This is a genomic window from Sphingomonas sp. PvP018 (assembly GCF_017876865.1).
GTDB lineage: Bacteria > Pseudomonadota > Alphaproteobacteria > Sphingomonadales > Sphingomonadaceae > Sphingomonas > Sphingomonas aerolata.
Window position 1 is genome coordinate 3,293,872 of record NZ_JAGIOU010000001.1, and the last position, 230,686, is coordinate 3,524,557.

202 protein-coding genes, 2 tRNA genes and 1 riboswitch (2 of these 205 running past the window's edge) are annotated in these 230,686 nt (G+C 66.3%); of the genes, 107 read left to right on the top strand and 97 right to left on the bottom strand.

What is annotated here, in order from left to right; translation table 11 throughout:
* Both glmU and glmS read left to right on the top strand, forming a co-directional pair.
* Positions 1-930, top strand: partial view of a bifunctional UDP-N-acetylglucosamine diphosphorylase/glucosamine-1-phosphate N-acetyltransferase GlmU gene (gene glmU, locus J3A66_RS14730; protein WP_209569687.1) — the 3' portion only. 441 nt of this gene lie to the left of the window's left edge; the window shows 930 of its 1,371 coding nt (coding positions 442-1,371); the start codon falls outside the window, past its left edge; its stop codon occupies positions 928-930.
* Between the two features lie 95 nt (positions 931-1,025).
* A complete protein-coding gene (gene glmS / locus J3A66_RS14735; protein ID WP_209569689.1) occupies positions 1,026-2,849 on the top strand; it encodes a glutamine--fructose-6-phosphate transaminase (isomerizing) in 1,824 nt (607 codons plus the stop codon).
* A 12-nt stretch (positions 2,850-2,861) separates the two neighbouring features.
* On the opposite strand, the gene J3A66_RS14740 is transcribed toward glmS, so the two are convergent.
* Complete coding sequence (locus tag J3A66_RS14740) at positions 2,862-4,655, bottom strand: EAL domain-containing protein (protein WP_209569691.1); 1,794 nt, start codon at positions 4,653-4,655, stop codon at positions 2,862-2,864.
* A gap of 147 nt (positions 4,656-4,802) precedes the next feature.
* Between J3A66_RS14740 and J3A66_RS14745 the strand changes: the two genes are divergently transcribed.
* Complete coding sequence (locus J3A66_RS14745) at positions 4,803-5,729, top strand: ROK family protein (protein ID WP_209569693.1); 927 nt, start codon at positions 4,803-4,805, stop codon at positions 5,727-5,729.
* Between the two features lie 88 nt (positions 5,730-5,817).
* The gene (locus tag J3A66_RS14750; RefSeq protein WP_209569695.1) at positions 5,818-7,653 is read left to right on the top strand and encodes a GGDEF and EAL domain-containing protein; all 1,836 of its coding nucleotides are present in this window, start codon (positions 5,818-5,820) and stop codon (positions 7,651-7,653) included.
* A gap of 27 nt (positions 7,654-7,680) precedes the next feature.
* Here J3A66_RS14750 and dinB read toward each other — a convergent pair whose 3' ends face one another.
* On the bottom strand, positions 7,681-8,769 hold the full coding sequence (gene dinB, locus J3A66_RS14755) for a DNA polymerase IV (protein WP_166746160.1): 1,089 nt from the start codon (positions 8,767-8,769) through the stop codon (positions 7,681-7,683).
* A 147-nt stretch (positions 8,770-8,916) separates the two neighbouring features.
* On the opposite strand from dinB, the gene J3A66_RS14760 reads away from it, so the two are divergent.
* Positions 8,917-10,311, top strand: coding sequence for a phospholipase D-like domain-containing protein (locus J3A66_RS14760; protein WP_209570532.1), 1,395 nt, complete (start codon positions 8,917-8,919; stop codon positions 10,309-10,311).
* A 31-nt stretch (positions 10,312-10,342) separates the two neighbouring features.
* Here the strand turns inward: J3A66_RS14760 and J3A66_RS14765 are convergent, their stop codons facing one another.
* On the bottom strand, positions 10,343-12,022 hold the full coding sequence (locus J3A66_RS14765; RefSeq protein WP_209569697.1) for a formate--tetrahydrofolate ligase: 1,680 nt from the start codon (positions 12,020-12,022) through the stop codon (positions 10,343-10,345).
* A 4-nt stretch (positions 12,023-12,026) separates the two neighbouring features.
* On the bottom strand, positions 12,027-12,881 hold the full coding sequence (locus tag J3A66_RS14770) for an ABC transporter permease (RefSeq protein ID WP_056406052.1): 855 nt from the start codon (positions 12,879-12,881) through the stop codon (positions 12,027-12,029).
* A gap of 86 nt (positions 12,882-12,967) precedes the next feature.
* Here J3A66_RS14770 and J3A66_RS14775 point away from each other — a divergent pair, with 86 nt between their 5' ends.
* The gene (locus J3A66_RS14775) at positions 12,968-13,750 is read left to right on the top strand and encodes a GcrA family cell cycle regulator (RefSeq protein WP_183937072.1); all 783 of its coding nucleotides are present in this window, start codon (positions 12,968-12,970) and stop codon (positions 13,748-13,750) included.
* A gap of 562 nt (positions 13,751-14,312) precedes the next feature.
* On the opposite strand, the gene J3A66_RS14780 is transcribed toward J3A66_RS14775, so the two are convergent.
* Entirely contained in the window at positions 14,313-15,164 is an 852-nt protein-coding gene (locus tag J3A66_RS14780; protein WP_209569700.1) for an outer membrane beta-barrel protein, read from the bottom strand.
* A gap of 151 nt (positions 15,165-15,315) precedes the next feature.
* On the opposite strand from J3A66_RS14780, the gene parE reads away from it, so the two are divergent.
* Positions 15,316-17,319, top strand: coding sequence for a DNA topoisomerase IV subunit B (parE, locus tag J3A66_RS14785; protein ID WP_209569703.1), 2,004 nt, complete (start codon positions 15,316-15,318; stop codon positions 17,317-17,319).
* Between the two features lie 52 nt (positions 17,320-17,371).
* On the opposite strand, the gene J3A66_RS14790 is transcribed toward parE, so the two are convergent.
* Entirely contained in the window at positions 17,372-18,169 is a 798-nt protein-coding gene (locus tag J3A66_RS14790) for a hypothetical protein (RefSeq protein ID WP_209569705.1), read from the bottom strand.
* A gap of 247 nt (positions 18,170-18,416) precedes the next feature.
* On the opposite strand from J3A66_RS14790, the gene J3A66_RS14795 reads away from it, so the two are divergent.
* The 5 genes from J3A66_RS14795 (at position 18,417) to queE (ending at position 23,303) form a co-directional block, all read left to right on the top strand.
* Positions 18,417-19,607: an aspartate aminotransferase family protein gene (locus tag J3A66_RS14795; RefSeq protein ID WP_209569707.1), complete on the top strand. Its 1,191-nt coding sequence runs from the start codon at positions 18,417-18,419 to the stop codon at positions 19,605-19,607.
* 168 nt (positions 19,608-19,775) lie between these two features.
* Positions 19,776-20,699 carry an ornithine carbamoyltransferase gene (argF, locus tag J3A66_RS14800; RefSeq protein WP_209569709.1) on the top strand — a complete coding sequence of 308 codons (924 nt, stop codon included), beginning with the start codon at positions 19,776-19,778 and terminating at the stop codon, positions 20,697-20,699.
* Positions 20,700-20,863: 164 nt separating this feature from the next.
* Positions 20,864-21,769, top strand: a complete 906-nt coding sequence (locus J3A66_RS14805) for an Hsp33 family molecular chaperone HslO (protein WP_031396003.1) — start codon at positions 20,864-20,866, stop codon at positions 21,767-21,769.
* 195 nt (positions 21,770-21,964) lie between these two features.
* Positions 21,965-22,669 carry a 7-cyano-7-deazaguanine synthase QueC gene (gene queC, locus J3A66_RS14810; RefSeq protein ID WP_056406059.1) on the top strand — a complete coding sequence of 235 codons (705 nt, stop codon included), beginning with the start codon at positions 21,965-21,967 and terminating at the stop codon, positions 22,667-22,669.
* Position 22,670: 1 nt separating this feature from the next.
* Positions 22,671-23,303: a 7-carboxy-7-deazaguanine synthase gene (gene queE, locus J3A66_RS14815; protein ID WP_209569711.1), complete on the top strand. Its 633-nt coding sequence runs from the start codon at positions 22,671-22,673 to the stop codon at positions 23,301-23,303.
* Between the two features lie 57 nt (positions 23,304-23,360).
* On the opposite strand, the gene J3A66_RS14820 is transcribed toward queE, so the two are convergent.
* The 3 genes from J3A66_RS14820 to lipB form a co-directional block, all read right to left on the bottom strand.
* On the bottom strand, positions 23,361-24,068 hold the full coding sequence (locus J3A66_RS14820) for a hypothetical protein (protein WP_031441566.1): 708 nt from the start codon (positions 24,066-24,068) through the stop codon (positions 23,361-23,363).
* A gap of 279 nt (positions 24,069-24,347) precedes the next feature.
* Positions 24,348-24,596, bottom strand: coding sequence for a hypothetical protein (locus tag J3A66_RS14825; RefSeq protein WP_031396007.1), 249 nt, complete (start codon positions 24,594-24,596; stop codon positions 24,348-24,350).
* Between the two features lie 91 nt (positions 24,597-24,687).
* On the bottom strand, positions 24,688-25,410 hold the full coding sequence (gene lipB, locus J3A66_RS14830) for a lipoyl(octanoyl) transferase LipB (RefSeq protein ID WP_268893544.1): 723 nt from the start codon (positions 25,408-25,410) through the stop codon (positions 24,688-24,690).
* A 169-nt stretch (positions 25,411-25,579) separates the two neighbouring features.
* Here lipB and J3A66_RS14835 point away from each other — a divergent pair, with 169 nt between their 5' ends.
* Together J3A66_RS14835 and J3A66_RS14840 are read left to right on the top strand one after the other, a co-directional pair.
* Complete coding sequence (locus J3A66_RS14835; RefSeq protein WP_209569713.1) at positions 25,580-26,401, top strand: hypothetical protein; 822 nt, start codon at positions 25,580-25,582, stop codon at positions 26,399-26,401.
* Positions 26,398-27,138: a hypothetical protein gene (locus tag J3A66_RS14840; RefSeq protein ID WP_209569715.1), complete on the top strand. Its 741-nt coding sequence runs from the start codon at positions 26,398-26,400 to the stop codon at positions 27,136-27,138. Before J3A66_RS14835 ends, J3A66_RS14840 begins: the two co-directional genes overlap by 4 nt.
* Positions 27,139-27,171: 33 nt before the next feature.
* Here J3A66_RS14840 and J3A66_RS14845 read toward each other — a convergent pair whose 3' ends face one another.
* From J3A66_RS14845 to J3A66_RS14855, 3 genes are all read right to left on the bottom strand, one after another.
* Complete coding sequence (locus J3A66_RS14845; RefSeq protein ID WP_209569717.1) at positions 27,172-27,765, bottom strand: GNAT family N-acetyltransferase; 594 nt, start codon at positions 27,763-27,765, stop codon at positions 27,172-27,174.
* A gap of 10 nt (positions 27,766-27,775) precedes the next feature.
* Complete coding sequence (gene hemF, locus J3A66_RS14850; protein ID WP_159511284.1) at positions 27,776-28,618, bottom strand: oxygen-dependent coproporphyrinogen oxidase; 843 nt, start codon at positions 28,616-28,618, stop codon at positions 27,776-27,778.
* Between the two features lie 68 nt (positions 28,619-28,686).
* Complete coding sequence (locus J3A66_RS14855) at positions 28,687-29,136, bottom strand: tRNA (cytidine(34)-2'-O)-methyltransferase (RefSeq protein ID WP_159511283.1); 450 nt, start codon at positions 29,134-29,136, stop codon at positions 28,687-28,689.
* Between the two features lie 195 nt (positions 29,137-29,331).
* Between J3A66_RS14855 and petA the strand changes: the two genes are divergently transcribed.
* The 4 genes from petA (at position 29,332) to J3A66_RS14875 (ending at position 32,969) form a co-directional block, all read left to right on the top strand.
* Positions 29,332-29,898, top strand: coding sequence for a ubiquinol-cytochrome c reductase iron-sulfur subunit (petA, locus tag J3A66_RS14860; protein WP_051916295.1), 567 nt, complete (start codon positions 29,332-29,334; stop codon positions 29,896-29,898).
* A gap of 10 nt (positions 29,899-29,908) precedes the next feature.
* Positions 29,909-31,207 carry a cytochrome b/b6 gene (locus J3A66_RS14865; protein WP_031393565.1) on the top strand — a complete coding sequence of 433 codons (1,299 nt, stop codon included), beginning with the start codon at positions 29,909-29,911 and terminating at the stop codon, positions 31,205-31,207.
* A 21-nt stretch (positions 31,208-31,228) separates the two neighbouring features.
* Positions 31,229-32,071 (top strand): cytochrome c1, encoded by an 843-nt coding sequence (locus tag J3A66_RS14870; RefSeq protein ID WP_209569719.1) that lies wholly within the window; start codon positions 31,229-31,231, stop codon positions 32,069-32,071.
* 250 nt (positions 32,072-32,321) lie between these two features.
* Entirely contained in the window at positions 32,322-32,969 is a 648-nt protein-coding gene (locus J3A66_RS14875) for a hypothetical protein (RefSeq protein WP_156360318.1), read from the top strand.
* A 4-nt stretch (positions 32,970-32,973) separates the two neighbouring features.
* Here J3A66_RS14875 and J3A66_RS14880 read toward each other — a convergent pair whose 3' ends face one another.
* The 3 genes from J3A66_RS14880 to ychF all read right to left on the bottom strand — a co-directional run bounded on the left by J3A66_RS14880 (position 32,974) and on the right by ychF (position 35,930).
* On the bottom strand, positions 32,974-33,435 hold the full coding sequence (locus tag J3A66_RS14880; RefSeq protein ID WP_209569721.1) for a MaoC family dehydratase: 462 nt from the start codon (positions 33,433-33,435) through the stop codon (positions 32,974-32,976).
* Between the two features lie 14 nt (positions 33,436-33,449).
* Positions 33,450-34,760, bottom strand: a complete 1,311-nt coding sequence (locus J3A66_RS14885) for an ectonucleotide pyrophosphatase/phosphodiesterase (protein ID WP_209569723.1) — start codon at positions 34,758-34,760, stop codon at positions 33,450-33,452.
* 72 nt (positions 34,761-34,832) lie between these two features.
* Positions 34,833-35,930, bottom strand: coding sequence for a redox-regulated ATPase YchF (gene ychF / locus J3A66_RS14890; protein WP_031393698.1), 1,098 nt, complete (start codon positions 35,928-35,930; stop codon positions 34,833-34,835).
* A 339-nt stretch (positions 35,931-36,269) separates the two neighbouring features.
* On the opposite strand from ychF, the gene J3A66_RS14895 reads away from it, so the two are divergent.
* Positions 36,270-37,334 carry an NAD(P)-dependent alcohol dehydrogenase gene (locus J3A66_RS14895; protein ID WP_209569725.1) on the top strand — a complete coding sequence of 355 codons (1,065 nt, stop codon included), beginning with the start codon at positions 36,270-36,272 and terminating at the stop codon, positions 37,332-37,334.
* 181 nt (positions 37,335-37,515) lie between these two features.
* Here J3A66_RS14895 and J3A66_RS14900 read toward each other — a convergent pair whose 3' ends face one another.
* From J3A66_RS14900 to J3A66_RS14915, 4 genes are all read right to left on the bottom strand, one after another.
* Complete coding sequence (locus tag J3A66_RS14900) at positions 37,516-38,121, bottom strand: TIGR02466 family protein (protein ID WP_209569729.1); 606 nt, start codon at positions 38,119-38,121, stop codon at positions 37,516-37,518.
* Positions 38,118-38,687, bottom strand: a complete 570-nt coding sequence (pth, locus tag J3A66_RS14905; protein ID WP_209569731.1) for an aminoacyl-tRNA hydrolase — start codon at positions 38,685-38,687, stop codon at positions 38,118-38,120. Before pth ends, J3A66_RS14900 begins: the two co-directional genes overlap by 4 nt.
* 227 nt (positions 38,688-38,914) lie before the next feature.
* A complete protein-coding gene (locus J3A66_RS14910) occupies positions 38,915-39,613 on the bottom strand; it encodes a 50S ribosomal protein L25/general stress protein Ctc (protein WP_107930056.1) in 699 nt (232 codons plus the stop codon).
* A 256-nt stretch (positions 39,614-39,869) separates the two neighbouring features.
* The gene (locus J3A66_RS14915) at positions 39,870-40,805 is read right to left on the bottom strand and encodes a TraB/GumN family protein (protein WP_348634062.1); all 936 of its coding nucleotides are present in this window, start codon (positions 40,803-40,805) and stop codon (positions 39,870-39,872) included.
* A 134-nt stretch (positions 40,806-40,939) separates the two neighbouring features.
* Here J3A66_RS14915 and J3A66_RS14920 point away from each other — a divergent pair, with 134 nt between their 5' ends.
* From J3A66_RS14920 to ppdK, 3 genes are all read left to right on the top strand, one after another.
* A complete protein-coding gene (locus tag J3A66_RS14920; RefSeq protein ID WP_166746730.1) occupies positions 40,940-41,779 on the top strand; it encodes a glycine--tRNA ligase subunit alpha in 840 nt (279 codons plus the stop codon).
* 124 nt (positions 41,780-41,903) lie between these two features.
* Entirely contained in the window at positions 41,904-44,213 is a 2,310-nt protein-coding gene (glyS, locus tag J3A66_RS14925; RefSeq protein WP_209569733.1) for a glycine--tRNA ligase subunit beta, read from the top strand.
* 63 nt (positions 44,214-44,276) lie between these two features.
* A complete protein-coding gene (gene ppdK / locus J3A66_RS14930) occupies positions 44,277-46,940 on the top strand; it encodes a pyruvate, phosphate dikinase (protein WP_209569735.1) in 2,664 nt (887 codons plus the stop codon).
* Positions 46,941-47,162: 222 nt separating this feature from the next.
* Here ppdK and J3A66_RS14935 read toward each other — a convergent pair whose 3' ends face one another.
* From J3A66_RS14935 to J3A66_RS14970, 8 genes are read right to left on the bottom strand one after another with little or no spacing between them, the layout of a single operon-like run.
* Positions 47,163-47,564 carry a hypothetical protein gene (locus tag J3A66_RS14935; protein ID WP_208403456.1) on the bottom strand — a complete coding sequence of 134 codons (402 nt, stop codon included), beginning with the start codon at positions 47,562-47,564 and terminating at the stop codon, positions 47,163-47,165.
* 54 nt (positions 47,565-47,618) lie between these two features.
* Positions 47,619-48,614 carry a type II secretion system F family protein gene (locus J3A66_RS14940; RefSeq protein WP_166746147.1) on the bottom strand — a complete coding sequence of 332 codons (996 nt, stop codon included), beginning with the start codon at positions 48,612-48,614 and terminating at the stop codon, positions 47,619-47,621.
* A 7-nt stretch (positions 48,615-48,621) separates the two neighbouring features.
* A complete protein-coding gene (locus J3A66_RS14945) occupies positions 48,622-49,593 on the bottom strand; it encodes a type II secretion system F family protein (protein WP_107930045.1) in 972 nt (323 codons plus the stop codon).
* 53 nt (positions 49,594-49,646) lie between these two features.
* Positions 49,647-50,939: a pilus assembly protein CpaE gene (locus J3A66_RS14950; RefSeq protein WP_209569737.1), complete on the bottom strand. Its 1,293-nt coding sequence runs from the start codon at positions 50,937-50,939 to the stop codon at positions 49,647-49,649.
* Positions 50,939-51,574, bottom strand: coding sequence for a CpaD family pilus assembly protein (locus J3A66_RS14955; RefSeq protein ID WP_056406075.1), 636 nt, complete (start codon positions 51,572-51,574; stop codon positions 50,939-50,941). Before J3A66_RS14955 ends, J3A66_RS14950 begins: the two co-directional genes overlap by 1 nt.
* Positions 51,575-51,609: 35 nt before the next feature.
* Positions 51,610-53,202, bottom strand: coding sequence for a type II and III secretion system protein family protein (locus J3A66_RS14960; protein ID WP_245336834.1), 1,593 nt, complete (start codon positions 53,200-53,202; stop codon positions 51,610-51,612).
* 1 nt (position 53,203) lies between these two features.
* Positions 53,204-54,259 (bottom strand): Flp pilus assembly protein CpaB, encoded by a 1,056-nt coding sequence (gene cpaB, locus J3A66_RS14965; protein ID WP_031441592.1) that lies wholly within the window; start codon positions 54,257-54,259, stop codon positions 53,204-53,206.
* 49 nt (positions 54,260-54,308) lie between these two features.
* Positions 54,309-54,803 carry a prepilin peptidase gene (locus J3A66_RS14970; protein WP_209569739.1) on the bottom strand — a complete coding sequence of 165 codons (495 nt, stop codon included), beginning with the start codon at positions 54,801-54,803 and terminating at the stop codon, positions 54,309-54,311.
* Positions 54,804-54,851: 48 nt separating this feature from the next.
* Between J3A66_RS14970 and J3A66_RS14975 the strand changes: the two genes are divergently transcribed.
* The gene (locus tag J3A66_RS14975; protein ID WP_209569740.1) at positions 54,852-55,868 is read left to right on the top strand and encodes an alpha/beta hydrolase; all 1,017 of its coding nucleotides are present in this window, start codon (positions 54,852-54,854) and stop codon (positions 55,866-55,868) included.
* Complete coding sequence (locus J3A66_RS14980; protein ID WP_209569743.1) at positions 55,865-56,947, top strand: FAD-binding oxidoreductase; 1,083 nt, start codon at positions 55,865-55,867, stop codon at positions 56,945-56,947. Before J3A66_RS14975 ends, J3A66_RS14980 begins: the two co-directional genes overlap by 4 nt.
* Before the next feature lie 17 nt (positions 56,948-56,964).
* Here the strand turns inward: J3A66_RS14980 and rnhA are convergent, their stop codons facing one another.
* Genes rnhA through ispH form a run of 3 tightly spaced genes read right to left on the bottom strand, consistent with a single transcriptional unit; the run spans position 56,965 to position 59,400 of the window.
* Complete coding sequence (rnhA, locus tag J3A66_RS14985) at positions 56,965-57,441, bottom strand: ribonuclease HI (protein WP_052149195.1); 477 nt, start codon at positions 57,439-57,441, stop codon at positions 56,965-56,967.
* Positions 57,438-58,388: a homoserine kinase gene (gene thrB, locus J3A66_RS14990; RefSeq protein WP_209569744.1), complete on the bottom strand. Its 951-nt coding sequence runs from the start codon at positions 58,386-58,388 to the stop codon at positions 57,438-57,440. Before thrB ends, rnhA begins: the two co-directional genes overlap by 4 nt.
* Position 58,389: 1 nt before the next feature.
* Complete coding sequence (ispH, locus tag J3A66_RS14995) at positions 58,390-59,400, bottom strand: 4-hydroxy-3-methylbut-2-enyl diphosphate reductase (RefSeq protein ID WP_209569747.1); 1,011 nt, start codon at positions 59,398-59,400, stop codon at positions 58,390-58,392.
* A 119-nt stretch (positions 59,401-59,519) separates the two neighbouring features.
* On the opposite strand from ispH, the gene J3A66_RS15000 reads away from it, so the two are divergent.
* From J3A66_RS15000 to gcvPB, 5 genes are all read left to right on the top strand, one after another.
* Entirely contained in the window at positions 59,520-60,158 is a 639-nt protein-coding gene (locus J3A66_RS15000; protein WP_334008847.1) for a hypothetical protein, read from the top strand.
* 288 nt (positions 60,159-60,446) lie between these two features.
* A riboswitch (glycine riboswitch) is annotated at positions 60,447-60,565 on the top strand.
* Positions 60,566-60,716: 151 nt separating this feature from the next.
* Entirely contained in the window at positions 60,717-61,964 is a 1,248-nt protein-coding gene (gene gcvT, locus J3A66_RS15005; RefSeq protein WP_082446741.1) for a glycine cleavage system aminomethyltransferase GcvT, read from the top strand.
* Between the two features lies 1 nt (position 61,965).
* A complete protein-coding gene (gcvH, locus tag J3A66_RS15010; RefSeq protein ID WP_209569749.1) occupies positions 61,966-62,337 on the top strand; it encodes a glycine cleavage system protein GcvH in 372 nt (123 codons plus the stop codon).
* A gap of 121 nt (positions 62,338-62,458) precedes the next feature.
* Positions 62,459-63,817, top strand: a complete 1,359-nt coding sequence (gcvPA, locus tag J3A66_RS15015; RefSeq protein WP_209569750.1) for an aminomethyl-transferring glycine dehydrogenase subunit GcvPA — start codon at positions 62,459-62,461, stop codon at positions 63,815-63,817.
* Positions 63,814-65,394, top strand: coding sequence for an aminomethyl-transferring glycine dehydrogenase subunit GcvPB (gene gcvPB / locus J3A66_RS15020; RefSeq protein ID WP_209569752.1), 1,581 nt, complete (start codon positions 63,814-63,816; stop codon positions 65,392-65,394). Before gcvPA ends, gcvPB begins: the two co-directional genes overlap by 4 nt.
* Positions 65,395-65,574: 180 nt before the next feature.
* Here the strand turns inward: gcvPB and J3A66_RS15025 are convergent, their stop codons facing one another.
* Positions 65,575-66,471 (bottom strand): DMT family transporter, encoded by an 897-nt coding sequence (locus J3A66_RS15025; RefSeq protein WP_192070657.1) that lies wholly within the window; start codon positions 66,469-66,471, stop codon positions 65,575-65,577.
* Between the two features lie 194 nt (positions 66,472-66,665).
* On the opposite strand from J3A66_RS15025, the gene J3A66_RS15030 reads away from it, so the two are divergent.
* Positions 66,666-68,201: an aminoacyl--tRNA ligase-related protein gene (locus tag J3A66_RS15030; RefSeq protein WP_209569754.1), complete on the top strand. Its 1,536-nt coding sequence runs from the start codon at positions 66,666-66,668 to the stop codon at positions 68,199-68,201.
* Here the strand turns inward: J3A66_RS15030 and J3A66_RS15035 are convergent.
* Positions 68,195-69,157: a cation diffusion facilitator family transporter gene (locus tag J3A66_RS15035; RefSeq protein WP_209569756.1), complete on the bottom strand. Its 963-nt coding sequence runs from the start codon at positions 69,155-69,157 to the stop codon at positions 68,195-68,197. The genes J3A66_RS15030 and J3A66_RS15035 overlap by 7 nt on opposite strands.
* A gap of 146 nt (positions 69,158-69,303) precedes the next feature.
* Complete coding sequence (locus J3A66_RS15040) at positions 69,304-69,462, bottom strand: hypothetical protein (protein WP_166746134.1); 159 nt, start codon at positions 69,460-69,462, stop codon at positions 69,304-69,306.
* Positions 69,463-69,653: 191 nt separating this feature from the next.
* On the opposite strand from J3A66_RS15040, the gene J3A66_RS15045 reads away from it, so the two are divergent.
* Complete coding sequence (locus J3A66_RS15045) at positions 69,654-71,039, top strand: helix-turn-helix transcriptional regulator (protein ID WP_209569758.1); 1,386 nt, start codon at positions 69,654-69,656, stop codon at positions 71,037-71,039.
* Between the two features lie 171 nt (positions 71,040-71,210).
* Positions 71,211-71,597 (top strand): response regulator, encoded by a 387-nt coding sequence (locus J3A66_RS15050; RefSeq protein WP_183937109.1) that lies wholly within the window; start codon positions 71,211-71,213, stop codon positions 71,595-71,597.
* A 38-nt stretch (positions 71,598-71,635) separates the two neighbouring features.
* Here J3A66_RS15050 and J3A66_RS15055 read toward each other — a convergent pair whose 3' ends face one another.
* The gene (locus J3A66_RS15055) at positions 71,636-72,583 is read right to left on the bottom strand and encodes an aldo/keto reductase (protein ID WP_209569760.1); all 948 of its coding nucleotides are present in this window, start codon (positions 72,581-72,583) and stop codon (positions 71,636-71,638) included.
* Positions 72,584-72,917: 334 nt separating this feature from the next.
* Positions 72,918-73,289 carry a hypothetical protein gene (locus J3A66_RS15060; RefSeq protein WP_031396521.1) on the bottom strand — a complete coding sequence of 124 codons (372 nt, stop codon included), beginning with the start codon at positions 73,287-73,289 and terminating at the stop codon, positions 72,918-72,920.
* 207 nt (positions 73,290-73,496) lie between these two features.
* On the opposite strand from J3A66_RS15060, the gene J3A66_RS15065 reads away from it, so the two are divergent.
* The 4 genes from J3A66_RS15065 to metH all read left to right on the top strand — a co-directional run bounded on the left by J3A66_RS15065 (position 73,497) and on the right by metH (position 79,337).
* Positions 73,497-74,450, top strand: coding sequence for a metalloregulator ArsR/SmtB family transcription factor (locus J3A66_RS15065; RefSeq protein WP_031441608.1), 954 nt, complete (start codon positions 73,497-73,499; stop codon positions 74,448-74,450).
* On the top strand, positions 74,447-75,391 hold the full coding sequence (gene metF, locus J3A66_RS15070) for a methylenetetrahydrofolate reductase [NAD(P)H] (RefSeq protein WP_107045344.1): 945 nt from the start codon (positions 74,447-74,449) through the stop codon (positions 75,389-75,391). The genes J3A66_RS15065 and metF overlap by 4 nt, the downstream gene beginning before the upstream one ends.
* A 127-nt stretch (positions 75,392-75,518) precedes the next feature.
* A complete protein-coding gene (locus tag J3A66_RS15075; protein WP_209569762.1) occupies positions 75,519-76,577 on the top strand; it encodes a homocysteine S-methyltransferase family protein in 1,059 nt (352 codons plus the stop codon).
* A gap of 132 nt (positions 76,578-76,709) precedes the next feature.
* Positions 76,710-79,337: a methionine synthase gene (gene metH, locus J3A66_RS15080; RefSeq protein ID WP_209569764.1), complete on the top strand. Its 2,628-nt coding sequence runs from the start codon at positions 76,710-76,712 to the stop codon at positions 79,335-79,337.
* A gap of 57 nt (positions 79,338-79,394) precedes the next feature.
* On the opposite strand, the gene J3A66_RS15085 is transcribed toward metH, so the two are convergent.
* A complete protein-coding gene (locus tag J3A66_RS15085) occupies positions 79,395-80,603 on the bottom strand; it encodes a cation:proton antiporter (RefSeq protein WP_209569766.1) in 1,209 nt (402 codons plus the stop codon).
* 237 nt (positions 80,604-80,840) lie between these two features.
* Here J3A66_RS15085 and J3A66_RS15090 point away from each other — a divergent pair, with 237 nt between their 5' ends.
* On the top strand, positions 80,841-81,773 hold the full coding sequence (locus J3A66_RS15090; RefSeq protein WP_209569768.1) for a right-handed parallel beta-helix repeat-containing protein: 933 nt from the start codon (positions 80,841-80,843) through the stop codon (positions 81,771-81,773).
* 106 nt (positions 81,774-81,879) lie between these two features.
* On the opposite strand, the gene J3A66_RS15095 is transcribed toward J3A66_RS15090, so the two are convergent.
* Complete coding sequence (locus tag J3A66_RS15095; RefSeq protein WP_209570535.1) at positions 81,880-83,562, bottom strand: alkaline phosphatase family protein; 1,683 nt, start codon at positions 83,560-83,562, stop codon at positions 81,880-81,882.
* Between the two features lie 70 nt (positions 83,563-83,632).
* Here J3A66_RS15095 and J3A66_RS15100 point away from each other — a divergent pair, with 70 nt between their 5' ends.
* The 4 genes from J3A66_RS15100 to J3A66_RS15115 all read left to right on the top strand — a co-directional run bounded on the left by J3A66_RS15100 (position 83,633) and on the right by J3A66_RS15115 (position 89,008).
* Complete coding sequence (locus J3A66_RS15100) at positions 83,633-85,666, top strand: thioredoxin family protein (RefSeq protein WP_209569770.1); 2,034 nt, start codon at positions 83,633-83,635, stop codon at positions 85,664-85,666.
* A gap of 71 nt (positions 85,667-85,737) precedes the next feature.
* Positions 85,738-87,261 (top strand): circularly permuted type 2 ATP-grasp protein, encoded by a 1,524-nt coding sequence (locus J3A66_RS15105; protein WP_209569772.1) that lies wholly within the window; start codon positions 85,738-85,740, stop codon positions 87,259-87,261.
* A complete protein-coding gene (locus tag J3A66_RS15110; RefSeq protein ID WP_031439469.1) occupies positions 87,261-88,196 on the top strand; it encodes an alpha-E domain-containing protein in 936 nt (311 codons plus the stop codon). Before J3A66_RS15105 ends, J3A66_RS15110 begins: the two co-directional genes overlap by 1 nt.
* Complete coding sequence (locus tag J3A66_RS15115; RefSeq protein ID WP_209569774.1) at positions 88,196-89,008, top strand: transglutaminase family protein; 813 nt, start codon at positions 88,196-88,198, stop codon at positions 89,006-89,008. Before J3A66_RS15110 ends, J3A66_RS15115 begins: the two co-directional genes overlap by 1 nt.
* 10 nt (positions 89,009-89,018) lie before the next feature.
* Here the strand turns inward: J3A66_RS15115 and J3A66_RS15120 are convergent, their stop codons facing one another.
* Together J3A66_RS15120 and J3A66_RS15125 are read right to left on the bottom strand one after the other, a co-directional pair.
* Positions 89,019-89,792 carry an arginyltransferase gene (locus J3A66_RS15120; RefSeq protein WP_209569776.1) on the bottom strand — a complete coding sequence of 258 codons (774 nt, stop codon included), beginning with the start codon at positions 89,790-89,792 and terminating at the stop codon, positions 89,019-89,021.
* A 123-nt stretch (positions 89,793-89,915) separates the two neighbouring features.
* Positions 89,916-91,172: a threonine ammonia-lyase gene (locus J3A66_RS15125; protein WP_056406096.1), complete on the bottom strand. Its 1,257-nt coding sequence runs from the start codon at positions 91,170-91,172 to the stop codon at positions 89,916-89,918.
* Positions 91,173-91,229: 57 nt separating this feature from the next.
* Here J3A66_RS15125 and J3A66_RS15130 point away from each other — a divergent pair, with 57 nt between their 5' ends.
* Positions 91,230-92,084, top strand: coding sequence for an NAD(P)-dependent oxidoreductase (locus J3A66_RS15130; RefSeq protein ID WP_209569778.1), 855 nt, complete (start codon positions 91,230-91,232; stop codon positions 92,082-92,084).
* Positions 92,081-93,766, top strand: coding sequence for an amidohydrolase (locus tag J3A66_RS15135; protein WP_209569780.1), 1,686 nt, complete (start codon positions 92,081-92,083; stop codon positions 93,764-93,766). Before J3A66_RS15130 ends, J3A66_RS15135 begins: the two co-directional genes overlap by 4 nt.
* Before the next feature lie 13 nt (positions 93,767-93,779).
* Here the strand turns inward: J3A66_RS15135 and J3A66_RS15140 are convergent, their stop codons facing one another.
* From J3A66_RS15140 to J3A66_RS15155, 4 genes are all read right to left on the bottom strand, one after another.
* On the bottom strand, positions 93,780-94,127 hold the full coding sequence (locus J3A66_RS15140) for a hypothetical protein (protein WP_209569782.1): 348 nt from the start codon (positions 94,125-94,127) through the stop codon (positions 93,780-93,782).
* Between the two features lie 109 nt (positions 94,128-94,236).
* Positions 94,237-94,938 carry a response regulator transcription factor CtrA gene (locus tag J3A66_RS15145; protein ID WP_031396653.1) on the bottom strand — a complete coding sequence of 234 codons (702 nt, stop codon included), beginning with the start codon at positions 94,936-94,938 and terminating at the stop codon, positions 94,237-94,239.
* A 185-nt stretch (positions 94,939-95,123) separates the two neighbouring features.
* Positions 95,124-96,617, bottom strand: a complete 1,494-nt coding sequence (zwf, locus tag J3A66_RS15150) for a glucose-6-phosphate dehydrogenase (RefSeq protein WP_209569783.1) — start codon at positions 96,615-96,617, stop codon at positions 95,124-95,126.
* A 137-nt stretch (positions 96,618-96,754) separates the two neighbouring features.
* Positions 96,755-97,648 carry a LysR family transcriptional regulator gene (locus J3A66_RS15155; RefSeq protein ID WP_031396651.1) on the bottom strand — a complete coding sequence of 298 codons (894 nt, stop codon included), beginning with the start codon at positions 97,646-97,648 and terminating at the stop codon, positions 96,755-96,757.
* A 115-nt stretch (positions 97,649-97,763) separates the two neighbouring features.
* Between J3A66_RS15155 and J3A66_RS15160 the strand changes: the two genes are divergently transcribed.
* Positions 97,764-98,483 carry a pirin family protein gene (locus J3A66_RS15160; RefSeq protein WP_209569785.1) on the top strand — a complete coding sequence of 240 codons (720 nt, stop codon included), beginning with the start codon at positions 97,764-97,766 and terminating at the stop codon, positions 98,481-98,483.
* A 65-nt stretch (positions 98,484-98,548) separates the two neighbouring features.
* Entirely contained in the window at positions 98,549-99,148 is a 600-nt protein-coding gene (gene wrbA, locus J3A66_RS15165; RefSeq protein WP_031439461.1) for an NAD(P)H:quinone oxidoreductase, read from the top strand.
* Between the two features lie 32 nt (positions 99,149-99,180).
* Here the strand turns inward: wrbA and J3A66_RS15170 are convergent, their stop codons facing one another.
* Positions 99,181-99,936: a M15 family metallopeptidase gene (locus tag J3A66_RS15170; protein ID WP_209569787.1), complete on the bottom strand. Its 756-nt coding sequence runs from the start codon at positions 99,934-99,936 to the stop codon at positions 99,181-99,183.
* A 46-nt stretch (positions 99,937-99,982) separates the two neighbouring features.
* On the opposite strand from J3A66_RS15170, the gene J3A66_RS15175 reads away from it, so the two are divergent.
* The 4 genes from J3A66_RS15175 to J3A66_RS15190 all read left to right on the top strand — a co-directional run bounded on the left by J3A66_RS15175 (position 99,983) and on the right by J3A66_RS15190 (position 102,604).
* Entirely contained in the window at positions 99,983-100,708 is a 726-nt protein-coding gene (locus tag J3A66_RS15175) for an RNA pseudouridine synthase (RefSeq protein WP_042466529.1), read from the top strand.
* Positions 100,701-101,114 (top strand): alternative ribosome rescue aminoacyl-tRNA hydrolase ArfB, encoded by a 414-nt coding sequence (gene arfB, locus J3A66_RS15180; RefSeq protein ID WP_031394492.1) that lies wholly within the window; start codon positions 100,701-100,703, stop codon positions 101,112-101,114. Before J3A66_RS15175 ends, arfB begins: the two co-directional genes overlap by 8 nt.
* A 19-nt stretch (positions 101,115-101,133) precedes the next feature.
* Positions 101,134-101,616, top strand: coding sequence for a GAF domain-containing protein (locus tag J3A66_RS15185; protein WP_031439458.1), 483 nt, complete (start codon positions 101,134-101,136; stop codon positions 101,614-101,616).
* Between the two features lie 130 nt (positions 101,617-101,746).
* Complete coding sequence (locus tag J3A66_RS15190) at positions 101,747-102,604, top strand: RcnB family protein (protein ID WP_209569789.1); 858 nt, start codon at positions 101,747-101,749, stop codon at positions 102,602-102,604.
* Between the two features lie 3 nt (positions 102,605-102,607).
* Here the strand turns inward: J3A66_RS15190 and J3A66_RS15195 are convergent, their stop codons facing one another.
* Both J3A66_RS15195 and J3A66_RS15200 read right to left on the bottom strand, forming a co-directional pair.
* Positions 102,608-103,891 carry a M20/M25/M40 family metallo-hydrolase gene (locus J3A66_RS15195; RefSeq protein WP_209570536.1) on the bottom strand — a complete coding sequence of 428 codons (1,284 nt, stop codon included), beginning with the start codon at positions 103,889-103,891 and terminating at the stop codon, positions 102,608-102,610.
* Positions 103,892-104,093: 202 nt separating this feature from the next.
* The gene (locus tag J3A66_RS15200; RefSeq protein ID WP_031394497.1) at positions 104,094-104,549 is read right to left on the bottom strand and encodes a universal stress protein; all 456 of its coding nucleotides are present in this window, start codon (positions 104,547-104,549) and stop codon (positions 104,094-104,096) included.
* 134 nt (positions 104,550-104,683) lie between these two features.
* Between J3A66_RS15200 and J3A66_RS15205 the strand changes: the two genes are divergently transcribed.
* From J3A66_RS15205 to J3A66_RS15275, 15 genes are all read left to right on the top strand, one after another.
* Positions 104,684-106,063 carry a pyruvate dehydrogenase complex dihydrolipoamide acetyltransferase gene (locus tag J3A66_RS15205; RefSeq protein ID WP_209569791.1) on the top strand — a complete coding sequence of 460 codons (1,380 nt, stop codon included), beginning with the start codon at positions 104,684-104,686 and terminating at the stop codon, positions 106,061-106,063.
* 111 nt (positions 106,064-106,174) lie between these two features.
* The gene (locus J3A66_RS15210) at positions 106,175-106,387 is read left to right on the top strand and encodes a hypothetical protein (RefSeq protein WP_031393452.1); all 213 of its coding nucleotides are present in this window, start codon (positions 106,175-106,177) and stop codon (positions 106,385-106,387) included.
* A 44-nt stretch (positions 106,388-106,431) separates the two neighbouring features.
* Positions 106,432-106,773 (top strand): acyl-CoA thioesterase, encoded by a 342-nt coding sequence (locus J3A66_RS15215; protein ID WP_042466532.1) that lies wholly within the window; start codon positions 106,432-106,434, stop codon positions 106,771-106,773.
* A gap of 21 nt (positions 106,774-106,794) precedes the next feature.
* Positions 106,795-108,189 (top strand): dihydrolipoyl dehydrogenase, encoded by a 1,395-nt coding sequence (lpdA, locus tag J3A66_RS15220; RefSeq protein WP_209569792.1) that lies wholly within the window; start codon positions 106,795-106,797, stop codon positions 108,187-108,189.
* A 201-nt stretch (positions 108,190-108,390) separates the two neighbouring features.
* Positions 108,391-108,912 (top strand): DUF2975 domain-containing protein, encoded by a 522-nt coding sequence (locus J3A66_RS15225; RefSeq protein WP_209569794.1) that lies wholly within the window; start codon positions 108,391-108,393, stop codon positions 108,910-108,912.
* Positions 108,912-109,142, top strand: coding sequence for a helix-turn-helix transcriptional regulator (locus J3A66_RS15230; protein WP_031393448.1), 231 nt, complete (start codon positions 108,912-108,914; stop codon positions 109,140-109,142). The genes J3A66_RS15225 and J3A66_RS15230 overlap by 1 nt, the downstream gene beginning before the upstream one ends.
* Before the next feature lie 16 nt (positions 109,143-109,158).
* A complete protein-coding gene (locus tag J3A66_RS15235; protein WP_209569795.1) occupies positions 109,159-110,106 on the top strand; it encodes an ATP-binding cassette domain-containing protein in 948 nt (315 codons plus the stop codon).
* Positions 110,103-111,602, top strand: a complete 1,500-nt coding sequence (locus J3A66_RS15240; RefSeq protein ID WP_209569797.1) for an ABC transporter permease — start codon at positions 110,103-110,105, stop codon at positions 111,600-111,602. The genes J3A66_RS15235 and J3A66_RS15240 overlap by 4 nt, the downstream gene beginning before the upstream one ends.
* 60 nt (positions 111,603-111,662) lie before the next feature.
* Positions 111,663-113,708, top strand: coding sequence for a M13 family metallopeptidase (locus J3A66_RS15245; RefSeq protein ID WP_201302578.1), 2,046 nt, complete (start codon positions 111,663-111,665; stop codon positions 113,706-113,708).
* A gap of 406 nt (positions 113,709-114,114) precedes the next feature.
* A complete protein-coding gene (locus J3A66_RS15250; protein WP_209569800.1) occupies positions 114,115-117,273 on the top strand; it encodes a TonB-dependent receptor in 3,159 nt (1,052 codons plus the stop codon).
* A gap of 55 nt (positions 117,274-117,328) precedes the next feature.
* Positions 117,329-118,879: a tryptophan halogenase family protein gene (locus J3A66_RS15255; protein ID WP_209569802.1), complete on the top strand. Its 1,551-nt coding sequence runs from the start codon at positions 117,329-117,331 to the stop codon at positions 118,877-118,879.
* Positions 118,876-120,411 (top strand): tryptophan halogenase family protein, encoded by a 1,536-nt coding sequence (locus J3A66_RS15260; protein WP_348634063.1) that lies wholly within the window; start codon positions 118,876-118,878, stop codon positions 120,409-120,411. The genes J3A66_RS15255 and J3A66_RS15260 overlap by 4 nt, the downstream gene beginning before the upstream one ends.
* Positions 120,412-120,570: 159 nt before the next feature.
* Entirely contained in the window at positions 120,571-122,121 is a 1,551-nt protein-coding gene (locus tag J3A66_RS15265; protein ID WP_348634064.1) for a beta-xylosidase, read from the top strand.
* Positions 122,122-122,142: 21 nt separating this feature from the next.
* A complete protein-coding gene (locus J3A66_RS15270; protein WP_209569807.1) occupies positions 122,143-123,699 on the top strand; it encodes an alpha-L-fucosidase in 1,557 nt (518 codons plus the stop codon).
* Positions 123,700-123,832: 133 nt separating this feature from the next.
* Positions 123,833-125,881 carry a beta-galactosidase gene (locus tag J3A66_RS15275; protein WP_245336835.1) on the top strand — a complete coding sequence of 683 codons (2,049 nt, stop codon included), beginning with the start codon at positions 123,833-123,835 and terminating at the stop codon, positions 125,879-125,881.
* Positions 125,882-125,940: 59 nt separating this feature from the next.
* On the opposite strand, the gene J3A66_RS15280 is transcribed toward J3A66_RS15275, so the two are convergent.
* From J3A66_RS15280 to J3A66_RS15290, 3 genes are all read right to left on the bottom strand, one after another.
* The gene (locus J3A66_RS15280) at positions 125,941-126,933 is read right to left on the bottom strand and encodes an SDR family oxidoreductase (protein ID WP_245336836.1); all 993 of its coding nucleotides are present in this window, start codon (positions 126,931-126,933) and stop codon (positions 125,941-125,943) included.
* A gap of 107 nt (positions 126,934-127,040) precedes the next feature.
* Positions 127,041-127,970: a hypothetical protein gene (locus J3A66_RS15285; RefSeq protein WP_209569811.1), complete on the bottom strand. Its 930-nt coding sequence runs from the start codon at positions 127,968-127,970 to the stop codon at positions 127,041-127,043.
* Positions 127,967-129,460 carry an FAD/NAD(P)-binding protein gene (locus tag J3A66_RS15290; RefSeq protein ID WP_209569813.1) on the bottom strand — a complete coding sequence of 498 codons (1,494 nt, stop codon included), beginning with the start codon at positions 129,458-129,460 and terminating at the stop codon, positions 127,967-127,969. The genes J3A66_RS15285 and J3A66_RS15290 overlap by 4 nt, the downstream gene beginning before the upstream one ends.
* Before the next feature lie 246 nt (positions 129,461-129,706).
* On the opposite strand from J3A66_RS15290, the gene J3A66_RS15295 reads away from it, so the two are divergent.
* Positions 129,707-130,978 carry a sorbosone dehydrogenase family protein gene (locus tag J3A66_RS15295; RefSeq protein ID WP_209569814.1) on the top strand — a complete coding sequence of 424 codons (1,272 nt, stop codon included), beginning with the start codon at positions 129,707-129,709 and terminating at the stop codon, positions 130,976-130,978.
* The gene (locus J3A66_RS15300; protein ID WP_209569817.1) at positions 130,975-131,853 is read left to right on the top strand and encodes a hypothetical protein; all 879 of its coding nucleotides are present in this window, start codon (positions 130,975-130,977) and stop codon (positions 131,851-131,853) included. Before J3A66_RS15295 ends, J3A66_RS15300 begins: the two co-directional genes overlap by 4 nt.
* A 489-nt stretch (positions 131,854-132,342) precedes the next feature.
* Here the strand turns inward: J3A66_RS15300 and J3A66_RS15305 are convergent, their stop codons facing one another.
* Together J3A66_RS15305 and J3A66_RS15310 are read right to left on the bottom strand one after the other, a co-directional pair.
* Positions 132,343-132,768 carry a hypothetical protein gene (locus tag J3A66_RS15305; RefSeq protein WP_128082073.1) on the bottom strand — a complete coding sequence of 142 codons (426 nt, stop codon included), beginning with the start codon at positions 132,766-132,768 and terminating at the stop codon, positions 132,343-132,345.
* A 366-nt stretch (positions 132,769-133,134) separates the two neighbouring features.
* Positions 133,135-133,686, bottom strand: coding sequence for an FxDxF family PEP-CTERM protein (locus J3A66_RS15310; RefSeq protein WP_159511226.1), 552 nt, complete (start codon positions 133,684-133,686; stop codon positions 133,135-133,137).
* Between the two features lie 400 nt (positions 133,687-134,086).
* Between J3A66_RS15310 and xrtV the strand changes: the two genes are divergently transcribed.
* From xrtV to J3A66_RS15340, 6 genes are all read left to right on the top strand, one after another.
* Positions 134,087-134,980, top strand: a complete 894-nt coding sequence (xrtV, locus tag J3A66_RS15315) for an exosortase V (RefSeq protein WP_209569819.1) — start codon at positions 134,087-134,089, stop codon at positions 134,978-134,980.
* Between the two features lie 4 nt (positions 134,981-134,984).
* Complete coding sequence (epsI, locus tag J3A66_RS15320; RefSeq protein WP_209569820.1) at positions 134,985-135,674, top strand: exosortase-associated protein EpsI, V-type; 690 nt, start codon at positions 134,985-134,987, stop codon at positions 135,672-135,674.
* Between the two features lie 257 nt (positions 135,675-135,931).
* Positions 135,932-136,792 (top strand): hypothetical protein, encoded by an 861-nt coding sequence (locus tag J3A66_RS15325; protein WP_209569822.1) that lies wholly within the window; start codon positions 135,932-135,934, stop codon positions 136,790-136,792.
* Between the two features lie 1,402 nt (positions 136,793-138,194).
* On the top strand, positions 138,195-139,211 hold the full coding sequence (locus J3A66_RS15330; protein WP_209569824.1) for an endonuclease/exonuclease/phosphatase family protein: 1,017 nt from the start codon (positions 138,195-138,197) through the stop codon (positions 139,209-139,211).
* A gap of 290 nt (positions 139,212-139,501) precedes the next feature.
* On the top strand, positions 139,502-140,809 hold the full coding sequence (locus tag J3A66_RS19550; protein ID WP_209569826.1) for a mechanosensitive ion channel domain-containing protein: 1,308 nt from the start codon (positions 139,502-139,504) through the stop codon (positions 140,807-140,809).
* Between the two features lie 212 nt (positions 140,810-141,021).
* The gene (locus J3A66_RS15340; RefSeq protein WP_209569828.1) at positions 141,022-142,044 is read left to right on the top strand and encodes a potassium channel family protein; all 1,023 of its coding nucleotides are present in this window, start codon (positions 141,022-141,024) and stop codon (positions 142,042-142,044) included.
* Positions 142,045-142,117: 73 nt separating this feature from the next.
* On the opposite strand, the gene J3A66_RS19340 is transcribed toward J3A66_RS15340, so the two are convergent.
* Positions 142,118-142,717, bottom strand: a complete 600-nt coding sequence (locus J3A66_RS19340; protein WP_245336837.1) for a hypothetical protein — start codon at positions 142,715-142,717, stop codon at positions 142,118-142,120.
* A 196-nt stretch (positions 142,718-142,913) separates the two neighbouring features.
* Here J3A66_RS19340 and J3A66_RS15350 point away from each other — a divergent pair, with 196 nt between their 5' ends.
* Both J3A66_RS15350 and J3A66_RS15355 read left to right on the top strand, forming a co-directional pair.
* The gene (locus J3A66_RS15350) at positions 142,914-144,902 is read left to right on the top strand and encodes a BCCT family transporter (RefSeq protein WP_209569829.1); all 1,989 of its coding nucleotides are present in this window, start codon (positions 142,914-142,916) and stop codon (positions 144,900-144,902) included.
* 45 nt (positions 144,903-144,947) lie between these two features.
* Positions 144,948-145,151, top strand: a complete 204-nt coding sequence (locus tag J3A66_RS15355) for a hypothetical protein (RefSeq protein WP_183936412.1) — start codon at positions 144,948-144,950, stop codon at positions 145,149-145,151.
* Here J3A66_RS15355 and J3A66_RS15360 read toward each other — a convergent pair.
* The 7 genes from J3A66_RS15360 to J3A66_RS15390 all read right to left on the bottom strand — a co-directional run bounded on the left by J3A66_RS15360 (position 145,137) and on the right by J3A66_RS15390 (position 150,925).
* A complete protein-coding gene (locus J3A66_RS15360) occupies positions 145,137-145,481 on the bottom strand; it encodes a hypothetical protein (protein WP_209569831.1) in 345 nt (114 codons plus the stop codon). The genes J3A66_RS15355 and J3A66_RS15360 overlap by 15 nt on opposite strands.
* A 351-nt stretch (positions 145,482-145,832) precedes the next feature.
* Positions 145,833-145,907 (bottom strand) — tRNA-Glu (locus tag J3A66_RS15365).
* Between the two features lie 47 nt (positions 145,908-145,954).
* Entirely contained in the window at positions 145,955-147,706 is a 1,752-nt protein-coding gene (gene recJ / locus J3A66_RS15370; RefSeq protein ID WP_209569832.1) for a single-stranded-DNA-specific exonuclease RecJ, read from the bottom strand.
* An 84-nt stretch (positions 147,707-147,790) separates the two neighbouring features.
* Positions 147,791-148,474, bottom strand: coding sequence for a 2OG-Fe(II) oxygenase (locus J3A66_RS15375; RefSeq protein ID WP_056406126.1), 684 nt, complete (start codon positions 148,472-148,474; stop codon positions 147,791-147,793).
* 91 nt (positions 148,475-148,565) lie between these two features.
* Positions 148,566-149,453: an RcnB family protein gene (locus J3A66_RS15380; RefSeq protein ID WP_209569834.1), complete on the bottom strand. Its 888-nt coding sequence runs from the start codon at positions 149,451-149,453 to the stop codon at positions 148,566-148,568.
* A gap of 124 nt (positions 149,454-149,577) precedes the next feature.
* Complete coding sequence (locus J3A66_RS15385) at positions 149,578-150,123, bottom strand: (2Fe-2S)-binding protein (RefSeq protein ID WP_031438879.1); 546 nt, start codon at positions 150,121-150,123, stop codon at positions 149,578-149,580.
* A 40-nt stretch (positions 150,124-150,163) separates the two neighbouring features.
* On the bottom strand, positions 150,164-150,925 hold the full coding sequence (locus tag J3A66_RS15390) for a class II aldolase/adducin family protein (protein WP_209569836.1): 762 nt from the start codon (positions 150,923-150,925) through the stop codon (positions 150,164-150,166).
* Between the two features lie 171 nt (positions 150,926-151,096).
* Here J3A66_RS15390 and J3A66_RS15395 point away from each other — a divergent pair, with 171 nt between their 5' ends.
* The gene (locus J3A66_RS15395; protein ID WP_031438881.1) at positions 151,097-152,404 is read left to right on the top strand and encodes a sugar MFS transporter; all 1,308 of its coding nucleotides are present in this window, start codon (positions 151,097-151,099) and stop codon (positions 152,402-152,404) included.
* 79 nt (positions 152,405-152,483) lie between these two features.
* Here J3A66_RS15395 and J3A66_RS15400 read toward each other — a convergent pair whose 3' ends face one another.
* The 4 genes from J3A66_RS15400 to J3A66_RS15415 form a co-directional block, all read right to left on the bottom strand.
* Positions 152,484-153,629 (bottom strand): CaiB/BaiF CoA-transferase family protein, encoded by a 1,146-nt coding sequence (locus J3A66_RS15400; protein ID WP_209569837.1) that lies wholly within the window; start codon positions 153,627-153,629, stop codon positions 152,484-152,486.
* A gap of 136 nt (positions 153,630-153,765) precedes the next feature.
* Positions 153,766-154,962 (bottom strand): acyl-CoA dehydrogenase, encoded by a 1,197-nt coding sequence (locus tag J3A66_RS15405; RefSeq protein WP_245336838.1) that lies wholly within the window; start codon positions 154,960-154,962, stop codon positions 153,766-153,768.
* Between the two features lie 66 nt (positions 154,963-155,028).
* On the bottom strand, positions 155,029-155,349 hold the full coding sequence (locus J3A66_RS15410; protein ID WP_245337104.1) for a hypothetical protein: 321 nt from the start codon (positions 155,347-155,349) through the stop codon (positions 155,029-155,031).
* A gap of 2 nt (positions 155,350-155,351) precedes the next feature.
* Positions 155,352-155,540 (bottom strand): hypothetical protein, encoded by a 189-nt coding sequence (locus J3A66_RS15415; RefSeq protein ID WP_031438885.1) that lies wholly within the window; start codon positions 155,538-155,540, stop codon positions 155,352-155,354.
* Positions 155,541-155,630: 90 nt separating this feature from the next.
* Here J3A66_RS15415 and J3A66_RS15420 point away from each other — a divergent pair, with 90 nt between their 5' ends.
* Positions 155,631-156,263 (top strand): S24 family peptidase, encoded by a 633-nt coding sequence (locus J3A66_RS15420; RefSeq protein WP_209569841.1) that lies wholly within the window; start codon positions 155,631-155,633, stop codon positions 156,261-156,263.
* On the opposite strand, the gene J3A66_RS15425 is transcribed toward J3A66_RS15420, so the two are convergent.
* Positions 156,260-156,427: a hypothetical protein gene (locus J3A66_RS15425; RefSeq protein ID WP_167396669.1), complete on the bottom strand. Its 168-nt coding sequence runs from the start codon at positions 156,425-156,427 to the stop codon at positions 156,260-156,262. The two genes, J3A66_RS15420 and J3A66_RS15425, sit on opposite strands and share 4 nt — an antisense overlap.
* A gap of 173 nt (positions 156,428-156,600) precedes the next feature.
* Between J3A66_RS15425 and J3A66_RS15430 the strand changes: the two genes are divergently transcribed.
* The 3 genes from J3A66_RS15430 to J3A66_RS15440 all read left to right on the top strand — a co-directional run bounded on the left by J3A66_RS15430 (position 156,601) and on the right by J3A66_RS15440 (position 164,607).
* On the top strand, positions 156,601-158,583 hold the full coding sequence (locus J3A66_RS15430; protein ID WP_209569843.1) for an autotransporter assembly complex family protein: 1,983 nt from the start codon (positions 156,601-156,603) through the stop codon (positions 158,581-158,583).
* Positions 158,580-162,743, top strand: a complete 4,164-nt coding sequence (locus J3A66_RS15435) for a translocation/assembly module TamB (RefSeq protein WP_209569845.1) — start codon at positions 158,580-158,582, stop codon at positions 162,741-162,743. The genes J3A66_RS15430 and J3A66_RS15435 overlap by 4 nt, the downstream gene beginning before the upstream one ends.
* Before the next feature lie 88 nt (positions 162,744-162,831).
* Entirely contained in the window at positions 162,832-164,607 is a 1,776-nt protein-coding gene (locus J3A66_RS15440; RefSeq protein WP_056406135.1) for an SLC13 family permease, read from the top strand.
* Positions 164,608-164,641: 34 nt separating this feature from the next.
* Here the strand turns inward: J3A66_RS15440 and J3A66_RS15445 are convergent, their stop codons facing one another.
* Positions 164,642-166,066 (bottom strand): aldehyde dehydrogenase family protein, encoded by a 1,425-nt coding sequence (locus J3A66_RS15445; protein WP_209569853.1) that lies wholly within the window; start codon positions 166,064-166,066, stop codon positions 164,642-164,644.
* Between the two features lie 104 nt (positions 166,067-166,170).
* Between J3A66_RS15445 and J3A66_RS15450 the strand changes: the two genes are divergently transcribed.
* A complete protein-coding gene (locus J3A66_RS15450; RefSeq protein WP_209569856.1) occupies positions 166,171-167,136 on the top strand; it encodes a quinone oxidoreductase in 966 nt (321 codons plus the stop codon).
* Between the two features lie 256 nt (positions 167,137-167,392).
* On the opposite strand, the gene glnA is transcribed toward J3A66_RS15450, so the two are convergent.
* The 6 genes from glnA to aroQ form a co-directional block, all read right to left on the bottom strand.
* The gene (gene glnA / locus J3A66_RS15455) at positions 167,393-168,805 is read right to left on the bottom strand and encodes a type I glutamate--ammonia ligase (protein ID WP_031394506.1); all 1,413 of its coding nucleotides are present in this window, start codon (positions 168,803-168,805) and stop codon (positions 167,393-167,395) included.
* Between the two features lie 120 nt (positions 168,806-168,925).
* A complete protein-coding gene (locus J3A66_RS15460; protein ID WP_031394505.1) occupies positions 168,926-169,264 on the bottom strand; it encodes a P-II family nitrogen regulator in 339 nt (112 codons plus the stop codon).
* A gap of 156 nt (positions 169,265-169,420) precedes the next feature.
* Positions 169,421-169,756 carry an arsenate reductase family protein gene (locus tag J3A66_RS15465; RefSeq protein WP_209569858.1) on the bottom strand — a complete coding sequence of 112 codons (336 nt, stop codon included), beginning with the start codon at positions 169,754-169,756 and terminating at the stop codon, positions 169,421-169,423.
* Between the two features lie 131 nt (positions 169,757-169,887).
* Positions 169,888-171,240, bottom strand: a complete 1,353-nt coding sequence (gene accC, locus J3A66_RS15470; protein WP_031438893.1) for an acetyl-CoA carboxylase biotin carboxylase subunit — start codon at positions 171,238-171,240, stop codon at positions 169,888-169,890.
* On the bottom strand, positions 171,240-171,728 hold the full coding sequence (gene accB / locus J3A66_RS15475; protein ID WP_037527677.1) for an acetyl-CoA carboxylase biotin carboxyl carrier protein: 489 nt from the start codon (positions 171,726-171,728) through the stop codon (positions 171,240-171,242). The genes accC and accB overlap by 1 nt, the downstream gene beginning before the upstream one ends.
* A gap of 14 nt (positions 171,729-171,742) precedes the next feature.
* On the bottom strand, positions 171,743-172,201 hold the full coding sequence (gene aroQ, locus J3A66_RS15480; RefSeq protein WP_031394575.1) for a type II 3-dehydroquinate dehydratase: 459 nt from the start codon (positions 172,199-172,201) through the stop codon (positions 171,743-171,745).
* 142 nt (positions 172,202-172,343) lie between these two features.
* Between aroQ and thiS the strand changes: the two genes are divergently transcribed.
* From thiS to J3A66_RS15500, 4 genes are all read left to right on the top strand, one after another.
* A complete protein-coding gene (thiS, locus tag J3A66_RS15485; protein WP_081877604.1) occupies positions 172,344-173,351 on the top strand; it encodes a sulfur carrier protein ThiS in 1,008 nt (335 codons plus the stop codon).
* A gap of 105 nt (positions 173,352-173,456) precedes the next feature.
* Complete coding sequence (locus J3A66_RS15490) at positions 173,457-173,639, top strand: CsbD family protein (RefSeq protein WP_031394577.1); 183 nt, start codon at positions 173,457-173,459, stop codon at positions 173,637-173,639.
* 141 nt (positions 173,640-173,780) lie between these two features.
* On the top strand, positions 173,781-174,443 hold the full coding sequence (locus J3A66_RS15495; RefSeq protein WP_209569860.1) for an HAD-IA family hydrolase: 663 nt from the start codon (positions 173,781-173,783) through the stop codon (positions 174,441-174,443).
* 115 nt (positions 174,444-174,558) lie between these two features.
* Complete coding sequence (locus J3A66_RS15500) at positions 174,559-174,714, top strand: hypothetical protein (RefSeq protein WP_156360324.1); 156 nt, start codon at positions 174,559-174,561, stop codon at positions 174,712-174,714.
* 31 nt (positions 174,715-174,745) lie between these two features.
* Here the strand turns inward: J3A66_RS15500 and J3A66_RS15505 are convergent, their stop codons facing one another.
* Both J3A66_RS15505 and J3A66_RS15510 read right to left on the bottom strand, forming a co-directional pair.
* Positions 174,746-175,816: a PA0069 family radical SAM protein gene (locus J3A66_RS15505; protein WP_209569862.1), complete on the bottom strand. Its 1,071-nt coding sequence runs from the start codon at positions 175,814-175,816 to the stop codon at positions 174,746-174,748.
* Between the two features lie 83 nt (positions 175,817-175,899).
* On the bottom strand, positions 175,900-176,622 hold the full coding sequence (locus tag J3A66_RS15510) for an outer membrane beta-barrel protein (RefSeq protein ID WP_056406140.1): 723 nt from the start codon (positions 176,620-176,622) through the stop codon (positions 175,900-175,902).
* 151 nt (positions 176,623-176,773) lie between these two features.
* Here J3A66_RS15510 and J3A66_RS15515 point away from each other — a divergent pair, with 151 nt between their 5' ends.
* Positions 176,774-176,956, top strand: a complete 183-nt coding sequence (locus J3A66_RS15515; protein ID WP_031394581.1) for a hypothetical protein — start codon at positions 176,774-176,776, stop codon at positions 176,954-176,956.
* Between the two features lie 9 nt (positions 176,957-176,965).
* Here the strand turns inward: J3A66_RS15515 and J3A66_RS15520 are convergent, their stop codons facing one another.
* The 4 genes from J3A66_RS15520 to J3A66_RS15535 all read right to left on the bottom strand — a co-directional run bounded on the left by J3A66_RS15520 (position 176,966) and on the right by J3A66_RS15535 (position 180,641).
* Positions 176,966-177,250 carry a hypothetical protein gene (locus J3A66_RS15520; RefSeq protein WP_192097663.1) on the bottom strand — a complete coding sequence of 95 codons (285 nt, stop codon included), beginning with the start codon at positions 177,248-177,250 and terminating at the stop codon, positions 176,966-176,968.
* Positions 177,251-177,471: 221 nt separating this feature from the next.
* A complete protein-coding gene (moaB, locus tag J3A66_RS15525; protein ID WP_031394583.1) occupies positions 177,472-177,999 on the bottom strand; it encodes a molybdenum cofactor biosynthesis protein B in 528 nt (175 codons plus the stop codon).
* Between the two features lie 6 nt (positions 178,000-178,005).
* Positions 178,006-179,877, bottom strand: a complete 1,872-nt coding sequence (locus J3A66_RS15530; RefSeq protein ID WP_209569863.1) for a lytic transglycosylase domain-containing protein — start codon at positions 179,875-179,877, stop codon at positions 178,006-178,008.
* Positions 179,874-180,641, bottom strand: coding sequence for a uracil-DNA glycosylase (locus J3A66_RS15535; protein WP_031394585.1), 768 nt, complete (start codon positions 180,639-180,641; stop codon positions 179,874-179,876). The genes J3A66_RS15530 and J3A66_RS15535 overlap by 4 nt, the downstream gene beginning before the upstream one ends.
* Before the next feature lie 150 nt (positions 180,642-180,791).
* Here J3A66_RS15535 and J3A66_RS15540 point away from each other — a divergent pair, with 150 nt between their 5' ends.
* From J3A66_RS15540 to J3A66_RS15565, 6 genes are all read left to right on the top strand, one after another.
* Positions 180,792-182,453 carry an electron transfer flavoprotein-ubiquinone oxidoreductase gene (locus J3A66_RS15540; RefSeq protein WP_159511200.1) on the top strand — a complete coding sequence of 554 codons (1,662 nt, stop codon included), beginning with the start codon at positions 180,792-180,794 and terminating at the stop codon, positions 182,451-182,453.
* Between the two features lie 4 nt (positions 182,454-182,457).
* Positions 182,458-183,882, top strand: coding sequence for a tetratricopeptide repeat protein (locus tag J3A66_RS15545; RefSeq protein WP_348634065.1), 1,425 nt, complete (start codon positions 182,458-182,460; stop codon positions 183,880-183,882).
* A gap of 20 nt (positions 183,883-183,902) precedes the next feature.
* The gene (locus J3A66_RS15550; protein ID WP_209569865.1) at positions 183,903-184,760 is read left to right on the top strand and encodes a 4-(cytidine 5'-diphospho)-2-C-methyl-D-erythritol kinase; all 858 of its coding nucleotides are present in this window, start codon (positions 183,903-183,905) and stop codon (positions 184,758-184,760) included.
* Between the two features lie 313 nt (positions 184,761-185,073).
* Entirely contained in the window at positions 185,074-186,147 is a 1,074-nt protein-coding gene (gene recA, locus J3A66_RS15555; protein WP_031396669.1) for a recombinase RecA, read from the top strand.
* A 259-nt stretch (positions 186,148-186,406) separates the two neighbouring features.
* Complete coding sequence (locus tag J3A66_RS15560) at positions 186,407-187,264, top strand: class I SAM-dependent methyltransferase (RefSeq protein WP_209569867.1); 858 nt, start codon at positions 186,407-186,409, stop codon at positions 187,262-187,264.
* Positions 187,261-187,896: a glutathione S-transferase gene (locus J3A66_RS15565; protein ID WP_209569869.1), complete on the top strand. Its 636-nt coding sequence runs from the start codon at positions 187,261-187,263 to the stop codon at positions 187,894-187,896. Before J3A66_RS15560 ends, J3A66_RS15565 begins: the two co-directional genes overlap by 4 nt.
* A 56-nt stretch (positions 187,897-187,952) precedes the next feature.
* On the opposite strand, the gene J3A66_RS15570 is transcribed toward J3A66_RS15565, so the two are convergent.
* Positions 187,953-189,290 (bottom strand): dicarboxylate/amino acid:cation symporter, encoded by a 1,338-nt coding sequence (locus tag J3A66_RS15570; RefSeq protein WP_209569870.1) that lies wholly within the window; start codon positions 189,288-189,290, stop codon positions 187,953-187,955.
* A 105-nt stretch (positions 189,291-189,395) separates the two neighbouring features.
* Between J3A66_RS15570 and J3A66_RS15575 the strand changes: the two genes are divergently transcribed.
* Positions 189,396-190,631 (top strand): Xaa-Pro peptidase family protein, encoded by a 1,236-nt coding sequence (locus tag J3A66_RS15575; protein WP_245336839.1) that lies wholly within the window; start codon positions 189,396-189,398, stop codon positions 190,629-190,631.
* Between the two features lie 16 nt (positions 190,632-190,647).
* Here the strand turns inward: J3A66_RS15575 and J3A66_RS15580 are convergent, their stop codons facing one another.
* The 5 genes from J3A66_RS15580 to J3A66_RS15600 all read right to left on the bottom strand — a co-directional run bounded on the left by J3A66_RS15580 (position 190,648) and on the right by J3A66_RS15600 (position 195,725).
* A complete protein-coding gene (locus J3A66_RS15580; protein ID WP_209569875.1) occupies positions 190,648-191,349 on the bottom strand; it encodes an NTP transferase domain-containing protein in 702 nt (233 codons plus the stop codon).
* Position 191,350: 1 nt separating this feature from the next.
* Positions 191,351-192,442 carry an inositol-3-phosphate synthase gene (locus J3A66_RS15585; RefSeq protein WP_031396675.1) on the bottom strand — a complete coding sequence of 364 codons (1,092 nt, stop codon included), beginning with the start codon at positions 192,440-192,442 and terminating at the stop codon, positions 191,351-191,353.
* 15 nt (positions 192,443-192,457) lie between these two features.
* Positions 192,458-193,228: a CDP-alcohol phosphatidyltransferase family protein gene (locus J3A66_RS15590; RefSeq protein WP_245336840.1), complete on the bottom strand. Its 771-nt coding sequence runs from the start codon at positions 193,226-193,228 to the stop codon at positions 192,458-192,460.
* 120 nt (positions 193,229-193,348) lie between these two features.
* On the bottom strand, positions 193,349-195,424 hold the full coding sequence (locus tag J3A66_RS15595; RefSeq protein ID WP_209569881.1) for an NAD(+) synthase: 2,076 nt from the start codon (positions 195,422-195,424) through the stop codon (positions 193,349-193,351).
* Positions 195,425-195,494: 70 nt separating this feature from the next.
* Positions 195,495-195,725: a hypothetical protein gene (locus tag J3A66_RS15600; protein ID WP_192141689.1), complete on the bottom strand. Its 231-nt coding sequence runs from the start codon at positions 195,723-195,725 to the stop codon at positions 195,495-195,497.
* A gap of 255 nt (positions 195,726-195,980) precedes the next feature.
* On the opposite strand from J3A66_RS15600, the gene J3A66_RS15605 reads away from it, so the two are divergent.
* From J3A66_RS15605 to J3A66_RS15640, 8 genes are all read left to right on the top strand, one after another.
* A complete protein-coding gene (locus tag J3A66_RS15605; protein WP_209569883.1) occupies positions 195,981-196,337 on the top strand; it encodes an ArsC family reductase in 357 nt (118 codons plus the stop codon).
* Between the two features lie 11 nt (positions 196,338-196,348).
* On the top strand, positions 196,349-196,630 hold the full coding sequence (locus J3A66_RS15610; RefSeq protein WP_209569885.1) for a DUF427 domain-containing protein: 282 nt from the start codon (positions 196,349-196,351) through the stop codon (positions 196,628-196,630).
* Positions 196,631-196,715: 85 nt separating this feature from the next.
* Positions 196,716-197,588 carry a 3-methyl-2-oxobutanoate hydroxymethyltransferase gene (panB, locus tag J3A66_RS15615; protein ID WP_192141694.1) on the top strand — a complete coding sequence of 291 codons (873 nt, stop codon included), beginning with the start codon at positions 196,716-196,718 and terminating at the stop codon, positions 197,586-197,588.
* Between the two features lie 92 nt (positions 197,589-197,680).
* A complete protein-coding gene (locus tag J3A66_RS15620) occupies positions 197,681-198,418 on the top strand; it encodes a tetratricopeptide repeat protein (RefSeq protein ID WP_031441741.1) in 738 nt (245 codons plus the stop codon).
* Entirely contained in the window at positions 198,415-199,737 is a 1,323-nt protein-coding gene (locus tag J3A66_RS15625; RefSeq protein ID WP_056406153.1) for a PQQ-binding-like beta-propeller repeat protein, read from the top strand. The genes J3A66_RS15620 and J3A66_RS15625 overlap by 4 nt, the downstream gene beginning before the upstream one ends.
* Positions 199,738-199,808: 71 nt before the next feature.
* On the top strand, positions 199,809-201,197 hold the full coding sequence (gene der / locus J3A66_RS15630) for a ribosome biogenesis GTPase Der (RefSeq protein ID WP_031395626.1): 1,389 nt from the start codon (positions 199,809-199,811) through the stop codon (positions 201,195-201,197).
* A 15-nt stretch (positions 201,198-201,212) separates the two neighbouring features.
* A complete protein-coding gene (locus tag J3A66_RS15635; RefSeq protein ID WP_348634089.1) occupies positions 201,213-201,482 on the top strand; it encodes a sulfurtransferase TusA family protein in 270 nt (89 codons plus the stop codon).
* A gap of 55 nt (positions 201,483-201,537) precedes the next feature.
* Positions 201,538-201,975 carry an Hpt domain-containing protein gene (locus J3A66_RS15640; protein ID WP_031395627.1) on the top strand — a complete coding sequence of 146 codons (438 nt, stop codon included), beginning with the start codon at positions 201,538-201,540 and terminating at the stop codon, positions 201,973-201,975.
* Positions 201,976-202,029: 54 nt separating this feature from the next.
* On the opposite strand, the gene bfr is transcribed toward J3A66_RS15640, so the two are convergent.
* From bfr to purL, 3 genes are all read right to left on the bottom strand, one after another.
* Positions 202,030-202,545 carry a bacterioferritin gene (bfr, locus tag J3A66_RS15645; RefSeq protein ID WP_042467738.1) on the bottom strand — a complete coding sequence of 172 codons (516 nt, stop codon included), beginning with the start codon at positions 202,543-202,545 and terminating at the stop codon, positions 202,030-202,032.
* A 93-nt stretch (positions 202,546-202,638) separates the two neighbouring features.
* Entirely contained in the window at positions 202,639-202,809 is a 171-nt protein-coding gene (locus J3A66_RS19350; RefSeq protein ID WP_037527780.1) for a (2Fe-2S)-binding protein, read from the bottom strand.
* A 92-nt stretch (positions 202,810-202,901) separates the two neighbouring features.
* Positions 202,902-205,121: a phosphoribosylformylglycinamidine synthase subunit PurL gene (gene purL / locus J3A66_RS15650; protein WP_209569889.1), complete on the bottom strand. Its 2,220-nt coding sequence runs from the start codon at positions 205,119-205,121 to the stop codon at positions 202,902-202,904.
* Between the two features lie 161 nt (positions 205,122-205,282).
* On the opposite strand from purL, the gene J3A66_RS15655 reads away from it, so the two are divergent.
* The gene (locus tag J3A66_RS15655; RefSeq protein WP_209569891.1) at positions 205,283-205,705 is read left to right on the top strand and encodes a hypothetical protein; all 423 of its coding nucleotides are present in this window, start codon (positions 205,283-205,285) and stop codon (positions 205,703-205,705) included.
* Between the two features lie 134 nt (positions 205,706-205,839).
* On the opposite strand, the gene map is transcribed toward J3A66_RS15655, so the two are convergent.
* Positions 205,840-206,667: a type I methionyl aminopeptidase gene (gene map, locus J3A66_RS15660; protein ID WP_031395631.1), complete on the bottom strand. Its 828-nt coding sequence runs from the start codon at positions 206,665-206,667 to the stop codon at positions 205,840-205,842.
* A gap of 52 nt (positions 206,668-206,719) precedes the next feature.
* Here map and J3A66_RS15665 point away from each other — a divergent pair, with 52 nt between their 5' ends.
* Together J3A66_RS15665 and J3A66_RS15670 are read left to right on the top strand one after the other, a co-directional pair.
* Positions 206,720-207,478, top strand: a complete 759-nt coding sequence (locus tag J3A66_RS15665) for a molybdopterin-binding protein (RefSeq protein WP_209569892.1) — start codon at positions 206,720-206,722, stop codon at positions 207,476-207,478.
* Between the two features lie 325 nt (positions 207,479-207,803).
* Positions 207,804-210,560 carry a response regulator gene (locus tag J3A66_RS15670; protein ID WP_209569894.1) on the top strand — a complete coding sequence of 919 codons (2,757 nt, stop codon included), beginning with the start codon at positions 207,804-207,806 and terminating at the stop codon, positions 210,558-210,560.
* 69 nt (positions 210,561-210,629) lie between these two features.
* On the opposite strand, the gene J3A66_RS15675 is transcribed toward J3A66_RS15670, so the two are convergent.
* Positions 210,630-211,244 (bottom strand): TetR/AcrR family transcriptional regulator, encoded by a 615-nt coding sequence (locus J3A66_RS15675; RefSeq protein WP_031441750.1) that lies wholly within the window; start codon positions 211,242-211,244, stop codon positions 210,630-210,632.
* Positions 211,245-211,314: 70 nt separating this feature from the next.
* On the opposite strand from J3A66_RS15675, the gene J3A66_RS15680 reads away from it, so the two are divergent.
* Positions 211,315-212,268 (top strand): NAD(P)-dependent oxidoreductase, encoded by a 954-nt coding sequence (locus tag J3A66_RS15680; protein ID WP_348634066.1) that lies wholly within the window; start codon positions 211,315-211,317, stop codon positions 212,266-212,268.
* On the opposite strand, the gene J3A66_RS15685 is transcribed toward J3A66_RS15680, so the two are convergent.
* From J3A66_RS15685 to J3A66_RS15705, 5 genes are all read right to left on the bottom strand, one after another.
* Positions 212,265-212,636 (bottom strand): DUF393 domain-containing protein, encoded by a 372-nt coding sequence (locus J3A66_RS15685; protein ID WP_209569898.1) that lies wholly within the window; start codon positions 212,634-212,636, stop codon positions 212,265-212,267. The genes J3A66_RS15680 and J3A66_RS15685 overlap by 4 nt on opposite strands.
* Complete coding sequence (locus J3A66_RS15690) at positions 212,633-213,202, bottom strand: TspO/MBR family protein (RefSeq protein WP_209569900.1); 570 nt, start codon at positions 213,200-213,202, stop codon at positions 212,633-212,635. The genes J3A66_RS15685 and J3A66_RS15690 overlap by 4 nt, the downstream gene beginning before the upstream one ends.
* 3 nt (positions 213,203-213,205) lie before the next feature.
* Positions 213,206-213,454: a glutaredoxin domain-containing protein gene (locus J3A66_RS15695; protein WP_031394956.1), complete on the bottom strand. Its 249-nt coding sequence runs from the start codon at positions 213,452-213,454 to the stop codon at positions 213,206-213,208.
* 93 nt (positions 213,455-213,547) lie between these two features.
* Positions 213,548-214,567: a phytase gene (locus J3A66_RS15700; RefSeq protein WP_209569902.1), complete on the bottom strand. Its 1,020-nt coding sequence runs from the start codon at positions 214,565-214,567 to the stop codon at positions 213,548-213,550.
* Entirely contained in the window at positions 214,567-217,665 is a 3,099-nt protein-coding gene (locus tag J3A66_RS15705) for a TonB-dependent receptor (RefSeq protein ID WP_107929843.1), read from the bottom strand. The genes J3A66_RS15700 and J3A66_RS15705 overlap by 1 nt, the downstream gene beginning before the upstream one ends.
* 236 nt (positions 217,666-217,901) lie before the next feature.
* On the opposite strand from J3A66_RS15705, the gene J3A66_RS15710 reads away from it, so the two are divergent.
* Positions 217,902-217,975: transfer RNA gene (locus J3A66_RS15710), tRNA-Gly, on the top strand.
* Positions 217,976-218,070: 95 nt separating this feature from the next.
* Here the strand turns inward: J3A66_RS15710 and J3A66_RS15715 are convergent.
* Together J3A66_RS15715 and J3A66_RS15720 are read right to left on the bottom strand one after the other, a co-directional pair.
* Positions 218,071-219,693, bottom strand: a complete 1,623-nt coding sequence (locus J3A66_RS15715) for an OFA family MFS transporter (protein ID WP_209569904.1) — start codon at positions 219,691-219,693, stop codon at positions 218,071-218,073.
* A 123-nt stretch (positions 219,694-219,816) separates the two neighbouring features.
* Entirely contained in the window at positions 219,817-220,491 is a 675-nt protein-coding gene (locus J3A66_RS15720; RefSeq protein WP_209569906.1) for a fumarylacetoacetate hydrolase family protein, read from the bottom strand.
* A gap of 141 nt (positions 220,492-220,632) precedes the next feature.
* Here J3A66_RS15720 and J3A66_RS15725 point away from each other — a divergent pair, with 141 nt between their 5' ends.
* Together J3A66_RS15725 and J3A66_RS15730 are read left to right on the top strand one after the other, a co-directional pair.
* Positions 220,633-221,724 carry a catalase family protein gene (locus tag J3A66_RS15725; RefSeq protein WP_209569908.1) on the top strand — a complete coding sequence of 364 codons (1,092 nt, stop codon included), beginning with the start codon at positions 220,633-220,635 and terminating at the stop codon, positions 221,722-221,724.
* 1 nt (position 221,725) lies between these two features.
* Positions 221,726-222,490, top strand: a complete 765-nt coding sequence (locus J3A66_RS15730; RefSeq protein WP_209569910.1) for a metallophosphoesterase — start codon at positions 221,726-221,728, stop codon at positions 222,488-222,490.
* A 112-nt stretch (positions 222,491-222,602) separates the two neighbouring features.
* Here the strand turns inward: J3A66_RS15730 and rpoC are convergent, their stop codons facing one another.
* On the bottom strand, positions 222,603-226,889 hold the full coding sequence (rpoC, locus tag J3A66_RS15735) for a DNA-directed RNA polymerase subunit beta' (RefSeq protein WP_031393739.1): 4,287 nt from the start codon (positions 226,887-226,889) through the stop codon (positions 222,603-222,605).
* 199 nt (positions 226,890-227,088) lie between these two features.
* A protein-coding gene (rpoB, locus tag J3A66_RS15740) for a DNA-directed RNA polymerase subunit beta (protein ID WP_192097684.1) crosses the window boundary here: on the bottom strand, positions 227,089-230,686 show its 3' portion. Its footprint extends 584 nt past the window's final position; only the last 3,598 of its 4,182 coding nucleotides appear in the window; the start codon falls outside the window, past its right edge — the gene reads right to left on this strand; it ends in the stop codon at positions 227,089-227,091.

A 230,686-nucleotide genomic window follows, 5' to 3' on the forward strand; every position in this document is an offset into this window, starting at 1 on the left:
GGTCGCGTCATCGCCGATGCCGCCGGCCGGATCGACCGGATGGTCGAATATAAGGACGCCTCCGACGCCGAACGCGCCGAGACGCTATGCAATTCGGGGCTGATGGCGGTCCATTCGCGCGAACTGTTCGCGTTGCTCGCGCGCGTCGGCAACGACAATGCGGCGGGCGAATATTATTTGCCCGACATCGTCATGCTCGCCGCCGCCGACGGCCGGGCCTCGGCGGTGATCGAGACGGGCGAAGGCGAGGTGGCGGGCGTCAACAGCCGTGGTGAACTCGCCGCGGTCGAGGCGGCCTGGCAGGCGACGCGCCGTGCCGCCGCCATGGCGGACGGCGCGACGCTGATCGCGCCCGACACGGTCTGGTTCGCGCACGATACGCTGCTCGGGCGTGACGTGACGATCGAGCCCAATGTCGTGTTCGGCCCGGGCGTTCGCGTCGCGGATGGCGCGGTCATCCATGCCTTCAGCCATGTCGAGGGTGCGGTGATCGGCGAAAAGGCGGACGTCGGCCCGTTCGCGCGCCTGCGGCCCGGGGCGGATCTCGGCGCCGGATCACGCGTCGGCAATTTCGTCGAAGTAAAGAAGGCGACGATTGGCGTCGGCGCGAAGGTCAATCATCTGAGCTATATCGGCGATGCCGAGATCGGCGCGCGCGCGAACATCGGTGCGGGCACGATCACCTGCAACTACGACGGCTATTTCAAATACCGTACCGTCGTCGGCGAGGACGCGTTCATCGGCTCGAACTCAGCACTGGTCGCGCCGGTGACCGTCGGTAGCGGCGCGATCGTTGCGGCGGGGTCGGTGCTCACGCGCGATGTCGACGCCGACGCACTCGCGCTCGTTCGTCCGCCCCAGGTCGACAAGCCCGGCTGGGCAGCGCGATTCCGCGAAAAGATGGTGGCCCGCAAAGCCGCTCGTCGGTGACGCCCCGCGCGACCGATCGCACGCGGTTCCCGACCTGACCAGATCATGCGGAGCGTGTCGCACGCCTCGCTCGACAAGATGAATGGATAGATAGCATGTGTGGCATCGTGGGAATCCTGAGCAATGACGCGGTTGCCGAGCGGTTGCTCGACGGTCTCAAGCGGCTCGAATATCGCGGCTATGACTCGGCCGGCATCGCGACCGATCATGACGGCGCGATCGAGCGCCGGCGCGCATCGGGCAAGCTGGTCAACCTTGCGAACGAGCTCGCCGCGCATCCGTTGCCCGGCAGGACCGGGATCGCGCATACGCGCTGGGCGACGCATGGCGGGCCGACCACCAACAACGCGCATCCGCACGCGACCGGCGAGGTCGCGGTCGTCCACAACGGCATCATCGAGAATTTTAAACCGCTGCGCGACGAACTGATCGCGCGTGGGCGGACCTTCACCAGCGAGACCGACACCGAAGTCGTCGCGCATCTGATCAGCGAGAAGGTCGAGGCCGGCAGCGATCCGATCTCGGCGGTCCGCGAGATCCTGCCGCGGCTGCACGGTGCGTTCGCGTTAGCGATCCTCTTCCGCCAGCATCCCGACCTGCTGATCGGCGCGCGGCTCGGCTCGCCGCTGGTCGTCGGCCACGGGGAGGGCGAGATGTTCCTCGGCTCAGACGCGCTCGCGCTCGCGCCGCTGACGCAGCGTATCGCCTATCTCGACGAAGGCGACTGGGTCGTGCTGACGCGCGACGGCGCGCAGGTCTATGACCGCGACAACGCGCCCGTCGAGCGCGCGATCACGCTGTCGGGGATCACCGGCGAGGTGATTTCGAAGGGCAACCACAAGCATTACATGCTCAAGGAGATCTACGAGCAGCCGATCGTCGTCGCGCAGACGCTGCGTTCGTATCTGAAGCGGATGGAGGGCGAGGTCTCGCTGCCAATCCCCGAATTCGACCTGTCGACCATCAAGCGCGTCACGATCGTCGCGTGCGGGACGAGCTTCTATGCGGGCATGGTCGCCAAATACTGGTTCGAGCAGTTTGCGCGCGTCCCCGTCGACCTCGATGTCGCGTCAGAGTTCCGCTACCGCGCGCCGGTGATGGAGGAGGGCGGCCTCGCGCTGTTCATTTCGCAGTCGGGTGAGACCGCGGACACGCTAGCCGCGCTGCGCCATGCCAAGGTCGAAGGGCAAAAGATCGCGGTCGTTGTCAACGTGCCGACCAGCAGCATGGCGCGCGAGGCGGACCTGTTGCTGCCGACGCATGCCGGCCCGGAGATCGGCGTCGCCTCGACCAAGGCGTTCACCTGCCAGCTTGCGGTGCTCGCCGCGCTCGCCGCCAATCTGGCGCGCGCGAAGGGCCTGCTGATTCGCGAGCAGGAGCGCGAGATCGTCCGCCACCTCGCCGAGGCGCCCGCTGCACTTAACGGCGCGCTTGCCTATGACGAGGCGATCGAGGCGATGGCGCACACCGTCGCGGGTGCGCGCGACGTGCTGTATCTCGGGCGCGGTACGGATTACCCGCTCGCGCTGGAGGGTGCGCTGAAGCTGAAGGAAATCAGCTATATTCACGCCGAGGGCTATGCTGCGGGCGAGATGAAGCACGGGCCGATCGCGCTGATCGACGAGCATGTCCCCGTCATCGTCATCGCACCGTCGGGGCCGCTGTTCGACAAGACCGTCAGCAACATGCAGGAGGTGATGGCGCGCGGCGGCAAGGTCGTGCTGATCAGCGACTATGACGGCATCCAGGCGGCGGGCGAAGGCTGCATGGCGACGATCACCATGCCCAAGGTCCACCCGCTGATCGCGCCTCTGGTCTATGCGGTGCCGGTTCAGCTGCTCGCCTATCACGTCGCGGTGCTCAAGGGGACCGACGTCGATCAGCCGCGCAACCTGGCGAAGTCGGTCACCGTCGAATAAGGGCGCCGCGGCTCAGGCCGCCTTGCGGTGGGGCAATGGCGGCATCTGGTCGTCGCCGTTGAACCGCGTGATCCAGGGCAGGACGTCCTGCGCTTCGAGCGGGCGGGCGAAGACATAGCCCTGTGCCTCGTCGCACGCCATCCGCGTCAGCGTGTCGACGGCGCCGACGGTCTCCACGCCCTCGGCGACCACGCGGAAGCCGAGCTTTTTCGACAGCGAGATCATCGTCGCGATCACCGTCCGGCTGCGGGCGTCGTCGGTGTTGAGCGGGTCAACGAACGACTTGTCGATCTTGACCACGCTCGCGGGCAGCGTCTGGAGATAGGCGAGGCTGCTGTGGCCGGTCCCGAAATCGTCGATCGCGACGCGGACCCCGGTCGCCGCCAGCGCCTCGAGCCTGGCGAGCGACTGCGCCGAATTCTCCATCATCGCGCTTTCGGTCACCTCGACCTCAAGCATGTCGGGCGCGACATTGTGCGTGTCGAGCGCCGCGGCGATTGCCGCGACGAGTCCGTCCTCGTCGAGATTGGTCGCCGAGATGTTGATCGACAGAGGCAGCGAGACGCCACACGCCTGCCACGCCGCCAGCTGACGCAGGGCGGTGTCGAGGACGAATGCGGTGGTCGGCTTGGCCAGCGTGGTCCGCTCGACGATCGGGACGAACTCGGCGGGCGATACGTCGCCCAGCGTCGGGTCGTTCCAGCGCAGCAACGCTTCCGCCCCGACGCAGCGACGTGATCCGAGGTCGATCCGCGGCTGATAGACCAGGCGAAGCGATGCGCCGTCCTCCAGCGCTGTGCCGAACGCGCTGAGCAGCACGATATTGCGCCGGTATTCGGTATCGTTCGACGTCGCATAGACGCTGATCAGGCTGTCCTTGGCCTGCGCATCCTGTGCGGCGCTGTGGGCGGCGCGCAGGATTTCCTGTGACCGGATCGCGCCCAGCGTCACGGGGACGATCCCGGCCGCCATCGTCGTCACGAACCGCGCGATCGAGCCCGCGGCACTGACCGCAAGCCCGGCGCTCACCACGTCGAGATAGCCGGGCATGGTCGCACCCGGCGCGGACAGGAAGGCAAACTGGGTCGCGGCCACGTGATAGAGCGTTCGCGCGGATCCCAGTTGCTCGCGCAAGGTCCGCGCCGATTCCTTGACCAGCGTTTCGATATAGCCGGCGCCCATCACCCGGATCAGCGCATTCAGCTGGTCGGCACGCGCGAGGTCGAGCAGCACGACGAAGCGCTGCTCACCGGGCGTGTCACGCGCGAGATCGTCGAGATCTTCCAGAAACCGGAAGCGGTTGGGTAGCGCGCTGACCGGATCGATCCGCCCGACCGCATGCTGGAGGTCGATTTGCGCCATGACCATCGCCGCAAGGTCGGTCAGCGCGGCAAGCTCCTCGGGCGAGGCGGTTCGGGGTTCGGCCCCCAGCACGCAGAGCGACCCGAGCCCATGGCCCTCCCGCGTGATCAGCGGCGCACCCGCATAGAAACGGATGCCGGACTGCGCGAGCGGGCTGTTGGCATAGAAGCCGTCGGCGGCGAGGTCGGGTATCACCAGACCCTGCGTCGTTTCGGCGACCTCCGCGCACGGGGCCTTGGCCCGCGCGATGTGGTCGTGCGTGATCCCGACGCGCGACTTGAACCATTGTCGGTCGGTATCGGTGAGCGAGATTGCGGCGATCGGCAGCCCGAAGATCTGGCCCGCCATCCGGGTGATGCGATCGAAGTTTTCGCTGGCGCTGGTGTCGAGCAGGCGCAATTGGCGCAATGCATCAAGCCGTGCCGCCTCTTCATACGCCCGCATTTCTCTGCTCCAGTCGCCAGCATTATGCGCAACGAGTCGACTTGCGCGATAGACTTATGTTGTTAACATGGAGTAAATTACAGCAACTTGACGGATCTGCCCCGCCGGACGAATTGCTGCAGCCAAAGCATTGGTTTGGGGACAGGGATGAGCGAAATACCATTGGTGGCCGGGATCGAACTTGGCGGGACCAAGTGCATCTGTATCCTGGCGCGAGGGCCCGATGCGATCGAGGAAATCGTACGAATTCCGACAACTCGCCCCGATGAGACGCTTGCCGCGATCGAAGCCGTGCTCGACCGCTGGACCGGTTTCGTCGCCATCGGGATCGCAAGCTTCGGCCCGGTCGGGATCGACCGGCGCGGTGGTGACTACGGCCATATCACCTCGACGCCCAAGCCCGGTTGGGCGGGGACCGACGTCGCCGGGCGCCTGCAGCGTCGCTATGCGGTGCCGACCGGCTTCCATACCGACGTCGTCGGCGCGGCGCTGGCCGAGGCGCGCTGGGGTGCGGCGCAGGGCCTGGCGGACATCGCCTATGTGACCGTCGGCACCGGGGTCGGCGCGGGGCTGATCGCGGGGCATCGACCGGTCGACGGCCTGATGCATTCGGAACTCGGGCATATCCGGCCGGTCCGAATGCCGGGCGACGACTGGATCGGCAGTTGCCCGTTTCACGGCGCCTGCCTCGAGGGGCTCGTGTCTGGCCCGGCGATCGCCGCGCGGCTCGGCCATCCCGCCGATGAGGCCCCCGCCGATCATCCGGTCTGGACGGGCGTCGCGGAGGCGCTCGGCCAGTTGTGCCACACGCTCGTGCTCACTGGAATTCCGCGCAGGATCGTCATCGGTGGCGGCGTGATGGGCGCCGGCCATCTGTTTCCGCGGGTCCGTGCCGCGCTGACGCGCAGTCTCGGGGGGTATATCGCATTGCCCGAGCCGACGCTGGTCGATACGTTCGTCGTACCGCCGGCACTCGGCGGCAATGCCGGCCCGCTCGGCGCGATTATCCTTGGTGGCCAAGCGCTTGGTGACTCGGTCGGAGGGTCGGGAAGCTCGGCCTTCATGTCATATTAATTACAGATGCCTACCCACCGGGCCGCGCGATAAGGCCTGGAAAACCGCCTATACGGGCGGGGTCAGGTATCGCGAGGAACGGTGTCCGATGCGTATTCTGATTGTCGACGACGAACCCGGAGTTCATGACGACTACGCCCGTGCGATTCTCGGGACGGAACCAGCGGCGGCTGACCCGCAGGCCGACGCATTTTCGATAACCTCCGTCGGGACCGGCATCGACGCGATCGCCGCGGTCGAATCCGCCATCGCCGAGCCCGCGCCGTTCGCGGTCGCCTTCCTCGATCTGCAGATGGCGTCGGGGCTCGACGTCTGCGAGACCGCGCGCCGGATCCGTGAACTGGACCCCGACATCAATTTCGTGATCGTCACCGCGCTGGACGGTGCCTCGCTCGCCGGGATCGCCAAGGTGGCCGGGCCGGTCGACAAGGTCTTCCATATCGCCAAGCCGTTCGTCGGCGCCGAGCTGCGCCAGACCGCGCTGGCACTGACGCAGCGGTGGCAGTTCGACCATGACTGCAACGCGGTGCGTGCAGCGCTCGTGCGGCAGGTGGCGCAGCTCGAGGTACGGGCTGCCGAGCTGGCGGCCAATGAAAGCCGTGCGATCCATCTGGCGACGCACGACTCGCTGACCGACGCGCCCAACCGGCTGGCGTTCCTCCGCGCGCTTGCCGAACGCACCCGCGCGGATGGGTGGTTCGCGACGGTGATGATCGATCTCGACCGGTTCAAGCTGGTCAACGACACGCTGGGGCACCTTGCCGGCGACGCGTTGATCCGCGAGATCTGCGCGATCCTTGGCCGATCCTCGCCCGAGGGCGCGCTGGTCGCGCGGCTTGGCGGCGACGAATTCGGCGTGTTGTTCAGCACCGCGGACGAGACCAGCGCCTTGCTCGCCTGCGAACGGATGATCGCGGCCTGTTCGGTCAGCCTCCAGGTCTTCGGCAGTTCCGTCCAGGGCGGCGCCTCGGCCGGGCTGGTCGTGACGCATGGCGGGCAGGGGAGCGACCCGGTCGACGTCATGCGGCGGGCCGACCTCGCGCTCAACGACGCAAAACGGAGCGGCCGGCGCATGGCGCGCGTGTTCGACGAGAGCATGGACGAGGATATTCGCTTCCGCCGGCGGGTCGAAAGCGGGCTCGGCGAAGCGATCGCGAACAACGAGCTCAGCCTGGTGTTCCAGCCGATCGTGTCGCGCGAATCGATCGAAGTGGTCGGGTTCGAGGCGCTGCTGCGCTGGAACACCATGGCTTACGGCCCGATCAGCCCGGGCCTGTTCATGCCGATCGCGGAGGAATCGAACCTCATCCACGACCTGGGCGACTGGGTGCTGCGCAACGCGCTCGCGGTCCTGACGCAGTGGCCGGGTCAGTATGTCTCGGTCAATTTCAGCCCGCGACAGTTCCGGCGCCACCATTTCGTCGACTATGTCAGCGAGAGCGTCCGCCGTGCCGGGGTCGATCCCAGCCGGTTGCAGATCGAGATCACCGAGACCGCGATCTTCGACGATGCCGAGCGTGCGGCAGAGACGCTGGGCGCGCTGCGCCGCATGGGGTTCCGCATCGCGCTCGACGATTTCGGGACGGGCTATTCGAGCCTGCACAACATCCGCACCTTCGCGCTCGACTGCCTGAAGATCGATCGCAGCTTCATCGAGGGGATGGGCCGCGAGCGCGAAAGCGCGGCGATCGTCCATTCGATCATCAGTCTGGGCCGCGCGCTCGGCATCGGGGTCATCGCCGAGGGCGTCGAGACCGAGGCGCAGGTCCAGGCCTTGCGCCTGGCGGGGGCCAGCCATCTCCAGGGCTTCTTCTTCTCGCACCCGGTACCTGCTGCGATCGCCCGGACCATGGCGGAAGCACGCGGTCTCGGCGGGGATCCCGCCGCTGCGCCCCGCGTCATGGCACCGTCGCAGGGCGTCTGACCCCACACCCGCGAATCGAGCGGTGGGTTAGAGCAGGACGGGCTGCGCGTCGTCCGGCTCGTCGCCGACCAGCCCCGACAGGGTGAGGCCGAGCAGGCGGACGCCCTGCGGGACCGGAAGCTGCGCCATCAGCAGGTCCAGTCCGGCGGCGACGAACGCAGCCTTGTCGACCACCGCGGCGCTCGACGAGCGGGCGCGCGTGATCGTCCGGAAATCGGCATGGCGCAATTTCAGCGTCACCGTCCGCCCGCGCGTGTCGTGCCGTTCGATCCGCACCCACGCCGCATCGGCGACGCGGTGCAACGCCTCGCGCAGCGCTGCCGGATCGCTCAGATTGGTCTCGAACGTCCGCTCCGCCCCGACCGACTTGGCGGCACGGTTGACGCGCACCGGGCGGTGATCGATCCCGCGTGCTGCCCCGTAGAGATAGTCCGCATAGCTGCCGAAATGCGCCTGGAGGAACGCCAGCGGTCGTTCGAGCAGATCGGCGCCGGTCAGGATGCCGAGCTGTTCCATGCGCTTGGCGGTGACCGGGCCGACGCCGTGGAACCGCTTGACCGGCAATGACGCGACGAACGCGGCCCCGCGTTTCGGGGTGATGACGCAGATTCCGTCGGGCTTGTTCTGGTCCGACGCCAGCTTGGCGATGAACTTGTTGTAGCTGACCCCGGCGGAGGCGGTCAGCCCGGTATCGGCCTTGATCCGCGCGCGGATTTCCTCCGCGATCGCCTGCGCCGATCCTACCCCGCGGATATCGGCGGTGACGTCGAGATACGCCTCGTCGAGCGACAGCGGTTCGACGAGCGGGGTGAAGTACGCGAAGATCGCGCGGATCTGGTCGGACACCGCACGGTACACGTCGAAGCGCGGCGGCACGAAGACGAGGTCGGGGCAGCGCCTGAGCGCGGTGACCGACGGCATCGCGCTGTGCACCCCGAAGGTGCGCGCCTCGTAGCTCGCGGCGGCGACCACCCCGCGCGCGCGCGAACCACCCACCGCGACCGGCCGACCTTTCAGCGTAGGGTCGTCGCGCTGTTCGACCGAGGCATAGAAGGCGTCCATGTCGACATGGATGATCTTGCGCTGCACCGGCGGCGGGGTAGGAGAAGCGGCCATCTGCACCGCAGATAGGTTCTGACGATGCGCGGAAACAGAGCGTCGTTACGGCGTTGAACGAATTCGGCCGGGCGCAAGCGGCGACGACAAGGGGACCTGGACGTGCGGATCGGAACCGAATGCTGGCGTATCGAACGCGCGGACCAGATGTCCGTGATCGTCGATGCGGAGGAATATTTCCGCCAGGCGCGTGTCGCCATGCTCAATGCCAAGCGGCGGATCATGCTGATCGGCTGGGATTTCGATGCGCGGATCCAGCTCGAACCTGGGGTCGACCGCCCCGGCGAACCGCCGACACTCGGCGCCTTCATCCTGTGGCTGGTCGAACGCCAGCCCGAACTCGAGATCTTCCTGCTCCGCTGGGACACCGGTGCGATCAAGTCGCTGTTCCGCGGCTCGACTTTGTTCACGATGATGAAGTGGATGCGGCATCCGCGCATCCATACCAAGCTCGATGGCCATCATCCGACCGCAGGGTCGCATCACCAGAAGATCGTGATCATCGACGATTGCCTCGCCTTTTGCGGCGGGATCGACATGACCGGCGACCGCTGGGACACGCGCGAGCATCGCCATGACGATGCGCGGCGGCGGCGTCCCTCGGGTCGTCCCTACAAGCCGTGGCACGACGCGATCAGCGCGGTCGCAGGCCCTGTCGCGACCGCATTGGGGCAGCTGTTCCGCGATCGCTGGGTGCTGGCCGGCGGCGTGCCGATCGCCGAGGCGAGCCCGGGCGCGGCGTGCTGGCCCGACGAGCTTGGCGTGCATTTTCGCGATGTCGACGTCGCGATCGCGCGGACCGAACCCGAAATGGACGACCAGGTCCCGGTGCATGAGAGCGAGGCGCTGTTCCTCGCGCAGATCGCTGGCGCCAAGCGGCATCTCTATATCGAGAGCCAGTATTTCGCGTCGCGCAAGATCGCCGAGGCGGTCGCACGCCGTCTCGACGAGGCGGACGGGCCTGAGATCGTGATCATCAACCCGGTGACTGCGCAAGGCTGGCTCGAGCCGATCGCGATGGACACCGCGCGCGCGCGCCTGATGACCGCATTGGCGCACCGCGACGTCCACAAGCGGCTGCGCATGTATCATCCCTATACCAGCGGCGGGGAGGCGATCTATTGCCATGCCAAGATCCTGATCGCGGACGACCAGATCTTCCGGCTCGGGTCGTCGAACATGAACAACCGTTCGCTGCGGCTCGACACCGAATGCGACCTCGCAATTCGCGCGCATGACGAGGCGACGAGCACGGGCATCACCGCGATCCGCAACGACCTGATCGCCGAACATCTTGCGGTCGATGTCGAGGTGGTGACCACGATGATCGCCGAGACCGGGTCACTGATCGAGACGATCGAGCGGCTGCGCGGGCAGGGCAAGTCACTGCGCGCCTATGAGGCGCCCGACCTGACCGCGGTCGAGGAATGGCTGGCGGACAATGAGGTGCTCGATCCCGAGGGACCCGAGGAGATGTTCGAGAGCTTCGCGAAGCGCGGCCTATTCCGGCGCCTCCGCCATCGCCGCCTGAAGAAGAAGTGAGCGATCCTCCCCCGCCAGGGGGAGGATCAGATTAGAACAGCCCTTCGATCAGCCCATCCGCATCGAGCCGGATCGCTTCGGCTGCGGGAACGCGCGGGAGGCCGGGCATCGTCATGATCTCGCCGCAGATCGCGACGACGAAGCCCGCGCCTGCGGCCAGCCGAACCTCGCGCACCGGCACGATATGCCCGGTCGGCGCGCCGAGCAGCGCAGGGTCGCTCGAGAAGCTGTACTGCGTCTTGGCAAGGCAGACGGGCAGGTGGCCATAGCCGGCATCCTCCCAGCGCTTGAGCTGCGCGAGCACGCTGGGCTCCGCGACCGCATGCTCGGCGCGGTAGATGCGCCGGGCAACCGTATCGATCTTGTCGAACAGCGACAGCTCGTCGCCATAAAGCGGCGCGAAATTCGCGGCATGCGTGTCGCACAGCTCGGCCACGGCGTCGGCGAGCTTGGTTGCCCCCGCGCCGCCCTCGGCCCAGTGGCGGCACAGGATCGCGCGGGCGCCGTGCGCGCTCGCCGCCTCGTGCACGACCGCGATCTCGGCCTCGCTGTCGGTGTGGAAATGGTTGATCGCGACGACCGCGGGGACGCCGAACTGGCGGATATTCTCGATATGGCGGACGAGATTGACCGCGCCGCGGCGGACCGCCTCGACGTCCTCCGCGCCCAGATCGGCCTTGGCGACCCCGCCGTTCATCTTGAGCGCGCGGACCGTCGCGACGATCACCACCGCATCGGGGGACAGCCCCGCCTGGCGGCATTTGATGTCGAAGAACTTCTCCGCGCCCAGATCCGCGCCGAAGCCCGCCTCGGTCACGACATAGTCGCCCAGCGCCAGCGCCGCGCGCGTCGCGATCACCGAGTTGCAGCCATGCGCGATATTGGCGAACGGCCCGCCGTGCAGGAAGGCGGGGTTCCCCTCCAGCGTCTGGACGAGGTTCGGCTTGATCGCCTCGGCCAGTAGGACCGCCATCGCGCCGTCGGCCTTCAGGTCGCGCGCGGTGATGGGGCTGCGATCGCGCGTATAAGCGACAACGATGTCACCCAGCCGCCGCTCCATGTCAGCCAGATTCTCGCTCAGGCACAGGATCGCCATGACCTCGGACGCGACGGTGATGTCGAACCCCGATTCGCGCGGATAGCCGTTGGCGACCCCGCCGATCGACTGGACGATGTCACGCAGCGCACGGTCGTTCATGTCGAGCACGCGGCGCCACACCACGCGCCGCACGTCGATCTGCAGCGCGTTGCCCCAATGGATATGATTGTCGATCATCGCCGCGAGCAGGTTGTGCGCCGCGGTGATCGCGTGGAAATCGCCGGTGAAATGGAGGTTGATGTCCTCCATCGGCGCGACCTGTGCCCGCCCGCCGCCGGTCGCGCCGCCCTTGGTCCCGAAGCACGGCCCGAGCGACGGTTCGCGCAGCGCCAGCACCGTCTTGCGTCCGGTCAGGTTCAGCGCATCGGCCAGCCCGACCGAGGTCGTCGTCTTGCCCTCGCCCGCGGGCGTCGGGTTGATCGCGGTGACGAGCACCAGCCGGCCACGCCGCGCCCCCTCGCGGCGGCTATGCGCCTCGAGCCAGTCGAGTGCGATCTTGGCCTTGAACCGGCCGTAGGGCTCGACCGCGTCGTCGGGGATGCCGAGCGCGTCGGCGACCCGCGCTATGGGGCGCAGCGCGACGCTGCGGGCGATGGCAATGTCGGTTGTCATGGGGCTAGTTCTTCAGTTTCCAGCCGCTTTTCAGCAGCATGTAGCACAGGGTGGCGAGCGCGACGTCGATCGCCAGGATGACGAGGCCGCCGACGATCACCGGCGAATCGGCAACGCCCAGAAAGCCGTAGCGAAAGCCCGAGATGATGTAGAAGAACGGATTGACGTGGCTGAACGCGCGGAACGCGGGCGCCAGCGTGTCGACCGAATAGAAGGTGCCCGACAGCAGCGAGAGCGGCGCGACGACGAAGTTGGTGACCGCGGCGGCATGGTCGAACTTGTCCGCCCAGATCGACGTCAGCACGCCGAGCAGCGCGAGGAAGGTCGCGCCGAGCAGGCCGAACCACAGGATTGCAAGCGGCGCATGCGGCGTGACGTGCACGCCCGGATACAGCGCCATCGCCGCCCAGACGACGCACCCGACCAGCACCGCACGCGTCACCGCACCGCCGACGAGCGCCGCGAGCAGCTCGGCGGTCGACAGTGGTGGCTGAAGATAGTCGACGATCGTGCCCTGCATCTTGCCGACCAGCAGCGAGAAGCTCGCATTGGCAAACGCCGGGCCCATCATGCCCTGGCTGATGATCAGCCCGGGGGCGATGAAATCGGCGAACATCACGGTCTCGCCGCCGACCAGCACGGGGCGTTTGGCGCCCGTCGCGATGGTGAAAACGATCAGGAACAGCAATGTCGTCATCGCCGGCGCCCACACCGTCTGCAGCTGGACCTTGAAGAACCGGCGCACCTCCTTGATATAGAGGGTACGAAGTCCCTCCCAGTTCACGTTGCGAATGACGGGAACGCCGGGGGCGGATTGCACCGCCGACTGGATTTCACCGATTGGGGGCTGGCTGCTCATGGGGGTTGCGGGTAATCGCTGCCGCTGTCGCCCGCAACCCGGTTGACGAAGACTATACCGGCCGACCCGAAGACTGAGGAACGAACATGTCCTGGACCGACGAGCGTATCGAGACGCTCAAGACGATGTGGGAAGCCGGCCAGACCGCCAGCCAGATCGCCGAAGCGCTGGGTGGCGTCAGCCGCAACGCCGTGATCGGCAAGGCGCACCGCCTTGAGCTTCAGGCGCGCCCGTCGCCGGTGAAGCCGAACGATCCCGACGCGAAGAACGCGGATGCGAAGTTGGCCGAGGCGAAGGCGGCCGAGGCCAGGCCGGCCGAGTCGCCCGTCGTCGACACGCCGCCCGTGGTCGCCGCCGAACCCGTCGCCGCAGCGCCGGCTCCCGCGCCTGAACCCGCACCGGTCGCCGCTACACCCGAGCCCGCACCGCGTGCGGCGCCCGTCGCTGCCGACGCGGATGAGGACGCCGACGAGGACGAGGATGAGGACGACGACGCGGTCGAACCCGCCGCCGCACCCGTCCGCGCACCGCAGCCGATCCTGCGCTCGATCGGACCCGGCGGCTTTCTCCGCCAGGCGCCCGGCGAACAGCAGCCGCCAAGCACGCCTGCTCCGCCGCGGCGTCTCGTCCCCGCCAAGCCTTCGCCTGAAATGGCGGGCAAGACGAGCCTGCTGGAGCTCAACGACCGCATCTGCAAATGGCCGCTCGGCCATCCCGGCGAGCCCGATTTTCACTTTTGTGGTGACAAGGTGAACCCGGGCTTCCCGTACTGCGTCGCGCATTGCGGTCACGCCTATCAGGCACAGCTGCCCCGCCGCGACCGCCGCCCGACGCCGCCACTCCCCTTCGGCGGCCCGCGCGCGCGCTGAGATTGGGGGGGCGGTCTCGCCTCTCTCGCGCTCGGATATTATGGGAGCCGTGGAGCCAATCCCCAGCACCACCCCGGCGGAGGCCGGGGCCCAGTCGGGAAGGCTGTAGTAAAGGCGGGCAACACGTAGCACCTCCGTCCCCCAACTGGGCCCCGGCCTTCGCCGGGGTGGATTTTGGGGTATCCACTGACCAGAACGTTGGGCCGCTTCTTGCTGAGAGGCGGCCTTTTTCTTGGATTTGCCAGGCGCTGGACTCAAGATCTGCGCGTCCCGCCGTCCAGCACCCCAGCACCACCCCGGCGAAGGCCGGTGCCCAGTTGGGAAGGCCGTAGTAACGGCGGGCAACGCGTGGTTGGCTTCGTCCCCTAACTGGACCCCGGCCTTCGCCGGGGTGGTGCCTTGGGGAAACCATATTCACAAAAAAAAGGGCCGCGTCCCGTGTCGGGAAGCGACCCTCTGTCCTCACCCGCGCCGCGGCGAAGCCGCGTCGTCGGACGTCGCCGTCGCGACGCCGGCCGAGCTTGGGTGGTGTGACGCCGTTTGGCGTCACACCACCCTGCGCTTAGAACCGGAATGCCGCCGTCGCGCGCAGGCTGTGCCAGCGGAACTTGTCGTCGCTGCGACGGAAGTCCGTGCCGGTCGTGTTCGGCGCCAGCACGAACGGGTTCGTCGCCGGCTGCGTGCCCTGCGTCACGCGTACGCGGAAGTCGTCGTCCTGATACTGGTGGAACATATATTCCATGCCGACCGAGATGTTCGGCGTGACCTTCTGCTCGATACCGCCGCCGCCGAGGATGCCGAACTGCTGGCGCTTGCCGCTCTGCTGATAGGCGTTGCCGGTGTTGGTGCTGTAGAAATCCCGGTCGATCTTGGCATAGCCCGCACCGAACGTGCCGTAGAACAGCGTGGTGTTGACGGCATAGCCTGCACGGCCGCGGATCGAGGCTTCCCAGTCGACGCTGCGCGTCATCACGTAGCTGGCGGGCGTCGTCGAGAAGGCGGTGACGCTGTCGGTGATCTCGCTCTTGCCGAATTCGCCGACCACACCGACGACGATGCTGCCGCGCTGCGTGTCCATGCCGACGCGGCCATAATAAGCGGCGCCGTCCTTGTCCTTGCGGCAGCCGCGGCCACCGGTCAGCGTCGTGGCGGTCGTCGCGCCGTTGCAGAACCCGCTGCTGAACGCGTTGGCACCGGCTGCCGTCGTCACCGCATCCCCGAACCGCCCGTCGAGATTGCGGTCGAACAGGATCGACGATCCTGCATCGTTTGGCTGTACGTCATAACCACCCGCTGCGCCGACATAGAGACCGTTGAACGGTGCGTCCTCGGTGGTCTCCTGCGCGAATGCCGGCGATGCCGTGAGACCGAGAATGACCGCGCCAGCGAGGCCGGCATAGAGGGATGTGCGCATGTAAGCTCCGGATATGATTGATCTAAGACAGCCAAGAAACGGGGCGTCCCGCCAATATATCCGCGAACATGACAGAAAGTTCATGTTGTGGCTTTTCCGCAACAGCGGTTGCGCGCTTGCACGGATCGCTGGCTAAGCCATATACCACGTCATGCCAGAAGACCTGCCCGAAGGCCTGTTCACCACCCCGTCAAAGACCGCCCCGACCTATGACGCGTCCTCGATCGAGGTGCTCGAGGGGCTCGAACCCGTCCGCCGCCGCCCGGGCATGTATGTCGGCGGCACCGACGAGCGCGCGTTGCACCATCTCGCCGCCGAAGTGCTCGACAACGCGATGGACGAGGCGGTCGCGGGTCACGCGACGCGGATCGAGGTCACGCTCGAGCCCAGAAACCGCCTGACGATCGTCGACAATGGCCGCGGCATCCCGGTCGATCCGCATCCCAAATTCCCCGACAAGTCCGCGCTCGAGGTCATCCTCTCGACGCTGCATTCGGGCGGCAAGTTCGCGGGCAAGGCCTATGCGACCTCGGGCGGTCTGCACGGCGTCGGCATCAGCGTCGTCAACGCGCTGTCGTCCGACACCGTCGTCGAGGTCGCACGCGACCGCCAGCTCTATCGACAGCGCTTCGCCAAGGGGCAGACGCTCGGCCCGATCGAGCGGCTCGGCACCACCCCCAACCGTCGCGGCACCAGCGTCGCCTTCACCCCCGATACCGAGATCTTCGGCAACGAACTGCATTTCAAGCCGCAGCGGCTGCACAAGCTCGTCCGGTCCAAGGCCTATCTGTTCGCGGGCGTCGAGATACGCTGGCACTGCGCGCCCGAACTGATCAGCGACGATACGCCCGCACAGGCCGTGTTCCAGTTCCCCGGCGGGCTCGCCGACCATCTGCGCGACCAGGTCGCAGGCCGCGAATGCGCGACCGCCGACTTCTTCTCCGGCTCGCAGGATTTCCCGAGCGCGCACGGCGAGACGCAGGGGCGCGTCGAATGGGCGATCGCCTGGCCGCTGTGGAGCGACGGCTCGTACAGCTGGTATTGTAACACCATCCCGACCCCCGATGGCGGCACGCACGAACAGGGCCTGCGGCAGGCGCTGGTGCGCGGCCTGCGCGCGTTCGGCGATCTGGTCGGCAACAAGAAGACCAAGGATATCAGTGCGGACGACGTGATGATCGGCAGCGAGCTGATGCTGTCGGTGTTCATCCGCGAACCGCAATTCCAGAGCCAGACCAAGGATCGCCTGACCAGCCCCGAGGCCGCGGGCCTCGTCGAGAAGGCGGTGCGCGACCATTTCGACCATTTCCTCAGCCACAATATGGACCGCGGCAAGGCGCTGCTGAACTATGTGCTCGAGCGGATGGACGAGCGCCTGCGCCGCAAGCAGGAACGCGACGTCAAGCGCAAGACCGCGACGTCGGCCCGCAAATTGCGGCTGCCCGGCAAGCTGACCGACTGTTCCGCCAACTCGCCCGAGGGCACCGAGCTGTTCATCGTCGAGGGCGATTCCGCTGGCGGCTCGGCCAAGCAGGCGCGCGACCGCAAGACGCAGGCGATCCTGCCGATCCGCGGCAAGATCCTGAACGTTGCGTCCGCGACCAGTGCGAAGATCTTCGCGAACCAGGAAATCGCCGACCTGACGCTGGCGCTCGGCTGCGGCACGCGGAAGGACTGCGTGGCGGACAATCTGCGCTACGAGCGCGTCGTCATCATGACCGACGCCGACGTCGACGGCGCGCATATCGCGACGCTGCTGATGACGTTCTTCTTCCAGGAGATGCCCGACATCGTCCGCCGCGGGCACCTCTATCTCGCGCAGCCGCCGCTCTACCGCCTCACCGTCGGCACCAAGAGCGTCTATGCGCGCGACGACGCACACCGCGCCGAACTCGAACGCACGGTGTTCAAGGGCAAGAAGGTCGATGTCGGCCGCTTCAAGGGCCTTGGCGAGATGAACCCCGGCCAGCTCCGCGAGACGACGATGGACCCCGCGACGCGCGGCATGCTGCGCATCACCCTGCCGCAGGAATATGAGGAGCGGGCAGGGGTGAAGGACCTGGTCGACCGCCTGATGGGCAACAACCCCGCGCACCGCTTTGCCTTCATCCAGGAAAATGCCGGCCGGCTGGACGAGGAAGCGATCGACGCGTGACCATTGGGGCAAGCGGGGGCCGTTCGATAGCCGCCCCCGCTTGCCTCCGGAATTACTGCCTGTGCGCGACCATCGTCGAGGTCTTCCCGTGTTTCAGGTCGTTGACCGCGGTGGTCATCGTCGTGCCGTCGGGCGAGAGCGACATGCTGTACGTACCGATCGGCGTGTCGCCCTCGTAATCGGTTTCGAACAGAGTCGTCGGTCCGGTCTGTTTCAAAGCGACCTTCGTCCAGCCCGGATCCCCGGTCACCGTTGCCGGCGGACCGTCGATCGTCGCGGCATAGGATATGCCGGTCGGCGTCGAGAAGGCCATGGTCTTCCCGTCCTGTGCGAAGGTGAAGACGAGGCCCGTGTCGGATACCTGCGTATCCGTGGTTTCGCGCCACGCACCCGATAACGCATGGGCACCCGCCGGGGCGGGAGCGGCGCGCGCATTGACCGTCGTTCCCGTCACCTCCACGCCACTCGGTGCGGTCCGGTCGACAAAGGCGGAGGACGAACTCTGCCCGTCCGCGGCCAGCGTCACCGTCGCCTCGGCGACCGTCTTTCCGCTCTTCCGGAACGCCCGCTTGACCGTCGTCGCATCCACCACCGCGACCGATGCCTCGTCATAATAGGGATTGCCGACGATCGGGTGAAACGCGCCATCGGCGGGGAATTTCAGCGCGGGCTTGCACGTCGTGCAGCTGAAGGTGCCCGCCTGCAGGAGGATGATCGAGGGCTTCTCCGCGGGTTTGCTCGCCTTCACATCTCCCTTCCAGGTGCCGTCGAACACGCCCTTGGCAAGCGCGGGGGTGGTGGCAAGAGCCATGGCCAGCATCACTGCCAGGCCGGTCGCATAGCGTTTCATAGGTCAACCTCCTCTCGATGGGGACGCGACTGGGCTTGCGCCGGCGCGTTTGCGACGTCGGATGGAGCCGAGGGGAAGATTGCGCGTGCTGCCGGGGCGCCGCAAGCGGAGTCCGCGCCTTGGTACGGATCAGACAGGGCTGCGTCGGACGTCCGCGGTGTTGACGCCTATCCCCCGTCACCGGTATTAGGCGCCTCCGGGGCGGTCCATCACGGGCCGCCCTTCTCGTTTCGAAGAGGAAGCGCCTGTGACCATCACCCCGCTCATGCCCGTCTACCCGCGGTGTGGCGTGCGTCCGGTCCGAGGCGAGGGCGCCTATCTGTTCGGTGAGGACGGCCAGCAATATCTCGACTTCGCCAGCGGCATCGCGGTCAACGCGCTCGGCCATGGCCACCCGCACCTGACCAAGGCGATCGCCGACCAGGCGGCGACGTTGATGCACGTGTCGAACCTGTACGGCTCACCGCAGGGCGAGCATCTCGCGCAGCGGCTCGTCGACAACACGTTCGCCGACACCGTGTTCTTCACCAATTCGGGTGCGGAAGCGGTCGAGTGCGCGATCAAGACCGCGCGCCGCTATCATTTCGCGAACGGCAATCCCGAGCGTCACACGCTGATCACGTTCGACACCGCGTTCCACGGCCGCACGCTCGGCACGATCTCGGCGACCAATCAGGCCAAGATGCGCGACGGGTTCGAGCCGCTGCTGCCGGGATTCGCTTATGCCAAGTTCAACGATCTCGAGGGTGCGCTCGCGCTGATCGACGACAACACCGCAGGGTTCCTGGTCGAGCCGATCCAGGGCGAGGGTGGTATCCGCCAGGCGAGCCCCGAATTTCTCCAGGGCCTGCGCAAGGCCTGCGACGAGCACGGGCTGCTGCTCGTCCTCGACGAGGTCCAGTGCGGCTATGGCCGGACCGGCAAGCTCTTTGCGCATGAACTCTACGGCATCACCCCCGACATCATGTCGGTCGCCAAGGGCATTGGCGGCGGCTTCCCGCTCGGCGCGTGCCTCGCGACCGAGGAGGCGGCCAAGGGCATGGTCGCAGGCACGCACGGCTCGACCTATGGCGGCAACCCGCTGGCGATGGCCGCGGGCGAGGCGGTGCTCGACGTGATCCTCGAGGACGGGTTCCTGGAGCATGTCGCGACGATGGGCGACCGGCTGCGCCAGGGGCTCGAGCAGATGATCCCCAATCACGATCACCTGTTCGACAGCGTGCGCGGCACCGGGCTGATGCTCGGGTTGAAGCTGAAAAGCGACAGCCGTGCGTTCGTCGCGTTCGCACGCGATCATCACAACCTGCTGCTGGTGGCCGCGGGTGAGAACGTCATCCGCATCCTGCCGCCGCTGGTGATCGACGAGAGCCATATCGCCGAATGCATCGACAAGCTGTCGACCGCAGCGCGTATCTACGTGCCCGCCGCCGACGATTGAGCGCCTTTGCGCGGTCACTAAACCCCGTTCGTCCTGAGTAGCCACTGAGCGAAGTCGAAGTGGCGTATCGAAGGACTGGCCCGCTTGGGGCACTGTCCTTCGATATGGGTCTTCGGCTTCGCTCAGCCCCTACTCAGGACGAACGGAACTTCTTACGGGGTCGTTACCATGAGCAACCGCCATTTCCTGAATCTCACCGACGCCGGCCCCGACGGCATCGCCGCAATGCTTGCCGACGCGCTCGATCGCAAGGCGGCGCGCGCCGGCTTTACCAAGGGCCGCGCCGACGCCGATGCGCCGCTCGCCGGCCACACGCTGGCGATGGTGTTCGAAAAAAACTCGACGCGCACGCGGTTCAGCTTCGACATGGCGATCCGCCAGCTCGGCGGGACATCGATCGTCGCCGATGCCGGCAGCATGCAGCTCGGGCGCGGCGAATCGATCGCCGACACCGCGCGCGTGCTGTCGGGCTATGTCGACGCGATCATGATCCGCACCGACGATCATGCCAAGGTCGAGGAGATGGCGCATCATGCCAGCGTCCCCGTCATCAACGGCCTGACCGACGCATCGCATCCGTGCCAGATCATGGCCGACCTGCTGACGATCATCGAGAGCGGCAAGGCGCTGCCCGGGCTCAAGGTCGCGTGGCTGGGCGATGGCAACAACGTGCTCGCCTCGATTGTCGAGGCCGCTGGGCTGATGCAGTTCGACGTCGTCGCCGCCTGCCCGCAGGGGTTCCAGCCCGAGGAGGAGGCGATCGTCCGCGCCTCTGGCCGCGCGCGCGTCGTCGCTGACCCGCGCGAGGCGGTCGAAGGTGCTGACATCATCGTCACCGACACCTGGATCTCGATGGGGCAGGCCAATGCCGAGAGCAAGCTGAAGGCCCTTGCCCCCTATCAGGTCGACGCCGCACTGATGGCGCTCGCGCGGCCCGATGCGAAGTTCCTCCACTGCCTCCCTGCGCATCGCGGCGAGGAGGTCACGCCCGAGGTGATCGACGGTCCGCAGTCGCTGATCTGGCAGGAGGCCGAAAACCGCCTCCACGCGCAGAAATCGGTGCTGCGCTGGTGCTTCGGGCAGATCGGCTGAAGCGCCCGGTTGGTTGATCGGGCGCACGTCAGCCCCCATTTTCGTCATTCCCGCGGAGGCGGGAATCCATAAACTCCGAGCTGGTGATGAGATCACCAGCGTATGTCGCTCTGTATCCCCGCCTGCGCGGGGATGACGCCGCGACGGGGGATGCCGAAGGAACGATGGTGAACGACCCCAACATGACCGATCTCGACCGCGCGCTGGCGTTTGCGATCCCCGCGCGCAGCGCCCGCGGCCGGATCGTCCGGCTCGGTACCGCGCTCGACGAGGTGCTCGCCGCGCATGCCTATCCGCCTGCGATCGAGAAGCTGCTCGCCGAGGCGCTGACGCTCGCCGCGCTGATCGGCTCGACGCTGAAGGACGCGAGCGGCCAGCTGACGATGCAGACGCGCACCGACAATGGCGTCGTCCAGCTGCTGGTCTGCGACTATCGCGGCGGCGAGGTGCGCGGCTATATCGAATATGACGCGGACAAGCTCGCCCAGGCGCCCGCCGAGCCGACGCTGTTCGCCTTGTTCGGCCAAGGCTATCTCGCGATCACCTTCGACATGGCGAGCAGCAACGAGCGGTATCAGGGCATCGTCCCGCTCGACGGCGATACGCTGTCTGAGGCCGCTCAGAGCTATTTCACCCAGTCCGAACAGATTCCGACGATGGTCCGCACCGGCATGGCGAAGGGGCCCGACGGGCGGTGCGTCGCGGGCGGGCTGTTCCTCCAGCATCTGCCCGAGGGCGAGGACGGACGCGAGCGGCTTCACACCAAGCTCGACCATCCCGAATGGGAGCATGTCGCGACGCTCGGCAACACGATGGGCGCGGACGAGCTGACCGATGCGGCGCTGCCGCTCGAGACTTTGGTGTGGCGGCTGTTCAACGAGGACAGCGACGTCCGCATCCTTGCCGACATTCCGATCACGCGAGGGTGCCGGTGCGATCCCGACTATATCCGGGGCGTGATCGCGAAATTCCCGATCGACGAACGCCGCGACATGGCGGACGAGAGTGGCTTCATCCAGGTCGACTGCGCATTCTGTGCAAAGAAATTCCCGGTTCCGGTCGAGGAATAACGCGTTTCTCAGGCACGCGACGGCGGGAAATTGCGCGGCGTTAATGCGCTGTTTACCGCGCCGGGGTATACCGCCCTCGTGCTTTAGAGATTTCAGCACGTTTCTCCCTTGAGGCTGCTATTAGCGCCAACTTTCAGGGCCGCCTTCGGGCGGCCCTTTCTTTTTGCCGCGGTCTGGCCTAGCGCGTCGCGCATCATGACATCATCAGCTCCCTTAGCGGTCGCCCTCGTCTCGGGCGGCCTCGACTCGATGGTTTCCGCCGCCATGCTGCGGGAATCCGGCCGGCGCCTGCTCGCGCTGTCGTTCGATTATAACCAGCGCCACCGCGTCGAGCTCGACGCCGCGCGCCGCGTCGCCACCGCGCTTGGCGCCGAACGTCATATCGTCCTGCCGATGGACCTGTCCGCGTTCGGCGGCTCGGCGCTCACCGCGGATATCGACGTGCCCAAGGACGGCGTCGGCACCGACGATGCGGGTGGCATCCCCGTCACCTATGTTCCCGCCCGCAACACGATCTTCCTCAGCCTTGCGCTCGGCTGGGCCGAGGCGGCAGGCGCGCGCGATATCTATATCGGCGTCAACGCGCTCGATTATTCGGGCTATCCGGATTGCCGTCCCGAATTCATCGCCGCATTCGAGGGGCTGGCCGAACTCGCGACCAAGGCGGGGGTCGAGGGCGATCCGTTCCGCATCCAGGCGCCGCTCCAGCACATGACCAAGGCGGATATCGTCCGTGAGGGCACGCGGCTCGGGCTCGACCTCGGGCTCAGCTGGTCGTGCTACGACCCGACGCCCGACGGCAAGCATTGCGGCGAGTGTGACAGCTGCCGGCTCCGCTCGCGCGGCTTCGACGAGGCGGGGATCGCGGATCCCACCGTCTATGCGGTTAAGCCGGTCTGACATGAGTTACGCGGTCAAGGAAATGTTCCTGACACTGCAGGGGGAGGGCGTGAATGCCGGCCGCCGGGCGGTGTTCGTGCGCTTTGCCGGGTGCAATCTGTGGTCGGGACGCGAACAGGACCGCGCGACCGCGGTCTGCCGGTTCTGCGACACCGATTTCGTCGGCACCGACGGGCTGGGCGGCGGCAAGTTCGCCGATGCGCGCGCACTGGCGGACGCGGTTGCGGGGTTCTGGGGCACGGGCACGCAGGACCGGTTCGTCGTGCTCACCGGGGGCGAACCGATGCTCCAGATCGACGATGCGATCGTCGATGCGCTTCACGCGGCGGGCTTCCGGATCGCGATCGAGAGCAACGGCACCCTGCCGGTCCATCCCGGCATCGACTGGGTGTGCATCAGCCCCAAGGCGGGCAGCGTCGTCGTCCAGCGTCATGGCGACGAGCTGAAGCTGGTCTGGCCGCAGCCCGGTACCGACATCGCGGATATCGAGACATGGGACTTCGCCAACCTGCTGCTCCAGCCGCTCGACGACCCGCAGGCGGATGCCAATCGCGATGCCTGTGTCGCGCTGGTGATGGAGCGTCCGCAATGGCGTCTGTCGCTGCAGACGCACAAGATGCTGGGGCTGCGCTAGGCCGTCTTCCCGCTCCGGCAGGGAAAGCCCCCGGCTCAAGGGCCGGGGGGTAATCGTTCAGCGGTTGGCGATGCCCACGCCCGCCGCGGGGGGCCAGTCGAGCGCGCCGCACTTCTTGGCAACCCATTCCGCCTTCTTGTTCCAGCAGATCGGGTCGAGCCGCGGCATCTTCACCCGGTCGCGGCCGATATAGCGCGGGAAACGCTGTTCGCCCCAGGGGATCAGGCTGTTGCGCAACTCGCGCGTGCGCTGCAGCGTCAGATCGCCGAACTGGCCGCGCGGCGTGAACAGCGCGTCGCGGCCGATCGATGCGGTCGTCTGGCAGAAGCCATATTGCGCCGCGACCGTCGCGAAGTTCGAATAGGTCCGCGTGCCGAACTGGTCGAGCGCAGCCTGGCCGGCCTTGACGCCCTTGGCCTTGTTGACGCGGAGGAAGTATTTGCCGAGCGTGTCGAAGGCGCCCTGCAGTTCGGTGCCGTGATCGGCGAGGATCGCGTTGTAGTTCGACACCGTCAGCAGCGTCGGTTCGAACTGGCACTGGAGCGCCGCGACGTTCAGCGCCGCGCGCATGTGCCAGACCATCGCCGCGCGCTTCTCCGCGCTGGTGGCGTCGGGCATCGCCTGGCCGAGATCGGCCTCGTCCCCGGTCACCGCCGGCGCGGAGAAATCGCGTGATTGCAGAAAAAACTGGGCTGAGGCGGGCTGAGCCAACGCCATCGAGCCGCTCGCCGCGCAGAGCGCCAGCGCAGTACGCACCATCTTCATTCCCAACTCCCCGGGCATTCCATCCCGAGATTTCTAAAGCGTTTCTTGCCAACTCCCAACTGTTTTGAGGGGCCCTGCAGGCGATCGTGGCTCCGGGCATGGTGCGGGCTGCAGATTTCCGTCGCAGCCGAAACGAGATCGCGCATCGCGGGTGGTCGACCGGGTTCGAGGTGGCATCGCGCATCCCGCCGCCGCGCGGTCGACTTGGCCCCAACGACAAGGGGCCGCCCGGTTTCCCGGACGGCCCCCCGCATCACATAATCTTCCGAAACCGGAAAATTACATCATGTTGTTGGTCATCATGGTGTCGTTCGACATCATCGTGTCGTTCGCCATCATGCCGTCGTTCATCGCGCCGTCAACGGCGGTCATGTTGTCGGTCATCGTGTCCATGCCTTCGGTGGCATTCATGTCGGTGACCATCGTGTTGTCGGTCGTGGTCTCGGTCTTCGGACCGCATGCCGAAACGGCAAGCGCTGCGCTGGCGATCAGCGAACCGGTCAGAACCTTGGAGATGAGTGAACGCATTTGGAAGCTCCCTAGATAGAGGATTTGGTAGGCCTGGAGGCCAGGTATATACCCAAATCGTAGTGGACATTAATCTGTAAAGGCCTGGCCCTCAAGCCTCGTTTTCTTGAGCCAAAGAAAGTGTTTCAAGGAACACGCCGCTCGTCAACGTCAGGGCAGCGTCAAAAGTTGCCATGTCGACCTTCGTGCCAAGCGATTTCAGGCTGGTAACGGGGTATTCCGCAAGGCCGCACGGCACGATTCCGCCGAAATGCGTCAGGTCCGGATCGATATTGACCGCAAAGCCGTGCAGCGTCACCCAGCGCTTCACGCGCACGCCGATCGCACCGATCTTCGCCTCGCGGCCGCCGAGATTGGGATCGCGCGTCCAGATGCCGACACGGCCCTCGACCGAAAACGCAGCGACGCCGACTTCGCCGAGCGCCGCGATCACCCAGTCCTCGACCGCGTGGACGAACCGCCGGACGTCGCGCCCGCGTCGCCCAAGGTCGAGCACCAGATAGCCGATCCGCTGCCCCGGTCCGTGATAGGTGTATTTGCCGCCTCGCCCGGTATCGAACACGGGGAAACGCGGATCGACCAGGTCGACCGGATCCGCGCTCGTCCCCGCGGTATAGACCGGCGGGTGCTCGAGCAGCCAGATCAGCTCGCGCGCATCGCCTGCGGTCACCGCGGCGGCGCGCGCCTCCATTTCGGCGAGCGCGGCGGCATAGGGGGTCAGGCCGGTATCGGTCCGCCATTCGAGCCCGTCGAGGCGCGACGGCGGATCGGCGGGCGCGTGGCGGCCGGAGGTCGGGAAGGGGGAAGCGGTCACGCGACCCATCTGCGCACTCGCCGCCGGTGATGCAAGCGGGCGGGGGCCTGCGATGCCGGCTGGCCCAACCGTCGCGGGAGTGGTCAAGGCCTGGGGCTTGGGCTACGTCGCGGCGGTATCGGGCATGCGTGCCAGGCGGCGAACGGGGAACAGGCGGATGGGAAGAGGCGTGAAAATCGGCACGGTCTGGGATCGTACCACCGAGGTGCTGTCGGGGCGTAGCGGCCAGATCGCGGCGGTGGCGTTGCCGACCCTCGTCCTCCCGCCGGTCGTCAACAATGCGCTCGTCCTGCTCGTTCCGCCGCAGCCGGCGGTGCAGCTCGTCGCCGGCATCGTCGCCGTGGCGTCCGCGTTGCTCGCGATCCTGGGGTCGCTCGCGATCCTGGCACTGGCGACGCAACCCTCGACCGACCGCACCGACGCCTATCGTCAGGCGCGGGCGCGACTGCTGCCCGCGCTCGGCGTGTCGCTCGTCGTCGGGCTGATCGCGCTGGTTCTGATGGCGCCGGTCTTCATCGCGCTGATCGCGTCGCATTTCGACTTTGCCGCCGCGTCCGCTGCCGCCAGCGCGCCCGCGCGAATGCCGCAGCTGCCGCGTGCGACGGCGATGTTCGTCGTGCTGTATAGCCTTGCGCTGGGCGTGCTCGCCATCTGGGCCAGTGCGCGGCTGATGCTGCTGACCGCGGTCGTGCTCAACGAACGGCTCGGGCTCGGCGCGATCCGCCGGTCGATCGCGCTGACCCGCGGGCTGACCTGGAAGCTGATCGGCGTGCTTCTGCTATTCGGGATCGTGTTCGCGATCGCCACCTTCGCCGCCCAGGCCGTTGTCGGGCTCGTCTTTCGCCTGATCCTCGGCGGGGACCAGATCCCGACCGCGATGTTCCTTGCCGGGATCGCCGGCGCGCTTGCCAGTGCGGCGCTGATGGCGCTCGCCTATGTCTTCACGGCACAGCTCTATGTTGCCACCCGAGAGAAACCGATCACCGAATGAAAATCGACTTTACGGGCGTGTTGAAAGACGCCTGGGCCCTGTTTAAGCGCGACCGCGATCTACTTCTCCGGATCGCCGGGCCCTTCCTGTTCCTGCCCGCCTTCGCGCTCGCGCTCGTCGTACCCGACCCGCCGATGCCCGATGCGGCGACGCGCGGCGACGAGGCGCAGGCGCTGGTCTGGGCGCAGGCGGTCACCGACTGGGCGGGGGCGAATGGCGGCTGGTACTGCCTGGCCTATGCGCTCAGCTTCTTCGGCATGGCGGCGGTCTATACGCTGTATCTCGACCGTGATCGGGTCGATATCGGCACCGCGCTCAGGCGTTCTGCGACGCTTCTGCCGCGTTATCTGCTCGCGATGATCCTGGTGTCGCTGCCAGCGGGGGCGGGGCTGCTGCTCTATGCGATTCCCGGTCTCTACATTCTCGGCCGGACGATGATGACCGGGCCGGTGATCGTCGCCGAAGGACCGATCGGCGCGTTCGCCGCGATCCGGCGCAGCCTGTCGCTGACGCGCGGCGCCGGTCTGCCGCTCATGTCGCTCGCCGCGTTCGGCTATATGAGCGGCTGGCTGCTCGGCATGCCGTTCATGGCGCTCGATGGCGCGATGCGCGATGGTGGACAGGGCAATCCGGTGGCGATCGCGCTCGTCGATGCCGGCGCGGCGGCGGCTGCCACCGCCTCGGGGGTCGCGATGGCGCTGATCGCGGTGTCGGTCTATCGGCGGCTGGCGCGCTAGGCGGTCGCGGACCGTCGTGATCCGCCCGCTGGTCTAGCGGCGTCCGCCCAGAAACGGGATCTGCGGCGCGACATCGGCGGGCAGCATCCCGGTGGCGCGCGGATCGGGAAAGGTCTCGATCGTCCGCCGCGTCGCGACGAAGCCCTGCGCGCGGTAGAAGCCGAGCGCGTTTGGATGGTCGAGCGTACAGGTGTGCAGCCAGACCCGCTCGACACCCCTGGTCCAGGCCCGCGCAAGCGTCTCCGCCATCAACCACCGACCATGTCCCTGGCCGGCGAGTTCGGGGATCAACCCGAAATAGGAGATCTCGCAAGCCCCCGCCCGGCGCAGGTCGAGTTCGAGCATCCCCACCTCGATCCCCGCCGGGTCGACCACCGCATGGACGGCAATGCCGGGATCGGCCAGGATCGCGGCAAGCGCGGCATCGTCCATCGCCAGGCGCGAGAACCACAGCCAGCGCGATCCGACCCGGGCGAACAGCGCACGATACCCCTCCAGCGTCGGCTGCTCCCAGCGCAGCAACCGCAGCCGCGACGTCGGCATCGGCCTGAGCGGCGGCTTGCGCGGCATTTCGAGCGTGGTCACGATCGTGGCGAGCACGTCGTCCGCGACGGGGATCAGCGCCACCGGGCCCCGCTCACGACCAGGTCGCGCGGGGCGGCAGGCTCATCAGGATCGCCTCGATATTGCCCCCGGTCTTCAGCCCGAACAGCGTGCCGCGGTCATAGACGAGGTTGAACTCGGCATAACGACCGCGCCATTCGAGCATCGCGGCCTCGTCCTGCGGTGTGAACGGCGTGTCCATCCGCCGCCGGACGATCCGCGGATAGGCGTCGAGAAACGCTTCGCCGACGTCGCGCGTGAACGCGAAATTGGCGTCGAAATCGCCGTCGAGATGATCGAAGAAGATCCCGCCGACGCCGCGGTTCACCTTGCGGTGGGGAATCTGGAAATAGGCCTCCGCCCAGTCGCGGAAGCGCGGGTAATAGGCCGGGTCGTGCGCGTCGCAGGCGGCCTTCATCGTTGCATGGAAATCGGCGGTGTCCTCGGCGATCGGCAGCGGCGGGTTGAGATCGCCGCCGCCGCCGAACCAGCGCTTGGTCGTGTTGAGGAAGCGGCAGTTCATGTGCACCGCGGGGACGTGCGGGTTGGCCATGTGCGCGACCAGGCTGATCCCGGTCGCGAAGAACCGTGGATCCTCGCCCGCGCCGTGGATCGACTTGGCGAACTCGCCCTCGAAAATGCCGCCCACGGTCGAGACGTTGACGCCGACCTTTTCGAACACCTTGCCCTTCATGACGCCGCGCACGCCGCCACCGCCGGGTTCACCCGACGGATCGATCCGGTCCCAGGGGGTATAGTCGAACACGGCATCCGACCCGGCTTCGCGCTCGATCGTCTCGAACTCCGCGCAGATCCGGTCGCGCAGCGATTCGAACCAAATGCGGGCGGCGGCTTGCTGGGGGTCGAGCTCGGTCATGGCACCGTCCTACAAATCCTGGTCGGGGCGGGGAAGGGGCGCGTTCGCCCGAGACTTCCCTTGGTAGGTCAGGCGGGCCAGCCGTCCGTCTGCCGCAACGCCTCTGCCGCGACGATCGCGGTCGCGACCGAGATGTTCATCGACCGCAGGCCGGGCCGCATCGGGATCAGCACGCGCAGGTCGGCGCGGGCATGGACGTCGTCGGGCACGCCCGCGCCCTCGCTGCCCATAAGCAGCACGTCGTCGGTCTGGAACGTCGCCGCGTCGAGCCGGACCGCGCCCTTCGTCGTCAGCAGGACGATGCGCCCGCGGACCTGGTCGCGAAACGCCGCCCAGTCGACATGCCGGACGATCTCGACCGCGCCGACATAGTCCATCCCGGAGCGCGCGACCGCCTTTTCGTTCCAGGTGAACCCCATCGGCTCGATCAGATCGACCGCGAGTCCGAGACAGGCGGCGGTCCGCAAAATGGCGCCGACATTGCCGGCGATATCAGGTTGGTAGAGGGCGATACGCATACCGCTGCCTCTAATCCGGAACGCGCTGCAGTCAAAATGCTGTTGGCAAAGCGGGCTTGCGCCGTCTATCACCTATGGGCCTCCGTGGGGACGGTCGGGCAGGATGGGCGTGCGGTGCGGCGAACCGGCATGCGCATCGGGCCACGAGAATAAAGATAAACTGCAAGGGCGAGATGAATGGCGATAGTCGACGACATGGTTCCACCCGGCGAGTCGCCTGAACCGTTTCACGAAGAGGCGCACGACCCGCGCCGCCGCGATTTCATCAATATCGCCGCCGTATCCTTCGCCGGGGTCGGCGCCGTCGCGATCGTCCTGCCGCTGATCAACCAGATGAACCCGTCGGCCGACGTGCTGGCGCAGTCGACCACCGAGATCGACCTGTCGAAGATCCTGCCGGGCCAGGCGATCAAGACGAGCTTCCGCAAGCAGCCGCTGTTCGTGCGCAACCTGACGCCGAAGGAAATCAGCGAGGCCGACGCGGTCGACGTATCGACGCTGCGCGACCCCCAGACGCTCGAGGAGCGGACCAAGGCGGGCAAGAAGAACTGGCTGATCACGCTGGGCGTCTGCACGCATCTCGGTTGCGTCCCGCTCGGCGCTGGCGAGGGGGAGAACAAGGGCCCGTTTGGCGGCTATTTCTGCCCGTGCCACGGCTCGGCCTACGATACCGCCGCGCGCATCCGCAAGGGCCCCGCACCGACCAATCTCCAGGTTCCGGACTATGCCTTCAACTCCGACACCGTCGTCACGGTAGGCTGAGGAAACAACCATGAGCTTTCCCTGGGCCAAGCAATACGAACCGAAGCTGCCGCTGACGCGGTGGCTGGATGAACGGCTTCCCGTTCCCCGGCTCGTCTACAACGCGGTCGGCGCCGGTTACCCGGTCCCGCGCAACCTCAATTATTTCTGGAATTTCGGCGTCCTTGCCGGTGCCGCGCTGGCGATCCAGATCATCACCGGCATCACGCTGGCGATGCATTACGCCGCGAACGGCGCGGTCGCGTTCGACTCGGTCGAACACATCATGCGCGACGTCAATGCGGGCTGGTTCCTGCGCTATGCGCACGCCAACGGCGCGTCGATGTTCTTCATCGTCGTCTACACGCACATCTTCCGCGGGCTCTATTACGGCTCGTACAAGGCGCCGCGCGAGATGGTCTGGCTGCTCGGCGTGACGATCTTCCTGCTGATGATGGCGACCGCGTTCATGGGCTATGTCCTCCCCTGGGGGCAGATGAGCTTCTGGGGCGCGCAGGTCATCACCGGCTTCTTCTCGGCGATCCCGCTGGTCGGCGACACCATCCGCATCTGGCTGCTCGGCGGATTCGCGCCGGACAACGCCGCGCTCAACCGCTTCTTCTCGCTGCATTATCTGCTGCCGTTCGTGATTGCGGGCGTCATCATCCTGCACATCTGGGCGCTGCACATCCCGGGGTCGAACAACCCGACCGGCGTCGACGTGAAGGGCAAGCAGGATACCGTGCCGTTCCACCCCTATTACACCGCGAAGGACGGCTTCGGGCTCGGCATCTTCCTGCTGGTGTTCGCCGGCCTGCTGTTCTTCTTCCCGAACTATCTCGGCCATCCGGACAATTACATCCCGGCGAACCCGCTCTCGACGCCCGCGCACATCGTCCCCGAATGGTATTTCTGGCCGTTCTACGCGATCCTGCGCGCCTTCACCGCGGACTTCATCCTGCCCGCCAAGCTCTGGGGCGTGCTGGCGATGTTCGGCTCGATCCTGCTGCTGTTTTTCCTGCCGTGGCTCGATAATTCGCCGGTGCGCTCGATGAACTACCGTCCCAAGGCGCGGATCGCGTTCTGGGTGCTGGTCGCCGACATCCTGATCCTGGGCTATTGCGGCGGTGCACCGGCGACGGCGACCTATGTGATCCTCAGCCAGATCTGCGCTGCCTATTATTTCGCGCATTTCCTGATCATCCTGCCGCTGATCTCGCGGTCCGAACGGCCCCGGCCGCTGCCCAATTCGATCACCGAGGCGGTGCTGGCCAAGCGTGGCGGGACGAGCCCGGCGCACACCGCGCTCTCCCCCAAGCCCGCGCACTGATACGGACTAGAGGATACATATATGGTTCGTCTCATCGCATCCCTGGTCGGCGCCGCCTTTGTGCTGGTGCTCGGCATCGCGCTCTTCGGCAGCGTGTCGGGCGTCATCACCGACCCCGTCGCGCCGTCCGCCGAGAGCGTCGCGCACAAGCATCCCAAGGAGCTCGAGCTCGCCTCGAACGGCGTCTTCGGCAAGTTCGACCGCCGTCAGCTCCAGCGCGGGTTCCAGGTCTACAAGGAAGTATGCTCGGCCTGCCACTCGCTGCGGCTGGTGTCGTTCCGCGATCTCCAGAAGATCGGCTATTCTGAGCCCGAGGTTAAGGCGATCGCCAACCAGTGGGTGATCGAACAGCCGACGATCAACCCCGAAACCGGCGAGGCCGCGACCCGCAAGAACATCCCTTCGGATCGCTTCCCGTCGCCGTTCGCCAACGAGGTCGCCGCCCGCGCCGCCAACAACAACGCACTGCCGCCCGATCTCTCGCTGATCACCAAGGCGCGCGAGGAGGGCACCGCCTATGTCCATTCGCTGCTGACGGGCTACACCGATCAGCCTGCCGCGCTGATCAAGCAGTTCCCGGACATCAAGACGCCCGACGGTCTCTACTACAACCCGTATTTCGCGAACCTCAATATCGCGATGCCACCGCCGATCACCGCGGACGATCAGGTGGCCTATGCGGACGGGACCAAGGCGACGAAGGAACAGATGTCGGCAGACGTCTCGGCCTTCCTGACCTGGACGGCAGAGCCGAACCTGGAGTCGCGCCACGCCGTCGGCGTCGCGTCGATCCTCTTCATCCTCGTCTTCTGCGGCCTTGCCTGGGGCGCCTATCAGAACGTCTGGCGCGACGTGAAGCATTGATCCCGCGCCGCGGCTACCGCGGCATCAGGGTGTGAACGACGGCGGATCGGGGCAACCCGGTCCGCCGTTTCGCGTTTGGCGACCCGCTGGCTGCCCGTGTCCGTGCCTGTGTCCCGGCGCCGCGCGCCCATGGCCCACCTACGGTCCCGGCGCGCGTCAGCCGTCGTTCATGGAACCTGCGGTAGGTCGGTATTGTTGTGCGACCAATGGCGGCGCGTTGGGTCCGCTCTCCAGGTACGGGAGATTTTCGATGTTTTTCAAGCGACTAGGACTGGTCAGTCTCGCCATTGGTGTCGGCCTCGGCGTGGCCGGTTGCACCGATGGGTATGGCTATGGCGGCGGCGGGATCGGCTATGCGAGCGATCCCTATTATGGCGGCGGCTACGGCAACGGCTATTATGACGGCTATGGCGGCGGATACGGGGCCGGTTATGCTGGCGTCGGCCTCGGCTCCTATTATGGCTGGTATGGCGACTATTATTATCCGGGTACCGGCGGATACGTCTATGATCGCAACCGTCGTCCGCACCGCTGGAACGGCGCGCAGCAGCGCTACTGGCAGGGGCGTCGCGGCAATTATCGCGGTGCCGGCAACTGGGGCAATTTCGCCCGCGGCAACAGCCCCGCCGCGCGCGACTATCGCCAGGACCGGCGTGGCGCGAACCGCGACTTCCGTCAGGGTCGGCGCGAGGACCGCAACCAGCTGCGCGACGGCCAGATCACGCGCGAGCAATATCGCGGCGAACGGCGCGAGGCGCGGCAGAGCTATCGTGGCGAGGCACGTCAGGACCGGCGTGAATATCGTCAGGAGCGCGGCAATGGCGGCGGGTTCCGCGGTCGTGGCGGCGGCGGCGGCGGCCGGGGCGGCGCCTATATGAACGTCCCCGTCCCGAAGTGACGGATCAGGATGCAGGCGCGCCGGTCGGGCGCGTCTGCATCAGCGCGTTCGACACGAACGTCATCACCATGACATCGTCCTGATTGAACACCTGCATCCGGCTTTTCACGATCCCCATTTCGGGGCGGCTGGCGGAAACCCGTTTGTCGAGCACCTCGGTCACGCAGCGCAGCGTGTCCCCCGGAGAGACGGGCTTCAGCCATTTGAGTTCATCGATCCCGGGCGATCCGAGACTCGCCTGGCGATGCTCGCCGATATGCTCGACCAGCATCGCCATCGTCATCGCGCAGCTATGCCATCCGCTTGCCGACAGCCGACCGAAATGGGTCTTTGCCGCGGCCTCGTCGGACAGATGAAAGGGCTGCGGGTCGTATTTCTCGGCAAAGGCGATCACCTCGTCGCGCGTCACTGGATAGTGGCCGAACGCCGCGGTTGCCCCGACTGCGATATCTTCGAAATACTGCACGCCCGCTGCTCCTCCTATCGTCGCAGCACCTTTTGGAAGGGCGCGTCGTTGCCGTCCAGCCCCGGTTCCGCGGGCAGCCCGATCAGGTCGCGGAGCAGCGGCTCGACCGCGACATTGTCGAAGCTCGCGATGGTCTTGCCACCGATGAACGCAGGACCGTTGGCGATGAACAGCGCGCGCATTTCGGGGGCGGCATTGTCATAGCCGTGCGAGCCGCCGGCCGAGACCTTGGTGGGCGTCGTCCGATCGATGCGCCATCCGACATCGGCGAGGCACAGATAGCTCGGGACGCGCGGATTGCGGCCATAATGGAAGCGTGCCGGGATCTCCGCCTTGCGCCAGCATTGCAGGTGGTCGTGCTTCCGAAGCAGTCTGGCCTCGAGCGCGTCCTCATGCCCGGGCACCGCGAACAGCGTCGCATAGGCGCCCGTTTCGACGAGGCGATAGTCGGCCGGTGCCGCAATCCGGTCCATCGCGACGACGCGTGTGCTGCTGGTCGCCGCCATGCCGTGGTCCGACACGATGACCAGATTGGCCGGCTGGCCGAGCGTCGCGAGCCCGTCGACGAGGCTGCCGATGCTGCCATCCACCTCGGCGGCTGCCTGCGTTGTCAGGGGGGAGTCGGGGCCATTGTCGTGCGCGGCCACGTCGACGGTATCGAAATACAGCGTCACCAGCTTTGGCCGGATCGTGGCCGGTCGCCGCATCCAGTCGAGCACCGCGTTGACGCGCTGCTTGGCGCTGATCTGCTGGTTGAACTGCTGCCAGTCCTGCGGCCGGGTGCCGCCGTCGATCGCGCCGTGGCTGTTGGGTTTCAGCGTGCCGCCGACCGCGACATTGGCACCCGGCCAGAACATCGTCGCGGTCCGGATCCCCGCCTTTTCGGCGTCGACCCAGATCGGCGAGCTTTGGCTCCACCAGAAGGGATCGTCGCTCGCCATGGTGAATTTCTCACCGGGCCGCGCGGGATCCTCCATCGTGTTGCCGACGATGCCGCTGCGATCGGGTCTGAGCCCGGTCACCAGGGTCCAGTGATTGGGGAAGGTGACGCTCGGGAAGGAGGGGCGCATCGCCGCAAAGACGCCGCCGGCGCGCAACCGGTTCAGGTTCGGCGTGACGCCCCGGTCGAGATAATCGGGGCGGAAGCCATCGATCGACACGAGGATCGTCACCGGTGCCCGGACCGCCAGCGGCTGCGGGCCCTGAGGAGCGGCGGTGGCGGTCGCGGGGGCAGCCTGGGTTACCGGCGCCAGGGCAGGGGGCGTGGCCGGATAGGCACAACCCCCGAGCGCGAGTGCCAGAGCTGAAAACGTCGCGTGTCTCATGCCGTCTGTTCTGCTCGCTACGCCCGCCCCCGGCGCGTGACTACACACGCAGGGGGCGCAACATTGTTGGGATCAGCTGTGCAGGAAGTGCATCACGTCGCCGTCATGGACGACATAGGCCTTGCCCTCGGCGCGCAGCTTGCCCGCCTCGCGCGCCTTCGATTCCCCGCCGAGCGCGATGAAGTCGTCGAACGCGATCGTCTCGGCGCGGATGAAGCCCTTTTCGAAATCGCCGTGGATCTCGCCTGCCGCCTGCGGCGCGGTCGCGCCCGCATGGACGGTCCAGGCGCGTGCCTCCTTCGGGCCGACCGTGAAGAAGGTCAGCAGGTGGAGCAGCTTGTAGCCTGCGGTGATGACGCGAGCGAGGCCGGTCTCTTCCAGCCCCAGCTCGCCCAGGAATTCGCCGCGATCCTCGGCGGGCATCGTCGCGATCTCCGCCTCGATCGCCGCCGACACGACGACCGCCTCGGCGCCCTCGGCCGCGGCCTTCTCGAACACCCGCGCCGACAGCGCATTGCCGTTCGCGGCATCGCCCTCGTCGACGTTGCACACGTACAGCACGGGCTTGGCGGTCAGCAGCTGCGCCTGTGCGAACACGCGCGCCTCGTCCTCGTCCTTGGGCACCGTCAGCCGTGCGGGCTTGCCCTCGCGGAGCAGCTCGAGCGCCTGGCCGAGCACGGCGGCGCCGATCTTGGCCTCCTTGTCGCCCTGCATGCCCTTCTTGGCGAGATTGGGGACGCGCTTCTCCAGGCTTTCGAGATCGCTCAGCATCAGCTCGGTCTCGACGGTCTCGGCATCGGCGATCGGATCGACCTTGTTGTCGACATGCGTCACGTCGCCATTCTCGAAACAGCGCAGCACATGGACGATCGCGTCGACCTCGCGGATGTTGCCGAGGAACTGGTTGCCAAGGCCTTCGCCCTTCGACGCGCCGCGCACGAGGCCGGCGATGTCGACGAAGCCGAGCTGAGTCTCGATGATCTTCTGCGAGCCGGCGATCTTCGCCAGCGCGTCGAGCCGCTTGTCGGGCACGCCGACATTGCCGACGTTCGGCTCGATCGTGCAGAACGGATAATTCGCCGCCTGCGCCGCGGCCGTCTCGGTCAGCGCGTTGAAGAGGGTGGACTTGCCGACGTTCGGCAGCCCCACGATGCCGCAGCGAAAACCCATGATATGCCCTTGGTATAAGATTGTGCGGGCGCTTTAGGGCAGGGCGAGGAGGAACGCCAGCAAGGACGCCTACGCACACGACCGGGCGCGACTCTCCTTATCTCTCCCACCCCGGCGAAGGCCGGGGCCCAGTTGGGGGACGTTGCTCATGAAGGTCGGCACGCCGTTACTGCGACCTTTCCAACTGGGCCCCAGCCTTCGCCGGGGTGGTCGCTGATTTCAACATTCTACTGATCGACCTAAACGATTGCCGCAATGCAGCAAAATTATCGTACCGCTCGGTAGATATTACGAGTCCCGTGCGTATATCGCGCTCTGCCAGTCAGATTTAGGAATAGCATGACCACCACCGCCAAGGGCTACGCCGCCCAGTCGCCCGAGACGCCGCTCGCACCGTTCAGCTTCGAACGCCGCGCGCCGGGCAAGACCGACGTCGCGATCGACATCGCGTTCTGCGGCGTCTGCCATTCGGACCTCCACACCGCCAAGGGCGAGTGGGAAGGCACACTGTATCCGTGCGTTCCGGGCCATGAGATCGTCGGCCGCGTCACTGCGGTCGGTGACGACGTCACCAAGTTCAAGGTCGGCGACATCGCTGGCGTCGGCTGCATGGTCGACAGCTGCGGCCAGTGCCCGTCCTGCACCGATGGCGAGGAGCAATATTGCGAAACGACCGGGTTCGTCGGCACGTATAACGGCCCCGATCCCGTGCTCGGCGGCCACACCTTCGGCGGCTATTCGGACCATATCGTCGTCGACGAGGGCTTCGTGCTGAAGGTCACGCATCCCGAGGCCGATCTCGCTGCGGTCGCGCCGCTGCTGTGCGCGGGCATCACCACCTATTCGCCGCTGAAGCACTGGAAGGTCGGCCCCGGGCAGAAGGTCGGCATCGTCGGTCTCGGTGGTCTCGGCCACATGGGCGTCAAGATCGCCAACGCGATGGGCGCCGAGGTCTATGTCTTCTCGACCTCGCCGAACAAGCGCGAGGATGCCAAGCGTCTCGGCGCGAAGGACCTGATCGTGTCGAAGGATGCCGATGCGATGGCGGAGCATGCGAACAGCTTCGACTTCATCCTGAACACCGTTGCCGCACCGCACAATCTCGACCCGTTCCTCGAGCTGCTTAAGCGTGACGGCACGATGACTCTCGTCGGCGTGCCCGCCGAGCCGCATCCGTCGCCGTCGGTCGGCAACCTGATCTTCCGCCGTCGCCAGCTGGCGGGCTCGCTGATCGGCGGGATCGCGGAGACGCAGGAAATGCTCGATTTCTGCAACGAGCATGGTCTGGTCTCGGACATCGAGATGATCAAGATGGACGAGATCGAGCCGGCCTATGACCGCATGGTCAAGAGCGACGTGAAGTACCGCTTCGTCATCGACATGGCGTCGATGAAGACGGCCTGATAACCACTTTTCGTCACCCCCGCGCATGCGGGGATCCATACGGGCTGGCCTTCGCGGGTAATCGTCAACGCCAGCCATTCTGGATTCCCGCCTCCGCGGGAATGACGAGAGGGGTTGCGCCACCCTTTTCCCGTCATCCTGACGAAAGTCAGGATGGCTAGGCGGTCGGGGGTGTCCTACCTTACCACCGATAATTGAAACTGATGCTGATCCGCTCGCCCTTGGCGGCATTCGGCACGACCTCGTGGCGCAGCCAGCTCTCCCACAGGAACACGCTCCCCGGCTTCGGCACCGCATAGACGAACGTCCGCAGATCCTCCGGCGCGTCCTCGAGCCGGGTCGGCGCGGCCATCATCATCGGCAGCCGCGGATCCTCCAGCTTCAGCGCGCCCGCGCCTTCGGGTATCGTCACGTACATCGTCCCCGACACGACGCTGTGCGGATGGATATGCCCCGAATGCGCGCCGCCTGGCTTCAGGACGTTCACCCACAGGCTGTCGAGCTTCAGCTTCCGCCCGCCCAGATCGAACGCGCAGTCCTTCGCGAACGCCGCGACATGCTTGTTGAGCAACCGCACCAGATCGCCGAACCGCGGATCGCGCAACGGCAGGTCGTTGAGCGACGCGTAGGACGTGTACCCGCGATAGCCATGCGCCTTCGACCAGGCGACGCCTGCGCGGTCGGCCTTGGACAGTTCGAGCGCAGCGTCTTCGAGCTCCTCGACCAGATCGTCATCGCCGAGATCGGCCTCGTAGAACCGCGTGGCGAACAGCGAGCGGGTGGTCATGGTTGCATCCTCACAGCGACATCATTCATGAAGCGGACGTCGTCGCCCGCCGCCAGCCACGCCGCCTCCGCGGCGATCGCGCCGAGCATGTCGGACAGCGGCTCGATCTCGGTCTTGGCGTAATTGCCGAGCACATAGCCGGTGACCCGGTCCTTGTGCCCCGGGTGCCCGATCCCGAGCCGCACGCGGCGGAAATCCGGGCCCAGATGCTGGTCGGTCGAGCGCAGCCCGTTATGCCCCGCGGTCCCACCGCCGGTCTTCACCTTCACGCGGAAGGGCGCGATGTCGAGCTCGTCGTGGAACACCGTCAATGCGTCGACGTCCAGCTTGTAGAAGCGCAGCGCCTCGCCGATCGCGCGGCCGCTCTCGTTCATGAAGGTCGCGGGCTTCAGCAGCAGGATCTTTTCCGATCCGATTCGGCCTTCCTGCGTCCAGCCCTGGAACTGCTTCTTGACCGGCCCGAAGCCGTGCACCGCGGCGATCGCGTCGGCGACCATGAACCCGACATTGTGCCGGTGCATCGCATATTGCGCCCCCGGATTGCCGAGTCCCGCCCAGATCTGCACGTGTGATTCTCCAAAAACGATCGTTCCCCGCGCCCTAAACCGTCATTCCTGCGGAGGCGGGAACCCATAGTGGCAAACCTCTCGATTCCATAGGAAGGTCCGAGGGTCTGGGTCCCCGCCTGCGCGGGGATGACGGCTTTTTTGGGTGGGCGGAATGGCTTGCAAAACGAAACGGGCGGGAAAGCCCTAGCTTTCCCGCCCGCCAGATCGTCCGAAGACGAAGGAGATTAGTCCTTCTTCTGCGGCGTGATCTTGTCGTCGTCATTGTGATCGTCGTTAGGCTCGACCACGGGCTCTTCGTCCGAAGCAGCCTCAGCAGCCTGCGCCTCAGCGACCTCAGCCTCGAGCTCTTCGTCCTCGACGGTCGGGACGGTCGGCGGCACGATCGTGGCGATCGCGAAGTCGCGGTCGTCGATCGCGGGCGTCGCGCCCTTGGGCAGCGTCACGTCGCTGATGTGGATCGAATCACCGATCTCCATGCCGGCGAGCGAAATCGTGATCTCGCTCGGGATGTCCGATGCGTCGACGACCAGCTCGATCTCATGACGCGTGATGTTGAGGACGCCCTTGCCCTTCTTGATGCCGGGGGCATCGTCTTCGTCCGTGAACACGATCGGCACCGCGACGGTGACGGTCGAATGCTCGCCGATGCGCAGGAAATCGACATGGATCGGGCGATCCGTGACCGGGTGGAACGCAACGTCCTTCGGCAGCGTGCGCACGCCGTTGACCATCACGACCGAATTCATGAAGTGGCCGGTCATCAGCGCCTTCATCAGCGCCTTTTCCTCGAGGTGAACCGAGGTGGGTTCCTTGTTCAGGCCGTAGATCACGGCAGGCACGCGGCCATCACGACGCAGCGCCCGGGAGGCTCCCTTGCCAACCCGGTCACGCGTCTCGGCTGCGAGCGTCAACTGGTCGCTCATCGATATTCTCCGAAACTCGTTGTTTGTTCTTCCCGCCCACGCCTCCAGGGATGACCATGGACCGGAAGCGCGGGCGCATAGCGGAAGTGCACGTTTTAATCAACTACACCCTCTCCCCCCGGGGGAGAGGGAGGGGCCCGCGTGCTCTTGCACGTGGGAGGGTGAGGGCACGGTGTGCCCGAAACGCGTGCCCTCACCCTTCCGTCGCCTGCGGCTCCTCCCTCCCTCTCCCCCGAGGGGAGAGGGATTCGGTCGCTCAATACTGCACCCGCTCCGCCTTCACACCGAGCTTCGCCAGTTGCGCCTGAACGCTGTCCTGCCCCGCAAGATGCCCGGCGCCGACCGCGACGAATACCGTCCCCGGCGACTTCATCCGGTTCGCGACCCACTCCGCCCATCGGGCGTTGCGATCGACCAGCAGGGCCTTTGCCACCTCCGGCGAATCCTTCAGGCTTTCGTTCATTTCGCGCGCGAGCGCCTCGGGATCGCCCTTCGCCCATTCGTCGACCATCGTCGCCATCGTCGTCTCGAGCTTGGGCAGTTCGTCGATCGTGCTGCCGAGGAACTGCAGCTGGGCCTGTTGCGACAGCCCGCCGAAATAGCCCAGCTGCTGCTCCGCCGTCTCCAGCCCCGTCACCGGCTTGCCCGCCGCCTTGGCCGCGGCAGTGATGACCTGCTCGGGCCCGTTCGCGGCGTCATAGCCAAGCTTCGACAGCGGCGCGATCGACAGGTTCGTCGCCGCGAGCCAGGGCCGGAACCGGTCGAACGCGTTCGCCGGCAGCCCCAGATCGGTCACCGCCTTGGCATAGGCCGCACGCTTGTCCGCCGGGATCTGCTCGGTCAGCGTCGGCCCGTCCTTCGTCACGCCGGTTGCCATGACCAGGGTCTGCATCTTGGCGGGATCGGGCATCACCAGCTCGAGCACGACCTGCTGCGAGCGGTCGAACGCGGTCTTCACCGCCTCGTCGAACCACGTCATGCCGGGTTTCAGCACATGGATCGTCCCGAACAGGTAGATCGTCGTGTCCTTGTCCTTCACCACCCACAGGGCGGGATCGGCATCGTTCGCTGCCTCCACGGGCTTGGGCGCGACCTGCGCGCAGGCGGGCAGCGCGAACGCCATCGCGATGGCGGACAGCGTCGAGCGCAGCGGGGCGGATCGAAGCGACGCGAGTCGGGAAAACAGCTTCAAGGCCAGGGCATCCTCATCGTTGGTCGGCCCCATGTAGGATGCGCGATCGCAACGCACCACTTGCCTCGCGCACCCCCATCCGCCAAAGCCCGCGCGTGACCCAGCCCCTGAAAAAGCCTCTTAGCTTCCAGCGCATGATCCTCACGCTCCATGACTATTGGAGTGATCACGGGTGCCTGATCCTGCAGCCCTATGACATGGAAATGGGTGCGGGCACGTTCCACACCGCGACGACGCTGCGCGCGCTCGGTCCGAAACCGTGGAACGCCGCGTTCGTCCAGCCCTGTCGCCGTCCCACGGATGGCCGCTACGGCGAAAATCCGAACCGGCTCCAGCATTATTACCAGTATCAGGTGATCCTGAAGCCATCGCCGGCGAACCTCCAGGAACTCTATCTGGGCTCGCTCGCTGCGATCGGCATCGACATGCTGAAGCACGACATCCGCTTCGTCGAGGACGATTGGGAAAGCCCGACGCTCGGTGCCTGGGGGCTCGGCTGGGAGGTCTGGTGCGACGGCATGGAGGTGACGCAGTTCACCTATTTCCAGCAGATGGGCGGCTTCGACATGAAGCCCGTCGCGGGCGAGCTGACCTACGGGCTCGAACGGCTCGCGATGTATATCCAGGACAAGGACAGCGTCTACGACCTCGCGTTCAACGACGCCGGGGTGACGTATGGCGAGGTGTTCCTGGAGAATGAGCAGGAGATGTCGAAGTGGAACTTCGAGGTCGCCGACACGGACTCGCTGTTCGACCAGTTCCGCAAGCATGTCGCCGAATGCGAGAACAGCTTGAGCCACAAGCTGCCGATCCCGGCCTATGAGCAGGCGATCAAGGCCAGCCACATCTTCAACCTGCTGCAGGCGCGCGGTGTGATCTCGGTCGCCGAACGCCAGGCCTATATGGGCCGCGTCCGCGACCTCGCCAAAGGCGCCTGCGCTGCGTGGATGGACAAGCACGGATGGGCGGCATGACCCGTCCTCGTGCCGCAGGCTGTATCTCTTCTTCTCTCCGCGTCCTCTGCGCCTCTGCGCGAACAGAATCTCGCGCAGAGGCGCAGAGAGCGCAGAGTGTTTTTGCTCCGACCGGTGAGCCCGAATGACCGACTTCCTCCTGGAGCTCCGCTCCGAAGAAATTCCCGCCCGCATGCAGGCGAAGGCGCGTGAAGACCTTGCCAGGCTGTTCAGCGCCGAGCTCGCCAAGGCCGGGATCGCCACCAGCGATATCGTCACTTACGCGACGCCGCGCCGCCTGGCGCTGATCGCACGCGACCTGCCGATCGAGACCGCCGCCGTCTCCGAAGAGGTGAAGGGCCCCAAGACGTCGGCACCCCCGCAGGCGCTCGAAGGGTTCCTGCGCAAGACCGGCCTCACGCGCGAGCAGCTGGTCGATCGCGGCGGCACGTTCTTCGCGGTCACCGAAAAGCCCGGCCGCGCCACCGCGGACGTGCTTGCCGAGGCGATCCCCGCGATCGTCCGCGCGTTTCCCTGGCCCAAGTCGATGCGCTGGGGCGATGCCTCCGCCAGCACCGAATCGCTGCGCTGGGTCCGCCCGCTGCAGGGCATCGTCGCGCTGCTCGGCGAGACGATCGTGCCGTTCGAGATCGCCGGCATCGCAAGCGGCGCTGCCACGCTCGGCCACCGCTTCCACCATCCGTACCAGATCACGATCGGCGGCGCGCACGACTATGTCGAGAAGCTGCGCGCCTGCCACGTCATCGTCGACCAGGACGAGCGCGCGACGCTGATCCGCGATCACGCGCGCGAGGCGGCGATGCAGGCCGGGCTCGAACTGATCGAGGACGAGGGCCTCGTCGCCGAGAATGCCGGGCTCACCGAATGGCCGATCCCGCTGCTCGGCCGGTTCGATCCCGCGTTTCTCGACGTGCCGCCCGAGGTGATCCAGCTCACCGCGCGCGTGAACCAGAAATATTTCGTCTGCCGCAGCGCCGACGGGACCCTAGCGAACGCGTTCGTCTGTACCGCTAACATCGCTGCGCACGACGGTGGCGCGAAGATCGTCGAGGGCAACCGCAAGGTCCTCGCCGCGCGTCTGTCGGATGCGAAGTTCTTCTACGACACCGACCTGAAGATGCCGCTTGAAGAGCAGGCGGATAAGCTCGAGAAGATCGTCTTTCACGAGAAGCTCGGTACGGTGGCGGACAAGGTCGACCGCGTCGCCAAGCTCGCACGCTGGCTGGTCGAAGAGGGAATCGTCGGAGGCGCGGGTCCGTCCTCCACTACCTCTTCGTTCCCCGGCGAAGGCCGGGGCCCAATTGGGGACGGCGCCTTGGCTGAGGCCGGCGCGTCGTCACAACAGCCTTCCCACCTGGACCCCGGCCTCCGCCGGGGAACAGAAGAAGCGCCCGAGGACCGGGCGGAACTTGCCACCCTCGCCGAACGCGCCGCGCGTCTCGCCAAGGCGGATCTCGTCACCGGCATGGTCGGCGAGTTCCCCGAGTTGCAGGGCCTGATGGGCGGCTACTACGCCGCAGCCCAAGGCGAGCACCCCGCCGTCGCGGCCGCGATCCGCGACCATTACAAGCCGGTCGGGCAGGGCGATGATGTCCCCACCGCCCCAGTGACGGTCGCGGTGAGTTTGGCTGACAAGCTGGATACGTTGATCGAATTCTTTGCGTTTGATATGTCGCCAACCGGGTCGAAGGATCCGTTCGCGCTGCGCAGGGCTGCCCTCGGTGTGATTGCTACGATTTTGGCAAACGATTTGCGCTTGCCGATCTCTAGTGTTTTCAAGATGTCGCGTACTGTGATGGGCAGTATCGAGCGAACGACCGCACGGCAGAGTCTAGTTGATTTTCTCGCCGACCGTCTCAAAGTCCAGCAACGCGAAGCTGGTGTCCGCCACGACCTGATCGACGCGGTGTTCGCGCTGGGCGGCGAGGATGATCTCGTCCGCCTCCTCGCGCGCGTCCACGCGCTTCAGGCGTTCGTGACCACCGAGGACGGGAAGAACCTGCTCGCCGGCTACAAGCGCGCCGCCAATATCCTGAAGAAGGAAGCCCCTGCCACTTCCCCCGCGAAGGCGGGGGCTCAGGAACTCAGCGGCGCGGAAGTCCGGGATGGTGCGGGCCTGGACCCCCGCCTTCGCGGGGGAACGGACGGCGAGGGCGTGCAAAACCCGCTGTCCTACACGCCCGACCCCGCAGAAGCCGCGCTGCAGTCTGCACTCGACTCCGCCGAGCCTCGCGCAACTGCAGCAATCGCCGCCGAGGACTTCGCCGCGGCGATGGCCGCGCTTGCGTCGCTGCGGGCGCCGATCGATGCGTTCTTTGATAGCGTTATCGTCAACGACCCTGATCCCGCCAAGCGCTCCGCCCGTCTCGCGCTACTTGAGCGTATTCGCGCCGCAGTGCACAACGTCGCGGACTTTTCGAAGATCGAGGGCTGACCCGCCCCGCCTGCAAAGACAATCTCTGCCGCCTTGCGCGCAACAACACCTAGAGGACCTGCGATGACCCAATATGTGTACCGTTTCGGCGGCGGTGTTTCGGACGGCGGCAAGGGCGACAAGAACCTGCTCGGTGGCAAGGGCGCGAACCTCGCCGAGATGGCGTCGATCGGCCTGCCGGTGCCGCCGGGCTTCACGATCTCGACCGATTTCTGCGCGGTCTATTATGACGAGGGCGGCCAGTTCCCACAGGGCCTGCGCGACGAGGTCGCCACCGGCCTCGCGCATATCGAGGGTGTGACCGGCAAGGTGTTCGGCGACGCTGCCGACCCGCTGCTCGTTTCGGTCCGCTCGGGCGCCCGCGCCTCGATGCCGGGGATGATGGACACCGTCCTCAACCTCGGGCTCAACGACGAGACGGTCGAGGGCCTCGCCGCCAAGTCCGAGGACGCGCGCTTCGCCTGGGACAGCTATCGCCGCTTCATCCAGATGTATGCCGACGTCGTCCTCGAGCTCGATCACGGCGCGTTCGAGGAAGCGCTCGAGATCGCCAAGGAAGACCAGGGCTTCACGCTCGACACCGAGCTGAGCGCGGACGACCTGCGCGCGCTGGTGACCGAATATAAGGGCCTCGTTGAGAAGCTTTGGGGCAAGCCCTTCCCGCAGGACGTCCACGACCAGCTATGGGGCGCGGTCGGCGCGGTGTTCGGCTCGTGGCAGTCGGAGCGTGCAAAGGTCTACCGCCGGCTCAACGACATTCCTGCCAGCTGGGGCACCGCGGTCAACATCCAGGCGATGGTGTTCGGCAACATGGGCGACACGTCGGCGACCGGCGTCGCGTTCACGCGCGATCCGTCGAAGGGCGACCGCGCCTATTACGGCGAGTTCCTGATCAATGCGCAGGGCGAGGACGTCGTCGCGGGCATCCGCACCCCGCAATATCTGACCAAGGTCGCGCGCGAGGACGCCGGCGCCAAGGCCGCCTCGATGGAAGAGGCGATGCCCGAGGTGTACGGCCAGCTCGCGGGCGTGTTCGACACGCTCGAAAACCATTACCGCGACATGCAGGACATCGAGTTCACGGTCGAGAAGACCAAGCTCTGGATGCTCCAGACGCGCGCGGGCAAGCGGACCGCCAAGGCCGCGCTCAAGATCGCGGTCGACATGGCGAATGAGGGCCTGATCACGCGCGAGGAAGCGATCCTGCGCGTCGAGCCGATGGCGCTCGACCAGTTGCTCCACCCGACGCTCGATCCCAATGCCAAGCGCGACGTGCTGACCAAGGGGCTTCCCGCCTCACCGGGCGCGGCCTCGGGCGCGGTGGTGTTCGATGCGGATGCGGCGGAGAAGAAGGCTGCCGACGGCGTCGCGGTGATCCTCGTCCGGACCGAGACCTCGCCCGACGACATTCATGGGATGCACGCCGCGCGCGGCATCTTGACCGCACGCGGCGGGATGACCAGCCATGCGGCTGTCGTCGCGCGCGGCATGGGGCGCCCGTGCGTTTCGGGCGCGGGCACGCTGTCGATCGACACCAAGGCGAAGATCATGCGCTGCGGCGGCCGTGAGGTGAAGGAGGGCGACCTGCTCACGATCGACGGCAGCACCGGCGAGGTGATGATCGGCGCGGTTGCGACTGTGCAGCCCGAGCTGTCGGGTGATTTCGGCACGCTGATGACCTGGGCGGACGAGGTTCGTCGCCTCAAGGTCCGTGCCAATGCCGAGACGCCCGAGGATTGCCGCGTCGCGCGCGAGTTCGGCGCGGAAGGCGTCGGGCTGTGCCGCACCGAGCACATGTTCTTCGAGAGCAGCCGCATCACCAACGTCCGCCAGATGATCCTGGCGAGCGACGAGAAGGGCCGTCGCGCCGCGCTCGAGAAGCTGCTTCCAGAACAGCGCAAGGACTTCACCGAGATCCTCGAGGTGATGGCCGGGCTGCCGGTGACGATCCGTCTGCTCGATCCGCCGCTCCACGAATTCCTGCCGCACGAGGAGTCCGAATTCGCCGAAGTCGCGACCGCGGCGGGGATCGACGTCGACACGCTGAAGCGTCGCGCCGCCGAGTTGCACGAGTTCAACCCGATGCTCGGCCATCGCGGCTGCCGTCTCGGCGTGACCTATCCCGAGATCTACGAGATGCAGGCGCGTGCGATCTTCGAGGCGGCGGTCGACGTCGCGGAGAAGTCCGGCGCGGCACCCATCCCCGAGGTCATGATCCCGCTGGTGGCGACCCGCCGCGAGCTGGAGCTGATGAAGGCGGTCGTCGACAAGGCGGCGCAGGCGGTGTTCGCCGACAAGGGCCGGACGATCGAATATCTGGTCGGCACGATGATCGAGCTGCCCCGCGCCGCGCTGCGCGCAGGGGAAATCGCGGAAGTCGGCGAATTCTTCTCGTTCGGCACAAACGACCTGACGCAGACGACTCTGGGCGTCAGCCGCGACGATGCGGCGCGGTTCCTCGGCGCTTATGTCGAACAGGGCATCTATGCGAAGGACCCGTTCGTCAGCATCGACGTCGAGGGTGTGGGTGAGCTGATCGAGATTGCCGCAGAGCGTGGTCGCAAGACGCGTTCGGGCATCAAGCTCGGCATCTGCGGCGAGCATGGCGGTGATCCGGCGAGCATCGCGTTCTGCGAGAAAGTCGGGCTCGATTACGTGTCGGCGAGCCCGTACCGCGTGCCGATCGCGCGGCTCGCGGCGGCGCAGGCGGCGCTCGAAAAGAAGTAACGCCAACCCGAAACGTCACACCACCCCGGCGAAGGCCGGGGCCCAGGTGGAATGTCGAGAGTAACTAGGGACCGTCCACAGTTACCTAACATCCCCAACTGGGCCCCGGCCTCCGCCGGGGTAGTGCAAAAGACCCTGTTTCCCCGCGAAGGCGGGGATCCAAACTGGGCTTCCGCCTTCTCGGAAGAACAAGGTTTTGGGGGAACAACGCCTCCCGAACCCTCACCGACGTTGGTTGAAGTCGAACCAGCCGCGCTTGGTGCCGTCGGTCGCATAGCCCGGTCGGCCCGTTGCATAGCCGTCCGAATAGGCCACATCCCGGTCCCGCGAGACGGGCGCCGCCGTCGTCCGTGCGACGGGCGCTGCCACCGGTGCCGCCACCGGCGCTGCCGCTGCCGCCTTCACCAGCCGTGCATTCTCATGCTCGGCCTCGACCGCACGCTGTTCGGCGGCACTCGCGCGCAGGTCAGTCTCCTTGCGGGTCGCGCCATGCGCATCGCGCTCCGCAAGATAGCGCGCCTTCCACTTCTTGCCGCCGGGATGGCTGGCGAGGCCCAGCAGCCAGCCCGCGATCAGGACCAGCCCCAGTGCGGCGAACTGCGTCGGTGTGGAAAACAACGGCATCGTGAAAACCCTCCTGTTACGGGGGCTCAACGAACCGCTGCGGCTGGGGTTGCCTCAGCTCTTGAGCAACGCATCCGAGATCGAACAGGCCGCCGGCCCGAGGATGACGACGAACAGCACGGGCAGGATGAACAGGATCAGCGGCACGGTCATGATCGCCGGCAGCCGCGCGGCCTTTTCCTCGGCGCGCATCATCCGTTCGTTGCGAAACTCGTTCGACAGCACGCGCAGCGCGGAGGCGAGCGGCGTGCCGTATTTCTCGGTCTGGACCATCGTCGTGACGACGCCCTTCACCGCGTCGAGCTTCACACGGCCGGCGAGATTCTCGAACGCGCTGCGCCGGTCGGTCAGAAAGCCCAGTTCGATCGCGGTCAGCGTGAACTCCTCGCCCAGTTCGGGATAGGCGCGGCCGAGTTCGCGCGCCACGCGGTGGAACGCCGCATCGATCGTCAGCCCCGCCTCCGCACAGATCACCAGCAGGTCGAGCGCGTCGGGCAGGCCCTTGCGGATCGCATCGGTGCGCTTGGTGATCTTGTTGTCGAGATACAGGTCGGGGGCCTTGTAGCTGAGGATGAAGCTGACCGCGACGAGACCGTATTTCTTGAGCGGGCTCCATGTCGCGAAACCGTCCGTGCCATAGACCCAGATGACCATCGCGCCGCCGATCACGATCGGCAGGACGAGCCGGCCGAAGATCACCGCGGGCGCCCATTCCTTCGACCGGATCCCCGCCTGCGCCAGCTTGACCTGGACCGCCTTGACCTGGCTGTCCTGCAGGACCTTCATCGACGACAGCCAGCCGCGCATACGGTCCGCGGCATCATGGCGCTGCACGAGCTTGGCACGCCGCTTGGTCGACGCTGTGATGCCAGCTTTCAGCTGTTCACGACGATCGTTGAGCGCCTTGACCCGCTTGGCCATCGGATCGCTGACCGTGGTGGCGGCATAGATCGCCACCATCACCGCGAAGGCGGCGACGCCCGACAGGATCGTCGCGACCCACAGGACGTCGAATCCGAGCAGCATAGGTCCGGCGGTCTCACCCATCATCCTGCTCCTAAATCTCGAAGCTGATCATCTTGGACATGATGAACGACCCGATCGCCATCCAGCACAGCCCGCCCATGCCGATCACCATCAGCCGCTCGTCGATGAAGAACTTCTGCATGTACGTCCCGTTGATGAACCAGATCAGCCCGAACACGATGAACGGCAGCGCGCCGATGATATAGGCCGATGCCTTGGACTCGGACGACATCGCCTTGATCTTCAGCTTCATCTGCGCGCGCATCCGCAATACGTGGGCGAGGTTGGCGAGCGTCTCGGCCAGATTGCCGCCGGTCTCGCGCTGGATCGCGATGGTGATGACGAAGAACTGGAATTCGGGCGTGCCGAGCCGGTCCGCGGTCTCCTGCAGCGCGACGTCCATCGTCCGGCCGATCTTCATCTTGTCGCTGACCGATCGGAATTCCTCGCCGACCGGACCGTCGACCTCGGCGCCGACGACGCCGATCGTCTCGCTGATCGGCAGACCGGAGCGCAAGCCGCGCACCAGCAGCTCGATCGCGTCGGGAAACTTCTGCGTGAACTTGGCTACCCGGCGCTTGAGGACCTTGCCGACCACCAGATGCGGGATCCCGATGCCGACGAACAGGCCGACGAACAGCGCGAGGAAGATCGGCATGCCACGCACCAGCATCAGGAACGCAACGACCAGCGTCAGCCCCGCGGTCGCCATGCCATATTGGCCGACAGTCCAGTCCTTGCCGGTCATCGCCAGCCGCTTGGCAAGCTCGGCACGGTTGGGCAGGAACCGCCCGACCGCCAGATCCATCCGCGTGTCGCCTGCCATCGCGATCCGGCGCATCTGCGCCTCGGGCATGGCGACGCCGTCGCCGTGGCGCATGCGCAGCGACGCGACCCGGCGCGTCTGCGCGCGTCCCGCGGAGGGGCCGGCAAAGGCGTACAGCAGCAGGCCGAGCACGGTGCAGCCGCCCAGCGCGACCATGATGACGGGAAGGATGTCCATCGTCGCCTAGGCCCTCTGCGCCCGATCGGCGCGCATCCGCGACCCGTGCGGCGTCACGACTTGGTCGCCCGCTTGGCCATCAGCCCCTTCAGGTCGCTGAACTTGCCGAGCAGCGAGACGCCGCCCGACCGGCGGGGCGTCTTGGCGCTCGCAGCCTCCGTACCGGTGGCATCGACCGCGACCATCAGTTCGGTGACGAGCGCGACGATCGGCACGATCGTCTTCGACGTCTTGCCGGCCTCGACGATCGGCTTGCCAAGCTTGGCGGCCTGCGCCGCGAGCTTCTGGTCGAACACCACGACATGATCGATCCGGCGCTCGATCGAGCCCTCGAAATCCTTGCGGCTGATCTCGAGCTGGCCGCCGGCATGCATCCGGTTGGCGAGCACGAGCACCCGGGTCTTCGGCGCGTTGGACTTCATCCACGACAGCAGGCGGATCGTGTCGCGCGCCGCCGCCAGCGTCAGATCGGTGACGAGCACCGCGAGGTGGACCTCGCTGATCAGATGCGGATGCTGGACCAGCATGCCGCGCGGCAGGTCGACGATGGTGCAGTCGAACGCCGCACACATCTCCTCCTGCAGCTGGTAGAAGGCGGCGCCGTCGGTCATCAGCGGCGCGTTGATCGGCGCCTCCGCGCTCAGCACCGACAGCTTTTCCGACGCCTTGACCATCGCGCGCTCGATGAACAGCCCGTCGATCCGGCTCGGATTCTCGATCGCATCGGTCAGCCCGCGGCCCGGCTCGAGATCGAGCGACAGGGCGCCGGTGCCGAAATGCACGTCGAGATCGAGCAGCGCGGTCGCGCGCTGTTCCTTCTCCGCGATCAGCCAGGCGACCGACGTCGCGATCGTCGATGCGCCGACGCCGCCGCGCGTGCCGATGATCGCGATCGAGCATTGCGGCCGCGCGGGGGCATGTTCGACATGCTTGGGCGCGCTGAGCATCGCCTGCGCGTGGCCGAACGCCTCGCGCAGCATGTCGGGATGCAGCGGCTTGAGCAGATAGTCCTGGATCCCGCTGGCGACGAGATCGCGGTAGAGCCGGACATCGTTCACCTGGCCCGCCGCGATCACCACCGTGCCGGGCTCGCACACTTCGGCGAGTGCGTTGATGTCGTTGAGCGGATCGCCCGATTCGGCGAGATCGACGAACAGGATCTGCGGGCTCGCGGACACCGACAGCGACTGGATCGCGTTGCGCAGACCGCCCTTGCTGACCTTGTCGACCGACCAGCCGAGTTCGGCCGCGATCGGGCGCAGCGCCTCGGCGGTCGCCTCGTCGCAGACATAGGCGGCGAAGGGTTCGCGGTGCGCGATGCCAGCGGGCTTCCAGGGTGCGTTCATCACTTGCCCCCTGTGGTTTCGGACCGCAGCGCGTTGTTTGCGCCGGTCGGTACCGCGCGGCGATACACATCGATCGCCTTGAACGAGGAGGCCGGGTCATAGGTCTCGGCGTCGCCGGAACCGCGGACCAGATCCTCGGGCCGCGCGACCATCGCCGCGAGGTTGCGGTTCATCGCGCACCCATAGTTGGACGACGTATGGCTGGCGATGTCGATGCTCGCGTCGCGCGACCAGTCGGGGCAGCCGGGGACGTCGGCGCGCATCCGCGTGACGACGATCCGGATCGCGCCGGGGCTGACCGGCGCCTGCGTGACCGGGGTGTCGGGGGACAGCAACAGGCCATAGCCAGCGACGACGTCGGCGATCTCGGCGCGCGCCATCGGTGCTTCACCCGCAGGATCGTCGATCGCGACGCGGTCGCCATAGCCGACCCGCATCGTCGTCATCCATCCCGCCAGCCGCCGCGCCTCGCCCTGCGCCAGCGTGCCGCCGGCGGTCCCGAGGTCGAGCGCATAGTTGGCGCGGCTCACGACCGGCTGGTGGACCGATTCGAGACCGCGATTCTCGGTTCCCATACAGCCGCCGAGCAGCAGCGCGGATCCGAGCGATAGCAGCAGGATCGGGTGTTTCGTCATCGTGCGAAGTCCTTGAAACATGGCGCGGCGCGGGATCAGTTGGAGAAGCCGGGCATCGGTGCGGCGCCCTTGCTCGTCTTCGGCTTGGTGGCCGTCTTGATGGCCGGCTGCTGCGGGTCGCGGGTCGGCACCGGGCCGACCGGGGCGGCAGCGCCGATCGCGGGGTTCGCATAGCCCATCGGCGCGACGCTCGGCACCGGTCGGCGCCCGCCCGTCGTTCCGCCACCGAGATCGCCGAGCAGGACCCGGCCGGCATCGGTCGGTGCCTTGTAGCCGTCGGTGGGCAGCGCGATGTCCGCCGGGTTGTTGACCGGCTTGACCAGATAGGGGGTGATGATCACCACCAGCTCGGTCTCGTTGCGCTGGAAGCTGTTCGACCGGAACAGCGCGCCGATGATCGGCAGGCTCGCGAGCCCCGGCGTCTTGTCATAGGTGTTGTTGTGGTTGTTCGACAGCAGCCCGCTGATCATCATGCTCTGGCCCGAGCCGAGCTCGACCGTCGTCTCGGTCCGCCGCGTCGTCAGCCCCGGCACCCGCGTGCCGTTCAGCGTGACCGCGTTGGAGTAATCGAGCTGCGACACTTCGGGGCGCACGCGAAGCGAGATGCGACCGTCCGAGAGCACGGTCGGGGTGTAGGCGAGGCTGACGCCATATTGCTTATACTCGACCGACACCGTGCCCAGCGCCTGCGCGATCGGGATCGGCACTTCGCCGCCCGCGAGGAACGTTCCCGTTTCCCCCGACAGCGCGGTGAGGTTCGGGTTGGCGAGCGTGGAGACCTGTCCGGTCTGTTCGCCAAGATCGATCGCCGCGAGCAGGTCGAGCCCCAGCAGGCGCCCGGCCATCCCGATCGTTGAGCCGGTGGTGGATTTGGCGGGGAAGCCGAACAGCGTGTTGCCGGGCAGCGCGCCATTCGCGTCGATCGCCGTGCCGGGCACCCCGACGACTCCGGGGACCGTCGTGATCGTGCCCTGCCGCCCCTGCGCGATGTTGAACAGGAAATTGCCCGATCCGCGGCTGGTCAGGTTGACGCCGATCGTCTTGACGAAGCTGCGCGAAACCTCGGCGACGCGGACCTGCAGATTGACCTGGAGCGGCGTCGCGGTCTTGAGCCGCGACAGGACTTTGGTCGCATCGCCGACGAACGCCTGGACCAGCCGTTCTGCCTCCGCTGCATCCTCGGGCGCGGCGACCGTGCCGGTGAGCAGGACCAGCCCGTTCATCGGCGTCGCGACGACCTGCGCCTCTGGCATCGCCAGCCCGAGCATCTGCTGGATCGAATCGAGATTGTTGCCGACCCGGACGGTCGAGCTGTAGACGATCGCGCCGCCCTTGGCCGTCGCCGAGATCGTCGTCTCGCCGGTCTTCTTGCCGAAGATGTAGAGCTGGGTCGGCGAGCGGACCTGGACGTCGGCGATCGTGTCGTCGGCGACGAAGAGGTCGCTCATCGGCCGCGACAGCGTCACCAGCCGGCCTCGCCCGGTATTGACCTGAACCAGCCCGGCGGGAGCGGCCGAGACCTGCGCCTGCGCGATGGCCGGCGCGGAGGGCGCGGTACCTGCCGCGGCGAGCACCGCGGCGAACGACCAGCCGAGCGATGCCCGCATCCCTGTCAAGCTCGTACGCATCTTACTTTCCCCCCACCGGAACGATGGTCATGCTGTTGCCGCGTGCGACCCGGACGACCGGGCCCGACGCGATCGCGCCCGAAGGGGCTCCCGCCGGCGCGCCGCCGGGTACGCCAGCCGGCATCATCATCTGTGCCGAGCCGCCCGGACCGCCGGATGCGACCGCCTTGCCCGGCACGGTGCTGCGCTGGTAGCGCGACACGTCCGCGCCGGTGACGTAGCTGCTCGCACCCGACGAGGGCTGGCTCGCGAGACGCAGCAGCATCGCGCGCTCCGCCTTGGGATCCGAGCCTGCGGGCACGCTCACGCTGCCCGACGCGATCGCATCCTCGAGCTCGCCCGCATTGTCCGCGATCGAGCGGAGCGACAGCGACAGCGTGCCCACCGTCTGCGCGACTGCGATCTCCTCGGCCATCTTGGGCGTCGTCTCGACCGTGACCGTTGAGAAGGTGCTGACGACGGTCTTGCCGTCGTCGCCGACCTTGTTGTCGGTGCGCTGGTCGGTTGCGAGCACGCGCACATTGCGCATGATCGTCTCCGACACCTTCAGCGGATCACCGTCGCCGCCGCCCGCCACCGCCTGGGTCAGGACCAGATCGATCCGATCGCCCGGGAACACGAAGCCCGCGACCGAGGCCTGTTCCGAGACGGGGACGGTCACCGCGCGCATGCCGGGCCCGAGCGCGGCCGCCAGGAAGCCGCGGTCGCCGGGCTTGACCAGCGCGCCCTGCGTCACCGGCTGACCCGCGGTGATCATGTTGCGCACCACGGTGCCCTGCAGCGCCTTCAGGTCGGTCTTGTCCTTCAGGTAATAGGCGTTGTCGACGAGCTCCTTGGGCCAGGGCTGGAACTTCAATGCGGTCGCATCGAGGATCGTGCCGACCGGGAGCGCGCGGGTCGCGACCAGCACTTCCGGGCCGTCGATCACGGCGGGCTGCATCGCCACCGCGGTCGCCTGCGGGGCTGCGCTGCCCGCGATCAGCGTGCGGGCGAAGAAGGCCGTGACCGCCGCCACGATCAACGCCCCGACCAGCAATATGAGCTTGCGACTATCCATGACTCATCGTGCCTTTCGGGCGCCGTGTGATTGATCGAACATTAAGTATCTACCGCAGGGAGTTAAGGAGTGGTTCGTGAACCGCGACGAGCCCTGCAAAGGCGATCGCGATGCCGTAGGGCACCTCGATCGGGGTGCTTTCGACGCCCGAATCGGCACGCCGCGTGGCCAGCTTTCGGGCGATCAGCATCCCCGCGGTCAGCACGCCGCCCGCGATCGACATCACCATCAGCATCGCCATGAACGCGCCGAACGGCAGCCACAGCGACAACGCGACGATCAGCTTGACGTCGCCGCCGCCCATCAGCCCGAAATGAAACGCGATGCAGAACAGTGCGAAGACTGCCGCGGCGATGCCGATCTGGATTGCCATGTCGGGCCAGGGCGACAGGCCGTTGGCCCACCACCACAAGGGCGCGAGCAGCACGATCGCGGCGGTCTTCGCATTGGCGATCTCCCGCGTCCGCGCGTCCTCGATCGCAGCGAGGACAAGCAGCCCGGCGAGCAGAAAAAGTAGAATTGGAAGAGTAAACGTCGACCCCATGCACTACATTTAGCGGGTATGGCTTTCGAAAAAGTAACTGTGTCGCCGATGTTCGATTCTGATCCGACCTCCGGGCCCGCCTCCGGTCCGGCCCGTCCGCATGCCCGCACCACCGTCGCACCGATCGTGCCAGCCGCGAGTCGGCGCGCGATTCCCGGCGATGCCCGCGTCAGTCGCTGGGTCGCGCCCGACGGCTGGAGCCTGAGGCGGTTCGACTGGCCGGCACCGAACGCGCGCGGACGCTTTCTCTTCCAGGCCGGTCGCGGCGACAGTTTCGAGAAATATCTCGAGACGATCGCGCATCTGCGCAGCGTCGGCTGGTCGGTGACCTCGCTCGACTGGCGCGGGCAGGGCGGGTCGGGGCGGCTGTCCCCCGACCCCTATGTCGGCCATGTCGACGACTTCGCGACCTACGATGCCGATCTCGCCGGCTTCTGGCGGCAGTGGCGCGGCGAAGGCGATGGCGGCATCCCGACGGCGATCCTTGGCCATTCGATGGGTGGGCTGATGGTGATGCGCGCGCTGACGGCGGGGACGATCGATCCCGCGGCGGCGATCCTCGTCGCACCGATGCTGGGCCTTCGCTCTCCACTCGGCGCGCGGCTGAGCGGCCGGATCGCGCGCTACATGGCGCGGCGTGCGCCGATCCGCGCGGCCTGGCGCCAGAACGAACGGCCCGGGCCCGTCGCCTCGCGTCAGCGTCTGCTCACTCACGACGCCGACCGCTATCACGACGAACGCTGGTGGCACGAGGCGCAGCCCGACCTGCAGCTCGGTCCGCCGAGCTGGACCTGGCTGTCCGAAGCATTCGCCGGGTCCGCTGCGCTCGCCTGTGATCCGCGCGTCGAGACGATCGCTACGCCGGTGCTGATGCTGCTCGCGGATGCCGACAAGCTGGTCGATCCGCATGCGGCGGTCCGAATCGTCGAGCGGTTGCGCGACGCGCGGCTGGTGCGGTTCGGACCTGAATCGGCGCATGAGATCCTGCGCGAATCGGATGCTGTGCGTGACCGCGCGCTCGCCGCACTCGACGCGTTCCTGGATGACACGGTGCCGCGCCGATGAGCGTCTACGACGTCGCGATCGTCGGCGCGGGAATGGCCGGGGTCAGCCTCGCCGCGCTACTAGCGCCGCATGCGCGCGTACTGCTGCTCGAGGCGGAGGACATGCCGGGCTACCACGCGACGGGGCGGTCCGCGGCCTTCTGGTCGGAAACCTATGGTGGCCCCGACATCCAGCCGCTGACGACCGCATCGGGCCCGGTGCTCACGGCCGGCGGGCATCTCCAGCCGCTGGGCTCGCTTCATATCGGCCGTGCGCAGGACGCGCCCGCGATCGACCGGTTCCTCGCCGAATTCAGCGATAGCGACGTGCAGCTCGACCGGGTCGATCCGGCGGCGTTCCTTCCGGGGCTGCGCCCCGACTGGACGCTCGGCGTGCGCGAGCCGAGTTGCGCCTATATCGATGTCGCCGGGTTGCATGCGCACGACCTGGTGACCGCGCGGCGGGGCGGCGCCGATCTCGTCACTGGGGCCGCGCTGAACGCGGCGCGCCGCGACTCGGGGCAGTGGAGCATCGAGACGTCCGCGGGGACGTTTCGCGCCGCCGTGCTGGTCAATGCGGCGGGGGCCTGGGCCGATACCGTCGCGCAGCGCGCGGGCGTTGCACCAATCGGACTTCAGCCCTACCGGCGGACGATGGTCCAGCTGCGGACCGATCCCGCAGCCGCGGCGGGCATGCCGCATGTTGCCGACATTTCAGGCGGCTTCTATTTCAAGCCCGAGCCCGGCGGGCGGCTGTGGCTCAGTCCGCATGATGAGACGCCGACCGACCCCTGCGATGCCGCGCCCGAGGAGATCGACGTCGCGATCGCGATCGACCGGCTCGAACAGGCGGTCGACTGGCAGGTCACACAGGTCGAACGTCGCTGGGCAGGCCTGCGGACCTTCGCGCCCGACCGGCTGCCGGTTTACGGCTTCGACGCCGCCGAACCCGGCTTCTTCTGGTGCGCGGGGCAGGGCGGCTTCGGCATCCAGACCGCACCGGCGGCAGCGCGCCTTGCGGCCGCGTTGCTGCTCGGGACGCCGCCTGATCCTGCGGTGGCGGGGATCGATCCGCACCGCTATTCGCCCCGTCGTTTCTAACGCCGTTTCGTGTCAGCCTAGCGGCGGCCAGGCGTCATCGCCGCAATCGCGGCGTTGCTGGCCAGCGTGTCGGCGCGTTCGTTCTCGGGGTGGCCGGCATGGCCCTTGACCCATTGCCATTCGATCTTGTGCCGCGCGACCGCGGCGAGCAGCGCGTGCCACAGCTCGGCATTCTTCACCGGCTTCTTGTCCGCGGTCCTCCAGCCGTTGCGCTGCCAGCCCTTCACCCATTTGGTCAGGCCATCCATCACATATTTGCTGTCGGTGTACAGCGTCACCGCGCAGGGCCGGGTGAGGATGTTGAGCGCCTCGATCGCCGCGGTCATCTCCATCCGGTTGTTCGTCGTCTGCGGCTCGCCGCCCGACAATTCCTTCTCGTGCGCGCCCATCCGGATCACCGCGCCCCAGCCGCCCGGTCCCGGATTCCCCTTGCACGCGCCATCAGTATAGATCTCGACCTTGGTCATCGTTGTCGCGGTAGCGTCGTCGGTCATGCGAACAGGTCGTCCTTGAGATAGGCTTCGAGCCGCCGCCAATAGGCGAGCGGATCCTTGCGCGTCACCAGCGCATCGGCCGGCGTGTTGACCCAGTCCCAGGCGCGCGTCAGCAGGAAGCGCAGGCAGGCGCCCTGCGCGAGGATCGGCAGCGCGGCACGCTCCGCCTCGGACAGCGCGAACCGGCTTTCATAGCCCGCGATCAGCGCCGCGCCGATTGCGGGGTCGTAACGCTCGCCAGTCGGGTCGAATGCCCAGGCGCTGTGCATCACCGCCAGGTCATAGGCGCGGATGTCGGTGCAGGCGAAGTAGAAGTCGATCACCCCGGTCACACGGTCGCCGAGCATCAGCACATTGTCGGGGAACAGGTCCGTATGGATCGCCGCCACCGGCAGGTCGCGCGGCCACTGCGCGAGCACCCGCGCCAGCGCTGCCTCGATCCGCGCGAACAGCCCGGGCGCGATCGTGTCGATCCCCGCGCCGCACCGCTCGAGCAGCGGGCGCCAGGTGTCGGCACCCAGCGGGTTGGCGCGGGTCGGTGCAAAGTCCGCCAGCCCGGCATGGAGCTCGCCCATCGCCGCACCGGCCGCCCGCGCCTGTGCGGGGGTCGGGTGCGACACCGACACGCCGGTCAGGAATTCGATCAGACAGGCCGAGCGCCCGGCGAGTTGCTGGATCGCAAGACCGTCGCGATCGGGCAGCGCGCGCGGCACCGGATTGCCCGCCGCGGCCAGATGATCGAGCATAGCGAGGAAGAAGGGCAGGTCATCGGTCGACGTCCATTCCTCGTACAGCGTCAGGATGAACCGGTCCGCGGTGGTCTCGACGAGGTAGTTGCTGTTCTGCACCCCCTCGGCGATCCCCTTGGCAGAGACCAGCGCGCCCTGGTCGTACCGCGCGAGGAACGTTCCGAGCGCCTCGGCCGAGACCTGCGTATAGACCGCCATGCTAGGCGGCGGCTTCGAGCCCGCGGGGCAGCTTGAAGGCGATCGTCTCGCGCGTCGTCTCGACCTCGCGCTCGGACACCTCGAACCGCTCGGCGAGGCGCGTGACGAGTTCGCGGACGAGCAGCTCGGGCGCGGACGCGCCTGCGGTGATGCCGAGCGTGCCGACTCCGGCGAGAAAGTCCCAGTCGAGTTCGCTGGCGCGCTGGATCAGCATCGCCGGCGTGCCCTCGCGCTGCGCGACTTCGACCAGCCGCACCGAATTGGACGAATTGGGCGCGCCGATCACCAGCATCGCGTCACACCCATGCGCGATCGCCTTGACCGCAGCCTGGCGGTTCGAGGTCGCGTAGCAGATGTCCTCGCCACGCGGCGGCAGCATCTCGGGGAAGCGTCGCTGCAGCGTCGCGACGACCGCCGCGGTGTCGTCGACCGACAACGTAGTCTGCGTCAGGAAGGCGAGATTGGCGGGGTCGACCGGCGCGAAGACTTCCGCATCCTCGACGGTTTCGATCAGCGACATCGCGCCCTCAGGCACCTGGCCGAAGGTGCCGATGACCTCGGGATGGCCGGCATGGCCGATGAACACGATGTGCCGCCCCTGCGCGACCAGCCGCTCGGCCTGGCGGTGGACCTTCGAGACCAGCGGGCAGGTCGCATCGAGATATTCGAGCCCGCGTGCCTGCGCGTCGAGCGGCACCGACTTGGGGACGCCGTGCGCGGAGAACACCACCGGTGCATCGTCGGGCACCTCGCTCAGATCCTCGACGAACACCGCGCCCTGCGCCTTCAGCGTGTCGACGACGAATTTGTTGTGGACGATCTCGTGACGGACATAGACCGGCGCGCCGTGCTTCTCGATCGCCAGCTCGACGATGCGGATCGCGCGGTCGACGCCGGCGCAGAAGCCGCGCGGCGCCGCGATCAGCAGTTCGAGCGCGGGTTTGTCGCCGCGCACGGCCGGCTCTGCGAGCGTGGTTGCGGGGGTTGCGATGGGCTCTGGGGGGATGCTCATAGTCGTCGGGCTCTACGCGATTGCTTGCCTGGACGAAAGCCGGTTCCTATGGTGCGCGGTGACAGGGGCCGGTGCGGTTGCGCAGGCCCTTTCGCTCGTTCGAGAAGGTACGCGTCCCCGTGAAAGCCCCCATCCTTGCCGCTTCGATCCTCGCGCTCGCCCTGGGCGGTTGCGCTTCCAAGGGAGAGATCGACGCGACCGGCGGCATCTCCGCGATCCGCACCGCGTGCCCGACCGTCGCGGTGCCGGCCGCGACCGGGGACATCACCGTGTTCGACCCCGTCACCAGCCGAGACCAGTCGGCGATCGACGTCACCGCGCTGATGACCAATGTCCGTTCGACCTGCGTCGACGCGAACGACCCGATCCTGACGAACGTGACGTTCACCGTTCAGGCGCGGCGTGCGCGGGCCGATGCGGCGCGCGACGTCGTGCTGCCCTATTTCGTGACCGTGGTGCGCGGCGGCAGCGCGGTCGTCGCCAAGCGCGTCGGCCGTGTGACGCTGCACTTCGACGCAGGCCAACTGCGGGCGGAGGCGAATGCGCAGGGTACGGCAACGATCACGCGTGCGGCGGCAACGCTGTCGGCGGACGTGCGCGAGAAGCTGACCCGCAAGCGCAAGGCGGGCGACGAGGATGCGGCGGTCGATCCGCTGAGCACGCCCGAGGTGCGGCAGGCGGTACTGCGTGCCAGCTTCGAGACGCTGGTGGGCTTCCAGCTGACCGCGGAGCAGCTGAAGTACAACGCGACCCGCTGAGTCGCCTTCTGAAACCGGGGCGGGCATCCGGTGATGGGGTGACAACCTTCCATGTCATCCCAGCGCAGGCGGGGATCCATATTGGCGACCGCCGATGATGGAGCGTTGACGGTATAGCATATGGGTCCCCGCCTCCGCGGGGATGACGGCGGGTACGGGCGTCGTTCGGCTCGCAACTTGGCGTCAGTCACGAATTTCACGTCTCGCAGGGGCCCGATCGACCAAGCCCGATTGACTAAGATTGTGCGGCGCGGCACAGCTTGACGCGTCGATGCCGGGCAACCGGCATGGCACCGCGCGGGAGAGCGTTTCCTGGTCCTTTGAGGATCGGCCCTGAAAGGGGCAGGGGGCCGCCGAAGGAGCAACCACCCCGGAATCTCTCAGGCACCAGAGACCGCGCGGGGCTGATCGACACTCTGGAAAGCGTCCTGGCTCCGTGCCGAGGGCCACCGAAGGGGTAAGCCGCCAATCAGGCGGTGAAAGCTCTCAGGTTCCGTGACAGAGGGGGTCGGATCGCAGCACCACAGGGTGCCGCGCGCCCCTTCGACGGAGACCGACATGAGCGACGCCGACATTCGAGACTATGCGAGCATCATCGACGAGGCCGACGATTACGTCGAGCCCGAGGTGCTGCCATTGCCGCTCGACGCGTGGCACCGCGCGAACGGCGCACGGATGGTCGAATTCGCCGGCTATCAGATGCCGATCCAGTATGACGGCATCATGGCCGAACACGCCTGGACGCGTGAATCGGCCGGCCTGTTCGACGTCAGCCACATGGGCCAGCTCGTCTTCTCGGGCGAAGGCGTCGCGAGCGCGCTCGAAACCGTGCTGCCGGGCGACATCGCAGGGCTTGGCGAGGGCAAGATGCGCTATTCGCTGCTGCTCGCGCAGGATGGCGGCATCCTCGACGACCTGATGGCGACGCGCCTGCCCGACGATCAGCCCTCGCCCTTCTCGGCGCAGGACGTCGAGCCCGAGGCGTACGACCCGCTGCACCCGTCGCCGACCGCGAGCGGCAGCTTCTACGTCGTCGTCAACGGCGCGACCAAGTACGATGATGTCAGCTATCTGATCGAGCATCTGCCCGACGACGTCACGATCAACATCCTCGAGGACCAGGCGCTGCTCGCGGTACAGGGCCCCAAGGCGGTTGACGCGGTCGCGCGGATCGTCCCCGGCATCGACAGCCTCGTGTTCATGACCGCGGGCGCGTTCCACTGGAACGACGTACCGCTCTGGATCAGCCGATCGGGCTATACCGGTGAGGACGGCGTCGAGATCTCGATCCCCGCCGAGCATGCCGTCGCGTTCGCCGACGCGCTGCTCGCACTGCCCGAGATCAAGCCGATCGGCCTTGGCGCACGCGATTCGCTGCGCCTCGAAGCCGGTTTGCCGCTCTACGGCCACGATCTCGATCCCGAGACCACGCCGGTCATGGCGGACCTTGGTTTCGCGCTGTCGAAGCGCCGCCGTGAGGCTGCCGACTTCCCCGGCGCCCAACGTATCCTCTCGCAGCGCGAGAATGGCCCCGCCACCAAGCGCGTCGGCCTGATCGTCGAGGGCCGCCAGCCCGCGCGCGAGGGGTCCGAGGTGATCGACGACACCGGCGCGACGATCGGCCGCCTCACCAGCGGCGGCTTCGCACCGACGCTCGGGAAGCCGATCGCGATGGCCTATGTGCCGCTCGCGCTGGCGACGCCGGGCACCCGCATCGAGATCGCACAGCGCGGCAAGGTCCATAGCGCGACCGTCACCGCGATGCCCTTCATTCCCCACCGCTACGTCCGCGCAGGAGCCAAGTGATATGAGCCGTTATTTTACGCAGGATCATGAGTGGGTCGATGTCGACGGTGACGTCGGCACGGTCGGCATCAGCGAATATGCGCAGAGCCAGCTCGGCGACGTCGTGTTCGTCGAGGTTCCCGAGGCCGGCAAGCAGCTGACCAAGGGCGCCGATGCCGCAGTCGTCGAATCGGTCAAGGCCGCGTCGGACGTCTATTCGCCGGTGTCGGGCATTGTCATCGAGGGCAACGCCGCGCTCGCCGACGATTCGAGCCTGGTGAATTCGGACGCCGAAGCCGCCGGCTGGTTCTTCAAGCTGACGCTCAGCGATCCCGCCGAACTCGACAGCCTGATGGACGAAGCTGCCTATGCGGCGTTCGTCGAAGGGCTTTAATTCGTCAAAGCCCCTCCCCTTCAGGGGAGGGGTTGGGGTGGGGCAGTGCGACAGACGCGCCGCCTGTGGAAACGCCCCACCCCCAACCCCTCCCCTGAAGGGGAGGGGCAAGGAGAGTTCCATGCGCTACCTTCCCCTGACCCAGCCCGACCGCGAGGCGATGCTCGCCGTCATCGGTGCCGCGACGATCGACGACCTCTTCGTCGACGTGCCCGAAGCCGCCCGCCTCGACGGCCCCGTCCGCGACCTGCCGATGCATGCCTCCGAAATGGCAGTCGAACGCCATATGTCGGCGCTCGCCAAGAAGAATCTCACCGCGGGGGAAGCCCCGTTCTTCCTCGGCTGCGGCGCGTACAAGCATCATGTTCCCGCCAGCGTCGATCACCTGATCCAGCGCGGTGAGTTCCTGACCGCCTACACGCCCTACCAGCCCGAGATCGCGCAGGGCACGCTGCAGATGCTGTTCGAGTTTCAGACGCAGGTCGCGCGGCTGCTCGGCACCGACGTCGCCAATGCGTCGATGTACGACGGCTCGACCGCGTGCTGGGAAGCGATCGTGATGGCGCGTCGCATCACCAAGCGCGGCAAGGCGATCCTTTCGGCGGGCCTGCACCCGCATTACGTCTCGGTGTCGAACACGATGGCCAAGTTCACCGGCGACGTGCTCGATACGACCGACCCGCGGCTGGTGCCCGAGATGGACATCAACCGGCTGATCGCGAAGATCGACGACGACACGTCGTGCGTGGTCGTCCAGTATCCCGACATCCTCGGCCGCATCGCCGATCTGCGTCCGCTCGCGGATGCGTGCCATGCCAAGAAGGCGCTGCTGATCGCCGTCGTCACCGAGCCCGTCGCGCTCGGCGCGATCACCTCGCCCGGCGAGATGGACGCGGACATCGTCGTCGGCGAAGGCCAGTCGCTTGGCGTCGGCCTCCAGTTCGGCGGGCCCTATGTCGGGCTGTTCGGGTGCAAGGACAAATATGTCCGCCAGATGCCCGGCCGGCTTTGCGGCGAAACCGTCGATGCCGATGGCCGACGCGGCTTCGTACTGACGCTGTCGACGCGCGAGCAGCATATCCGCCGTGAAAAGGCGACGTCGAACATCTGCACCAACTCGGGGCTCTGCGCGCTGGCCTTCTCGATCCACATGACTCTGCTGGGTGAGGCGGGCCTCCGCCAGCTTGCCGAGGTGAACCATGCCGGCGCCGTGGCCGCGGCCGAGCGCCTGTCGCAGATCCCCGGCGTCGAACTGATCAACGACAGCTTCTTTAACGAATTCACGCTGAAGCTGCCGGTCGAGGCGCGTCCCGTCGTCCGCACGCTCGCCGATCGCGGCATACTTGCGGGCGTCTCGCTCGGGCGCCTCTATCCCGGCAAGGACGATCTCGCGAACGGCCTCGTCGTTGCCGTGACCGAAACGACCACCGCGGAGGACGTCGAAACGCTTGCGTCCGCACTCCAGGAGATACTGGCATGAGCATCAACCAGAGCGGCTGGCGCCCGACCGCGCCCGAGCAGGGCAAGGGCAACGTCCCCGCCAGCGTCACCGGCAATAAGGCGCTGATGCTGGAGGAAGCGCTGATCTTCGAGATCGGCGACAGCCACACCACCGGCGTCGACTTCGCGACCGCGCCCGCACGTGCGACGACCAGCAAGCTCGGCGCGCTGGCACGCAAGGCCCCGATCGGCCTCCCCGGTCTTTCGGAGCCCGAGACCGTCCGCCACTACACGCGCCTGTCGCGCCAGAATTACGGCATCGATCTCGGCTTCTTCCCGCTCGGCAGTTGCACGATGAAGCACAACCCGCGCCTCAACGAGAAGATGGCGCGGCTGCCCGGTTTCTCCGACGTCCACCCGCTCCAGCCGGTCGATACCGTGCAGGGCGCGCTCGAGGTCATCCACCAGCTCGCGCACTGGCTCGTCACGCTCACCGGCATGACCAGCGTCGCGATGAGCCCCAAGGCGGGCGCGCATGGCGAGCTGTGCGGGATCCTCGCGATCCGCGCCGCGCTCGAAGCCAAGGGTGAGGGGCACCGTAAGGTCATCCTCGTCCCCGAGAGCGCGCACGGTACCAATCCTGCCACAGCGGCATTCGCGGGCTATGGCGTCGAGGATATCCCCGCCACCGCCGAAGGCCGCGTCGACACCGCCGCGCTGAAGGCTCGGCTCGGCCCCGACGTCGCGGGCGTGATGATCACCAACCCCAACACCTGCGGGCTGTTCGAGCGCGACATGCGCGAGATTTCGGACGCGGTGCATGCGGCCGGCGGCTTCGTCTATTGTGACGGCGCGAACTTCAACGCGATCGTCGGTCGCGTCCGCCCAGGCGATCTCGGCATCGACGCGATGCACATCAACCTGCACAAGACCTTCTCGACCCCGCATGGCGGCGGCGGTCCGGGTTCGGGTCCGGTGGTGTTCTCGGCGGCGCTCACGCCCTACGCCCCGCTGCCGTTCGTCGAAAAGCAGGATGGGCAATTCGTCCTCGTCGAGGAAGAAACCGCGGGCGAGCATCATGCCGGCAGCTTCGGCCGCATGGTCGCGTTCCACGGCCAGATGGGCATGTTCACGCGCGCGCTGACCTACATCCTGAGCCACGGCGCGGATGGCCTGCGCCAGGTGTCCGAGGATGCGGTGCTCAACGCGAACTACATCCTGCGCAGCCTCGACGAGACGCTCGACGCGCCGTTCGGCCCGTCGGGTCCGTGCATGCACGAGGCGCTGTTCTCCGACTCGGGGCTCGCCGAGGGCTTCTCGACGATCGACGTCGCCAAGGGGCTGATCGACGAGGGCTTCCACCCGATGACGATGTACTTCCCGCTCGTCGTCCACGGCGCGATGCTGGTCGAGCCGACCGAAACCGAATCGAAGGCGGCGCTCGACCAGTTTATCGCCGCGCTCCGTTCGGTGGCCGAACGCGCCAAGGCGGGCGACCCCAGCCTCAAGACCGCCCCCCACTTCGCCCCCCGCGCGCGCCTCGACGAGACGCTCGCGGCGCGCAAACCCGTACTGGTCTGGAAGGATCCGGCCCCGCTCGCGCAGGCGGCGGAGTAACCGTCCGAACCAGCAACGCTCCGGCCCCCCGGAGCATGGCGGAGACGGAGCGCGGTCCATGCGCTCCGTCATCCCATCCGCTCCCGTCATCCTGACGAAAGTCAGGACCCAGGGTAACCGAGCGCTACCGTTTGTGACTCCGGGTCCTGACTTTCGTCAGGATGACGGAGATGAGGTCCGTCAGGCGATCGCGCGGTCGGTTTCGTCCTGCCGGCGGACATGTTCGCGCCAGACGATGTACAGTCCGCTCGCGACGATGACGGGGGCGCCGAACCAGGTCGCCTCGGCGGGCAGCGTGTCGAACACCAGCCAGCCGAGCAATGTCGCCCATAACAGGCTCGAATAATCCATCGGCACCACCACCGACACCGGCCCGAGCCGCAACGACGTCGTCATCGCGATCTGCGCGAGGCCGCCGAAGATTCCGACGCTCGCGAGGCATGCCCAGGTCACGAGATCATGCGACTCCGCCGCGCGCGCGTAGATCACCGACAGCGGCACCAGCGACAGCGCGGAGAACCAGAAGACCGTCGTCAGCGCGCTCTCGGTCTTGCCGATCTGCCGGAGCAGGATCGACACGCTCGCCGTCCCGAACGCGCCCGCCAACGCACAGCCCGCGCCCCATAACGGAAAATGATCGCCGCTGCCGGGCTGCGCGACGATCAGCACGCCGGCAAACCCCGCCGCCACCGCCGCCCAGCGATGCCAGCCGGTCGGCTCGCGCAGCACCAGCGCGCCGAGGATCGTGGCGAAGATCGGCACGGTGAAGCCGATCGTCGTTGCCTCCGCCAGCGGCAGCGCGACGATCCCGTTGAAGGTGAACGCCATCGCCGACAACCCGACGACCGCGCGGATGACGTGCGCGGGCAGGCGCTTCGTCGCGATCGAGGGCATGCCGGGTCCTGCGGCGATGACGGCCGACACCAGCAGGCATGCGCCGAACTGGCGGAAGAACAGGATCTCCGACACGCTCGCGCCGTGGCGTTCGGCCAGCTTGATCGCGGTGTTCATCAGCGCGAAGATCACGACCGACAGCAACCGCATGCCGATGGCGGGAAGGATGCGGTCTGAAGGCATTGCCTGCACCTACGCAAACCGCGCCCGCGATCCCACCCGAAACATCGGTCATCCTGACGAAAGTCAGGATCCAGAGCCAGAAGCGCTACGGGTGGTATCCTGGATCCTGACTTTCGTCAGGATGACGGCGGAGCGTGGGATCCACGCCGCAACGCATAGTGACGAACCCAGTCGCACCCGCTATCCGCGACGCCATGATAAAGCGCGCACTCCCCGTCACCCGCGAGGCGGATTTCTCCGCCTGGTACCAGGCCGTCATCACCGAGGCCGATCTCGCCGAGGAATCCGGCGTCCGCGGCTGCATGGTCATCCGCCCCTGGGGCTATGGCATCTGGGAGCGGATCCAGCGTCTGCTCGACGACCGGATCAAGGCGACGGGGCATGAGAATTGCTATTTCCCGCTCTTCATCCCGCTCTCCTATTTCGAGAAGGAGGCCGAGCATGTCGACGGATTCGCCAAGGAAATGGCGGTCGTCACGCATCACCGGTTGAAGGCGGATGGCTATGGCCGGCTTGTGCCCGATCCCGACGCCAAGCTCGAAGAGCCGCTGGTCGTGCGTCCTACCTCCGAGATGGTCATCGGCGCCGCGTTTGCGCGCTGGGTCCAGTCGTGGCGCGACCTGCCCGTGCTGATCAACCAATGGGCCAATGTCGTCCGCTGGGAAATGCGCACGCGCATGTTCCTGCGCACCAGCGAGTTCCTCTGGCAGGAGGGGCATACCGCGCACGCGACCGTCGACGAGGCGCGCGACGAGACGCTCAAGATGCTCGAAGTCTACCGCGACTTCGCCGAGGAGTGCCTCGGCCTCCACGTGATCGCGGGCGAGAAGCCCGAGAATGAGCGCTTCCCGGGCGCGGTCGCGACCTATTCGATCGAGGCGATGATGCAGGACGGCAAGGCGCTCCAGGCGGGCACCTCGCATTTCCTCGGCACCAATTTCGCCTCGGCGCAGAATATCCGCTTCCAGAACGCAGCCGGCGAGTTCGAGTTCGCCAACACCACCAGCTGGGGCGTGTCGACGCGGATGATCGGCGGCGTCATCATGGTTCACGGCGACGACGACGGCCTGCGCGTGCCGCCGATGATCGCGCCGTGGCAGGTGGTGATCGTGCCGATGCTGCGCGACAATCCCGACGACGCGGCGATCGTCGACTATTGCAAGTCGCTTCAGGCCGAACTCGCCAAGCAGTCCGCGCTCGGCGAGCCGGTCCGCGCGCTGCTCGATCTGAAACCCGCCAAGGCGGCGACGAAGCGCTGGGGCTGGGTCAAGAAGGGCGCACCGATCGTGATCGAGGTCGGTGGCCGCGACATGGCGGGTGGCAACGTCTCGGTCATCCGCCGCGACCGGCTCTACCGCGAGGACGGCAAGCTCGACAGCGTCGCGACCCCGCGCGATGCCTTTGTCGAAACGGTGTCGGGCATGCTGGCGGACGTGCAGGGGGCGTTGCACGTCGAGTCGATGGAGCGGCTGCGCGCCAACATCGTGCCGATCGACGACTTTGCGGCGCTTGAGACGCATTTTGCCGATGGTGTGAAGAATCCCGGCTGGGTCGATGTGCGCTGGGCGAAACCGACGGGCGCGGCGCTCGACTTGGTCGTCGAGCGGTTGAAGGCGCTGAAACTGACGATCCGCAACGCGCCGATCGGCCAGACCGGATGCGACGATGGCGCCTGCATCTTCACCGGTCAGCCCGCGGTCGAGCGGATCCTGATCGCCCGCGCCTATTGATCCTCCGGGACGCCCTCGTGAACCACGACGGCGTTCTCGCGCTTTTCGGGACGGATATAGATCGAGGCGAGCATGGGCACCGCAGCGCGGAGCTCGCCTTCCATCGCCTCGATCATCGTCTCGCCTTCGCCCATCGTCAGCGTGTCGACGAAGTCCGCGCTGATCGCGGCGAAGATGCTGTCGGGTGCGGTGTGAATCGTCCGGACATGGTTCACCGCGGCGATTCCGGGGTGCGCCGCGACGATGCCGCGGATCGTCGCGATCACGGCAGAGTCCGCGCGCTCGCCGATCAGCAGCCCCTTCGACTCGCGGGCTAGGATCACCGCGACGAGCGCGAGGATCAGGCCGATCAGGATCGACGCAACGCCGTCGATCCGGGGGTCGGCGAAGGCGTGGCTGGCCCAGATGCCGAGCCCGGCGATCAGCAGCCCCGCCAGCGCCGCCGAATCCTCGAACAGGACGATGAAGCCTGCCGGGTCCTTCGAGCGATGGATCGCGGTCCACCAGCCCGAATCCCCCTTGGACTTGGCGAATTCCCGGACCGCGATCGTCCAGCTCGTACCCTCGAGCAGGACAGCGACGGCCAGAACGATATAGGCGATGAGAGGGTCGGAGAGCGGCTCAGGCCGCAGCATGTGCCGATACCCTTCATAGATCGACACGCCGGCACCGACTGCGAAGATCAGGATCGCGACGACGAACGCCCAGAAATAGAGCTCCCGGCCATAGCCGAACGGGTGGGCCGCATCCGCCGGCTGCTTCGCCCGCGATTGTCCGTACAGCAACAGGATCTGATTGCCGCTGTCGACCAGCGAATGGACACCCTCGGTCAGCATCGACGACGACCCGGTCAGCCCCGCGGCGACGAACTTTGCGACGGCAATGCCGAGATTGGCGGCAAGCGCCCCGTAAAGGACGATGTCGTCCTTGATCTTGTTGAGAATTCCATCGGCCATACCGCCTCCTAGGCGAGGACGGCGGCGTCGGCCAGACGCGGGAAGGCCCATCGATGTCTGTGCATCAATGGGCCCTTTTCCTCCCCAGGAAATCGATCGATCCGACGCGCGCACTTCTCAGCGAACTGCCCGTCGAACGGTGGCGGTCAGCCGAGCCGGCCGAGCCGGTGATACAGCGCGCTGAGGCGGCTCAGCTTGACGTCGTCGACCGAGACCTTGGTGATCAATTCGCCAATCGCTTCCTTGAGCAATTCGAAATCTGCGGTCGAGAAAACGGCGCGGGCGCGCATTGGTTCGGTCGTCATGCCCATCTCCTTCATGGCGAATGTGTCTCCCCGTTTACAAACTCAAGCAACCGGGGCGGCGATGACATCATAAAGCCTGAGGTTGTTGGGGTTTGGAAGCGGGAGCGCGCGAATGGCCGGGTTGTGCTGTCGTTGGGCGTTGCGCGGACCCTGTGTCTCTGTAACTATCGTGACAAGGACGGGGAGGCGGAATGGCCGAGCGCAAATTACTGGCAGGGCACGCGATCAGGCGGCTGCGACGCGGTGCCGGACTGACCCAGGCCGCGATGGCGGAGATGCTTTCGATCAGCCCCAGCTACCTTAATCTGGTCGAGCGCAACCAGCGGCCGATCTCCGCAACGCTATTGATCAAACTGGCGGAAAGCTTCGACTTCGATCCGCGGACCCTGGCGGCGGCCGAACCGGGCGGCGGTTCGGAGGCGATCCGCCGTCGTCTGGCGCATCCCATGTTCGCCGACCTGGCGATCGACCGCAACGAGGTCGAGGAATGGCTGGCCAGCGCGCCCGGTGGTGCCGAGGCCTTTGCCCGCGTGTTCGACCGGATGGGGGAGGGGGGTGGTGCGATCGTGCCGTCCGACGATCCGGTCGCGCTGGTGCGCCGCGAGATCGAGCGGTGGCGGAATCACTTTGCCGATCTCGACGCCGCCGCCGAAGCGCTGGCGGACGAGCTGCGGCTGGGTGCTGGCGACCTTTACGGGGCGATCACCGAGCGTCTGCGCGCCAAGCATGGTATCACGATCCGCGTCCTGCCTGCCGACGTGCTGCCCGACACGTTGCGGCGGCTCGATCTCCATGCCCGGCAGCTTCAATTGAGCGAAGTGCTCGACCCCGCATCACGGACGTTCGCGGTCGCGTTCCAGCTTGGCCAGATCGAGGCGCAGGCGGAGGTCGATGCGCTGGCCAAGGCCGCGGGCTTCACCGACCGCGCTGCCGAACGGCTGTATCGGCGCCATCTGCTGAGCTATTTCGCGGCGGCGGTGATGATGCCCTATGCGCGGTTCCTGCGCGGTTGCGAGGCGACCGGCTACGATATCGAACTGCTCCAGCGACGGTTCGGCGCGGGGTTCGAACAGGTCGCGCATCGGCTGACGACGTTGCAGCGGGTGGGCGCGCGGGGGCTCCCCTTCTTCATGATCCGCATCGACCGCGCCGGGCAGGCGTCGAAGCGCTATCCCGGCGCGAGCGGCGCGGCACTGGTCGAGGCGGAAGGCCGGTGCCCGCTGTGGCAGCTCCATCACGCGTTCGATCGTCCGGGGGACCTGGTCGTGCAGCTGGTCGAGATGGAGGACGGCGCGCGCTGGCTGACGATGGCGCGGACGGTGCGTCCGCAGGGGCGCCGCTTCGGGGCGGTACGCGCCGAATTTGCGATCGGACTGGGGGTCGAGGCGGCACTCGCGCGCGGGCTGGTCGCTGCGAGCGGTATCGATCTGACGGGCGCGGCTATGCCGATCGGCATCGGCTGTCGCGGATGCTTCCGCGCGGATTGCCCGCAGCGTTCTACAGCCCCCGCAGGCCGCGCGTTGATCGTCAACGAACGCGAGCGTCGCACCTCGGCACTGACGTTCGTCGGCGACTGAACGCCGATACGGCTGGACGCGCCAGGAATGCGACAGGACGCATGTGATGCGACGAAAATCCGCGTCGGCGATGCGTCCGAATTCGCCGCCGACCGTTCATAGCGGGTTCGCGCCTCACGCGTCCCGACCTGCCTCAGGCGGACCGATCGTGAGCCGACCCTGAATTTGTGTATGGGGTTTCCATTGTTCGCACCGCCATTGATCAGACGCCCCGCTGCGGGGATCGTTCTGATTGTCGAAGATCATCTGCTTGTCCAAATTACCGCAACGGCGCGGATCGAGGATGCCGGACTGTCGACGCTCGTCGCCGACGATGCGGACGAGGCGATGGCGATCCTCACGTCGCGTGACGATGTCGCGGCGGTCTTTACCGATATCGACATGCCGGGCTCGATGGACGGGCTGGCCCTCGCAACGATCATCCGCCGGCGCTGGCCGCAGATCCAGGTCGTCGTCACGTCCGGCCAGCGGCCGAGCAAAGCCGCAGGCTTGCCCGATGGCGTCGCCTTCTTCCAGAAACCCTACGACTATTCGAACCTGGTGAACCATTTCCGCTGAGGCATAGACCGCGCCCGGTCACCCGGGCGCGGGACGCATCACGCCCCCGCCAGAGTCAACGCCGAAAGCTGCGCATCCGAAAGCTCGAGCGTCATCGCGGGCAGCAGATCCTCGATCTGACGCGCGCTGGTCGCACTCGCGATCGGTGCGGTGATCCCAGGCTGCGCCAGGAGCCACGCGAGCGCGACCTGCGCGTGGCTGGCGGCCGTGTCAGAGACGACCGCATCCATCGCCTCGAGGACCGCCTTGCCCCGTCCTTCGAGAAGGTCGTGCATGCCACCGCCGCGAACGCTTGCCCCCAGATCGTCGGGCGTGCGGTACTTGCCGGTTAGGAAGCCCGACGCGAGACCGTAATAGGGAAGAACGCCGATATTCTCGGTCACGCAATAGTCCTGCAATTCGCCTTCGAACTTCTCGCGGCTGACAAGATTATATTCGGGCTGCAGCACATGATAGCGCGGCAGGTCGCTGGCCTTTGCGGCATCCACCGCGGATTTCAGGCGTGCGGCATGGAAGTTCGACGCGCCGATGACGCGCACCTTTCCGGCATCGACGAGCTTGCCGAAGGCCTCGAGGACAGCCTCCTGCGGCACCGTGTCGTCATCCTGATGCGCATAATAGAGATCGATGCGATCCGTGCCGAGACGCTTGAGCGACGCTTCGGCCGCCGCCGCGATACGCGCCGGCTGGAGTTTTTCGCCACCTTCACCCGACAACATGCCGACCTTGGTCGCGATCAGCACGTCATCGCGCCTGCCGCTCGTCCGCAGCCAGTCGCCGATCATCGTTTCGGATTCGCCACCCTCATGACCGTCCACCCATGACGAATACATGTCGGCAGTGTCGATCATCGTCCCGCCACCCGCGACGAACGCGTCGAGGACCGCAAAGCTCGCGGTCTTGTCCGCTGTCCATCCGAACACATTCCCCCCGAGAACGAGGGGGGCGATCTTGAGATCGGTCGAGCCGAGGCGGCGGTTCATCATTGGGGCTGGTCGCTTTGCGAGGGGGAGAGGGACGGTGTCGTGCCGTCAGCGGTCGAGTCGCCAACAGGGGGTAGGCCGTCGGGGCGCATGCTGTTCGCGTCGAGCATAGTCGCAGCATCGTTAAGTTGCGCTGCCTCGTCCCGCGTGACCGCGCCGGGTTGTTCCGGAGTCGGGGAACAGGCGCCTAGCAGGACCAGAGACAGAACCGCCCCGAGCCGGCCGCCAGACGCGAATCCCGTTGATAGTTCGCGTCCCGACCAGACAGGCCGGGAGCGCAGGACCATCGACCGGATCGCGGTCGGACGACGCGGTGCGGGGCGATCCGTGACGGGGATCAGTCCTTGATCGCGTTGCCGGCGCGGGTCAGTGCGTTACCCGTGGCGTCTGCTGCGCGGTCGGCGCTGTTGTTGATCGCGGCACCCGCACGGTCTGCATTGGCCTCTGCGCGCTCGCCGGCGCGGTCGGCGCTGGCGTCAAGGCGGTCAGCGGCGTTGTCCATGCGCGCACCGGCATTGTCGAGCGACGCCTCAGCCGAGCCGAGCGCACGATCGCTGGCGGCATCGACATCGGCGACCGCGTTCTGGGTCGTCGCGCTTGCGTCGGCAGCGATGGCGTTAGCCGCTTCCGCGGTCTCGTTCTGCGCATTGTTGCTGCACGCTGCGAGGCCGGCCGTCAGGACCAGCGCGGGGATCAGAAACTTCTTCATGAATAACACTCCCATCATCAAATTCGGCGTCGATCCGGACGGACCTGGCGCTTGTGAGCCGGATGCTTTCCAGTTCATCGCGTGTTCGAACGCGGACCAAGCGTTTCCGATCCGTCGACGTTGGGACGACCCTGGGGCCAGCATTCCTCCAGCGACACGCTACGGCCTGCGTTGACCTCATATAAAGAATTCTTTATATGACTTCCCATGACGATGGCGCTCGAAATCTTCCGTGCGATGGCGGATGCGACCCGATTGCGTATTCTCGCGCTTCTGCGTCGCATGGAGCTGTCGGTTGGCGAACTCGCGCAGGTGCTCGGACAGAGCCAGCCGCGCGTGTCGCGCCATGTGAAGATCCTGTGCGATGCCGGTCTGGCGGAGCGTCGCAAGGAGGGTAGCTGGGTATTCGTCGGCGTGGGGCGCAGCGATGTCGTCGATCCGGTCGCTGCTGCTCTCGATAGCTGGGCCAAGGCAGAACCCGATCACTGGGCGGTTGCCGACGCGGCGCGGCTTGCTGCAGTACGCGCCGATCGGGCGGCGAGCGCGGCGGCATGGTTCGAGGGGCATGCCGACGAATGGGATGCGATCCGTTCGCTGCACGTCGCCGAAAGCGAGGTCGAGGCGGCGATGGCGGCGATGCTCGGCGATGCGCGGGTCGGTACGCTGATCGACATCGGCACGGGGACGGGTCGGATGCTCGAGCTGTTCGGCGGCCATGCCCGACTGGCGCTGGGGATCGATCGCAGTTCGGAGATGCTGCGTCTGGCGCGCGCCAAGCTCCACGACATGGCGCATGCCGAATTGCGGCAGGCGGATTTGTACGCTCTGCCGCTCGACGACGGGGCGGCGGACGTCGCGATCCTGCATCACGTGCTCCATTTCGCGCAGCAGCCAGGCGCCGCGGTTCGCGAGGCGGCGCGCGTGCTGGCGCCGGGCGGGCGGTTGCTGATCGCGGATTTCGCGAGCCACGACCGCGAGGAATTGCGGCTGAGCGATGCGCATACGCGCCTCGGCTTTGCCGACGATCAGATGACGGCTTGGTTCGACGCGGCCGGTTTGCAGACCGCGCGGGTCGAGACGCTCGAGGGCGGTGAGCTGACGGTGAAATTATGGCTCGGCCGCAGGATTGGCCTGAGTTTGCGTGAGGTGAAGGCGGCATGACGACAATCACTATTCCCCAACTGGCCGAGGCGCGTCGTGCGCTCGAAGAACCGCTCTTTGCCGACCTCGCAGGCGACGTGGGGATCAGCTTCGAATTCTTCCCGCCCAAGAGCGACAAGATGGACGCCCAGCTTTGGGACGCGATCCGTACGCTCGAGCCGCTCGGTCCCGATTTCGTGTCGGTAACCTATGGCGCGGGCGGGTCGACGCGCGAGCGGACGCACGCGACCGTTGCGCGGATTCAGCGCGAAACGTCGATGAACGCCGCCGCGCACCTGACATGCGTCGAGGCGACCAAGGCCGAGATCGATCAGGTTGCCGAGGAATATTGGGCGGCAGGCGTACGGCACATCGTCGCGCTGCGCGGCGACATGCCGACGCTGGGTCAGCCCTATCAGGCGCATCCCGGCGGGTATGAGAATGCGGCCGCGCTGGTCGCCGGACTGGCACGGCTGCATCCGTTCGAGATTTCGGTCGCGGCCTATCCGGAATGCCACCCCGAATCCGGCGGGCATGACGTCGATCTCGACAACCTCAAGCGCAAGCTCGACGCGGGCGCGACGCGGGCGATCACGCAGTTCTTCTTCTCGCCGGAAGCCTATTTCCGGTTCCGCGACCGGGTGGCCGCAGCGGGAATCACCGCGCAGATCCTGCCCGGTATCCTCCCGGTCTCGAACGTCGCGCAGACGCGCAAGTTCGCGAGCGCTTGCGGGGCGGAGATCCCGGCCTGGATGGACCGGCTGTTCGAGGGGCTCGACGATCATCCGGCGGCCCGACAGCTGGTCGCGGCGACGATCGCAGCCGAGATGTGCCGACGGCTCTATGCGGGGGGCGTGAAGGATTTTCACTTCTACACACTCAACCGCGCCGAACTCGCCTATGCTATCTGTCACATGCTCGGCGTCCGCGCGAAGCCGAGCGAAAAGGTCGCCGCGGCATAATTCATCACCCCTCCCGCAGCCGGGAGGGGCCGGGGGTGGGCTCGCGTTCGCCCCCAACGATACCGCCCGAGGATAGCGGGCGCCCACCCCCGACCCCTTCCGCTTGCGGGAGGGGGGAGTCCAATCGATGACACCACGTGAACGTTTCAACGCGGAAGCCGCCAAGCGCATCCTGATCACCGACGGCGCGTTCGGCACCGAGATCCAGAACTGGAAGCTCGACGAGGCTGCCTATGCGGGCGACCTCGGGCTCAGCCACGACCAGAAGGGCAACAACGACATTCTGGCGATCACCAGGCCGGACGTGCCCCAGACGATCACGCGCGAATATCTCGACGCGGGGTCGGACATCGTGTCGACCAATACTTTCAGCGCGAACATCATCAGCCAGGCGGATTACGGCGCCGAGCATCTGGTCCGCGCGATCAACGTCGAAAGCGCGAAGATCGCACGGGCGCTTGCGACCGAATATGAGGCGAAGGACGGCCGGCCGCGGTTCGTGGCGGGCGCGATCGGGCCGACCAACAAGACGCTGTCGCTGTCCCCCGACGTCAACGATCCGGGCTATCGCGAGATCGAGTTCGATTATCTGAAGGGCGTCTACCGCGAACAGATCGACGCGCTGCTCGAAGGCGGCGAGGGGGTCGGCGTCGACTTCATCCTGATCGAGACGGTGTTCGATACGCTCAACGCCAAGGCCGGGATCATGGCCGCGATCGAGGCGGGCGACGATCTGGGGCGCGACGTGCCGATCATGCTGTCGATGACGCTGACCGATCTGTCGGGGCGTAACCTGTCGGGGCATACGGTCGAGGCGTTCTGGCACGCGGTGCGGCATGCCAAGCCGATCACGATCGGGCTCAACTGCTCGTTCGGTGCGGAGCAGCTGCGGCCGCATGTGAAGACCCTGTCTGGCATCGCCGACACGCTGATCATGATCTACCCGAACGCCGGGCTGCCCAACGAACTCGGCGAATATGACGAGATGCCGGCGACGACCGCCGGGCTGGTCGGCGAATGGGCGGTGGCCAAGCAGGTCAACGTACTCGGTGGCTGCTGCGGCTCGACGCCGGCGCATATCAAAGCGATGGCGGACGGGGTGCGCGGGCTGGAACCGCGCGCGGTCTCGCGGCCCGAGGTGCGGACCAAGCTCGCCGGGCTCGAACCGTTCACGATGGCGGCCTGAGGCCGCTGCTCCCTCTCCCCTGCGGGGAGAGGGTCGGGGAGAGGGGCTGCCCAGCAGTGCCGCTCTCGGTGAGACACAGCCCCTCTGCCAACCCTCTCCCCGGAGGGGAGAGGGCTTTTTGAAGAACAGACAATGACCACTCCCTCCTCCACGTCCTTCGTCAACATCGGCGAGCGCACCAACGTCACCGGCTCGGCCCGCTTCAAGAAGCTGATCATGGCGGGCGACTATCCCGCCGCGGTCGAGGTCGCACGCCAGCAGGTCGAGAGCGGCGCGCAGGTGCTCGACGTCAACATGGACGAGGGGCTGCTCGACGCGCACCACGCGATGACGACGTTCCTGAAGCTGATCGCCGCCGAACCGGACATCGCGCGCATCCCGTTCATGGTCGACAGCTCGAAATGGAGCGTGATCGAGGCGGGGCTGAAGTGCGTCAGCGGCAAGCCGATCGTCAATTCGATCAGCATGAAGGAGGGCGAGGAGCAGTTCCTTGCCCAAGCGCGCAAGTGCATGGCATACGGCGCCGCGGTCGTCGTGATGGCGTTCGACGAGGTCGGACAGGCTGACACCAAGGACCGCAAGGTCGAGATCTGCGAGCGCGCCTACAAGCTGCTCGTCGGCATCGGTTTTCCGCCCGAGGATATTATCTTCGACCCCAACGTCTTCGCGGTCGCGACGGGGATCGAGGAGCATGACAATTACGGCGTCGACTTCATCGAGGCGTGCCGCGAGATCAAGGCGCGCTGCCCGCACGTCCATATCTCGGGCGGGCTGTCGAACTTCAGCTTCTCGTTCCGCGGCAATGAGCCCGTGCGCCGCGCGATGCACAGCGTGTTCCTGTATTACGCGATCCCCGCGGGCATGGACATGGCGATCGTCAACGCCGGCCAGCTCGACATCTATGACGATATCGATCCCGAGCTGCGTCAGGCGGTCGAGGACGTCGTGCTCAACAAGGATCCCGAGGCGGGTGAGCGGCTCGTCCAGCTCGCCGAACGCTATCGCGGCACCGATGTCGTGGCCGAGAAGGCGGCGGCCGAATGGCGTTCGCTCGGCGTCAACAAGCGGCTCGAATATGCGCTGGTAAAGGGCATCGACCTGCACGTCGTCGAGGATACCGAGGAAGCGCGGCTGATCATCGACGGCAATGGCGGTCGCCCGATCGAGGTGATCGAGGGCCCGCTGATGGACGGGATGAACGTCGTCGGCGACCTGTTCGGCAGCGGCAAGATGTTCCTCCCGCAGGTCGTGAAATCGGCGCGCGTGATGAAGAAGGCGGTCGCGCATTTGCTGCCTTACATCGAGGCGGCGAAGGAGCCCGGCGCGCGCGGCAAGGGCAAGATCATCATGGCGACCGTCAAGGGCGACGTGCATGACATCGGCAAGAACATCGTCGGCGTGGTGCTCCAGTGCAACGGCTTCGACGTGGTCGATCTGGGCGTCATGGTGCCCTGGTCGAAGATCCTCGAGGCCGCGAACGAGAATGACGCGGACATGATCGGGCTGTCGGGCCTCATCACCCCGAGCCTCGACGAGATGGTGACGGTCGCCGAGGAGATGAAGCGCGCGGGCATGACGATGCCGCTGCTGATCGGCGGGGCGACCACCTCCAAGGTCCACACCGCGCTGCGTATCGCGCCCGCCTATGACGGCCCGGTCGTGCATGTGCTCGATGCGAGCCGCGCGGTGGGTGTCGCGTCGACGCTCGTCAGCGACACGATCCGGGACGAGTTCGTGACCAAGACCGCGGACGAATATGAAGCGGTGAGGGTGGCGCGGGCCAACAAGGGCCAGAGCGAGCTTATCCCGATCGAGACGGCGCGCGAGCGTGGGTTCGTCGCGGACTTCGCGTTGAAGCCCGGTGCGCCCGCGAAGCCCGGCGTCCATGTGTTCGCGGACTGGGATTTGACCGATCTGCGCGACTATATCGACTGGACGCCGTTCTTCCGCGCCTGGGAGCTGGCGGGCAACTTCCCGGTGATCCTGACCGACGAGGTCGTCGGCGAGAGCGCGAGTTCGCTCTATGCGGATGCGCAGGCGATGCTCGACACGATCGTCGCGGAGAAATGGCTGACGCCGCGCGGGGTTGTGGGGCTGTGGCCGGCGCGGCGCGAGGGGGACGATGTGGTCGTCTCGCACACGCGCGGCCACGACATGCCGCACGAGGACGTCCGCCTGCCGATGCTGCGCCAGCAGATTTCGAAGCGCGAGGGGCGCGCCAACATGTGCCTCGCCGATTTCGTCGATCCCGCAGGCGACTGGTTCGGTGGGTTCGCAGTCGGCATTCACGGAATCGACGAGCATATCGCGCGGTTCAAGGCGGGGCATGATGATTACAACGACATCCTGCTGAAGGCGCTCGCCGATCGCTTTGCCGAGGCGTTTGCCGAACGGCTGCACAAGCATGTCCGTCAGGAGCTGTGGGGCTATGCACCCGAGGAACAGCTGACCAACGATGCGCTGATCAAGGAACAGTATCGCGGCATCCGCCCCGCGCCGGGCTATCCCGCATGCCCCGATCACAGCCTCAAGCCGATTCTGTTCGACCTACTCGATGCCGAGACCGCGACCGGGCTTGAACTGACCGAGAGCTTCGCGATGTTCCCGACTGCGGCCGTCTCGGGCTTCTATTTCGGCCACCCGCAGGCGGAGTATTTCGGTGTCGCCCGCGTCGGTCGCGACCAGCTGGAAGACTATGCGGCGCGCCGCGGCGTCGACCTGCCGATCGCGGAGCGCTGGCTGCGGCCGAACCTGGACTGAACCCCGAACCGTGACGTCACCCCGGCCTTCGCCGGGGTGACGCCGTGCTTATGGCTGTCAGGCGCTACGCCCGACCAACGATGCCAGCTTCTTCAATTTCGGCGCGACCATCGGCACGGTCAGCATCGTGCTGGCCAGCGCCATCAGCAGCAGTGCGGTGAAGGTCTCGTTGGTGATGATCGCCTTGTCGAGCAGGATGTTGACGAAGATGATCATGATCAGCGCCTTGGTCTGAAGCAGCCAGCCGATCGCGGACGCCTCGCCCGGGAGCCATTTGAGGATCCGCCCGGCGGCGTGGACGCCCGCCAGCTTGCCGCCGACCGAGGCGAACAGCAGCAAGGCCGCGGCGGCGAACACCGCGATCCCGCCGACCGCCCACTGCGTCTTCAGGCCCGTCGACAGGAAGAACACCGGCATCACCGCGAGCAGCACGAAGCGGCGGAAGTCGTCCATTCGGACCTGGTCGAACCATTTCGCGTCGAGCACCGCGCCCGACAGGAACGCGCCGACCATGAAATGCAGCCCCGCCCAGTCCGCGGCGAACCCGCAGCCGGCGAGCCAGATCAGGCTGACATACCAGCGATCGCGCTCAGGGATCCGCGCCATCAGTCGGCGGATCAGCAGGGTGGCGACCGCGAAGCCGATCAGAAAGCCCGCCTGCCGGCCAACCCGCTCCCAATCGAGCAGGATCAGCGCGAGCACGCCCCAGATCGCGATATCGTCGAGGCTGGCATAGCGCAGGATGCGCTGGCCGATCGGCTCACGCAGGACCTCGAGCTTTTCGAGGAACAGCACGAGGATCGGTAGCGCGGTGACCGCGCAGGCCATGCCGATGCCGAGAATGACCTGCCACTGCGCGCCCGACACGCCCGCCCAGCCTGGATAGCGCAGCATCAGCACGGCAGCAATGCTGCCGGTCGCGAGCGGCACCGCCAGCGCAAGGCCGGCGGTAACCGCGGTCTCGCCGCGATGTCGCCATGCCGCGCCGAGATCGAGCTCGATCCCTGCGACCCACACGAACATCATCACCGCCCACCACGCGACGCCGTTCAGCGAGCCGATTGTCGCAGGCGTGAAGACCGTCGCATAATAATCGGGGAAGAGCGCGCCGAGCACGCCCGGTCCGAGCAGGATGCCGCCGACGATCTGCACCACGACCAACGGTGCCCAGTAATCGGTCCGGCCCAGCCGCCAGACCAGATAGGGGACGCTGAAGATGATGAGCATCGCAAGGAGGAAGACCTCCGTCGGTGTCATGGCGTGCATGCATTCCCCCTCTCGCGCGGTCGGGGGCCCCCCGCCGGCTTTATGCTGCGGGGTGGTATGCGGCCAGGCAGGCGGCGGCAATATGCTTCGCTACGGTCGAACCGGTGTCGATCCGTTTGCAGGCTGCGCCATTGCGGGACGCAGGGCGGGCCCCCGCTATCGGCAGCCGGGACGCATCCGCGCTAAGGACGGGGCGTGGCGGCGCAATCGTGGCTGGCCGATGAGGGAGTGCCCTGCTTGAACCGATCGCTTTTATTGCTCGTGCTGGTCGCCGCGTCCGCCTCGGCCCAGGCGCCGGTGCGGCGCGCCGCGCCCTTTACCGTCGATGGGCAAGGCTTTGCGACACTGCAGGAGGCGGTCTCGTCGATCCGGCTCGGCACTGCGACGATCCTGATCGCGCCGGGCACCTACCGGCAATGCGCGGTGCAGGCGGGCGGGCGGATCACCTTCAAGGCGGTGGAGCCGGGTACCGCGATCTTCGAGGGCGTCGCCTGCGAGGAGAAGGCGGCGCTGGTGCTGCGCGGGCAGGGATCGGTCGTCGATGGCCTGGTCTTTCGTGGCTACAGCGTCCCCGACGGCAATGGCGCGGGGATCCGCACCGAGATGGGGGACCTCAATGTCGTCAACGCGATGTTCCTCGACAGCCAGGAGGGCATACTCGGCGGCGAGCCGAGCGGGCAGCGGATCACGATCGACCGGTCGACCTTTTCGGGGCTAGGCCAGTGCGACCAGTCGCCGAGTTGTTCGCATGCCGTGTATCTCGCGAACCAGGGCAGCGTGACGATCACCCGCTCGCGGTTCGAGCGCGGGACCGGCGGGCATTACGTCAAGCTGCGCGTGCCGACCGTCTCGATCACCGACAACAGCTTCGACGACAGCGCGGGGCGCAAGACCAGCTACATGATCGACCTGCCCGACGGCGCGACCGGGTTGATCGCGCGCAACACCTTCGTGCAGGGGCGGCAGAAGGAGAACCATACCGGGCTGATCGTCCTCGCGGCGGAAGCGAAGACCTATCGCTCGACCGGGTTGCGCGTCGAGGACAATGACGCGCGGCTGGCACCGGGCGATGCGACCAGCCCCGCATTCCTGGCGGATTACAGCCATGACCGGCTGGCGCTGGGGGCGAACCGGCTGGGGCCGGGGTTGCGGGCGTTCGAGACGCGGTAGTTTTTGGCAGAGCCGTCGGGAAAAGTGGGCCGGTAGCACCGCGTCCACACCCCCCGTCATCCCAGCTTTCGCTGGGATGACGGAAGGGGCGGGGTGGCGAGCCCCCTCAATTCGGGCAGGTGCTCGCCGCGCCCGCGTCGAGGTCGAGGCAGCGGCCGTCGAGCCCCGATACTGGCAGGCCGATCGTTGCTGCGAGCGTCGGGACGATGTCGACAGTCTCCACCGACAGCGGCTGTTCGAACGCGGCGATCCCCTTGCGCCAGAACAGGATCGGCACGCGGCGATCATAGTCCCACGGGCTGCCGTGTGTTTCGACATAGCCGCCGGCGGGCGAGACGATCGTCGTCACGCGCGGCTTCAGGAGCGTGACCAACTGGCCCGAGCGGCCCTCGGCATAGGAAGCGCGCGCGCGTTCGATCAGCGTCCAGGTCTCGGGCGGGGTGGTCGGCATCGGCGTCGCCATGATCTCGGCAGCCGAGAAGGCAGCGGCGACCTGCGGCAGCGCGCGATAGCGGCGCAGCGCCTCGGTCAGCACCTTGGCGCGTGTCTTGGCGGGCAGCGCATCGTCGATATAGACGTCGCCCTCGGTCCCGAGCAGGACGCTGCCGGGCAGGCCCAGATCCTTGGCGATCGCGGTGCCGACCTGCTTGGCGAGCACATTCTCGTCCATATGCGCCTCCATCGGCATCGCGCGCTGCTGCTGCCGCTCGGTCGCGTCGTGCGCGCCGTGATCCGCGGTCAGCACGACCTCGTAATCCACGCCGGTCTCGTCCAGCACCGCGAAGAAGCCGCCAAGCGTCTTGTCGAGCTCGGCCATCTGGATGCACATCTCGGACCCCTGCGTGCCGTAGGTGTGGCCGATATAATCGGTCGCCGACGCGCCGATGTCGATGATGTCGGTCTGCGGCCCTTGGCCGAGCTTCATGTCCTGCACCAGCGCCGCTGCCATCGCGAACACTGCGGCATCGGACGCGGGCGACACGCGGAAGCCCTTGGCGTCGCCCGCCTCGCGCTCGAAGCGGCCCTGGCCATAGGTCTTGCCCGCGATCACGATCGGGTGGTTCACGCCCGTGCAATAGCCGGGCAGCGGCAGCGCGGCCTGGGGCAGCGCGATCAGCCCGGCGACCGCGGTGCGCGTGCGCTGCACCGCCGGCGGTACCGCGCGGCCCGCATAGGAGACATAGGTCTTGCCGTCCCACCACCAGAGCTCGTCGACCTTGTGGCCGCCCATCATCACCGCCGCGCGATCCTTGCCCGCGACCGAGACCGAGCGGGTGCGCGGATCGCGCGCCTTCATCATCTCGCCGAGCGTCGGCACTTTCAGGTGCATGTCGGACACGGTGTAGCTGTCATGCGTGCTGCCGGCGACGCGTTCGTCCTCCGAGCAATAGACGATCTTGTCGGGGCGGCCGGCGCGCTGGTCGACCCAGTTGTTCGCGATGATCCCGGTATGCGCGGGCCGCATGCCCGTCAGGATGGTCGAGTGGCCGGGGCAGGTCTCGGTCGCGGCATGGCTCTGATAGCCGCTCGGAAACACCACCCCGTTCAGCAGGCGGGTGAAGCCTCCGGTGAAGTGGTTGCGATATTGCTGGAACAGGTCGGCGGCGAACTGGTCGACCGAGATCGCCACGATCAGCTTGGGCGGCGTGGCGGGGGTCGGTGCCGCAACCGCGGGGGCCGGGGCTGGGGCCGGAGCGGTCTGCGCGGACGCGGTCACGGACGCGGCCGGGGTCAAGAGCAACGCGGCGATAAGTGCTTTCACGGACAGTCCTTTGACGAGCAGCGGCATGACTGCTTTCGGATGTAATGCGGTGTCGTCCTCGCTATGGCTGTGGCCGATGAACGAAACAAGGATGGCCATGCGCAGTTTACGTTGCGTCCTGATGACGATGCTGCTCGCGCTGTATGGCCTCGTGGCGACGCCGGCGCTGGCGGACTCGCTCGACGGCTCGAGCCGGCATCTGAGCATGCGGCTGGTTGCCGAGAGTGACCATCCGAAAGCGGGCGCACCGCTGACCATCGCGATTGCAACGACTCCCGATATGGGCTGGCACGGCTACTGGGCCAATCCAGGCGATGCGGGATTCCCCGCGACGTTCGACTGGACACTCCCGCGCGGGGCGACGGCGGGGCAGCCTGAATGGCCCGTCCCGACGACGCTGCTGATCGCGGGGCTGATGAACTATGTCTACGAGGCGCCCTATGCGCCGCTCGTGACGATCCAGGTGCCGGCGGGGCTGGCGGCGGGCGCCAAGCTGCCGATCCGGCTGAAGACGTCTTATCTTGTCTGTTCGGCGACGATCTGCGTGCCCGAGGAGCAGGCGCTCTCGCTCGACCTGACGATTGGTGACGGCGCGCCGTCGCAGGCGAGCGCCTTTGCCGGCTGGCGGCGGGCGATCCCCAAGCCGCTCGATGCGGGCGCGACCTATTCGGTCGACAAGGGCGTGCTGCGCGTCGCGGTGCCGTTCCCCGCCGGGGCCAGGGCAAAGGACGCCTATTTCTTCCCCCTCACCACCGGCGTGATCGACAATGGCGCGCGCCAGACTGCGACGCGGTCGGGCGATACGCTGACGATCGCGACGCGACTGGCGGCCAATGGCAAGGCCAAGGCGCCGATCGAGGGTGTGCTGCGGATCGGCGACGCGCAGGGGCTTGCGGTCAGCGCCGCGCCCGGGGTCGTTGCGGCGGGGCCATCGGATGATGCGGGCGGGCTATGGGCGACCGCACTGGCGGCGTTTGCGGGCGCGGTGCTCGGCGGGCTGATCCTCAACATCATGCCCTGCGTCTTCCCGATCCTGAGCCTGAAGGCGCTCAGCCTCGCGCGCGGTGGCGCAAGTAAGCGCGAGGCGCGGCACGAGGCGCTCGCCTATACCGCGGGCGTCGTGCTGGTGTGCCTCGGCCTTGGCGCGGCGATCCTCGCGCTGCGTGCGGGCGGGTCGGCGGTCGGCTGGGCGTTCCAGTTGCAGCATCCCGCGGCGATCATCGTGCTGCTGCTGCTGAGCACCGCGATCGCGTTCAACCTGGCCGGGCTGTTCGAGGTGCCGACGCCGCGGTTCGCGGGCGAAAGCGGTGCGAGCGGTGCGTTTGCGACTGGCGCGCTGGCCGCATTCATCGCGACGCCGTGCACCGGGCCGTTCATGGGTGCAGCGCTGGGCGCTGCGCTCGTGCTGCCCTGGCCCGCGGCGATGGCTGTGTTCGCCGGGCTGGGACTCGGGCTGTCGCTGCCGTTTCTCGCGATCGGCTTCGTGCCGGCGTGGCGGCGCTGGCTGCCCAAGCCCGGCGCGTGGATGGAGACGTTCCGGCATGTCCTGTCGGTGCCGATGTTCCTGACCGCGATCGCACTCGCCTGGGTGCTGGGCCGCCAGACCGGCGTCGACAGCCTGACGCTCGCGCTCGTCGCAGTGCTGGCGATCGGCGCGGTGCTGTGGGTCGGCGGCACGCGGCAGCGCAAGGGCAAGGCGTTCGGCGCAGCGACCCTCGCCGCGCTCGCGGTCGTGTTCGTCGGCAGTGCGGTCGTCATCGCCCGCGCGCCGCCCGCCGCGGCCAGGACGGCGGTCGCCGGCGACGAGGCGTTCAGCGAGGCGAAGCTTGCCGCGCTGCGCGCCGAGAAGCGCGGCGTGTTCGTCTATTTCACCGCCGACTGGTGCCTGACGTGCAAGGTCAACGAGAAGGCGGCGATCGAGACCGCCACGGTTCGCGACGCGTTCGCCAAGAACAAGGTCGCGGTGCTGATCGGCGACTGGACCGATGGCGACCCCGTCATGGGCCGCTTCATCGAGGCGCATAACCGCGCCGGCGTGCCGCTCTATCTCTATTATGCGCCGGGAGCGGCCGAGCCGACCGTCCTGCCGCAGGTGCTCACCCCGGCGCTGCTGGCGGGGCTGGGCGTCTAATCCGGCTTGTGCAGCGCGGTGAAGCGTTGCAGCATGGAACCGCAACGCTTGATGGGGAATTTACCATTTCGATGGGGAAACAAGCGTTCGACGAAATCATGGGGGCACCGGGTGATACCCGCGTCCGTCCCGAACTGGCCGCTCTGGGCCGCTGGATCGAGGAGACGCCCGACGCCGAGTTGCGGCGCCGCCAGCAGGCGGCTGAAACGACGTTTCGGCAGCTCGGCATTACCTTTGCCGTCTATGGTGAGAACGAGGCGGCCGAGCGGATCATCCCGTTCGACATCGTCCCGCGGGTGTTCCTGCATGACGAATGGACGCGGCTATCCGAAGGGCTCGTCCAGCGTGTCGAGGCGATCAATGCGTTCCTCGAGGATATCTATGGCGAACGCCGCATCCTGAAGGAGGGGATCCTTCCCGAGGATCTCGTCATGGGCAATGCGCAGTTCCGTCCCGAAATCGCCGGGATGCGCCCGCCGCACGGGGTCTGGGCGCATATCTGCGGGATCGATCTGGTACGTACCGGACCCGACGACTTTTTCGTGCTCGAGGACAATGCGCGGACGCCCTCGGGGGTCAGCTACATGCTCGAGAATCGCGAGGCGATGCTGCGGCTCTGCCCCGAGCTGTTCCGCGAGTTCCGCGTCGCGGCGGTCGACAGCTATCCCGACCGGCTGCTCGAGACGATGAAGTCGGTTGCGCCGCACGGCGTCAGCGCACCGACCTGCGTCGTGCTGACGCCGGGGCATTATAACTCGGCCTATTACGAGCACAGCTTCCTCGCCGATACGATGGGCGTCGAACTGGTGGAGGCGGCCGATCTGGTCGTCGACGATGATGTCGTATGGATGAGGACGATCGCGGGGCGCGTGAAGGTCGACGTGATCTATCGCCGGATCGATGACGACTATCTCGACCCCCTCGTGTTCCGTCCCGACAGCGCGCTCGGCGTGCCGGGGCTGATCGCCGCCTATGCCGCGGGCAATGTCGCGATCATCAACGCGCCGGGCAACGGCATCGCCGACGACAAGGCGATCTACAGCTACATGCCCGACATCGTGAAATTCTATTCAGGCGGCGACTGCAAGCTGCCCAATGTCGAGACGTGGCGGTGCCGCGAGCCCCAGGCGCTGAAATATGTCCTCGACAATCTTGAGGACGTCGTCGTCAAGCTGGTCGACGGTTCGGGCGGCTATGGCATGCTGGTCGGACCGACCGCGACGAAGCAGGAGATCGAGGATTTCCGTGCTGCGCTGATCGCCGAACCGCATCGCTATATCGCGCAACCGACGCTCGCGCTGTCGACCGTACCGACGATGGCCGAATCCGGGCTGTGCCCGCGGCATGTCGATTTCCGGCCGTTTGTGCTGACCGGGTCGAAGGGCGTCCAGGTCGTGCCTGGCGGGCTGACCCGCGTCGCGCTGAAGCAGGGATCGCTGGTTGTGAATTCAAGCCAGGGTGGCGGCACGAAGGACAGCTTCGTCCTGATGGCGGATCAATCGCAGCGCATGGGGGGGGGCGGCATGACGCAGACGCTGGGCGGGATGACGCAGACCCTCGGCGAAGGCATGCCCGGGCCGGAGGCACAGTCCTGATGCTGTCGAGGACCGCCTCGTCCCTCTATTGGCTGGGACGCTATTTCGAACGTGCCGATTTCATCGCGCGGTTGGTCGAGGCGACGGTGCGCCTCGACGTGCTGTCGTCGCAGCCTGCGGGCGAGGCGGCCTGGGCATCGGCGCTGGCGGTCACCGAGACCGACGAGGCCTTTGCCAAGACAGGGGTGCCGGTCGGGCAGCGCGACGTGGTGCGCTTTCTCACGCTCGACGCCAGCCATCCGGGATCGATCGTCCGCTGCCTCGACATGGCGCGCAACAATGCCAAGGCGGTGCGGACCGCGCTGACGCGGGAATCATGGACCGCGATCAACCGTGCGTGGCTGTTGTTCGAAAACCGCGCGACCCCCGGCAGCACGACCGCGCAGCTCAACCTGGTCGAGGCGGTCAAGACCGAGACGCGCGGGTTCGAAGGTGCGATCCACCGCATGCTGCGCAATCAGACGACTTGGTTCATCCGGCTCGGCCAGGCGGTCGAGCGCGCGGACAACACCGCGCGGCTGCTCGACGTCAAATATCATATTCTGCTGCCGGAGGGACAGAAGCTGGGCGGCGCGATCGATCGCGACCAGTGGACGACCATATTGCAGACGGTGTCGGCGGTGACCGCCTATCGCTGGATGTACAATGACGGCCTTCGGCCGGCCGACGTGATCGATTTGTTGCTGGCGCGCGCGGAGTTGCCGCGTAGTCTTGCAGCCTCGGTCGAGGAGACGGTGGACGTGCTCAATCTGCTTGCGAAACGCACCGGCCAGCATGGCGAGGCGGACCGGATGGCGCGGCTCCGTGCCTCGCGGCTGGGGCGAACCCGATCCGGCGAGGTGATCGCATCGGGCTTGCACCAGTATCTGCAGGCCTTCATCCAGGAAAATGCGCTGCTTCACGGTGCGATCGGCCGGCAGTTCAAGTTCCTTTGATGCGGTTGTCGGTCGATCACCGCACGATCTATCGCTTCACCGAGCCGCAGAGCCGACTCGTCCAGATGCTTCGCATGACCCCGCAGAACACGCATGACCAGACGGTCGCGCAGTGGCGGATCGATATCGACTGCGATGCCCGGCTGCGGCAGGGGCGCGACGGGTTCGGCAATGCCATCACGATGCTCTATATCGACGGGCCTATCGACGGGATCGAGATCGACGTCACGGGCGAGGTGCTGACCAGCCATTCCGACGGCGTCGTCCACGGCGCCTATGAAGTGTTGCCGCCGGCGTTATTCCTCCGGCCGACCGAGACCACCGCACAGGACAAGGCCATTGCCGATTTCGCCGCACGCGTCGCGACCCTTGCGCAGGGCCGGATCGGCGCGCTGCACCGGGTGAACGAGGCCTTGCACGAACGCTTTACCGCCAATCCCGGCCGTCCCGAGCCAAACCTCGGCGCGGCGGCGGCGTTCCGGCTCGACAGCGCCACCTCGCGCGACTTTGCGCAGATGTTCATCGTCGCCGCGCGTTCGCTCGGGGCGCCGGCGCGCTATGTGTCGGGCTATCTTCTGACCGAACGCGAGGACGATCACCGTCCGACGCCGCATGGCTGGGCCGAGGCGCATGTTGACGGGCTGGGCTGGATCGGTTTCGACCCGTTCACCGGGGACTGTCCCGAGGAGCATCACGTCCGGGTCGCGGTCGCGCTCGATGCCGCAGGGGCCGCGCCGGTGGCAGGATCGCGGCTCGGCGAAGGCGGCGAGCGGCTGGAGGTCGATGTCGTCGTGTCGCGGGACGGCCAGTGACCGTCGGCGGCTAGTCCTTCCCCTGCCCTGGGGCGGCCGCCGGCAGGTCCTCCTCGCTCAGGCGGCTCCATCCGCCCGGGCCGAGCGCTTCGATCGGGCGGTACCGGATCTTGTATTCCATCCGGCCCGATCCCTTCACCCAATAGCCCAGATAGACATAGGGTAGCCCCGCACCGCGTGCGCGCAGGATGTGGTCGATGATGATGTAGTTGCCGAAGCCCGGCCGCGATGCGTCATCCGCTGCGAAGAAGCTGTAGATCATCGACAGCCCGTCGGCCTGGCGATCGGTGAGGCAGGCGCCGACCAGCCGGCCCGGGGCACTGCCGATGCCCGGTTCGCGATACTCGACGATCAGCGAGTCGACGGGCGAATGCTCGACCATGTCGGCATAGTCGTCCTCGTCCATCCCGGCCATGCCGCCGTCCGGATGACGCGCCGACAGATAGCGGCGCAACAGCTGGAACTGTTCGTCGGTCGCCCATGCGCGACAGACGGTCGCGGTGATGTCGCCGTGCCGCTTGAGCAATTTGCGCTGCGTCGCATTGGGTGTGAAGTCCGGCGTCACGACACGGACCGACACGCAGGCGCTGCAGCCGGTGCAGCTCGGCCGATAGGCGACGCCCTGGCTCCGTCGAAACCCGATCCGGCTCAGCGCGTCGTTGAGCTCGACTGCGTGCGGCCCGTTCAGCTCGGTGAACACCTTCCGCTCCTCCCGACCGGGCAGATAGGGGCAGGGGCCGGGACTGGTCACGAAGAACCGGGGAAACCGAAAAGGCGCAGTCATCGCGAAGTGCCCCTCTCTCGGCTTCAGCGCTCTCAAGGCGCGGGCGGTATATGATTCCTGTGCGGGCCGCTGGAAAGTGGGGCGGCCCGCGGTGGTAAAAGAAATTCCCGGTGGCGCCGGGGATCAGGCCAGTTCGACGGTGCTCGTCTCATAGCCCGCCGCCTTCAGCGCGGTGACCAGCCGATCGAGATGCGCACGATCGCGCGCCTCGCATTCGATATCGGTGATCAGCCCCTTTGCCGGCAGCGTGGTGAAGACGCGCTGATGATACACCTCGATGATGTTCACCCGCTCCTGATCGAAGATCCGGGCGACGTTGTACAGCGCGCCGGGCTGATCCTGCAGGCGGATGCGCAGCCTTGCGAGGCGGCCCGAGCGTGCGAGATCGCGCAGCAGGACGTTGGCGAGCAGCCGCGTGTCGATATTGCCGCCGCACAGGATGATCCCGACGGTCCGCCCCTTGAAGCGCTCGGGATGCTGGAGCAGCGCGGCGAGGCCGGCGGCACCGGCGCCCTCGACGACCGTCTTCTCGATCTGGAGCAGCAGGCTGACCGCCATCTCCAGGCTGCGTTCGCTGACCAGGACGATGTCGTCGACGAGTTCGGCAACCATCTTGGAGGTGATGCCGCCGGGTTCCTTGACCGCGATCCCCTCGGCCAGCGTGTCGCCGGCGCAAGGCATCGTCGTCCCGTTGATGCGGTTGTACATCGACGGGAACAGCTCGGCCTCGACACCGACCACCTCGATCGCATGACCGCCCTGCGCGGCGTTCGCCCGCGTCACGGTCGCGACGCCCGAGATAAGACCGCCGCCGCCGATCGGGACGACCATCATGTCGATCTCGGGCACGTCCTCGAGCATCTCGATCGCGGTCGTGCCCTGGCCGGCGATGACGCGGGCGTCGTCGAACGGATGGACGAAGGTGAAGCCGCATTCGCCCTCGAGAATGCGGGCATGCGCATAGGCGGCGTCGAAGGTGTCGCCGAACAGCACGACCTTGGCGCCATGCCCTTCGGTCTGCGTGACCTTCACGGTCGGTGTGTTGGTCGGCATGACGATCGTCGCGGGGATGCCGAGCCGGTTGGCGTGATAGGCAAGACCCTGTGCGTGATTGCCTGCCGACGCGGCGATCACGCCCTTCGCGCACGCTTCGGGCGACAGCTGCAACAGCGTGTTGAGCGCGCCGCGTTCCTTGTAGGCCGCGGTGAACTGAAGATTCTCGAACTTCAGATAGACGGTCGCGCCGGTCATTTGGCTCAGCGTGCGGCTGATCAGCGTCGGCGTGCGGACGATCGAGGCGCGGATCCGGTCATGCGCGGCGCGGACGTCGTCGATGGACACGGGAAGGGTGGGTGCCGCTACGGCAGCGAGGGTAGCCATAGGCGTTGCGCTAGACCATCTGGCGCGCAGGGGAAACACCGCTTATGCGCTTGATCCATGGCAAAACTGGCATTCATCGGGACTGGCGTGATGGGCGCGCCGATGGCGGGGCATCTCGTCGCGGCAGGGCACGACGTCACCGTCTATAATCGCTCCCAGGCCAAGGCTTTGGCATGGGCCGATAAATATGGCGGATCGGTCGCGGACACGCCTGCTCTGGCGGCGCGCGATGCGGATGCGGTGTTCACCTGTGTCGGCAATGACGATGATCTTGCCGCGGTGACATTGGCTGAAGACGGTGTGTTCGCGGCAATGCGCGACGACGCGGTATTCGTCGACCATACCACCGTCTCCGCCGCGATCGCGCGCCGCCTGGCGGAGGCGCGCGCGCTCGTGGTCGATGCGCCGGTGTCGGGCGGGCAGGCGGGGGCCGAGAACGGCAAATTGTCGATCATGTGCGGCGGTTCCGCCGACGCCATGGCGAAGGCCGAGCCGTATATGCAGGCCTATGCCGCGCGCATCGTCCATGTTGGCGACGCGGGCGCTGGCCAGACAACCAAGATGTGCAACCAGATCGCGATCGCCGGGGTGATCCAGGGCGTGTCCGAATCGATCCGCTTCGCGCAGAATGCCGGGCTCGACCTCGACAAGGTGTTCGAGGCAATTTCGGGCGGCGCGGCGCAGAGCTGGCAGATGGTCAATCGCTGGCCGACGATGGCGAAGGAAGACTTCGACTTCGGCTTTGCGGTCGACTGGATGCGCAAGGATCTGGGGCTCGCGCTCGACGAGGCGCGGCGCAACGGCGCGGTCCTGCCGGTCGCGGCGCTGGTCGATCAATTCTATGCCGATGTGCAGGCCATGGGCGGCGCGCGGCAGGATACGAGTGCGTTGGTGCGGAGATTGCCGAAGTGAAGCCTGTCCTGTTCGCAAGTGCCGCCCTGTCGCTGTTCGCCACCCCGGCGCTGGCCGACGGGATCGTCGACAACGTCAACGGCCTGACCATCACCGAAGGCGGCAAGATCGTCCGGTTCAAGGCGATCCTGGTCGACAAGGACGGCCGCGTGACCCGGCTGGTGCCGCCGGGGGAGGAGCCCCCCAAGCTCAGCCGCAAGGAATTGAAGAAGAACGCGGGCAAGCCGCTCTATGACTGGCGCACCGACATGGGCGGCAAGACCGTACTGCCCGGCTTCGTCGATGCGCATGGCCATGTGATCGAGCTCGGCTTCGGCGCGCTGTCGCTCGATTTGTCGGCAGCGACCTCGCTCGACGACGCAAAGTCGCGGATCGCGGCCTATGTCGCGGCCAATCCCGATCGCAAATGGGTGCTCGGCCGCGGCTGGAACCAGGAAGCCTGGGGGCTCGGGCGGTTCCCGACCGCTGCGGATCTCGACTCGGTGTCGGGCGGCCATCCGATCTGGCTGTCGCGCGCGGACGGCCATGCCGGCTGGGCGAACAGTGTCGCGATGCGCGAGGCGGGAATCACCGGCGCCACGGTCGCCCCGGCGGGCGGGCGGATCGAGAAGAGCGGCGGCGCGCCGTCGGGCGTGTTCGTCGATGCCGCGCAATCGCTGGTGGAGAAGGTCGTGCCGCAGCCTTTGCCCAAGGAGCGCGACGCGGCGTTCCTGACCGCGCAGCGGATCCTGCTGGGGTACGGCGTGACCGCGGTCGCCGACATGGGCACCACGCTCGACGACTGGCTGACCTATCGGCGGATGGCGGATATCGGTGGGTTGCGCGTCCGGATCATGAGCTATGCGCTCGGCGTCGAGACCGCGGGGCGGATCGGCGGCAAGGGGCCGACGCCGTGGCTGTATGACGACCATCTGCGGATGGGCGGGGTGAAGCTCTATGCCGATGGCGCACTCGGATCGCGTGGCGCCTGGCTGCTGAAGCCTTATGCCGATGCGCCGGGGCAGACCGGGCTGGGCTTCCTGACCGATGCGCAGCTCCAGAACCAGATGAGCCGCGCGGCGATGGACGGGTTTCAGGTCGCGGTGCATGCGATCGGCGACCGTGCGGACCAGCAGGTGCTCGACGCGATCCAGGTCGAGAGCGAGACCTACAAGGGCGACCGGCGCTGGCGTGTCGAGCATGCGCAGATCGTCGATCCCGCCGACCTGCCGCGCTTCGGCAAATTCGGTACGATCGCCTCGATGCAGCCCACCCACCAGACCAGCGACCGGACGATGGCGGAAGCGCGGCTCGGACCGGGGCGGCTGACCGGCGCCTATGCGTGGAAGTCGATGCTGGCGAACGGATCGAAGCTTGCCTTTGGTACCGATTTCCCGGTTGAGAAGCCCGATCCGTTCGCCACCTGGGCCGCTGCGTTCACCCGGCAGGATGCAAGCGGCCAGCCGCAGGGCGGGTGGCAGCCACAGGAGCTCATCTCGCGCGAACAGGCGTGGTGGGCGATGACCGGCGCCGCCGCCTATGCGGGGTTTGCGGAAACGAAGTTCGGTGCGCTCGCCGCCGGACAGCGCGCAGACTTCATCGTCGTCGACCGCGATCCGATGATCGCTTCGCCGACCGAACTGCGCGCCATCAAGGTTGCCGAGACCTGGGTTGGGGGCGAGAAGGTCTGGGTTCGGAAATAGCCGGCCGGTAGCCTCAAAGGTCGCCGCTGGCGTCCTTCGATGCGCGCGCGTTGATCCGCGCCCAGACCGCCTTGTGTTCGGCCTTCGCGTAGAGCGCAGCCCGCTGGCGGGGCGGTGCCGCTGCGAGAGTGGTCGGCAGGTCGGGGAACGTCGCCAGGACGAGCTGCAACCGCGCCTCGCGCTCGCGTCGCATCGTCGGCGTGATCGACGGGGGCAAAATGTTCGTGCGCGGCGTCCAGCCGGGATTTCCGGGAAACGGCGCGCTGGTACCTATCAAGCCGCTGGGGCCAGGAACGCCAAGTTGCGCAGAAGCAGCCGCGGGACAGGCAATCAGTCCGACAGCGAGCAGGATAGTCTTCATGGAACACCTCCGATGAAGACTAAACTGACACCATCAGGCAAGGTTGCAAGCTTGAACTTCTGAGGAGAAGCGACGCGACCTTGGCCTTTGGGTCGCGCAGCCGAGCAGATCAGGCGACCTGCGCTTCGACCATCTCGTCGGGTTCGCGCAGGACATAGCCGCGGCCCCAGACGGTCTCGATGTAGTTTTCGCCATCGCACGCCAAGCTGAGCTTTTTGCGCAGCTTGCAGATGAAGACGTCGATGATCTTGAGTTCAGGCTCGTCCATCCCGCCATAGAGGTGGTTGAGGAACATTTCCTTGGTCAGCGTGGTGCCCTTGCGCAGCGAGAGCAGCTCAAGCATCGCATATTCCTTGCCGGTCAGGTGAACGCGGCTGCCATCGACTTCTACCGTCTTGGCATCGAGGTTCACGGCGAGCTTGCCGGTGCGGATGACCGACTGCGAATGGCCCTTCGAACGGCGCACGACGGCGTGGATCCGCGCGACGAGCTCCTCGCGGTGGAACGGCTTGGTGACGTAATCGTCCGCACCGAACCCGAAGCTGCGAACCTTCGAGTCCATTTCGTTGACGCCTGACAGGATCAGCACCGGCGTCGCAACACGGGCGACACGAAGACGCTTCAGGACATCATAGCCGTGCATGTCGGGCAAGTTCAGATCGAGCAGGATGATGTCGTAATCATACAGCTTGCCAAGATCGAGGCCCTCTTCGCCCAGATCGGTGATGTACACGTTGAAGCCCTCGGTCGTGAGCATAAGCTCAATGGCCTTGGCGGTGGTAGGCTCATCCTCGATCAGCAGCACGCGCATGGGTTGTCCCCCGTTTAGCGAAAACGCCAGCCCCTGCTAAGCGATCCGCCGTTGATTCATTAACCAAAGAACATCTGAAAGCAAAAGGTTAATTCCGTCTTAAATGAGAGCGTTATACGAACTCTTGGTACGGAACCGACCAAAACTCCGTGATCAGAGCCCGGCAACCGAGTCGCGGCGCGGGCTCACGTCTTCGCCGGGTCGAGCGTGTGCCAGGCAAACCCGTCGCGCGCGAGCAGTTCGTCTGCCGCCGCCGGTCCTGTCGTACCCGCGGCGTAAGTGTCGGGTGCGCCTTCGCTTGCCCATGCGTCGAGAAACGGCTGGACCGCGGCCCATCCCGCCTCGATCGCGTCGGCGCGCTGGAACAGCGTCTGGTCGCCAGCGAACAGATCGTGGATCAGCGACTCATACCCGGTCATCGCGCCGATATCGAACGAGTCGGCGTAGCGGAAATCGAGCGCGATCGGCGCGGTGTCGACCTCGAGCCCGGGGCGCTTGATATTGATATCCATGCTGAGCCCCTCATCGGGCTGGATCTGGATGATCAGGCGGTTGGGCGGCAGCTTCTCGGCGGCGGTCGCGTGAAACTGTGCGAACGGCACGGGCTTGAAGGTGATCACGACCTCGGTATCGCGTATCTCCATTGCCTTGCCGGTGCGAAGGTAGAAGGGCACGCCCGCCCAGCGCCACGTGTCGACCATCAGCTTCAGCGCGACATAGGTCTCGGTGGTGCTGTCGGGGGCAATGTCGGGCGATGCCGTGAAGGCGGGGACGGCGCGCTCGCCGATCGTCCCCGCACCATAGGCGCCGCGGACGCCGTTGCGACGTGCCTTGGCGGGCGAATAAGCCCGAACGGCTTTCAGCACCTTGCCCTTTTCGTTGCGGATGGCCTCCGCGTCGAAACTCGCAGGGGGCTCCATCGCGACCATCGCCAGCAACTGGAACAGATGGTTCGGGACCATGTCGCGTAACGCACCCGTCGCATCGTAGAACGCACCGCGCGTGCCGACGTCGACGGTCTCGGCGGCGGTGATCTGGACATGCGCGATGCAGTCGGCATTCCAGACCCGTTCGATCATCATGTTCGCAAAGCGCGCGGTCATGATGTTCTGGACGGTTTCCTTGCCGAGGAAATGGTCGATGCGGTAGATCTGCGTCTCGGCGACGTGCGACAGGATGCGCGCGTTCAGCGCCTGCGCGGAGGCGAGGTCGTGGCCGAACGGCTTCTCGATCGCGATCCGGCGAAACGCGGATTTGCTCTCATGCGTCAGCCCGTTTGCCGCGAGCCGATCGACGATGTCGCCGAAGAATCGCGCGGGCACGGCGAGATAAAAGGCGGCGTTGCCCGATAGCCGGTCGCTCAGCCGTGCATAGACGTCGTCCTGTGTGAAATCGCCCTGCATGTACTGGACGCGCGCCTGCAACCGGTCCCAGGCGGCCTCCTGCTCGGGCGAGGCATGCGCCGCGGGAGCGCTGGCGCGAAAGGTGGCAAGCGCGGTGCGCAGCGTCTCGTCGTCGCCGGGTTCGATGCCGATCCCGAGGACCGAAAAATCGTCACCGATCATGCCGAGCCGGGTCATGTTGGTCAGCGCGGGCATCAGCAAGCGGCGGGTCAGGTCGCCCATCGCACCGAAGATGACGAGTGTGGTCGGCGGGGCGGGATGGATCGCGCCGGTCATGCGCGGCGGGTCCGGGGCGCGGTCTGGTAGGGGAGCATCGACATCCTTCCGTGGTGACGCAGAGCAATAGCCTGGCGACGGGCATTGTTCCGTCGGGGGTTCCGTCGGGGGTTCCGTCGGGGTCCAGCCAGCGCGGTTCAGCCGGGGTCGCGAAGCCGTGCGCCGAGGAACGCGATGAGCGCCTCGACCCGGGCCGGGCGGAGCGGACTGGGCGGGGTGAGCAGGTGGAGGCCGATCGGTGCGGGCGCCCAGTCATCGAGCAGCGTCACCAGCGCACCGGACGCGAGCTGCGCCTCGATGATGAAATGGGGCAGCCGCGCGATGCCGAGACCGGCGACGAGCGCCGGGACGACCGCCTCGCCGCTATTGGCGGTGAGCTGACCCTGCAACCGCACCGAAACGTCGCTTTCGCCGGGGCGCTGAAACCGCCAGGGCCCGACGACGTTCGAATAGCCGATCAGGCGGTGTTCGCCGAGCTGCGCGGGATGCGTCGGCGTTCCGTGCGCCGCCAGATAGGCAGGCGCGGCGACGGTGTGCGCCTGGATGCTGCACAGCCGTCGCGCGCGCAGCGAACTGTCGGGCAGCTCGGCGATGCGCAACGCCACGTCGAACCCTTCCGCGACGATGTCGACTCGCGCGTCCGACAGATGCAGGTCGATCTCGATGCCGGGATGCGCGGCCAGGAACTCGGCCAGCAGCGGCGCGACATTGGTGATCCCGAAGCTCATCGGCGCCGCCAGCCGCACGCGACCCGTCGGTGCGCTTGCGGCATCGTTCGCCGACTCCTCCGCCAGCCGCGCTTCGCCCAGGATCCGCGCGGCATGTTCGGCGAGCGGCTTGCCCGCCTCGGTCAGCGCGAGCCGACGCGAGGTGCGATGAAACAGCGACTGGCCGAGATGCGCCTCGAGCCGGGTGATCGCCTTCGATACGGTCGCCTTGCTCAGTCCGATCGCGTCGGCGGCGGCGCTGAACGACCGATGTTCGACGACGCTGGCAAAGATCGCCCAGGCTTCGAGGTCGGGAAGGCGCATCATTCACTCTCCGCAGCGGTCACGTTTGCTAGCAATCGAAACGATCGGTTTCCAGCGTTTCTATTTACGGTGCGATGCCAGTGTCTATCTTGGTGGCAACCAGTGGAGACCTCTCATGACGACCACGACTCTCAACACCGTAGACCGCCGCCCCTTCGACAGCCTGGGCCATGCCGATCATGGCTGGCTGAATGCGCGGCATCATTTTTCGTTCGCGAGCTATTATGACCCTGCGCGGATGGGCTGGGGCGCGATCCGCGTTTGGAACGACGACCAGATCGCCGCCAATTCGGGTTTCCCGCCGCATCCCCACCAGGACATGGAGATCATCACCTATGTCCGCAGCGGCGCGATCACGCATCAGGACTCGCTCGGCAACAAGGGCCGCACCGAGGCTGGCGACGTTCAGGTGATGAGCGCCGGTTCGGGCGTCCGCCATGCCGAGTATAATCTGGAGCCCGAGACGACGACGATCTTCCAGATCTGGATCGAGCCCAGCCGCAAGGGTGGTTCGCCGAGCTGGGGTGCAAAGCCGTTCCCCAAGGGCGAGCGCTCGGGGCAGTTCGTGACGCTGGCAAGCGGCTTTGCCGATGACGGCGACGCGCTGCCGATTCGGGCGAACGCCCGAGTGCTGGCCGCGACGTTGAAGGCGGGCGACAGCGTCGACTATGCGGTGGGCGAGGGGCGTCACGCCTATCTCGTCCCGGCAACCGGCGCGATCACGATCGACGACGAGGCCATCAACACACGCGACGGTGCGGCACTTTCGGGCGGCCGGACGGTGCGGATCACGGCACTCGACGAGGCCGAGATCGTTCTGGTGGACTCCGAGTAATTTTACCGATCATCCTGTGACCATTCCGGCCTGTGCCGGGATGGTCTGCCTTTGAGGAGACTGACATGACCAAGGTTCTGGTTCTCTATTATTCGTCCTACGGCCATATCGAGCAGATGGCGGACGCCGTTGCCGAAGGCGCGCGCGCGGGCGGCGCGGAAGTCGACATCCGCCGGGTCGCCGAGACCGCACCGCAGGCGGTCGTCGAGTCGGCGCATTTCAAGACCGACAGCGCGCATGCCGAGATCGAGGGCCCCGATGCACTGAAGGACTATGACGCGATCATCGTCGGTGCGCCGACCCGGTTCGGGCGGATGCCTGCGCAGATGGCGTCCTTCTGGGACACGACCGGCGGCCTGTGGTTCTCCGGCGCGCTGGTCGGCAAGGTCGGCGGTGCGTTCACCTCGACCGCGAGCCAGCATGGCGGGCAGGAGACGACGCTGTTCTCGATCCTGACCAACCTGCTCCATCACGGCATGACGATCGTCGGTCTGGACTATGGCTTCCAGGGGCAGATGGGCGTCGACGCGGTCAAGGGCGGCTCGCCCTACGGCGCGACGACGATCTCCGATGGCGATGGCAGCCGGATGCCGAGCAGCGTCGAACTCGACGGTGCGCGCTACCAGGGCAAGCGGATCGCCGAGACGGCCGCGAAGCTGAAGTAAGCGCGAGTGATCCCTCCGGGCGACCGGGGGGATCAGCGCCTGCGGCGTTTGCCCTTTTCGGACGGAAGCGCCGGGACGGGCGCGGCCGGCACCACGGGCGCGACGACGGGCGGGGGCGCGGGCGGCAGGATCGCCGGGTCGGCGGGATAAAGCCGCCGCGCCCTGGCGAATACGAACCGCGCCTTTGCCGCGCCGGGTGCAGCGGCGGTCACGCCGACCCAGCGCCAGTGCCAGGGCTCCCATTTGACGTTCTGCTTGTTCCCGCCGGGGAAGGATTGTTCGAATCCGAACCGCGTCGCGTTCGCGCGCAGCCAGCGCGCGGCGGGGGTCGCTGCCATGCACGCCTCGGCATCGCGACAGCCATTGGCAGGACGGATGGCGAAGTCAACGACATAGCCGGTCGAATGTTCGCTATAGCCCGGCGGCGCGACCGAGATCGCCCGCTCGGCCGCCGATGTTTCCGACTCGCGGCAGAACACGCTGCGCTGCTGCGCGATCGAACGCTGGCACGACAGGCCGCGCAATTCCCCCATCACCGCCGGGTCCGCTTTGGCCGCCGCGAGCAGGCGGAGCAGGTCGGGCAGCATGTCGCGGCGGACCACGCAGGTCTGACGGACGCCGAAGTCGGACGGGGCGGCGACGAGCTCGGACGGGGCGGCGTCGCCGTAAGGCAGATGCCCGAACGCGCGACCATCGGCGGCGATCGCCGCGCTCTGTCCGGCACAGAGTTGCGCATTGGCGGCGGCCGGGATCAGCAGCAATGAAAGAACTAGGGGGCTACGCAACATCGTGCGGGCTCTGGCATGCGGGCGCAGATGCTGGCAAGGGCGGCACATGCATGGTGAACGCGTACTTTTCCTCGACGGCGAGGCCCTGATCATCGACAAGCCCGCTGGGCTGCCGGTCGATCCTCCTCGTGACGGCTCGCTGAGCCTCGAGAATCATCTCGAAAGTCTCAAATTTGGATTCCAGCGCTGGCCGATGCCGGTGCACCGGCTCGATCGCGACACGAGCGGCTGCCTGTTGCTGTCACGCAATCCCAAGGCGCATGCGCGGTTGCAGCAGGCGTTCGAGCAGGGCCTGGTCTCGAAGCGCTATCTCGCGGTGCTCGACGGTGTCCCGGCCGAGGAAACCGGAACGATCGACATGCCGCTCGGCAAGATCAGCAGCGCCGAAGAGGGCTGGCGGATGGTCGAGGACGCCAAGGGCAAGGCGGCGCGCACCGGGTGGCGCGTGCTTGCGACGCGCGACGGACGCTCGCTGGTCGAATTCATCCCCCAGACCGGGCGGACGCACCAGATCCGCGTCCATGCCGCGCTGGGCCTCGGCGCAGCGGTCGTCGGGGATCCGGTCTATGGCCAGAAGGATCGCCTGGGGATGATGCTCCACGCGCAGCGGCTGGTCGTGCCGCGGCCGGGCAAGGCCGATGTCGTCGGTATCGCGCCGCTGCCAGAACGGTTCGCGACCGCGGGCTTCGGCGAGGAACCGGGCGTCGAGGCGACGCCGTCCCCGCAGGACGCGTCCGCGCCGGATCCGCGTCCCGAACCCGATAATGGCTGACGTGATCGACGCCTCCCTGCTTGAGGGGGCGATCGAGGAGAAGTTCCTCGCGGCCTCGGGGCCGGGCGGGCAGAACGTCAACAAGGTGGCGACCGCGTGCCAGTTGCGCGTCGACATATTCGCGCTGGGCCTGCACCCCGAAACCTATCGCCGGCTGAAGCTGGTCGCGGGCAGCCGGATGACCGCGGCGGGGGTGCTTGTCATCACAGCGCGTCGGTTTCGCACGCAGGAGGCCAATCGCGCCGATGCGCGCGACCGCGTGCTCGAACTGATCGCGCAGGCGCAGCACCGCGACGCGCACCGGGTCAAGACCAAGCCGTCCAGGGCCGCCAAGGCACGGCGGGTGGATACGAAGAAGGTCCGCAGTTCGGTCAAGGCCGGGCGCGGGCGGGTTCGCGAAGACTAACCGCAGACAAGAGGCGACGATGTACCAGTTCGATATTTCCGGCGGTTCGAAGGCCGATCTGTACCGCGACCTGCTCGCGGCGCTCGACGCGCTGACCGTGGACGAGCGCGATCCGATCGCGAACATGGCGAATGCGGCCGCGCTGGTCTGGGAATATCTGCCCGATCTCAACTGGGCGGGCTTCTATCGTGCGGTCGAGGGCGAGCTGGTCCTGGGGCCGTTCCAGGGCAAGGTCGCCTGTATCCGGATCGCGATGGGCAAGGGCGTGTGCGGCACTGCGGCGGCGGAGCGGACGACGCAGCTGGTCGAGGACGTCCATGCGTTTCCCGGGCATATCGCTTGTGACGCGGCGAGCCGGTCCGAGCTCGTCGTGCCGGTCGTCAGCGACGGGCGGTTGATCGGCGTGCTCGATCTCGACAGCCCCGAGCCGGCACGGTTCGATGCCGAGGATGCGGCCGGGTGCGAAGCGCTGGTCGCGTTGCTGGCGTCGCGGATCGGCTGACGCCCCGACCTGACGCCTGCTCCGAATCGGGACCGGGTTGCGGCTGGCCGTGCCAGGGCGGCTTTGGTACGCATTGCATCAGCATAGGACGCGGCCCTGAAGCGTGCGGTGCGTCAGGGGAGAAGATGTCATGCGCATGAAGGTGATCGTCGGTCTCGCACTGATCATGGCGGTGGCGGGCACGACGGCCGAGGCGCAGCGGCGTCCGGACGGGGCATCGCGGCCCGGTGCGACTTATCCCGTTCCTGCCCGCAGCGCGGTCAGCGTAAGCCCGGAGCCCGCCGCGTCCAGCGACGCGCGCCGGGGCAGCAGCGTCGATGGTCGCTGGTCGGCCGGGGCGAACGCGCCGGGCGGCTGGAGCGGCTATCGTCGGCCGTACCGCGGCTGGGCGCTGCCGGCCTATTGGGTCGCGCCGCGGTTCGGGATTGTCGACTGGCGCGGTTATGGGTTGGCACCGCCGCCGGCGGGCTATCGCTGGACGCGCTATTATGACGATGCCGTGCTGATCGATGCGCGGGGATCGATCTTCGATACGCGTGCCGGAGCCGAATGGGACGGCGCCAATGGAGGCGATGCCGCTCCGCGCTATGACGTGCAAAGCTTTGACGGCCGGGCGGACGACCGGGTCTATGCCCGCCGCCAGCCGCGGCCGGTATCGCGGCGGACCTATGTGACGACGCGCGTCGAGGCGGCGCCGGACTTTGCGGGGGCCGCCTATCGCGACCAGCCATTGCCGCCCGTCCAGCAGCGTGGCGGGACATGGGTGTCGCCCGACGGGATGACCACCGTGACGACCACCGGCGGCGGCTATCCCGGCAGCGACGCCTATGCCGGCGACGGGACGACGACGGTCACCGTCCAGTCGGTGCCGGTCACGACGACGACGACGACGACCGAATATATCACCGAACCCGTAACCTATCGGCGGACGACCCCGCGTCGCGGACCGGGCCGGACGCGGGGCGGCACCCTGGGGTCGGCGCGATAGCGCTCAGCGGCGGCGTTCGCGGCCCGCGAAACTGACGACACTCTCGCTGCCATCCGCGCCGAGTGCGGACACGCCGACGAAATGGTCGTCGACCGGAGTCTGGGCGAGCAGCGTCTCGGTGCCGTTCACGTCGCGCACGTCCTTCCAGTCCTGCGTGTCGTTGCGCCGCCAGCGGACGCGGTAGCCTGCCGCACCGGGCACCGCGGCCCATTTGACCTGGGTGTCGCGCGACAGGGCACCCGCGATCGACACGTCTCCCGGTGCCGCGGGCGCGGCGGCGAGGCGGGCGAGCGTGGCGATGTTGATCGCGGTCACCTTGGCCAGATAGGGGAAGTCCATCCCGGCGATCGTGTCGCCATAGTCGACCCCGTTTTCGGTGCGCAGGTCCTGGTGCTGGCGATCCCAATTCTCCGCCGCGACCGAGAAGCGGACGGCGGGATAGCCGAGCTTCAGAAAGGGTTCGTGATCGCCGCCGCGGCCGAACCGGTCGGGGCGACGGTCGAGCATCACGTCGAGCCCGCCGGGAATCGTGCCCGCGACGCCGTCGATCGTCTTGGCGAGCGCGCGGCTGGGGCCATCGTCCTCGCCACCCTCCGCGCGACGACCGATCTGCGCGGCAAGGTCTTCGGATGCGCGAATGCCCTCGGAAAAGACGCGGACGCTCGACGCCATGCGGACGCCGCCCTGGCCGATCGTGTTGCCGACAATGTCGTTGTTGAGCATCGCGGTGACGGTCCAGCCGCGCGCCTTGGCGGTGTCGGCGAGCAGCTCGGCGCCCCACAGCCCCTGTTCCTCACCCGAAAACACCGCATAGACGATGGTCGCGTCGAACTGCCGCTTTGACAGCGCGCGGGCGGCTTCGAGCACCAGCGCGACGCCCGAGGCATTGTCGTTCGCGCCCGGCGCGTCGCTTGTCACGTTCATGACGTCGGTCACACGGCTGTCGATATGCGCGCCGACGATCACGACGCGATTCGGGTCGCGCCCCTTCTGGATGCCCAGCACGTCCTCGACATAGACGCCGGTCGGTGCGCGCGGACCCGACACGGTGCGGCCGATCCGCTCGACGGTGACGCAGCCGCCACAGGCGCGGCCGATCTCGGTGAAGCGCGCCGCAGCCCAGTTGCGGGCGGCACCGATGCCGCGCTTCGGATCGGTGGTGGTCGATGCGGTGTGGCGCGTGCCGAACCCGACCATCGCGGTCACATCGGCCTTGAGGCGGGTGGCGGAGGGCGCGGGAAGCGCGGCGGCGGCTGCGGCGAGCAGCGGAAGGGCGAGGATCGGCATCGGCGTCACCGTGGCGGCTTCGGCCGGGGAGCTCAAGCGGGGAGTGTTGGATTCGCTCGGTTTAGCCCGTCATTCCCAGCCGACGTCATCACCCACCTCCGTCATCCTGACGAAAGTCAGGATCCAGGGTTCCGAGGGCGGCGCCTGTGGCTCTGGATCCTGACTTTCGTCAGGATGACGGGGGGGCGGCAAGAAGCCGCCGTCAGCTCAGCCGGTCGATCGCCTCGCTGGTCAGCGACCCCGGGATGATCATGACCGGCACGGGCAGCGCACCCGCATCGGTGCCGGAGAAATGCGCGATCAGCGCACCCGGCGCACCGCTCGCCGCGGCGCCGAGCACCAGCGCGGCGATATTGGGGTTGGCGGCGATCATCTCGCGGATGATCTTGGGGCCTTCGCCCTCGCGCACGGTGATCGACGGGCGCAGATCCGATTCCTCGATCAGCGTGCCGGCCGCGGCCGCGACGAGGCCCTCGGCATGCAGCCGCGCCTCTTCCTCGATCGTTGCCTGGACACCGCCGAACGCGATGAATTCCTGCGGCGGAATCAGCGTGAGGATCTCGACGCCGCCGCCGGTCTTCACCGCGCGCCGCGCCGCAAAGCGCAACGCGATACCCGCCTCGGGCGACTCGTCGATGACCACCAGATAGACACGCATCATATTCCCCTGTTTATCGGGCTTAGGTGCCGTGCAGATGCGGTTCGCGCAAGGGGAAGGCGGCTTCGCGGGGTTGACCCGGGCGGGCGAGGGCGCGAGTAGGCATGCCGTTACGTAACGCCCTGGGGACCTCCATGTCGATCGAGATCAAAATGCCTGCCCTGTCGCCGACCATGGAGGAGGGCACCCTCGCCAAATGGCTGGTGAAGGAAGGCGATACGGTGAAGTCCGGCGACATCATGGCCGAGATCGAGACCGACAAGGCGACGATGGAATTCGAAGCGGTCGACGAAGGCGTGATCGCCAAGATCCTGGTGGCCGAGGCGACCGACAATGTGAAGGTCGGCACCGTCATCGCGATCCTGGCCGAGGAAGGCGAGGATGCGTCCTCGGTTTCCGCGCCGACCAAGAGCGAGACGCCCGTCCCCGCGGCCAAGGAATCGGAGGCCAAGCCCGATCCCATGGATCCCAACGACACGGGCAGCGAGGCCAAGCCCGTCGCCCGGACCGAGACGTCGGCCGAGGATCATGGTCGTCCCGCCGATGCGGGCGCCGCGTCGGAGTCCAAGCCTGAATCCAAGCCCGAGTCGAAGCCCGCCAGCGGTGACCGTGTGAAGGCGAGCCCGCTCGCCCGCCGCCTCGCCGCCGACAAGGGGATCGACCTTGGTTCGGTGTCGGGTTCGGGGCCTAAGGGTCGCATCGTCAAGGCTGATGTCGACAGCGCGAAGCCCGGGGCCGCACCTGCCGCCGCGACCGAAGCCGCCGCACCGGCCGCCTCCGCTGCCGCGCCAGCACCCGCGGCCAAGCCTGCCGTAGTGCCGGATATCCCGCACGAGTCGACCAAGCTCAGCAACGTGCGCAAGACGATCGCGCGCCGCCTTACCGAGTCGAAGCAGACCGTTCCGCACATCTACCTGACCGTGGACGTGCGTCTCGACGCGCTGCTCAAACTGCGCGGCGAGCTGAACAAGAGCCTCGAAGCGCGCGGCGTGAAGCTCTCGGTCAACGATCTGCTGATCAAGGCGCAGGCCGTCGCGCTGATGCAGGTCCCGACCTGCAACGTGATGTTCACGCCCGACCAGCTGATCAGCTTCCAGCGCGCCGACATCTCGGTCGCGGTGAGCACGCCCTCGGGTCTGATCACGCCGATCATCGTTGGTGCGGACACCGCCTCGCTGTCGTCGATCTCGACTCAGATGAAGGACCTTGCTGCCCGCGCCCGCGACGGCAAGCTGAAGCCCGAGGAATATCAGGGCGGTACCGCCTCGATCAGCAACATGGGCATGTTCGGCATCACGCAGTTCGATGCAGTTATCAACCCGCCCCAGGCTATGATCCTCGCGATCGGTGCGGGCGAGAAGCGTCCCTATGTGATCGGCGACGAGCTCACCGTGGCGACCGTGATGTCGGCGACCGGCAGCTTCGACCACCGCGCGATCGACGGCGCGGACGGCGCGCAGTTCATGAAGGCGTTCAAGCAGCTCGTTGAAAACCCGCTGGGCATGCTGGCGTAAGACCGTGACCGCTGTGGCCCCTCTCCCGTTCGCCCTGAGCGAAGTCGAAGGGCATGAGTCCCATGTGCCTCGACTTCGCTCGGCACGAACGGGGTTGGACCGGCGCGCGTCATGACCAGGACGCTCATCGAGATCCTGCATATCCTCGTCGGGCTCGGCGTCGCGGTCGCGATCACCTGGGCGGCGGCCTGGTCCTATCCGCTCGGGCAGGACGTGATCTGGTGGTGCGGGGCGGCGGCGATGGTCGTGACCGTGATCATGGGGATCGGGCCGCTGCGGCAGGCCCGCATCCTCGACCGACAGACCAGCAGGAGCCACGCGTGACCGACCTGCCCCCCGACAAGGCGCCGACGATCCGCGTCACCGCGATGCCCGCTGATGCGAACCCTTACGGCGACATCTTCGGCGGATGGCTGATGGGGCAGATGGATCTGGCCGCCGGTTCGGTCGCCTCGCGCCGCAGCGGCGGGCGTGCGGTGACCATTGCGGCGGACGCCATGAAATTCCACATGCCCGTCGTCGTCGGCGACGAGGTGTCGGTCTATGCCGAGCTGATCGCGGTCGGCCGCACGTCGATGACGATCGAGGTCGAGGCATGGCGCCGCGCGCGGCACAGCAACGACAGCTGCAAGGTGACACAGGCGCGCTTCATCTTCGTCGCGGTCGGCGACGACCGCAAACCGCGGCCCGTGCCGCCCGCTTCCAACTGATTCACTTGAAGGACTCTCCACGTGGCTGACACCTATGATCTGGTCATCCTTGGTTCGGGCCCCGGCGGCTATGTCGCGGCAATCCGCGCGAGCCAGCTCGGCCTCAAGGTCGCGATCGTCGAGCGCGAGCGCCTGGGCGGCATCTGCCTCAACTGGGGCTGCATCCCGACCAAGGCGCTGCTGCGCACGTCGGAAATCTATCATTACATGCAGAATGCCGAGAGCTATGGTCTGAAGGCGGACAATGTCGGCTTCGACCTCGCCAAGGTCGTCGACCGCAGCCGCAAGGTTGCGGGCCAGCTGAACGCGGGCGTGAAGGGCCTGATGAAGAAGAACAAGGTGACCGTCGTCGAAGGCGTCGGCACCGTGACCGCAAAGGGCAAGCTGAGCGTCAAGCAGGGCGACAAGACCGTCGAGCTCGATGCGAAGAACATCATCGTCGCCACCGGCGCGCGCGCACGCGACCTGCCATTCGCCAAGGCCGACGGGAAGACGATCTGGACCTATCGTCACGCGATGGTGCCGACCGAGATGCCGACCAAGCTGCTGGTCATCGGATCGGGCGCGATCGGTGTCGAGTTCGCCAGCTTCTACAACGACATGGGCGCCGATGTGACGATCGTCGAGATGCTCCCGCGGATCCTGCCGGTCGAGGACGAGGAGGTCTCCGCGTTCATGGACAAGGCGCTGACCAAGCAGGGGATAAAGCTCCTGACCGGCACCGGCCTCGAAGGCCTGGCGCCATCGGGCAACGGCGTCACCGCGAAGATCAAGCACAAGGACGGCAAGGTCGTCGAGGAGACGTTCAGCCACGCGATCGTCGCGATCGGCATCGTCCCCAACACCGAGAATATCGGGCTGGAAGCGCTCGGCGTCGAGACCGACCGCGGGCACATCAAGACCGACGGCTATGGTCGCACCAATGTCGACGGCATCTGGGCGATCGGCGACGTCACCGGCGCGCCGTGGCTCGCGCACAAGGCCAGCCATGAGGGCATCATCGCGGTCGAGAAGATCGCGGGCGGGTCGCCGCACCAGATGAACAAGGCCAACATCCCCGGCTGCACCTATTCGCGCCCGCAGGTCGCGAGCGTCGGCATGACCGAGGCGAAGGCCAAGGAAGCCGGCTATGAGCTGAAGGTCGGCAAATTCCCGTTCATCGGCAACGGCAAGGCGATCGCGCTCGGCGAGGCCGAGGGTTTCGTGAAAACGGTGTTCGACGCGAAGACCGGCGAGCTGCTCGGCGCGCACATGGTCGGCGCGGAAGTCACCGAGCTGATCCAGGGCTATGTCGTCGCACGCCAGCTCGAGACGACCGAGGCCGAGCTGATGGAAACCGTGTTCGCGCACCCGACGCTCAGCGAGATGATGCACGAGAGCGTGCTGGGCGCCTACGGCCGCTCGATCCACTACTGAGCCCGACCGCGTGACGTCACCCCCGCTTCGGCGCGGCGGGTGGCGGCACCGTTTACGATGCGGCGCGCGATCAGACCGATCGTGCGCCGTTTTGCCGTCGCCACGAAGCGATGGGCGTCCCGACCAAAATGGACCAATGAATCGACTTGCCGTTTATCGATAGGCCCCATATCGTTTTGCAATATGCAGGCGGGGGCGGCGATGAGCAGGGATCGGGTTCTTTGGGGGGCGACGGGGCTGCTTCGGCTGATGCTCGTCCTCAATATCGTCTGCGCCGCGGTGTTCGCGCTGGCGTTGCTGCTGTCCTGGCCGATGCAGGACATGCTGAGCGCGCGGCTGGCGCATAAATACGGCGCGATGCTCGATCTGGACCAGGCGGTGCTGGCGATCCGCATGATGCTGTTCGTCGGCATCGCCGGGGGCGTCGCGCTGCATCCGATCTTCTCGAATCTGCTCCGCATCGTTGCGACCGTCGAGGCGGGGGATCCGTTCGTCGACGACAATGCCACGCGGCTCGCGCGGATTGGCTGGGCGCTGCTGGCGCTGCAATGCCTCGATCTCGCCTTTGGCGGCGTGGTCCGCTGGATCTCGCTGCTCAAGCTCGACGTGACCGGATGGACGCCGTCGCTGGGCGGGTGGATCGCGGTCGTGATGATCTTCGTGCTTGCGCGCGTCTTCCGGATCGGCGCGCGGATGCGCGACGACCTGGCGATGACGGTCTGATGCCGGTCGCGGTCAGCCTGGACGCCATGCTGCATGCGCGGCGGATGACGCTGACCGAGTTGTCGGAGGCGGTCGGCATCACGCTCGCCAATCTGTCGATCCTGAAGACGGGGAAGGCCAAGGCGATCCGCTTCACGACGCTGGAGGCGATCTGCCGCGTGCTCGACTGCCAGCCGGGCGACCTGCTGCGGGTCGTCGACGAGGATGAACGGGGCGAAGACGGAATTTAAACGGGGGGATGGTCCGATGGACGCACTGGTTCTGGACGGGGTGACGAAACGGTTCGGCGAGCGGACCGCGGTTGACGCGCTGAGTTTTGCGGTACGGCCGGGGGAGATCTTCGGCTTTCTCGGCGGGAATGGCGCGGGCAAGACGACGTCGCTGCGGATGGTGCTCGATATCGTGCGGCCGACGGCGGGACGGATCTCGGTACTCGGCTGTCCGCCCGGGCGCGAGAATGCCGCCGATCTGGGCTTCATGCCCGAGGAGCGCGGGCTGTACCGCGGGATGACCGCGATCGACACCGTCACCTATTTCGGGCGGCTGAAGGGCATGTCGGCGGCCGCGGCGCGCGCGAAGGGCCATGCGCTGCTCGACCGGTTCGGCCTTGCGGCATCCGCCAAGATGCAGATCGACAAGCTGTCCAAGGGTATGGCGCAGAAGGTCCAGCTCGCTGCGACGCTGGTCAACGGCCCGAAACTGCTGCTGCTCGACGAACCCTTTTCCGGCCTCGACCCGGTGAACCAGGGGCTGCTGGAACATGAGATCCTGGAGGCCGCGAGGGGCGGGGCGACCGTGGTGTTCTCGACGCATGTGATGCAGCATGCCGAGCGGCTGTGCGACCGGCTGTTGCTGCTGTCGCAAGGGCGCAAGGTGTTCGAGGGTACGCAGGCAGAGGCCCGCGGGCGGTTGCCGGCCCGCCTGACGATCGTCGCGCGCGATACGCCGATGCGGTGTCCCGGCGTCGAGCGCGCGGAGCCCGGCGCGGCCGACGCACAGGGCTGGCGCGACTATGACGTGACGCTGGCCGAGGGGATCGATCCTGCCGACGTGCTGCAATGCCTGACCGAGCAAGGCGTGACGCTGCGGCGGTTCGACCAGCACCGCGTCAGCCTGCACGACGTCTTTCTCCATCTTGTCGGCAGCCCTCCAGCCGGGCCTGCCGACCCGGCTATGGCGGAGCATGCAGCATGACCCACAATATCCTTCTCGTCGCGATGCGCGAGTTCCGACAGATCACGGGCATGCGCAGCTTCTGGCTGACGCTGCTGATCCTGCCGCTGGCACTGGCGGTCGGGCCGATCGCGAGCCGCCTGACGCAGTCCGAAAAGACCCAGCGCGTCATGCTGATCGATGCCGATGGCCGTGCCGCGGCGGCGATCCGCGCGCGGCTCGATACCGATCACCAGCGGCGGGTCCTGACCGCGCTGTCGCGTTACGCGCAGCGATACGGGCTCGATCGCGCCGATCCGGGCGCGCTGTGGGCGCAGCATGACCGGCTGTTCGGTGATGCCGACGTCGCGACGTTCGCCAAGGCGGGCGGCCTGCCTGCCGCGCTGGCGGCGATGCGGCCGGCGACGACCTCGGAAACGCCGAAGTTCGACGCGCCCGACGCCGATTTCGTGGTCCTGCCGACGCCGCCCGCCATCGCGCGCGCGGCGCCCGGCGCGCTCGATGCGCAGCTCAAGCCGCTGCTCCAGCCGCGCGAGTTCGGCGACAAGACGGCCAGCCCGCTCGACTATGCAGTCTATATCCCGCGCGGCTTCGGCGTGCAGACCGCCGACGTGCGACTGTGGTCGAGCGAGCAGCCCGGCGCGAATTTCGTCCAGCCCTTGCAGACCGTGCTCACGCAGGACCTGCGCACCGGCTATCTCGAGTCGACCGGGCTTGCGCGCGATCAGGCGCGTACCGCGACCAGTCTGGTCCCGGCGATCGCGGTCTCGACCCCGGCGCCTGGGGGCGGGCGCGAACGGATGCTCGTGCGATCGGTGGTGCCGTTGCTCAGCGCCTATATCCTGCTGATGTCACTGCTGTTGTCAGGCAACTGGATCCTCCAGGGGCTGGTCGAGGAGCGGTCGAACAAGCTGATCGAGACGGTGCTCGCCTGCATCAGCCCCGACGAGCTGCTCTATGGCAAGCTCGCGGGGACGGTCGCGGTCGGGCTGACGATGGTCCTGGTCTGGGGGCTTTGCGCGACCGGTGCCGCGGTGGCGACGCAAGGGGCGGTGGGCGCGTTCCTGCACGTCGCACTCGCGCCGCTCGCCTCGCCCTGGATCATCCTGGTGATGCTGTACTTCTTCCTCGCAGGCTATCTGATGGTGTCGATGATCCTGCTGGCGATCGGCGCGATGAGCGATTCGATGCGTGATGCGCAGAGCTATCTGACGCCCGTGCTGCTGGTCATCGCGATGCCGTTCACGGTCGTCGCGCAAGGCGTCCTGTCGAACAGCGGCGCGACCGCGATCAAGATACTGACCTGGATCCCGATCTACACGCCGTTCACGATGCTGGCGCGGCTCGGCAGCGGGGTTTCGACCATGGAGATCGTCGGCAGCGGCGCGCTGCTGGCGGTGTTCATCGGCATCGAGTTCGTCTTGCTCGCGCGCGTATTTCGCGCCAGCCTGCTCAATGCGGGGCAGAAGCCCAACCTCGCCGCACTGGCCCGGTTGATGCAGCGTACGCCCGCCTGACGCATGCGTACCGTTCATATCATTTCGGGGATCCAACCCCGGTTTTCTGGAGGAGCTATGATGCCGTTCAATCGTATTTCGCGTCTGTCGCTGGGGGTGGCGCTGCTTGCCCTGTCCGCACCTGGTCTGGCCCAGACCGGCACACCGGCCGGCGCACGCTATGGCAGCTTCGGGATCGACCTGACCGCTGCCGACAAGGCCGTGAAGCCTGGTGACGATTTCTGGACGCACGCCAATGGCGCCTGGGACAAGCGCACCACCATTGCACCGGATCGCACGTCTGCGGGCGGCAGCGTGATCCTGGCGGATCAGGCCGAGCAGCAGGTCCGCGCGATTCTCGACGATGCCGCGCGCGATCCCGCCGCGGTCGGCGCCGGGGCGAAGCAGTTCGGTGATCTCTATGCGAGTTTCATGGACGAGGCCGCGATCGAGCGCGCCGGCGCCGCACCGCTCAAGCCCTATTTCGCCAAGATCGACGCCGCGACCGACAAGCAGAAGCTCCAGACCTTGTTCTCGACGGTCGGCTATGCGTCGCCGGTCGAGGTCGGGCAGCTGCCCGATCCCGCCGATCCGAAGCGCTACGCGGTGGCCGCAGGGCAGGGGTCGCTCGGCATGGGCGGCCGCGACTATTATCTCGAGCAGGGCGCCAAATACGACACCTTCCGCACGGCGTATCGCGCCTATGTCGAGAAGATGCTTACGCTGTCGGGGGTGACGGATGCGTCGGCCAGGGCGGACCGGATCGTCGCGCTCGAAACCGCGATGGCCAAGGTCCAGTGGTCGCCGGTCCAGTCGCGCGACCTGCAGGCGATGCTGAAGCCGATGGATGCGGCGGGCCGCAAGGCGCTGGCCCCCGATTTCGACTGGCCGCTGCTGCTGTCGACCGCGGGCTATGCCCAATTCCCGGTCGTCTACATGACCAACTCAACCGCGCTGACCGAGCTCGGCAAGATCTTTGCCGCGACGCCCGTGTCGACGTGGCAGGACTGGATGAAGTTCCGCCTCGCCTCGGCAAGCGCCGGTGCGCTGCCCAAGGCGTTCGATCAGGCGACGTTCGATTTCTACGGCAAGACGCTGGCCGATCAGCCGGAGCAACGCGCGCGGTGGAAGCGCGGCATCGCGCTGGTCAACGGCACCATGGGTGAGGCCGTCGGCGAAGTCTATGTGAAGCGGCATTACCCGCCCGAGAGCGAAGCGAAGATGGGCGAGCTGATCGCCAACCTGCGCGCGGCGTACAAGGAGCGCATCACCGCGAACAGCTGGATGGATGGCGCGACCAAGACCCAGGCGCTGGCCAAGCTCGCCGCGTTCGATCCGCGGATCGGCCATCCGGTCAAATATATCGACTATTCATCGCTCAACGTCGTCCGCGGCGATCCGGTCGGCAATGCGATGCGTGCGGGCGAATTCCAGCATCAGCTCGACCTCTCGCGGCTCGGCAAGCCCGTCGATCGCACGCTCTGGGGCATGACGCCGCAGACGGTGAACGCCTATTACGACCCGCTCAATAACCAGATCACCTTCCCCGCGGCGATCCTGCAGCCACCCTATTTCGATCCCAAGGCGGATGCGGCGGTCAATTACGGCGCGATCGGCGCGATCATCGGGCATGAGATGGGGCATGGTTTCGACGACCAGGGCAGCCAGTTCAGCGCGACGGGCAAGTTCGAGAATTGGTGGACGCCGGCGGCTCGCACCGCCTTCACGCAGCGCACCGCTGCGCTGTCGAAGCAGTTTGATGCCTATGAGCCGATCCCGGGTGTCCGCGTGAAGGGTGCGTTGACGCTGGGCGAGAATATTGGCGATCTGGGCGGCGTCGAGACTGCCTACGCCGCGTATCAGAAGTACCAGGCGGAGCATGGCAAGGCGCCCGTGATCGACGGGCTGACCGGCGACCAGCGCTTCTTCCTCGCTTATGCGCAAGCGTGGCAGGCGAAGCTGCGTGAGGGCGCAGCGCGCGCGCGGCTGCTCACCGATCCGCACTCGCCGCCCTTCTACCGCGTCAACGGGATCGTCCGTAACGTCGATGCCTGGTATATGGCGTTCGGGGTCAAGCCCGGTGACGCGCTGTATCTAGCGCCCGGCGACCGCGTCCATATCTGGTGACATCTCGCGGGGCGTGTGGCCAGCCACACGCCCCGATTGTCTTGTGCGCACCACGCGCGACCCGGCCGTGATATCGCTATCCGAGATAGCGGCCGACTGCGACCCGAAGGCCGTTGCGCCCGACGAGGCCAGTGGATACGGGACCGGGCATGCCTGACGGGCCGGCGGGCGCTCAGCAACAAAGGTAAGCACTCGTGTCGCAACAGTCGGCTCGCAGCTACCGGTTTGCTTAAATTTAACAAAATCAATTTATGATTTGATTGCTTTCGTTTAAGTCTCACATCCTCGCTTTGTCTCTATTGTCTTCTAAATCAGATCAGCCTAACGGCGGTAGCGGTAGCATTCGTTTACAGATGCGCCGTTGCTGATGTGGTGCGTCTGATGCGCTGCGGCATGGGGAGGGGTTATGAAGGCGGTCGTTCTGAATTCGGGGCCACGTGGGCGTGTAGCGATCGCGATGCGGGTCGGTGTGTCGCTTGCGGCGCTGCTGGCAGCAGGCGCGGGCAGCGCTGCATGGGCGCAGGCGGAAACGCAGACCGTGTCGCCCGACACGACCCAGGCCGCGACGCCGGGACAGGAGGTCGGTCAACCCGCGGCCGATGCGGCCGGGGACGGTGATATCGTCATCACCGGCCGTCGCGCCGCGCTCGAGGCTGCCGACGAGCGCAAGCGTCGCAGCGAGACGATCGTCGACTCGGTCGTCGCCGATGATGCCGGCAAGCTGCCCGACAACTCGATCACCGAAGTCCTGCAGCGCGTCTCGGGCGTCTCGATCGTCCGTTTTGCCGCACTCGGCGATCCCGACCATTATTCGGTGCAGGGGTCGGGCGTTCAGGTCCGTGGCCTGACGGGCGTCGCGTCACGCCTGAACGGCCGCGAGATCTTCAGCGCGAACAACGGCCGCGCAATCCTGTGGAGCGACGTCACGCCCGAACTGATGGCGGCGGTCGACGTCTACAAGGCATCGACGGCCGACCTGATCGAGGGCGGCACCGGCGGCCAGATCGACCTGCGCACAAAGATGCCGTTCGACTTCAACGGCAAGTTCCACATTGCTGGCACCGGCGAACTCGCGCTCGGCGACATGGCGAACAAGGCGGATCCGTCGGGGTCGGTGCTGATCACCGATTCGTTCGATACGCCGATCGGCCGGATCGGCCTGCTCGGCGACGTCGCGTTCAGCCAGTTCAGCTCGCTGTCGCAGTTCATCCGCGTCAGCCCGTATTTCAAGACCAAGCTCAGCGATGGCAACGAGCGGTACGTCCCCAGCGGCTTCGCCTATGGCGACGAGGCGTTTCAGTACAAGCGCTACGGCATCTATGGCGCGGCGCAGTGGCAGCCGGCCGAATCGCTGACCTTCACCGGCAGCTTCTTCCAGTCGCGCTACAAGAGCCAGTCGAGCGATTACGGCACGCAGCTGGATTCGCAGACTCTGGCGGTCGATCCGGCGAGCAGCTCGTTCGACAGCAACGGCCTGCTCACCAAGACGAGCGCGCTGTTCAACCGCGACACGGCGACGTTTGCCCCGACGGGTGGGGCGGTCAACAGCAGCGGCAACAAGGGGTTCGTCGAGAGCAACACGCGGACGCGCGATTATTCGCTGTCGTTCGTCTGGGCGCCGACAGACAGCCATGTGTCGCTGAAGGGATCGCTGCAGCGCGTCGATTCGCGGCAGATCTATGATCGCCTCGACATCTTCCGCGACGTCGGTTTCGGCCAGAGCTTCGGCATGGACCTGACGGGCGACCTGCCGCAGATCACCGTCAGTCCTGCGACGCAGGCGTCGTTCGCCGATCCGGCCAATTATTTCTGGACGGCGTCGATGCCGCACAACGAACGGAACAAGGGGCGGCTCGATTCAGGGCAGCTCGATGCCGAATATACGTTCGACAACAGCTTCTTCCGGTCGGTCAAGGTCGGCGGCCGCTATGCCAAGCGGACCGAGCGCGATCTGTCGAACGGCTATAACTGGACCGCGCTGGGTCGCGGCTGGAACGGTGATCCGCAGCTGACCTATGCCAATGCAGCGTCGGGCGACGTCGCCAGCCACGCATTCAAGGACTTCTTCCGCGGCAACACGACGCTGCCGGGCAACCTGATGTTCGCGTCGGAGGATCTGGCGTCGCGCTTCAACGAAAATCGCACCGGGCTGGTGACTGCACCGCCCGCCGGCTTCTGCGGCCCTGCGACCGTTGACGACGACAACAACCCCGCGACACCGAACGTGGCCAGCCCTCTCTATAGCAATTGCTCGTCCAAGGGGCAGCTCCCGGTCACCGGCTATGGCGGCCAGTTTAACCCCGACGGCACGCTGGCGATCCGCCCTGTCGGGTTCGTCCTGCCGGGCGATCAGGTCAACAATCGTACCGAGAATATCGCGGGCTATGCACTGCTCCGCTTCGGGCCCGAGGAAGGCGCACGCGGCATTTCCGGTAACGTCGGCGTGCGTGTCGTGCATATCGAGAATGAAGGCAGCGGGTTCATCCAGCAGAATGGCGGGACCGTCTTCATCCGCGACGGCGCGCAGGTGACGCTGGCGAACACGTTCCTCGCCCGCGGCGGCAAGGCGGACTTCACGCGCGTGCTGCCGTCGATCAATCTCGAATATTCGCCGACCGACCGGATCAAGGTTCGCGGCGGCTACAACATCACGATGGATCTGCCGAGCTTCAACGCACTGCGCGCATCGGGTTCGATCGGCGTCGCGACGACCCCCAGCCAGACACCCGGCGGGATCGGGACGTTCAACAACTTCACCGCGGACACGGGCAATCCGTTGCTGAAGCCGACGCTGTCGAACAATGTCGACCTCTCGCTCGAATATTACGGGCGGGCGGGCACGTCCTTCCATCTGGCCCCGTTCTACAAACGGCTGACCAACCTGCCGATCTATGCGCTGACCAGCCGGCAGGTCACGATCCAGTTCACCGACGGGACGACCGAGAATGTGGCGGCATCGGCGACCGACTATGTCAATTCGACCAAGGCGGCGACCGTCAAGGGCGTCGAGGCCGGTGGCCGCTTCTTCCTCGACATGCTGCCCGGTGCGCTTGCCGGGATCGGGTTCGAGGGCAACTACACCTTCATCAAGAGCAGCAATCCAGGCGATGTCTATCGCGACATCACCGGCGCCGCTCGCAACGACGCGCCGCTGGTCGGGTTGTCGAAGCACAATCTGAACGCGACGCTGCTGTACGAGCGCAGCCCGATCTCGTTGCGCGTCGCCTATTCCTGGCGCTCGCGCTATCTGCTGTCGACGAACAGCAACGGCACGAACGGCACCTATACCTATTACAGCGCGCCGGGTGTCGTGACCAATCAGGATGGCGGCCTCGATGCGTCGACGCAGATCGCCTTGCCGATCTATGGCGGCAATTATGGCTCGGTCGATGCGGGTGTGCGGTTCAAGGTGAACGACCAGTTCTCGTTCGGCGTGCAGGGGACCAACCTGACCGCCGCGACTCAGCGGACGCTGATGGGCGGCTATCCTGGCGGCAAGCTGGTCGGGCGCAGCTGGTTCCAGGCCGATCGCCGTATCAGCACTGGCATAAACCTCGCCTTCTGACGATGATGCGTCCCCTGTCGACGCGCTGTCGGCAGGGGACGGAGCGGAGCGCGTGATGCGGAAGAGGATCCTGATCGTTGGCGGCGGTACCGCCGGCTGGCTGACCGCGGGTTATCTGGCGAAACGGCTCGGCGCCGATCTGGCGGGCGGGGTCTCGATCACACTGGTCGAATCGCAGGACATCGGCATCCTCGGCGTGGGGGAAGGGACCTTCCCGACGATCCGGCGGACGTTGGCGACGATCGGCATCGACGAGGCCGAGCTGATCCGGCGATGCGGCGCGACGTTCAAGCAGGGGGCGAAGTTCGTCCATTGGCGCCACGCGCCCGGGCAGGGCCGCCCCGATCATTACTCACACCCGTTCCAGGTCGCCGATGCGAGCGACGGCCTCGACCTGCTGCCCTATTGGCTGCTGGGGCATGGCGGCGCGGAGAATTGGGACGAGGTCTCCAATCCGCAGAAAAAGGCCGCGGATGCGATGCGCGCGCCCAAGCTGGCGACCAACCCCGATTATGTCGGCCCGCTCAACTATGCGTTTCACTTCGATGCGGTGGCGCTCGCCGGGCTGTTGCGCGAGCATGCGGTCAGGAACGGTGTCCGGCATCTGACCGACACCGTCTCCGAGGTGCTGCTCGCGGAAGATGGTGCGATCGGCGGGGTGCGCACCGAGCGGAACGGGATACTCGACGCCGATCTCTATATCGATTGCACGGGCTTTCGCGCAGAGCTGATCGGCAAGGCGATGAAGGTGCCGTTCCGGTCGTGCCGCGACGTGCTGTTCTGCAACCGCGCGATCGCCGCGCAGCTGCCCTATGCAAAGCCCGGCGATCCGATCGCGTCCTATACGATTTCGACCGCGCAGGAGTCGGGCTGGATCTGGGACATCGGGCTCGATCGCAGGCGTGGCATCGGGCACGTCTACTCATCCGACCATAGCGACGACGAGACCGCCGAACGCGTGCTCCGCGGCTATCTGGGCGCGGGCGGCGACAAGGCCGAGGTGCGCCATTTCAAGTTCGATGCGGGGTACCGCGAGGTCAACTGGGTCAAGAACTGCGTCGCGGTGGGGTTGTCGAGCGGGTTTTTCGAGCCGCTCGAGGCAACGGGGATCGCCTTTGCAGAGGTTTCGGCGGGGATGATCGCGAACCTGTTCCCCTGGGGCGGCGACTACGAGACGTCGGCGCGCCAGTTCAACGCCAACATGCTGCGCCGCTACGAGCGCGCGCTCGATTTCATCAAGCTGCACTACTGCATTTCGGAACGGCGCGACACGGCGTTCTGGCGCGACAACGTGGCCGACGCCTCGATCCCCGACAGCCTGCTCGAGCTGCTCGACCGGTGGCGGTTCCGGCCACCCAACGAGCTCGACATCGACGGGCAGGTCGACATCTTCACCGACGCCAGCTGGCAATATGTCCTGTACGGCATGGGCTGGAAAACCGACCTGAGCGCAAAGGCCGGCGCGCTGCGCTATGCCGAGGATGCGCGGCGTGCGTTTGCCGAGGTCCGGCGTCAGGCCGACTATGCGGTCCGCAACCTGCCGTCGAACCGCGATCTGGTCGCCTATGCGCAGCACCATCATTTCGGTGCGCGAGCGGCGGCGTGACGGATCCCGGCCCGGCCCGCATCACCCGGATCGTCATCGTCGGCGGGGGAACGGCGGGATGGATGACCGCCGCCGCGATGGCGCGGCTGGTCGAGAGCGGCGTCGCGGTGACGCTGGTTGAATCCGAGGAGATCGGCACGGTCGGCGTCGGCGAGGCGACGATCCCCTCGCTGCTCGACTATAACCGGATGCTCGGCATCGACGAGGACGAGTTCGTCCGCGCGACGGGGGCGACGTTCAAGCTGGGGATCGAGTTTCGCGACTGGGGGCGGCTGGGCGACGCGTATTTCCATCCGTTCGGCACGCATGGCCGCGACGTCGAGGGGGTGGCTTTCCATCAGCTTTGGCTGCGTCAGGCCGGCCTCGCGCAACCCGGCATGCCGGGGCCTATCGGCGACTATTGCCTGTCCACGGTCGCGGCGCGCAATGAGCGTTTCACGCGACCATCGGCCAATCCGCAATCGGTCCTGTCGACGCTGTCCTATGCCTTCCACTTCGATGCCGCGCTCTATGCCAGATATCTGCGCGACCGTGCCGAGGCGGCGGGGGTGGTGCGGATCGAGGGGCGCGTGGTGGCGGTCGATCGGCGGGCCGGGACCGGCTTCATCGAAGCGGTCCGGCTCGCGGACGGGCGTGCGATCAACGGGGACCTGTTCATCGATTGCAGCGGGTTTCGATCGCTGCTGCTCGGCGACGCGATGGACGTCGGGTTTACGAGCTGGCAGCACTGGTTGCCATGCGATCGTGCCTGGGCGGTGCCGAGTGCGCCCCGCGATGCGCCGGCGCCGCATACGCGCGCGACCGCCGAAGCCGCCGGCTGGCGCTGGCGGATCCCGCTCCAGCACCGCGTCGGCAACGGCCATGTCTATGCCAGCGACCATGTCGACGACGAGACCGCGCTGCGCGTGCTGCTGGGCGGACTGGACGGCCCGCCGCTCGCCGATCCGCGCCAGTTGCGGTTCGTCGCGGGGCGGCGCGACCGGCTGTGGGAGCGCAATTGCGTCGCGATCGGGCTCGCCGGCGGCTTTCTCGAGCCGCTGGAATCGACGAGCATCCATCTGATCCAGTCGGGCATCGCGCGGCTGATGAGCCTGTTTCCCGATACCGGATTCAGCGCGGTCGAGATCGCCGAATATAACCGGCAGATGCTCAGGGAGTATGATCAGGTCCGCGACTTCATCATCCTTCACTACCATGCGACGACGCGGACGGATTCGGCGTTCTGGCGGCATTGCCAGAGCATGACGCTGCCGCCGTCGCTGCAGGCCAAGCTCGATCTCTGGGCGGGCCGGGCGCGGATCTTTCGCGAACAGGGCGAATTGTTCACCCCCGACAGCTGGATTGCGGTCCTGCTCGGGCAGGGCATCTGGCCGGCGTCGGTCGATCCGCTGACCGCGGGACTGCCGGTGGCGGAGAGCGCCCTGTTCCTCGACCATGTGCGGGAAATGGTCGCCAAGACCGCCGAGGCGATGCCGCGCCACGCCGACTTCATCGCCCGACATTGTGCGGCACCGCTGCGGACCGCGGCATGACGAGATCCGCACGCATCGGCGCCCTCTAAAAAGCTTATTTGTCGGACAAAGCTTGCCCTTCCGCCTGATCGCGCTACCATCATGGCAATTCGTATAAGAACGGGAGCGGGTATGCGGTGGGCGTCGAGCGCGGGAATGACTGCGTCAATAGTCGTAGCGTTGAGCACTCTGCCGGCTGCAGCGGCACCCGTTGCCCGTGGGGGCGAACGCCGCGTCGTCATCGATGCCGCCAAGGCGGCAGGTCCGGTCGATCGATCCTTCGACCTGTCGATCGGCTCGGATTTCCCGGGCACGCTGATCCGCAGCGACAGCCAGGCGCAGCTCAAGACCGCGGTCGACGAGCTCGGCTTCCGCTACATCCGCTTCCACGACATCTTCCACGATGTCCTCGGCACGGTGCGCAAGACGGATGCGGGGATCGTCTATGACTGGACGAAGATCGACCAGCTCTATGATGCGCTGCTGGCGAAGAAGATCCGGCCTTTCGTCGAGCTCGGCTTCACGCCCAATGCGATGCGGACGTCGGAGCAGACGATCTTCTACTGGAAGGGCAATACCTCGCATCCCGATCCGGCTTTGTGGCGCGGGCTGATCGATGCCTATGTCCGCCATGTTCGGCAGCGTTATGGCGCCGACGAGGTTCGCCGCTGGTATTTCGAGGTCTGGAACGAGCCCAATCTCGACGGGTTCTGGGAAAAGGCCGATCAGAAAGCCTATTTCGATCTCTATGCGGACACCGCGCGGACGATCAAGGCGATCGATCCGGCGTTGCGGGTCGGCGGGCCATCGACCGCGGGCGCGGCCTGGGTGCCCGAGCTGCTCGCCTTTACAAAGCGGAACGCCGTGCCGATCGATTTCGTGACGACACACACCTATGGCGTCGAGGGCGGATTCCTCGACGAGGAGGGCAAGCAGGACACCAAGCTGTCGGCGTCGCCCGACGCGGTGGTCGGCGACGTGCGCCGCGTTCGCGAGCAGATCGAGGCGTCGGCCTATCCGGGGCTGCCGCTCTACTTCACCGAATGGAGCACGAGCTACACGCCGCGCGACTTCGTCCACGACAGCTATATCAGCGCGCCGTACATCCTGACCAAGCTGAAGCAGTCGCGGGCCTATGCGCAGGGTATGAGCTACTGGACCTATACCGACCTGTTCGAGGAGCCGGGGCCGCCCCCGACGCCCTTTCATGGCGGGTTCGGGTTGATGAACCGCGAAGGTATCCGCAAGCCGGCCTGGTTCGCGTATAAATATCTGAACGCGTTGAAGGGCCGCGCGATACCCGTGGCGGATGACACGGTGCTCGCCGCCGCCGATGGTCAGCGGATCGCGGCCGTGGTCTGGGACTGGCAACAGCCGGTCCAGACGCTGAGCAACAAGCCCTTCTACACCCGGCAGGTGCCCGCGGTCGCGGCCCGGCCGATCGCGCTGACCTTCGATCACGTGCCCGCGGGGACGTACCGGCTGACCATCCGCCGGACCGGTTATCGCCGGAACGACCCGCTCTCGCTCTATATCGACATGGGCATGCCCGCGTCGCTCGATGCCGCGCAGCGCAAGGGGCTCGAGCAGGCCACGCAGGACCTGCCCGAACAGGCGCGGACCGTCCGGGTCGGTCGCAGCGGATCGACGCGCGTCACGGTACCGATGCGCAGCAACGACATCGCGCTCGTCACGCTGGAACCCGCAGGCACCGCGGGCATCGAACAATAATCGGGCAAAAGGGGAGAAGACATGGCGGGATTTAGCAAGCGCGACGTGCTGGCCGCACCGCTGCTCGGCGCCTTGGGGGTCGGCGCGGCGCGGCTGGGGGCTGCGGCGGCTCCGGCAGGCGCAGCACGCGGCGGCCCGGCAATCCCCGCGGGACGCTTCGATGCGTCGGTGGCCTCGCTCAAGACCTATCAGACGCCCGACTGGTTTCGTGACGCGAAGTTCGGGATCTGGGCGCATTGGGGCCCGCAGGCCGTACCCCGCCAAGGCGACTGGTACGCCCGCTTCATGTATGTCCCCGGCCACCCGCATTACGAGCATCATCTCAAGACCTACGGCCATCCGTCGGAGCACGGCTATAAGGACCTGCTGCCGTTATGGACCGCGGACCGGTTCGATCCGGACGCGCTGATGGACAAATATGCCGCCGCGGGCGCCAAATACTTCGTCTCGATGGCGGTGCATCACGACAATTTCGACCTCTGGCGTTCCAAGCATCAGCGCTGGAATGCGGTGGCGATGGGGCCGAAGCGCGACGTGGTGGGGGAATGGAAGGCCGCGGCCACCCGGCGCGGGTTGCGCTTCGGCGTGTCCGAACATCTCGCTGCGAGCTATACCTGGTGGTATCCGAACCAGATGTACGATCAGTTCTGGCCGAAGCTCGGGCTGGACTATGACGGTGCCGATCCCGCCAACGCGGATCTCTATCACGGCAATCGTAACGAGCCCTACCGCAACACGCCGGCCTCCTGGTACACCACGAACGCCGCCTATCAGCGGCACTGGTTCGACCGGATCGTCGATCTGGTCGACAACTATCAGCCCGACCTGCTCTACTCGGATGGCGGGCTGCCGTTCGGGGCCGTAGGCCGCGCCCTTGTCGCGCATCTCTACAATGGCAGCATCGCGCGGCGCGGCCGGCTCGACGCGGTCTATACCTGCAAGAATTCGGGGTCGGGGGAATTCCATCGCGAGGCGTCGGTCGAGGATGTCGAGCGCGGGGTGCTCAAGGGCATCAACGCGCTGCCGTGGCAGACCGATACGTCGAATGGCGACTGGTTCTTCAATGACCGCCACCCCTACAAGACGACCAGCCAGATCGTCACGATGCTCGCCGATATTGTGAGCAAGAACGGCAACATGTTGCTCAACGTCGTGATGTACCCCGATGGCAGCCTGCCGCCGGAGTCGGAGACGTTGCTCGCCGAACTGGCGCCGTGGATGGCGGTCAACGCGCCGGCGATCCACGGCACGCGGCCCTGGAAGATCTTCGGAGAGGGGCCGACCGAAACCGCCGCGGGCATGTTCTCGGAAAAAGCGGATTACACGCCGCGCGATATCCGGTTCACGACCAAGAAGGACCAACTGTTCGCGATCACGCTCGGGGAGCCTGCGGGGACCGTGGCGATCGCCGCGCTGGCGCTTGGCAACCCGAACGAGCCGCGCGCGGTGCGGGCGGTCCGCCTGCTCGGCCATCGCGGGCCGATCCGCTTTCGTCAGACCGGGCAGGCGCTGGTGATCGACGTGCCCGCGACACTCCCGACCCGCCACGCCAGCGCGTTCCGGATCGACTTTGCCTGAGCGTCAGGTCCCCGCGTCACCAATCCACCCATTCGCCAGCTTGGCCCAGTACCGGCGCCCCCAGACGGGGGCCACCGCTTCGATAAGGACGACCATCTCCATGTTACGCCGCCGCGCGCAATCCATTGCCCTGATGTTGACCCTTGCAACGGCGGCGCCGGCGCTGCTCGCGGCCCCAGCGGGTGCGCAGAGCGCCGCCGGCCATCCCGGCTGGCCCGGCAAGGGGCAGCTGTTCGTCGGCACCTGTTATCAGCCCGTCGACCGCAGCCCGGCGCAGATCACCAGCGATATCGCGGTGATGAAGGCGGCCGGGTTCAACATGGTCCGGATGGGGGATCTGGCCTGGGACTATTTCGAACCCGAAGAGGGGCGGTTCACCTTCGAGCGCTTCGACGATGTGCTGCGTCAGATGCAGGCGGCGGGCATCCGGGTCATCGTCGACATTCCGGGCCAGCCGGCACCGATCTGGCTGCACAAGCGCTATCCCGGCGTCGATATCGTCACGCAGGACGGGGTGCGGGTCAACGCCGCCTCGCGCTACTGGGACAATATCAGCGACCCCGATTATCGCCGCCTCGCCGGTCGTCTCGCCGAACGGATGATGCAGCGTTATGCCAAGCATCCCGCGGTGATCGCGTTGGGCTATGACAATGAGATCGGCAATGGCCAGATGTCCTATTCGGCGGCGGACCGGGATCGGTTCGTCGTCTGGCTGAAGCAGAAATACGGGACGGTCGATGCGCTCAACACCGCATGGGCGACGCAGCGCTGGTCCCGCCGGATCGGTGACTGGGATCATGTCGACCTGCCCTATGGCCGGGGTCCGGGGCCCAATGAGCGCTATCTCGACCTGCGCCGCTTCTGGTCGGACGACACGATCGGCGCGCTGAAGGACCTCGAATCCATCCGCAAGCGCTTTGCCCCGAACCTGCCGGTCGCGTCGAACTTCTGGCCGACCGCAGGGACCAAGGGGTTTGATTATCTTCGCTCCTGGGAAGATGTCTCGACCTATGGCGCGCAGGGATTCTATCCCGGCGACCCGCTCGGTGCGGGGTTCGAGGTCATGATGAACCGGGCCGGGCACCAGACGCCGGTCTGGTTCAACGAGTTCACCGCGGGTGGCGGGGGCTATTATGGCACGCCCGGGCGGTCGCGGATGTGGGCGTATTTCGGGCTGCTGCATTATGCACAGACGGTTCTCGCCTGGACCTTCAATTCTCATCTCGGCGGAGAGGAGCAGGCGTTGTTCGGGCTGGTCGACCATGACGACCGGCCGTCGTGGAAGGTGGGCGAATTCGCGCAGATCGCGCGCGAGTTCCGTCAGCTCCAGAAAATGGGTTTCCCCCGCTACGACCCGCCACAGGTCGCGGTGCATTATTCGTTCGACACGATGTGGTTGACCAGCCCGCCGCCGGGGCCGAACACCACACCCGAATATTTCAAGACCGACTACACGACGGCGGTGAAGGCGGCCTTTGCGCCGCTCTACCGGGACAATATCGACGCGGCGGTGATCGATATCGGCCACGACCCGATCGACAGCTACAAGCTCGTCATCGTGTCGAGCGCGTATCTGGTCGATGCGAAGATCGCGGCGGCGCTACGGGGTTACGTCGAGCGCGGCGGCACGGTCGTCATGACGGGCTATTCGGCGAAGGTGGATGCGACGGGGAAATGGTTCGGCACGCCCCTGCCGGGCGGCATGACCGACGTGTTCGGGCTGCGGACCAACGCCTTCTACCGGTCCGAACAGCCGCTGCGCGTCCGCTTCGAGGGCCGCGAACTTAGTGGCACCGACCCCTATTACGAGGTGCTCGAGCCGAGCACGGCAAAGGTCCTGGCGCGGTTCGAGAACACGCCCGACAAGAGCCCGGCGATCACCGTCAACACATTCGGCAAGGGGCAGGCGATCTATCTCGCGACCGCGGCGCAACCGGGGTTGATCGACCCGCTGATCCGGTCGCTCTACGCCAGGCTGAAGATCCGGACGGGACCGGCAACCCCCGACGGTGTGGTTGCGCGCACGGTCGAGGGGCGGACGCTCTACGTTAATACCACGCCCGGTGCGCTGAGCGTGGCGATGCCCGGCGCGAAGTCGGGTACGGCCCGCGACGTCCTCACGGGGCGGAAGCTGCCCGGCGCGCTCGACCTCGCGGGCTATGGCGTCGCCCTGGTCGAGTAAGGGGCGTCGCGCTGGGGGCTCGAGGCTGATGCTTCGAGCCCCCAGCGCGACAACACTCGTCAGGCAGGCTGGCCATTGCCGCCGGTCGACCCGAAGATCTGCCCGGTAGAATAGCTCAGCGACGGATCAGCCGCTGCGACATAGAGCGCGGCGATTTCGGCCGGCTGGCCCGCACGCGCCATCGGCGAATCGCCGCCGAAGCTGCGCAGCTTTTCAGGCGTGGCGCCGCCGCTGACCTGCAACGGCGTCCAAAACGGGCCCGGCGCGACCGCATTGACGCGGATACCGCGGCTGGCGACCTGCTTTGCCATGCTCTTGGTGAAGTTTAGCACCGCCGCGCGGGTGAGTGCATAATCGACGATGTCGGGCGACGGGTTGCCGGCCTGTTCCGACGAGGTGTTCACGATCACCGCGCCCGCACCCATCCGCTCGAGCGCAGCCTTGGTCAGCCAGAATGGCGCGTAAACATTGGTCTTCATCGTGTCGTCGAAATCCTGACTCGAAATATCGGCGATGCCCGGGCGGGTCTGCTGGCGCGCGGCATTGTTGACGAGGATGTCGAGCCCGCCAAGCTGTTCGGCGGCCTGTTGCACCAGCTTGCGGCAGAAGCGTTCGTCACGCAGGTCGCCGGGAATCGCGACCGCCTTGCGTCCCTCGGCCCGGATCAGCGCAACGACCTCGCGCGCGTCAGGTTCTTCGGCCGGCAGGTAGTTGATCGCGACGTCCGCGCCCTCGCGTGCATAGGCGATCGCCGCGGCACGCCCGATCCCGCTATCGCCGCCGGTGATTAGCGCTCGCTTGCCGGTCAGCTTGCCCGACCCCTTGTAGCTCGTCTCGCCATGATCGGGCCGTGGCGTCATCTTCGACGCAAGACCCGGCCAGGGCTGACGCTGGACGGGGTAGGGCGGCTTGGGATAGGCGGCAGCGGCCGGCGTCGGTGCGGCGGCGGGCTTGCCCCCACCCTGAGCCGCAGCGGCGACGGTGGTCGCGGCGAGCGCGCTCGCGGTGACGGCGGCGCCCGACACGAAGGTGCGGCGTGTTGGATCGGTCATGGTTCAGCTCCCGGGATGCGTGACATCCAAAGCGCCAAGTGACTGTGTCTGTTCCGGATCCTATCGCGATTGTTTCAGGGGGCGCACCGCGGTGCTTTGCGCATTTCTTAAGTCGGTATCGCCGAGTGAAACAGGCCGACGACCAGCAGGACGAGCACCAGCGAGACAACACTCGACAGTGCGACGAGGACGGCTGCGGCCTTGCGGTTCGTGTCGAGCAGGGTCGCGAACAGCGTCACGTTGCTCGCGATCGGGAACAGCGCGATCAGCCCGACGATGACGCGGTCGCGGGGCGCGAGGATGCCGATGAACGCGGCCTCGAGCGCAAGTGCGGTGGCGATCAGCACGAGTCCGCTGGCCTGCCTGACGCCGAGGATCCGCGTCATCAGGCGGGGCCGCCAGTCGTCGCGACCGGTCTCGGCGAGATTGAGGCCGATGACCGCCATGCCGAGAACCGACACCAGCGTACCGGCGACCGACAGGATGGGCGACGCCGCCTCGGGCATCGTGACACCCGCCGACTTTGCAATGATCGCGCCGACGATCACATAGACGACGGGCACGCGCAGCGCCTTGGTCGCGGCCTTGCGCGTACCCTCCTTGGTCCGCGCGATCAGGAAATAGCCGATCGTGTCGCCGTACAGCGCGCTGCCGATATAGGCGCAGATCACCGTCGAGACGCCGACCTCTCCGAAGAGCGCCTGGCTGACGGGTACGCCGAAGAACGCGACGTTGAAGAACGAGAAGGACGCCGACAGCAATTTGGGATCGAAATCGTCGCCGAGCCGCTTGGCCAACCGGTAGGCAGGGATGCTCATCAGCGCCGCGACCGCGAACATCAGCGGGGGGATCACCAGCAACTGCTGCGTTTCCGCGCCGAGCACTTTGTCGATAACCAGCAACGGGATGAGGCCGAATACGAGGATGGTCGAGAACAGCTTCGCCGCCCAGGGCACACGCGCCCCGACGCCCCAAGCGAGCAGGATTACGCCATAAAGCGGCAGCAGTGCCGCCGAGATGTTGCCGAGCGCGCTCATTGCTGGCGCAGGATATCGTCGATCGCGCGGCCTGCGCACTCGACGTTGAACCAGACCGCGTTGGTGTCGCGCAACTCGCCGTTGAGCAACTGGCCGAGCGCGTAAATGCGTGGTGCGTCACGCGAGGCCGAGATGGTCCGGCAGGTCGCGCGGTGTGCGATGGCACCACCGACGGGGTGTGGTTGCAGCCAGTCCTTGGCGAGCAGATCCTTGACCAAAGTTTCCTTCATCTCGGCGAGCGTGGTCGCCTGGCCGGTGGCGTTGACGACGACCGGCGTCTCGAGCGTGTCGCCTGTCGTGAACCGGACGACGAAGCCGGTGCCGGTCGGGCTGGCGACGGTTTCATCGACCCGCCCGCGGACGCTGAGCTGCCCGCGCGTCATCGCATCGGCGAGGCGCCGCGCGTTCACCATCGGCGTGACGAAGCGCGCCGCGGCGAAATGCGGCGCCAGCCATTGCCCAAACCGTTTCTGGTCGGCGGGTCGCAACAGGTTCCAGATCGCGGTGGAATCATGGCGGGCGGCGGTCAATATGCGCTGGAAAGGTTCGTCGCCGGCGTCCGCCGCGGCGATGTCGTGCAGCAGGGCGGCTCGGGCGTCACCGTCGGCGCGATCCTCGGCCTGCCAGTCGATCGCGCGTCCTGCGGCGGTCTCGGCCTCCATGCGGAAGAGGCGGAACAGGTCCACGACCGAGAAGGCGGCGCCGCGTTCGCGGATATGCCGGTGGACGTTTTCAAGCGTGAGATGCTGGCGGTCATACCCCGTCTCGGGTGCGGGAATTTCGACCCGCGGCAGCAGGCCTTCCTTCGAAATCAGATGGATATGTCCGCGGTGCCCTTCGTCGAGCAGCGTCATCACCGCGTCGATCGCGCTAAGACCGCTGCCGAGGATGACGACGGACTGATCGCTGTCGATCCCCCTGGTCATGCGATCGGCGGGGTAGGGCGAGTCGAAATAGCCGGGCTTGCCGTTCAGGGTGCCGAACCGGTCGGGATCGGGCGTGCCGATCGTCAGAAGAACGACGTCTGTCACGATCGTCGATCCGTCCAAGAACGTGATGGTCGCCGCATCATGGTCGCCCTCAATGCTGACCGCTTCCTGATGGTGGATCCGGACGTCGATCCCCGCGCGCCGGGCCTGGTCGAGCGCCCGGTCGAGGACCTCCTGCATGTAGAGGCGATATTCCCGGCGCTCGGGATATTCGACGCCATCGGGATCGAGCGGAGTCCCGGCTGCCGCGCGCCGTGCCTCGAGCCAGGTCCGGAAATGACCCGGCTCGCGGTCATAGAGCCCCATGAGACGCGATTCGGTGTTCAGGCGATGCCCCGGCTGTTCCGTGCCGAACGCCAGACCGCGCGCAAGCTCGTCGTCCCGCTCGACCAGATGGAGGATCCATCCGTCGCCCGGGTCATAGCATAATCGCGTGACGGCTTCGGCGAAGGCGGCAACGCCACAGGCCCCCATGCCGATAATAGTCAATGTTTTCGGCATGATATCCCATTCGCTGACGAACGGCGACAACGCTCGGGCGCTATATGGTGCCACGACGCAGATGAAAATTTTGTCATGTCGGCGGCAGCTCGTTCCGGCGGCGGTTCGGTGTCTTCGTGGTGGTGACCAAGGCTGTTGCCGAGGGGATTGGTCGCGACATCGCCAAAATAATCCGCGGCGCTGGCAGCCTCATGGATATCGTTGATTGTGAGAGGGTTACACTCTTGTCATGTTCCGGGAGACATTATGAGGATGATCCTTGCCGCCGTCAGCGTATTGGGTTTGGCAGCTGGCGCGATGGCCCAGACCCCACCGCCGGTGCTGGGTCTGAAGACGCAGGCCGAGCCCTATGCGACTGCGTCCGTGGTCAACCATCCCAAGACGATCGGCTGGCCCGACGGGCGCAAACCCGTGGCGCCGCGGGGGTATGAGGTCATCAAGTTTGCGGGCGGTCTGGACTATCCGCGCCAGGCGCTGCTGCTGCCCAATGGCGACATGCTGGTCGCGGAGGCGCGCACGAAGCCCAAACTGGATGCCGAACCCGACGTTCAACGCGGTCAGGCGCTGTCGAAGACGACGGGCTTCAGCGCCAACCGTATCACCCTGTTGCGCGACGCGGACCGCGACGGCGTCGCGGAACAGCGTTTCGTGCTGATCGAGGGGCTCAACCAGCCGTTCGGGATGCAATATGCGAACGGGCGGCTGTACGTCGCCAATACCGACGGCGTCGTCAGCGTTCCGTTCTCGCCCGGCCAGACGCGCGTGACCGCAACCCCGCAGCCGCTCGTGTCGCTGCCCGCGGGGGGCTACAACAATCACTGGACGCGCAACCTGTTGCTGAGCCCCGATGCGCGGACGCTGTACGTATCGGTCGGTTCCGCCTCGAATGTCGGCGAGCATGGCATGGACGAGGAGAAGCGACGAGCGGCCATCCTCGCGATCGATCTGCGTACCGGGCGCGAGCGTCTCTACGCGTCGGGGCTCCGAAACCCGGTCGGCATGGCCTGGGCGCTTGGTACGAACACTTTATGGGCTGCGGTCAACGAACGCGACCAGCTCGGCGACGATATCGCGCCCGACTATCTCGTCGGCGTTCGCGATGGCGGGTTCTATGGATGGCCTTACAGCTATTACGGCAAGCAGGATCCGCGTCACGCCAATACCAAGCGCGAGTTGCTGGCGACGACGTTGCTTCCCGACGTTGCCGTGGGGCCCCATGCCGCAGCGCTGGGCGTGGCGTTCGCCAAGGGAACGTCCGCCGCGCAACAGGTCGCCTATGTTGCGCGGCACGGATCGTGGAACCGGTCCGCGTTCATCGGCTATGACGTCCTCGCGGTCCCCTTTGCCAATGGCAGGCCGACCGCCGCGCCGCAGCCATTCCTGACGGGGTTCGTCGCGAACGAAAAGTCGGGCGAAGTCTATGGTCGACCGGTGAGCGTGCAGACGCGCGACGATGGCGCGATCTTCGTCGTCGACGATGCCGGGGATACCGTCTGGCTGGTGCGACGCACCGCGTGACCGCCAAGGCGCTGATCGTTCTGGCGGCGATGTGTGCGTGTTTGGACGCGTCCCGGGTGTCGGCGCAGACCGTACCGTTCATCGATACCGAAGACGCGACGCTGTCGGAGGTCGATGTCGGCGATGGGACGGTCCATCCGATCGTCACGCTCGACGTCCGCAACGGCGATTATGCGCGCGGCGCCTATGACGACGATGATGCTGGCCTTGGCAGAGTCCCGGTCCATCTCTCGGTCGGCGGTGCCGCCGTGCTGACGCGCCGCGCGGACGGGCAGGGCGCCCTGTTCCTGGTCGGGCAAAGCTCGAACGGCTTTCACGCGGCGCGCGCCGATGAGCGGTCGCGCCCGCGCAGCTGGTATGAAAGCAACACGATCGTCGGTCTTGCATGGCGGCCTGTCGATGGGCTCTCCACCGCTGCGGCCTATGCCATCAAGGCCAGCCCCAACGGGGTGGCGAACACGACCCACGAGGCCAGCCTGACGATCCTCTACACCGGCGATAATGCAGTGGGATTTCTCGCGCCGCGTTTCGCCGTGACGAAGCGGAGCAAAGGCGAGGGGGGTTTTTACACGATCGCCGGCATCGCCCCCGCCTTTGCCCTGACACGCGCAAAAGACGGTCCGACGCTCACGGTGCCGGTGTCGGCCGGTGTCGGCTGGCGGGGCTTCTATGCAGCGGACAGCGGCGACAGGGTATATGGCAGCGCCGGGGTGGCGGTCGCGCAGCCCGTCAAGATCGCCGGCGCCGCGGCATCGTTGCAGGGCGAAATCCTCGCCGTGGTCCGTGACCATCATCTGGCCCGGCTCGACGCTCCCGGTGGCACGACCGCCGATGTCGTGCCGTTGGCGACCCTGTCGATCACCATGGCCTGGTGACTTCCGCGCGCAAGCGGTTGCCGCCTCCCATTTTGGCGGCGAGGCTAGGGCGCCCTGTCACGGGTGAAGGCTCTGAGAGCGTCAGTGCATCATCATACGCGCAGCAAATTGAAATTCACAATTTGCGGTTAATGCACTTTAAACCGCTTGCAGTCGCAATTACGAAATGAATTTGCTGCATATGTCCCCTTGTCGAAAGACAGACACTTTTTCAATGAGGGGGATTCACATGCGCTACTGGCCAATCGGCAAGCCCATCAGGGGCTAAACAGTCAACAGCCTGTGCTCTTATATTCTTTTAATTGACGCATTCTGCACGGCACAATGCAATGTGTTACTCAAGAAATAGTAAGACGCACAGGAGTGATGACTGGCAAATACTGTCATGAATAAAATCATGAGCCAATTTGCGATATTGGAATACCGTGAAGCCCTATAACGGCTGAACTCGAAAATGCCCGGCTTTCCAAGCCGGGCATTTTTTTGCCATCAAGACCTGGCCATAGCCTTTACCGGCATCTCAAAGGTGAAGGCCCGAGGAACAAGCCCAAGTACTTTTACAGCCTTTTGCATGGCTTCGTTATGCGTCGATATCGTGAAGTGGATTTCGGTGAACCAACCGTTCAGATGAGTTTTCCGAAATCGCGATAGCACGGCAGCAAAGGCTGCGGGAGCGGTAGGCGAACCCCACGCGAACGTGATCGTGAGCGTTCGATCATCATGGTCCTCGCCCCAATTGATACCGCCAACGCACGTTCCGCTTTCGTCAAAAGCCAGAATTGCGGGATGATCCCATTTGCATGGGGGATATCTCAGCCAGCCATTCTGCTGATGATCAACACCCGCGGCGTAGGCCGCTCTCAGGCCTTCTTTGCTGTGCGCAAGTTTGGTAACATGCTCCAACCGTAAACTCATGTTACAGCTCTCCGCCTGTACTTGAGGATCTAGAGATCGCAGAACGGCGCACACGGGTGCTCATTGCCAATCGCAGCCGCCTCTGTGGCTGGGAGCGGTTGTCGACCGATGGGTGCCGATACCAGGCCTTGTGCTTAGTAACTGGCGGCATCCATTCAGGCAGGTTCGCGATCTCGGGGTTTGTGCCTTTGGGCGCAGCATGGACCATCCCGCCTGCCCAAGTAACGATCAACGGCGCTGGTCGCGCCGCATGGATCCTTTCGTCGACCCGTCCGCGCCGTAGACTAAACAAAAACAGCCGCCAACCTCGAAAGGTTGACGGCTGCCTTCACACAGATGGGCACTGGGACCAGCTGTGAAATGCGCTTAGGCGAATGCGATCTTCGCCTGGCGACGACGAACGCGCATCGATGCACCGATGCCGCCTATACCGAACAGCATGATCGCCCAGGTACCAGCCTCGGGAACTGCTGCCGTCGGCTCGAAGGTTGCGGTGCCGGCATAGGAGCCGTTGCCACGCGACATGCCGTTCACGACGATCTTGTTCGTCGCACCCGACGTGATCGCGACGTTGTTGATCTCGAAGAACTCGGCGTTGCCGACGATGGTCTTCGTGGCTGCGAAGCCGTTGATGAACACCGACAGGATGTCGAGATCGGTCGAGCTCGTCAGACGCGTGGTGTTCGTGCTCAGCGTGCCGCTGGCCAGACCAGTCTGATCGATGATGAAGTTGAAGGTATCCGTGAACATGCCCGACGCAATGCCCGAACGACCGAAGTCTGCCGAAACAGTACCGTCCGTGATGTCACCGCTTACGGTGAACTCGGGGTTGCCCGGAACGAAATCCGCTGCGTGAGCTGCAGGGGCCATCGCGAAAGCCGATGCGAATGCCATGGTCGAGAGTAGTAGACGCTTCATGATGGTTCCCTCTATTTGATACTTAACAAGCTGTTACCGGGGGGCATGGCGATTCGCAAACCGATATAACGCTGAGATTTCCCCATGATCTCAATAATGTCCAAGTTTGGGACAATCGGCCTTCCTACGTCGCAGACGGGGCCGGAAGGCACGTTCCGCTTCGAGCACCGCTAGGCCTTATGCTCTCCTGGGGGCCGGCCCCCAGGCAGCCGGAAAGCGCGGTTTCGGCGCATGGGCGCGCGCTGCTTGATAGGGGCGGTATGGCCTCGCCTTGTCCCGGGGCGATACGGGTGGCCTATCAATGGTGCGGGCGATGGCATTCTCGGCGATCGTGGCGATGGCTTTGAATATTGGGTAAAAGACGCTAGCTTTACCGCTCATAGGTCGTCGGGAGAAATGCGTGATACGGGTAGAGGCGCGGCCGCAGCCAAGCGGGTCGTGGACTGACGTCGGTAGCGGCCTGGCGCGCTGGACAGCGCGGTGGTGGCCGCTTCTGATAGGATTGGCCTGCCTCATCCTGCCGACAGTGAGCCGGCTGGCGACCGTCAGCTGGTCTACCGAACAGGGCGCGCACGGGCCCATTATCTTCATTTCCGCGCTGTGGCTGATCTGGCGGGCGCGGCCGTGGGAGGTCGCCAAGCGCCAATCCTTCCTTCCTGTCGGCTTGCTGTTGGTCCCCGCGCTGCTTCTCTATTCCGTAGGGCGTATTACCAGCATCTTGGCGATCGAGGCCCTGTCCCTCTACACCGTGATCGTAGTCCTATTATGGACTTATCTCGGTAAGGAGGCACTCAAGAGGCTGTGGTTCCCCCTGGTGTACCTGCTGTTCATCATCACGCCGCCGGAGAACTGGGTTTTTGTCGCCACGCGTCCCATCAAGGACTTGATCTCCGATGCTTCCGTAAACTTGCTGGCTGCATTTGGTCTCCCCATCGGGAGTACCGGAACGGTTATTCAGATTGGTGGATATCAGTTGCTGGTCGCGACGGCTTGTTCCGGGATAAACTCCCTGATCGGCATTTGTGCGTTGGGTGTTTTCTACGTCTATCTTCGGCATGGCAATGCACCACGCTACGCGATATTGCTGATATCGCTGATGATACCGCTTGCCATCGCGGCAAACTTTTTACGGATCATCATACTGGTTCTCATGACCTATTACATATCCGAGGAGGCCGCGCAGGGCTTGGCGCACGAGCTGGTTGGCATGGGCATGTTTATCCTGGCATTGCTTATGCTGCTGGGACTGGATGCGGTGCTGCATCCTATTGTTTCACGTCGGGGCCGAAAGTAACGACATGACCATCGCTCGATTTACCCGACGAGAAGCTGCCCTGGGTCTCGCCTTCGGCATAACCGCAGGCGTCACCTATGCTCGACGTCCTACCGAGCTCGTCGTTGCCATTCCTTCCGGAAACCTGAACGACGCCATTCCAAAGCAAGCAGCCCCTTGGGCGATGGTGCCGGATGTCAGCTTTGTTCTACCCCCCGAGGATGAAGCAAAAGCGGCAGCCGTCTATGAGAAGCAGCTGATGCGCAGTTACGGTGCCGATGGCGCTCCGCCCATCATGCTTCTGATCGCCTATGCGTATCGGCAGAGCGGCATGTTGATGGTGCATCGTCCTGAGTCCTGCTACCCCGGATCCGGTTTTACGATCACCGATATACGAGACGTGGATATTCCACTGGGCAAAGGCATCAGTGCACCAGGGCGCTTCCTAACGACAGTGCGCGATACCCGTACAGAGCAGGTTCTTTATTGGACTCGCCTGGGGAATCGTTTCCCGGTGTCGTGGGATGATCAGCGACGGTCCATCGCAAAGCAGAACCTGGCCGGCCTAATCCCAGATGGGGCGTTGATACGATTTTCGATCATCGATCCGGATGCCAACGCTGCAGAGGCAACCATGATGGGCTTTGCGAAAACATTGTTCGAGTCCTGCGGCCCCTCCGGCCGCGCACTTCTCGCTGGCCCGATCAACGCATAGGCGATGAGGGTCGCAAGGCGCTGAATATATCGTCAAGTCTCGCCGCGACCATAATATGGTGGGAGCGGCAGCGCCCTCATTGCCACGTCACTTGCTAAGCGCGCACAGCAAATAGCGCCACACCGTATCAACCGGCTTTTCATTCATCGATCGCCGCAGGTATAAAACGCGCAAGCCCCGCAAAAATCACGACGCTTAACCAGTTCTATACGGTTCCAATTTCGTTTCCTTCTGCATTTTGTCTAAGGTAATTGCTTATGTCAGCATCCTCCAGGTTCCTCATCACCAAGCGGCAAACCCTGTCTGCCGCAGCCCTCGCACTCACGCTGGCGGCAGCGGCCTGTAATAAAACCGGACCGAGCGGTCAGACGGTTGCTACGGTCAATGGCGAAGCCATCACGCAAAGCGAACTCAATTTCGAGCTGGGGTTGAGCGGAGCCAACGCGCGAAACTCGAAAGACCTTCAGCCAAAGGCCTTGCAGGCCCTTATCGATCGAAAGCTGGTTATCCAGGCCGGCGAGCGCGATGGTCTTTACAAGAAGCCGAACGCCGTTCTTGCCGTGGAGCGTGCCAAAAATATCGTGATGGCGAACCTTGCGCTGCAATCGGTCGCAGCGGGTGTGCCTCAACCGGTCACGACGCGCGACGTCGAGACGTATCTAGCGAAGCATCCCGAACTGAGTAGGGAGCGCCGGACATTGTCGGTGGAACAGATTCGTTTTCCAGCACCAAATAATCCGAGCCTGATCGCGGCTATGAAGCCGGCAAAGACATTGGCGGAATTGACAGCAGTTCTGGATAGCCGGGGCGTGAGCTATCAGCGGGCAACGGTGGAGCTCGACAGCGCAAGTCTGGATCGTAACGCACTCGGTCGATTGATGACGACGGTGAACGGTGAGCCTCTGGTTATTCTCGAAGGTGCAACGGCGATCGCCAATCATGTCATAAGCGTCCGTCCAGCCGAAGCGAGCTCTGCTGCTATCAATGAACTCGCCAAGCAGGGGATAGCACGTGACCGCATCCAGGCAGGCATCGTTCAGCATCAGGCGGCGCTGCGGAACGCGGCGAAGATCGAGTATGCCAAACCCCTCGATCCCAAGGCGAAGGCTTCTCAGTAATTCCTATTGAAGGCTCTTTCGATCGGCGCCCGTTGGCGCGGAGTGCGTCAGCCTCCGCTACAACGGGCAAGGACGTGCCGCTGACGTCCGCGACAGAGGGGACTCTGCGGATCTGACATGCCGCTGGGTGAAGTCTCGTCTGAGGGCAGCAGCGTCGCGGACGTATGCGGGCGCGGCCGCGATGCCGTGTCGACTCTATGTCAGGCAAGCGTCGCCGGCTTGGATAGGACCGGCAGATGTATCGCGGGTTGCACCGTTTGCCAGCGGACGTTTCGGTGCGATCAGGCCGTCGTTCACGCCGCCGCATCACCCCGGGGCGCGATCGTAATACGTACCATGATGACTGGGTATCGCCCAAGGTCTGGTGAACTGACCGCTTTGCGGTTCGGTAAGGTCGCGCCGATGCGGACCAAGAGTGCCTCGCCGCCTTTGCGTGCGATCCTGCCTACGCGCTGGAAAGCAGCGAGTACTTATTCTCGGTGTGTATCAAGCCGAGTTCAAGTACGGCGTTCACTCTGTCGAGCGGCGTCCGCCACCTGATAAGATCCGCGAATTGGCGCTGGGTGAAAGGGCCCTGAAGAGCCATCGGCGCCGTCATTCGGCGCTGAATTACTACCGGTTACCGCGCAATGTGGGCAGCAGGACGTAAAGATGATTTAGATTATGGTCGGCACAGCATGTCTCATGCCTGGCGCCAACATCTTCGGTATGATCACAGCAACCCTAAGGCGGCTGAAAACCGGCAGACAGGCTATTCCGATCCAAAAATTATTCGGGATAAGAACTCAAAAGCCGTCGCTTGTCGCAAGAATGAATCTTTTCCAGTCGATTCACCATAACGTAAAAAAACTGTAACAATTTTATCAATGCCATAGCATGCAAAAACAAAGGACGACCCACTATCAGATAGCGAGTCGTCCTTTATGTTCGACTTAACCCTTGAAAGGCTTGCCGTTCTGCCAATAACGCATAAAATTTCCTTTGAGTTAAATGGATTATGCTGCCGCCCCGCGGCAAGACCGTCCTGCCCGGTCGTGGTTAATATGGCAATCTACTAAAACCGAGTCGGGATCCAATATTCGTTGAACAGAGCGTTTTGGCCGACGAATCGGTGGAACTCCCGTTACTAGGGTGACGACTCGTTAATCAGTGTTACACCAGGCCCGTGGTGGCGAGGTCGATTGCGGAGAGGAAGGCCTTCGGGCATCGATCGTCGCGACTGACGACGCCGCGCCCGTCTCTAGAACGACCGAACATGGCCTCGATACGGCTCCGGCTTCGGCAGCAGCGCCGGTGATATCTCGGCCTGAGGGTTATAGGGCTTGGTCGAAGGCAAGGCCGCTCCTAGGCATCAGGAATGCGGCTAGCTACATTTCCGATCCGTGCCCTCACAGGCGTATTGATGCTCGTAACCGGGCTCAGCATCATCGAGTCCAATGAATGGTGGATCAGGATCTGGGACTTTCCCCGGGTTCAGATACTCGGCCTCCTGCTGCTGAGCGGAGGCCTGGCGCTGTGGCTGGATCGGCAGGCAGGACGATGGATCGCAGTGGGGTGCGCCGTCGCAGCCGGGTGGCAACTCTATCGCATCTATCCGTATACACCGCTTGCGAAGACGGAGCTGGCCTTTGCGGATGATGCCGCAACCGCGCAGAGCCGGTGTTTCGGCGTCCTTTCGCTGAACGTGTTGGAGTCCAATCGAGACTATGGGCGAACGGCGCGGCTGATCGATCGGGTTCGGCCCGATATCCTGCTATTGATGGAAACCGACCAGCGCTGGGCCGATGCATTGGCCAAGCAGCTTGCGCGCTATCCACACCGGCTCGAACAACCGATCGGCAATACCTACGGTATGATCTTCGCGACGCGGCTGCCGATGCGCGATGGGCGGATCGAAACGATCGCACAAAAGGATACGCCGTCGGTGCATGGGGAGCTGACGGCCGGTGATCGATTTCGCGTGATAGCGCTTCACCCGCGCCCGCCCGTTCCCGGACAGGATACCGAGGCACGGGACGCCGAGATCGCGATCGCGGCGAGTCGCGCCGCCCGTACGAAGTTGCCGGTATTGGCGATCGGCGACTTCAACGATGTCGCATGGTCGCACACCTCGCAGCTGTTCAAACGCGTCGGAGGCTATCTCGACGCTCGGATCGGTCGGGGCACGTTCGCAACCTTCCCCGCGCGCACGCCGCTGCTCGGTTGGCCGCTCGACCACATGTTCGTCACACCCGAATTCAAGGTGCATAGCCTGGAGGTGCTGGAAGATGTGGGTTCAGACCATCTCCCGATACATTCGCGTCTTTGCCTGACCGGCCGGTCCGGCGCCAACAAGGCGCCTGACGCAGTGTCGAACGAAGACCGCAAGGACGTTAAGGAGGTCCTTGAGGAGTATCACGAGGACCGGCGCGAGCGGTAAGCCAAGCTCACGGACTTGACGTACATGATAGGGGCAGAGCCGTTGCAGGACGACCCGCTCGAGACACTGGTATCTGACGAACGGCTTTGGCGTCGCATGACAGGGCAGGGGGCACAGAGGTGGTGCCGAGCAACTCGCCCGTCCTTCGCGCTGCTTCACCAGCGATCCCTTGCCCGGAATGGCGCAAACGGCACGGCGGTAACGCGCATGACGTACAAGGGCTGACCGGGGTGCCAAGTCCGTTTAACAGGGATCTGGCGACCAGATGGGAATGACGCTGTGATTGTCGGGTGACCGACGCCGACGAGATGGCATTGGAGAACCGGTTGGAACATGATGCCTGGTGGCAGACCTATCTGGATCAATGGACGGCGCTCCCGTTTCATGATCTGATCGCGGCTGTCGCGATCCTGAGCACGGCCCTTCTTCTGGGTATCGTTGCAGCGCGCCTTGCCTGTAGATACCTCCTGCCGGCCTTGACGCCGCGCCACGCCGACGTGGTCGCGCCGCGCCTGATGGCGATTACCCGTGCCGGCGTGACGGCGCTGGTCCTGACGGCATTCCTTGGCGTTCGGGGGTTTAACCCCGGCGCCGATCTTCTGCTTGCAGCGGGTCTCGGCATCGCGGTCGCGGCGCTGGCCTATCAGTTCGGCCGTGCGCTCGGTCTTCGGAGCCGACCGGCGTCGCTGATCGCCGCCACCTTGTTCCTCATCGTGCTGGCAAGTCGACTGGGGGGCCTCGCTCCGTTGATCGCCGGACTGGACCGCGCCAGCATGGGGGTCGGCACCCGGCGTATTTCGCTGCTCGACATCGTCAACGCGGTCGGCTTGTCGCTCCTGCTGTTCCTCGCCGCGCGCGCGCTGCTCGGGCTGATCCTGCGCTGGATCGGGCAGGCCCGGCTGCTCGACGCGGCGCAACGCGTGCTGTTCCAGAAACTCGCTCAGATTGCGGTCGTCACCGTCGCGATCTTCGTCGGTATCGATCTTCTCGGCATCGATCTCACGGCGCTGGCCGTGTTCTCCGGCGCGTTCGGGCTCGCGATCGGTTTCGGCTTGCAGAAGACGCTCGGCAATCTGATCGCAGGGCTCATCCTGCTGCTCGACCGATCGATCAAGCCCGGCGACGTCATCGCGGTCGGCGATACCTTCGGCTGGGTCAACAAGATCGGCGTTCGCGCAGTCTCGGTGCTGACCCGTGACGGCAAGGAGCATCTGATCCCGAACGAACGGCTGATGACCGACGAAGTCGAAAACTGGTCTTTCTCAAGCCGGGACGTCAGGGTTCATGTCGGGTTTCGGGTGTCGTTCGATTGCGATCTGCGACTGGCGCAGAGGCTTGCCGTCGAGGCCGCGTCCGTCTCGCCACGTGTGCTGACCGAACCCGCCCCTGTCTGCTGGATCAAGGAATTCGGCGACAATGGGGTGGAATTCGACCTGCGGATCTGGATCGACAGCCCCGAGGCGGGGGTTGGGAACGTCACAAGCGACGTGTTCTTTCGCATCTGGGACCTGTTCAAGGAACACGGCGTCACCATCCCGGTGCCTCAGCGCGATCTCCGTTTTCACTCTACATCAGGCGAGCAAACGCCCCCGACCTAGGCCACTGCCGCAGTGATCAGGGCGCCCGTTCGATAAAGCGGGGCACTGCTCCGCGGCGTACGGCCCTGATCCTGTTCGGGATCCTCATGTCGATCCACCGTAAGCGATTGCAGACAGGCGCTGTCGAGAGTCTGTAACCTCCCCAAATGCCAACCAATCGAGCGGATCACCGAAAGACTTCACAGCGGCACAGCGGAGAGGCAAGAGACGGCATGCACACTGACGATGCAGACACGGTGCACTATCGCCTGCGCCGCCAGAGCCGAACGCCGGCGTGGCTGGCCCTGTCCTGGCGGGCGCTGGTCGCGTTGGCGCTGATCGGCATTGCGCTCGCGGTGCACTGGTTCGATCGCGGCGGCCTGCGGCAGAATTCGGGCGAGCCCGTAACGTTCGCCGACATCCTGTATTTCACGATGATTACCGTCACGACCGTCGGCTACGGCGACATCGTGCCTGTGACCCAGCAGGCGCGGATGTTCGATACCTTCGTCGTGACGCCCATCCGGCTCTTCGTATGGCTCATCTTTTTAGGTACCGCATATGATTTTCTGCTCAAGGGCGTCTGGGAGAAATGGCGTATGTCGGTGATCCAGCGACACCTCGAAGACCATGTGGTGGTCGCCGGTTTCGGCACGAGCGGGTCTGAGGCCGTCAGCGAACTCATCCGTCGCGGTGCCGATCCGGGCATGATCGTGGTCGTCGACGAGCGCGCTGCGGCGTTACGCACGGCGGAGAGTTGCGGCACGACGGTGATGGAGGGAAACGCCACGCGCAACGCCGCGCTCGAGGCAGCCCGTCTCTCCAAGGCTCGCGCGCTCATCGTTTCCGCCGGTCGCGACGATACCTCGATCCTTATCGTGCTGACAGCGCGGCGGATCGCGCCCGATCTGCCGATCAGCGTGGTGATCCGGTCGGAGGACAATGAAGCGATTGCGCATCAGGCGGGCGCAAACGTGGTCATCAACCCGGCCAGCTTCGCCGGCCTTTTGCTCGCTGGGTCCACGCACGGCGCCCACACCGCCGAATACATGGCCGATCTTGCCGCGTCGGGCGGGCGTGTAGTCCTGCGGGAACGCGAGGTCGCTGCAGAAGAGGTCGGCAAACCGCTTGCCGCCATCGCCACCGGACTCGGCCACCGCATCTATCGTGGGCATCAGGACTTTTGCTTCTGGGAACCCGAGGCCGCCCGTCTGGAAGCGGGTGATATTATCGTTGAGGTTGTCCCCCGGCGCTAATTTACCACCAAATGTCCGGCCAGCGCCGTTTTTTGCGGGGGCACCTCGTCTACCGGATCCATGGCGTTCTTCATCAAGATAGGGCGAGGCCTCGTTTCGATCGCTTGACGGCCGAACCGAAATCGTCGCCGGTCGGCTGAAAAACGGCGGATTGGCCGTTCGGATCCGGCATGATGATCGCGATGTCGTTGCCCCCTCGGACGTCGGTTTGCGGCCAGAGGGCGATGCGTACGGCCCCATGATCATCGAAAGCTCGGAGGCTGTTGCGTCGTCCAACAACGGTGACGCGCGACACGGGGAATTGCTGGTCAGGGCGCGTGAGCTCAATGGCGGTAAACGGGCACATCTGCTGCGCCTGCGGGCCTATGATCAGGGCACAGCGTTCAGGCTCGAGATTCCTGCCGAGCCAAGACAGGGAGAAATACGGCTTTCGTCCGAGACGACCGCGCTTCGCTTTCCGCTCGATTACGCCTGCCGAGGGCGAGACGTATCGATAACAGGCTTCCGACACCGTCCATCGCTTGTCGAGCTCGATCGACGCGCCGGCATAGAGGTCGGTTTCGTACCAGCCCGGCAGGGCGCCATCGTTCGGCTGGCCGAGCCCGGGCTTCGACCCCTGGATACTGTTCCATGTTCCGGCAAGCACACTGGCCTTCTTCTCGGCCGGCAGCATCGTCTCGGTCAGACGCTCATCGCTTTGCTTAACCGGGCGTCCTGCGCTGCCGCCGACGACAGCACCACCGACAGGGCGAGGCCGCAAGCGAGAGGCTAGGTCAATCGTTCCCGCATCGTAACACTCGTTCGCAACTGACAAGGCCCAGCGTCGTTCCATTCACTGGACAGGACATTAACCATGAATAGGGGGTACATTGACCAAGCCGGTACCGAGTGACGCGCCACAGCCAGCCGCGGGACGCAAGGCGGAGATCAATCCGCCTGTATTCTTCGTTTCGGCAGGCCTGATCCTGGCCTTCGCCCTCTTCGGTGCACTCGCCCCGGAGACCGCGAACCGGGTGTTCACGACCGTGCAGGCGCTGATCGTCGCGGATTTCGGCTGGTTCTACATCGCCGCCGTCGCGGGGTTCCTGATCTTCGCCATCTTCCTGATGTTCAGTCGCTATGGCGATGTGAAGCTCGGGCCCGACGACAGCGAACCGGATTACAGCTACCTGTCCTGGTTCGCGATGCTGTTCAGTGCGGGGATGGGCATCGGCCTGATCTTCTTCGGCGTGGCCGAGCCGATCCAGCATTACGCATCGCCACCCGTGGGTGAGGGGAAGACGATCGCGGCCGCGCGCGAAGCGATGGTCCTCACCTTCTTCCACTGGGGCCTGCACGCTTGGGCGATCTACATCGTGGTCGGGCTGGCGCTTGCCTATTTCGCGTTTCGCCGTGGACTACCGCTCACCATCCGCTCGGCACTTTACCCGCTGATCGGCAAGCGGATCTATGGCCCGATCGGCCACGCCGTCGACATCTTCGCGGTGCTGGGTACGATGTTCGGCGTTGCGACGTCGCTTGGCCTCGGCGTGCTCCAGGTGAATGCCGGGTTCAATCACCTATTCGGCCTGCCGACGAGCATCCCCGTTCAGCTCGTCCTGATCGCCGCCATCACCGGCATGGCCACGCTGTCTGTCGTCGCCGGACTGGACAAGGGGGTGAAGCGCCTGTCCGAACTCAATATCATCCTGGCCGGACTGCTGCTCGCCTTCGTCCTCGTCACCGGGTCGACGGTGTTCCTGCTCCAGGCCTTTGTGCAGAACATCGGCACCTATCTCGGCGAAGTCGTGCCGCGCACCTTCCGCCTCTACGCCTATGAACCCAACCCGTGGCTGGGCAATTGGACCTTGTTCTATTGGGGTTGGTGGATCGCCTGGTCGCCCTTCGTCGGCATGTTCATCGCCCGCATCTCGCGTGGGCGCACGATCCGCGAATTCATCGGCGGCGTGCTGCTGGTGCCGACCCTTTTCACCTTCCTGTGGATGACGGTGTTCGGCAACACCGCGATCGCGCTGGACATGGCGGGTACGGCCGCCATCGCCGACACCGTCGCCAACAATCTGCCGGTGGCGTTGTTCGAGACACTGGAGCAGCTGCCGCTTGCCACGATCGTCTCGGGTGTCGCGACGTTGCTGATCATCACCTTCTTCGTCACGTCGGCGGATTCCGGGGCATTGGTCATCGACATGATCACGTCGGGCGCGGCGGAGAACCCGCCGGTTTGGCAGCGTGTGTTCTGGGCGGTATCCGCGGGCGGCGTCGGTGCTGTGCTGCTGGTCGCCGGGGGGCTCCAGGCCCTTCAGACGGCCGCGATCGCCAGTGCACTGCCATTCGCGGTGGTGATGGTGTTCATCTGCTATGGGCTGCTGCGCGCCCTGCAGACCGAGGGCCAGGAAGCGATGGACCTTTCCGCCGGGGGTTCCGATCCGATCGCCGAAACGCCGTTGAGCTGGCAGCAGCGCCTCGCGACCATCACGCGCTTCCACGACAAGCGTGAGGTTGCGGCGTTCCTCACCGATACGGCAAGCCCGGCGCTCGACGCGGTAGCGGCACAAATGCGCGACAGCGGCCTCTCGCCAACCCTCGTTCAGGACGAAAACCAGGTCGAGCTTCGCATCCCGCACGGCGAGCGTGGGGAGTTCCGCTACGGGGTTCGTGCGCGCGGCTTCCGCCAGGCAAGCTTCGCCTGGGCTGCATCGCGCAAGGCGAACGAACAGGAGCGTCTCCACTACCGGGCGGTGGCGCATTCCTCGGAGGGAGAGCCGGCGCATGATGTGACCGGCCTGAGCGACGAACAGCTCATCAACGATCTCCTCAACCGGTATGCGCGCTTCCGCCACGCCCGGCGGATGACCTGAGCGAGGGCTGTTCGCCGACCAGGAGCCGCCGCCGCCGAGAATGACATGCCGAACAGAGAGAAGATCACGGACAGTTCCAACGAGCGCGCCATCGACGAGCCGATTACCGGCATCCCGCAAGACCTCCCCGATGGCGTGCTCTCGCCTGGCGAGGACCCGCCGAAGGAGCCAAGCGACGAGGACGTTGCGTGGGTCGCGGCCAAACTCGGTGCGCCTGACCAAACCAATAACTTCCTAGATCTGCGATAGGCCTGGTTTTTCCGGGTCAATCGGCGTGACTTCGTCGGCAGGTTCGAAGCGCAGGGTCCACCGGGGGTAGCCTTCCGGTGAAATCTCGATGTCGGGCAGGCCGACCGGGTCCGAGCCGGTTTCTACCCATCCAGCGCCATGGCACCGATCGCAGGCGGTACGCTTGCAGCGGAAGCTTACGAGATCGATCTCGGTATTCCATTGGCCCCGGCCTTTGCACAATGGGCACATGGCATCCAAGCTCCCCTTACGGGGCTGGATCGGAACGATGTCGAAGGCGTGGGGGCTGTCTGGACCGTCGCAATAGACGATGTTGCTGGCGTGAGGCATGCGCCGCAGTCGCGGAACAGCCGTCTCAATGCAAGACGGCCTTGGTGCGCTCAGCGACCATTTATCAGGTGGTGATCCCGTCTCGCGCTGCCTGATCTCGGCAGGCATCCGATAACCAGCACGGCGCGCTTCCTACGCGCCAGGAACGGGTTGGTTCTTTCAAACACCCTGTCCACGCCGTATTGCCGATGACCCCTCGGACACCCTCCGCAACGATCATTCGAAACTGCGAGAAACGCGATCTGCCGCGCTCGACGGAATGCGGTATGGGACGCCGTCTGTAGCACTGGGCGCCTCGCGAGGCGTTGATTCTATTGATATTTTGCCAATCTCAGCCGCTTGGCGATGAGATGGTGACCCCTACGGGAATCGAACCCGTGCTTCAGCCGTGAAAGGGCCGCGTCCTAACCGCTAGACGAAGGGGCCTGCGTGGTTGGAGGCGCCTAAGGCCAAGTCGCTGGCCCGTCAACCCTTCAATCGGCCCAGGCGGCATCTTCGACGTGCAATTCTGCTGCGGGGCGCGATGCCCAGTCGTCGATCTTGGCGCGACCGGCGAGCCAGAGCTTGCGGTGCGGGGCCGCGCCGAGCAGCGCCTGACCGAGCGGCGTCTCGGCGGCGCGGAACGCCATCGCCTTGACGCTGCGGCCGTCGTCGCCCGCGACGATCGTGCGGACATGGCCATTGCCCACCACATCCGCCTTGATCACGCGGACCGGCCCCATCGCGACGCGCGGTGCGGGCCAGCCCATCCCATAAGGTCCCCCTGCGTCCATCGACTCGACCAGCGCAGGATTGACCCCGCCCGCGGCCAGGACCGCATCGAGCAAAAGCGTACGGCCGTCATTGGACTGCGAGACCGCTGCGGCGAGCCGGTCCTCGAGGAAGTCGGCGAAAGCCGGGATCGCCGCTTCGGCAATCGTCAGTCCGGCCGCCATCGCGTGGCCGCCCCCTGAAACGAGCAGGCCCTGCTCACGCGCCGCCATCACCGCCGCGCCGAGGTCCACGCCCGGGATCGACCGGCCCGATCCTTTCCCGATGCCGTGTTCGTCGATCGCGATGACGATCGCGGGCCGACCAAGCTTTTCCTTCAGGCGGCCCGCGACGATGCCGATGACGCCGGGATGCCAGCCCTGTCCGGCGACGACCGAGACGCTGCGCTCGCGACTGGCGAGCAGGTCGGCGGCCTCCTGCACCGCGGTCTCGATCGCGCGGCGTTCCTCGTTGAGACGGTCGAGCTCCTCGGCAATCCCGCGCGCCTCGTCAGGGTCCTGCGTCGTCAGCAGGCGGACGCCGAGATCGGCGCGGCCGACGCGCCCGCCGGCGTTGATCCGCGGGCCGAGCGCGAAGCCGAGATCGGTGCAGGTCGGGTTGCGCGTCAGCCGCGACGCCGCGATCAACGCGGCGACGCCGATGTTGCGGCGCGCGCCCATGACCTTCAGCCCCTGCGCGACGAACGCACGGTTGAGCCCGCGCAACTGCGCGACGTCGGCGACGGTGCCGAGCGCGACGATGTCGAGCAGGTCGATGAGCTTGGGCTCGGCGCGATCCGCGAAGTAGCCGCGCGTGCGCAGTGTGCGGACGAGCGCGGCGGCAGCGAGGAAGCACATGCCGACCGCAGCGAGATGGCCGTGTGCGGCGCCCTCGTCCTCGTCGAGCCGGTTAGGATTGACGAGCGCCAGCGCGTGCGGGAGTGCGGTCGAGCATTTGTGGTGATCGATCACGATCACGTCGACCTTCGCATCGCGCGCGGCATCGAGCGCGTCGAACGCCTGCGCGCCGCAGTCCACCGTGACGATCAGCGAGGCGCCTTCGCCTGCGAGCCTGACCATGGCCTCGCCCGACGGGCCATAGCCCTCGAGCAGGCGGTCGGGGATATAGGCGCGTGCCTCGATCCCCAGATCGCGGAGCACGAGGATCATCAGCGCGGCGGAGGTCGCGCCGTCGACGTCGTAATCGCCGAAGATCGCGACCTGTTCGCCCGCCTGCACCGCATCGGCGAGCCGGTCGGCGGCGCGGTCCATGTCGCGGAAGATCGACGGGTCGGGCATGAACGCGCGGATCGACGGCGTGCGGTGCGCGTCGAGCGCCTCGCGCGGGCAGCCGCGTGCGAGAAGGAGTTGGGTCACCAGATCGTCGCCGCCGAACCCGTCGCGCGCGTCGGCGGCGAGCGAGCGCCAGCGCCAGGGCTGGCCGAGGATCGAGGAGGTTACGCCGAGAACTGTCATGCGCCGGAGGTAGTGGCTGCGGGGGGATTGTCGAGCGGCTTCACCGACGCGGGCAGGCGATCCTCCCCCGACGGGGGAGGGGCGTCACTTGATCCAGGGGCGTTCGCGAAACCATTTTGTGACGATATATTTGACGCCCTCGACCACCGGCATGCCTTCGTGGAGCGTCAGGCCATTGGGGCTGCCGTCGGGGCTCATATTGTTCCACGCGAGCAGCAGCCCGCGCTTGGGCGCGACCTTGACGCCCGCCTGCGGGAACCACGTGGCGCCACCCTCGGGCACGTCGTTCAGATAGACCATCGCGGTCCAGGTGCGCTGGCCGCCCTGTTCCTGCATCTTGTCCCAATAGCTTTCGCTCGCATGGAAATAATCGTGATGCGCGCGAAATTGCTGGCCGGGGGCGTAACGCTGACCCTGCATCGTCTCGCCATGCGGCAGGTCGATGCCGAGCAGCGCGGCGATCGCCTCGTCGGTGGGTTGCACATCGGGGGACCAGCGATCCATGTCGCAGCTTTCCGACGTGCGGAAACTGCTGTTCGGGCGGTCGGACAGCAGCGTCGACGGCCGCCGCTTCGAATCGATCAGCGCGATGAGCGCACGACAGGTCGCGGCGTCGAGGAAGTTGGCGTGGTGATAGAATTGCACCCCGTCGATCGCGACGCGCTGGACCTTCGGATTGGCGTCGAGCCGCGCGGCGACGCTGGCGCCAGCCGCCTGCCGTGTCGGCGCCATCGGATCCTGCGGCTTGGCTTTGGTGAATAAACCCATGGACCCGAATTTGCGCAGCCGTCCGCGAAACGCAAGGGGGCGCAATGGGTACGGCACGACGGGCGGGGTGGCCCGTCGTGCCGCAATGTGCCTACCAGAAGATGTCGTAGACCGTGTCGACCACCCGCCCGCTGTCGAGATCGACGAGCAGCGCATCGTTGTAATAGCGGACCCAGCGATACGGCCCATAGGCCTCGGGCAGGCGATAGGTGTAGGGATCCTGGATCCAGTAATTCTGGTTGTACAGATTGCTGTTCAGCGAAAAGCCGATGCCGAAGCGGCGATAGCCCGAGCCCCATCCGTTCGGCGCATAATAGCGCGGCAGGCGGTAGGCGCCGCGGTTGCTCGCGCGATAGTCGCTCCAGCCATAACGAGTGTCGCTTCGCCAGCCGCGGTTCCATGCGCCGCGCTGGCCATATCCGCCGCGGCCATAGCCCTGGACGGTGCCGTAGCCGCCGAAATGCTGGCCGTTGCGATAGCCGCCCCGATCCCGATCCCGATCGCCGTCACGTCCGCGCCAGTCGTCGCGGCCGCGGGGGTCCGGGCGGCCGCGCCAGTCGGCGCGCCCGCGTGGATCGTCGCGATAGCCGCGGTCCTCGCCGGGGCGCCCGTCAAAGCGCGCGCGATCGGGCTGACCGCGGCGGTCGTTTCGGACGTCCTGGCGGGCGGCATCGCGTTGCGCATTGCCGCGGACCCAGTTTTCGCGAACCTGGTCGGCCTGCCGGTCCGACGCCACGCGCGCATTCCAGTCCTGGCGGGGGCCGTCCGGTCGGCCGTTGCGCCCATAGCCGCCGTCACCGCGCGCCTGGCCCTGCACGACCGTGCCCTGGTCCGCACGATGCGGACGATCGCCCCGCTCACCCCGATCGCCACGCACCTCGCCATTCCCCGGCGCCTCGGCACCGAACCGCTGCGCCTGTGCGGCCACCGGCACCAGTGCGGATGCCACGAGCAAGATCTTCAGGAAACTCCGCGTCATTGCCGTCGTCCTCGACTGCCGGCGCACGAGCCGGCTCCTATGGTGCACCCCGTCTAGCCTTACGGGCGTGAGGCGACGCTGAATGGCTTGGTCAGCGATCCGACAGGATTCGTGCGCGGGCGGCCTAGCGCGCGGGCGGCGGGACGAGCGCGGGGACAAGCCGTGCGGAATCCGCCGGGTCGATCCCGGGGCGCGGGCCGGCGGGCAGGACCTCCTCGCCGCGGGTCGCGCGGCCCGCGCGCTGGATCGCCTCGACGACGCGCGGATAGACGCCGCAGCGGCACAGATTGGTGATCTGTTCGCGGATCAGCGCCTCGCTCGGGTTTGCATCGCGTTTCAGCAGTGCGGCGGCGGCCATGATCATGCCGGGGATGCAGAAGCCGCATTGCGGCACCGCTTCGGCAATGAAGGCGAGCTGCAGCGGGTGGTTGCGTTCGTGCGACAGCCCCTCGATCGTGGTGACATAGCGCCCCTCGATCGACCCGATCGGCACACGGCAGCTGCGCACCGCACGGCCGTCGATATCGACCGTGCAGGCGCCGCAATGGCCGGTGCCGCAGCCATATTTGGTCCCCGTCAGGTTCGACGCGTCGCGCAGCGCCCAGAGCAGCGGCGTCGCGGGATCGAGCCGATATTCGATCGCCTGGTTGTTGACGGTGAAGCGGGTCATCCCCGCGCGCTAGCCGATCCCCCGGGCGGAGGGGAGGGGGCTATTGCCGCCAGCTCGTGTCGCGCTTGTCGACCAGCCGGACCATCGCCTCGAAATCCGCCTTGCCCGCACCACCGGGCAGCGAGACCTTGCCGAGATCGCGCTGGTGGACCTTGACGACATCGTCGGGGATCAGGATCGGCGTGCCCATCGACGCCGTCGCGACCTGGATCTCGCAGGCGCGCTGCAGCGACCAGTGCTTGATGAACGCCTCGGGCAGCGTCCGACCCATGACCAGGATGCCGTGATTGCGCAGCAGCATCACGCGCTTGTCGCCGAGATGCTCGATCAGCCGTTCGCCCTCTTCCGACCGGACGGTGACGCCCTCGAAATCATGATAGGCGATCTGGCCGATGAAATTGCAGGCATAGAAATTGGTCGGCTGCAGCCCGCCCTCGACCGCGCTGACCGCCATCCCCGCAGTGGTGTGCGTGTGCATGATGCAATACGCGTCGGGCAGGTTCTTGTGGAACAGCGCGTGCTGCGTGAAGCCCGCGAGATTGACCGGATAGGGGTTCTGGTCGAGCTTGTTGCCGTCGATGTCGATCTTGACGAGGCTCGACGCGGTCACCTCGCTGAAATGCAGCCCGAACGGGTTGATCAGAAACGCGCCGTCCTCGCCGGGGATCTTCAACGTGATGTGGTTGTAGATCATCTCGGACCAGCCGAGCATGTCGAAGACCCGGTAGCAGGCGGCAAGCTGTTGGCGGGCCTCCCATTCCGCGGGTGAAACCGTCGAATTGCGCAGCGCTGCGGTCGCCATCTCATGCTCTCCCTTGTCGCGTTTGCAAACGGCATACCCGATGCCCGAAAGCGCGGCAATCGACGGGTGGCACGCCGCGGCCGGACGCGAACGCGCCTCTAACCATTGCCACGCGCGGTCGCCCCGGCCTATGCCGCCGCCCAACAAGACCGCGAGAGGGCGCAATTTATCATGCATGTCGACACCCATCACACCGCCGCCGCGGGAGGCGCCGCCGCAGAGGGCGATGCCAATCACGGTTACGACGCCCCCGACCTGCGCGTCTTCGTCTTCGCCCTGTTCTTCATCTTCGGTGGCATCACCTCGCTGAACGACATCATCATTCCGAAGATGAAGGAGCTGTTCACGCTCGACCATGCGACCGCGATGCTGGTCCAGTCGGCCTTCTTCCTCGCCTATGCGCTGTTCTCGATTCCTGCCGCGGCGATCGTGCGCAAGGCCGGTTATATGCGCACCGCCTCGATCGGGCTGGTGACGATGACCGTCGGGTGCCTGTTGTTCATCCCGGCGGCGGGCAAGGCCAGCTTCGAGATGTTCCTGTTCGCGCTTTTCGTGCTGGGCGCGGGCATCACGGTCGTCCAGGTCGTCGCCAACCCGCTGATCTCGGCGCTCGGCGCGCCGAAATCGGCATCGAGCCGGCTGACCTTCGCGCAGGCGTTCAACTCGCTCGGCACGACGATCTTCCCTTATGTCGGTTCCGCGGTCATCCTTGGTGGTCTCGCGACGGTGGATTCCTCGACGCTGACCGGCGCCGCGCTTGACGCCTACCGGACCGAATCGTCGCGGACCGTCGTGCACACCTATATCGGCCTCGCGATCGCGCTGCTGATCGTCGCCGCCGTCGTCTGGACGCGGCGGAACCGGCTGAACGAGGAGCAGGAGCAGACGGGCAGCATCCTCCACGCCTTCACGCTGCTCAAGCGCCCGCGCTTTGCGATGGGGACGGCGTGCATCTTCCTTTATGTCGGCGCCGAGGTCGCGGTCGGCTCGCTGATCGTCAACTACCTGATGCAGCCGAGCGTGATGGGCCTGAGCGATGTCGCTGCCGGTCAGCACGTGCCCTTCTACTGGGGCGGCGCGTTGATCGGGCGGTTCATCGGGGCCTATGTCCTCAACAAGGTGTCGCCGGGCAAGGTCCTGGCCGGTGTCGCGACGGGAACGCTGGCGCTGATCCTGATCTCGGCGAATACCGAGGGTGCCGTGTCGGGTTGGGCCTTGCTGTCGATCGGGCTGATGAATTCGGTGATGTTCCCGACGATCTTCGCCTTGGCATCCGAAGGCCTTGGCAAGCGTGCGGCCGAGGGATCGGGCGTGATCGCCACGGCGATCGTCGGCGGGGCGATCATCCCCTATTTCACGGGCGTGCTCGCGGATTCGTCGGGCAGCCTGCACTTCGCGTTGCTGCTCCCGGCGATCTGCTACGCGCTGATCCTTGCGTACGGGGTGTATGCGCGCAAGCCGGTGACGGCCGTCGCCTAATCCTCGTCGTCATCCTGGGCTAGACCCAGGATCCAGAGCCACGACCGCTACCGTCCGTGGCTCTGGATCCTGACTTTCGTCAGGATGACGGGTGTTTTGGCAGCATTGGTGCCGCGCGCCCGGTCGCGAGATCGGCATCTGAGAAGCGGATCGGCGTGCGCAAACCCGGCACGCTCGATCCATCCGGACGCACGACGTCGATCGCCATGCCGCGCGCGATCACCTGTGGATCGTCGAACGCCTGCGCGACGGTGTTGATCGGTCCGGCGGGGACGCCGACCGCCTCCAGCCGCGCGAGCAGCTCGAGTTTAGGCACCAGCGAGGTCGCCGCCTCGATCCCTACAAACAAGATATCCTTGAAGGCGAGCCGCCCGGCATTGGTCGCGAACCGCGGATCGTCGCGCATTTCGGGTAAGCCCATCGCATCGCAGAACCGTCGGAACTGGCCGTCATTTCCGACCGCGAGGATGAACCACCCGTCGCTGGTTGGAAAGACGGCATAGGGGCATACGTTCATGTGCGCGTTGCCGACCCGCGTCGGCGAGACGCCGCTCGCAAACCAGTTCATCGCCTGATTGGCGAGCACCCCGGTCATCGTGTCGAGCAGCGCCATGTCGATCTGCTGCCCCCGGCCGGTTCGCTCGCGCATCGCCAGCGCCGCCTGGATCGCGATCACCGAATACAGCCCGGTCATGATGTCGGCGAACGCGACGCCGATCTTCTGCGGCGCGCCATCAGGCTCGCCGGTGAGATCCATGATCCCGCTCATGCCCTGGACGATGAAGTCATAGCCCGCGCGCGGTGCGTAGGGTCCGTCCTGTCCGAAGCCGGTGATCGAGCAATAGACGAGCTGTGGATTGATCGCGGCGAGCGTCGGATAGTCGAGGCCGTATCTGGCGAGCCCGCCGACCTTGAAATTCTCGATCACGACATCGGCGTCGGCGATCAGCGCACGGACTGCGGCCTGTCCCTCGGGTGTCGTGAAGTCCGCGACGACCGAGCGCTTGCCGCGGTTGGCGGCGTGGAAATAGGCTGCATCGCTGGTGCCGTCGGGGTTGTCGATGAACGGCGGGCCCCATGTCCGGGTGTCGTCGCCCGCCGGGCTCTCGACCTTGACGACGTCGGCGCCGAGGTCGGCGAGCACCTGGCCTGCCCAGGGGCCGGCGAGGATGCGGGCGAGTTCGACGACCTTTAGGCCGGCGAGGGGTGTGGGTTTGCCTTCCACGATTAAATCACCACCCCGGCGGAGGCCGGGGCCCAGTTGGAAAGATTGCAGTGACGACACGCAGGATCAGCCAAGGCGCGTCCCCCAACTGGGCCCCGGCCTTCGCCGGGGTGGTAAGCAAGCACGTGGCCTATCACTAGAACGCCGCAATACCCGTGATCGCGCGACCGAGGATCAGCGCGTGGACGTCGTGTGCGCCCTCATAGGTGTTGACCGTTTCGAGGTTCATCATGTGACGCATCACCTGATATTCCCCCGAAATGCCGTTGCCGCCGTGCATGTCCCGGCTCATCCGTGCGATGTCGAGCGCCTTGCCAACATTGTTGCGCTTGACGATCGAGACCATCTCAGGCGCGAACCGCCCCTCGTCCATCAGCCGCCCGACGCGCAGTGACGCCTGGAGCCCGAGCGCGATCTCGGTCTCCATGTCGGCGAGCTTCTTCTGATAGAGCTGCCGCCCGGCGAGCGGGGTGCCGAACTGGTTGCGATCGAGGCCATATTGCCGCGCGGCGTGGAAGCAGAATTCGGCGGCACCGAGCGCCCCCCACGAAATCCCGTAGCGCGCACGGTTGAGACAGCCGAACGGCCCCTTCAGCCCCTGGACGTCGGGGAGCAGCGCGTCCTCGCCGACCTCGACCTCGTCCATCAGGATCATGCCGGTGATCGACGCACGCAGCGACAGCTTGCCCTCGATCTTGGGCGTCTCGAGCCCCTTCATCCCGCGTTCCAGGATGAAGCCGCGGATACCGCCGCCATGCTCGTCGGACTTGGCCCAGACCACGAACACGTCGGCGATCGGCGAGTTGGAGATCCAGGTCTTGGCGCCCGAGATGACATAGCCGTTCGCGGTCTTCTTCGCGCGCGTCGTCATGCCGCCGGGGTCCGAACCCGCATCGGGCTCGGTCAGTCCGAAACAGCCGATGATCTCGCCGGTCGCGAGCTTCGGCAGATATTTGCGCTTCTGTGCTTCGGAGCCGAACGCATTGATCGGGTACATCACCAGGCTCGACTGGACCGACATCATCGAGCGATAGCCCGAGTCGATCCGCTCGACCTCGCGCGCGACCAGGCCGTACGCGACATAGGAGGCGCCGACGCCGCCATATTCCTCTGGGATAGTCGGACCGAGCAGGCCGAGATCACCCATCTCACGGAAAATCGCGGGATCGGTATGTTCGTGCTGGAACGCGTCGATGATCCGCGGCGCGAGCTTGTCCTCGGCATAGGCGCGCGCGGTATCGCGGATCATGCGTTCGTCTTCGCTCAGCTGGTCGTCGAGCAGGAACGGATCCGCCCATTCGAACTTGCCCATTCCGGCGCCGGTGCCTGCCATCGTCATCTCCTTCATTGGCCGCCGACTTCGTGTTTCCAGGGCCGAAAGTCCAGCCCCAAGGCACGGCTATGCGTCGATCAGCGTCAACGCCGCGATGGTGACACGCAGCCGCAACCCGACCTGCTCCACCATGTCGATCGCGAGATCGGCGAGGATGTGTCCCCGCAGCGGCAGCTCGGCATCGGGCAGGGCGGCAAGCCACGATCGAAAGCCGGGTATGGGATCCGCCAGGATGACCAGATGATGTTGCTCGCCCGAGAAGGTGGCGCTCGCCCATGGGCGGGAAACCGTCTCGATCACCTCGAATGCCGTGCCCGATGCGGCGACACTGGCGTGAAGTGCGCGGATCAACCGCGTCGCGACATCGGGGCCGCGCAGGGGGTCCATCCTCACGACCGGCCGCGCCCGGACGTGTTCGCGATGAACGCCTCGATTCGCGCGACCAGTCCCGCGCGTGGCTGACGACCGCGTCTGAGATCCGCGACGAGCCGGGAATCATTCACCGCGCGCCGTCCGAAGGTCGCCGCCCCCATGTCGGTCTGCCGCAGATATCGGTTGATCTTGACCAGTACGGACATCGTTTGCTCCTCGTGATTCCCTGCGTCCGTTCACGATCTGTTCCTTGAAATCCAACTTGTCTAGGATTTTTCCTGCGCTATGGTCTCACCATGTCCGATCCCGATCCCCGAGCAGTGCTGGCACGGCTTGCGGCTGCGCGCGGGGACAGTCTGGCGGCCCTGTCGGCAATGCTGGGACGCAACGCGGCCTATCTGCAGCAGTATGTGAAGCGCGGGTCGCCACGACGATTGGCGGAGGACGATCGCCGGCTGCTCGCGCAGTATCTCGGCGTCGAGGACCATGTGCTCGGTGGGAGCGGGGGGAAGACGGGGAAGAGTCCCACCGGATTCCAGATCGCCCGGCTGGCGGTGCAGGCGTCGGCCGGGCCGGGTGCGCTGGTCGATGACGAGGTGTTGCTGGGCACCGACGTGATCGACCCGGCACTGGCGCGGCGGCTCGGGCTGCGCGACGGGCAGGCGGCGATCATCCGGGTCCGGGGAACATCGATGGAGCCCGGCCTGCAGGACGGCGATCACATCATCGTCAATATGGCGACCACGGTGCCGGGCGCGCGCGGGCGGCTCTACGTCATCCGGGTCGATGGCCTGACGATGGTCAAGCGCGTCGCGCTGCGGGACGGGACGCTCAGCGTGTCGAGCGACAATCCTGCCGCGCCGCCGGTACCCGACGGCCCGGTCGACATTGTCGGCCGCGTCGTCTGGCAGATGCGCGAACCCGCCTAGCGGCGGTCGCGAATCCAGACGAGGAGCGCGGCGGCGACGCCGATCGCGGTGCCGATCAGGAGGCCGGGCGTGGCCTGGCCGATCGCAAATCCGACCCCGGCACCGCCAAGGATGCCGAGTGCGATCAGGAAGCCGCCAGCAGCGGTCGGACGTTTGTCAGCCATGTCCCGCACCTGCCACGTCGCGCGCGCGGACGCCAGTGCTGGCCGTCGACGTGGACGATGCACCGCGCAACGCGCTGATTGTCCGGCAGGATATTTCGATGTCATGACGAAACGTGGCGAAAATGCGTCACGAACGACTGTCGCGGGGGGCCAAGCCCGGCTAGGAGGCGAGCATGGTGTACCGCTTCGGGTGGGTCGGGATCGGTACGGCCGCCGCCGTCCTTGTCGTGCCGATGCTGACGGCGCCCCCCCGCGCCGCCGCCCAGACACGCGTATCCACGCCGCAGGAGGGCGCTGCGGCTGCGGACGCGCCGGTGTCGCTCGATCCGATGTCGCCGCTCGCGCCGCTGCCGGATATCGGCGTCGCCTGGCCCGATCTTGCCGCCGCCACCGATGATCCGGTCACCGTCGCGACCAACACCGATGCGACGACCGAGACGCGCTATTCGTGGCGGCTGGAAGGGATCGACTCGATCGAGAACGCGCTGCTGAAACAGCGGTTTGACCAGCTCTCGACGCTCAACGCGAACGACGGCGAGGTCGCCAACGCAGCGCAGCTCGATCGCCGTGCGCGCGAGGACGGCGACCTGCTCAACAGCCTTTTGCGCGCCGAGGGCTATTATGACGCGCGCGTCACCACCCGGGTCGAGCCGGGGCAGAAGCCGCTGGTGATCGTCTCGGCCGAGCCCGGCACGCGCTACACCTTCACGGGCGTGACGATCGACGGTCTTGCGGCGGCGGGGGACAAGGCGCCCGCGCTGGCCCAGGCCTTCGGCATCAAGCCTGCCGACCCGGTCAATTCGGACGCGATCGTCGCGGGCGAGGCGAAGCTGACGACTCAGATCGGGCGCGAGGGTTTTCCGTTCGCCAAGGTCGGCGATCCGGCGATCGTGGTGGACCATGCGACACGCACCGCCACGCTCGACCTGTCGATCGTCCCGGGCGGCCAGAAGCGCTTTGGCCGGATCGTCGCGCTGCCCGGTAACCGCGTGTTCGATGCAGACCATGTGCAGGAAATCGCGCGGTTTTCCCCCGGTCAGCCCTATGATGCGGGCGAGCTGGACGATCTGCGCCGGGCGCTCGTCCAGACCAGCCTGGTGTCGTCGGTCGAGGTCAGGCCGATTCCCGGCAGCACCGCCGACAGCGTCGATATCGGCGTAAAGCTCGACCGCGCGCCGCCGCGCACGGTCGCGGGCGAGCTTGGTTATGGCACGGGCGAGGGCGCACGCGCCGAGGTCAGCTGGACGCATCGCAACCTGTTTCCGCCCGAAGGCGCGCTCACGCTGCGCAGCGTCATCGGGACGCAGGAGCAGCTTGGCGCGATCGTCTATCGCCGCAACAACTTTCATGCGCGCGACCGCGTGCTGACCGCGCAGGTCTCCGCGGTGCATATCAACCGCGATGCCTATGAGGCCAAGACCTTCACGCTGGCCGGCAGCATCGAACGCCAGACGAACATCTTCTTCCAGAAGACCTGGACCTGGTCGCTCGGCGCGGAGCTGATCGCGTCGGACGAACGCGACGTGATCGTGTCGACCGGCGACCCGCGACGCCGCACCTTCTTCATCGGCGCGCTGCCGACCACGCTGAATTATGACGGATCGGATGACCTGCTCAACCCGACGCGCGGGTTCCGGCTCGGTGGGCGGTTGAGCCCGGAGGCGTCGTTCCAGGGATCGGTGTTCGGCTATGCCCGGACGCAGATCGACGCGAGCGTGTACCGGACGGTCAGCGACGGGATCGTGCTGGCGGGGCGGACCCGGCTCGGTACGATCGTCGGCGCGCCGCGCGACCAGGTGGCACCGTCGCGGCGTTTCTATGCCGGCGGCGGCGCGTCGATACGCGGCTATGGCTATCAGTCGATCGGTCCGCGCGATCCGAACAACGACCCGATCGGCGGCCGCAGCCTGACCGAATTCTCGATTGAGGCGCGGATCAAGGCGTTCGGCAATTTCGGGGTCGTGCCGTTCCTCGATGCGGGCAACATCTACACGTCGCCGCTGCCCAAATTCACCGGTCTGCAATATGGCACGGGGATCGGGGTGCGCTATTATTCGAACTTCGGCCCGATCCGATTCGATGTCGGGACGCCGATCAACCCGCAACCGGGCGACAGCCGGATCGCGGTCTATGTATCGCTGGGACAAGCGTTTTGACCGACGCCGCGACCGAGACGACGGAGCCGGGCCGGCCTGTGCCACGGCGCCGCTGGTGGCGCTGGCTTGCGGCAGCGTTCCTGGCCCTGGTGGCGATCCTCGGTGCCGCGCTGCTGATCGTCGATACCGATATCGGCCACCGCTATGTCGCCAATCGGGTCGGCGCGATCCGTGCGGCCAATGGGCTGCGCTTCACGATCGGGCGGATCGACGGGTCGCTCTATGGCGATACGCGGCTGACTGATCTGCGCGTCTATGATCTCGACGGGCTCGTGTTCCAGGCACCGCGCGTCGCGCTCGACTGGTCGCCCATCCGCTGGTTTTCGAACCGGCTCGAAATCCGCCGGCTCGCGATCGATCGCGCGACGCTGTTCCACGTCCCGCGCACGCGACCGTCAAAGAGGCGCACGCCGATCCTGCCCGATTTCGACATCCGAATCGGGCGGCTCACGGTCGGACGCCTGCTGCTCGACCCCCGCGTGCTCGGCACCGCACGCGTCGCGCGGCTCGACGGCCGTGCCGATATCCGCTCGGGACGCGCGCTCGTCGACGTGAACGCGCTGGTCGCGGGCAGCGATCGGCTCAAGCTGCGGATCGATGCGGAGCCCGCGCGCGACCGGTTCGATCTGGACGTCGCGGCGCGCGGTGAGGCGAACGGGGTGCTCGCGCGGATGGTCGGTGCCCGGAGCAACGTCGCGCTCGTCGTCACCGGTGACGGCCGCTGGGCGCGCTGGACGGGCCGCGCACAGGGTAATGTCGGCGCGTCACGCGCGGTCGATCTCGCGCTTTCACAGGCGAGCGGACGCTATACGCTGTCGGGAACGCTCGCCCCCTCGGGGCTGCTCAGCGGACGGCTCGCGCGGCTCACCACGCCGCGGGTTCTGGTCAATGGCGCCGCGACGTTCGTCGAACGCCGGCTCGACGGGCGGCTGTCGCTGCGGTCGCCGGCGCTCTCGCTCGACACGACGGGTATCGTCGATCTCGGCGCGAACGCGTTTCGTGATCTTCGCGTGAAGGCGCGGCTGCTGCGGCCGACGGCGCTGATCGGGACGATGGGGGGCAGCGGCATCGAACTGCGCGCCATTCTCGACGGTGCCTTCGCGACCGCAAGCTTCGACTACCGCCTCGACGCGGCACGACTGACCTTCGACAAGACCGGCTTCGATCGCGTGCGGATCGCCGGCAAGGGGCGTCTGTCGGCGGCGCCGGTCACCGTCCCGATCCGCGTCACCGCCGCCCGCGTGACCGGGGTCGGCGATGTCGCCGGGGGGATCCTGCGCAACCTGTCGGTCGATGGGCGGCTGCGGATCACGCCTGCGCTGCTGACCGGTGACGACCTCGTGCTGCGCTCCGACAAGCTCAACGGACGGATCGGCATCCGGGTCGATCTGCGCACCGGGCGGTTCGACGTCGGGGTGAATGGCCGGCTCGGTCGCTATCTGATCCCGGGGCTGGGGATCGTCGACGTCACGTCGACGCTGCGCGTCGTTCCGGGGCCGAACGGCAAGGGGACGCGCGTGATCGGGCAGGGCGCGGCACAGGTGCTGCGACTCGACAACGCCTTCTTCCGCAGTCTCGCAGGCGGTCTGCCGCGGCTCACCGCCAATCTCGAACGAACGACGGACGGAGTCCTGCATTTCAGCAACCTCGTCCTTGTCGCGCCGCAGATCCGGTTGAGCGGCAACGGCTACAGACGGCGCGACGGCAGCTTCCGGTTCGAGGGCGGTGGCCGTCAGCAGAACTACGGGCCGGTCACGCTGACGCTGGACGGCAGGATCGAGCGGCCGACGCTCGACCTCGTCCTTGCCAGCCCCAGTCCGGTGCTGGGGCTGACGAACGTGCGGGCGCATCTCGATCCGACGGCGCAGGGCTATGCCTTTGCCGCTGCGGGTGGCTCGCGGCTTGGCCCCTTCACCGCGGCGGGTACGCTCCTCCTGCCGCGCGGCGCCGGTGCCACGATCGCGATCGCCGCGCTGGACGTCAGCGGGACCCGCGCGACGGGGACGCTCGCGATCGTCGATGGCGGCTTCAACGGGCGGCTCGCGGTGGCGGGCGGCGGTCTGGGAGGCGAGCTGCTCTTCCGACCGGTCGGCGAGAATCAGCGCGTCGAGGCGCACCTCGATGCGCGCGCGGGGACGCTCGCCGGCTGGACGTTGCGGCGTGGCCATATGGACCTCGTCACGATTCTCGACCCTGCGGGCACCTCGATCGAGGCGACCGCGACCGGCGCAGGCTTGCAACGCGGGGCGCTCAGCATCGGGCGGCTGACGGGCAGCGCGTCGCTGCGCGGCGGGGTGGGGCAGATCAAGGCGTCGATTGCCGGGTCGCGCGGACGCGCATTTGATATCGAGAGCGTGACCGACGTGACCGCCGACAGTTATCGCATCGCCGCGCAAGGGACGCTCGACCGGCGGCCGCTCCGGCTGCTGAGCCCCGCGATCGTGACCCGCGACGGCGATGGCTGGCGGCTCGCACCGACGCGTCTGAGCTTTTCGGGGGGCGAGGCGCAGATCGGCGGACGCTTCACCGGATCGACCAGCGCGATCGACGCGAGCATGACGCGGATGCCGCTGGCCATCCTCGACATCGGCTATCCGGGACTCGGGCTCGGCGGTCTGGCATCGGGTACGTTCAGCGTCGCGACGAGCGGCGGGAACCCGCCGACGGGCAAGGCGGACGTGACGATCCGTGGCCTCAGCCGTGCGGGGCTCGTGCTGTCGTCGCGGCCGATCGACGTCGGGGTCGCGGCGCTTCTGTCGCCTGACAAGCTCGGCCTGCGTGCGGTGATCGCCTCGGGCGGCAAGACGATCGGTCGCGCACAGGCGCAGCTTGCGCCGCTTGGTGAGGGCGACCTCGCCACGCGGATCGCGCGCGCGCGGCTGTTCGGACAGCTGCGCTACAGCGGGCCCGCGGACACGCTGTGGCGGCTGACGGGGGTCGAGCTGTTCGACCTGTCGGGACCGGTGGCGATCGGGGCGGACGTCGTCGGTACGCTCGAAGCGCCGGTAATCCGCGGCGTCGTCCGGGCGACCAACGCCCGCATCGAAAGCGGCACGACGGGCACGATCCTGTCGAACGTCCAGGCCAGCGGCCGGTTCGGCGGTTCGCGGCTGGTGATCGACCGCTTTGCCGCGGACGCGGGCAAGGGCGGCCGCGTGACCGGCGTCGGCCAGTTTGATTTCGCGGCCAGAAACGGGCTCGGCATCGACCTGCGGTTGCAGGCTGCAAACGCTGTGATGATCAATCGCGATGATATCGGCGCGACCGTGACGGGGCCGCTGACGTTCACGTCGGACGGGATAGGCGGCGTGATCGCGGGCGACGTGGTGATGAACAAGAGCCGCTACCGGCTAGGTCAGGCGACCGCGGCAAGCGCAGTGCCGCAGCTCAACATCCGGGAAATCAACCTGCCCGAGGGCGGCGAGGAAAAGGCCGCGCCGACGCGCCCCTGGACGCTGGCGATCAAGGCCCGCGCGCCGAACCAGGTCATGGTCAGCGGGCTGGGGCTGACAAGCGAATGGTCCGCCAATCTCCAGATCGCCGGCGAGCCGCAGAATCCCGCGATCACGGGCCGTGCGACGCTGATCCGCGGCGATTACGAATTTGCCGGGCGCGAGTTCGAGCTGGCGCGCGGCGTCATCCGGTTCGATGGCGGCGTACCCGCGAACCCGGCGCTCGATATCGAGGCGAATGCCGATTCGACCGGGCTCAACGCTTCGATCCGCGTCACGGGCTATGCGCTCAAGCCGGAGATCGGGTTCACGAGCACGCCCGCGCTGCCGCAGGACGAGCTGCTGTCGCGCCTGCTGTTCGGGACGTCGATCACCAACCTGTCCGCGCCCGAAGCCCTGCAGCTCGCGGCGGCGGTGGCGGCGTTGCAGGACGGCGGCAACGGGATCAATCCGATCAACGCGGTGCGGCGTGCGGCGGGTCTCGACCGGCTGCGCATCCTGCCCGCCGATCCGCAGACGGGGCAGGGCACGTCGATCGCCGCAGGCAAATATGTGACGCGGCGGCTCTATGCGGAGATCGTCACCGACGGCCAGGGCTATAGCGCGACGCAGGTCGAGTTCCAGGTCACCCGCTGGCTGTCGCTGCTGTCGAGCATCTCCACGCTTGGCAGGCAGAGTGCGAACGTCCGCATTTCCAAAGACTATTGAACCCGCCGGCCATCGCCCGGCGATTCCCTGCTCCGTGGGAACCAGCCTCCTCGGGTTTGGTTGATCGGCAGTCACATATCGAGGCCAGATGACCCTTCCCCAATCCCTTTCGATCGCCACGCTCATCGGCATGATGATGCTCTTCATCTGGGGACGGTTTCGCTACGACGTCACAGCTATCCTGGCGTTGCTAGCGAGTATCGCGCTCGGGATCGTCAGTCCGAAGGACGCTTTCAAGGGCTTTTCCGACGACATCGTGATCATCGTCGGTTCGGCGCTCGTCATCTCGGCGGCGGTCCAGCGCTCGGGGGTTATCGAACTGGCGCTGGCGAAGCTTGCAAAGCGGGTCACGCGGGTGCGGTCGCAGCTTGTCGTGCTGACCGCGTCGGTGGGGTTCTCGTCCGCGCTGGTCAAGAATATCGGCGCGCTGGCGATGCTGATGCCCGCCGCGTTCCAGATGGCGAAGAAGAACAACACCTCGCCATCGGTGTTCCTTATGCCGATGGCGACCGCGTCGCTGCTCGGCGGTCTCATCACGCTTGTCGGTACCTCGCCCAACATCATCGTCAGCCGCGTCCGCGAGCAGATGACCGGACATCCCTTCGGCATGTTCGACTATGCGCCGGTCGGGCTCGGGCTGACGGTAATGGGGCTGATCTATCTGCGCTTCGCCTATCGCCTGCTGCCGCGCGACCGGCGGGCTGCGCCGACGATGGGCGAGGCGCTCGACATCAAGGGGTATATCACCGAAGCGGCGATCCCCGAGACGTCCCCCGCGGTCGACGAGTCGGTCGAGGATTTTCTCGCACGGCACGACGGCGAGGTGTCGATCACGCGGATCCTGCGCGCGGGCATGCGCAGCGCGCCGAACGAGCATACACACCTGAGGGCGGGCGACGTACTGATCCTCGGCGGCGAACCCGATGCGCTCGAACGCGTCATTGCGCGCGACCGGCTGAAGCTGGAAGGCGAGGACCGCGAAAAGGCGGATCAGGCGGACGACGATGAAGTCGGCGTGATCGAGGCGGTCGTCAATGTCGGTTCGCCGCTGGCGGGCCGGACCGCGGCGCGGCTTGCGCTGCAGGCGCGGTTCGGGGTCAACCTTATCGCGATCTCGCGACAGGGCGAGCATCTGTCGCGCAGGCTGGCGAATATCGAGCTGCGCGCGGGTGACGTGCTGGTGCTGCAGGGGCCGCTCGAACAGCTACCCGGCAAGTTGCGCGACCTGGGCTGCCTGCCGCTGGCACAGCGCGAGATGCGACTCGGCGTGTCGAAGCGTAGCTGGCTGCCGATCGGGATTCTCGGCGTCGCGATGGGGGCGACGGCGATGGGGTTCGTGCCCGTGGCGGTGGCGTTCTTCGCGGCGGCGGGGCTGATCATGGCGACCGGCGTGCTGCCGGTGCGCGAGGCCTATGACCATGTCGAATGGCCAATCCTGATCATGCTCGGCGCGTTGATTCCGGTCAGCGATTCGCTTCGCACCACCGGGGCATCGGATGTCATCGCGACCTGGCTGTCCGCGACCGCATCGACGCTGCCGCCCTGGGGGGCGGTCGCGCTGATCCTGGCAGCGGCGATGGCGGTCACGCCGTTCCTGAACAATGCCGCGACCGTGCTGGTGATGGCGCCGATCGCAGCGACGTTTGCGGGAGATCTCGGCTATCGGCCGGAGGCGTTTCTGATGGCGACCGCGGTCGGCGCGGGGTGCGACTTCCTCACGCCGATCGGTCATCAGTGCAACACGCTGGTCATGGGGCCGGGCGGCTACAAGTTCAGCGATTACGCCCGGCTCGGCGCGCCACTGTCGCTGCTGGTGCTGCTGGTCGGCACGCCGCTGATCGTCGCGGTCTGGCCGATGCACTGAGCCCCCTCCCGCGGGGGAGGGGGCGTCGGCGGCATCAGCCGGGCAGGCCCACCACCGTCTTCACTTCCATGAAGTCGGTCAGCCCGTAGCGGCCATTCTCGCGGCCATTGCCCGATTGCTTGTAGCCGCCGAACGGCGCGCCGATGTCGGGGCTCCACGAATTGATCGTGACCAGCCCAGCGCGCAGCTTTGGCGCCACTTTCGCTGCGGCGGCCGGGTCGCCCGAGATCGTTGCAGACAGCCCGTATTCGGTCGCGTTGGCGATGCGGATGCCCTCCTCCTGGTTGGCGTAGGCGGTGATCGTCGCGACCGGGCCGAAAGTCTCCTCCTGCGCGATCCGCATGTCGGGGCGGACATCGGTGAACAAGGTCGGCTGGATATAATAGCCCGCGTTGCGCCCGTCGGGACGCCCCACGCCGCCCGTGACCAGCGTCGCACCCTCGTCGATCGCCGACTGGATCAGCCCCTGGATCTTGTCGAACTGCGCCTTGTTGACGACGGGGCCGATATGCTGGCCCATTTCGGCAGGGTCGCCCACTTTGGTCTGCTCCATCATCGTCTTGACGATCGCGGTGGCCTCGGCAACCTGGCTGGCATGAACTAGCAGCCGGGTCGGCGCGATGCAGCTCTGCCCCGAATTGGCGAGCACGCCCGCCACCGTCGGCGGCAGGACTTTGGCAAGGTCCGCCCCCTCGAGCACGAGGTTGGCCGCCTTGCCGCCCAACTCCTGATGAACGCGCTTGACCGTCGGAGCGGCGGCCTGCGCGACTGCGATCCCCGCGCGGGTCGACCCGGTGAAGCTGACCATGTCGACGTCGCGGTGGCTCGACAGCGCCGCGCCGACGCCGGGGCCGTCGCCGTTGACGAGGTTGAACACTCCCGCCGGGACGCCCGCGGCATCCATGATCTCGGCGAGGATGATTGCGCAGGAGGGCGCCTCCTCGGACGGCTTCAGGATCATCGTGTCGCCTGCCGCCAGCGCTGGCGCGACCTTCGCGCAGATCTGGTTGAGCGGCCAGTTCCAGGGCGTGATCATCGCGACGACGCCGAGCGGTTCGTGCACGACGGTCGCCTTGCCGATGACTTCGGAAAATTCGAACGCCGCCAGCGCCTTGGCGGTCCCGGAGAAATGGGCGAGGCCGGTCGGGGCCTGCGCCATCGACGCGAGCGCCATCGGCGCGCCCATTTCCTGCGACATCGCCTTGGCCAGATCGGGCATGCGCGCCTTGTACTCGGTCATGATCCGGCCGAGCATTTCGAGCCGCTCCTGCACGCTCGTCTGGCTCCAGCTTTCGAACGCGGCGCGGGCGGCGGCGACCGCCTTGTCGACATCGGCCGCGGTGCCGAGCGTGATCTCGGTACAGGGCTGTTCGGTCGAGGGGTCGATGACCTGGTGGATCCGGCCGCCGTCGCTGTCGACCCAGGCGCCGTCGATATACTGCTTCAGATAGCTCTTCATCATGCCTCTCCGCATCGTGTTTTGCAGAGGAATGGGCGTCGGGCGGATCGGTTGCAACCCGAAACGCGGAGCCTAGTTAGGGTCATGACCAACAGGAGACGGGCATGGCACGCGTAGCGACAATCAGGACGACCGGTGGCCCCGAGGTGATCCAGTGGGACGACGTCGACCTGCCCGCGCCGGGCAAGGGCGAGGTGTGGATGCGCAACACCGCGGTCGGGCTGAACTATATCGACACCTATCACCGCAGCGGCGTCTATCCGGTAGCGTTGCCCTCAGGGCTCGGTAGCGAGGCGGTCGGCGTGGTGATGAAGGTGGGCGAGGGGGTCAAGGGCTTTGCCCCGGGCGACCGCGTCGGCACCTTCGGCCCGGCGCGCGGGGCCTACGCCACCGAGCGCAACGTGCCCGCGGGTGAGCTCTTCCATTTGCCCGACACGCTCGACGACCGCACCGCCGCGGCGATCCTGCTCAAAGGCTGCACTGCGGAGTTCCTGATCGAACGCTGTGCGCGCGTCGAGGCGGGGCAGACGGTGCTTGTCCATGCCGCCGCGGGCGGGGTCGGGCATATCCTCGTCGGCTGGCTGAAGGCGATCGGCGCGACCGTGATCGCCAGCGTCGGCAGCGAAGCAAAGGCCGAACGGACGCACAAGGCGGGGGCCGATCACGTCATTCTCCACCGGTCCGAGGATATCGCGGCGCGGGTGCGCGAGATCACCGGCGGGAAGGGCGTGCCCGTGGTGCTCGACGGTGTCGGCGGCGCGACATGGCAGGCGTCACTCGACAGTGCGGCGAAGCGGGGTCTTATCGTCAGCTTCGGCAATGCAGGCGGCGTGGTCGATGGTGTCAATCTCGGCGTGCTGGCGGCCAAGGGGTCGCTGTTCGTGACGCGCCCGACGCTGTTCGATTATGCCGAGCACCGGCAGGCGATGGTCGACCGAGTGTTCGCGATGCTCGAGCAGGGCGCGTTCAAGCCCGAGATCGGCCAGACCTTTGCGCTGGAGGATGCGGCGGATGCGCACCGGGCGCTCGAGGCGGGGGAGACGTTCGGGAGTAGCGTGCTGCTGGCCTGAGCGCGCCGCAGCCATGTTCTCCCGCGAAGGCGGGAGGCCAGACTGGGGCGCCGCCTCCGCGGGGACACAGGGTCTGGATGTATCGTGCAGTTTGAGCCTCCCCGGTCGGTGGAGTTTGCAGAGCACCTCAACGGAAAAAGGACGCCCGGATTGCTCCGGGCGCCCTTTTCTCTGTCAGCGCCGTGGCGAAGCCACGTCGTCGGTCGTCGCCATAGGCGACGCCGGCCGACAGCGGCTAAGCTGCCGGCACGGCAGATTAGCCGCTGTAGTACATGTCATACTCGACCGGGCTCGGCGTCATCTCCCAACGCGCAACTTCAGCACGCTTGATCTCGACGTAGCTCTCGATCTGATCCTTCGAGAACACGTCACCCTTGAGCAGGAAGTCGTGATCCGCGAGCAGGCAGTCGAGTGCCTCGCGGAGCGAACCCGCGACGGTCGGGACCTGGGCGAGTTCTGCGGGCGGCAGGTCGTACAGGTTCTTGTCCATCGCTTCGCCCGGATGGATCTTGTTCAGGATGCCGTCCATGCCGGCCATCATCAGCGCCGCATAAGCGAGATACGGGTTGGCGAGCGCATCGGGGAAGCGCACTTCGACGCGCTTCGCCTTGGGGCCGGTGCCGTACGGAATGCGGCACGAGGCCGAGCGGTTGCGCGCCGAATAGGCGAGCAGCACGGGCGCTTCGTAGCCGGGGACGAGGCGCTTGTAGCTGTTGGTCGTCGGGTTGGTGAACGCGTTGACCGCCTTGGCATGCTTGATGATGCCGCCGATGAAATACAGGCACATGTCGCTGAGGCCCGCATAGCCGTTGCCGGCGAACAGCGGGGTCTTGCCATCCCAGATCGAGAAGTGCGTGTGCATCCCCGAGCCGTTGTCCTCCTTGATCGGCTTGGGCATGAACGTCGCCGTCTTGCCGTATGCGTGCGCGACCTGGTGGACGACGTACTTGTAGATCTGCATGCGATCCGCGGTCTGCGTCAGCGTGCCGAAGGTTAGGCCCAGCTCATGCTGTGCAGCCGCGACCTCGTGGTGATGCTTGTCGCAGGGAAGGCCCATCTCGATCATCGTCGAGACCATCTCGCCGCGGATGTCGACGGCGCTGTCGACCGGCGCGACCGGGAAATAGCCGCCCTTGGCGCGCGGACGGTGGCCGAGATTGCCGCCCTCATATTCACGGCCCGAATTGCCCGGCAGTTCGATGTCGTCGATCTTGTAATAGCTGGTCGAATAGCTGTTCTCGAACCGGACGTCGTCGAACATGAAGAATTCGGCTTCGGGACCGACATAGACGGTGTCGCCGACGCCGGTCGTCAGCAGATACGCCTCGGCGCGCTTGGCGGTCGAGCGCGGATCGCGGGCGTAGAGCTCGCCGGTCGACGGATCGGCGATGTCGCAGATCAGGATCATCATCGGCGTCGCCGAGAACGGATCGACATAGACCGCGTCGAGATCGGGCTTGAGCGTCATGTCGCTCTCGTTAATCGCCTTCCAGCCCTCGATCGACGAGCCGTCGAACATCAGGCCGTCGGTCAGCTCGTCTTCACCGATCAGGCTGGCGACCATCGTCAGATGCTGCCACTTTCCCTTGGGATCGGTGAAGCGCAGATCGACCCACTCGATCTCCTGGTCCTTGATCATCTTCAGGACGTCGTTGGCCGAATTTGCCATGATGCTAAGCCCTCTTTGCTCGATAGGTCGGCAGATATGCCGGAAATGATAGTGCGGCGCAGCGCGCTAATTCCACAGATTGTTGCGCCGCGTCAAATGAAGTCGGTGTCAGTAAAGCCGTTAAATCGCGTCGTCGTCGCGCTCGCCGGTACGGATGCGCAGCGCGCTTTCGACGGGAATGACGAAGATCTTGCCGTCGCCGATCCGGCCGGTCTGCGCGGCTGCTGCAATCGCCTCGACGACGCGCTGTGCCAGACCATCCGCGACGACGACCTCGAGTTTCACCTTGGGCAGGAAGTCAACGACATATTCGGCGCCACGATACAGCTCGGTATGGCCTTTCTGCCGGCCAAAGCCCTTGGCCTCGGTCACGGTGATGCCGCTTACGCCGATCTCGTGCAGCGCTTCCTTCACCTCATCAAGCTTGAACGGCTTGATGATGGCTTCGATCTTTTTCACAGGTACGCCCCCGATTGTCGTTGAAACCAACGCCCTACAGGGCGCCTTGCACCAAACGTGCCAGTTGTCGCCACCTTGGGCAACGACCGATTCACCCGTAAACCCTGCCCGAAAATACAGCATCCGGAACGGATGTGCACGATGCGGGGGCAGCGATCACAGAATTTCGTGCAGCCGCGCGATGGGCCGTCCGAGGCGGACGCCTTTGTCGGTCTCGACCAGCGGACGCTCGATCAGCAGCGGATCGATCATCATCGCGTCGAGGATCGCTTCGGTGTCGCCATGCTTGACCGCCTTCGCGCCGTCCTCTGCCATGCGCAGGCCCTGGCGCGGCGTCATGCCTGCGCGGTCGTAGAGACGGACGAGTTCGGCGCGCGACGGGGGAGTCTTCAGATATTCGACGATCGTGACGTCCGCACCGGCCTCTTGCAACAGCGCGAGCGCCTCGCGCGACTTGGAGCATTTCGAGTTGTGGTAGATCGTCGCCTTCACGAATGCTCCGTCGTCATTGGACTGGCCTCGGCCGGACCATGTGTCCCGCCCGGTTCTTGTTCTCCCGCGAAGGCGGGAGCCCAGTCTGGGCTCCCGCCTTCGCGGGAGAACATTCTAAGTGGCAGGAGCGCTTACGCCCCCTGCTTGGCGAGCCACTCTTCCAGCCACTTGATCGTGTACGCGCCTTCCTGGAACTCAGGATCGTCGAGCAGTGCACGGTGCAGGGGAATCGTCGTCGTGACGCCCTCGATCACCATCTCCTCAAGCGCACGCCGCAACCGTCGCAGTGCGCCCTGACGCGTCGCGCCGTAGACGATCAGCTTGGCGACCATCGAATCGTAATAAGGCGGCACGCGGTAGCCGGCATAGAGCCCGCTATCGACGCGAACATGCATCCCGCCCGGCGCATGATAGAGCTTCACCAGCCCCGGCGACGGCGCGAAGGTGCGCGGATCCTCGGCATTGATGCGGCATTCGATCGCATGGCCGCGGAACTGCACGTCTTCCTGGCGCAGCGTCAGCGGATGCCCCTCGGCGATGCGGATCTGTTCACGCACGAGATCGAGGCCGGTGATCATCTCGGTCACCGGATGCTCGACCTGGAGCCGGGTGTTCATCTCGATGAAGTAGAACTCACCCGCTTCCCACAGGAACTCGATCGTCCCCGCGCCGCGATAGCCCATGTCGGCCATCGCCTTGGCGACGATGCCGCCCATCCGCTCACGCTCTTCCGCGGTGATGATCGGCGAGGGGGCTTCCTCAAGCACCTTCTGGTGGCGGCGCTGGAGCGAGCAGTCGCGCTCGCCGAGATGGATCGCGTTGCCCTCGCCATCGCCGAAGATCTGGAATTCGATATGCCGCGGATTGCCGAGGTATTTTTCCATGTAGACGGTGGCGTCGCCGAACGCGGCCTTCGCCTCGCTGCCGGCCTGCTGCATCTGCGTTTCGAGGTCTTCGGCGTCGGTGACGACCTTCATCCCGCGACCGCCGCCGCCGGATGCCGCCTTGATGATCACCGGATAGCCGATCTCGTCGGCGATCCGCTTGGCCTCGGCGATGTCGCTGATCGCACCGTCCGAGCCGGGGACGAGCGGCAGCCCGAGCGCGCCTGCGGTGCGCTTGGCCTGGACCTTGTCGCCCATCGTGCGGATGTGCTCGGGCTTTGGGCCGACGAACAGGATGTTGTGCAGCTCGACGATCTCGGCGAACTGCGCGTTCTCGCTCAGAAAGCCGTAGCCCGGATGGATCGCATCCGCGCCGCTGATCTCGGCGGCGGAGATGATGTTGGGGATGTTCAGATAGCTGTCGGTCGCCGACGGCGGTCCGATGCAGATCGCCTCGTCCGCGAGCCTTACGTGCATCGCGTCGGCGTCGGCGGTCGAATGGACCGCCACCGTCTTGATGCCCATCTCATGGCAGGCACGGTGGATCCGCAGCGCGATCTCGCCGCGGTTCGCAATGAGCAGCTTCTTGATTTGCTTCATTATTCGACCACGACCAGCGGCTGGTCGAATTCGACCGGCTGGCCGTTTTCGACGAGGATCGCGGTGACGGTGCCGGCCGAGGGCGCGACGATCGTGTTCATCACCTTCATCGCCTCGATGATCAGCAGCGTGTCGCCCGCATTGACCTTCTGGCCGACGGTCGAGAACGGCTTCGCCTCGGGGTTGGCAGCGAGATAGACGGTGCCGACCATCGGCGACTTGACCGCGCTCGCGCTGATCGCCGGGGCGGACGCGCCGACCTCGGCCTGCGGGATCGCCAGCGGTGCGGAGACGGCGGGCGCCGCAGGGGCGGGGGCATAGTGCGCGACGGGCGCGGCCTGCGCCGCCTTGCGTGCGACGCGGATCCGGCGCGAGCCGTCCTCAACTTCGATCTCGGTCAGCTGCGTGGTGTCGAGCAGTTCGGCGAGCTGGCGCACCAGGGTCACATCGACCTGCATTGCGCCTGTTGTTTCTGGTGTATCGGTCATGGCGGGGCCTCCTGTCAGAACCGTGCGACGGCTTCAAGCGCGAGCAGATACGAAAGCGCGCCGAAACCCGCGATCGTTCCCTTCGCCGCCTGTCCGACCAGGCTGACGTGCCTGAACGATTCGCGGGCGTGGGGATTGGAAAGATGGACTTCGATCACCGGCGTCTTCACGCCCTTGATCGCGTCATGGACCGCGACCGAGGTATGCGTGAACGCGCCGGCATTGAGGATGACGGCCTTCGCGCCGCGCGCCTGCGCCTCCTGGATCCAGTCGACGAGGTGCCCTTCGTGATTCGACTGGCGCATGTCGATCGTCAGGTCGAGTTCTCGCGCGCGGTCCTCGAGCTGGCCGGCGATGTCGTCGAGCGTCTCGTCGCCGTAAATCTCCGGCTCGCGCGTCCCCAGCAAGTTGAGGTTGGGGCCGTTCAGGACGAAGATTGTCGCAGGGACGGTGGCAGGGACTGTCGCGGGCAAAGGCTGCTCCTGGTTGCAGGGGCGGCAAACCACCCTCTATATGCACCCCCCTTACCCGTTCGTGTCGAGCGAAGTCGAGACATGAGACCGGCAGCGGACGGGTGGTTTCCCGACTTCGGTCGAAACGAACGGAAAACTCTGCATGCCCCACTCCGACGGCACCGTCTCGATCACCGTGAACGGCGAGCACAAGCGTGTCTCCACCGGCCTCAGCCTTGCAGGGCTCGCGACCGAGCTGGGCCTCATCCCCGAAAAGATCGCGGTCGAACGCAATATGGAGGTGGTGCCGCGTTCGACGCTGGCGGACGTGATGGTCGAGGATGGCGACGACCTCGAGATCGTGCACTTCGTCGGCGGCGGTGATCATGCCGCGGCGATCGACACCGACAGCTGGACGGTCGCCGGCCGCACCTTCCGCTCGCGACTGATCGTCGGCACCGGCAAGTACAAGGATTTCGCGCAGAACGCCGCCGCGGTCGAGGCCTCGGGGGCAGAGATCGTCACCGTCGCGGTGCGCCGCGTCAACGTGTCGGATCGCAATGCGCCGATGCTGACCGACTTCATCGACCCGAAAAAGATCACCTACCTCCCCAACACTGCGGGCTGTTTCGACGCCGAATCGGCGATCCGCACGCTGCGGCTGGCGCGCGAGGCGGGCGGCTGGGAGCTGGTGAAGCTCGAGGTGCTGGGGGAGGCGAAGACGCTTTATCCCGACATGGTCGAGACGCTGCGCGCAACCGAGATCCTGGCGAACGAGGGCTTCAAGCCGATGGTCTATTGCGTCGACGATCCGATCGCAACCAAGCGGCTGGAGAATGCGGGCGCGGTTGCGATCATGCCGCTGGGTGCGCCGATCGGCTCGGGTCTGGGTATCCAGAACCGCGTGACGATCAGGCTGATCGTCGAGGGGGCAGGGGTGCCTGTGCTCGTCGATGCGGGCGTCGGCACGGCATCGGATGCGGCGGTGGCGATGGAGCTTGGCTGCGACGGCGTGCTGATGAACACCGCGATCGCGGAGGCGAAGGATCCGCTGATGATGGCCGCGGCGATGAAGGCCGCGGTCGAATCGGGGCGTCTCGCCTATCGCGCAGGGCGGATGGGGCAGCGGCGTTATGCCGATCCCTCGAGCCCGCTTGCCGGCCTGATCTGACACCATGACGCAAACGTCACGGAACCCTCGATAAAGACGGCCGTTATAGTCTCACAAGTTCAGAGCGGTACGATTGGCGTATCGCACAACATAGTGGAGGCTCTCATGGGCGAATTCACCGATAAGGTCGCAGCCGCAGGCAACAAGGTTGCAGGCAACGTCAAGGAAGCCGTAGGCAAGGCAACCGATAACGACCGTATGGTCGCAGAAGGCGAAGCACAGCAGGCCAAGGGTACTGCGCAGAACGTCAAGGGCAGCGTCAAGGGCGCGCTCGGCGACGACATCTAAGCTTAGGCTTGATGACAGAAATATGGCCGCTTCGGGAAACCGGAGCGGCTTTTTCTTTGACGTCGCCATCGCGCGCTGCGCGGGACCTGATAATGGCGTCGCTGCCGATCAGGACATCCAAATGACCAAGCGAGATACTCCATGACCCTGCCGACCCGCAGCTACGCCGCTTTCCTGTTCGACATGGACGGGACGATCCTGACGTCGATCGCGTCGGCCGAGCGCACCTGGACCGCATGGGCGATCGCGCATGGGCTGGACGTCGCGACGTTTCTGCCAACGATCCACGGCGTTCAGTCGGTCGAGACGGTTCGGCGGCTGGGTCTGCCCGGCGTCGACCCGGTCGTCGAAGCGGCTGCGATCACCGCCGCCGAGATGGAGGATGTCGGGGACATTACCCCGATCCGTGGTGCGGCTGATTTCCTCGCGACACTGCCGGCCGGGCGCTGGACGATCGTGACCTCGGCACCGCGCGCGCTGGCCGAGCGGCGTCTTGCCGCCGCGGGTCTGGCGATCCCGGCGCAGTTCATCGCGGCCGAGGACGTCGCAAAAGGCAAGCCCGCGCCCGACTGTTTCCTGCTGGCCGCCGAGCGTCTGGGTGTACCGGCATCCGACTGTCTTGTCTTCGAGGATGCACCGGCAGGTATTGCGGCAGCCGATGCCGCGGGATCCGATGTCGTCGTCATCACGGCAACCCATGGCCGCGACCACCGCGTGGACGCAGCGCGGCATGCGATTGTGGATTATGACGGTGTTGAGCTTACGGCCGACGGCCCGGATCGCTGGCGGCTTGGCCGCGAATAAGGGCTGGATCATGACATCGTCGATCCGGCCGCATGACGGGTAACTATCCGAGATTGATCTGTTTTCGACGCATTATGGATATACACTGGTAATGAGTTGAGCGCAGGATCGGCGGATGGAATTTCCGGTGCGACCAGCCAAGCTCGAACGCTTCATGGACGATCAGGCCGTACTCGCGCGCATCGCACCGAACCCCGCGGTCGCGCAGATGCACCGCGACCTCGAACGATATTATCGCGAGCAGCTGGATCAGGCGCTGCGCCTGATCTGATCACGGGGGCCGCAACCAGCCGGGGCCTGGATCAGAATAATTCGCCCTGCGGGCCCTGTGGTGCGCGGAACAGGTCGCAGCGCAGTCCGACCCGTTCCGCGTTAAGTCCTTGCTTGCGCACGGCAATGTCGAACCTCGTCTTCAGCAGGTCCGCCCAGGGGCCTTGCCCCTTCATCCGGCTGCCGAACCCCGGATCATTGTCGCGACCGCCGCGGATCGACTGGATCGTCGCCATGACCTTGCCGGCGCGATCGGGAAAATGCGCGTCCAGCCACGCACGGAACAGCGGCGCGACCTCCCAGGGCAGGCGGACCGGGATGAAGAACGCAAAACGCGCACCGGCCTGCGCGGCGCGCGCGATCAGATGTTCGATCTCGTGATCGGTGATCGCGGGGATCACCGGCGCGATCGAGACATAGACCGGCACGCCCGCCGCCGCGAGCGCGCTGACCGCCGCAAGCCGTCGCTCGGGATGCGGCGCGCGGGGTTCGAGCGTTGCCGCGATTTTCGGATCGAGCGAGATGATTGACATCGCGACCGCGGCCAGCCCCTTTGCCGCCATCGGGGCGAGCAGATCGAGATCGCGGATGACGCGATCCGACTTGGTCGTGATCGTCAGCGGGTGGTTGGTCTCGGCCAGCACCTCGATGATGCCGCGAGTGATCCGCCAGTCGGCTTCGATCGGTTGGTAGGGATCGGTGTTGGTTCCCAGCGCCATCGGCCGCGCGCTGTACCCCGGTTTCGCCAGTTCGGACCGGAGCAGCGCGGCGGCGTCGGGCTTGGCGAACAGCCGGCTTTCGAAATCGAGCCCGGGCGACAGATCGTGAAACGCGTGGCTCGGCCTGGCAAAGCAGTAGATGCAGCCATGCTCACAACCGCGATAGGGGTTGATCGAGCGGTCGAAGGGGATGTCGGGTGACGCATTGCGACTGATGATCGTCCTGGCGCGCTCGACCGTGACGGTCGTCCGCAGCCGGGGTGCGGCGCCGTCAATCGCATCGCGTGCATCAAGCCAGTCGCCGTCCGCTTCGGTCTGCGGCAGGTTGAAGCGCGTGCTTTCGCCGTTCAGCGTCGCGCCGCGTACCGGGCGGGGTCTGGTCATGCCCGATACTAACATCGGGTGAGGAACGAAGAAAGAACAAACGGGCGGCATCCCCGACGCCGCCCGGGTGTCGTCATGCGCGTTCAGAACCTGACGCCGAACCCCGCGATCGCCTGGTGGCGACTGAAATCGAGGCTGGTCTTGGTCGTGCCGTCGTTCACCTCATAGCCGTTATAATCGGTGTAGACGTACTCGAGCTTGCCATAGAAGCGCGATGAGAACGCGGTCTGGATACCGGCCCCCGCGTGGAAGCCGCTGAGCGAGTCGGACCCCGCGACGTTGTTTTCCTCAACCGTCGCGTTGCGGTTGCTCAGGCGCAACCGGCCACTCGAAAAGCCGCCCTTCACATACAGAAGCGTGGTCGGGGACAGGAGATAGCCGCCGCGGGCGCCGACGGTGATGTTGCGGTTCGCGGCGATGCAGGTGCGATCGCCCACGCTCACGATGTCGTTCTCGCACTCCTTCGCGCTCGACCCTTCGAGACCGGCATAGACGCCGAGCACCGCGCTGACATTGACCTGCGCGTCATAGCCGACCTCGCCGCCATAGGTGACGCCGCTCTTGCCGACGCGGACACTTGCCGAGTCGTTCGCCGTGTCGACGTTCAGCTCCGAAATGACGCGTTCATAGCCGATCCGCGGTTCGACCCGCAGGCCCGACACCTGGCTCGCCGGATTGCCGCGCGAATCGCGGTCGAATCGGTCATAGGCGCGACCGTCATAGGTCCGGCCGTCGGACGACTGCGCCACGACAGGCGTGGTGGCGGTCCCGGCTGCGACGAGCGCGAGCAGGTAGATGTTACGCATACTGATACTTCCCCCTTGCCGCCGTCGTCGTCGACGGGCGGTACTGGCCTGGTATCGCGCGGGAATGCTGACAGGACGTTAACCGGAAGCGCGGCAGGCCGGGTAAGGCGCCACGGATGGTCGCGCGGCGGTTTTGCGCGTAGAACGGGGTATGGCAGAGAATCTGACGACGGTGGAGCGGGCCTTCGAACTTGCGCGGTCCGGCGAGTGCGATTCGGTCAACGGCCTGCGCCAGCGATTGCGCCGCGAGGGGTATGACGCGGTGCATCTCCACCTCCACGGCGCGGCGATCAACAAGCAGCTCGTCGATCTGATCCACGCCGCGAGAGGCTGAACGCCACGATCATTTCTGGGCGAGGATCAACTCCTTCGGCATGTCGAGGCCCGACGCGGCCCAGGCGGATGCGGTGCGGCAGGTGATCCGGTCGATGCGGGTGCCGGTGACCGCGGGTTCGGTCAGGCAATATTTGCGCGACTTCGCATCATATTTCAGCGTCGTCATCTGGGCCTGTGTCGCGCTTCCCCGCGGAGCGGCGTTCGCGATCGTCGGGCTGGCGGCCGTGGCGATGGCGATCGTGATGAGGGTGACGGTGCGGCCGAGCGTGCGCGTGGTTGGCAGAGCGGGCATGACGGTGTGTCCTTCCAGAAGATGAGGTCGAGCCGCCCGGGGGCGGCATGAAGACCAATGCATCTGGCGTGCCAGTTGACTACTACACTAAGACACTTCGCTTCTGCGCTCTAAAACCTCGTCTTTTTGCCCGCAGCGGCGATCAGCGCGAACTACGCCCAGCGGAAATCACGCCATCAGTTGGGAATCGATGCCGAAACATGGCCCGTCGACGTGCGCGCTCAGCGCTCGAGCAGGCGCGGCATCAGTTCGACGAAGTTGCAGGGCCGGTGACGGCTGTCGAGCTGGTCGCGCAGGATCCCGTCCCACCCGTCCTTCACAGCGCCGGTCGAACCCGGCAGCGCGAAGATATAGGTGCCGTGCGCGACACAGGCGCAGGCCCGCGACTGCACCGTCGACGTGCCGATCGTCTTGTAGCTGAGCATCCGGAACAGCTCGCCGAACCCGGGGATCATCTTTTCGGCGACGCGCTCGACCGCCTCGGGCGTCACGTCGCGGCCGGTGACGCCGGTGCCGCCCGTGGTGATGACGCAGTCGACTTCCGGATCATCGATCCAGGCGTGGAGGCGGGCGACGATCGTCTCGACGTCATCCTTCTCGATCCGGCGGTCGGCGAGCACATGCCCTGCCTCTGCCAGCCGCGCGACGAGCGTATCGCCCGAGCGATCCTCGGCCAGCCCGCGCGTGTCGGACACCGTCAGCACGGCGATTCGGACCGGCAGGAAGGTCCGGCTTTCGTCGATTGGCATAAAAGATCAGTCCGCGCGTGTGACGGTGGAGGATTGCGCACCGATGCTGGCGTTGACCGCGATCATCGGCTGATGCGCGGTGAGGCTCGCGCTCGCGCGCGCATTGGGCCGGGCGTTCATGCGGATCGCGGTCGCGCCGGGCAGGCCGGGGAAACGCGGCCACATGCCCTGCGCCAGTGCGTTGCGGCTGGTCGAGGCCTTCCGGCCACCCTGCGCCTCGTACATCCAGTAGTTGCGCAGCACGGTGGTGACGTAGCCGCGCGTCTCCCAATAGGGAATGCTCTCGATATACAGCAGCGGATCGCCATTATCGTGGACGATCGCGTTCCAGTCGCCGACCGGGCGCGGGCCCGCATTATAGGCTGCGATCACCTTGGGCAGCAGCCCGCCGGTAACGCCGGCCATGTCGCGCAGCCGTTCGAGATGCCGCTGGCCGATGTCCATGTTGGTCGACGGCTTGGTCAGCGCTTTGAGGTCGATCGACGTGCCGCGTTCGCGCGCAAAGTCGGTCGCCGCGGCGGGCATGATCTGCATCAGGCCGTAAGCGCCCGCGGGGCTGCGTACCGTGTTGCGGAAGCGGGACTCCTCGAGCGTGTGCGCGTAGACCAGCGCCTTGTCGATGTGCCAGCCGCTGTCGGGCGTCCAGTTCGGCGTCGGATAGCGCGCCTCGGCCGCGGTGGTGATCCCTTGCGGACAGTTGTGGGCGAGCCAGACGGTCGTCGCGGGCAGGCTGAGCGCCTCTGCGACCCGGACGAGATTGCGGAATTCGCGGGGATCGCCGATCTTCGCCTGCTGGCGGATGACGGTATCGGCCAGTTCGGTCTCGCCGACCTCGACGAGCGCAGCTGCGACGCGGACATTGGGGCGCTTCTCGACGACCTTCCAGTCGCGCGCGACGACGCCGCCGGGACCGCTGCCGCCGACCCGCGCGGGATCGGCCATCGCGAGCTGCTGTCGTGCGAGCTGGCCGTAGAAGCTTTCGCCGAACTGCGCCGCGGCCTTCAGCCGACCCTGGATCTTGTCGGGACGCGCGCAGACCATGTCGGCGCGCGACGCCCAGTAGAGCGCTGCGGCGCGCAGATCGACATCGCCCGCGCGTGCCGCGACGCCTTCGAACCCGGTACCGGCGTTGGCACAATCATTCTGCCGCCACGCAGCCAGCGCGCCGACCCAGCGCGCCTGGACCGCCCATTCACCGATGCCGTCCTGGCCCTTGGCGGCCATCACGCGCGCATTGGCGTCGTCACCTTGGAGGAAATAGATCCACGCGATCTTCTGCTGCCATTCGGTCAGCGTCTCGGGCGTGAGACCGGGCGTGCTGTCGAGCAGCGACTGTGCCTCGCGGCCCATGTCCGCCTTGACGTAAGGCTGCATCTTCAGCGCGAGGTCGGCGGCGATCATATCGCCTTTGAGGCTCTTCGCGCGTACCCGACGCGGTGCGCCGTCCTGCCAGATCAAACGCTGCGCGACGGGCAGGGGAGGCAGATCGACCGCGCCGCGGACCGCGGCGAGGCGTGCAATCTGTTCTGCTTCGGGGAGCTCGGGGGCCTCGTTCAGCAGCGCGACGAGCGGCGCCATCTCGATCCTCGGCGATCCCTTGGCGATGTACATCTCGGCGCGCGCGATTGCGTGGAGCGGGCCGGGCTTCATGGTATCGAGCTGGATCTGCGCATCGGTCCATTTGCCGTCGCGGATCGCGCCGAAGACCGCGCGATAGGCGTCACGCTGCGCCGGATCGAGCTGATCGGGAATCTGTTCGGCGGTCGGTGCACCGGCAACGAGTCGGGCATCGCCCGTACCGCTGTCGGCGATCGGTGCCGCCAGAGCGGGCAGCGGCAATGCCGCACAACCGAGCAGGATTGCGAGCGTGCGGGTCATGCCCGCGTCTCCTGAGACATCTGGCCCCCCATCAACATCTGCAAATCCTTCCAGGCTTCTGCCTTGGCCGCCGGCTTCTCGATCAGAAAGCGCGGGTGAAAGCTGGCGACCACGCCTGCTTCTCCGACCTTATGGCTAATTCCATGTAAACGTCCCCGCGCGGCCTGCAATTCCATCCCGAGGATGGCACGGCTCGCCGCATTGCCGAGCAGAAGCAACCGCTTGGGCGCAACAAGTTCGATGTGATGCTTGGCGATCTCCGCCAGCCGGTCCTCGACCTCGCGCTGGATGCGACCCGCGGTCGGGCGCTTGGCGCAGACCGCCGCGACATGAACCTCCGACCGGGTCAGCCCGATGGCCGCGAGCATGCGGTCGAGCAGGCGACCCGATGCGCCGCTCAGCAATTGACCGGCGCCGCCATTGTCCGTGCCGTCGTCACGATCGGGGCAGTCCGCAAGCACCATGACCGTAGCGTCAGCCGGCCCTTCGGCCGCCAGCGAAATGCCGTTCCATCCCGCCTCGGGCACGTCCGCGCCGGTGCGCCAGGCCAGGAATTCGGTCAGCGACAGCGGCATCGTGGCGACCGCCACCGGCGGTGCGACGGGCACGCCGGCGGGCGCCGGCGGCGCGATAACCAGCGGTTCGGGTGCCGCGAACCAGTCGCGCGGGGCGTCGTCGACGAGCATGTCGACACCGGCATCGTGCCACCAGTCGAGCACGCTGACCGCGGCGTTGCGCCAGTCGATGGTCTGATCCGCCCCCATATGTCTCCTATGCTGCGTGGTTGACGTGGCGGTCAACTCGCGCAATCGCCTAAATAGACGCGACACGGACAAGACGGTGCCGGCCCGAGCCCGAACGAACGGGAGGGGCGGGAAGCCGGGCAGACAGGGACCATCCCCCGGGAGACGATGATGACGACACGTGAATCGATGCCCTACGACGTAGTGATCGTCGGCGCAGGTCCGGCGGGGCTTTCGGCAGCGATCCGGCTGAAACAGCTGGCGGCCGAGAAGGACGCGGACATCTCGGTCTGCGTGCTCGAAAAGGGATCCGAGGTCGGCGCGCACATCCTGTCGGGCGCGGTCATCGATCCCAAGAGCCTCGACGAGCTGCTGCCCGACTGGCGCGAGGATGGCTGCCCGCTGGCGGAAGTGCCGGTGACGGAGAATCACCACTGGATCCTCAGCAAGACGAAGAAGAGCGAGATGCCGCACTTCGTCACGCCGTCGTTCATGCACAACAAGGGCACCTATACCGGCAGCCTCGGCAATCTGTGCCGCTGGATGGCGGGCAAGGCGGAGGAGCTCGGCGTCGAGATCTTCCCCGGCTTCGCGGCTGCCGAGATCCTGTTCAACGACGACGGGTCGGTGAAGGGCGTCGCGACCGGTGACATGGGCGTCGCGCGCGACGGCACGCACAAGGGCGACTATACCCCGGGGCTCGAACTCCACGCCAAATACACCTTCTTTTCCGAAGGCTGCCGCGGTCACCTGACCAAGCAGCTGATCGCGAAGTTCGATCTCGCCAAGGACAGCGACCCGCAGGTCTACGGCCTGGGCATCAAGGAACTGTGGGACATCGATCCCGCGCTCCATTCGCCTGGCCGCGTCATCCATACGCAGGGCTGGCCGCTCAGCGAGACCGACGGGTCGAACGGCGGCGGCTGGATCTATCACCAGGCCAATGGCCAGGTCTCGATCGGCTTCGTCACCTGGCTGAACTACACCAATCCGCATCTCTCGCCGTTCCACGAGATGCAGCGCTGGAAGACGCATCCCGAGATCGCGGCGCTGCTGAAGGGCGCCAAGCGTGTCAGCTACGGCGCACGCGCGATCAGCGATGGCGGGCTGCAGTCGATTCCGAAACTGGTGATGCCGGGTGCCGCGCTGATCGGCGACAGCGCTGGCTTCCTCAACGTGCCGCGGATCAAGGGGACGCACACCGCGATGAAGTCCGGCATGATGGCGGCCGAGGCCGCGGTCGAGGCGATCGTGTCGCAGCGCGGGCATGACGAACTCGCCGCCTATCCGGAGGCGTTCGAGCGCAGCTGGGTGAAGAAGGAGCTGTCGGTCGTCCGCAACGTCGTGCCGCTGGTCAAGAAGTTCGGCGACATGCTCGGGTCCGGCCTTGCCGGTGTGACGATGTGGCTCGAGCATTGGGGTCTGAAGGTGCCGTTCACGCTGCACCATCATCCCGATCACGAAAGCCTGTGGCGCAAGGATCTGGTCAAGCCGATCGTCTATCCCAAGGCGGACGGCGTGCTGACGTTCGACCGGCTGTCGTCGGTGTTCATCTCGAACACCAATCACGAGGAGGACCAGCCGGTCCACCTGACGCTGAAGGACCCGGCGGTGCCGATCGCCTACAACCTGCCGATGTACGACGAGCCCGCGCAACGCTATTGCCCGGCCGGCGTTTACGAGGTGGTGGGCGAAGAGACGGGCGATCCGAAGTTCGTGATCAACGCGCAGAACTGCGTCCACTGCAAGACCTGCGACATCAAGGACCCGACACAGAACATCAACTGGGTCGTGCCCGAGGGCGGTGGAGGCCCCAACTATCCCAACATGTAAGTCTGTGCTGCTGGCGATCGGCCTGCTGACCGCCCCGACGGCGGCGCTGGCCGACACCGGTGGTCTCTCTGCCTATCTCAAGGCGCGCGCCGCGGATGCGGACGGGAGGGTGATGATTGCCGCGGACCAGTATGCTCGGGCACTGGCGGCGGCACCCGACGATCCGGTCGTTGCGATCCGCGCCTACCGGGAGGGAATCGAGGCGGGCGACATGCCGCTCGTCGCGCGCGCGGCGGGGGTGCTGGCGAAAGCCGGGGTCGCGCCCGCGGACGCTGCACTGTTCCCGCTCGCCGCCGCCGCGCGCAAGGGCGACACCAGGGCGACCCGGACGGCGATCGCCACGCTCGGCAAGGGCCCGCTGGTGGTGCTCGCACCATCGCTGAACGCGTGGGTGGCGCGTGCCGAGCATCGTGACCCGGGCGCGGCGCTGGCAACCGCGGGCGAGGATCCGGTCGCGCGCCGCTTCGCTGCCGAGACGCGTAAGCGCATCGCTGCCGCCCCCGCGCGCCAGCCACTCGGCCTTGCCGTTGCACAGACACTCGCGGGTTTGGCGGGGGACCTTGTCGCAGGGGCGCCGTCGCCGCTGGCAATCGCGCTAGCTCAGGCGGCGGTGGAGGCCGATCCCGATTATGCCCCCGCGCGAATCGTCCTTGCCGACGCGCTTGCGCATAGCGACCGGGTCGACCGCGCAATGGCGGTGCTCGACAGGGTCGATGGCACGTCGCCGTCCGCAGAGGCGGCGATCGCCAAGCGTCTCGAAATCCTGTCGGTTGCCGGCCGTGACGAGGCGGCGCTGGCCATCGCGAGGACACGCGCCGAGCGGCAGGAGGCGGTCGCCGGTGACTGGCAGCGTTACGCTGACCTGTTGCTGACGACCGGCGATGCGGCGGCGGCGGCGCAGTGGTATGGCCGGGTTCTGGCGGCGGACCGCAGCGCGCCGGCGGCCGCGCGCGGAAGCTGGGGGGCGTGGCTGCAATATGGCGGGGCGCTCGATCAGGCGGGCCGCTGGCCCGAGGCCCGCGTCGCGCTCCGCAAGGCGGTTGCCCTCGCCCCGACGCAACCGCTCGCGCTCAATTATCTGGGATTCGCACAGGTCGAGCATGGCGACGACATCGCGGGCTCGATTCGCCTGCTCGAACGGGCGAGCCGGCTCGATCCCGCCAACCCGTCCGTCACCGACTCGCTCGGCTGGGCCTATCACCGCGCCGGCGATACGCGACGCGCGCTGCCGTTGCTCGAGCGTGCCGCGCAGGCGGAGCCGACCAATGCCGAAATCGGCGATCATCTGGGTGATGCCTATTGGAGCATGGGCCGACGCTACGAGGCGCGCTATGCGTGGCAGGCCGCGATCGTCACCGGCGATGCCGAGGAGCGCGCGCGCATCGCCGCGAAGATCGACACCGGCCTGCCGATCGCTGCGCGCCGCTGACCCCTGATCCCGAGACCCCGATGCCGACGACGACCGAAACCGCACCTGCCAAGATCAATCTCGCGCTGCATGTGCGTCACCGTCGCGCGGATGGCTATCATGAACTCGAGACGCTGTTTGCCTTTGCCGAGCATGGCGACGTCGTCACGGTGCGCACGGCGGACGCTGACAGCTTTGCCATCATCGGGCCGTTCGCCGCGGCATTGCGTCCGGCGGCGGGGGGCACCGACGCCGCGCCATGGGACGGCAACCTCGTGACGGCCGCGGCGGACGCGTTCGTCGCGACGTTCGGGATCGCCGCGCACCACGCGATCACGCTCGACAAGCGGCTGCCGATCGCATCGGGGATCGGTGGCGGCTCCGCCGATGCCGCGGCGACGCTGCGCGCGCTGGCGCGGTTGCACGGCGTCGCGGTGCAGGATCCGGCTCTCCACGACATTGCCGCACGACTGGGTGCGGACGTGCCCGCGTGCCTTGTCAACCGGACGACGTTCGGGACCGGACGCGGCGACATGCTCGTCGAGGTCGACGGGCTGGCGGGAACGCCGTTGCTCTGCGTCAATCCGGGCGTGGCGGTGTCGACCGCGGCGGTATTCGGCGCGTGGGACGGGATCGACCGCGGGCCGCTCGGCGCGGGGCTGCTGCTCGAACGCGCGATCGCCGGGCGGAACGACCTCGAGGCGCCGGCCTGCGCGATCGCGCCGGAGATTGCCCGGGTCAGCGCACTCCTCGACGCGGCGCCGGGCGTGCTGCTCGCGCGCATGTCGGGGTCGGGGGCGACCTGCTTTGCGCTGTTCGACAGCATCGCGGCCCGCGATTCCGCGGCGACGGATGCCGCTGCGCAGGGCTGGTGGACGCTGGCGTGCACGCTGCGCTGAACGCGGGTTAAATGCCGCGTTGAAACTGTTCGGCTTTGGGACTCCGGACGCTGTAAAATCGATTGCATCGCACCGGTCGGAAGCGTCAAATCGGGCTGTCCACTACCGGATCGGCGCCATGGTTTGCCGACCGGCCCAAGGTTTCTCCCAAGACGCCGAAGCGGACCCATGATGGGAGGGCGGTCACCGAAAGGCGGCCGCCCTTTTTCACATTCCCCGATGTTCCGCACTTGTTCTCAGAGAACAGAAGGGATACATGGCGTTTGACGCGTTGAATGGCACGCGCGCTTGCTTTAGCGATGGGAGCTTATCGATGGCCGCTAATCTGAAAGTGATCGACACCGGCATGGCAACAGCAACCAACGACCGGCAAAAGGCGCTCGATGCCGCACTCGCGCAGATCGACCGCGCGTTCGGCAAGGGCTCGGCGATGCGTCTGGGCTCGAAGGAGACGATGCAGGTCGAGGTGATCTCGACCGGCTCGCTCGGGCTCGACATTGCGCTCGGCGTCGGCGGCCTGCCGCGCGGCCGCGTGATCGAGATCTACGGTCCGGAAAGTTCGGGCAAGACCACGCTCGCGCTCCACGTCATTGCCGAAGCGCAGAAGAATGGCGGCACCGCCGCGTTCGTCGACGCCGAGCATGCACTCGATCCGGTCTATGCCAAGAAGCTCGGCGTCAACATCGACGAGCTGATCGTGTCGCAACCCGACACCGGTGAGCAGGCGCTCGAGATCGTCGACACGCTGGTCCGTTCGAACGCGATCGACGTGCTCGTCGTCGATTCGGTCGCAGCGCTCGTGCCGCGCGCCGAAATCGAGGGCGAGATGGGCGACAGCCATGTCGGGCTTCAGGCGCGTCTGATGTCGCAGAGCCTTCGCAAGCTGACCGGTTCGATCAGCCGGTCGCGTTGCATGGTGATCTTCATCAACCAGCTCCGCATGAAGATCGGCGTCATGTACGGCAACCCGGAGACGACGACGGGTGGCAACGCGCTGAAGTTCTACGCTTCGGTCCGTCTCGACATTCGCCGCATCGGTGCGGTCAAGGCGGGCGACGAGGTCACCGGCAACCAGACGCGCGTGAAGGTTGTCAAGAACAAGGTTGCGCCGCCGTTCAAGCAGGTCGAATTCGACATCATGTACGGGCAGGGCGTCTCCAAGCTCGGCGAGATCCTCGATCTCGGCGTGAAGGCCGGGCTCGTCGAGAAATCGGGTGCGTGGTTCAGCTATGACAGCGTACGGCTCGGTCAGGGTCGCGAGAATTCGAAGACCTTCCTCAAGGACAATCCCGAGACCGCCGATCGTCTCGAAAAGCAGATCCGCGCGCGCACCGACAAGGTTGCCGAGGAAATGATGGTCGGTCCCGACGCCGAAGACGACGCCTGAGTAAGGGGCGGAGCCCTTTTCCTCGCAGGGAAGGGCTCCGCGTCCTGTGACAGGGCGAGGCAGCGTCCAGGGCTGATGGGTCGGGCGAGTTTCGTCTCGCCTGGTTGAGCTGATGAGCCGCAGCGGGACGCGTGTTGGGCGATCGTCCGGAAATCCAGTGAGCCCTAGCGGGCATATGCTTCACGTCTTGCGTCAAACGCGCCACAAGAGCTGATTTTGTGCGCACAGACGGAAGTTCAACCATGCAATATGGCCAATCATGACCAGTGATCGAGACTGGACCGGACGCGTTGGCGACATCTGGGCCGCGGAATGGCGCCGTACCGACCGCAGCTTTGAGGGGCTCGCGCCCGTACTGAACGCCGCGATCCTTGCGGCGGCAGGACCGCAGACTCGCACTATCGTCGATATCGGTTGCGGCGCCGGCGCCACGTCGTTAGCGAGTGCGCAGGCTCTGCCGGACGGGCAGGTAATCGGCATCGACCTATCCCCGAACCTGATCGCAGTGGCGAAGCACCGCGCGGGGCACCTGACGAATGTCGCGTTCCACTGCGCCGACGTCGCGGCGGGCGTCGAGACGCATGCGCCGATCGACCTCTACGTCTCGCGGCACGGGGTCATGTTTTTCGCCGATCCGGTGGCCGTCTTTGCCCAGCTCGCTGAGGCCGCCGCGCCCGGCGCCGCGCTCGTCTTCTCGTGCTTTGCCGAGCGTGCCGCCAATTGCTGGGCGGTGGAAACTGTCGCGGGTTCGGATGATGCATCCGCGCCGACGGCCGCGACGATCGCGCCGGGGCCCTTTGCCTTTGCCGATCCGGCCTATGTCGCGGAGATGCTGAAGCAGGCCGGGTGGCGCGCGACGACACCACAGCGTGTCGAATTCGGCTATCGCGCGGGAGGCGGCTCGGATCCGGTGGCGGACGCGGTCGACTATCTCAGCCGGATCGGCCCCGCGGCGTCGCGGATCCGCGACACGCACGGCGCGGAACGCGAACAGGCGCTGGCGCGTCTGACCAGCGCCTGTGTCGATCGTCTGGCCGGGGAAGCGGTCCAATATCCGGCCGCCGCCTGGATATGGACGGCGCACGCGGCGCGCGACAGCCAAGGGAGCCTGCCATGATCACGGTCCACCATCTCGAAAACTCGCGGTCGCAGCGGATCCTGTGGATGCTCGAGGAACTCGGGCTGCCCTATGAGATCAAGCGCTATGCGCGCGATCCGAAGACGATGCTCGCACCCCCGGAACTGAAGGCGGTTCATCCGCTTGGCAAGTCGCCGGTGATCGAGGACCGCGACGTCGAAGGTGGCCGGGTCGTGGCAGAGACCGGCGCGATCGTCGAGTATCTCGTCGACAAGGCGGACGGTCGGCTCGGGGCCCCCGCCAAGCGCGCGGATGCGTTGCGCTATCGCTTCTGGCTGCATTATGCCGAAGGCTCGATGATGCCGCCGCTGTTGCTCAAGCTGGTGCTCGCGAGGATCCCGGTGATGGGGAAGATCGCGCTGAAGCGCATTCAGCCGATGATCGATGTCCATCTCGATTATGTTGAGGCCGAACTGTCCAAGCGCCCCTGGTTTGCGGGCGACCAGATGACCGCGGCGGACATCATGATGAGCTTTCCGCTCGAGGCGGCGCGCAGCCGTGCGGGGCTCGACGAATCGCGCCCCGCGACGATCGCCTGGCTCGGCAAGGTTCACGCCCGCCCGGCCTATCAGGCGGGGCTCGAGAAGGGCGGCCCCTATGCCTATGCCTGATCCGGGCGCACGCCAACAGGCGGGCGGGCCGATCGTCTCCTGACGTCCCGTGCCGTTCAGGCCTGGCCGGGCTTGATCTTCTCATAGCTGTCGACATTCACCTTCGGGCCATGCCCGGTCGGTGCGTGCGGCGGGTCGCGGTCGGCGGGTTCACGCTCGTCGAGCCCGCCTTCCCATTTCGCGACCACGGTCGCGGCGACCGCATTGCCGATGACGTTGGTGGCCGACCGACCCATGTCGAGGAAGTGATCGACGGCGAGGATCAGCAGGATGCCGGCTTCCGGGATCTTGAACATCGACAGCGTCCCGGCGATCACGACGAGCGAAGCACGCGGCACGCCGGCAATGCCCTTCGACGTGACCATCAGCACCAGTAGCATGGCGATCTGCTGCCCGATCGGCATGTCGATGCCGTAGGCCTGCGCGATGAACAGCGACGCGAACGTCATGTACATCATCGACCCGTCGAGGTTGAACGAATAGCCGAGCGGCAATACGAAGCTGGCGATCCGCGGCGGCACGCCGAACCGGTCGAGCGCCTCGAGCGTACGCGGATAGGCCGCCTCCGACGACGCGGCCGAGAAGGCGAGGATCAGCGGGTCGCGGATATAGCGCACCAGCAGCCGCGTCCGCGGGCCGATGAGCAGGAAGGCGATGCCGATCAGCATCAGCCAGAGCAGCGCCAGCCCGAGATAGAAGGTCAGCATGAAATAGCCGAGATCGCCGAGGATGCTGGGGCCCCGTTCCGCGAGCGTCGCGGTCACCGCGGCGAACACCGCGAACGGCGCGAACCGCATGACGTAATGCGTGATCTGCAGCATCACCGCGACGAGCGCCTCGATCGCCTTGACGAGCGGGGCGGCCTTTTCGCCGACCGCGGTGATCGCGACGCCGACGAACACCGAGAAGACGACGATCTGAAGGATCTCGTTGCTCGCCATGGCCGAGATCATCGAGTCGGGAACGATATGGGTGATGAACTTGGCGAGATCGAAGGCGGCTCGGTCGACGCCGCTCGACGCGGTCGCCGGCGGGATGGCAAGCTCGAGGCCGACGCCGGGGTGCAGGACGTTCACCAGGATCATGCCGAGCGTCAGCGACAACAGGCTTGCACAGATGAACCAGCCAAGACTGCGCAGGCCGACGCGGCCGAGCGCCCCGGTATCGCCCATATGCGCGATGCCGACGACCAGCGTCGAGAAGACCAAGGGCGCGATGATCATCTTGATCAGCCGCAGGAACAGCGACGTGACGATCGAGAAATAGCCGGCAATGTCCTTCAGCTGCGCGGCGGATTGCGCGCTGCCGTCGTCGATCGACGCGTTGAGGATCCAGCCGACGGCCATGCCGGCGACCAGCCCGAACAGGATATAATAGGTTAGCCGCTTGGCCATTAAACGCTCCCGAAACTCGCGCAGGAGGGAAGGGGATTGCGGCGCCCGGGTCAAGGACCCTATCGTCCCGGCATGGCAATCTCTCCCGAATTACCCACCAGGCGCATGCTCCTCGGTGCCGCCGCCGCGCTCCCGCTGCTGTCGATCGGCGCGGTCCTGCGCGCGGCCGAGCCCGACCTGTCGGCGCTGTCCGATCTCACGGGGAGTGCCAAGCCGATCGATGCGGACGAGCGCGCCGCCCGACTGGTGCGCGCCCAGACGCTGATGAAGGCGGCGGGGATCGGCGCGGTCCTGATCGAGCCGGGATCGTCGATGCTCTACTTCACCGGTGTCCGCTGGAGCCGGAGCGAGCGGCTGACCGCCGCAATTCTGCCGGTCGAGGGGCAGCCCTGTATCGTCACGCCGTTTTTCGAGGAGCCGTCGGTGCGCGAGACGCTCGCGGTGCCGGCGGAGGTCCGCGTCTGGCAGGAGGATCAGAACCCGCTCGCGGTGGTGGCGGGCTTCCTGCGCGATCGCCGGTTGATCGCGCGGCCGATCGCGATCGAGGAGACGATGCGCTTCTTCGCCATCGACGCGCTGCGCCGGCTGGTGCCGGAGGCGCGGATCGTATCCGCCAACCCGGTCGTACGCGGCTGTCGGATGATCAAGACGCCTGCCGAGATCGCGCTGATGCTGACGGCGACGGACGTCACGCTCGCTGCCTATCGATGGACACATGCGCGGGTCGAGACGGGGATGACCGGTCCCGAGATCGGCGCGCTGATGACGGCCGCGACCCGCAAGCTCGGCGGGGCGCCCGAATTCTCGATGGCGCTGGTTGGCGAAGCCTCGGCCTATCCGCATGGCAGCCGAGAGATCCACCGCGTTGCGAACGGGCAGGTCGTGCTGATGGATTGCGGGTGCACCGTGCAGGGCTATCAGTCCGACGTCTCGCGCACCTGGGTTCACGGATCCGCCACCGCCGACCAGCGCAAGACCTGGGACCAGGCGATACGCGGCCAGCAGATCGCGTTTGCCGCCGCGCGGATCGGCGCGACCGCGGGCAGCGTCGACGATGCGGTGCGGGAGCATTACCAGGCGCTGGGCTATGGTCCGGGCTATAAGCTGCCCGGGCTGTCGCACCGGACGGGGCACGGGATCGGCATGGACGGGCACGAGCCGGTCAATCTGGTGCGGGGCGAGACGACGAAACTCGCGGCGGGCATGTGTTTCAGCGACGAGCCCGGCATCTACATCCCCGGGCGCTATGGCATCCGGATCGAGGATTGCTTCCACATGACCGAAGCGGGGCCGAGCTGGTTCAGCGTGCCCCCCACGTCGCTCGACCGACCGCTGGGCTGACGAGCCCGGGGCCTGCTCAGGCGGCCCGGCTCATCCAGCGCTCGGCATGCGCGAGGGCAGCTGCGTCGTCGACGTCGATCCAGTCGATGTCGCTGCAGTCGACCACGTCGGCACGGTTCTCCGCGGCGAGCATGCGGACGCCTTCGGTCAGCGAGGGACTCGCCAGCGTGGCGAGCGCGGCGCCGAGGCGCGGCGAGATCGCGAAAACGCCCGTATCATAGGCGTCATGCGGTTCGAGGCCCTTGCCGATCGCCACGATCGCCGACCCGTCGGTCGCGACACACGTGACGTCTTCGGGGTCGACCCAGGGATGGCCGAGCCGGCGGTCGATGCCGAGCCGAAGCCCGTTACCCGATCCGGCGGTGGCCATGCGGCGATAGAGCGCGGGGAGAACGAGGTGGTCGCACATCGCAAGAACCGCGTCCTCACCGGCCAGCGCCTCGGTCGCGGCAAGCACCGATACGCCATTGGGCTCGCGGTGATCCGCAAGGACGGTTTCGACATGGAGCGGCCAGCTGCGGCTGGCGAGATAGGCCTCGATCGCATCGCGGCCATAGCTCAGCGTGACGATCGCACGCTTGAGCCCTGCTTCCGCAAGGCCCTCAAGCGCATGCGCGATGAGCGGGCGGCCAGCGACCGGGCAGAGGGGTTTATAAGGCGCCGAGGCGCGAAGACGGCTGCCCTCCCCGGCGGCGAGGATGACAGCCGTCTCGATCATGTCAGGCGGCCTTGATGAACCGCTCGACCTCGATCTGCGCGAGATCGTCGGTCATCTGCGTGCGGGGATGCTTGCAGAAATAGGCCGATGCAGGGTCGATCACGCCGGCGATGCCGCGATCCTTGGCGATCTTGGCGCAGCGGATCATGTCGATCGCGACACCCGCCGAGTTGGGCGAATCCTCGACCGACAGACGCAGCTCCAGATTCATCGGCACGCCGCCGAACAGCTGGCCTTCCATGCGCAGGAAGCAGACCTTGTTGTCGTTCTGCCAGGGAACATAGTCCGACGGGCCGATATGGACATTGTCGTCATCCATGCGCTCGGCCGCGACCGACTGGACGGCTTCGGTCTTCGAGATCTTCTTCGATTCGAGACGGCGATGGTTCGACATGTTGAGGAAGTCGGTGTTGCCGCCGGTGTTGAGCTGGTAGGTGCGATCCAGCTTCACGCCGCGCTTGGCGAACAGGTCGGTCAGCACGCGGTGGACGATCGTCGCGCCGAGCTGCGCCTTGATGTCGTCACCGATGATCGCGACGCCGGCGTCTTCGAACTTCTTCGCCCAGACGGGGTTCGATGCGATGAAGACGGGGATGTTGTTGACGAACGCCACGCCAGCTTCGATCGCGCAATCGGCATAAAATTCGGTCGCTTCCTGCGAACCGACGGGCAGGTAGTTCATCAGCACGTCGGCGCCCGACGCCTTCAGATCCGCGATGACCTGCTCGCGCGTCGGCTCTGCGGCGTCAGCGAGGAGGAAGGTGCGGTCGTCCTTGAAGTCGGACATGTGATCGGCGACGCCGTCGAGCGTCTTGCCCATCTTCACGATGGTGCCGGTGTTGCCGACATTGGGGGCGAACACCGCGGTGCAGTTGGGCTTGGCGAAGATCGCCTCGGCGACGTCCTTGCCGACCTTGCGACGATCGACGTCCCACGCCGCGACGACCTTGATGTCGCTTGGCTTGTAGCCACCCATATCGAAATGCATCAGGCCGACCTGGTCGTTTGCCCCCTCGCGATAATGCTCGAGACCCTGGACGAGCGAGCTCGCGCAGTTGCCGATGCCGACCACGGCGATCCGAATGCTATTCATTACTGACCCTGTTCCTTACGAAAGATGCATGCGCGACGCGGTCTTCGATCGCGGCGGTGTGGTATTACGGACGAAAGCCCGTTCGACACGACGGTGCCAGACGAGCCCGACGATGGCGACGAGCGTCAGAGGGACGATCTCGAACCACCAGAAGATGCGCGGGTTGCCCGCAAAGCAGGCGACGAAGATCGCCCATACTCTGACATTCGCGGTTAGCAAGGCCATGAAGCGCAATGGCGCGACGGCGCGCGCGGCATAGCTCTGGCCAAGCACCACAGGATCGCTGGCCTGACCGAGCGTGCGTTCGAACGGCATCGCGATCCGGTCGATGCTGCCGGCCACCCCGTCATAGAAGCGGACGAGCGCGTTGCCGGTCGGCACGGGCGGCGCGTCGAGTGCGACACCGCGGATCCGGCGATGGAAGCGCGAGCGCTCACCCTCGTACATGTTCGACTGCACCGCGTGCGCGCCACCGGCCGCAACCGCGAGGATCCAGGCCTCGGGCGTGTCGATGGTGAGGGCCAGCGAGATATAGATCAGCGCGAATACGCCGTGATCGCATAGACCGTCGAGCATCCGCCCGAGCGGGCTCGCGGTCTTGGTCGCGCGGGCGACCATGCCGTCCAGACCATCGGCGATCAGCCACCCGATCGACAGGGCCAGGCCGACCAGTGCCAAAGCGGGATTGCCCCAATGCGTATAGGCCAGCGCAGCAGCGCCCCCCAGGACCAGTCCCGCCACCGACACCGTGTTCGCCGAGATGCGACGCGCGAGTGCGAGGGGCAAAAGCGCGCGGCCTGCCGGGTGAATCAGCCAAAGGTTAGATGGGATCTCGATCCGGCGATCGCGCGATCCATCCGGTGGAGCCACTGTCATAGGATTTTCATAATGCGCGCGGCACGCGATTTATGCAAGGTCGCCCGGCTCGGCCTGCGGAACGGCTGAGCGCAATTCGTCGATCCAGACCTGCGCGGTTCCATCCGACGGTGCGCGCCAGTCGCCGCGCGGCGACAATGCGCCGCCCGCCGAGACCTTCGGTCCGTTCGGCAATGCGGATCGCTTGAACTGGCTCGTCGCGAAAAAGCGCTGAAGAAACCTTTCGAGCCATGCGGTTATCGTCGGCAGGTCATAGGCGACGCGCGCAGTTGCCGGCAGGTCCGCGGGCCATGCCCCGCTCTCCGCATCGCGCCAGGCATGCCAGGCGAGAAACGCGATCTTCGACGGCGCGAGGCCGTAGCGGATCACGTAATGCGCGAAGAAATCGTTCAGGGCATAGGGCCCGATCATCGATTCGGTGCTTTGCAGCGCGCCGTCCACCCCCGCGGGGACGAGTTCGGGAGAGATTTCCTGCGCGACGATCGTCGACAGGATCGCATCGGTCGCCGCGTCATATTGGCCGGTCCGAATGCACCAGCGGATCAGGAACTGTATCAGCGTCTTGGGCACGCCCGCGTTGACCGCATAATGGCTCATCTGGTCGCCGACCCCGTAGGTGCACCAGCCCAGCGCCATCTCGCTCAGGTCGCCCGTGCCGACCACGATCCCGCCGCGCTGGTTGGCGAGACGGAACAGATAATCGGTCCGCAACCCCGCCTGGACGTTCTCGAAGGTAATGTCATAGGCCGGGGCGCCATCGGCAAAGGGATGCCGCATATCCTCGAGCATCCGCCGCGCCGCGGGGCGGATGTCGATTTCCTCCGCGGTGATGCCCAGCGCGCGCATCAGCGCCCAGGCATTCGCCTTCGTGCCCTCGCCCGTCGCGAAGCCGGGCATGGTGAAGCCGAGAATGTCGGCACGCGGGCGGCCGAGCCGGTCCATCGCCTTGGCCGCGACGATCAGCGCGTGCGTCGAGTCGAGCCCGCCCGACACGCCGATCACCAGCGTTCGCGCCCGCGCCGCCTCGAGTCGCTTCGCCAGCGCCTCCACCTGGATATTGAACGCTTCGTAACAATCCTCGTCGCGGCGGGCGGGATCATTGGGGACGAACGGAAAGCGGGGCACGACGCGTTCGAACCCGACGTCCGCGACGGCAGGATCGGCCAGGTGATCGAATGCGATCCGCCGGACCCGCGTCTCGGGATGGCCCGCAAACGCCGCCGCGTCGTTGAACGTGCCTGTCCGCAGCCGCTCCTGCGCGATCCGCTCGCAATCGACGTCCGCGACGACCAGATCCGGCTCGGTCGCGAAGCGGCGCGATTGCGCGAGCTGTTCGCCGAGCTCGTGGATCAGCCCCTGGCCGTCCCATGCGACCTCGGTCGTGCTCTCGCCCGGGCCCGCCGCGGAATAGACATAGGCGCAGACCGCGCGCGCCGACTGCGCCGCCGCCAGCATCTCGCGCTCGCGCGCCTTGCCGATGACGATGTTCGATGCGGACAGGTTGCAGCAGATCAGCGCGCCGGCCAGCGCGCCCGCGGTCGATGGCGGGGTGGGGGCCCAGTAATCCTCACAGATCTCCGCATGGACCACGAAGCCCGGCAGGTCGCGCGCCGCAAAGATCAGGTCGGTGCCGAACGGCACGGACTCGCCGCCGAGATCGATCGACAGCCCCGTCAGTCCCGCACCGCTCGCGAACCAGCGCTTTTCGTAGAATTCGCGGTAGTTGGGCAGGAAGGTCTTCGGCACGACCCCGAGCACGCGACCGCGCGCAATCACAACGGCGCAATTATACAGCCGCCCCGCGCGCACCAGCGCCGCGCCCACCAGCAGCACCGGCCGGAGCGTCACACTCGCCGCGACGACGCTATCGATCGCCGCCAGCGTCGCACGCTGCTGCGCGGTCTGCAGATGCAGGTCGTCGAGCGCATAGGAGGTGAGGTTGAGCTCGGGAAAGACGACGAGGTCGACATGCTGCGCATCCGCCTGTGTCGCCAGCGCGATCGTCGCCGCGGCATTGGCGGCGGTATCCCCGACCGATGCCCGCGGGGTCGCTGCGGCAACCCGGATCAGGCCGTGCGTGTGGATCGCGTAGAATGAATGCGTCATGGCTCCATCGTTAAACGCGCGGGCGGGTTCATGCTACCGGCTTCACCGGCCGGATATGCGGAGGCTGCTGTCAGGGGGCGCTCTGCGCAGACGTGGAGGCAATGACCCCCTGCACGGCACGGGCGCGCCGGCGTTCGAGCTTCTGCCGTTCGGAGATCTGGTAGGTCTTCGCAATCCGGTACCGCTGCTGCTTCGTCTTCGCGTCGACACTGCCCAGCGCGAGAATGCCGCCAAATGCGAGGATCGCGAATAAGAGGGTGAGGAGGTTCAGTTGTCGCGCTTCTGCAGCCTTGTCCGTCATCATCCCGCTCCCATCGCCTGCCGTCATCGGACCCGACAGGTCTTTCACGGCATCCCGCCGAAAAACCTTCTATGTCCGCAACTTGTCTTGGTCATTCCGTACATCGTACAGCCATTTCGCGGCGCCGAGGTTCCACCGTCCATGGCAAAAATCCGCACTGCGGCTGTTGCGCGATCGGCAGGCAGATCTGCTATCGGGACTGACAGGCGATCGCGCGCGGGATGCGTGGCAGGGTGGTTTTATGGGGAAGCGATTTTGACGATCACGCTGTTCGGGATCAGGAACTGCGACACGATGAAGAAGGCACGCGCGTGGCTCGACGCGCACGACGTCGCCTATGTGTTTCATGACTACAAGACTGCCGGGATCGATGACGCACGGCTGCGCGACTGGATCGGCCGGGTCGGGTGGGAGGCGTTGCTGAACCGCGCCGGCACTACGTTCCGGAAATTGCCCGAGTCTGACCGCGCCGATCTGGACGCGGACAAGGCGGTCGCGCTGATGCTTGCGCAGCCATCGATGATCAAGCGCCCGGTGCTCGATACCCGCGAGACGCTGCTGGTCGGGTTCAAGCCCGAGCGGTATGAGGCGGCGGAGCTGGGGAACGCCTGAAGGAGACGAGCATGCCTGTCGCTACATGGAACGGCCAAGAGATCGCCCGGTCCGACGATACCGTCGTCGTCGAGGGCAATCACTATTTTCTCGCGGACAGCGTCGATCCGGCGCTGCTCGAAGACAGCGCGACGCAGTCGAATTGTCCGTGGAAGGGTACGGCGCGCTACAAGGCGCTGGTCGTCGACGGCAAGCGCAACGTCGATGCGGTCTGGTACTATCCCGATCCCAAATCCGCCGCGGCCGAGATCAAGGACCGCTATGCATTCTGGAAGGGCGTGACGGTCGGCTGAACCTCGCGGGGGGCCAGGGCGGGCTCGGGCGGGCGCGACGGGACGGGCTGGGCGAGCGGCATCGGCTTCGCTAGAACGCGCGCCCATGTCCACGACCTACACGCTCGACACCGCGACGAGTCGCGCCAACCCGACGCCCGCCCCGCTCAAGCGGCTGACGATCCCCGCGATCCGCCGGCAGAAGGGGCAGGTGCCGCTCGTCATGCTCACCGCCTATACGGTGCGCAACGCGCAGCTGCTCGATCCGCATTGCGACATGCTGCTGGTCGGCGACAGCCTGGGGCAGGTGATCTACGGCCTGCCCTCGACCGTGCCGGTCACGCTCGAGATGATGGCGGCGCACGGCGCGGCGGTGGTGCGCGGCAGCTATCATGCGGTGGTGGTCATCGACATGCCGTTTGGCAGCTATGAGGCATCGCCCGAAAAGGCGTTCGAAAGCGCCGCGTGGCTGCTGAAGCAGACCGGCGCGGCGGCGGTGAAGCTCGAGGGCGGCACCGCGATGGCGCCGACCGTACGGTTCCTGGTCGAGCGCGGGATTCCGGTGATGGGACATGTCGGCCTCACCCCGCAGGCGGTCAACGTCCTGGGCGGCTATGGCGCGCGCGGCCGTACGCCCGAGGAGGCGGCGAAGATCGTCGCGGATGCCAAGGCGGTCGCTGAGGCGGGCGCATTCGCGCTGGTGATCGAGGGCGTGGTCGAGCCGATCGCGATCGAGATCACGCGCGCGGTCGCCTGTCCGACGATCGGCATCGGCGCATCGGTCGAGTGCGACGGCCAAGTGCTTGTTGCCGAGGACATGCTCGGCCTGTTCGACCGTACCGCCAAGTTCGTGAAGCGGTTCGAGGATCTCGCCGCCAAGATCTCGGGCGCGGCGGAGACCTATGCCGACGAGGTTCGCAGTCGTGCCTTTCCGGGACCCGATCAGAGCTATGCGCCGCGCGCCGGCACGGTGGATTGATCCGGCTTTTGTTTCGGACGCGTGGCGGCTAAGGTCCGCGCCATTCCACCATCCCCCGATTTCCTTTCCTCCCTTTGTCTCCGGAGTCACCCTTGGCCCTGCCGCCGAAAACCGATGAAGCGTTCCTCCGCGAGGTCGACGAAGAACTGCGCCGCGATCAGCTCGCGGGTTTCTGGACGACCTGGGGCAAATGGGTCGCGCTCGGGGTGGTCGCAGCACTCGTCGCGCTGGCCGGATTCCTCTATTATCAGCATCGCACCGAAACCCAGGCGGGTGTCGAGGGCGAGCAGCTCCAGGCCGCCTATGACGCGCTCGCCGCGGACAAGGTCGCCGAGGCGAACACGACGCTGACCAAGCTCGCCGCGTCCGACCGCGCCGGGTACAGCGCGCTCGCGCGGTTCACGGAAGCGGATATCCTTCTCCAGAAAGAGGATATGAAGGGCGCTGCGGCCAAGCTGGCGGCGATCGCCGCTGACACGTCGGTCGCCAAGCCGTTCCGCGACCTGGCGCTGGTCCGGCAGACGTCGGCGGAATATGACACGCTCAAGCCGCAGGTCGTGGTTGAGCGGCTGCGTCCGCTCGCGGTCACGGGCAATCCCTGGCTCGGCAGCGCGGGCGAGATGGTCGCGGTCGCCTATGTCCGGATGAACCAGACCAAGCAGGCGGGGACGCTTTTCGGCCAGATCGCGGCTGATCCCGGCGTGCCCGAGACGATTCGTCAACGCGCTGTTCAGATGGCCGGTGTACTGGGCGTCGACGCCGTTGCCAGCACCGGGACGGCCGGGACCGCCGCTGCTGCTGCATCAAACGAGGATACCAACGCGCAATGACGAAGTCTTATCGGGTGACGGTCGCGGTGGCTGCGCTCATGGCCTTGAGCGGCTGCGGCATCTTCAAGGGTGGCGTCAAGAAGACCCCGACGGTCGGGAACCGGGTATCGATCCTGACCTCCGAAAACGGGGTCGAGACCGACGCGACGATCGCCGATGTCCAGGTCCTCCTGCCGGCCCCCTCGGTCAACGACGCCTGGGCACAGCCGGGCGGCAATCCCGCCAAGTCGATGGGCCAGCTTGCGCTCGCCGCGCAGCCCACCAAGGCATGGCAGGCCTCGATCGACGGTGGCTCCAACCGCGAACGCATGGCCGCGCCGCCTGTCGTCGGTGAGAACAAGCTGTTCGTGATGGACGTCCACGGCGTCGCGCATGCGTTCAAGTCCGACACCGGCGGGGCGTTGTGGACCACGCCGATCACCGAGGGCAAGATCAACCAGTCTGCGCGGTTCGGCGGCGGCGTGAGCTATGACGACGGCAAGGTCTATGCGACCGACGGCGTCGGCGACGTGGTCGCGATGAACGCGTCGGATGGCGCGATCCTGTGGCGGGCCAAGCCCGGCGGCCCGCTGCGTGGCTCGCCGACCGTGTCGAACGGTGCGGTCTATGTCCTGACGCAGGACAACCAGATCTTCTCGCTCAACCAGGGTGACGGCAAGGTCCAGTGGGTGCAGTCGGGCACGCTCGAGACGCAGGGCGTGTTCGGCGTCGCGGCACCCGCGGTCAGCCAGGGTACCGTCGTGTCGGGCTTCTCGAGCGGCGAGCTCAGCGCCTATCGCTACGAGAATGGCCGTATCCTGTGGCAGGACGCGTTGTCGCGCACGTCGATCACCACATCGGTGTCGAGCCTGTCGGATATCGACGCCGCCCCGGTCATCGATGGCGGCCGTGTCTACGCCGTCGGGCAGGGCGGGCGCATGGTCGCGCTCGAGCTCTCGACCGGCCAGCGTCTGTGGGAACAGAATTTCGCGGGCATCTCGACCCCCTGGATCGCGGGCGAATGGCTGTTCGTGGTCACCGACGATGCGCGGCTGGTTTGCCTGTCGCGGTCGAACGGCAAGGCGCGCTGGATCGCGCAGCTGCAGCGGTTCGACAATGAGAAGAAGAAGAAGGGGCCGGTGACCTGGTATGGCCCGATCCTGGCGGGCGGACGCCTGATCCTGACCAATTCGCGCGGCGAGATCGTCTCGGTCAATCCGGGCGATGGCGCGGTCGGCAGCACGATCGAGACCAAGACGCCGTTCACGCTGCCGCCGATCGTCGCGAACTCGACGCTCTACACGCTCGACCAGAAGGGCAAGATCACCGCCTATCGGTAAGCCATCACCCCTCTCCCGGTGGGAGAGGGGTAACAGGTGACGACGGAGCGTTCCCGCGCTAAGGGCACGGCATGTCCAAACTCCCTGTGGTCGCAATCGTCGGCCGCCCCAATGTCGGCAAGTCGACCCTGTTCAACCGCCTCGTCGGCAAGAAGCTCGCGCTGGTCGACGACCGGCCCGGCGTCACGCGCGATCGCCGCGAGGGCGATGCGTCGCTGATCGGGCTCGATTTCCGCATCATCGATACCGCCGGATACGAGGATCACGACGCACAGACGCTGCCCGGGCGGATGCGTCAGCAGACCGAGGCTGCGGTCGGCCAGGCCGATGTCGCATTGTTCCTGTTCGACGCGCGCGCCGGCATCGTGCCGCTCGACGAGGAGATCGCCCGCTGGCTGCGCACCGCCGACGTGCCGGTCGTGCTCGTCGCCAACAAGGCCGAGGGCCGCGCGGGCAATGACGGCGTGCTCGAGTCGCTGGCGCTCGGCTTCGGCGATCCGGTCGAGCTGTCCGCCGAGCATGGCGAGGGCATGGGTGACCTGTTCGAGGCGTTGCTCCCGCTGCTCGAAGGCAAGGACGAGGTTCCGGAGGAACAGCCCGACAATGAATATGAGGGGCCGCTGAAGCTCGCGATCGTCGGACGGCCGAACGCGGGCAAGTCGACGCTGGTCAACCGCATCCTCGGTGAGGACCGGATGATCACCGGTCCCGAGGCTGGCATCACGCGCGATTCGATCAGCGTCGATTACGACTGGCATCCGACCGGCGGCGAATCGCGCAAGGTCCGGCTGATCGATACGGCGGGCATGCGCAAGCGTGCCAAGGTCCAGGACAAGCTCGAGAAGATGTCGGTCGAGGACGCGCTCCACGCGGTCGACTTCGCCGAGGTCGTCGTGCTGCTGCTCGACGCGACATTGGGGCTCGAGGCGCAGGATCTGCGGATTGCCGACAAGGTGTTGCAGGAGGGCCGTGCGCTCGTCATCGCGTTGAACAAATGGGATATCGCGGAAAGCGCGTCGTCGCTGTTCAACGGCGTCAAGCGCGCGCTCGAGGACGGCCTCAGCCAGGTCAAGGGCGTGACCGTGATGACCGTGTCGGGCGCGACCGGCAAGGGTATCGACCAGCTGCTCCAGGCGTGTTTCGACACGCGCGACGCCTGGTCGAAGCGCGTCGGCACCGGCGAGCTCAATCGCTGGTTCGAACGCGCGATCGAGGCGACGCCGCCGCCGGCTCCGGGCGGCAAGCGGATCAAGATGCGCTATGTCACGCAGGTCAAGACGCGTCCGCCGAGCTTCGTGATCTTCGGCACGCGCGTCGATCAGCTGCCGGCGAGCTACGAGCGCTATCTGGTCAATTCGATGCGCAAGGATCTGGGCTTCGGCGCGGTGCCGGTCCGGCTGATGTTCCGCGCACCGAAGAACCCGTACGACGATAATCGCGGCGGCGGCGGCGGCTACTAGACGGTGGCGTCCGGGGTGGTCCGGATCGACGCGCGAGGCATGCGGTGCCCTTGGCCCGCGATGCGGCTGGCCAGAACGCTGCGTCAGGCGGGCGAGGGATCAGGCTCGGACGGAATGTCGGACAGTGTTCGGATCGAGGTCCGCGCCGATGATCCGCGTGCGCCTGCCGAGCTGGCGGCGGTCGCCGCGGCGGCGGGCGCGGACATGGCGATCATTTCCGATCCAGTCGCGCCAATATTTGTCGTGACACGCGGGTCCGACAGCAACAATGTCTTTACGGAATAGCGATAGGCTGACCGTCGACGTTCATGGCGGGCCGGCCAAACGGGAGTAGGCGTCAGTGTCATTCGAAGGAAACACCCTGGTCGACTGGCCGGCGTTTCAACAGGCCCGCAGCGAGCTCGGCGGCGGGTTCATCCGCATCCTCGGCTATTTCCGTGAAGACGGCGTGAAATCGGTCGCCACGATCGAAGCGGCGATGCGCGCCGGCAGCGCCGCGGCGCTGATCATTCCAGCCCACACCCTTAAGGGCGAGGCGCGCCAGTTCGGCGCTGAGCCGCTGGCCGATCTCGCGGAAACGATCGAGACGATCGCACGCGACTGTGTTGAGCTTCACGATACCCCGGATGCCGCGCTCGAGCATGTTGCGCGGTTGCGGCCACTGTTCGGCGAGACGCTGACGCTTCTGGAGCGCGAGGCCAATCCGCTGGTCCCTCGCCGTCCCGCGGCGGGCGGGTTCGGGCGGCGTGCCGTCCCATCGGGGTTTGGCGCCGAATAAGCACGCCGGCGGCGCGCGCTGCCGGTCGCCGTGGACGACGACCGGCAGACGGGTTCAGCCCTTCAGATAGGGTGCTGCGCCGGCCTTGGGCGAATCATGCTCGGAGATCGAGTTGAGCTGGATGTAGTTGTGGATGCCCATCCGCGCGATCATCTCGAACTGGCGTTCGATCGTGTCGACATGCTCTTCCTCGCTGGCAAGGATACGCGCGAACAGGTCGCGGCTGATATAGTCCTTCACTTCTTCGCAATAGGCGATCGCGCTCTTCAGCTGGATCGTCGCCTCGACTTCTAGCGCGAGGTCCGACTTCAGAACCTCCTCGACGGTTTCGCCGATGCGCAGGCGGCCGAGCAGCTGGAAATTGGGCAGGCCGTCGAGAAACAGGATGCGCTCCGACAACCAGTCGGCATGCTTCATCTCGTCGATCGACTCCATGCGCTCATACTGGGCGAGCTTGTAGACGCCCCAATGCTCGAGCATCCGATAGTGGAGCCAATATTGGTTGACCGCGGTCAACTCGTTCTTGAGCGCCTCGTTCAGGAAATCGATTACCGTGGGATCGCCGCGCATTGCCATAACTCCGTCACCTCTGAGCGGCATGTAGCGGTTTTACGTTCGTGGCGGCAAGGGCAACGGGATCGCGCCATGTGGAGCCGCGCCAGGTCAGGCTGCGGCGCGTTCCTCGTTGATGATCGCCCGGGCGACCGACGTGCACTGACCGCATTTCGGCTGGCGACCCAGCGAACGGAACGCCTGACAGGGCGTCGTGCACCCGCCCCGCGCGCAGCTGCGAACGTCGGATTCTCGAATGGCATTGCAGACGCAGACGACCATGGAAGCTCCCTCGTGAGAGCTTCCAATTAGCGATAATGAGAACCAGTCGCAAGCGCTTTTGCGTCTGATTCGCAACTAACGTCGTGCGTGGCTTAGGCCAGCGCTGCGTCGGCCCCCATCAAGGTCGGGAAGAAACCTTCATGCGCGGCGCGCAGCGTGTCGAGCGCGATCACGTCGTCGCGATCGGGGCGTTCGAAGATCAGGCGCTTGCCGCCGGTACGGCCGAGCGGTTCGGCCTCGACATCGGCGGCATGCGCAGCGCCGAGGAAGTCGAGCAGTGCGTGGTCCTCGACGGTGACGATATAGACGCCCTGGTCCTCCGCGAAGAACGCGCGGGCGCAGTCGAAGGGCTGCTTGCGATCGATCATCGCGCCGATGCCGCCTGCGAGCGCCATTTCGGCCAGGGTCACGGCGATGCCGCCGTCCGAGACGTCGTGGACCGCCGACAGCTGGCCCTCGGCGATCGCGTTGCGGATGAGGTCGCCGACGCGACGCTCCGCCGCCAGATCGACCGCGGGCGGGGGGCCTTCCTCGCGGCCATGGCATTCGCGCAGCCACAGCGACTGGCCGAGATGGCCGTGTCGCGTGCCGACCGCGAGGATGATGTCGCCTGACCCCTTGAACGCGATCGTCGCATTCTTCTGCCAGTCGGCAAGCAGGCCGATCGCACCGATCGCCGGCGTCGGCAGGATCGCCGAGCCGCCGCCGGTGGCCTTGGATTCATTGTAGAGCGAGACGTTGCCCGAGACGATCGGGAAGTCGAGCACGATGCACGCGTCGCTCATCCCCTCGAGGCAGCCGACGATCTGGCCCATGATCTCGGGCCGCTGCGGGTTGGCGAAGTTGAGGCAGTTCGTCACCGCGAGGGGCAGCGCGCCGACCGCGGTGAGGTTGCGCCATGCCTCGGCGACCGCCTGCTTGCCGCCCTCGACAGGATCGGCGAAGCAATAGCGCGGCGTGCAGTCGGTGGTCATCGCCAGCGCCTTCTGCGTGCCGTGGACGCGGACGACCGCGGCGTCGCCACCGGGGCGCTGGACGGTGTCGGCGCCGACCATGTGGTCATACTGCTCCCAGATCCAGCGGCGCGAGGCGATGTCGGGCGAGCCCATCAGCGTCACCAGATCGGCAGCAATGTCGTTGCTGTGCGGCACGTTTTCGAGCGGCGCGGGCTTGGGCGTCGCCACGTGCGGGCGATCGTAGAGCGGTGCCTCGTCGGCGAGTGGTCCGAGCGGAATGTCGCAGACCGTCTCGCCCTTGAACGTCAGCACCATGCGGCCGGTGTCGGTGACGCGGCCGATCACCGCGAAATCGAGCTCCCACTTCTTGAAGATCGCCTCGGCCTCGGCCTCGCGGCCGGGCTTCAGCACCATGAGCATCCGCTCCTGGCTTTCGCTCAGCATCATCTCGTACGGCGTCATGCCCGTTTCGCGCTGCGGCACGTCGTCCATGACGAGTTCGATACCGACCCCGCCCTTCGACGCCATCTCGACCGACGAGGAGGTGAGGCCGGCGGCGCCCATGTCCTGGATCGCGACGATGACGTCGGTCGCCATCAGTTCGAGGCAGGCCTCGATCAGCAGCTTTTCGGTAAAGGGATCGCCGACCTGGACGGTCGGGCGCTTGGCATCCGAATCCTCGCCAAAGTCCGCGCTCGCCATCGTCGCGCCGTGGATGCCGTCGCGACCGGTCTTGGAGCCGACATAGACGATCGGATTGCCGATGCCGCTGGCGGCCGAATAGAAGATCTTGTCCTGATCGGCGATCCCGACGGTCATCGCGTTGACCAGGATGTTGCCGTCATACGCCGCGTGGAAGTTCACCTCGCCGCCGACCGTCGGCACGCCGACGCAATTGCCATAGCCGCCGATGCCGTGAACAACGCCCGAGATCAGGTGGCGCATCTTGGGGTGATCGGGCCGGCCGAAGCGCAGCGCGTTCATGTTGGCGATCGGCCGCGCGCCCATCGTAAAGACGTCGCGCAGGATACCGCCGACGCCGGTCGCCGCGCCCTGATAGGGCTCGATGTAGGACGGGTGGTTGTGGCTCTCCATCTTGAAGATGGCCGCCTGGTTGTCGCCGATATCGACGACGCCGGCATTCTCGCCCGGACCGCAGATGACGCGTTCGCCCTTGGTGGGCAGCTTCATCAGGTGGATCTTGCTCGACTTGTAGCTGCAATGCTCGGACCACATCACCGAGAAGATGCCAAGCTCGACGAGATTGGGCTCGCGGCCGATCGCGTGGAGCACGCGCTCATATTCTTCGGGGGACAGGCCGTGGTCGGCGACGATCTGCGGTGTGATCTCGGTCATGGGGCGGGCTTTAGCGGGGTGGGGGGCGACTTGCCAGCGTCGATCCTGCTCGAAGCGCGAGCGACTGGCGACGTGCAATTGCCATGTCATGAAACGGCGTCAGACTTCCCGTCGATACCGCCCGGTATATGGAAGGGCGGTCGTCATTCGGGGGGGTGTAAATGAAGATCGCGTCCATACTGGCGATTGCGGCGCTGGGGAGCACGGCGATGCAACTGCCCGCGCAGGCACCGACGAGTTTCTGCGAGCGGCTTGCTCCCAAACTCAACATGAAACAGGCCGGATCGAAGCCCGCGCGGGCCACCGAATGGCGCGTCAATACGATGGGTCTCGGATCGCATCTGTTCGGCGGGTCGTCGATGGTGTCGTTCATGGTCCGGCCGTCGGGCGAGCAGACCCAGGCGGCCTATGACAAGGCGACGAAGGCCTGCAGCCAGTCGCCCGAGGGTATCGTGTGCCGGATCGAGGGGCCGGCCGAGCTGACGGTGCAGACCAAGGGTGGCGAAGCGAAGGGCGATGCGGCCGCCGGTGAAAGCGCCGAGGTGGAGTTGCGGAAGGCTGCGATCCTCTGCCGCGACCTGTAGTCGTCATCCCACTCTGCGTCGTCATCCTGACGGACGTCAGGATCTAGGGTAACGAGGTACGCGCCTTGCGGCTCTGGATCCTGACTTTCGTCAGGATGACGGGAGGGGGCGATTGCGCCCCCCTCCCGTGCGTATCACCCGTACGGCGGCTGCGTGTAGCCCTTGGGGCTGAGCGTGAAGATGTCGCAGCCGGTTTCGGTGATGCCGATCGAATGTTCGAACTGCGCCGACAGTGAGCGGTCGCGCGTCACCGCGGTCCAGCCGTCGTCGAGCAGCTTCACGTCGGGGCGGCCGATGTTGATCATCGGTTCGATCGTGAAGATCATGCCGGGACGCAGTTCGGGGCCGGTGCCGGGCTTGCCGACATGGACGACTTCGGGCGCATCATGGAACAGGCGGCCGACGCCGTGGCCGCAGAAGTCGCGGACCACGCCGTAGCGGTGCTTTTCCGCATGGCGCTGGATCGCGTGGGCGACGTCGCCCATGCGGTTGCCGGGCTTCGCCTGTTCAATGCCGAGCATCAGGCATTCATAGGTCACCTCGACGAGGCGCCGCGCCTTGATCGGCACGTCGCCGATCAGGTACATCCGGCTCGTGTCGCCGTGCCAGCCGTCGAGCAGCGGCGTGACGTCGACATTGACAATATCGCCCGACTTCAGCGTCTTCTCGCTCGGGATGCCGTGGCAGACGACATGGTTGATCGAGATGCAGACGCTGTGCGTATAGCCACGATAGCCGAGCGTCGCCGGCACTGCGCCGGCGGCTGTGACGAAGTCGTAGATCAGCCGGTCGATCTCGGCAGTCGTCACGCCCGGCACCATGTGCGGCACGATCATGTCGAGCGTTTCGGCGGCGAGCCGCCCGGCCTTCATCATGCCTTCAAAGGCGGCGGGGCCGTGGAGCTTGATGGCGCCGGTGCGCGCGTCCGGCGCGTCGGACGTGACGGTTACATATTCGGTCATGGCGAGCGATATAGCGTGGCGGCGCACCTTTTGCGAGGCTATGCGAAGGGCCATGACACAGGAACGCATCTGGACGGCCGCACTGACGATCATCGGCGACGAGATCCTGTCGGGCCGCACGCAGGACAAGAACGTCGCGCAGATCGCGGCCTGGCTCAATGTGCAGGGCATCCGGCTGGCCGAAGTGCGCGTCGTCGCCGACCGGACCGAGGCGATCGTCGAGGCGGTGAACATCCTGCGCGCACGCAACGACTATCTGTTCACCACGGGCGGGATCGGCCCGACGCATGACGACATCACCGTTGATTCGATCGCCGAGGCGCTGGGTGTCGCGGTCGAGCATCATCCGCGCGCGATGGCGGTGCTTGAGGCCTATTATGCGACCCGCGGCGGGCTGACCGAAGCGCGTGCGCGGATGGCGCGCGTGCCGGTCGGTGCCGACCTGATCGACAACAAGGTGTCGGGCGCGCCGGGGATCAGGATCGGCAACATCTTCATCATGGCGGGCGTGCCGCACATCACCGCCGGCATGCTCGACGCGCTCACCGGCACGCTCGAGGGCGGACGCCCGGTCGTGTCGAAGACGATCGGCTGCTGGGTGGCGGAGAGCGAAGTCGCCGACCTGCTGCGCGATGCCGAGAAGGCGCATGACGGCGTCGCGGTCGGCAGCTACCCGTTTTTCCGCGACGGCCGGACGGGCGCGAATTTCGTCGTGCGCAGTGCGGATGCCGCGCTGGTCGATCGCTGCATCGCCGATCTGGTCGGCGCGCTCGAGGCGACCGGGCGCGTGGTGACACCCGAAGGCATCTGACGCCGCGGGCGTACTCCACGCTGGTGGACGGGCCATTGGGCCAAGCCGCTTGCAAAGCACGGCAATACCCGTCAGCCTTCGTAAAAATACGAAGGAGAGGCTGGATGACTGCAAGCAATCTGATGCTGATGATCGTGGGCTGTATGGCGGTGTTGCCACTCGTGGCGCTCGCCTTCGTGATGTGGCGGCCGGTGACCAAGCCCCTCGACTGAGGGGCGTTGCGCCGCGTGCACGTCGGTCGTGCGCGCGGCTCGCTCCGTCTGCCAAGTCCGGTGCCGATGCCAAGCGTGATTGACAGGCGCGGTCGGAGAGCTACCCCGGTGGCATGGTTACCCGACAGACCCGCAACCCGGTGCTCGCGTCCGAACTCGACCGCTTCATCGATGCCCAGGTAATTGCCGGCACCGGCGTGAGCGCTGATGCGGTTGCCGCTGAGACCCTGACGCTGCTGCGCGACCGGCTGGGGCGATCCGGCGCCGCCACCCCGGTGGCCTGGCCGATCGCCGGCGGGGCGTGTGGCGCAGCGATACGAGCGCACGACTGGAGCGCGACGCCGCTCGGCGCGATCGACACCTGGTCCCCGCAGCTTCGCTCGACCGTCAATACGGTGGTCAACTCGCCCGTCGCCAAGGTGCTGATGTGGGGCGCCGACGGCCTTATGCTGTATAATGACGGCTATGCCAGGATCGCGGGCGGCAAGCACCCGGCCGCGATCGGTGCGCGCGCCGTCGACGTCTGGCCCGAGCAGGCGGACTTCAACCGCCACGTGCTGGGCGAGGTAATGCGCGGCGAGGTCATGCTGTTTCGCGACCAGCCGATGACTCTCCACCATGACGGCGCGGCGCACGCGGTGGCGCTCGACCTCTTCTACACCCCGGTGCATGATTTCGACGGCAGCGTCGGCGGCGTGCTGGGTACCGTGATCGACAATAGCGAGCGGGTAGCGGCGGAACGGCAGCTGGCGCGGAGCGAATCGGAGCTGCGGATCGTCACCGACGCGCTGCCCGTGCTGATTTCCTATATCGATCGTGACTATGTCTACCGGTTCGCCAACAGCTTTTACGAGGACTGGGTCGGGCTGACACCCGCGCAGGTCGTCGGACGGCATGTCCGCGACGTCATCGGTCAGCCCGCCTTTGCCGTACGCCAGCCGATGATGGACCGGGCTCTGGCTGGCGAGACGGTAACCGCCGATGCGCGGCTGCCGCACCGCGACGGCGGCGACCGCGCGTCCGAGCTGCGCTATATCCCGCGGATCGAACCCGATGGGGCGATCAACGGCTTCTACGTGTTGGTCTTCGACGTCGAGGAGCGCGTCAATCGCACGCTGCAGCTCGAACGACAGATCAGCCACCGTGAACGCGCCGAGCGTCAGCTGCGCGTCCTCAACGAGACGCTCGAAGCGCGCGTCATCCGCGAGATCGAGGAGCGTCGGCTTGCCGAAGCGGGGCTCGCCCAGGCGCAGAAGATGGAGACGATCGGCAAGCTGACCGGCGGTGTCGCGCACGACTTCAACAATTTGCTCCAGGTCGTCTCGGGCAATCTGCAGTTGCTCGGCAAGGACATTGCCGGGAATGCGCGTGCCGAGCGGCGGGTCAGCAACGCGATGGCGGGGATCGAACGCGGCGCCAAGCTCGCGGCGCAGCTGCTCGCCTTCGGCCGACGCCAGGCGCTCGAACCCAAGGTCGTCAACGTCACGCGGTTCGTGCGCGGGATGGACGACATGCTGCGGCGTGCGATCGGCGAGGCGATCGAGGTGGAGACGGTCGTCGGCGGCGGGCTGTGGAACACGTTCATCGACCCGACACAGATCGAGAATGCGTTGCTCAACCTCGCGATCAATGCGCGCGACGCGATGGAGGGGCGCGGCAAGCTCACGATCGAGCTCGGCAATGCCAGCCTCGACGACGCCTATGCGCGCGGCCATCTGGAGGTCGCGGCGGGTCAATATGTCATGCTGGCGGTCACCGACACGGGCAGCGGCATGGCGCCCGACATCATCGACAAGGTGTTCGAGCCCTTCTTCTCGACCAAGAGCGAGGGCAAGGGATCCGGGCTCGGCCTGTCGATGGTCTATGGCTTCGTCAAGCAATCGGGCGGCCATGTGAAGATCTACAGCGAGGTCGGCGAAGGCACGACGATCAAGCTCTATCTGCCGCGCGCGATGGGCCCCGAAGACGTTGAGGTCGCGACCAGCGGTGGGCCGATCATCGGCGGGACCGAGACCGTGCTGGTGGTCGAGGATGATGACGAGGTTCGTGCGACCGTCGTCGAGATGCTCGGCGACCTCGGCTATGGCGTGCTGAAAGCGGTCGACGCGGGCAGTGCGCTGAACGTCATCGAAAGCGGCGTGCCGATCGACATGCTGTTCACCGACGTGGTGATGCCGGGGACGCTGAAGAGCCCCGAACTCGCCCGTCGTGCGCGCGAGCGGATCCCCGATCTCGCGGTGCTGTTCACGTCGGGCTATACGGAGAATTCGATCGTGCATGGCGGCCGGCTCGACGTCGGTGTCGAGCTGTTGTCCAAGCCCTATACGCGCGAGGCGCTCGCCCGGAAGTTCGAACAGGTTCTCGCCGGCCAGCGCGCGCGGCGGCGCGCGGCGGAGGGTCACGATGATGCGCCGCGGTCGGATGGAGACGTCCCAATCCGCGTCCTGCTTGTCGAGGATGACGCGGCGATACGTGCAGGCGCCGCCGAAATGCTGCGCGATCTGGGCATGGCGGTGATCGAGGCGGTCAGCGCCGAAGCGGCGCTCGCGACGCTGCAGGCCCGCCCGGTCGATGTGCTGGTCAGCGACGTCAACCTGCCGGGGCTGTCCGGCCCGGAGCTTGCCGAAGCGGTCCGCATGCGTCGGCCGGGCATCGGGGTGGTGTTCGCAACCGGCGACAGCGAGGTCGCGCTCGTACCGTGGGATCCCCAGGCGATCCTGCTGCCGAAGCCCTATGGCGTCGAGGCACTTCGCTCGGCTGTCGTCAGGGCGGCGTCCAAGGCGGCGATCGACAGGCCAGCGCCGGCTGAGACTGCGGCCGAAGGACCTGTGCTGATGCAGATCGCGTCAGACGGACAGACCAGAGGGTAATCCTGACCGGCAGCGACCGTGCCGGGGGGGGGGGGGGAGCGCGCGACGGAGGCGTGCGTGTCCCAGCGCCTAGCGCGTCGGCCAGACCATCATGCAGGTGTCGACAAGCTGATTGAGCTCGCCACAGGTGGCGCCCGATCCGCCCTGGATCGCCAGCCCCTGCATGACCGCGAACAGATAGCGCGCAAGAGCGGGCGACTCGAGACCGTCGGGGAACTCGCCCGCAGCCTTGGCCTCGTCGAACCGGCGGATCAGCGCAGCCTGTGACGACTCGCGGCGTTTGGCGACCTCGGCCTTGATCGGTTCGGCCTCGACGCCGCAAGCGACGCTGCTGATGATGCTCAGGCACCCCTTGGGATCGCAGGTGCTCGTCTGCATCTGAAGCGCCCCGCGCAGCAGCCGCTCGGCCACGGCCTTGGCGGTCGGCGCATCGAGCGCGGAGGTCATATAGGCGAGCTTTTCGCGTTCGTAGAGGTCGAGCGCCTTGTGAAACAACGCTTCCTTGTTGCCGAACGCGGCATAGAGGCTCGGCTTGGTGATCTTCATCTCGGCCGTGAGCTCGGCCATCGACGCCGCCTCATACCCGTTTCGCCAGAAAACGCGCAGCGCGGCCGCGAGCGCTTCCTCGAGATCGAACTCGCGGGGGCGGCCCTTGGGGGCGGTGAGAGTGCACAAGCTATTCATACCAGTCGGTATATAGGCACAAGTGGAAAAACGTCCAGTATCCCGGACGTTCCGGGACCGATCGACCGGCATGCGCGCGTCGAACATCCGCGCCGCCCGCGCGTTGGACGGGGCAGGACCGGCGGGTGATCCTGCTGCGGTCGGACAAGGGATTATGATCATGAGAATCGGGTTTATCGGTCTGGGCCAGATGGGGCATGCGATGGCTGCCAATTTGGTCGAGGCGGGTCATGAGGTGACGGTGTGGAACCGCTCGCCGGACAAGGCCGATGCGCTGGTCGAACGCGGCGCGACTCGGGCCGCGACGCCCGCCGAAGCGGCGCAGGGCGACGTGGTGATGACGATGCTGGCGGACGATGCCGCACTGGAGGCGGTGGTCTACGGCGATGACGGGATCCTCGGTGCGCCGGCGGTCCATGTATCGCACAGCACGATCAGCGTCGCGCTGGCGGAGCGGCTGACGGCGGATCAGGACGGGGCCGGAGGCTATGTCGCGGCCCCCGTCTTCGGTCGTCCGCCCGCGGCGGCGGCGGCGATGCTGTTCGTCGTTGCGGCGGGACGCGACGATCTGATCGCCCGGTGCGGGCCCGCACTGGATGCCATCAGCCAGCGTGTGTTCCGTGTCGGCGAGACGCCGTCCGCCGCCAATCTGGTGAAGCTCAGCGGCAATTTCATGATCATGGCGGCGGTCGAGGCGATGGCGGAGGCGATGACGCTGGCGGAAAAGGGCGGGGTCGAACCGGCGCTGCTGCTCGAGGTGCTGACGGGTACGCTGTTCAACGCGCCGGTCTACAAGACGTACGGCGAGATGCTGGTCGAACAGCGGTTCACGCCCGCAGGTTTTGCCGCGCCACTGGGGCTGAAGGACATGAACCTCGTCGACACCGTAGCAGGACGACTGCGTACGCCGATGCCGCTGCTCGGCGTGGTGCGCGATCATCTGCGCGCCGCGATCGCGCAGGAGGGGGAGGATGTCGACTGGTCGGCGGTGGGCGCAGCCGTCCGGCGCAACGCCGGGCTTTAACGCCGCCGCTCACCCGCCTGTCGGCCGCGCAGTGCGGACTGCAGGCGGGGTCGGACCACGAGGAAGCCGAGATAGGCACGCTCGAGCAGGCGGAGCGCGGTGGCATTACGCGCGAGCAGGCCGAGTGGCCGCAGCATCGGGATCGCGCGCCACATCGCGGCGAACGCCGCCGCGCCCGACAACATCGTTCCGTCCTCGCGCGCGTGAAACCGCGCGAGCAGGTCCCGCCGGTCAATCGGGCAACTCGCATCGGGATCCGTGGCATCGACGAAGGTGATCGCGCCGCGCCGGTCGAGCCGCCGCATGAGCGCGATCTCGCGCCGGCATAGCGGGCAGTTGCCATCATGCCAGACGACCAGATCGGTCACCGGGCGTCCGCCGCGTCGGAGTCGGGATTGCGCGCGCTGATGCGCGTGGCGAGCAATGTCGCAAAGCCGAGCCAGCCCACGAACGGCACGCCCAGCAGTGCCGCGGGACGATCGACCTTCGCCGCCGCTGCGACATATGCGCCGCCGGTTGCGACCATCGTGCCTGCGACGACTGCACCGGATCGCAGCGCCCGCTTGCGGAAGAAGATCTCGGTCCAGCCGCCGACCATCGCGGTATTGAGCAGCCACAGCCCGACCGCACTCGTGCGACGTGGCCCCGCGGGCTGGCGGAGCAGGCGATATCCACCGACGGCAAGCCCGGTCTCGAGCACCGGCCACACCGCGCCGAACACGGCATCGGGCGGCGTATAGCTGGGCTTGTCGAGCCGCTTGTACCAGCGGCGGGTCCGCGGGTGAGAGGGGTCGGGCGCATTGCGGCGACCGATTGCGGCGCTGACGCCGAGGACCGACACGACGATCAGCGCGGCAGCGGTCCGCGACAGTGCTGGCGGTGGCGCATGCGCCGGAACGGGCGACGCGACCGGATGGTGATCAGGATGGGCCATCGTTCAGCGCTCCGCCAGATAGCGTTCGAGATCGTCACAGCCACCGATCGTCTCGCCATCGATGACGATCAGCGGGGTCGTCGCGATGCCGTGCTCGGTCTTGAACGCCTCGACCGTGTCCCGATCGCGGAGGATCTGGTCATCGACGTCATAGCCTTCGGCCTGAAGCAGCTGCTTGGCGCGGACGCCGAACGGGCAGGTGTGATCGGGCAGCACCATCCGGTGCAGCGTCGCGGTACGGGTCTGGGTCATCATCGTCCTCGGATCTGCGGCCTCTCGATACGCCGATCGATGCCAGATCCTATAGCGCGGGATGGCCCCAGACGTTCCCTCCGGACGTCGCGACTAGCGGCGCAGGGCGCGGCGCACGGCGGTCCAGCTGACGAACTTGAAGTTTTGCGTGTCGGGGGCGTTGTCGCCGTCCTGCGCGACGAACAGGCCGCCCGGATAGGCCGGGCCGAAATCGCCGAGCATCAGGTCGATGCCGTCGGTATCGCTGGTCCCGTCGATCGCCCCGCCGCCGATCCGGAACCGTCCCGCATAGGTGACGCCGGGCAGGCGGTAGAGCGTGTAGGCGTTGTCGCCCTGGCTCGAGACAACCAGATAGCCGCCGCGGCGACCCGAGGGCGCGAGCGCGAGGCCTTCCGCATCGGCGACGAGCGTCTTGCCGTCGACCTGCGCGATCGGCGTCGCGGTCGCCGGTGCCGCCGGATCCGCGTTGAACCGCCAGAGCCCGACATCTTCTTCCGCGACGTAGAGCAGCCCGGTCCGGTCGTCGACGACGCAGCCCTCGGCCTGGCTCGCCAGCTTCATCGATCGGACGGTCGTGACCTTGGGGAGGCCGCCCGAGACGTCGATGGCAACCTGATCGATCCGCCCGTCCTTCAGCACGACGAAGCCGAACAGCGCGTGATCGCGCGCGCGCGTCCACAGGCACATGCCGTAAGCCTCGCCTGGGCCGACTGGGAACCGACCGAGCGGCACGAGCCTCGCCGCCGCGGTGTCGAGCGTGAACAGCGAAACGTGTGCGGCGTCGACATCGGCGCGGTCGCTTGCCGCCGCGATCACGCGCGTGCCGACCGTGCGCAGGTCGACATTGTTCAGCCGGTCGGCGGGCGTGAAGCTCAGCCGCTTGCCCGCCAGGCTGTAGACGTGAATCCCCGCCTTCTTGTCCGTCCCGATGACCAGGCTCTTCGCCGGGTCCGCGGGGTTGCGCCAGATCGCGGGATCGTCCGCCGCATCCGCCGCGGTATCGACCGGATCGGTTTCCGCGGTCGCCGCGACCAGCGGCGCGGTGGCCGTCTGGGGCACGCTCGTGGTCGCGCACCCGGCGAGGATCAGCGCGACGAGCGGCAGTCCGCGCATCAGAAGGTCACCCGCACGCCGCCGGTATAGCGCCGCCCGAACGTTTCATGCTCGATCGTATAGGCGGACGAGCCGGCATAGCGGCGGCCCGGGCCGTTCAGGAGGTTAGCAAAATCGCCGTAGATCTCGACATTGTTGTTGATTGCGTACCGCACGCTGGCGTCGAGCTCATTGTCCTTCGCCCAGTAGAAATCGCCGCCATCGATCCCGCGGACGACGCCGCCGATCGTGTCGGTGCCGCCGATCGCATCGAGCCATGCCGAGCGGTTCTGATAGGACACCCGCGCCGAAAAACCGTATTTCTCGTAATAGGCGATCAGATTGTAGATCGCGTCCGACGCGCCGGGCAGCGGCACCTTGCGCGAGGGCAGGGCCGCGGTCCCCGGCGTCTCGGCGCGGCTCTTGTTGATCGTCGCGTTGAGCTGGACGCCGAAGCCACCCATCCATTCGGGCAGCCCGAGATCGGCGGTGAAGGGCTCGAGCTGCTGCTGGATCGCACCCTCGATGCCCATGATATAGCCGCTGCCGCCGTTGACGATCGTCGAATAGAGATAGCCCGATCGATCGACGCCGCCGGTATTCAGCGTGGTCCGCCCGAACGTCTGCGTCGAATCGAACAGGACGTCGGTGACGTCCTTGTAATAGGCACCGATCGACAGGAAGCCGCGCGGCATCGTGTAATATTCGACATAGAGATCGACGCCCTTCGCCTTTTCGGGCTTCGCATCGGGATTGCCGCCGGAAATGGTGGCGTTCGCATCGTTATAGCTGAGATTGGGGCGCAGCTGATCGTAATCGGGGCGTGCGGCGCCGGTGTTGAACGACAGCCGTGCCTTCATCCGGTCGTCGACGTCCCAGTTGAGGTGGAGGCTCGGATAGACCAGCGTCTGGCTCGACTTCACGTCGATCGGTGTTGTGACCGTCGTCGCCGCGCTGCCGGTGCCGACCGTGCCGATCGAGAAGGCGCGTGCGTCGTTGCGGATATGCTCGACGCGGGCGCCGCCGATGATGCTGCCCCAGCCGGTCGTCGCGGTCGCCATCGCATAGGCCGAATAGACCTTCTCGCCGACGTCGTAGAAATTGGCGTCGCTGCGAACATAGCTGCCGACCGCCTTGGCCTGATCGACCAGTCCGAGAACCTTGTCGCGGTCGAAATACTGGAAGGTGTAGCCGAGCGGGATCTCGCCCTGGAACCCGCCGGGCTTGGCGATCGCCGAATAGTTCGTCGCGATACCCGCCGCGGCGAACTGCGCGGGCGTAGACAGATCGAGCAGATATTCGTTCGACGTCTTGGTGCGGTCGTCATAGCGCACGCCGGCGGCGAGGATCGTCGAGGCGCCGAACACCGACGCCTCGCGGCTGATGTCGAGCTTGGCGGTATAGGCCTCGGTCACGTCCTGCGCCTTGAGCGAGCGCAGGCGCGACAGGGTGCGCGGGAAATCCTCGATCGCCGTGACCCGGTCGCCGCGCGAAAAGCTGCCATCGGCGTTGCGGATCGTCCGGTACAGCTGCACCTTGGCGAGCTGCGGGTCGGTCAGGTCATAGCCGACGGTCAGGCGGTTGGCGGCATTCGCGCCGTTGGTGCCGAACGAGGGGCTGTCATAGTTGAGCTGTGCAGGCTGCGACCGGTCGTCGATCGAGCGGGTGTAGTTGCCGCGCCACGCGACCTTCCAGTCGCCGAGTTCGTGATCGCCGCCCAGCGTGTTGGTGAACACCGACTGCTTGTACTTGCGCACCGTGAAGTTCGAATTGAGATCGATCCCGTACACCGTGCCGAGCAGGGGGGTGTTGCCGGTGCAGACATCGGCATAGCCCGTGGTGCCCGAGGCGGGTCGCGCATTGACCGCGCAGGCCGCGGTGCCGTTCGGGGTGCGCGACTGCTGGTCGTCGAGATCGAAGATGTAATTGTTGCGCTGCTCGTCATCCTCGAACGCGGAGTAGATCGTCTCGGCGAACAGCTTGTGGCCGGGGGCGGGGCGCCAGTCGAGCCGGCTCGACAGCGAATAGTTCTTGCGCGTCAGCCGGTAGAGCTTGTTTTCGGTCTCGCGCGCCCAGTTGCGTGTCTCGTACCCGGGGCGCAGGTCGCGGTCGACCGCTTCGAAATCGGTCTCGAAATTGTCGGTGACCATGCCGCGGCGATAGAGGCTGGCGGACGAGACGATGCCGAATTCGCCGATCCCCGTGTCGAACCGGTCGGACACGACGAGTGAGCCTTCATATTCGGTCTTTTTGCCGAGCTCGACATGGCCGAGGCCGCCCTTGGCCTGAACCTTCAGTCCCGGATAGTCGAACGCCGAGCGGGTGATGATGTCGACATTGCCCGCGATCGTCTCGCCGGTCATGTCGGGGGTCACCGCTTTCCGCACGATGATCTGCGATGCGATCGCCGAGGGGATCGAATCGAACCGTGCGTCGCGACCTTCCGGGCTGACCACGTTGATCCCGTCGAACGACAGCGTCGTCCAGTTGATCGGGCTGCCGCGCAGCGTGATGTAGCGGGCCTGGCCCTGGTCGCGCTGGACGCCGACGCCGGGCAGGCGGCTGACCGCCTGCGCAACATTCTGGTCGGGCAGGCGCCCGATCGAATCCGACGCGATCACCGAGACAAGCGAGGGGCTGGTCCGCTGGATCTGCAGCGCTGCCGCTTCGGACTCGGCGATCGGGCGCGACCCCGAAACGACGATCTCGTCGCCGTCGGCACTTGTCTCGATCGTCATCGCGACATCGAGCACGACCGCCGCGTCGGTGACCGTGACGCTGCGCCGGGCATCGGGAAAGCCGACATAGCGGACGACGACGTCATGCGTCCCGGCGGGGATCCCGGCCAGCGTGAACCGGCCCGCGCGATCCGCTGCGGTGGCGAGGCCGAGAGCGGGAATCGAAACCGACGCGCCGTCGAGATAGTCGCCGCTGCCGGCCTGCGAGATCGTCCCGGTGATGCTGGCATTGCCACGCGGGGCGGGGGCTGCGGCTGCGGCGGGGCCATCGACCGGCTCGGCACGGGCGATCCCGATCGCGAGCGGGATCATCGCGCTGCCGATAAGAAGCGCGCGCAAGACAGCAGGGCCGCGTGCGCGGTGTGACAGGCCGATGATCATGATGGTTCCCCGATTGGTCCAGCTATGGGCTGGCTTGCCGGGGTGCCTATTGCAGACCAATGGCAGCGTGGTGACACGGGGGTGACAGTTTCATTACGTCGTGCCCCGCGTCCCTCGACACGGCGCGCCATTCCGCGTCGAGAAGCATCTTGCGTCGCCAACGCCGAGCCGATAGACGCTCGCCATCGCATCGCGACCGCCGGCGCTCATCCGCCGCACGGACGTACAGTCGATATGCGGGTGTAGCTCAATGGTAGAGCTTTTGCTTCCCAAGCAAGTGACGAGGGTTCGATTCCCTTCACCCGCTCCACGCCGACACCGTCGGCGCCAACTCAAATCCTTTTTCACGCCGACCACCGGGTCGCGATCGCCTGTCCGGCGATGCGACCGCGGTGTCGCGCTCTGTCACTTGATCAGAATGACCGCCTTCGACAGCGTCATGTAGATCCCCCAGAGGATCGGCACGCCGACCGCCAGCCAGGCGAGGATGACGGTCGACCGCGATCCACCGCCATGCTGTGCGGTGGTGGCGGCCGTCGTGGCGTCAACGGCAGTCGTCGAGGCCACGCCCTCGGTGACCGGCATGTGGAAGCGACTTGCCACCGGCTTGACGAACAGGTTGGCGACGAAGCCGACCACGAGCATCGCCGCGAGCATCAGGAAGATCGGCTGATAGACCTGATCGCGCGGGATCCCTGCGGCGATCCGGCCGTCGCGCATGTTGGCGACGAGCAGCGGCCCGACAACGCCCGCGGTCGACCAGGCGGTCAGCAGCCGGCCGTGGATCGCACCGACGAACTTCGTCCCGAATATGTCCGCCAGATAGGCGGGCACGGTCGCGAAGCCGCCGCCATAGGTGGAGGCGAGGATGCAGAAGACGAGGATGAAGAGACCAAGGCTGCTGCCGGCGAGTGCGGGGGCGGCGATACCATAGAGCACTGCGCTGATCGCCAGGATCACCGCGTAGAGCGGCTTGCGCCCCAGCCGGTCGGAGAACCACGCCCAGAAGAAGCGGCCACCGATGTTGAACAGGCTGATCGCGCCGACGAACCCGGCGCCGACCGCGGCCGCGGCGACCTTCTGACTGTCGCTGAATGCGGTGAAGAGCACGCCCGGCGCGTCGATCAGGCGACCGCCGAAGATCTCCTGGAGCATCGGCGAGGCGACACCGATGATGCCGATCGACGCGGACACGTTGAGCAACAGGACGATCCAGATGAGCCAGAATTGCGGCGTCTTGTGCGCATCCTTCAGATCGACGTTGAACCGGCTGATCGTTGCCTTGGCATCGGTCGGCGGGGTCCAGCCGGCGGGCTTCCAGCCCTCGGCAGGGACGCGGTAGCCGAGCGCGCCGGCCATCATGAACACGAAGTAGATGACCGCGAGGACGAGGAACGTCTGCCAGACGCCGACGCCGGTCGGGCCGGAGAAGTGCTTCATCAAGGAGTTGGCGAGCGGGCTGCCGATCATCGCGCCGCCGCCAAAGCCCATGATCGCCATGCCCGTCGCCATGCCGCGCCGGTCGGGAAACCATTTGATGAGCGTCGAGACGGGCGAGATATAGCCGAGACCCAGACCGATGCCGCCGATCACGCCCGAACCGAGCCAGATGAGCCACAACTGGTGCATCGACACGCCGATCGCGCCGATCCCCATCCCGCCGCACCAGCAGAAGGCGGCGACGACGCCGGCTTTGCGCGGGCCGGCGCGTTCGAGCCAGCCGCCCCAGATCGCCGCGGCGGCGCCGAGCACGACGAAGAAGAGGGTGTAGGTCCAGACGAGGTCGCTGACCCGCCAGTCGCAGGTCGTGGTTGTCAGCGCCTGGGCCAGCGTCATGCTTTCGCAGACCACCGGATCGGTGATTCCGATCGCGCGCGACAGCGGCAACCAGAACACGCTAAAGCCATAGGCCATGCCGATGCACAGATGGATGGCGAGCGCGCAGGGCGGCACCAGCCAGCGATCAAAGCCCGGCCCTGCTACCGTCCGTGCCCGGTCGAGCAGCCCGCCGGTTGATCCATCCGCCATCATCATCCCCTTTTTATGAAGGGGATGCATGCGGGCGGGCGGCGACAAAGGAAAGCCGACTAAGGTCGGGGACGACTATATTTATACAAAAACATCGTCCCCGCCACGTCGATCAGGGGTCGATCAGGCGTCGAACAGGATCTCGAGCGGCTCGAGATCGGTGATCGTCGCGCGGACCTGTACCCCGGGCAGGATCGGCCCGACGCCCGCGGGGGTGCCGGTGAAGATCAGATCGCCGGGGGCGAGTTCGACCTGACGCGACAGCGCGGCGATGACTTCGGCGACGGACCAGATCATCATCGACAGGTCGCCCGACTGGCGCGGTTCGCCGTCGATCGTCAGTCCGATCGCACCCGTCGCAGGCGGCACGCCGGGAGTGAGCGCGGCGATCGGGGCGGACCGGTCGAACCCCTTGGCCATGTCCCATGGCCGCCCGGCCGCCTTGGCCGCCGCCTGCAGGTCGCGCCGCGTCAGGTCGATACCGACCGCATGACCGAAGATCTTCGCCGTGGCCTCCGTGGCATCGATGTCCCGTCCGCCTGCGCCCAGCGCGACGACCAGTTCGACCTCGTGATGCAGATCCTGCGTCATGCTCGGATAGGGCAGGGTGCCGCCACCGGGCACGACGGCATCCGCGGGCTTGGTGAAGAAGAAGGGCTGCTGCCGATCGGGATCCGACCCCATTTCGCGCGCGTGGTCGGCGTAATTCTGCCCGACGCAGAAGATCCGGCGGACCGGAAACCGCGCCGCGGATCCGACGATCGCGATCGTGGGGGCGGTGACGACGGGAATCTGCATCGGTTTCTCCTTCGATGGGCGCCGACCGCGTGGACCGGGGCGCGGCGCTTTGCAACAGCGTGCGGGATCGTACCGATCGCCCATGCAGCGGGAACGTCGCGGAGTTCGGCGGGTTTGGATCGGAAACGACAGGAGATCCGCATGTCCACCCAGCCCGTACGATTCGCCCCCTCGGTCGAGACCATCGCCGACGACGAGGCCGAGACGCTGGCGTCGCTCAAGGACAGCTTTCGCGAGATCCTCGAGACCACATCGCAGGACTATGCGCATGCCGTGCGCGCGGTTCATGCCAAGGCGCATGGCATCGCGCGCGGCACGCTGACGATCGCCGACGGCCTGCCCGAAACACTCGCGCAGGGCATTTTCGCACAGCCGGGGCGTCATGAAGCGGTGCTGCGCATCTCGACGAACGCGGGCGACATTCTCGATGACAGCGTCAGCCTGCCGCGGGGCGTCGCGCTGAAGATCCTCGACGTGCAGGGCGATCGCCTGCCGGGATCGGAAGGCGAGACGACACAAGACTTTATCATGGTCAACGCGCCGGTCTTTGCGGCACCCGATCCCAAGGCCTTCTCGAAGAACCTGAAGCTGCTCGCCAAGACGACCGACCGGTTCGACGGTGTGAAGAAGGCGATGTCGGCGACCTTCCGCGTCGTCGAATCCGCACTGGAAGCGGTGGGGGCGGAGTCCGCGACGCTCAAGACGCTCGGCGGCGCAAAACCCGTTCACCCGCTTGGCGAGACCTATTTCTCGCAGACGCCGCTGCGCTATGGCGACTATATCGCCAAGGTCGCGCTGTTCCCGGTCTCACCGGCACTGACGCGCCTGACCGGCGACACGGTCGACATCACCGCGCGCCCCGATGCGCTGCGAGAGGTCGTGCGCGAGGAGCTGATCGAGCATGGCGGCGTCTGGGAATTGCGCGTCCAGTTGAACACCGATCTCGACGCGATGCCGATCGAGGACGCGACCGTCGAATGGGATCAGCAGGTGAGCCCGTTCGTCACGGTCGCCACGCTCGAGGTGGCGCCACAGATCTCCTGGGAGCACGGCGTGACCGATCATACCGACGATGCGCTGTCTTACAGCGTGTGGCACGGCGTGGTCGACCATCAGCCGCTGGGCGGCGTCAATCGCGTCCGCAAGGAGACCTATGAGCTCTCGGCGGGATTCCGCGGGACGTTCAACGGGTGTCCGATGCACCAGCCCAAGACGCTGGCCGAACTTGCCTGACATGGCAGATGTTTCAGGACGCTCGCACACGCTGTTTCACGTCAGCGACGTTCATTTCGGGGCGGAGGATCCGGCAGCGCTCGCCTGGTTCTCCGCCTGTGTCGCGGCGGAGCGGCCCGATGCGGTGATCATGACCGGCGATCTGACAATGCGCGCCACGAAGGAGGAGTTCCAGCGTGGCGGCGACTGGTTGCGCAGCCTTGGCGTGCCTGTCACGCTCGAGGTCGGCAATCACGACATCCCCTATTACTGGGACCCGTTCCGCCGGTTCTTCTCGCCCTATCAGCGTTATGCCGCGGTCGAGTCGATGATCGAGAAACCCCTGGAACTGCCCGGGATCACGATCGTCCCGCTCAAGACGACGGCCCGCGCGCAGTGGCGCTGGAACTGGTCGAAGGGGAGGGTCAGCCCGGGGTCGCTGACGCGCGCGCTGGCGATGATCGAGGATGTACCGAAGGATCACCTGGTCTTCGTCGCGGCGCATCATCCGCTGATCGAAGGCGGCACGACCGGGACAGCAAAGACCCGCCATGGCGACAGCGCATTGACCGCACTGGCCGATGCGGGAGCGCATGCCGTGCTGTCAGGTCATGTCCACGATCCCTTCGACATTCCCGTCGAACGCAGCGGCCGGGAGATCCGCATGATCGGTGCCGGCACCCTGTCCAAGCGGACGCGCGGCAGTCCGCCCGCGTTCAACGAGCTGCGCGTCACCGGCCAGCAGCTCCGGACGATCCCGCGAACGATGGGCGAAGGCACCGGCTGACCCACCGAGGCGCGCGGTTCGACCCGTTCGCCCCGCCAGTCGCCAGAAACGACAAAGGCCGCCGCCCGGATATCCGGACGGCGGCCTTTTCATTGGCGTCTGATGCGCCCGATTACTCGGGCTTGTTCAGATACTCGCCGGCATCCGCATCGGTGCCGGTGCCCGAGGTCACGACTTCGCCAAGCGCGTCGTCCCCCGTGCCGCCGGAATCGCGCGGCGAGCGGGCGAGTTCGGCGTCATGCTCTTCCTTTGCCGACTTCGGCGCGATGATCGAGGCTTCGGCCATCTTGCGCTGGGCGACGCGCATCGAGGCATCGCGGCTGTTCGCCACGACCCGCAGGCGGTTGAGGCCTGCGCCGGTGCCTGCCGGGATGAGCCGGCCGACGATCACGTTCTCCTTCAGACCCATCAGCATGTCCTGCTTACCCTGGACCGCGGCCTCGGTGAGGACGCGGGTGGTCTCCTGGAACGATGCCGCCGAGATGAAGCTGCGGGTCTGCAGCGACGCCTTGGTGATACCGAGCAGGATGGGCTTGCCCTGTGCACGGGTCTGCTTCTTGTCGAGCTTCTCGTTGGTCGCGTCCATTTCCTCGCGATCGACCTGCTCGCCCTTCAGCAGCGTGGTGTCGCCGCCGTCGGTGATCTCGACCTTCTGCAGCATCTGACGAACGATCGTCTCGATGTGCTTGTCGTTGATCTTCACGCCCTGGAGTCGATAGACCTCCTGGATTTCCGACACGAGATACTCGGCGAGGGGTTCGATACCCATCGTCTCGAGGATGTCATGCGGATCGGGCGAGCCGCCGATCAGGTTGTCGCCGCGCTTGACGTAATCGCCTTCCTGCACGTCGATGACCTTCGACTTCGGCACCAGGTACTCGACGACGTCGCCGCCATCCTCGGGCTGGATGCCGATCTTGCGCTTCGCCTTGTAATCCTTGCCGAACACGACGCGGCCCGAGATCTTGGCGATGATCGCCGAGTCCTTGGGGATACGCGCCTCGAACAGCTCGGCAACGCGCGGCAGACCACCGGTGATGTCGCGCGTCTTGGCGCTCTCGCGGCTGACGCGGGCCACGACGTCGCCGCCGAACACCTGTGCGCCATCCTCGACCGACAGGGTCGCACCGATCGCCAGCATGTAGCGGCCGGTCTCGCCCGACGTCTCGTCGAGCAGGGTCATGCGCGGACGCAGATCCTCCTTCGACTTGGTCGCCGCACGATATTCGATCACGACGCGCTGGGCGATGCCCGTGGCTTCGTCGGTCTGCTCGGTGAGCGTCTTGCCCTCGATCAGGTCGACATACTTGATCGTGCCCGGGTTCTCCGTGATCACCGGCATGGTGAACGGATCCCATTCGGCCATCCGGTCGCCGCGCGACACGATGTGGCCATCGTCGAACAGCACATACGCACCGTAAGGGATACGATCGACCGAGAGCTCGCGGCCGTCCATGTCGACGATCGCGATTTCACCCGAGCGGCTGAGCACCACGCGACGGCCACGCTGGTCGACGATGATACGCAGATCGCGGAACTGCACCGTACCGTCCGCATGCGCCTCAAGGTTCGACGTTTCGTTGAGCTGCGCTGCACCACCGATGTGGAACGTACGCATCGTCAGCTGCGTGCCCGGCTCACCGATCGACTGCGCGGCAATGACGCCGACAGCTTCACCGATGTTCACCGGCGTACCGCGGGCGAGATCACGCCCGTAGCACTTGCCGCAGACGCCGATCTTGGACTCGCAGACCAGCGGGCTGCGGATCTTGCACGACTGCGTGCCGAGGCCTTCGATCGTCGTGATCATCGGCTCGTCGAGCAGCGTGCCCGACGGGATGATGACCTTGCCGGTCTTCGGATCGGTGATGTCCTCCGCGGTCGTACGACCGAGGATGCGCTCGCCGAGGCTTGCGATCGTCGAACCACCCTGAAGGATCGCCTTCATTTCGAGTGCGCGCGTGGTGCCGCAATCGGGTTCGATGATGACGCAGTCCTGCGACACGTCGACCAGACGACGCGTGAGGTACCCCGAGTTCGCCGTCTTCAACGCCGTATCCGCGAGGCCCTTACGAGCGCCGTGGGTCGAGTTGAAGTACTCAAGGACGGTCAGGCCTTCCTTGAAGTTCGAGATGATCGGCGTCTCGATGATCTCGCCCGACGGCTTGGCCATAAGGCCACGCATACCGGCAAGCTGCTTGATCTGCGCCTGCGAACCACGAGCACCCGAATGGGCCATCATGTAGATCGAGTTGATCGGCTTTTCACGGCCGGTCTCCGTATCGACCTTCACCGCACGGATCTCGTCCATCATGGCGTTCGCGACCTGGTCACCGCAACGGCTCCAGGCGTCGATCACCTTGTTGTACTTCTCCTGCTGCGTGATCAGACCATCCTGATACTGCTGCTCAAAGTCCTTCACGAGTGCCTTGGTGTCGTCGACCAGACCGACCTTGGCGTCCGGAATGATCATGTCGTCCTTGCCGAACGAGATGCCGGCGCGGAACGCGTGGCGGAAGCCGAGCGTCATGATCGCGTCTGCGAACAGCACGGTCTCCTTCTGGCCGGTGTGACGATAGACCTCGTCGATCACGTCGCCCACGTCCTTCTTGGTGAGCAGGCGGTTGACGGTGTCGAACGGCACCTTGTGGCTGTGCGGCAGGCACTCGCCGAGCAGCATGCGGCCCGGCGTCGTCTCGTAGCGCTTGAGATACTGCTTGCCGTTCTCATCGGTCTGCGGAACGCGGCTGATGATCTTGCTGTGCAGCGTCACAGCCTGGGCGTTCAGTGCCTGATGCACTTCAGCCATGTCGCCGAGCAGCATGCCCTGGCCCGGCTCGTTCTCCTTCATCATCGACAGATAATAGAGACCCAGCACCATGTCCTGCGACGGCACGATGATCGGCTTGCCGTTGGCAGGCGACAGGATGTTGTTCGTCGACATCATCAGGACGCGCGCTTCGAGCTGCGCTTCGAGCGACAGCGGGACGTGCACGGCCATCTGATCGCCATCGAAATCGGCGTTGAACGCGGAGCAGACCAGCGGGTGAAGCTGGATCGCCTTGCCCTCGATCAGCACCGGCTCGAACGCCTGGATGCCCAGACGGTGAAGCGTCGGCGCACGGTTCAGCATGACCGGATGCTCGCGGATCACCTCGTCCAGGATGTCCCAGACTTCCTTGCGCTCCTTCTCGACCCACTTCTTCGCCTGCTTCAGCGTCATGCTGAGGCCCTTGGCGTCGAGGCGTGCGTAGATGAACGGCTTGAACAGCTCGAGCGCCATCTTCTTCGGCAGGCCGCACTGGTGCAGCTTGAGCTCAGGCCCGGTCACGATGACCGAACGACCCGAGTAATCGACGCGCTTGCCGAGAAGGTTCTGGCGGAAGCGGCCCTGCTTGCCCTTGAGCATGTCGGACAGCGACTTGAGCGGACGCTTGTTGGCGCCCGTGATCGTGCGACCGCGGCGACCATTGTCGAACAATGCGTCGACGGCCTCCTGCAGCATGCGCTTCTCGTTGCGGACGATGATGTCCGGCGCGCGGAGCTCCATCAGGCGCTTCAGGCGGTTGTTGCGGTTGATCACGCGGCGATACAGATCGTTCAGATCCGACGTCGCGAAACGACCACCGTCCAGCGGCACCAGCGGGCGCAGCTCGGGCGGGATGACCGGCACGACCTCGAGGATCATCCATTCGGGGCGGTTGCCCGAATCGATGAAGCTCTCGACGACCTTCAGCCGCTTGATGATCTTCTTGGGCTTCAGCTCGGACTTGGTGACCGCGAGCTCTTCGAGCAGCGTGGTACGCTCACCCTCGAGATCGAGCGACTCCAGCATGATGCGGACCGCCTCGGCACCGATGCCGGCCGAGAACGCGTCCTCGCCATACTGGTCCTGCGCGTCGAGGAGCTCGTCCTCGGTCATCAGCTGATACTTCTCGAGCGGGGTCAGGCCCGGCTCGATGACGATGTACGCCTCGAAGTACAGCACGCGCTCGAGCTGCTTCAGCTGCATGTCGAGCAGCAGGCCGATGCGCGACGGCAGCGACTTCAGGAACCAGATATGCGCGACCGGGGCGGCCAGCTCGATATGGCCCATGCGCTCGCGGCGGACCTTCGAGACGGTGACCTCGACGCCGCACTTCTCGCAGACGATGCCCTTATACTTCATGCGCTTGTACTTGCCGCACAGGCACTCGTAATCCTTGATCGGACCGAAGATGCGCGCGCAGAACAGGCCGTCACGCTCGGGCTTGAACGTGCGATAGTTGATGGTCTCGGGCTTCTTGATCTCGCCGAACGACCAGCTGCGGATCTTGTCCGGCGATGCGATGCCGATCTGGATCTGGTCGAACGTCTCGGCCTTGGCGACCGGATTGGCGAAGGGGGTCATTTCGTTCATATATTGATCCTTCCAACTCCCCTCCCGCGAGCGGGAGGGGAAGGGGCCCAAGCTCTTGCTTGGGAAGGGGTGGGCACCCGGTTCGATCTTGGCGCTCCATCACCGGCCGGGAGCCCACCCCCGGCCCCTCCCGGAAGGGCCCCATCAAAGTATTACTTTGATGGGAACCCGTCGCGGGAGGGGAGCTAGTTCAACCGCGTTACTCCGCCGCGATCTGGATGCCGTCGCTGTCGAAGCCGGGCTCCGACTGCTTCAGGTCCACATTCAGGCCCAGCGAGCGCATTTCCTTGACGAGCACGTTGAAGCTCTCCGGAATGCCCGCCTCGAACGTGTCGTCACCCTTGACGATCGCCTCGTAGACCTTGGTGCGGCCGACCACGTCATCCGACTTCACCGTGAGCATTTCCTGCAAGGTGTACGCCGCGCCGTAGGCCTGGAGTGCCCAGACCTCCATCTCGCCGAAGCGCTGACCACCGAACTGCGCCTTACCACCCAGCGGCTGCTGCGTGACGAGCGAGTATGGTCCGATCGACCGTGCGTGGATCTTGTCGTCGACCAGATGGTGAAGCTTGAGCATATAGATGTACCCAACCGTCACCTTGCGATCGAACTTGTCGCCGGTACGTCCGTCGAACAGGTCCGACTGGCCCGACGGGTCGAGACCCGCCAGCTCCAGCATCGCCGACACGTCCGCCTCGCGCGCACCATCGAACACCGGCGTCGCCATCGGCACGCCGCCCTTCAGGTTCTTGGCCAGCTCGATGATCTCGTCACCCGAACGGGCGTCGATCTCGTCGTGATACTGCTCGCCATAGACCGTCTTGAGACGATCGCGGACCGCCTCCGGCATCGCTCCGGCCTTGGCCTCCGGATTCTCTTCGCGCCAGGTTTCGAGCGCGTGAGTGATCTGCTGACCCAGACCGCGTGCGGCCCAGCCCAGATGCGTCTCGAAGATCTGCCCGACGTTCATGCGCGACGGCACGCCCAGTGGGTTGAGCACGATATCGACCGGCGTCCCGTCGGCGAGGAACGGCATGTCCTCCGCCGGCAGGATGCGGCTGATGACGCCCTTGTTCCCGTGACGGCCGGCCATCTTGTCGCCCGGCTGCAGCTTACGCTTCACCGCGACGAACACCTTGACCATCTTCAGCACGCCCGGCGACAGCTCGTCACCACGCTCCAGCTTCTCGCGACGATCGTGGAACTTGTCGGTGATCAGCTTGGCGGCATCGTCATACTGGATCTTGACCGCTTCCAGATCGCTCTGGATCTTGTCGTCAGCGACCGCGAACTTCCACCACTCGTGGCGGTCGACGCTGTCGAGCAGATCCATATCGATCACGACGCCCTTCTTGACGCCCTTGGGCGCCGAGGTGGCCGTCTGGTCGAGCAGCATCTCGCGAAGACGCGACCAGGTCGCACGGTTCAGGATCGAACGCTCGTCGTCCGAATCCTTCTTCAAGCGCTCGATCTCCTCGCGCTCGATCGCCATCGCGCGCTCGTCCTTGTCGATGCCGTGACGGTTGAAGACGCGAACGTCGACGACCGTACCCGACACGCCCGGCGGCAGGCGAAGCGAGGTGTCGCGCACGTCGCTGGCCTTCTCGCCGAAGATCGCGCGGAGAAGCTTCTCCTCCGGCGTCATCGGCGATTCACCCTTGGGCGTGATCTTGCCGGCGAGAATATCGCCCGGCTCGACCTCTGCACCGATGTAGACGATGCCCGCTTCGTCGAGGTTGCGCAGCGCTTCCTCGCCGACGTTCGGGATGTCGCGCGTGATGTCCTCAGGCCCGAGCTTCGTGTCGCGTGCCATCACCTCGAACTCGTCGATATGGATCGACGTGAACACGTCGTCCTTCACGATCCGCTCGGAGATCAGGATCGAATCCTCGTAGTTGTAACCGTTCCACGGCATGAACGCGACGAGGCTGTTGCGACCCAGCGCCAGCTCGCCGAACTCGGTCGACGGGCCGTCGGCAAGCACGTCGCCGGCACGGACCACATCGCCCACCTTCACCAGCGGACGCTGGTTGATGCAGGTCGACTGGTTCGAGCGCTGGAACTTCATCAGCGTGTAGATGTCGACGCCCGACTTGCCGGCATCGATCTCGCCGGTTGCACGGATCACGATACGCGCCGCGTCGACCTGATCGACGATGCCCGCACGCTTTGCCGAGATGGCGGCGCCAGAGTCACGCGCGACCGTCTCTTCCATGCCGGTGCCGACGAACGGCGCCTCGGCCTGGACGAGCGGCACGGCCTGACGCTGCATGTTCGAGCCCATCAGCGCGCGGTTGGCGTCATCGTTTTCCAGGAACGGAATGAGCGATGCGGCGACCGAGACGAGCTGCTTCGGGCTGACGTCCATCAAAGTGATGTTGTCGGGCAGCGCCATCAGGAATTCGCCCGCCTGACGCGACGAGACGAGCTCCTCGGTAAAGCCGCCGTCGCCGGTCAGATCGGCGTTGGCCTGCGCGATCGTGTGCTTGGCCTCTTCCATCGCCGACAGGTACACGACGTCGTCGGTAACCTTGTGGTCGACGACCTTGCGGTACGGGGTCTCGATGAAGCCGTACTTATTCACCCGCGAGAAGCTGGCGAGCGAGTTGATCAGACCGATGTTCGGGCCTTCCGGCGTCTCGATCGGGCAGATGCGGCCGTAATGCGTCGGGTGAACGTCGCGGACTTCGAAGCCTGCGCGCTCGCGCGTCAGACCACCTGGTCCAAGTGCCGACACGCGACGCTTGTGGGTGACTTCCGACAGCGGGTTGGTCTGATCCATGAACTGCGACAGCTGCGACGAGCCGAAGAATTCGCGGACCGCGGCAACCGCAGGCTTCGCGTTGATCAGGTCGTTCGGCATGACGGTCGAGACGTCGACCGACGACATGCGCTCCTTCACGGCGCGCTCCATGCGGAGCAGGCCGACGCGATACTGGTTCTCGAGCAGCTCGCCGACCGAACGGACACGACGGTTACCGAGGTTGTCGATATCGTCGATCTCGCCCTTGCCGTCCTTGAGGTTCACGAGCGTCTTGATGACCTCGAGAATGTCCTCGGTGCGCAGCGTCGTGACGGTGTCCTCGACGTCGAGGTCGAGACGCATGTTGAGCTTCACACGGCCCACGGCCGACAGGTCGTAGCGATCCGGATCGAAGAACAGACCCGAGAACAGCGCCTCGGCCGTCTCCAGCGTCGGCGGCTCGCCGGGGCGCATCACGCGGTAGATGTCGGACAGCGCCTGCTCGCGCTCTTCGGCCTTGTCGACCTTGAGCGTGTTGCGGATCCAAGGACCCGTTGCGACGTGATCGATGTCGAGCAGGTCGAGACGCTCGATCCCTGCCTGGTCGAGCAGCTCGAGGTTCTCGGCGGTCACTTCGTCACCGGCTTCGATGTAGATGCGGCCGGTCGACTCGTCGATCAGGTCGTATGCCGAATAGCGGCCGAAGATTTCCTCGGTCGGGATCAGCAGGTCGGTCAGACCGTCCTTGAACGCCTTGTTCGCAGCGCGGGGGCTGATCTTCTGGCCGTTCGGGAACACGACTTCGCCGGTCTTCGCATCGACGATGTCGAACATCGGCTTCTGGCCACGCCAGTTCTCGACCTGGAACGGAACGATCCAGCCACCCTGGCCGCGGACGAACGTCACGCGGTTGTAGAAATAGTTGAGGATCTCTTCCGACGTCATGCCGAGCGCGTAGAGCAGCGCCGTGACGGGCAGCTTGCGCTTGCGATCGATGCGGACGTTGACGATGTCCTTCGCGTCGAACTCGAAATCGAGCCACGAGCCGCGATAC

Coding starts and splice junctions, on each gene's coding strand:
- glmS (WP_209569689.1), top strand. CDS start 1,026: ATGTGTGGCATCGTGGGAATCCTGAGCAATGACGCGGTTGCCGAGCGG.
- J3A66_RS14740 (WP_209569691.1), bottom strand. CDS start 4,655: ATGCGGGCGTATGAAGAGGCGGCACGGCTTGATGCATTGCGCCAATTG.
- J3A66_RS14745 (WP_209569693.1), top strand. CDS start 4,803: ATGAGCGAAATACCATTGGTGGCCGGGATCGAACTTGGCGGGACCAAG.
- J3A66_RS14750 (WP_209569695.1), top strand. CDS start 5,818: ATGCGTATTCTGATTGTCGACGACGAACCCGGAGTTCATGACGACTAC.
- dinB (WP_166746160.1), bottom strand. CDS start 8,769: ATGGCCGCTTCTCCTACCCCGCCGCCGGTGCAGCGCAAGATCATCCAT.
- J3A66_RS14760 (WP_209570532.1), top strand. CDS start 8,917: ATGTCCGTGATCGTCGATGCGGAGGAATATTTCCGCCAGGCGCGTGTC.
- J3A66_RS14765 (WP_209569697.1), bottom strand. CDS start 12,022: ATGACAACCGACATTGCCATCGCCCGCAGCGTCGCGCTGCGCCCCATA.
- J3A66_RS14770 (WP_056406052.1), bottom strand. CDS start 12,881: ATGAGCAGCCAGCCCCCAATCGGTGAAATCCAGTCGGCGGTGCAATCC.
- J3A66_RS14775 (WP_183937072.1), top strand. CDS start 12,968: ATGTCCTGGACCGACGAGCGTATCGAGACGCTCAAGACGATGTGGGAA.
- J3A66_RS14780 (WP_209569700.1), bottom strand. CDS start 15,164: ATGCGCACATCCCTCTATGCCGGCCTCGCTGGCGCGGTCATTCTCGGT.
- parE (WP_209569703.1), top strand. CDS start 15,316: ATGCCAGAAGACCTGCCCGAAGGCCTGTTCACCACCCCGTCAAAGACC.
- J3A66_RS14790 (WP_209569705.1), bottom strand. CDS start 18,169: ATGAAACGCTATGCGACCGGCCTGGCAGTGATGCTGGCCATGGCTCTT.
- argF (WP_209569709.1), top strand. CDS start 19,776: ATGAGCAACCGCCATTTCCTGAATCTCACCGACGCCGGCCCCGACGGC.
- J3A66_RS14805 (WP_031396003.1), top strand. CDS start 20,864: ATGGTGAACGACCCCAACATGACCGATCTCGACCGCGCGCTGGCGTTT.
- queC (WP_056406059.1), top strand. CDS start 21,965: ATGACATCATCAGCTCCCTTAGCGGTCGCCCTCGTCTCGGGCGGCCTC.
- queE (WP_209569711.1), top strand. CDS start 22,671: ATGAGTTACGCGGTCAAGGAAATGTTCCTGACACTGCAGGGGGAGGGC.
- J3A66_RS14820 (WP_031441566.1), bottom strand. CDS start 24,068: ATGAAGATGGTGCGTACTGCGCTGGCGCTCTGCGCGGCGAGCGGCTCG.
- J3A66_RS14825 (WP_031396007.1), bottom strand. CDS start 24,596: ATGCGTTCACTCATCTCCAAGGTTCTGACCGGTTCGCTGATCGCCAGC.
- J3A66_RS14840 (WP_209569715.1), top strand. CDS start 26,398: ATGAAAATCGACTTTACGGGCGTGTTGAAAGACGCCTGGGCCCTGTTT.
- hemF (WP_159511284.1), bottom strand. CDS start 28,618: ATGACCGAGCTCGACCCCCAGCAAGCCGCCGCCCGCATTTGGTTCGAA.
- J3A66_RS14855 (WP_159511283.1), bottom strand. CDS start 29,136: ATGCGTATCGCCCTCTACCAACCTGATATCGCCGGCAATGTCGGCGCC.
- petA (WP_051916295.1), top strand. CDS start 29,332: ATGGTTCCACCCGGCGAGTCGCCTGAACCGTTTCACGAAGAGGCGCAC.
- J3A66_RS14865 (WP_031393565.1), top strand. CDS start 29,909: ATGAGCTTTCCCTGGGCCAAGCAATACGAACCGAAGCTGCCGCTGACG.
- J3A66_RS14870 (WP_209569719.1), top strand. CDS start 31,229: ATGGTTCGTCTCATCGCATCCCTGGTCGGCGCCGCCTTTGTGCTGGTG.
- J3A66_RS14875 (WP_156360318.1), top strand. CDS start 32,322: ATGTTTTTCAAGCGACTAGGACTGGTCAGTCTCGCCATTGGTGTCGGC.
- J3A66_RS14885 (WP_209569723.1), bottom strand. CDS start 34,760: ATGAGACACGCGACGTTTTCAGCTCTGGCACTCGCGCTCGGGGGTTGT.
- ychF (WP_031393698.1), bottom strand. CDS start 35,930: ATGGGTTTTCGCTGCGGCATCGTGGGGCTGCCGAACGTCGGCAAGTCC.
- J3A66_RS14895 (WP_209569725.1), top strand. CDS start 36,270: ATGACCACCACCGCCAAGGGCTACGCCGCCCAGTCGCCCGAGACGCCG.
- J3A66_RS14900 (WP_209569729.1), bottom strand. CDS start 38,121: ATGACCACCCGCTCGCTGTTCGCCACGCGGTTCTACGAGGCCGATCTC.
- J3A66_RS14910 (WP_107930056.1), bottom strand. CDS start 39,613: ATGAGCGACCAGTTGACGCTCGCAGCCGAGACGCGTGACCGGGTTGGC.
- J3A66_RS14920 (WP_166746730.1), top strand. CDS start 40,940: ATGATCCTCACGCTCCATGACTATTGGAGTGATCACGGGTGCCTGATC.
- glyS (WP_209569733.1), top strand. CDS start 41,904: ATGACCGACTTCCTCCTGGAGCTCCGCTCCGAAGAAATTCCCGCCCGC.
- ppdK (WP_209569735.1), top strand. CDS start 44,277: ATGACCCAATATGTGTACCGTTTCGGCGGCGGTGTTTCGGACGGCGGC.
- J3A66_RS14935 (WP_208403456.1), bottom strand. CDS start 47,564: ATGCCGTTGTTTTCCACACCGACGCAGTTCGCCGCACTGGGGCTGGTC.
- J3A66_RS14940 (WP_166746147.1), bottom strand. CDS start 48,614: ATGATGGGTGAGACCGCCGGACCTATGCTGCTCGGATTCGACGTCCTG.
- J3A66_RS14945 (WP_107930045.1), bottom strand. CDS start 49,593: ATGGACATCCTTCCCGTCATCATGGTCGCGCTGGGCGGCTGCACCGTG.
- J3A66_RS14950 (WP_209569737.1), bottom strand. CDS start 50,939: ATGAACGCACCCTGGAAGCCCGCTGGCATCGCGCACCGCGAACCCTTC.
- J3A66_RS14955 (WP_056406075.1), bottom strand. CDS start 51,574: ATGACGAAACACCCGATCCTGCTGCTATCGCTCGGATCCGCGCTGCTG.
- J3A66_RS14960 (WP_245336834.1), bottom strand. CDS start 53,202: ATGCGTACGAGCTTGACAGGGATGCGGGCATCGCTCGGCTGGTCGTTC.
- cpaB (WP_031441592.1), bottom strand. CDS start 54,259: ATGGATAGTCGCAAGCTCATATTGCTGGTCGGGGCGTTGATCGTGGCG.
- J3A66_RS14970 (WP_209569739.1), bottom strand. CDS start 54,803: ATGGGGTCGACGTTTACTCTTCCAATTCTACTTTTTCTGCTCGCCGGG.
- J3A66_RS14975 (WP_209569740.1), top strand. CDS start 54,852: ATGTTCGATTCTGATCCGACCTCCGGGCCCGCCTCCGGTCCGGCCCGT.
- J3A66_RS14980 (WP_209569743.1), top strand. CDS start 55,865: ATGAGCGTCTACGACGTCGCGATCGTCGGCGCGGGAATGGCCGGGGTC.
- rnhA (WP_052149195.1), bottom strand. CDS start 57,441: ATGACCGACGACGCTACCGCGACAACGATGACCAAGGTCGAGATCTAT.
- thrB (WP_209569744.1), bottom strand. CDS start 58,388: ATGGCGGTCTATACGCAGGTCTCGGCCGAGGCGCTCGGAACGTTCCTC.
- ispH (WP_209569747.1), bottom strand. CDS start 59,400: ATGAGCATCCCCCCAGAGCCCATCGCAACCCCCGCAACCACGCTCGCA.
- gcvT (WP_082446741.1), top strand. CDS start 60,717: ATGAGCGACGCCGACATTCGAGACTATGCGAGCATCATCGACGAGGCC.
- gcvH (WP_209569749.1), top strand. CDS start 61,966: ATGAGCCGTTATTTTACGCAGGATCATGAGTGGGTCGATGTCGACGGT.
- gcvPA (WP_209569750.1), top strand. CDS start 62,459: ATGCGCTACCTTCCCCTGACCCAGCCCGACCGCGAGGCGATGCTCGCC.
- gcvPB (WP_209569752.1), top strand. CDS start 63,814: ATGAGCATCAACCAGAGCGGCTGGCGCCCGACCGCGCCCGAGCAGGGC.
- J3A66_RS15025 (WP_192070657.1), bottom strand. CDS start 66,471: ATGCCTTCAGACCGCATCCTTCCCGCCATCGGCATGCGGTTGCTGTCG.
- J3A66_RS15030 (WP_209569754.1), top strand. CDS start 66,666: ATGATAAAGCGCGCACTCCCCGTCACCCGCGAGGCGGATTTCTCCGCC.
- J3A66_RS15035 (WP_209569756.1), bottom strand. CDS start 69,157: ATGGCCGATGGAATTCTCAACAAGATCAAGGACGACATCGTCCTTTAC.
- J3A66_RS15040 (WP_166746134.1), bottom strand. CDS start 69,462: ATGACGACCGAACCAATGCGCGCCCGCGCCGTTTTCTCGACCGCAGAT.
- J3A66_RS15045 (WP_209569758.1), top strand. CDS start 69,654: ATGGCCGAGCGCAAATTACTGGCAGGGCACGCGATCAGGCGGCTGCGA.
- J3A66_RS15050 (WP_183937109.1), top strand. CDS start 71,211: ATGGGGTTTCCATTGTTCGCACCGCCATTGATCAGACGCCCCGCTGCG.
- J3A66_RS15055 (WP_209569760.1), bottom strand. CDS start 72,583: ATGATGAACCGCCGCCTCGGCTCGACCGATCTCAAGATCGCCCCCCTC.
- J3A66_RS15060 (WP_031396521.1), bottom strand. CDS start 73,289: ATGAAGAAGTTTCTGATCCCCGCGCTGGTCCTGACGGCCGGCCTCGCA.
- J3A66_RS15065 (WP_031441608.1), top strand. CDS start 73,497: ATGACGATGGCGCTCGAAATCTTCCGTGCGATGGCGGATGCGACCCGA.
- metF (WP_107045344.1), top strand. CDS start 74,447: ATGACGACAATCACTATTCCCCAACTGGCCGAGGCGCGTCGTGCGCTC.
- J3A66_RS15075 (WP_209569762.1), top strand. CDS start 75,519: ATGACACCACGTGAACGTTTCAACGCGGAAGCCGCCAAGCGCATCCTG.
- metH (WP_209569764.1), top strand. CDS start 76,710: ATGACCACTCCCTCCTCCACGTCCTTCGTCAACATCGGCGAGCGCACC.
- J3A66_RS15085 (WP_209569766.1), bottom strand. CDS start 80,603: ATGCACGCCATGACACCGACGGAGGTCTTCCTCCTTGCGATGCTCATC.
- J3A66_RS15095 (WP_209570535.1), bottom strand. CDS start 83,562: ATGCCGCTGCTCGTCAAAGGACTGTCCGTGAAAGCACTTATCGCCGCG.
- J3A66_RS15100 (WP_209569770.1), top strand. CDS start 83,633: ATGCGCAGTTTACGTTGCGTCCTGATGACGATGCTGCTCGCGCTGTAT.
- J3A66_RS15105 (WP_209569772.1), top strand. CDS start 85,738: ATGGGGAAACAAGCGTTCGACGAAATCATGGGGGCACCGGGTGATACC.
- J3A66_RS15110 (WP_031439469.1), top strand. CDS start 87,261: ATGCTGTCGAGGACCGCCTCGTCCCTCTATTGGCTGGGACGCTATTTC.
- J3A66_RS15115 (WP_209569774.1), top strand. CDS start 88,196: ATGCGGTTGTCGGTCGATCACCGCACGATCTATCGCTTCACCGAGCCG.
- J3A66_RS15120 (WP_209569776.1), bottom strand. CDS start 89,792: ATGACTGCGCCTTTTCGGTTTCCCCGGTTCTTCGTGACCAGTCCCGGC.
- J3A66_RS15125 (WP_056406096.1), bottom strand. CDS start 91,172: ATGGCTACCCTCGCTGCCGTAGCGGCACCCACCCTTCCCGTGTCCATC.
- J3A66_RS15130 (WP_209569778.1), top strand. CDS start 91,230: ATGGCAAAACTGGCATTCATCGGGACTGGCGTGATGGGCGCGCCGATG.
- J3A66_RS15140 (WP_209569782.1), bottom strand. CDS start 94,127: ATGAAGACTATCCTGCTCGCTGTCGGACTGATTGCCTGTCCCGCGGCT.
- J3A66_RS15145 (WP_031396653.1), bottom strand. CDS start 94,938: ATGCGCGTGCTGCTGATCGAGGATGAGCCTACCACCGCCAAGGCCATT.
- zwf (WP_209569783.1), bottom strand. CDS start 96,617: ATGACCGGCGCGATCCATCCCGCCCCGCCGACCACACTCGTCATCTTC.
- J3A66_RS15155 (WP_031396651.1), bottom strand. CDS start 97,648: ATGCGCCTTCCCGACCTCGAAGCCTGGGCGATCTTTGCCAGCGTCGTC.
- J3A66_RS15160 (WP_209569785.1), top strand. CDS start 97,764: ATGACGACCACGACTCTCAACACCGTAGACCGCCGCCCCTTCGACAGC.
- wrbA (WP_031439461.1), top strand. CDS start 98,549: ATGACCAAGGTTCTGGTTCTCTATTATTCGTCCTACGGCCATATCGAG.
- J3A66_RS15170 (WP_209569787.1), bottom strand. CDS start 99,936: ATGTTGCGTAGCCCCCTAGTTCTTTCATTGCTGCTGATCCCGGCCGCC.
- J3A66_RS15175 (WP_042466529.1), top strand. CDS start 99,983: ATGCATGGTGAACGCGTACTTTTCCTCGACGGCGAGGCCCTGATCATC.
- arfB (WP_031394492.1), top strand. CDS start 100,701: ATGGCTGACGTGATCGACGCCTCCCTGCTTGAGGGGGCGATCGAGGAG.
- J3A66_RS15185 (WP_031439458.1), top strand. CDS start 101,134: ATGTACCAGTTCGATATTTCCGGCGGTTCGAAGGCCGATCTGTACCGC.
- J3A66_RS15190 (WP_209569789.1), top strand. CDS start 101,747: ATGCGCATGAAGGTGATCGTCGGTCTCGCACTGATCATGGCGGTGGCG.
- J3A66_RS15195 (WP_209570536.1), bottom strand. CDS start 103,891: ATGCCGATCCTCGCCCTTCCGCTGCTCGCCGCAGCCGCCGCCGCGCTT.
- J3A66_RS15200 (WP_031394497.1), bottom strand. CDS start 104,549: ATGCGTGTCTATCTGGTGGTCATCGACGAGTCGCCCGAGGCGGGTATC.
- J3A66_RS15205 (WP_209569791.1), top strand. CDS start 104,684: ATGTCGATCGAGATCAAAATGCCTGCCCTGTCGCCGACCATGGAGGAG.
- J3A66_RS15210 (WP_031393452.1), top strand. CDS start 106,175: ATGACCAGGACGCTCATCGAGATCCTGCATATCCTCGTCGGGCTCGGC.
- J3A66_RS15215 (WP_042466532.1), top strand. CDS start 106,432: ATGCCCGCTGATGCGAACCCTTACGGCGACATCTTCGGCGGATGGCTG.
- J3A66_RS15225 (WP_209569794.1), top strand. CDS start 108,391: ATGAGCAGGGATCGGGTTCTTTGGGGGGCGACGGGGCTGCTTCGGCTG.
- J3A66_RS15230 (WP_031393448.1), top strand. CDS start 108,912: ATGCCGGTCGCGGTCAGCCTGGACGCCATGCTGCATGCGCGGCGGATG.
- J3A66_RS15235 (WP_209569795.1), top strand. CDS start 109,159: ATGGACGCACTGGTTCTGGACGGGGTGACGAAACGGTTCGGCGAGCGG.
- J3A66_RS15240 (WP_209569797.1), top strand. CDS start 110,103: ATGACCCACAATATCCTTCTCGTCGCGATGCGCGAGTTCCGACAGATC.
- J3A66_RS15245 (WP_201302578.1), top strand. CDS start 111,663: ATGCCGTTCAATCGTATTTCGCGTCTGTCGCTGGGGGTGGCGCTGCTT.
- J3A66_RS15250 (WP_209569800.1), top strand. CDS start 114,115: ATGAAGGCGGTCGTTCTGAATTCGGGGCCACGTGGGCGTGTAGCGATC.
- J3A66_RS15255 (WP_209569802.1), top strand. CDS start 117,329: ATGCGGAAGAGGATCCTGATCGTTGGCGGCGGTACCGCCGGCTGGCTG.
- J3A66_RS15270 (WP_209569807.1), top strand. CDS start 122,143: ATGGCGGGATTTAGCAAGCGCGACGTGCTGGCCGCACCGCTGCTCGGC.
- J3A66_RS15275 (WP_245336835.1), top strand. CDS start 123,833: ATGTTGACCCTTGCAACGGCGGCGCCGGCGCTGCTCGCGGCCCCAGCG.
- J3A66_RS15280 (WP_245336836.1), bottom strand. CDS start 126,933: ATGACCGATCCAACACGCCGCACCTTCGTGTCGGGCGCCGCCGTCACC.
- J3A66_RS15285 (WP_209569811.1), bottom strand. CDS start 127,970: ATGAGCGCGCTCGGCAACATCTCGGCGGCACTGCTGCCGCTTTATGGC.
- J3A66_RS15290 (WP_209569813.1), bottom strand. CDS start 129,460: ATGCCGAAAACATTGACTATTATCGGCATGGGGGCCTGTGGCGTTGCC.
- J3A66_RS15295 (WP_209569814.1), top strand. CDS start 129,707: ATGAGGATGATCCTTGCCGCCGTCAGCGTATTGGGTTTGGCAGCTGGC.
- J3A66_RS15305 (WP_128082073.1), bottom strand. CDS start 132,768: ATGAGTTTACGGTTGGAGCATGTTACCAAACTTGCGCACAGCAAAGAA.
- J3A66_RS15310 (WP_159511226.1), bottom strand. CDS start 133,686: ATGAAGCGTCTACTACTCTCGACCATGGCATTCGCATCGGCTTTCGCG.
- epsI (WP_209569820.1), top strand. CDS start 134,985: ATGACCATCGCTCGATTTACCCGACGAGAAGCTGCCCTGGGTCTCGCC.
- J3A66_RS15325 (WP_209569822.1), top strand. CDS start 135,932: ATGTCAGCATCCTCCAGGTTCCTCATCACCAAGCGGCAAACCCTGTCT.
- J3A66_RS15330 (WP_209569824.1), top strand. CDS start 138,195: ATGCTCGTAACCGGGCTCAGCATCATCGAGTCCAATGAATGGTGGATC.
- J3A66_RS15340 (WP_209569828.1), top strand. CDS start 141,022: ATGCACACTGACGATGCAGACACGGTGCACTATCGCCTGCGCCGCCAG.
- J3A66_RS19340 (WP_245336837.1), bottom strand. CDS start 142,717: ATGCTGCCGGCCGAGAAGAAGGCCAGTGTGCTTGCCGGAACATGGAAC.
- J3A66_RS15355 (WP_183936412.1), top strand. CDS start 144,948: ATGCCGAACAGAGAGAAGATCACGGACAGTTCCAACGAGCGCGCCATC.
- J3A66_RS15360 (WP_209569831.1), bottom strand. CDS start 145,481: ATGCCTCACGCCAGCAACATCGTCTATTGCGACGGTCCAGACAGCCCC.
- recJ (WP_209569832.1), bottom strand. CDS start 147,706: ATGACAGTTCTCGGCGTAACCTCCTCGATCCTCGGCCAGCCCTGGCGC.
- J3A66_RS15375 (WP_056406126.1), bottom strand. CDS start 148,474: ATGGGTTTATTCACCAAAGCCAAGCCGCAGGATCCGATGGCGCCGACA.
- J3A66_RS15380 (WP_209569834.1), bottom strand. CDS start 149,453: ATGACGCGGAGTTTCCTGAAGATCTTGCTCGTGGCATCCGCACTGGTG.
- J3A66_RS15385 (WP_031438879.1), bottom strand. CDS start 150,123: ATGACCCGCTTCACCGTCAACAACCAGGCGATCGAATATCGGCTCGAT.
- J3A66_RS15390 (WP_209569836.1), bottom strand. CDS start 150,925: ATGGCGACCGCAGCGCTGCGCAATTCGACGGTTTCACCCGCGGAATGG.
- J3A66_RS15395 (WP_031438881.1), top strand. CDS start 151,097: ATGCATGTCGACACCCATCACACCGCCGCCGCGGGAGGCGCCGCCGCA.
- J3A66_RS15405 (WP_245336838.1), bottom strand. CDS start 154,962: ATGGCAGGCACCGGCGCCGGAATGGGCAAGTTCGAATGGGCGGATCCG.
- J3A66_RS15410 (WP_245337104.1), bottom strand. CDS start 155,349: ATGGACCCCCTGCGCGGCCCCGATGTCGCGACGCGGTTGATCCGCGCA.
- J3A66_RS15415 (WP_031438885.1), bottom strand. CDS start 155,540: ATGTCCGTACTGGTCAAGATCAACCGATATCTGCGGCAGACCGACATG.
- J3A66_RS15420 (WP_209569841.1), top strand. CDS start 155,631: ATGTCCGATCCCGATCCCCGAGCAGTGCTGGCACGGCTTGCGGCTGCG.
- J3A66_RS15425 (WP_167396669.1), bottom strand. CDS start 156,427: ATGGCTGACAAACGTCCGACCGCTGCTGGCGGCTTCCTGATCGCACTC.
- J3A66_RS15430 (WP_209569843.1), top strand. CDS start 156,601: ATGGTGTACCGCTTCGGGTGGGTCGGGATCGGTACGGCCGCCGCCGTC.
- J3A66_RS15440 (WP_056406135.1), top strand. CDS start 162,832: ATGACCCTTCCCCAATCCCTTTCGATCGCCACGCTCATCGGCATGATG.
- J3A66_RS15445 (WP_209569853.1), bottom strand. CDS start 166,066: ATGAAGAGCTATCTGAAGCAGTATATCGACGGCGCCTGGGTCGACAGC.
- J3A66_RS15450 (WP_209569856.1), top strand. CDS start 166,171: ATGGCACGCGTAGCGACAATCAGGACGACCGGTGGCCCCGAGGTGATC.
- glnA (WP_031394506.1), bottom strand. CDS start 168,805: ATGGCAAATTCGGCCAACGACGTCCTGAAGATGATCAAGGACCAGGAG.
- accC (WP_031438893.1), bottom strand. CDS start 171,240: ATGAAGCAAATCAAGAAGCTGCTCATTGCGAACCGCGGCGAGATCGCG.
- accB (WP_037527677.1), bottom strand. CDS start 171,728: ATGACCGATACACCAGAAACAACAGGCGCAATGCAGGTCGATGTGACC.
- thiS (WP_081877604.1), top strand. CDS start 172,344: ATGCCCCACTCCGACGGCACCGTCTCGATCACCGTGAACGGCGAGCAC.
- J3A66_RS15490 (WP_031394577.1), top strand. CDS start 173,457: ATGGGCGAATTCACCGATAAGGTCGCAGCCGCAGGCAACAAGGTTGCA.
- J3A66_RS15495 (WP_209569860.1), top strand. CDS start 173,781: ATGACCCTGCCGACCCGCAGCTACGCCGCTTTCCTGTTCGACATGGAC.
- J3A66_RS15500 (WP_156360324.1), top strand. CDS start 174,559: ATGGAATTTCCGGTGCGACCAGCCAAGCTCGAACGCTTCATGGACGAT.
- J3A66_RS15505 (WP_209569862.1), bottom strand. CDS start 175,816: ATGACCAGACCCCGCCCGGTACGCGGCGCGACGCTGAACGGCGAAAGC.
- J3A66_RS15510 (WP_056406140.1), bottom strand. CDS start 176,622: ATGCGTAACATCTACCTGCTCGCGCTCGTCGCAGCCGGGACCGCCACC.
- J3A66_RS15515 (WP_031394581.1), top strand. CDS start 176,774: ATGGCAGAGAATCTGACGACGGTGGAGCGGGCCTTCGAACTTGCGCGG.
- J3A66_RS15520 (WP_192097663.1), bottom strand. CDS start 177,250: ATGCCCGCTCTGCCAACCACGCGCACGCTCGGCCGCACCGTCACCCTC.
- moaB (WP_031394583.1), bottom strand. CDS start 177,999: ATGCCAATCGACGAAAGCCGGACCTTCCTGCCGGTCCGAATCGCCGTG.
- J3A66_RS15530 (WP_209569863.1), bottom strand. CDS start 179,877: ATGACCCGCACGCTCGCAATCCTGCTCGGTTGTGCGGCATTGCCGCTG.
- J3A66_RS15535 (WP_031394585.1), bottom strand. CDS start 180,641: ATGGGGGCGGATCAGACCATCGACTGGCGCAACGCCGCGGTCAGCGTG.
- J3A66_RS15540 (WP_159511200.1), top strand. CDS start 180,792: ATGACGACACGTGAATCGATGCCCTACGACGTAGTGATCGTCGGCGCA.
- J3A66_RS15550 (WP_209569865.1), top strand. CDS start 183,903: ATGCCGACGACGACCGAAACCGCACCTGCCAAGATCAATCTCGCGCTG.
- recA (WP_031396669.1), top strand. CDS start 185,074: ATGGCCGCTAATCTGAAAGTGATCGACACCGGCATGGCAACAGCAACC.
- J3A66_RS15560 (WP_209569867.1), top strand. CDS start 186,407: ATGACCAGTGATCGAGACTGGACCGGACGCGTTGGCGACATCTGGGCC.
- J3A66_RS15565 (WP_209569869.1), top strand. CDS start 187,261: ATGATCACGGTCCACCATCTCGAAAACTCGCGGTCGCAGCGGATCCTG.
- J3A66_RS15570 (WP_209569870.1), bottom strand. CDS start 189,290: ATGGCCAAGCGGCTAACCTATTATATCCTGTTCGGGCTGGTCGCCGGC.
- J3A66_RS15575 (WP_245336839.1), top strand. CDS start 189,396: ATGCTCCTCGGTGCCGCCGCCGCGCTCCCGCTGCTGTCGATCGGCGCG.
- J3A66_RS15580 (WP_209569875.1), bottom strand. CDS start 191,349: ATGATCGAGACGGCTGTCATCCTCGCCGCCGGGGAGGGCAGCCGTCTT.
- J3A66_RS15585 (WP_031396675.1), bottom strand. CDS start 192,442: ATGAATAGCATTCGGATCGCCGTGGTCGGCATCGGCAACTGCGCGAGC.
- J3A66_RS15595 (WP_209569881.1), bottom strand. CDS start 195,424: ATGACGCATTCATTCTACGCGATCCACACGCACGGCCTGATCCGGGTT.
- J3A66_RS15600 (WP_192141689.1), bottom strand. CDS start 195,725: ATGACGGACAAGGCTGCAGAAGCGCGACAACTGAACCTCCTCACCCTC.
- J3A66_RS15610 (WP_209569885.1), top strand. CDS start 196,349: ATGCCTGTCGCTACATGGAACGGCCAAGAGATCGCCCGGTCCGACGAT.
- panB (WP_192141694.1), top strand. CDS start 196,716: ATGTCCACGACCTACACGCTCGACACCGCGACGAGTCGCGCCAACCCG.
- J3A66_RS15625 (WP_056406153.1), top strand. CDS start 198,415: ATGACGAAGTCTTATCGGGTGACGGTCGCGGTGGCTGCGCTCATGGCC.
- der (WP_031395626.1), top strand. CDS start 199,809: ATGTCCAAACTCCCTGTGGTCGCAATCGTCGGCCGCCCCAATGTCGGC.
- bfr (WP_042467738.1), bottom strand. CDS start 202,545: ATGCGCGGCGATCCCACGGTAATCGATTTCCTGAACGAGGCGCTCAAG.
- J3A66_RS19350 (WP_037527780.1), bottom strand. CDS start 202,809: ATGGTCGTCTGCGTCTGCAATGCCATTCGAGAATCCGACGTTCGCAGC.
- purL (WP_209569889.1), bottom strand. CDS start 205,121: ATGACCGAGATCACACCGCAGATCGTCGCCGACCACGGCCTGTCCCCC.
- J3A66_RS15655 (WP_209569891.1), top strand. CDS start 205,283: ATGAAGATCGCGTCCATACTGGCGATTGCGGCGCTGGGGAGCACGGCG.
- map (WP_031395631.1), bottom strand. CDS start 206,667: ATGACCGAATATGTAACCGTCACGTCCGACGCGCCGGACGCGCGCACC.
- J3A66_RS15665 (WP_209569892.1), top strand. CDS start 206,720: ATGACACAGGAACGCATCTGGACGGCCGCACTGACGATCATCGGCGAC.
- J3A66_RS15670 (WP_209569894.1), top strand. CDS start 207,804: ATGGTTACCCGACAGACCCGCAACCCGGTGCTCGCGTCCGAACTCGAC.
- J3A66_RS15675 (WP_031441750.1), bottom strand. CDS start 211,244: ATGAATAGCTTGTGCACTCTCACCGCCCCCAAGGGCCGCCCCCGCGAG.
- J3A66_RS15680 (WP_348634066.1), top strand. CDS start 211,315: ATGCGCGCGTCGAACATCCGCGCCGCCCGCGCGTTGGACGGGGCAGGA.
- J3A66_RS15690 (WP_209569900.1), bottom strand. CDS start 213,202: ATGGCCCATCCTGATCACCATCCGGTCGCGTCGCCCGTTCCGGCGCAT.
- J3A66_RS15695 (WP_031394956.1), bottom strand. CDS start 213,454: ATGACCCAGACCCGTACCGCGACGCTGCACCGGATGGTGCTGCCCGAT.
- J3A66_RS15700 (WP_209569902.1), bottom strand. CDS start 214,567: ATGCGCGGACTGCCGCTCGTCGCGCTGATCCTCGCCGGGTGCGCGACC.
- J3A66_RS15705 (WP_107929843.1), bottom strand. CDS start 217,665: ATGATCATCGGCCTGTCACACCGCGCACGCGGCCCTGCTGTCTTGCGC.
- J3A66_RS15715 (WP_209569904.1), bottom strand. CDS start 219,693: ATGGCGGATGGATCAACCGGCGGGCTGCTCGACCGGGCACGGACGGTA.
- J3A66_RS15720 (WP_209569906.1), bottom strand. CDS start 220,491: ATGCAGATTCCCGTCGTCACCGCCCCCACGATCGCGATCGTCGGATCC.
- J3A66_RS15725 (WP_209569908.1), top strand. CDS start 220,633: ATGTCCACCCAGCCCGTACGATTCGCCCCCTCGGTCGAGACCATCGCC.
- J3A66_RS15730 (WP_209569910.1), top strand. CDS start 221,726: ATGGCAGATGTTTCAGGACGCTCGCACACGCTGTTTCACGTCAGCGAC.
- rpoC (WP_031393739.1), bottom strand. CDS start 226,889: ATGAACGAAATGACCCCCTTCGCCAATCCGGTCGCCAAGGCCGAGACG.